222 protein-coding genes, 3 tRNA genes, 1 rRNA gene, 1 other RNA gene and 3 pseudogenes (1 of these 230 running past the window's edge) are annotated in these 230686 nt (G+C 28.5%); 41 read left to right on the forward strand and 189 right to left on the reverse strand.

What is annotated here, in order from left to right:
- The 12 genes from ACNI3D_RS12580 to ACNI3D_RS12635 form a co-directional block, all read right to left on the reverse strand.
- Positions 1-1088: the 5' portion of a phage major capsid protein gene (locus ACNI3D_RS12580; protein ID WP_419767248.1), read on the reverse strand. It extends 52 nt beyond the left edge of the window; 1088 of the gene's 1140 nt are visible here — the first part of the coding sequence; it begins with the start codon at positions 1086-1088; its stop codon lies off the left edge, out of view.
- Positions 1085-1819: a head maturation protease, ClpP-related gene (locus ACNI3D_RS12585; RefSeq protein ID WP_419767249.1), complete on the reverse strand. Its 735-nt coding sequence runs from the start codon at positions 1817-1819 to the stop codon at positions 1085-1087. The genes ACNI3D_RS12580 and ACNI3D_RS12585 overlap by 4 nt, the downstream gene beginning before the upstream one ends.
- Positions 1812-3011 (reverse strand): phage portal protein, encoded by a 1200-nt coding sequence (locus tag ACNI3D_RS12590; RefSeq protein ID WP_419767250.1) that lies wholly within the window; start codon positions 3009-3011, stop codon positions 1812-1814. Before ACNI3D_RS12590 ends, ACNI3D_RS12585 begins: the two co-directional genes overlap by 8 nt.
- Before the next feature lie 258 nt (positions 3012-3269).
- Positions 3270-4904 (reverse strand): terminase large subunit, encoded by a 1635-nt coding sequence (locus ACNI3D_RS12595; RefSeq protein ID WP_419767251.1) that lies wholly within the window; start codon positions 4902-4904, stop codon positions 3270-3272.
- Entirely contained in the window at positions 4894-5454 is a 561-nt protein-coding gene (locus tag ACNI3D_RS12600) for a P27 family phage terminase small subunit (RefSeq protein WP_419767252.1), read from the reverse strand. Before ACNI3D_RS12600 ends, ACNI3D_RS12595 begins: the two co-directional genes overlap by 11 nt.
- Positions 5455-5549: 95 nt before the next feature.
- Complete coding sequence (locus tag ACNI3D_RS12605; protein ID WP_419767253.1) at positions 5550-5891, reverse strand: HNH endonuclease; 342 nt, start codon at positions 5889-5891, stop codon at positions 5550-5552.
- Positions 5888-6268, reverse strand: a complete 381-nt coding sequence (locus tag ACNI3D_RS12610) for a hypothetical protein (protein WP_419767254.1) — start codon at positions 6266-6268, stop codon at positions 5888-5890. The genes ACNI3D_RS12605 and ACNI3D_RS12610 overlap by 4 nt, the downstream gene beginning before the upstream one ends.
- Positions 6265-6873, reverse strand: coding sequence for a hypothetical protein (locus ACNI3D_RS12615; RefSeq protein WP_419767255.1), 609 nt, complete (start codon positions 6871-6873; stop codon positions 6265-6267). Before ACNI3D_RS12615 ends, ACNI3D_RS12610 begins: the two co-directional genes overlap by 4 nt.
- Positions 6870-7805: a hypothetical protein gene (locus tag ACNI3D_RS12620; RefSeq protein ID WP_419767256.1), complete on the reverse strand. Its 936-nt coding sequence runs from the start codon at positions 7803-7805 to the stop codon at positions 6870-6872. Before ACNI3D_RS12620 ends, ACNI3D_RS12615 begins: the two co-directional genes overlap by 4 nt.
- 131 nt (positions 7806-7936) lie before the next feature.
- Positions 7937-8083 (reverse strand): hypothetical protein, encoded by a 147-nt coding sequence (locus ACNI3D_RS12625; protein ID WP_419767257.1) that lies wholly within the window; start codon positions 8081-8083, stop codon positions 7937-7939.
- Between the two features lie 2 nt (positions 8084-8085).
- Positions 8086-8586, reverse strand: a complete 501-nt coding sequence (locus ACNI3D_RS12630; protein ID WP_419767258.1) for a phage regulatory CII family protein — start codon at positions 8584-8586, stop codon at positions 8086-8088.
- Positions 8583-8810, reverse strand: coding sequence for a hypothetical protein (locus ACNI3D_RS12635; RefSeq protein WP_419767259.1), 228 nt, complete (start codon positions 8808-8810; stop codon positions 8583-8585). The genes ACNI3D_RS12630 and ACNI3D_RS12635 overlap by 4 nt, the downstream gene beginning before the upstream one ends.
- 98 nt (positions 8811-8908) lie before the next feature.
- Between ACNI3D_RS12635 and ACNI3D_RS12640 the strand changes: the two genes are divergently transcribed.
- Complete coding sequence (locus tag ACNI3D_RS12640; protein ID WP_419767260.1) at positions 8909-9529, forward strand: S24 family peptidase; 621 nt, start codon at positions 8909-8911, stop codon at positions 9527-9529.
- Positions 9530-9648: 119 nt separating this feature from the next.
- Here ACNI3D_RS12640 and ACNI3D_RS12645 read toward each other — a convergent pair whose 3' ends face one another.
- Together ACNI3D_RS12645 and ACNI3D_RS12650 are read right to left on the reverse strand one after the other, a co-directional pair.
- Entirely contained in the window at positions 9649-10314 is a 666-nt protein-coding gene (locus ACNI3D_RS12645) for a hypothetical protein (RefSeq protein WP_419767261.1), read from the reverse strand.
- The gene (locus ACNI3D_RS12650; protein WP_419767262.1) at positions 10307-10486 is read right to left on the reverse strand and encodes a hypothetical protein; all 180 of its coding nucleotides are present in this window, start codon (positions 10484-10486) and stop codon (positions 10307-10309) included. Before ACNI3D_RS12650 ends, ACNI3D_RS12645 begins: the two co-directional genes overlap by 8 nt.
- 337 nt (positions 10487-10823) lie before the next feature.
- Between ACNI3D_RS12650 and ACNI3D_RS12655 the strand changes: the two genes are divergently transcribed.
- A complete protein-coding gene (locus tag ACNI3D_RS12655) occupies positions 10824-11006 on the forward strand; it encodes a hypothetical protein (RefSeq protein ID WP_419767263.1) in 183 nt (60 codons plus the stop codon).
- A 686-nt stretch (positions 11007-11692) separates the two neighbouring features.
- On the opposite strand, the gene rrf is transcribed toward ACNI3D_RS12655, so the two are convergent.
- Positions 11693-11808 (reverse strand): 5S ribosomal RNA (rrf, locus tag ACNI3D_RS12660).
- 609 nt (positions 11809-12417) lie between these two features.
- Between rrf and ACNI3D_RS12665 the strand changes: the two genes are divergently transcribed.
- From ACNI3D_RS12665 to ACNI3D_RS12725, 13 genes are all read left to right on the forward strand, one after another.
- Entirely contained in the window at positions 12418-13179 is a 762-nt protein-coding gene (locus tag ACNI3D_RS12665; RefSeq protein ID WP_419767264.1) for a hypothetical protein, read from the forward strand.
- 3 nt (positions 13180-13182) lie between these two features.
- Entirely contained in the window at positions 13183-13356 is a 174-nt protein-coding gene (locus ACNI3D_RS12670) for a hypothetical protein (protein WP_419767265.1), read from the forward strand.
- Positions 13349-13558: a hypothetical protein gene (locus ACNI3D_RS12675; protein ID WP_419767266.1), complete on the forward strand. Its 210-nt coding sequence runs from the start codon at positions 13349-13351 to the stop codon at positions 13556-13558. Before ACNI3D_RS12670 ends, ACNI3D_RS12675 begins: the two co-directional genes overlap by 8 nt.
- Positions 13559-13579: 21 nt before the next feature.
- Complete coding sequence (locus ACNI3D_RS12680; RefSeq protein ID WP_419767267.1) at positions 13580-13840, forward strand: hypothetical protein; 261 nt, start codon at positions 13580-13582, stop codon at positions 13838-13840.
- Between the two features lies 1 nt (position 13841).
- Positions 13842-14120 (forward strand): hypothetical protein, encoded by a 279-nt coding sequence (locus tag ACNI3D_RS12685; RefSeq protein ID WP_419767268.1) that lies wholly within the window; start codon positions 13842-13844, stop codon positions 14118-14120.
- A 32-nt stretch (positions 14121-14152) separates the two neighbouring features.
- Positions 14153-14293 (forward strand): hypothetical protein, encoded by a 141-nt coding sequence (locus tag ACNI3D_RS12690; protein ID WP_419767269.1) that lies wholly within the window; start codon positions 14153-14155, stop codon positions 14291-14293.
- Positions 14294-14943: 650 nt separating this feature from the next.
- Positions 14944-16188 (forward strand): DNA (cytosine-5-)-methyltransferase, encoded by a 1245-nt coding sequence (gene dcm, locus ACNI3D_RS12695; protein ID WP_419767270.1) that lies wholly within the window; start codon positions 14944-14946, stop codon positions 16186-16188.
- A gap of 9 nt (positions 16189-16197) precedes the next feature.
- Positions 16198-16440 carry a hypothetical protein gene (locus ACNI3D_RS12700; RefSeq protein ID WP_419767271.1) on the forward strand — a complete coding sequence of 81 codons (243 nt, stop codon included), beginning with the start codon at positions 16198-16200 and terminating at the stop codon, positions 16438-16440.
- 1 nt (position 16441) lies between these two features.
- Positions 16442-16798 carry a hypothetical protein gene (locus ACNI3D_RS12705; protein WP_419767272.1) on the forward strand — a complete coding sequence of 119 codons (357 nt, stop codon included), beginning with the start codon at positions 16442-16444 and terminating at the stop codon, positions 16796-16798.
- Positions 16795-17058, forward strand: coding sequence for a hypothetical protein (locus ACNI3D_RS12710; RefSeq protein WP_419767273.1), 264 nt, complete (start codon positions 16795-16797; stop codon positions 17056-17058). Before ACNI3D_RS12705 ends, ACNI3D_RS12710 begins: the two co-directional genes overlap by 4 nt.
- Positions 17055-17465, forward strand: a complete 411-nt coding sequence (locus ACNI3D_RS12715; protein ID WP_419767274.1) for a YopX family protein — start codon at positions 17055-17057, stop codon at positions 17463-17465. Before ACNI3D_RS12710 ends, ACNI3D_RS12715 begins: the two co-directional genes overlap by 4 nt.
- A gap of 4 nt (positions 17466-17469) precedes the next feature.
- Positions 17470-17700 (forward strand): hypothetical protein, encoded by a 231-nt coding sequence (locus ACNI3D_RS12720; protein ID WP_419767275.1) that lies wholly within the window; start codon positions 17470-17472, stop codon positions 17698-17700.
- Positions 17642-18745, forward strand: coding sequence for a tyrosine-type recombinase/integrase (locus ACNI3D_RS12725; protein ID WP_419767276.1), 1104 nt, complete (start codon positions 17642-17644; stop codon positions 18743-18745). The genes ACNI3D_RS12720 and ACNI3D_RS12725 overlap by 59 nt, the downstream gene beginning before the upstream one ends.
- Before the next feature lie 26 nt (positions 18746-18771).
- Here ACNI3D_RS12725 and ACNI3D_RS12730 read toward each other — a convergent pair whose 3' ends face one another.
- The 15 genes and pseudogenes from ACNI3D_RS12730 to tig form a co-directional block, all read right to left on the reverse strand.
- On the reverse strand, positions 18772-19671 hold the full coding sequence (locus ACNI3D_RS12730) for a type II secretion system F family protein (RefSeq protein WP_419767277.1): 900 nt from the start codon (positions 19669-19671) through the stop codon (positions 18772-18774).
- Positions 19668-21020, reverse strand: coding sequence for a GspE/PulE family protein (locus tag ACNI3D_RS12735; RefSeq protein ID WP_419767278.1), 1353 nt, complete (start codon positions 21018-21020; stop codon positions 19668-19670). The genes ACNI3D_RS12730 and ACNI3D_RS12735 overlap by 4 nt, the downstream gene beginning before the upstream one ends.
- Positions 21004-21699 carry a hypothetical protein gene (locus ACNI3D_RS12740; protein ID WP_419767279.1) on the reverse strand — a complete coding sequence of 232 codons (696 nt, stop codon included), beginning with the start codon at positions 21697-21699 and terminating at the stop codon, positions 21004-21006. Before ACNI3D_RS12740 ends, ACNI3D_RS12735 begins: the two co-directional genes overlap by 17 nt.
- Positions 21671-22537 carry a hypothetical protein gene (locus ACNI3D_RS12745; RefSeq protein ID WP_419767280.1) on the reverse strand — a complete coding sequence of 289 codons (867 nt, stop codon included), beginning with the start codon at positions 22535-22537 and terminating at the stop codon, positions 21671-21673. The genes ACNI3D_RS12740 and ACNI3D_RS12745 overlap by 29 nt, the downstream gene beginning before the upstream one ends.
- 97 nt (positions 22538-22634) lie before the next feature.
- Positions 22635-23516: a GTPase Era gene (gene era, locus ACNI3D_RS12750; protein ID WP_419767281.1), complete on the reverse strand. Its 882-nt coding sequence runs from the start codon at positions 23514-23516 to the stop codon at positions 22635-22637.
- 69 nt (positions 23517-23585) lie between these two features.
- A pseudogene (locus ACNI3D_RS12755) lies at positions 23586-23732 on the reverse strand (magnesium chelatase subunit ChlI family protein); the annotation flags it as partial.
- A 170-nt stretch (positions 23733-23902) separates the two neighbouring features.
- Positions 23903-24256, reverse strand: a complete 354-nt coding sequence (locus tag ACNI3D_RS12760; protein WP_129101760.1) for a DUF1641 domain-containing protein — start codon at positions 24254-24256, stop codon at positions 23903-23905.
- A gap of 9 nt (positions 24257-24265) precedes the next feature.
- On the reverse strand, positions 24266-25453 hold the full coding sequence (locus tag ACNI3D_RS12765) for an NAD(P)/FAD-dependent oxidoreductase (RefSeq protein WP_129101761.1): 1188 nt from the start codon (positions 25451-25453) through the stop codon (positions 24266-24268).
- 95 nt (positions 25454-25548) lie between these two features.
- Entirely contained in the window at positions 25549-26232 is a 684-nt protein-coding gene (locus tag ACNI3D_RS12770; RefSeq protein ID WP_419767282.1) for a response regulator, read from the reverse strand.
- A 1-nt stretch (position 26233) separates the two neighbouring features.
- Positions 26234-27700: a PAS domain-containing sensor histidine kinase gene (locus tag ACNI3D_RS12775; protein WP_419767283.1), complete on the reverse strand. Its 1467-nt coding sequence runs from the start codon at positions 27698-27700 to the stop codon at positions 26234-26236.
- Positions 27701-27779: 79 nt separating this feature from the next.
- A complete protein-coding gene (locus ACNI3D_RS12780) occupies positions 27780-29288 on the reverse strand; it encodes a YifB family Mg chelatase-like AAA ATPase (RefSeq protein ID WP_419767284.1) in 1509 nt (502 codons plus the stop codon).
- An 83-nt stretch (positions 29289-29371) separates the two neighbouring features.
- A complete protein-coding gene (locus ACNI3D_RS12785) occupies positions 29372-30370 on the reverse strand; it encodes a TIGR00341 family protein (protein ID WP_419767285.1) in 999 nt (332 codons plus the stop codon).
- 31 nt (positions 30371-30401) lie between these two features.
- Positions 30402-30914: a peptide deformylase gene (def, locus tag ACNI3D_RS12790; RefSeq protein ID WP_129101766.1), complete on the reverse strand. Its 513-nt coding sequence runs from the start codon at positions 30912-30914 to the stop codon at positions 30402-30404.
- Positions 30915-30922: 8 nt separating this feature from the next.
- Positions 30923-31507, reverse strand: a complete 585-nt coding sequence (gene clpP / locus ACNI3D_RS12795; protein WP_129101767.1) for an ATP-dependent Clp endopeptidase proteolytic subunit ClpP — start codon at positions 31505-31507, stop codon at positions 30923-30925.
- A 20-nt stretch (positions 31508-31527) separates the two neighbouring features.
- Complete coding sequence (gene tig, locus ACNI3D_RS12800; protein WP_375724433.1) at positions 31528-32829, reverse strand: trigger factor; 1302 nt, start codon at positions 32827-32829, stop codon at positions 31528-31530.
- Between the two features lie 100 nt (positions 32830-32929).
- Here tig and ACNI3D_RS12805 point away from each other — a divergent pair, with 100 nt between their 5' ends.
- Entirely contained in the window at positions 32930-34663 is a 1734-nt protein-coding gene (locus ACNI3D_RS12805) for a vWA domain-containing protein (RefSeq protein WP_419767286.1), read from the forward strand.
- A gap of 2 nt (positions 34664-34665) precedes the next feature.
- Here the strand turns inward: ACNI3D_RS12805 and ppk2 (ACNI3D_RS12810) are convergent, their stop codons facing one another.
- From ppk2 (ACNI3D_RS12810) to ACNI3D_RS12830, 5 genes are all read right to left on the reverse strand, one after another.
- On the reverse strand, positions 34666-35790 hold the full coding sequence (gene ppk2, locus ACNI3D_RS12810) for a polyphosphate kinase 2 (protein ID WP_129101770.1): 1125 nt from the start codon (positions 35788-35790) through the stop codon (positions 34666-34668).
- 3 nt (positions 35791-35793) lie between these two features.
- Positions 35794-36717 carry a polyphosphate kinase 2 gene (gene ppk2, locus ACNI3D_RS12815; RefSeq protein ID WP_258238729.1) on the reverse strand — a complete coding sequence of 308 codons (924 nt, stop codon included), beginning with the start codon at positions 36715-36717 and terminating at the stop codon, positions 35794-35796.
- Positions 36718-36735: 18 nt separating this feature from the next.
- Positions 36736-37872 carry a carboxynorspermidine decarboxylase gene (gene nspC, locus ACNI3D_RS12820; RefSeq protein WP_419768996.1) on the reverse strand — a complete coding sequence of 379 codons (1137 nt, stop codon included), beginning with the start codon at positions 37870-37872 and terminating at the stop codon, positions 36736-36738.
- A complete protein-coding gene (gene rd, locus ACNI3D_RS12825) occupies positions 37865-38029 on the reverse strand; it encodes a rubredoxin (RefSeq protein WP_129101772.1) in 165 nt (54 codons plus the stop codon). The genes nspC and rd overlap by 8 nt, the downstream gene beginning before the upstream one ends.
- 133 nt (positions 38030-38162) lie before the next feature.
- Positions 38163-39368, reverse strand: coding sequence for a saccharopine dehydrogenase family protein (locus tag ACNI3D_RS12830; protein ID WP_129101773.1), 1206 nt, complete (start codon positions 39366-39368; stop codon positions 38163-38165).
- Between the two features lie 145 nt (positions 39369-39513).
- Between ACNI3D_RS12830 and ssrA the strand changes: the two genes are divergently transcribed.
- Positions 39514-39908, forward strand: a transfer-messenger RNA (tmRNA) gene (gene ssrA / locus ACNI3D_RS12835).
- 165 nt (positions 39909-40073) lie between these two features.
- Here ssrA and ACNI3D_RS12840 read toward each other — a convergent pair.
- On the reverse strand, positions 40074-41201 hold the full coding sequence (locus tag ACNI3D_RS12840; RefSeq protein ID WP_419767287.1) for a Fic family protein: 1128 nt from the start codon (positions 41199-41201) through the stop codon (positions 40074-40076).
- A 41-nt stretch (positions 41202-41242) separates the two neighbouring features.
- Here ACNI3D_RS12840 and ACNI3D_RS12845 point away from each other — a divergent pair, with 41 nt between their 5' ends.
- Positions 41243-42040: a zeta toxin family protein gene (locus tag ACNI3D_RS12845; protein WP_419767288.1), complete on the forward strand. Its 798-nt coding sequence runs from the start codon at positions 41243-41245 to the stop codon at positions 42038-42040.
- A complete protein-coding gene (locus tag ACNI3D_RS12850) occupies positions 42040-42216 on the forward strand; it encodes a hypothetical protein (protein ID WP_419767289.1) in 177 nt (58 codons plus the stop codon). Before ACNI3D_RS12845 ends, ACNI3D_RS12850 begins: the two co-directional genes overlap by 1 nt.
- A gap of 232 nt (positions 42217-42448) precedes the next feature.
- Here the strand turns inward: ACNI3D_RS12850 and ACNI3D_RS12855 are convergent, their stop codons facing one another.
- On the reverse strand, positions 42449-44362 hold the full coding sequence (locus tag ACNI3D_RS12855) for an ABC transporter substrate-binding protein (RefSeq protein WP_419767290.1): 1914 nt from the start codon (positions 44360-44362) through the stop codon (positions 42449-42451).
- Between the two features lie 71 nt (positions 44363-44433).
- On the reverse strand, positions 44434-45876 hold the full coding sequence (locus tag ACNI3D_RS12860; RefSeq protein WP_419767291.1) for a DEAD/DEAH box helicase: 1443 nt from the start codon (positions 45874-45876) through the stop codon (positions 44434-44436).
- 324 nt (positions 45877-46200) lie between these two features.
- Here ACNI3D_RS12860 and ACNI3D_RS12865 point away from each other — a divergent pair, with 324 nt between their 5' ends.
- From ACNI3D_RS12865 to ACNI3D_RS12875, 3 genes are all read left to right on the forward strand, one after another.
- Positions 46201-46497, forward strand: coding sequence for a hypothetical protein (locus ACNI3D_RS12865; RefSeq protein ID WP_129101707.1), 297 nt, complete (start codon positions 46201-46203; stop codon positions 46495-46497).
- A complete protein-coding gene (locus ACNI3D_RS12870; protein ID WP_419767292.1) occupies positions 46498-46716 on the forward strand; it encodes a hypothetical protein in 219 nt (72 codons plus the stop codon).
- A 124-nt stretch (positions 46717-46840) separates the two neighbouring features.
- Positions 46841-47182, forward strand: a complete 342-nt coding sequence (locus ACNI3D_RS12875; RefSeq protein WP_129101709.1) for a DUF2325 domain-containing protein — start codon at positions 46841-46843, stop codon at positions 47180-47182.
- An 85-nt stretch (positions 47183-47267) separates the two neighbouring features.
- Here ACNI3D_RS12875 and ACNI3D_RS12880 read toward each other — a convergent pair whose 3' ends face one another.
- Positions 47268-47717 (reverse strand): Fur family transcriptional regulator, encoded by a 450-nt coding sequence (locus tag ACNI3D_RS12880; protein ID WP_419767293.1) that lies wholly within the window; start codon positions 47715-47717, stop codon positions 47268-47270.
- A gap of 166 nt (positions 47718-47883) precedes the next feature.
- Between ACNI3D_RS12880 and ACNI3D_RS12885 the strand changes: the two genes are divergently transcribed.
- Together ACNI3D_RS12885 and feoB are read left to right on the forward strand one after the other, a co-directional pair.
- Positions 47884-48120, forward strand: coding sequence for a FeoA family protein (locus tag ACNI3D_RS12885; RefSeq protein ID WP_419767294.1), 237 nt, complete (start codon positions 47884-47886; stop codon positions 48118-48120).
- Positions 48108-50225: a ferrous iron transport protein B gene (gene feoB / locus ACNI3D_RS12890; protein WP_419767295.1), complete on the forward strand. Its 2118-nt coding sequence runs from the start codon at positions 48108-48110 to the stop codon at positions 50223-50225. Before ACNI3D_RS12885 ends, feoB begins: the two co-directional genes overlap by 13 nt.
- An 8-nt stretch (positions 50226-50233) precedes the next feature.
- On the opposite strand, the gene ACNI3D_RS12895 is transcribed toward feoB, so the two are convergent.
- From ACNI3D_RS12895 to trpA, 3 genes are read right to left on the reverse strand one after another with little or no spacing between them, the layout of a single operon-like run.
- Entirely contained in the window at positions 50234-50572 is a 339-nt protein-coding gene (locus tag ACNI3D_RS12895; RefSeq protein WP_419767296.1) for a hypothetical protein, read from the reverse strand.
- Between the two features lie 36 nt (positions 50573-50608).
- Positions 50609-51346 carry an arginyltransferase gene (locus ACNI3D_RS12900; protein WP_419767297.1) on the reverse strand — a complete coding sequence of 246 codons (738 nt, stop codon included), beginning with the start codon at positions 51344-51346 and terminating at the stop codon, positions 50609-50611.
- Between the two features lie 6 nt (positions 51347-51352).
- Complete coding sequence (trpA, locus tag ACNI3D_RS12905) at positions 51353-52093, reverse strand: tryptophan synthase subunit alpha (protein WP_419767298.1); 741 nt, start codon at positions 52091-52093, stop codon at positions 51353-51355.
- A 184-nt stretch (positions 52094-52277) separates the two neighbouring features.
- On the opposite strand from trpA, the gene panB reads away from it, so the two are divergent.
- From panB to ACNI3D_RS12920, 3 genes are read left to right on the forward strand one after another with little or no spacing between them, the layout of a single operon-like run.
- Positions 52278-53087: a 3-methyl-2-oxobutanoate hydroxymethyltransferase gene (gene panB, locus ACNI3D_RS12910; RefSeq protein WP_419767299.1), complete on the forward strand. Its 810-nt coding sequence runs from the start codon at positions 52278-52280 to the stop codon at positions 53085-53087.
- Positions 53088-53089: 2 nt separating this feature from the next.
- The gene (ruvB, locus tag ACNI3D_RS12915) at positions 53090-54106 is read left to right on the forward strand and encodes a Holliday junction branch migration DNA helicase RuvB (protein ID WP_129101717.1); all 1017 of its coding nucleotides are present in this window, start codon (positions 53090-53092) and stop codon (positions 54104-54106) included.
- Entirely contained in the window at positions 54103-55170 is a 1068-nt protein-coding gene (locus tag ACNI3D_RS12920; protein ID WP_129101718.1) for an AI-2E family transporter, read from the forward strand. The genes ruvB and ACNI3D_RS12920 overlap by 4 nt, the downstream gene beginning before the upstream one ends.
- Here the strand turns inward: ACNI3D_RS12920 and ACNI3D_RS12925 are convergent.
- The 6 genes from ACNI3D_RS12925 to clpS form a co-directional block, all read right to left on the reverse strand.
- Positions 55167-56264 (reverse strand): leucine-rich repeat domain-containing protein, encoded by a 1098-nt coding sequence (locus ACNI3D_RS12925; protein WP_419767300.1) that lies wholly within the window; start codon positions 56262-56264, stop codon positions 55167-55169. The two genes, ACNI3D_RS12920 and ACNI3D_RS12925, sit on opposite strands and share 4 nt — an antisense overlap.
- Before the next feature lie 11 nt (positions 56265-56275).
- Complete coding sequence (locus tag ACNI3D_RS12930) at positions 56276-57214, reverse strand: DnaJ domain-containing protein (protein ID WP_419767301.1); 939 nt, start codon at positions 57212-57214, stop codon at positions 56276-56278.
- Positions 57215-57448: 234 nt separating this feature from the next.
- The gene (locus ACNI3D_RS12935; RefSeq protein WP_419767302.1) at positions 57449-58189 is read right to left on the reverse strand and encodes a ferredoxin-thioredoxin reductase catalytic domain-containing protein; all 741 of its coding nucleotides are present in this window, start codon (positions 58187-58189) and stop codon (positions 57449-57451) included.
- Positions 58189-58806, reverse strand: coding sequence for a c-type cytochrome (locus ACNI3D_RS12940; protein ID WP_419767303.1), 618 nt, complete (start codon positions 58804-58806; stop codon positions 58189-58191). Before ACNI3D_RS12940 ends, ACNI3D_RS12935 begins: the two co-directional genes overlap by 1 nt.
- A 13-nt stretch (positions 58807-58819) precedes the next feature.
- Positions 58820-61051, reverse strand: a complete 2232-nt coding sequence (gene clpA, locus ACNI3D_RS12945) for an ATP-dependent Clp protease ATP-binding subunit ClpA (RefSeq protein WP_129101722.1) — start codon at positions 61049-61051, stop codon at positions 58820-58822.
- A gap of 3 nt (positions 61052-61054) precedes the next feature.
- Positions 61055-61354 (reverse strand): ATP-dependent Clp protease adapter ClpS, encoded by a 300-nt coding sequence (gene clpS / locus ACNI3D_RS12950; RefSeq protein ID WP_013136259.1) that lies wholly within the window; start codon positions 61352-61354, stop codon positions 61055-61057.
- 55 nt (positions 61355-61409) lie between these two features.
- Here clpS and bioD point away from each other — a divergent pair, with 55 nt between their 5' ends.
- Positions 61410-62045 carry a dethiobiotin synthase gene (gene bioD, locus ACNI3D_RS12955; protein WP_129101723.1) on the forward strand — a complete coding sequence of 212 codons (636 nt, stop codon included), beginning with the start codon at positions 61410-61412 and terminating at the stop codon, positions 62043-62045.
- 14 nt (positions 62046-62059) lie between these two features.
- On the opposite strand, the gene ACNI3D_RS12960 is transcribed toward bioD, so the two are convergent.
- From ACNI3D_RS12960 to ectA, 5 genes are read right to left on the reverse strand one after another with little or no spacing between them, the layout of a single operon-like run.
- Positions 62060-63439: an aspartate kinase gene (locus ACNI3D_RS12960; RefSeq protein ID WP_419767304.1), complete on the reverse strand. Its 1380-nt coding sequence runs from the start codon at positions 63437-63439 to the stop codon at positions 62060-62062.
- Positions 63440-63450: 11 nt separating this feature from the next.
- Positions 63451-64338, reverse strand: a complete 888-nt coding sequence (locus tag ACNI3D_RS12965; protein WP_419767305.1) for a phytanoyl-CoA dioxygenase family protein — start codon at positions 64336-64338, stop codon at positions 63451-63453.
- Positions 64339-64355: 17 nt separating this feature from the next.
- Positions 64356-64751: an ectoine synthase gene (locus ACNI3D_RS12970; RefSeq protein ID WP_419767306.1), complete on the reverse strand. Its 396-nt coding sequence runs from the start codon at positions 64749-64751 to the stop codon at positions 64356-64358.
- Between the two features lie 4 nt (positions 64752-64755).
- Positions 64756-66036: a diaminobutyrate--2-oxoglutarate transaminase gene (ectB, locus tag ACNI3D_RS12975; RefSeq protein ID WP_419767307.1), complete on the reverse strand. Its 1281-nt coding sequence runs from the start codon at positions 66034-66036 to the stop codon at positions 64756-64758.
- Positions 66036-66536 (reverse strand): diaminobutyrate acetyltransferase, encoded by a 501-nt coding sequence (ectA, locus tag ACNI3D_RS12980; protein ID WP_419767308.1) that lies wholly within the window; start codon positions 66534-66536, stop codon positions 66036-66038. Before ectA ends, ectB begins: the two co-directional genes overlap by 1 nt.
- A gap of 179 nt (positions 66537-66715) precedes the next feature.
- Between ectA and ACNI3D_RS12985 the strand changes: the two genes are divergently transcribed.
- The gene (locus ACNI3D_RS12985; RefSeq protein ID WP_129101729.1) at positions 66716-67054 is read left to right on the forward strand and encodes a MerR family transcriptional regulator; all 339 of its coding nucleotides are present in this window, start codon (positions 66716-66718) and stop codon (positions 67052-67054) included.
- Here the strand turns inward: ACNI3D_RS12985 and ACNI3D_RS12990 are convergent.
- From ACNI3D_RS12990 to ACNI3D_RS13160, 35 genes are all read right to left on the reverse strand, one after another.
- Positions 67049-68233 (reverse strand): MFS transporter, encoded by a 1185-nt coding sequence (locus ACNI3D_RS12990; RefSeq protein ID WP_419767309.1) that lies wholly within the window; start codon positions 68231-68233, stop codon positions 67049-67051. The two genes, ACNI3D_RS12985 and ACNI3D_RS12990, sit on opposite strands and share 6 nt — an antisense overlap.
- Before the next feature lie 6 nt (positions 68234-68239).
- A complete protein-coding gene (locus ACNI3D_RS12995; RefSeq protein ID WP_419767310.1) occupies positions 68240-68950 on the reverse strand; it encodes an efflux RND transporter periplasmic adaptor subunit in 711 nt (236 codons plus the stop codon).
- Positions 68951-68960: 10 nt separating this feature from the next.
- Complete coding sequence (locus ACNI3D_RS13000; protein WP_419767311.1) at positions 68961-70436, reverse strand: BatD family protein; 1476 nt, start codon at positions 70434-70436, stop codon at positions 68961-68963.
- Between the two features lie 2 nt (positions 70437-70438).
- Positions 70439-72550 (reverse strand): flagellar biosynthesis protein FlhA, encoded by a 2112-nt coding sequence (gene flhA, locus ACNI3D_RS13005; RefSeq protein ID WP_129101733.1) that lies wholly within the window; start codon positions 72548-72550, stop codon positions 70439-70441.
- 15 nt (positions 72551-72565) lie between these two features.
- A complete protein-coding gene (gene flgL / locus ACNI3D_RS13010) occupies positions 72566-73684 on the reverse strand; it encodes a flagellar hook-associated protein FlgL (RefSeq protein ID WP_419767312.1) in 1119 nt (372 codons plus the stop codon).
- Entirely contained in the window at positions 73681-74988 is a 1308-nt protein-coding gene (gene fliI / locus ACNI3D_RS13015) for a flagellar protein export ATPase FliI (protein ID WP_129101735.1), read from the reverse strand. Before fliI ends, flgL begins: the two co-directional genes overlap by 4 nt.
- Position 74989: 1 nt before the next feature.
- The gene (locus ACNI3D_RS13020; RefSeq protein WP_419767313.1) at positions 74990-76984 is read right to left on the reverse strand and encodes a tetratricopeptide repeat protein; all 1995 of its coding nucleotides are present in this window, start codon (positions 76982-76984) and stop codon (positions 74990-74992) included.
- 3 nt (positions 76985-76987) lie between these two features.
- On the reverse strand, positions 76988-78040 hold the full coding sequence (gene flhB, locus ACNI3D_RS13025) for a flagellar biosynthesis protein FlhB (RefSeq protein WP_129101737.1): 1053 nt from the start codon (positions 78038-78040) through the stop codon (positions 76988-76990).
- Positions 78041-78052: 12 nt separating this feature from the next.
- Complete coding sequence (locus ACNI3D_RS13030; protein ID WP_129101738.1) at positions 78053-78802, reverse strand: flagellar biosynthetic protein FliR; 750 nt, start codon at positions 78800-78802, stop codon at positions 78053-78055.
- The gene (locus ACNI3D_RS13035) at positions 78802-81306 is read right to left on the reverse strand and encodes a hypothetical protein (protein ID WP_419767314.1); all 2505 of its coding nucleotides are present in this window, start codon (positions 81304-81306) and stop codon (positions 78802-78804) included. The genes ACNI3D_RS13030 and ACNI3D_RS13035 overlap by 1 nt, the downstream gene beginning before the upstream one ends.
- Positions 81307-81328: 22 nt before the next feature.
- The gene (gene flgC, locus ACNI3D_RS13040) at positions 81329-81787 is read right to left on the reverse strand and encodes a flagellar basal body rod protein FlgC (RefSeq protein ID WP_419767315.1); all 459 of its coding nucleotides are present in this window, start codon (positions 81785-81787) and stop codon (positions 81329-81331) included.
- A 13-nt stretch (positions 81788-81800) separates the two neighbouring features.
- Positions 81801-82103, reverse strand: coding sequence for a flagellar hook-basal body complex protein FliE (gene fliE, locus ACNI3D_RS13045; protein WP_129101384.1), 303 nt, complete (start codon positions 82101-82103; stop codon positions 81801-81803).
- A gap of 11 nt (positions 82104-82114) precedes the next feature.
- Positions 82115-82441: a hypothetical protein gene (locus ACNI3D_RS13050; protein WP_129101385.1), complete on the reverse strand. Its 327-nt coding sequence runs from the start codon at positions 82439-82441 to the stop codon at positions 82115-82117.
- A 14-nt stretch (positions 82442-82455) separates the two neighbouring features.
- The gene (locus ACNI3D_RS13055) at positions 82456-83280 is read right to left on the reverse strand and encodes an AAA family ATPase (RefSeq protein ID WP_419767316.1); all 825 of its coding nucleotides are present in this window, start codon (positions 83278-83280) and stop codon (positions 82456-82458) included.
- Between the two features lie 9 nt (positions 83281-83289).
- Entirely contained in the window at positions 83290-84450 is a 1161-nt protein-coding gene (gene flhF / locus ACNI3D_RS13060; RefSeq protein WP_419767317.1) for a flagellar biosynthesis GTPase FlhF, read from the reverse strand.
- On the reverse strand, positions 84447-84848 hold the full coding sequence (locus tag ACNI3D_RS13065; protein WP_129101388.1) for a hypothetical protein: 402 nt from the start codon (positions 84846-84848) through the stop codon (positions 84447-84449). The genes flhF and ACNI3D_RS13065 overlap by 4 nt, the downstream gene beginning before the upstream one ends.
- On the reverse strand, positions 84832-85209 hold the full coding sequence (locus ACNI3D_RS13070; RefSeq protein ID WP_129101389.1) for a hypothetical protein: 378 nt from the start codon (positions 85207-85209) through the stop codon (positions 84832-84834). The genes ACNI3D_RS13065 and ACNI3D_RS13070 overlap by 17 nt, the downstream gene beginning before the upstream one ends.
- 13 nt (positions 85210-85222) lie before the next feature.
- Positions 85223-85516 carry a rod-binding protein gene (locus ACNI3D_RS13075; RefSeq protein WP_129101390.1) on the reverse strand — a complete coding sequence of 98 codons (294 nt, stop codon included), beginning with the start codon at positions 85514-85516 and terminating at the stop codon, positions 85223-85225.
- Complete coding sequence (locus ACNI3D_RS13080) at positions 85513-86283, reverse strand: OmpA/MotB family protein (RefSeq protein WP_129101391.1); 771 nt, start codon at positions 86281-86283, stop codon at positions 85513-85515. Before ACNI3D_RS13080 ends, ACNI3D_RS13075 begins: the two co-directional genes overlap by 4 nt.
- A gap of 12 nt (positions 86284-86295) precedes the next feature.
- On the reverse strand, positions 86296-87051 hold the full coding sequence (locus ACNI3D_RS13085; RefSeq protein ID WP_129101392.1) for a motility protein A: 756 nt from the start codon (positions 87049-87051) through the stop codon (positions 86296-86298).
- A 3-nt stretch (positions 87052-87054) separates the two neighbouring features.
- On the reverse strand, positions 87055-87939 hold the full coding sequence (locus ACNI3D_RS13090; RefSeq protein WP_419767318.1) for a FliM/FliN family flagellar motor switch protein: 885 nt from the start codon (positions 87937-87939) through the stop codon (positions 87055-87057).
- Positions 87940-87952: 13 nt separating this feature from the next.
- Positions 87953-88270, reverse strand: a complete 318-nt coding sequence (locus tag ACNI3D_RS13095) for a flagellin (RefSeq protein WP_129101394.1) — start codon at positions 88268-88270, stop codon at positions 87953-87955.
- Between the two features lie 63 nt (positions 88271-88333).
- A complete protein-coding gene (locus ACNI3D_RS13100; RefSeq protein WP_419767319.1) occupies positions 88334-90322 on the reverse strand; it encodes a tetratricopeptide repeat protein in 1989 nt (662 codons plus the stop codon).
- Positions 90323-90364: 42 nt separating this feature from the next.
- Complete coding sequence (locus ACNI3D_RS13105) at positions 90365-90694, reverse strand: hypothetical protein (protein WP_129101395.1); 330 nt, start codon at positions 90692-90694, stop codon at positions 90365-90367.
- 48 nt (positions 90695-90742) lie between these two features.
- Positions 90743-93079 carry a flagellar hook-basal body complex protein gene (locus tag ACNI3D_RS13110; RefSeq protein ID WP_419767320.1) on the reverse strand — a complete coding sequence of 779 codons (2337 nt, stop codon included), beginning with the start codon at positions 93077-93079 and terminating at the stop codon, positions 90743-90745.
- A 77-nt stretch (positions 93080-93156) separates the two neighbouring features.
- Positions 93157-94617, reverse strand: a complete 1461-nt coding sequence (locus tag ACNI3D_RS13115; protein WP_419767321.1) for a flagellar hook-basal body complex protein — start codon at positions 94615-94617, stop codon at positions 93157-93159.
- Between the two features lie 11 nt (positions 94618-94628).
- Entirely contained in the window at positions 94629-95219 is a 591-nt protein-coding gene (locus tag ACNI3D_RS13120) for a flagellar hook assembly protein FlgD (protein WP_129101397.1), read from the reverse strand.
- A 9-nt stretch (positions 95220-95228) separates the two neighbouring features.
- Positions 95229-95516, reverse strand: coding sequence for a FliM/FliN family flagellar motor switch protein (locus ACNI3D_RS13125; RefSeq protein ID WP_013136293.1), 288 nt, complete (start codon positions 95514-95516; stop codon positions 95229-95231).
- 137 nt (positions 95517-95653) lie between these two features.
- A complete protein-coding gene (locus ACNI3D_RS13130; RefSeq protein ID WP_129101398.1) occupies positions 95654-96325 on the reverse strand; it encodes a FliH/SctL family protein in 672 nt (223 codons plus the stop codon).
- Positions 96326-96328: 3 nt separating this feature from the next.
- Complete coding sequence (gene fliG / locus ACNI3D_RS13135) at positions 96329-97333, reverse strand: flagellar motor switch protein FliG (RefSeq protein WP_129101399.1); 1005 nt, start codon at positions 97331-97333, stop codon at positions 96329-96331.
- Complete coding sequence (gene fliF / locus ACNI3D_RS13140) at positions 97334-99076, reverse strand: flagellar basal-body MS-ring/collar protein FliF (protein ID WP_419767322.1); 1743 nt, start codon at positions 99074-99076, stop codon at positions 97334-97336.
- A gap of 16 nt (positions 99077-99092) precedes the next feature.
- A complete protein-coding gene (gene flgB / locus ACNI3D_RS13145; RefSeq protein ID WP_419767323.1) occupies positions 99093-99500 on the reverse strand; it encodes a flagellar basal body rod protein FlgB in 408 nt (135 codons plus the stop codon).
- A 2-nt stretch (positions 99501-99502) separates the two neighbouring features.
- Positions 99503-100228 carry a flagellar hook-basal body protein gene (locus tag ACNI3D_RS13150; RefSeq protein WP_129101402.1) on the reverse strand — a complete coding sequence of 242 codons (726 nt, stop codon included), beginning with the start codon at positions 100226-100228 and terminating at the stop codon, positions 99503-99505.
- Between the two features lie 3 nt (positions 100229-100231).
- A complete protein-coding gene (locus ACNI3D_RS13155; protein ID WP_129101403.1) occupies positions 100232-101371 on the reverse strand; it encodes a hypothetical protein in 1140 nt (379 codons plus the stop codon).
- Positions 101372-101391: 20 nt separating this feature from the next.
- Positions 101392-101763: a response regulator gene (locus ACNI3D_RS13160; RefSeq protein WP_129101404.1), complete on the reverse strand. Its 372-nt coding sequence runs from the start codon at positions 101761-101763 to the stop codon at positions 101392-101394.
- A gap of 152 nt (positions 101764-101915) precedes the next feature.
- On the opposite strand from ACNI3D_RS13160, the gene flgG reads away from it, so the two are divergent.
- Genes flgG through ACNI3D_RS13175 form a run of 3 tightly spaced genes read left to right on the forward strand, consistent with a single transcriptional unit; the run spans position 101916 to position 104435 of the window.
- Positions 101916-102707 (forward strand): flagellar basal-body rod protein FlgG, encoded by a 792-nt coding sequence (gene flgG / locus ACNI3D_RS13165; RefSeq protein ID WP_129101405.1) that lies wholly within the window; start codon positions 101916-101918, stop codon positions 102705-102707.
- 13 nt (positions 102708-102720) lie between these two features.
- A complete protein-coding gene (locus tag ACNI3D_RS13170) occupies positions 102721-103158 on the forward strand; it encodes a hypothetical protein (protein WP_013136302.1) in 438 nt (145 codons plus the stop codon).
- 2 nt (positions 103159-103160) lie between these two features.
- Entirely contained in the window at positions 103161-104435 is a 1275-nt protein-coding gene (locus ACNI3D_RS13175; protein WP_419767324.1) for a V-type ATP synthase subunit I domain-containing protein, read from the forward strand.
- Here the strand turns inward: ACNI3D_RS13175 and rimM are convergent.
- The 25 genes and pseudogenes from rimM to ACNI3D_RS13300 all read right to left on the reverse strand — a co-directional run bounded on the left by rimM (position 104432) and on the right by ACNI3D_RS13300 (position 147934).
- Positions 104432-104959 (reverse strand): ribosome maturation factor RimM, encoded by a 528-nt coding sequence (rimM, locus tag ACNI3D_RS13180; RefSeq protein ID WP_129101407.1) that lies wholly within the window; start codon positions 104957-104959, stop codon positions 104432-104434. The genes ACNI3D_RS13175 and rimM overlap by 4 nt on opposite strands.
- A gap of 6 nt (positions 104960-104965) precedes the next feature.
- Positions 104966-105205, reverse strand: a complete 240-nt coding sequence (locus tag ACNI3D_RS13185) for a KH domain-containing protein (protein WP_129101408.1) — start codon at positions 105203-105205, stop codon at positions 104966-104968.
- An 8-nt stretch (positions 105206-105213) separates the two neighbouring features.
- Positions 105214-105444 (reverse strand): 30S ribosomal protein S16, encoded by a 231-nt coding sequence (gene rpsP, locus ACNI3D_RS13190; protein WP_013136306.1) that lies wholly within the window; start codon positions 105442-105444, stop codon positions 105214-105216.
- Between the two features lie 83 nt (positions 105445-105527).
- Positions 105528-106883 carry a signal recognition particle protein gene (ffh, locus tag ACNI3D_RS13195; RefSeq protein WP_419767325.1) on the reverse strand — a complete coding sequence of 452 codons (1356 nt, stop codon included), beginning with the start codon at positions 106881-106883 and terminating at the stop codon, positions 105528-105530.
- Positions 106884-107055: 172 nt separating this feature from the next.
- Complete coding sequence (locus ACNI3D_RS13200) at positions 107056-107805, reverse strand: RluA family pseudouridine synthase (protein WP_419767326.1); 750 nt, start codon at positions 107803-107805, stop codon at positions 107056-107058.
- Entirely contained in the window at positions 107792-108940 is a 1149-nt protein-coding gene (waaA, locus tag ACNI3D_RS13205; protein ID WP_309109223.1) for a lipid IV(A) 3-deoxy-D-manno-octulosonic acid transferase, read from the reverse strand. The genes ACNI3D_RS13200 and waaA overlap by 14 nt, the downstream gene beginning before the upstream one ends.
- Positions 108941-108942: 2 nt before the next feature.
- Complete coding sequence (locus ACNI3D_RS13210) at positions 108943-109662, reverse strand: zinc ribbon domain-containing protein (RefSeq protein WP_129101412.1); 720 nt, start codon at positions 109660-109662, stop codon at positions 108943-108945.
- Positions 109659-110411, reverse strand: a complete 753-nt coding sequence (locus ACNI3D_RS13215; RefSeq protein ID WP_419767327.1) for a Nif3-like dinuclear metal center hexameric protein — start codon at positions 110409-110411, stop codon at positions 109659-109661. Before ACNI3D_RS13215 ends, ACNI3D_RS13210 begins: the two co-directional genes overlap by 4 nt.
- Positions 110411-111292 carry a glycine--tRNA ligase subunit alpha gene (gene glyQ, locus ACNI3D_RS13220; protein WP_129101414.1) on the reverse strand — a complete coding sequence of 294 codons (882 nt, stop codon included), beginning with the start codon at positions 111290-111292 and terminating at the stop codon, positions 110411-110413. Before glyQ ends, ACNI3D_RS13215 begins: the two co-directional genes overlap by 1 nt.
- Positions 111293-111371: 79 nt before the next feature.
- On the reverse strand, positions 111372-111866 hold the full coding sequence (gene purE, locus ACNI3D_RS13225) for a 5-(carboxyamino)imidazole ribonucleotide mutase (RefSeq protein WP_419767328.1): 495 nt from the start codon (positions 111864-111866) through the stop codon (positions 111372-111374).
- 68 nt (positions 111867-111934) lie between these two features.
- Positions 111935-115414, reverse strand: a complete 3480-nt coding sequence (locus ACNI3D_RS13230) for an acyl-[ACP]--phospholipid O-acyltransferase (RefSeq protein ID WP_419767329.1) — start codon at positions 115412-115414, stop codon at positions 111935-111937.
- A gap of 116 nt (positions 115415-115530) precedes the next feature.
- Positions 115531-116418, reverse strand: a complete 888-nt coding sequence (gene rarD / locus ACNI3D_RS13235; RefSeq protein ID WP_013136314.1) for an EamA family transporter RarD — start codon at positions 116416-116418, stop codon at positions 115531-115533.
- Between the two features lie 71 nt (positions 116419-116489).
- Positions 116490-117902, reverse strand: coding sequence for a PepSY-associated TM helix domain-containing protein (locus tag ACNI3D_RS13240; RefSeq protein ID WP_419767330.1), 1413 nt, complete (start codon positions 117900-117902; stop codon positions 116490-116492).
- Between the two features lie 75 nt (positions 117903-117977).
- A complete protein-coding gene (locus ACNI3D_RS13245; RefSeq protein ID WP_419767331.1) occupies positions 117978-118205 on the reverse strand; it encodes a thioredoxin family protein in 228 nt (75 codons plus the stop codon).
- Positions 118205-118549, reverse strand: a complete 345-nt coding sequence (locus ACNI3D_RS13250) for a gamma-glutamylcyclotransferase family protein (RefSeq protein ID WP_419767332.1) — start codon at positions 118547-118549, stop codon at positions 118205-118207. The genes ACNI3D_RS13245 and ACNI3D_RS13250 overlap by 1 nt, the downstream gene beginning before the upstream one ends.
- A 59-nt stretch (positions 118550-118608) precedes the next feature.
- Positions 118609-119214 (reverse strand): hypothetical protein, encoded by a 606-nt coding sequence (locus ACNI3D_RS13255; protein ID WP_419767333.1) that lies wholly within the window; start codon positions 119212-119214, stop codon positions 118609-118611.
- A 5-nt stretch (positions 119215-119219) separates the two neighbouring features.
- Positions 119220-121319 carry a TonB-dependent siderophore receptor gene (locus ACNI3D_RS13260; protein ID WP_419767334.1) on the reverse strand — a complete coding sequence of 700 codons (2100 nt, stop codon included), beginning with the start codon at positions 121317-121319 and terminating at the stop codon, positions 119220-119222.
- Between the two features lie 181 nt (positions 121320-121500).
- Complete coding sequence (locus ACNI3D_RS13265; RefSeq protein ID WP_419767335.1) at positions 121501-122352, reverse strand: NAD(P)-dependent oxidoreductase; 852 nt, start codon at positions 122350-122352, stop codon at positions 121501-121503.
- 112 nt (positions 122353-122464) lie between these two features.
- Positions 122465-124381: pseudogene (gene tkt, locus ACNI3D_RS13270) on the reverse strand (transketolase); the annotation flags it as partial.
- A 105-nt stretch (positions 124382-124486) separates the two neighbouring features.
- On the reverse strand, positions 124487-141136 hold the full coding sequence (locus tag ACNI3D_RS13275) for an immunoglobulin-like domain-containing protein (protein ID WP_419767336.1): 16650 nt from the start codon (positions 141134-141136) through the stop codon (positions 124487-124489).
- 115 nt (positions 141137-141251) lie between these two features.
- The gene (locus tag ACNI3D_RS13280; protein ID WP_419767337.1) at positions 141252-142058 is read right to left on the reverse strand and encodes a sensor histidine kinase; all 807 of its coding nucleotides are present in this window, start codon (positions 142056-142058) and stop codon (positions 141252-141254) included.
- Positions 142059-142060: 2 nt separating this feature from the next.
- The gene (locus tag ACNI3D_RS13285; RefSeq protein WP_164969785.1) at positions 142061-142777 is read right to left on the reverse strand and encodes a WG repeat-containing protein; all 717 of its coding nucleotides are present in this window, start codon (positions 142775-142777) and stop codon (positions 142061-142063) included.
- Positions 142778-142787: 10 nt separating this feature from the next.
- Positions 142788-144227, reverse strand: coding sequence for an HlyD family type I secretion periplasmic adaptor subunit (locus tag ACNI3D_RS13290; protein WP_129101425.1), 1440 nt, complete (start codon positions 144225-144227; stop codon positions 142788-142790).
- Positions 144220-146373, reverse strand: coding sequence for a type I secretion system permease/ATPase (locus ACNI3D_RS13295; protein ID WP_419768997.1), 2154 nt, complete (start codon positions 146371-146373; stop codon positions 144220-144222). Before ACNI3D_RS13295 ends, ACNI3D_RS13290 begins: the two co-directional genes overlap by 8 nt.
- Before the next feature lie 88 nt (positions 146374-146461).
- Positions 146462-147934, reverse strand: a complete 1473-nt coding sequence (locus tag ACNI3D_RS13300; protein WP_419767338.1) for a TolC family protein — start codon at positions 147932-147934, stop codon at positions 146462-146464.
- Between the two features lie 79 nt (positions 147935-148013).
- On the opposite strand from ACNI3D_RS13300, the gene ACNI3D_RS13305 reads away from it, so the two are divergent.
- Positions 148014-148748 carry a response regulator transcription factor gene (locus ACNI3D_RS13305; protein ID WP_419767339.1) on the forward strand — a complete coding sequence of 245 codons (735 nt, stop codon included), beginning with the start codon at positions 148014-148016 and terminating at the stop codon, positions 148746-148748.
- Between the two features lie 21 nt (positions 148749-148769).
- On the opposite strand, the gene ACNI3D_RS13310 is transcribed toward ACNI3D_RS13305, so the two are convergent.
- From ACNI3D_RS13310 to ACNI3D_RS13625, 64 genes and pseudogenes are all read right to left on the reverse strand, one after another.
- The gene (locus tag ACNI3D_RS13310; RefSeq protein WP_129101429.1) at positions 148770-150254 is read right to left on the reverse strand and encodes a TolC family protein; all 1485 of its coding nucleotides are present in this window, start codon (positions 150252-150254) and stop codon (positions 148770-148772) included.
- A gap of 238 nt (positions 150255-150492) precedes the next feature.
- Complete coding sequence (locus tag ACNI3D_RS13315; protein ID WP_419767340.1) at positions 150493-152952, reverse strand: efflux RND transporter permease subunit; 2460 nt, start codon at positions 152950-152952, stop codon at positions 150493-150495.
- Positions 152952-153542, reverse strand: coding sequence for a Tgt2/MlaC family protein (locus tag ACNI3D_RS13320; protein ID WP_419767341.1), 591 nt, complete (start codon positions 153540-153542; stop codon positions 152952-152954). Before ACNI3D_RS13320 ends, ACNI3D_RS13315 begins: the two co-directional genes overlap by 1 nt.
- A 4-nt stretch (positions 153543-153546) precedes the next feature.
- The gene (locus tag ACNI3D_RS13325; protein WP_419767342.1) at positions 153547-154284 is read right to left on the reverse strand and encodes an MlaA family lipoprotein; all 738 of its coding nucleotides are present in this window, start codon (positions 154282-154284) and stop codon (positions 153547-153549) included.
- Between the two features lie 101 nt (positions 154285-154385).
- Positions 154386-156116: a polysaccharide biosynthesis protein gene (locus tag ACNI3D_RS13330; protein ID WP_419767343.1), complete on the reverse strand. Its 1731-nt coding sequence runs from the start codon at positions 156114-156116 to the stop codon at positions 154386-154388.
- The gene (locus ACNI3D_RS13335; protein ID WP_419767344.1) at positions 156116-157078 is read right to left on the reverse strand and encodes an MraY family glycosyltransferase; all 963 of its coding nucleotides are present in this window, start codon (positions 157076-157078) and stop codon (positions 156116-156118) included. The genes ACNI3D_RS13330 and ACNI3D_RS13335 overlap by 1 nt, the downstream gene beginning before the upstream one ends.
- Complete coding sequence (locus ACNI3D_RS13340; protein WP_419767345.1) at positions 157078-157332, reverse strand: Txe/YoeB family addiction module toxin; 255 nt, start codon at positions 157330-157332, stop codon at positions 157078-157080. Before ACNI3D_RS13340 ends, ACNI3D_RS13335 begins: the two co-directional genes overlap by 1 nt.
- 411 nt (positions 157333-157743) lie before the next feature.
- On the reverse strand, positions 157744-158622 hold the full coding sequence (locus ACNI3D_RS13345; RefSeq protein WP_419767346.1) for an NAD-dependent epimerase/dehydratase family protein: 879 nt from the start codon (positions 158620-158622) through the stop codon (positions 157744-157746).
- Positions 158623-158695: 73 nt separating this feature from the next.
- On the reverse strand, positions 158696-159901 hold the full coding sequence (locus ACNI3D_RS13350; RefSeq protein ID WP_419767347.1) for a glycosyltransferase family 4 protein: 1206 nt from the start codon (positions 159899-159901) through the stop codon (positions 158696-158698).
- A 6-nt stretch (positions 159902-159907) separates the two neighbouring features.
- Positions 159908-160813: a dTDP-4-dehydrorhamnose reductase family protein gene (locus ACNI3D_RS13355; protein WP_419767348.1), complete on the reverse strand. Its 906-nt coding sequence runs from the start codon at positions 160811-160813 to the stop codon at positions 159908-159910.
- Between the two features lie 13 nt (positions 160814-160826).
- A complete protein-coding gene (gene wecB, locus ACNI3D_RS13360) occupies positions 160827-161948 on the reverse strand; it encodes a non-hydrolyzing UDP-N-acetylglucosamine 2-epimerase (protein ID WP_419767349.1) in 1122 nt (373 codons plus the stop codon).
- Positions 161945-162970, reverse strand: coding sequence for a polysaccharide biosynthesis protein (locus ACNI3D_RS13365; RefSeq protein ID WP_419767350.1), 1026 nt, complete (start codon positions 162968-162970; stop codon positions 161945-161947). The genes wecB and ACNI3D_RS13365 overlap by 4 nt, the downstream gene beginning before the upstream one ends.
- A complete protein-coding gene (locus tag ACNI3D_RS13370) occupies positions 162963-164084 on the reverse strand; it encodes a glycosyltransferase (protein ID WP_419767351.1) in 1122 nt (373 codons plus the stop codon). The genes ACNI3D_RS13365 and ACNI3D_RS13370 overlap by 8 nt, the downstream gene beginning before the upstream one ends.
- A gap of 1 nt (position 164085) precedes the next feature.
- Positions 164086-164916, reverse strand: coding sequence for an NAD-dependent epimerase/dehydratase family protein (locus ACNI3D_RS13375; RefSeq protein ID WP_419767352.1), 831 nt, complete (start codon positions 164914-164916; stop codon positions 164086-164088).
- A 237-nt stretch (positions 164917-165153) separates the two neighbouring features.
- Positions 165154-165927, reverse strand: a complete 774-nt coding sequence (locus tag ACNI3D_RS13380) for a glycosyltransferase family 2 protein (protein ID WP_419767353.1) — start codon at positions 165925-165927, stop codon at positions 165154-165156.
- Positions 165918-166784, reverse strand: a complete 867-nt coding sequence (locus ACNI3D_RS13385; RefSeq protein WP_419767354.1) for an NAD-dependent epimerase/dehydratase family protein — start codon at positions 166782-166784, stop codon at positions 165918-165920. Before ACNI3D_RS13385 ends, ACNI3D_RS13380 begins: the two co-directional genes overlap by 10 nt.
- Before the next feature lie 19 nt (positions 166785-166803).
- Positions 166804-167601 (reverse strand): class I SAM-dependent methyltransferase, encoded by a 798-nt coding sequence (locus tag ACNI3D_RS13390; protein WP_419767355.1) that lies wholly within the window; start codon positions 167599-167601, stop codon positions 166804-166806.
- A complete protein-coding gene (locus tag ACNI3D_RS13395) occupies positions 167594-168580 on the reverse strand; it encodes a WaaS/CpsH family glycosyltransferase (RefSeq protein ID WP_419767356.1) in 987 nt (328 codons plus the stop codon). Before ACNI3D_RS13395 ends, ACNI3D_RS13390 begins: the two co-directional genes overlap by 8 nt.
- Positions 168567-169157, reverse strand: coding sequence for an acyltransferase (locus ACNI3D_RS13400; RefSeq protein WP_419767357.1), 591 nt, complete (start codon positions 169155-169157; stop codon positions 168567-168569). The genes ACNI3D_RS13395 and ACNI3D_RS13400 overlap by 14 nt, the downstream gene beginning before the upstream one ends.
- The gene (locus tag ACNI3D_RS13405; protein WP_419767358.1) at positions 169150-169812 is read right to left on the reverse strand and encodes a CatB-related O-acetyltransferase; all 663 of its coding nucleotides are present in this window, start codon (positions 169810-169812) and stop codon (positions 169150-169152) included. The genes ACNI3D_RS13400 and ACNI3D_RS13405 overlap by 8 nt, the downstream gene beginning before the upstream one ends.
- A 2-nt stretch (positions 169813-169814) precedes the next feature.
- Positions 169815-171635 carry a hypothetical protein gene (locus ACNI3D_RS13410; protein ID WP_419767359.1) on the reverse strand — a complete coding sequence of 607 codons (1821 nt, stop codon included), beginning with the start codon at positions 171633-171635 and terminating at the stop codon, positions 169815-169817.
- A complete protein-coding gene (locus ACNI3D_RS13415; protein WP_419767360.1) occupies positions 171625-172374 on the reverse strand; it encodes an NAD-dependent epimerase/dehydratase family protein in 750 nt (249 codons plus the stop codon). Before ACNI3D_RS13415 ends, ACNI3D_RS13410 begins: the two co-directional genes overlap by 11 nt.
- Positions 172375-172483: 109 nt before the next feature.
- Positions 172484-173509, reverse strand: coding sequence for a dTDP-glucose 4,6-dehydratase (gene rfbB, locus ACNI3D_RS13420; protein WP_419767361.1), 1026 nt, complete (start codon positions 173507-173509; stop codon positions 172484-172486).
- A 126-nt stretch (positions 173510-173635) separates the two neighbouring features.
- Positions 173636-174211: a dTDP-4-dehydrorhamnose 3,5-epimerase gene (gene rfbC, locus ACNI3D_RS13425; RefSeq protein ID WP_419767362.1), complete on the reverse strand. Its 576-nt coding sequence runs from the start codon at positions 174209-174211 to the stop codon at positions 173636-173638.
- Entirely contained in the window at positions 174201-175094 is an 894-nt protein-coding gene (gene rfbA / locus ACNI3D_RS13430; protein ID WP_419767363.1) for a glucose-1-phosphate thymidylyltransferase RfbA, read from the reverse strand. The genes rfbC and rfbA overlap by 11 nt, the downstream gene beginning before the upstream one ends.
- A 181-nt stretch (positions 175095-175275) precedes the next feature.
- On the reverse strand, positions 175276-176760 hold the full coding sequence (locus ACNI3D_RS13435) for a lipopolysaccharide biosynthesis protein (protein WP_419767364.1): 1485 nt from the start codon (positions 176758-176760) through the stop codon (positions 175276-175278).
- A gap of 26 nt (positions 176761-176786) precedes the next feature.
- Positions 176787-178565: a carbamoyltransferase C-terminal domain-containing protein gene (locus ACNI3D_RS13440; protein ID WP_419767365.1), complete on the reverse strand. Its 1779-nt coding sequence runs from the start codon at positions 178563-178565 to the stop codon at positions 176787-176789.
- A gap of 19 nt (positions 178566-178584) precedes the next feature.
- Entirely contained in the window at positions 178585-179355 is a 771-nt protein-coding gene (locus ACNI3D_RS13445; protein WP_419767366.1) for a HisA/HisF-related TIM barrel protein, read from the reverse strand.
- Positions 179356-179967 (reverse strand): imidazole glycerol phosphate synthase subunit HisH, encoded by a 612-nt coding sequence (gene hisH, locus ACNI3D_RS13450; protein WP_419767367.1) that lies wholly within the window; start codon positions 179965-179967, stop codon positions 179356-179358.
- On the reverse strand, positions 179964-181106 hold the full coding sequence (locus tag ACNI3D_RS13455; protein ID WP_419767368.1) for an N-acetyl sugar amidotransferase: 1143 nt from the start codon (positions 181104-181106) through the stop codon (positions 179964-179966). Before ACNI3D_RS13455 ends, hisH begins: the two co-directional genes overlap by 4 nt.
- Before the next feature lie 15 nt (positions 181107-181121).
- A complete protein-coding gene (locus ACNI3D_RS13460; RefSeq protein WP_419767369.1) occupies positions 181122-181892 on the reverse strand; it encodes an oxidoreductase in 771 nt (256 codons plus the stop codon).
- Positions 181885-182586 carry an acylneuraminate cytidylyltransferase family protein gene (locus ACNI3D_RS13465; protein WP_419767370.1) on the reverse strand — a complete coding sequence of 234 codons (702 nt, stop codon included), beginning with the start codon at positions 182584-182586 and terminating at the stop codon, positions 181885-181887. The genes ACNI3D_RS13460 and ACNI3D_RS13465 overlap by 8 nt, the downstream gene beginning before the upstream one ends.
- Complete coding sequence (locus ACNI3D_RS13470) at positions 182583-183491, reverse strand: Gfo/Idh/MocA family protein (protein WP_419767371.1); 909 nt, start codon at positions 183489-183491, stop codon at positions 182583-182585. Before ACNI3D_RS13470 ends, ACNI3D_RS13465 begins: the two co-directional genes overlap by 4 nt.
- Positions 183492-184538, reverse strand: coding sequence for a nucleotidyltransferase family protein (locus tag ACNI3D_RS13475; protein WP_419767372.1), 1047 nt, complete (start codon positions 184536-184538; stop codon positions 183492-183494).
- A complete protein-coding gene (locus tag ACNI3D_RS13480; protein WP_419767373.1) occupies positions 184535-185194 on the reverse strand; it encodes a PIG-L deacetylase family protein in 660 nt (219 codons plus the stop codon). Before ACNI3D_RS13480 ends, ACNI3D_RS13475 begins: the two co-directional genes overlap by 4 nt.
- Positions 185191-186357: a UDP-N-acetylglucosamine 2-epimerase gene (neuC, locus tag ACNI3D_RS13485; RefSeq protein WP_419767374.1), complete on the reverse strand. Its 1167-nt coding sequence runs from the start codon at positions 186355-186357 to the stop codon at positions 185191-185193. The genes ACNI3D_RS13480 and neuC overlap by 4 nt, the downstream gene beginning before the upstream one ends.
- Entirely contained in the window at positions 186357-187574 is a 1218-nt protein-coding gene (locus ACNI3D_RS13490) for a GNAT family N-acetyltransferase (protein WP_419767375.1), read from the reverse strand. The genes neuC and ACNI3D_RS13490 overlap by 1 nt, the downstream gene beginning before the upstream one ends.
- Positions 187571-188569, reverse strand: a complete 999-nt coding sequence (gene neuB / locus ACNI3D_RS13495; RefSeq protein WP_419767376.1) for an N-acetylneuraminate synthase — start codon at positions 188567-188569, stop codon at positions 187571-187573. Before neuB ends, ACNI3D_RS13490 begins: the two co-directional genes overlap by 4 nt.
- Complete coding sequence (locus ACNI3D_RS13500) at positions 188566-189141, reverse strand: NeuD/PglB/VioB family sugar acetyltransferase (protein ID WP_419767377.1); 576 nt, start codon at positions 189139-189141, stop codon at positions 188566-188568. The genes neuB and ACNI3D_RS13500 overlap by 4 nt, the downstream gene beginning before the upstream one ends.
- Positions 189141-190277, reverse strand: coding sequence for a LegC family aminotransferase (locus tag ACNI3D_RS13505; protein ID WP_419767378.1), 1137 nt, complete (start codon positions 190275-190277; stop codon positions 189141-189143). Before ACNI3D_RS13505 ends, ACNI3D_RS13500 begins: the two co-directional genes overlap by 1 nt.
- A gap of 10 nt (positions 190278-190287) precedes the next feature.
- Positions 190288-191871, reverse strand: coding sequence for a hypothetical protein (locus ACNI3D_RS13510; RefSeq protein WP_419767379.1), 1584 nt, complete (start codon positions 191869-191871; stop codon positions 190288-190290).
- Positions 191852-192985, reverse strand: a complete 1134-nt coding sequence (rffA, locus tag ACNI3D_RS13515; RefSeq protein ID WP_419767380.1) for a dTDP-4-amino-4,6-dideoxygalactose transaminase — start codon at positions 192983-192985, stop codon at positions 191852-191854. The genes ACNI3D_RS13510 and rffA overlap by 20 nt, the downstream gene beginning before the upstream one ends.
- Positions 192972-193505: an acyltransferase gene (locus ACNI3D_RS13520; protein ID WP_419767381.1), complete on the reverse strand. Its 534-nt coding sequence runs from the start codon at positions 193503-193505 to the stop codon at positions 192972-192974. The genes rffA and ACNI3D_RS13520 overlap by 14 nt, the downstream gene beginning before the upstream one ends.
- A gap of 1 nt (position 193506) precedes the next feature.
- Positions 193507-193827 carry an EamA family transporter gene (locus tag ACNI3D_RS13525; RefSeq protein ID WP_419767382.1) on the reverse strand — a complete coding sequence of 107 codons (321 nt, stop codon included), beginning with the start codon at positions 193825-193827 and terminating at the stop codon, positions 193507-193509.
- Positions 193824-194153 carry an EamA family transporter gene (locus tag ACNI3D_RS13530; RefSeq protein ID WP_419767383.1) on the reverse strand — a complete coding sequence of 110 codons (330 nt, stop codon included), beginning with the start codon at positions 194151-194153 and terminating at the stop codon, positions 193824-193826. The genes ACNI3D_RS13525 and ACNI3D_RS13530 overlap by 4 nt, the downstream gene beginning before the upstream one ends.
- Complete coding sequence (locus tag ACNI3D_RS13535) at positions 194147-195010, reverse strand: sulfotransferase domain-containing protein (protein ID WP_419767384.1); 864 nt, start codon at positions 195008-195010, stop codon at positions 194147-194149. Before ACNI3D_RS13535 ends, ACNI3D_RS13530 begins: the two co-directional genes overlap by 7 nt.
- Entirely contained in the window at positions 195007-195702 is a 696-nt protein-coding gene (locus ACNI3D_RS13540) for a WbqC family protein (protein ID WP_419767385.1), read from the reverse strand. Before ACNI3D_RS13540 ends, ACNI3D_RS13535 begins: the two co-directional genes overlap by 4 nt.
- The gene (locus ACNI3D_RS13545; protein ID WP_419767386.1) at positions 195699-196607 is read right to left on the reverse strand and encodes a glycoside hydrolase family protein; all 909 of its coding nucleotides are present in this window, start codon (positions 196605-196607) and stop codon (positions 195699-195701) included. The genes ACNI3D_RS13540 and ACNI3D_RS13545 overlap by 4 nt, the downstream gene beginning before the upstream one ends.
- A 1-nt stretch (position 196608) precedes the next feature.
- On the reverse strand, positions 196609-197724 hold the full coding sequence (locus ACNI3D_RS13550) for a class I SAM-dependent methyltransferase (RefSeq protein ID WP_419767387.1): 1116 nt from the start codon (positions 197722-197724) through the stop codon (positions 196609-196611).
- A complete protein-coding gene (locus ACNI3D_RS13555) occupies positions 197708-198517 on the reverse strand; it encodes a phytanoyl-CoA dioxygenase family protein (protein WP_419767388.1) in 810 nt (269 codons plus the stop codon). Before ACNI3D_RS13555 ends, ACNI3D_RS13550 begins: the two co-directional genes overlap by 17 nt.
- A 2-nt stretch (positions 198518-198519) precedes the next feature.
- Positions 198520-199179, reverse strand: a complete 660-nt coding sequence (locus ACNI3D_RS13560) for an acetyltransferase (RefSeq protein WP_419767389.1) — start codon at positions 199177-199179, stop codon at positions 198520-198522.
- A 2-nt stretch (positions 199180-199181) separates the two neighbouring features.
- Positions 199182-200108 carry a glycosyltransferase family 2 protein gene (locus tag ACNI3D_RS13565; protein ID WP_419767390.1) on the reverse strand — a complete coding sequence of 309 codons (927 nt, stop codon included), beginning with the start codon at positions 200106-200108 and terminating at the stop codon, positions 199182-199184.
- 1 nt (position 200109) lies between these two features.
- Positions 200110-201300, reverse strand: coding sequence for a UDP-N-acetylglucosamine 4,6-dehydratase (locus ACNI3D_RS13570; RefSeq protein WP_419767391.1), 1191 nt, complete (start codon positions 201298-201300; stop codon positions 200110-200112).
- Positions 201300-202025 (reverse strand): adenylyl-sulfate kinase, encoded by a 726-nt coding sequence (gene cysC / locus ACNI3D_RS13575; RefSeq protein ID WP_419767392.1) that lies wholly within the window; start codon positions 202023-202025, stop codon positions 201300-201302. The genes ACNI3D_RS13570 and cysC (ACNI3D_RS13575) overlap by 1 nt, the downstream gene beginning before the upstream one ends.
- A gap of 12 nt (positions 202026-202037) precedes the next feature.
- Entirely contained in the window at positions 202038-202655 is a 618-nt protein-coding gene (cysC, locus tag ACNI3D_RS13580; protein WP_419768998.1) for an adenylyl-sulfate kinase, read from the reverse strand.
- Between the two features lie 14 nt (positions 202656-202669).
- The gene (locus ACNI3D_RS13585) at positions 202670-202942 is read right to left on the reverse strand and encodes a Rossmann-fold NAD(P)-binding domain-containing protein (RefSeq protein ID WP_419767393.1); all 273 of its coding nucleotides are present in this window, start codon (positions 202940-202942) and stop codon (positions 202670-202672) included.
- A gap of 26 nt (positions 202943-202968) precedes the next feature.
- Positions 202969-203220 (reverse strand): annotated as a pseudogene (locus tag ACNI3D_RS13590) (sugar phosphate nucleotidyltransferase); the annotation flags it as partial.
- A gap of 2 nt (positions 203221-203222) precedes the next feature.
- Entirely contained in the window at positions 203223-204470 is a 1248-nt protein-coding gene (locus tag ACNI3D_RS13595; RefSeq protein ID WP_419767394.1) for a nucleotide sugar dehydrogenase, read from the reverse strand.
- The gene (locus ACNI3D_RS13600; RefSeq protein ID WP_419767395.1) at positions 204463-205542 is read right to left on the reverse strand and encodes an NAD-dependent epimerase; all 1080 of its coding nucleotides are present in this window, start codon (positions 205540-205542) and stop codon (positions 204463-204465) included. The genes ACNI3D_RS13595 and ACNI3D_RS13600 overlap by 8 nt, the downstream gene beginning before the upstream one ends.
- Positions 205543-205555: 13 nt before the next feature.
- The gene (locus tag ACNI3D_RS13605) at positions 205556-206725 is read right to left on the reverse strand and encodes a nucleotide sugar dehydrogenase (RefSeq protein ID WP_419767396.1); all 1170 of its coding nucleotides are present in this window, start codon (positions 206723-206725) and stop codon (positions 205556-205558) included.
- The gene (gene galE, locus ACNI3D_RS13610; RefSeq protein WP_419767397.1) at positions 206722-207735 is read right to left on the reverse strand and encodes a UDP-glucose 4-epimerase GalE; all 1014 of its coding nucleotides are present in this window, start codon (positions 207733-207735) and stop codon (positions 206722-206724) included. Before galE ends, ACNI3D_RS13605 begins: the two co-directional genes overlap by 4 nt.
- A 205-nt stretch (positions 207736-207940) precedes the next feature.
- A tRNA-Cys gene (locus ACNI3D_RS13615) sits at positions 207941-208016 on the reverse strand.
- 47 nt (positions 208017-208063) lie between these two features.
- Positions 208064-208152, reverse strand: a tRNA-Ser gene (locus tag ACNI3D_RS13620).
- A gap of 16 nt (positions 208153-208168) precedes the next feature.
- A tRNA-Leu gene (locus ACNI3D_RS13625) sits at positions 208169-208255 on the reverse strand.
- Positions 208256-208398: 143 nt separating this feature from the next.
- Here ACNI3D_RS13625 and ilvD point away from each other — a divergent pair.
- The 4 genes from ilvD to ACNI3D_RS13645 all read left to right on the forward strand — a co-directional run bounded on the left by ilvD (position 208399) and on the right by ACNI3D_RS13645 (position 213543).
- Entirely contained in the window at positions 208399-210087 is a 1689-nt protein-coding gene (ilvD, locus tag ACNI3D_RS13630; protein ID WP_419767398.1) for a dihydroxy-acid dehydratase, read from the forward strand.
- A 111-nt stretch (positions 210088-210198) separates the two neighbouring features.
- Complete coding sequence (locus ACNI3D_RS13635) at positions 210199-211641, forward strand: Do family serine endopeptidase (RefSeq protein ID WP_419767399.1); 1443 nt, start codon at positions 210199-210201, stop codon at positions 211639-211641.
- Positions 211642-211651: 10 nt separating this feature from the next.
- Positions 211652-212326 carry a response regulator transcription factor gene (locus tag ACNI3D_RS13640; protein WP_419768999.1) on the forward strand — a complete coding sequence of 225 codons (675 nt, stop codon included), beginning with the start codon at positions 211652-211654 and terminating at the stop codon, positions 212324-212326.
- Entirely contained in the window at positions 212323-213543 is a 1221-nt protein-coding gene (locus tag ACNI3D_RS13645; protein ID WP_419767400.1) for an ArsS family sensor histidine kinase, read from the forward strand. Before ACNI3D_RS13640 ends, ACNI3D_RS13645 begins: the two co-directional genes overlap by 4 nt.
- Before the next feature lie 5 nt (positions 213544-213548).
- Here ACNI3D_RS13645 and ACNI3D_RS13650 read toward each other — a convergent pair whose 3' ends face one another.
- The 7 genes from ACNI3D_RS13650 to ACNI3D_RS13680 form a co-directional block, all read right to left on the reverse strand.
- Positions 213549-214829 (reverse strand): peptidase U32 family protein, encoded by a 1281-nt coding sequence (locus ACNI3D_RS13650; protein WP_419767401.1) that lies wholly within the window; start codon positions 214827-214829, stop codon positions 213549-213551.
- Positions 214830-214946: 117 nt separating this feature from the next.
- Positions 214947-216482 (reverse strand): AAA family ATPase, encoded by a 1536-nt coding sequence (locus ACNI3D_RS13655; RefSeq protein WP_419767402.1) that lies wholly within the window; start codon positions 216480-216482, stop codon positions 214947-214949.
- A gap of 6 nt (positions 216483-216488) precedes the next feature.
- Positions 216489-217355 carry an NAD(+)/NADH kinase gene (locus tag ACNI3D_RS13660; protein ID WP_129101304.1) on the reverse strand — a complete coding sequence of 289 codons (867 nt, stop codon included), beginning with the start codon at positions 217353-217355 and terminating at the stop codon, positions 216489-216491.
- A 122-nt stretch (positions 217356-217477) separates the two neighbouring features.
- Complete coding sequence (gene fusA, locus ACNI3D_RS13665; RefSeq protein ID WP_013136380.1) at positions 217478-219586, reverse strand: elongation factor G; 2109 nt, start codon at positions 219584-219586, stop codon at positions 217478-217480.
- A 9-nt stretch (positions 219587-219595) separates the two neighbouring features.
- A complete protein-coding gene (rpsG, locus tag ACNI3D_RS13670) occupies positions 219596-220063 on the reverse strand; it encodes a 30S ribosomal protein S7 (RefSeq protein WP_013136381.1) in 468 nt (155 codons plus the stop codon).
- A 16-nt stretch (positions 220064-220079) separates the two neighbouring features.
- The gene (rpsL, locus tag ACNI3D_RS13675) at positions 220080-220463 is read right to left on the reverse strand and encodes a 30S ribosomal protein S12 (RefSeq protein WP_013136382.1); all 384 of its coding nucleotides are present in this window, start codon (positions 220461-220463) and stop codon (positions 220080-220082) included.
- Between the two features lie 250 nt (positions 220464-220713).
- Positions 220714-222837: a methyl-accepting chemotaxis protein gene (locus ACNI3D_RS13680; protein ID WP_419767403.1), complete on the reverse strand. Its 2124-nt coding sequence runs from the start codon at positions 222835-222837 to the stop codon at positions 220714-220716.
- A gap of 146 nt (positions 222838-222983) precedes the next feature.
- Here ACNI3D_RS13680 and ACNI3D_RS13685 point away from each other — a divergent pair, with 146 nt between their 5' ends.
- The gene (locus tag ACNI3D_RS13685) at positions 222984-224135 is read left to right on the forward strand and encodes an MFS transporter (protein ID WP_419767404.1); all 1152 of its coding nucleotides are present in this window, start codon (positions 222984-222986) and stop codon (positions 224133-224135) included.
- A gap of 6 nt (positions 224136-224141) precedes the next feature.
- Positions 224142-224897, forward strand: coding sequence for an alpha/beta fold hydrolase (locus ACNI3D_RS13690; RefSeq protein WP_419767405.1), 756 nt, complete (start codon positions 224142-224144; stop codon positions 224895-224897).
- 601 nt (positions 224898-225498) lie between these two features.
- Here the strand turns inward: ACNI3D_RS13690 and ACNI3D_RS13695 are convergent.
- Positions 225499-226155 carry a class I SAM-dependent methyltransferase gene (locus ACNI3D_RS13695; protein WP_419767406.1) on the reverse strand — a complete coding sequence of 219 codons (657 nt, stop codon included), beginning with the start codon at positions 226153-226155 and terminating at the stop codon, positions 225499-225501.
- Positions 226156-226212: 57 nt separating this feature from the next.
- Positions 226213-227169 carry a DUF234 domain-containing protein gene (locus tag ACNI3D_RS13700; protein WP_419767407.1) on the reverse strand — a complete coding sequence of 319 codons (957 nt, stop codon included), beginning with the start codon at positions 227167-227169 and terminating at the stop codon, positions 226213-226215.
- On the opposite strand from ACNI3D_RS13700, the gene ACNI3D_RS13705 reads away from it, so the two are divergent.
- Positions 227150-228127: an endonuclease/exonuclease/phosphatase family protein gene (locus tag ACNI3D_RS13705; RefSeq protein ID WP_419767408.1), complete on the forward strand. Its 978-nt coding sequence runs from the start codon at positions 227150-227152 to the stop codon at positions 228125-228127. The genes ACNI3D_RS13700 and ACNI3D_RS13705 overlap by 20 nt on opposite strands.
- On the opposite strand, the gene ACNI3D_RS13710 is transcribed toward ACNI3D_RS13705, so the two are convergent.
- Positions 228124-228567 (reverse strand): YaiI/YqxD family protein, encoded by a 444-nt coding sequence (locus tag ACNI3D_RS13710; RefSeq protein ID WP_375724573.1) that lies wholly within the window; start codon positions 228565-228567, stop codon positions 228124-228126. The genes ACNI3D_RS13705 and ACNI3D_RS13710 overlap by 4 nt on opposite strands.
- Entirely contained in the window at positions 228567-228761 is a 195-nt protein-coding gene (locus ACNI3D_RS13715) for a YwbE family protein (protein WP_129101293.1), read from the reverse strand. The genes ACNI3D_RS13710 and ACNI3D_RS13715 overlap by 1 nt, the downstream gene beginning before the upstream one ends.
- Positions 228762-228865: 104 nt before the next feature.
- Here ACNI3D_RS13715 and ACNI3D_RS13720 point away from each other — a divergent pair, with 104 nt between their 5' ends.
- Positions 228866-229651, forward strand: a complete 786-nt coding sequence (locus ACNI3D_RS13720; RefSeq protein WP_129101292.1) for a hypothetical protein — start codon at positions 228866-228868, stop codon at positions 229649-229651.
- 2 nt (positions 229652-229653) lie between these two features.
- On the opposite strand, the gene ACNI3D_RS13725 is transcribed toward ACNI3D_RS13720, so the two are convergent.
- On the reverse strand, positions 229654-230502 hold the full coding sequence (locus tag ACNI3D_RS13725) for an FkbM family methyltransferase (RefSeq protein ID WP_419767409.1): 849 nt from the start codon (positions 230500-230502) through the stop codon (positions 229654-229656).
- Positions 230503-230686: the final 184 nt, after the last annotated feature.

The following is a 230686-nucleotide window of genomic DNA, read 5'->3' on the forward strand; positions in this document are numbered from 1 at the left end:
GCATCAACTCTAACTCTAACTTTAAACCCTACCATACCTTGGTCTGCATATTTTTCATTTAATCTTTGAATAGACATATCACCTCTATCAGCAATGTGATAAAATGTAAAATCTCCAAATACTAAGAATTTAGCAGATGCACCCATATCAGGCATATTTTCATCAATAATATATGGTCTACCTTCTAAAGTTCCATTTTTAATTTCATCTTTGAAAACTTTTTGACCATTTCCGTTTTCAATAGCTCTAATCTTTTTAAGAGTTTTACTATTAAATCTCCAAGTTGCTCTTTGTCTATATGCTTCACCAAGTGCATAAAAAATAGATGAGATTTCATCTTCTGTGATTGCATTAACTGCTGCAGTTGTTGTTTCAGTTGTTGCAACAAGACCAGTTGAATAACCATATGGTTTTTTTGTACCATCACCACTACAAAAAGCAGGTGCTTCTGCTTTATCAATCCCAATTGCAATTTGTCCAGACATATATGCATCAAAATCAATCATATTGTCTTGAAGTAACTCTTCTGATACTTTAATAATACCACCTAGTTTCCATGCTCCAATTTGTTTATTTCCAAATTTTGAGTCAGTTACACCATAGTCATTTCCCTCATCAATCCATGTAAATGCAGGAGCATCACCTTCAACTGGAATATTTTTTGTTGATTCAGTTGCATATACTGTTGAAATACTTCTTGTTCTTGAAAATGTAATTAACTTTTGAAGGACAGTTTTTTGATATGTTTCAGGAACAATATAACCACCATCGGCATCAACTCCAACAGTCATTGTTGCTCTAAAATCACCTAATTCAGCACCAGTAATATATGCGTTGAAACCTTTTTTATACTCAGGAGTTGCAATAGCTCTTGCAGTGGCAGCAGGTAAAACACCCTCTTCTTTAAAAGAATCCATATCCCCTTTTGCTTTTGAAATATCAATATCTCTTGATAATGCATCAAACTCTTGTTTTGTTTGGTTATATTGAGCCTTTACAGTCTCATCCATAGTTGGGTTGTTTTTTACCAACGATTCCATTGCTTCAAATTTTTCTGCTCTCGCAGCTATTAACTTAATTAAACTCATAGGTTCATTCCTTTTTTTATGATTTCTATTTCTCTTAATCTATTTTCGTGTTCAGCAGTATCTGCCACCTGATTCCCCAAAACTTCAACATCATCTTGCACTTGTGCAAGGAATCCATCTTTAGTGAGTTTTGCAGCCATTTGCACGAACTCATCTTTATTAAAATTTTCCGACATATGTTTACTACACCCTTTAAACTGCTCTTTACTTAATGAAATAGCCTCCTGCTTTGTAGTATCTGTTTCTGTTGATATAATACTGTCACAAAAACCATTTTTTAAGATTTCATCACCATAAAAGTACGATTCATCATCCATAAGTTTTTGAATCTCTTCTTTTTTCTTACCTGTTTTAGAAATATACTTTTTAGCTAGAATAGAAGATAAACCTTCTAAAATATCAGCAGTATGTCTCATAGCTCTATGATCTCCTACGCAAAAAGACCAACCGTTATGGATCATATATGTTGCATTGTCATATACTGAAATAGTATCTCCTGCAAGTGCAATATATGAAGCCATTGATGCAGCTAAACTTGTAATAACTACATGGATTTGACCTCTATCGTATGATTTAAGAGCGTTATATATTTCTATTCCTTGAAAAATATCCCCACCAGGACAAGAAATCTTAACTGTTACATCTCCATCCATCCCTGCTAATAGAGAAATAAATCTTTGTGCAGATATTCCCCAATCACCAATTTCATCATTAAGTAATAATTCATTCATTATTCTGACCTTTTTTTATAATATTTTTAACTGTGTTATATGATGTTTGCATGAAGTACTCATCGCCACCTTCATATCCGTTTTCATCCTCAAAACCTCTTATCTCATTTGAGCTATAACCTGCTATTCCATGCATAGTTTTATAAAACTCACCTCTTGTTTTTGTATCTGCTCTCATAAGTGCGTTATATTTAAATTTGATTGATATTTCATCTTCTTGTTTTTCTGTAAGTAAAAAGTTTAATCTAAATCTCTCTTCACATAAAATAATGATTGGTAATAATGTACCCGTATAGAGTCTTTGTGATTTTTCTTCAAGATTTCCATATGCTGTATTTGTAGAATCATTTAACATATCAACAGGTACACCAAAAAGTACTCCTATCTCTTCTCTATTTAATTTTTTTGATTCAATCCATTGGGCATCTGTATTTTTCATCTCAACTGGTGTAAATTTTAAACCCTCTTCTAAAAGCATAGTTTTACCTGCGTTTCCTACACCTTCAAATTTATCTTCTAAATCATCTTTTAATCTTTTAAATGCAGGTTCAGTAAGAGTTCCAGTCTCTTTAGTAAAAATACCACTAATAGATACACCATTTTTAAATACTCTATTTCCATGTTTACTTGTGTTATCTGCATATTCTAAAGTTTCTCTTGCTATTTCAACTCTTGTAAGACCAATAAGTCCTTCTGAATCAGGTACATCCATAAGATGTAATATCTGATAATCAGGAACTTTTTTATTATCATAGGTATAGATTTTAGTTCTATTTGGTCCCCATGTTACTTTCATCAAGTCAGCTTTTAAAGGATAAAGTGCTTTTACACTTGCATCTCTATTAAATATGATTTGGCAGTAGTGATTTCCTCTTAGGTCTAAATCTTGACTTAACATCTTTTTCCACTCAAAAGCTGTTAAGTTAGGATTTGGTTTATATCTTAGGATTTTATATAAAGGATTTTTTCTAGCTTCTACTTTTCCTGTTTCTGTTCTTCTATAAACTTTTATAGGTATAACTGCTAAGGCATTTGCTTTTATATTTACACAGCCAAAAACATTTACAAGTCTTTGTGCTGTTGCAGGAGAGATTCTACTTGAACGACCAAATAAACTTCTAATCCCTGATGTATCACTTGTACTAATATTTACATTTTCAGCTCCTAAAAATGAGTTTAAGAATTTCTTCATTCTGTAACCTCTGCTTTATTAGCAAAAGTCAAAAATAAAACTACCAATAAAACTGAAACAATTAATGATATACCTAACACATAAGTACATGCTTTAGCATAAATAAAAAATGTTCCAATACTAAATACTATTGAAAGGAGAACAAACAAAAAAAGTAATGCGATTGATAGTTTTATTTTTTCCATGAGAGAATCATACAAAATTGCCGTCCATCCCGATGGACATTGGAAAGTTTTGGAAAAGAATTTGTAAATTTGTCTAAAGAGACCGTAATCCCCTAGTTTCATAAACTGATTCTTTGTTTTCTTCTGTGGCTTCATAATAAGAAAGTGCATTTATAATAGCAGCTGGTCCGTCTATTTTTCTATTTGGGTCTGTTTTATCAGGTTTGATATTTCCTGCAGCATCAAATAAAATAGTAAGATTTGAAATCATCCAAGTAGTAACAGGGTCTCCATTATGTATAAGCTTTTTACTCTTAACAAGATCCAATAAAAACTTAGTAGGAGAAGTTAAAGAGATATATCCTTGTCTTAATGGGATGCAATCTTCAAAACCATTATCAACTATACGCTTTACTAGATGTTTTGCTTTGTATGCATCATATACAACTGCATTGGTATCAGGGATATCTTCTTCAATATCATTATAAATATAATCATAGTCAATAGTACTACCAGGTGTTGCTGTTATATATCCTTGATTTACCCATGATAAAAGTGGCACTTTAAGAGTTCGCTCTCTTTCAAGTACATTATCTTTTGGTATATAGTAATTCATCTTTAAATAGTAAATATCATCTATCTTATAGATTTTAGCTTTTGCTGTAAAATCATCTGTAACAGATAAATCAAACCCTTGTACTTTTTTGATATTTGTTTCATCTGCTAGTTTACCCTCGCACTCTTTCCATTCATGGATAGGAATATAAGATTCTGCTGCATTGGTCCATATATTTAGATTCTTTACTAAGAAGTTGTTTTTTGTCTCTGGTCTTTCGTATGCTCTCTTTGCTTGTCTTTGCATATAATCCTTTGATACAGATACTCCATAGTTTGGATTTGCTTTTATCCAAGTCTTTTCTTCAAATGGATCATCATCTTTATCAGGTTCTGCAATAAAAGCAAAAAAGGTATCATCTTCAATTGCACCATCTAATATCTTTTTCCCATATTCATACATATTGAAAGCAGGGCTCATAAGTTTAAATCCACCTGTAGTAATTGATAACATAAGTGGTTGTATTCTTGAACCCTGACCACTTTCTACAACTTCAAACAAACTATTATCAGGATGGGCATGATATTCATCTGCTACACCTATTGTTGGATTACTTCCATCTTCTGTATCGCTATCTCTTCCAAGAGTTGAAAATGTAGTATCAGTTTTTTTCATAGTAATAACACCATAAGAAGTCATGCAATCCTCTTTTAAATCCTTATGAGCATTTACCATTTTTTCTACACCCGTCCATGCAAGTTTTGCTTGTTTGTTTTTTGTAGCAAATATAATAACTTCCCCACCTATTTCAAATCTTATTATACTATCTGCTATTGTAATAGCTGAGGCAAGAAGGGTTTTACCATTTTTCCTAGGTATAAAGAAAAAGACTGTATTAAATCTTCTTACCCATCTGTTTTTGTCATTTAATCTTTCCCAACCAAAAGCAATCACAATAGCTTTCTTTTGCCATGCTTCAAGTTTTATATTTTGTCCTGCGAATTCACCTTTATAATGATTTAGCTGCTCTATGATTTTGATATAAGCTATTCCTAATTTCTTATTAAATCTAAGATGTGGTTTTTCTCCATTTTCAACAGCTAAAAGGTCCTTTTGATGTCGTTCAAAAGTTTTTTCATAATATGGTTTTAACTCTTCACCATCAAATATCATTTAGATCCTCATCATCCATATTTAATTCAGCAACTACATCAAAGATACTTTTTTGTTCTTGTCCTGGTCTGTCAAATTTGAGTCCAAGTTTTTTTCTAGCTGATATTGAAAGCCCAAGTTGATTTGATACTGTTATAAGATTTTTTTGTACAGCTTGATATGCATTAAATGTTGGATTTAGATATGTTCCACCTGTCTTAAGACTTCGTAAAGTATATCCTTCTATTTGAACTTGTTCTGCAAGATAAAGATATTCTTCATAACTCTTAGCAACCATTATTATCATAGGTTCATCTGTCGGTGAGTACTGATTCCCTAGTTCATTTTTTATTTCATCCATTTTTCTTAAGGCAGTTTTACCAAGTATTTTTTCATGCTTTTTTTCTTGTAAATTGGAAACTTTTTTGGAATTTCGATGTGATGTATCCCAATTATATTTTTTGACAAAATTTGCGATTTGAGTGTGACTAGTGTTATAATCTTTAGCTATGGCACGATAAGAGTCTTTTGTTTTTTCAACTCTATCTTTGATTTTGTCTAAGTTTTCCATTTATACCCTACCCCTCGAGAATGGTTTGTGTAAAAAGTTGTGAGGATGCTCGGTGTTCAGACAGTTCTTACTGTAGAAAAAAGACCACCCCCCTCTTACTTGTTCCATCTATTTCCCTCTTGATTTTCTTTAATATTATGGCAACTATTACACATCGGTTGTAAGTTATCATCATCTAGTTTACTTCCACCATCTTTTATTGCAATTATATGATCAACCATTTCAGCAGGTCTTTTACAACTAACACAAAATGGACTATTATTTAATACTTGTTCTCTTTTATTCTTCCATACTTTACTATGATAAAATTTATTTGAGTCTTGATTTCTTTGAGTTTTATCATAAACTTTTGCACTAGTTTTTCTACATTGTGGACAGCCTTTATAATTTGCTTCTTGTTCAAATAATCCATGTATAGGACATATTCTTTTACTCATTTATAAAATCCTAACAATGTATTTTTAGTCAACCAAACAGTATGAATAAAACTATCAGCTTCTTCTTGTGTTATCTTGCAGCAGATATAGTTTTCATCTAATAACTTTTTAATATCACAATCCAATTTGACAAAAAGAAAAGTTCCTTCTTTGATAATATCAGCTTTAATATCTATGTTTCTATTATGTGCTTTAGAAAAATATCCACAACTTAATCCTAATTTTTGTTGAACAACAAAAGCTAACTCATATGCTTTCTTATCTATCTTTTGTGGAGCATTTTCTAATATCTCCAATACAATCTTCTTTGATACCTCAGGATACTTTGCAGTTATCTCTCCTGCATAGTCTAATAAGTCTTTTGGTAAATTATTCATGCACTTCTCGCTTTGATTTGTTCTAAGATTTTTTGGTCTTGTGTTTTATTTTCTATTTGATTTCGTGGATCATACTTGATAAGAGTTTGTACTGTTATCACTTTCAATAACTCACTTTCAAACTTTGGTTTATTTCTCTTAACTAAATTAAATATTACAACCTTATCTCCAATCTTAAAAAGATATTTTAAATCAGATTCAGAAAAATATAATTTATCACCTGCCTTTGTTTTTTCCATACAGAAATCTCTAATATCTTTACCTTCTGCCTCAATCTGCCAAGCTATTCTATCCATCAACCAACATGTTTTTTTAAATAAATATTCTGAATAATTTTCTACTTTCTTTTTAGAACTATCAGATAATCTAGGTCTTGTGTAATAATCAAAGTCTTGTTTCAAACTATTAAACTTTTGAACACCATTCATAAAATTGTACTTTTCCATTCTAAAATTATTTTTAATAAAGTCTTTAAACTTTGGTAAATCATCGACAGGTATTGTCTTAATATCCTCAATCATATCTGCAATTGTAAATTGGCTTTCTGTTTTTATATTCAACAACTCTGCTATATATATTACGAAATCATCTGGTCTTATACTCATGATATTATCCTCGCTTCTTCTATATCTTTATCAGATTGGTTATGATTATTAAAATAACTTTTAATCATGTCATTGGTTTTATTATTACCTTGTGTTGGTTTCAATTCTTTAGCTACTTGATAATCTCTATAAGCTCTATCTTGAATAAAATTTAAAAGTGATTTAATATATTTTTCATCAACTGGTAAAACTTTAGAATAGTTTTCTAATCCGATTAAAAGCATTTGAAGATTATCTTCAGGTGGAAGTAATGCCATTGCATTTATCGATTTTATTTCTTTTATTTTTTCTTGTAGTTGTGAGATATTTTTATAATAAAAAGTGATTATGTCTTTAGGCTTAATTTCATAGTGTGATAATATAGTAGAGGGATAATGTATAGTAGTAGGATATGTCGGATTTATTTCCGAGTTATTTTCGGATTTATTTCCGAGTTTATTCGGATTTATTTCCGACATAGTGTCATTTTCATTATTCGGATTTATTTCCGACATAGTGTTTTTGTCTATATTTAGATTATTACTATCGTTATAATAGTCATTTTTACTATTTTTAGTTATATCGTTGTTATTATCTTCTTCAATTTTTTCGGATTTATTTCCGAGTTTATCATTTGTATTGCTTGAGTGATATTTTTTTCCCAATTCAGTTATCTTGATACAGTCTCTTTTTCCACTTTTAACATAATCAATAAGTCCTAAAGTTTCAAGACTTTTTAAGTGTCGATAAGTTGTATCAGGTTTTAAATTTAAAAGAGGCAATTCACTACATATAGTTTGTCTTGCTACCCAATAATATATTTCATTGTCTATTGCTACAGCTTTTGCCCAAACAGCAGATGTAGTCAATAAGTCAAATATATGTGCTTGATTTATATTCTTTATACCTAATTGTATGGCTTGGTCTTGGCTAACTTGGATTTTATACTTCATATTTCCCTCTTAAAAATTTCTTCTTTTTTTTAGCTTTTTTTATAAACTGCTTTATCCTCCTGTGTTAGTATCAACACAAGAAGGACTTGATTAAAAATCAACGGTATGATTAAATAGTTTTTAGATACTAATTATTTACACTGCATCACCTCTTTTGGAATTGTTAAAGCCTGTATCATCTTCGTTCTCATTTTAGTTATAAGTTGAGTTAGTTTCTTTAACTCTTTTGTTTCTTCACAAGGAATCCAAACCCTACCATGACAAGTTCTATACCACATGACTATTCCTCCTCTGTTTCTTTGTTTTCAAAGTCTTGTTTCAGCTGTTGAAGTGCTTTTATTGCTTCGTCTATTTCTGTTATACTTTTGATTTTTTCTTTCATAGTTACTTTTTCATCCATAAGAGATTCTTTTGACTCTTTGAAAGCTTCACCAAACTCTATCATTGCAACATCTACTTGAATATTTATTTCATTTGTATTTTTACTATGTTTTAGTACATCTAGCTTTTTAAGTTCAAAGCCATGTTTTCCTGCAAAATACTCCAAAGTAGAAAAATCTCCACATAGCTCTAAGTGTTGATTCCATTCGCTTACTGTTATATCATTCTCGTTGTTCGAGGGTTTCAATTTAGCTTCATAAGTTGATTCACTCATGCCTAACTCATGAGCAGCTTCTGCTACTGTAAAACTATTATTTAATCTATCTTTATTAAAAGATTTTCTAAATAGTGATAAAAACCTAGAATCCTTAGAATCTTTTTTAAATTTATATTCTTTCATGACACCTTTTCCTTGCTTGGATATTTACTTTCTTTTTCTTCATCTGTTATAGTTTCATTAATATATGATTTAATATCTTTCCATGAATCAAATGGGATATTAAAATCATTATTAAGAGTTAAGATAATCTCATAAGAAGGTTTTCTTTCACCCCTAACAATTGCATTAACAGTTGAAGTTTTGTAAAAAATTTGCAAAATTTCTTTTAATTTATTTTTTTCCATTAAGAATGATACGATATGTATCTTTAAAGAAAGTTTAAATTAATACATAATGTATTTTTAAAATTGATACAATTTGTACTTTATAAGAAGGAATTATTTTGAAAAAAAAATTAGAAGATTTTCAATTTGCATATAATTTGAGAAGAATTATGAATCATAAAAATATTACTGGGGAAAACTTAGGTGAACTATTAGGAGTAACAAAAGGTACTGTTATTCACTGGGCAAATGGTACTAGATTTCCAAAAGAAGAATCAATAAGAAAACTTGTTGAAGTTTTAAAAATTTCATATGATGATTTATTTTGGGGAGAAGAAAAGTTAACTATGAATAAAAAGATTCCATTAATTGGTCTTGCTCACTGTGGCGAACCTGCAATTTATGATTTAAATGGATATGAGCCTATTAATGTTCCTGACAATATTTATAAAGAAGGAATGTATGCAGTAAAAGTAGAAGGTGATAGTATGCTTCCTAAAATAGCGAATGGTGATATTTTATATTGTTTATCAGAATCTAAAGTACATATAAATAGTGGAGATATTGTACATTATAAATTAGATGAAGATAGCGGTGTTAAAAAATATAAAATAAATGAAAATGAAACTATTATTTCGCTAATTCCCTTAAATAGTGATTATGAAGTTATTAATATACATTGTGATGATATTATAGAACTTTCTATGGCAAAAGTTATTGGTTCATACCGAGAATTTTAATAATATATAGGTTGAAAAGGATTATATACTTGAACTTCCATCACTTAAAATATAGATTTATGATAAGTGCTATACTTTGGATTATTTTGATTGTTTGGTGGTGGACAAGTAACTAAATATCAAGAAAAGAATCCAATAAACTCACTTACATTATTCTTAATACTTAGTAAAAAACCCATCACTTTATTAAGCTCTTCTACTTTTTTATAAACCTTTTCTAACTTATACTGTATCTCTTTACTCTTTATACTTGAAAGTTCAATTTTGTACAGATAGATTTTCCCAAGAAGTATCTCATAAAGTTTTTTAATTGCATTATTTCCAGTTATTGAGTGCTCTTTTTTTGCTGCATCCACTGCATCACAAATCCCAAATATGATAACTCTTTGTTCATCAGTGACTTCGGTATCGTTTTCAGCTTCATCTCTAAGTTCATCAGAAAATTTAACTATGTCTTCAACATCATGTGGTCTTTCAATATTTTCAAAAAATGCAAATACAGTTGATGCGTGATTTGCATCTTTAGTAGCTAAGATAGGTTTTACATCTCTTAATCTCAAATTTAAATTTGGAAAAGAAAGCACTTCATATATATCTTTTAAACTATCTTCATCTGCCCCAATCACTCTTAAGACTCTCTCACACTCTTCTATTATAAGAGCTCTTTTCTTCAAAAGTTCTATTTGGTTCTTTTCTTCAAAAATTTTTTTAAACACTTCATGGAGTGATTCATCTTTATTTTCATATTTACAAAGATTTCTTATAATTTCAACTGTTTTATTCATCTGTTTTTACCAATCTTGTTATGGCATCTAATTCATTTATTTTGATTTTAATCATATTTATTATAACTTTGCTCTCTTTATTTATTTTAAAATCACCTTTTAACATATGCTTTTTTAATATATCTATTTTAGCATCAATATCTTTAATTATTATTTTATCTTGTTCTCTCATTACTTTACCTTTATTAAATATTTTTTAAATTATATCATAAAAAATATTTATTAATACATATTGTATTAATTTAAGTTTACTCAAAGAATACAAATTGTATTATTTCATTATCACTAATATTTAAAGTGAAGTTCTTAAAACAATCCAATGTTAAAAATCCCCAACTATAAGATGAAGATAAACATCATCTAGGAGGTATCATTCGCCCAAAGAGGTTAAAGAGTGATTTTGTTTATTGAGGTTATGTACAGCTCACCAAGAAAAAAAAGAGTTGGAATATTTATATATTTGAGTTATAGATTTTATAGTTCAATTATATAAATATAAAGGAGAAATTATGACCATAGGAGATGGAATTGCTGCATTTGGTATAGCAATGTTTGGTATTGCTTTTATGATAGCAATTAGTAATGGACACAAAAATGATGGAACAATTGTATATGAAAAAGAAGAAGAAACATCAACTAATAAACCCTATAAAAAGAAGAAGAATTCCAATCATGACAAAGCAAATACCTAAAAATCTGTTATTTCTAGGATGACCTGATGTAATGCCACCTGTTGGCATGAATTCATTTGGTGTGTGGAGTTTGGTTTGTAGTGGATGATTTATCCATTCGCCAAGACCAATTAAAAAACAACCTAATGAAACAAGTTGTACTAAGCTATTACTTGTTTCTTGAATTTCAATAAAGAGAGAGAAAAAAAGTATAACTCCTGATAATACTGTTACTGCATGGTACCAGTAATCAATATTTAATTTAGCCAAAGGATTATCCATAAGTGAGCCTTTATATATAAGTTTGTAGCAAAATAATTATATCAAAGGTTCTCTTATGTGTAATACATAAAGAAAAGAAAAGTGCTGGAGCTATTTATATTTGAGTTATTTATATATTAGATAATTCAATAGTGGATATAAAACCCGACCGAAGTCGGGACAGTTATAAATAATTGTGAAGAAAGTCTATAACTGTTTTAATCAAAGCACTAGCTAGTGATTTGTTTGTTACTTTTCCTACATAGCGAGTAAGACAAGTACCTAAAATTAATGGTAATCCGATATACGAACACCACGCTATAATTATACAGATTAAAATTAGGGCAATATTTCTATTCCCTAAAAATGTTGGTAAATTAATCATTAGTTATTTTCCTTTAAAAAACTAATTCAGCCTTATAAAGGCACACAAGCTGAGCGACTGAACCTTGCAACGACCTACATTCCCACTCTTGAAAAAAGCAGTATTATCGGCGATGTATTGCTTAACTTCTAGGTTCGGAATGGAGCTAGGTGTTTCCAATACTCAATAATAACAAGGCAAAAAAAAAGCCATTCTTTCGAATGGCCCTTTAGTCGCTTTTTTGTGTGTTCTAAATGATTAAATACCTCTGTATCTGTAAGATCTTCACTTCTTACATTCCTAGGAGTTTAAAAATGAACTAACATGAACAACAAGTTAATTCCACGAAAATATTAAATAATAATCTCTAAGAAATAACTTCTGATGTACACGGATTATATAGAATTTTGTGTGCACTGTCAATACATTTGTTATAACACACTGGGTAACTTTATAAAATCATTCATTTTGTGAAGTATTTACACAGAAAAATTACAAAAAGTAATACTATTTATAAATATTTATACATATTTATAGAAGAACTTATTTAAAAAAAAGACTCTATTCTATATATAAGCCACCACAAAACTACAAATACAAAGGATGATTTCGATTTTTTTTAATACTGTGGTGGTTTTTATATGGAATAAAACTTGGTAGCGACATGAATGTCGGGACCAAAAAAATAAAGGATAAATATGAGTAAAAAAAATAAAATCTTATGCCCTGATAAGTAGGTATTAATTAGAAAAAGAAAAACAAGAGAATTAGAATTTAAACCAGTTATAAAAATGAAAGGATTAAATTATGCTAAGAAAGAATTACAATGAAGATTTAAGAAAATTAGATAATTTGGAAAAGACTTATCAATTAATTAAAAACAGAGCAGAAACAATAAGACAACAGTTTTTAAATGATGAAATTTATGAAGATACAATAGAGGGCAAAAAGCTAGGAAAAGAATTAGACACATCAGAAGAACTAGAAGAGTTTTTAAATGATGAAGTTGTAACTTTTGAAAGGGATAAAGATTTTAAAATTATTAGAGATAAAAAATTCGGAGCATGGGAAAATTATGTAACTGATATTTTATTTGATATGAAAGATATTAAATCCGATAAATTATATTTCTATGATAAATATAAAGATGATGATAGATTGTATGAATTGTACTTAAACTCAATGTCGATTTGGGATAAGGTCTTAGATGTTAAACATTTCAAAGAGCTTTTAATATATCTTGATAATGAAAAGTATATTGATGAAGTAAAAACAGCAAAATTTGAGTTCACTATTTTAGATAAAGAGCATGAAGATAGAAGAGAATTTAATGAGTACAAATTTATTATCACTTGTAATAATGGTTTAGAACTTGATTTGTTTGCAAATGGTAGAACAGAAACACATGAGAAAGTAAAAATCTATTCAAAAGATTATGAAGAGGATTACAGTTTTATAGGTACACATATTAAAGAGATAGTAAATAAATTTAGTCTTCTTAAAATGATTAGAACTGCAATAACTGGAATCGAAAATAAAAAATACAAAATGTATTTAAAGAAAGGATAAACCATGTGCAAAGCAATCATAATAAAAAGTAAACCGATCACAAAACCATATAAGCTGCAGGAACTAAAGAGAACAAATGAAGAGGAAGATTTAGAAAAACAAAATCCATTATTAATACCAAATGGAGTCAGATTAGGAACATTAAAAGATTTATATATAAGGAGAGTGAATGGATAAGCAAAAGCTATTAAATCTTTTATTACTAAAGATTGAAAATGTAAAAAATCAACCTGATAATACACTTTTTAATGTTGATATTAGAATAAAAGAAAAATCAAAATGCCCAAAGTGCAGTTCTTATAACTTTCTTTGTGGTGGAGTTACCATCTATGAAGAAGAGTGTAAAGACTGTGGTTATATATTTAGAGATGATTATTAAAAAAAAGGGGAAAAACTGTAAATGGAAAAAATAGAAATAACAATAGATGATGCAGTAGGTAGAAGAGTAAAAAGACTAAATAGACAAAAAGATTTTTTCAATATGCTCTTTAGCATACTTGTTATCTTACTTGTCGTAAAAGTAGCAATGGAAGTATCACAGTTTGAAAAAGAATATAAGCAAACTAAAGAGCTAATTAAAGTTACAAAAGAAAACACCAAAACATATACTAAGTTGTTGAATGTACTTGGTTATTTTGATATTGAAAAGGATGGGAAATAAGATGTGTAAAAAAGTGGATTTAAAAATAGAAGTAAACATTGAGTTTCAAATAAAAGAAGGGTTCTTAAGTGAAGAGTTAATGGATGCATATGAAGAGCATTTCCATGAAGTTTCTAATGATTTGGATTTCGATAGGTTTGAAACTAGAGAAGAAAAACACGAGGCAAATATTGGTTGGTACTTGATAAGAGGAGAAACTGATTTCATAGAAGGATATGGGAAGGTTGATGATTTTATTGAAAAATCGAATATCACTCTAACGGATGCAGAAAAATATTAAAGAATTAAGTAAAAAATATAAAAGGAAAAAGTATGAAAAAGTCAGTAGAAAAAGCTTTAAAAAAAAGTATTCAAAGTCTATTTGAATGTAGAGAAGAGGTTAAAGGTAAAAGAAGAGTGCAAATAGATAGAGCGATAGGACACTTATTAATGGCTACGAAAAAGAAAAAATAATAGTGAAATAGAAAGAATTATGAAGAGCCATAAACTCTTCATATTCTTAACTTTAAATCTGTAATTTACACTAAAAAGTGCTTGAAGATTATATCAAATGTAGTTTAAATTGAGTTTTGAGTATCAAGGCTTTGTTTAGATTATATAAGGAGAGGATTATGACTATAAATAAGTTTTTAGAAAAAGGTAAATTTTATTACCACATCTAAATTTGAACAAATTTCATTTTTTTAAGGCAACTTTTTAAAAGCAAATCTTTTATTATGCCATAGTTTTGAAGGCCCATATTTCATATTTTTAAAACCAAATGATTATAACAAAAATGAAATTCTCAAAATTATTAAAAAACACATTTTGTTTATTTTAATCCATATCTTTACATGATAGCTCCTTTCAAAATATTTACTACATTCTAAATTCACTTAGTGAAAATTGAAGGTAAGGTGTAAATTAAATTTTACAAAACTCCGAAACAATTTGGGGGTAGGGGATTTGTTAAATTTTAAAAAATGATAGGTGTCTTAATTGAAAACTAGCTTAAGCAGTTCATATTTTTACTCTAAATTTTAGAAAATACAAGTACCTCTTTCGCTTCCCTTCCCATTCGCCATGGCGAAACCCAACTTTATAAAACAATCAAGGAACAAACTATGAGTATAAATGAGAAACCAAATCTACCACTAAGAGTTGCAACTGCTTTTAGTGGTGGACTTGCTGCTGTTGAATTTGCTCTTAAATATGAGAATACAAAGCATGAGATAATCTTTGCTTGTGAGTGGGATAAATATGCAAGGCAACAGTATCTTAAGTTTCATGGTAAGCCTAAAACATTTTATAATGACATCAAAGAACTATGTGCAAAAAAGTATTTATTCTTTATTGATTTATTTGTTTGGGGTAGTCCTTGCCAAGATTTATCACTTAGTGGAAATCGTGAAGGTCTTACAGGAAGTAAATCATCACACTTCTTTCATGGTGCAAGAGTTCAAGAAGAAATGAAACCAAAAGTTTTCATCTTTGAAAATGTAGTCGGGCTTTTATCCTCAAATGGTGGAGCAGATTATAAACTTGTATGTGACACTTTTAGAAAACAAGGTTATTATATTCATTTATCAAGAATGAATGCAAAAGATTATGGAGATCCACAAAATAGAGATAGGATTTTTATAATTGGTTTTCTTGATGTAAATGCTTACCATAGATACAAAACACCTGAAAAAATACCACTTGAATTAAGACTTAAAGATGTTCTTCAAAAGTGGGTACCGGAGAAATACTTTTTATCTCAAAAAATGATTGATGGGTTTATTGCACATAAAGAGAGACACCAGGAAAGAGGTAATGGATTTGGTTTTAATCCCACAAGTGGAGACAAAGTTGCTGCATGTTTAAATACTGTATCCGGTAATCGATCAACTGATGATTATATAAAAGTAGGATATATAAATCAAAATACACAAGCGAGTAGCGTAGTGAGTGTAGATGGTGTATCAAATACATTAACAAGTGGCACTCATGGATATGCACAAGGCTACTTTATCAACTCAAATACAAAATCAGGATATGAAACTGCAAAAGACTATGACTGCATAAACTTATCAAGACCTACTTCAACTATAAGAAGAGGAAGAGTAGGAAAAGGTTATGCACAGACTTTAGAGTGTAGTGGGAATATTGGAGTTATCTATAACTTTATGATTAGAAGATTAACACCATTTGAAACATTTAGACTTCAAGGGTTAAAAGATGAAGATATTATATTAATAGTATCAGATACACAAGCATACAAAATATCAGGAAATGCAATCAATGTAACAGTTATGAGACATATATTAAGAGCATTGTATCAAAAGCAAGAGGTAGTTAGTCCAACTAGCTTATTTGACTTTATTTAAGGAGAAGATATGAACTTATTTGGAGAAAATCCCAAACAAAAAAGAAATATCCCAGAAGTACCTCAAAACTCAAAGCCATACTTTCCAAGTAATGGAAGTGAGGGCTTGTATTTTGAAGATATTAATTGCTTAAAATGTTCAAAGTATTCTAAGTGTTCAATACTAAGACGGACTTATGAAGGTAAAAAAGTTAAGCAATGGATTAAAGAAGAAGGCAAAGAGCCTAGATGTATAAGTTTAAGGAGAAAGTAGCATGAGCCTAAACCTATCAACAGATTTAGAAAACTACATCAAAAAAAGATATGAAGAACACAAAAGTTCAAGTTATAGACCTCTTGCTTTTGATGTTTTTAGAGAAAATATACTTTCAAATAAAAGTATAAAACAGCAGTTACATATAAAAGAACAGCAAAATAACAAAGAGTTTTATATATGTACTGGTAAATGTGGCAATACACTCCATAAGAGCAATTATACTTATATAAATGGCAAAAGAGACACAGAGTGTAAAGACTGCAAAAAAGAGCGAATAAGAGCAAGTAAAAGAGAGTATGCAGCAAAAAGAAGAGAAAGACTAAGAGAACTTAAATTGAAAGGGAGAGGAAGATGAATTTATTAATTGAAAAAATAATAAGAAAAATGTTTGAGGAAAATTGGAGTGGAGAAAGTACACTTAAAAGTATAGATACTATGAAAAAGCAATTACATAAAAATCTTAACGACCAACTTAATGGATATTGGAGTGGTCATACTGCATATTACATAATGACTAAAGGTGGATTTCTTATTGATGGCAAAAGTAGTACCAATAAACAATTAACACCATTAGGGGAAGTGTTTATAGAACAATATAACGAGGAAAAACAATGACACCAATAAAATTCAAATACATATTCAGTAATGGCAAAGAGTTTAAAAACACAATACTAACTCTTAAAGAGATTGAAAACGGGCAATTAAAAGCCTTTACAAATAATATACCATGTAGTTTTGAGTTGGTTGCTGTTTGTCAGTTTACAGGACTAAAAGTTAAAAATGATATTGAGATTTATAAAGGTGATATTGTTATTTATTATAAAGGATATGTTGATGATTCATGGACAGATAATATCCAAGGAAAACATGGAATTGTTGGACAAGATGAAGAAAATGGATATATATGGTATGCAACATTTATAAGAAATAAATTTAGTGGAGTTGGCAAATTAATACCTAGTGGAGATAATTTTGAAGTAATAGGCAACATCTACGAAAATAAAGAGTTATTGGAGGAATAAAACTATGAGCTATTATGACATTAAACAATTAAGCCAAAAAACACACTATTCAGTTAATACATTATATAAAAAAATCAAACACTTAAAACAAGGCGAGCACTATTTTAAACCAAATGGTGGTAAACTAATATTTGATGAAAGTGCGGTTGACTTCTTAGTGAAAGGAGAAAACAGCAATGGCAAAAGCATACCTACGGAAAGACAGCCAATTTGTTTGGATAAGTTTCTCTCATAATAACAAAAGATATAGAAAAAAAACTAAGTATGAAAAAAGCCAAAAGAATCTTAAATTAGTACAAGAAGAAATCATACCTGTAATGATGCATAAAATCAAAACAGGTGAAATCATACTTGAAAAAGTAAATAAAAAGTTATTCAAGTATTATAGCGATTTGTTTTTGAAATCTAAAAGAGATTTGAAGCCTAACTCATTAAAAGAGTATTCAAGGTATATTGGATTTTGGAATAGTTTTTTTGCTGATCGTGACATAAAAGAGATTAAAGCATCTGAAATAAAAGAAGCTATCTTTACTAAAGATATAAAAGTTCAAGGGATGAAGGACCATTTAGTTATTTGTAAAGGCATTTTTAATGAAGCCTTTATTGATGATGAGATTAATTCTAATCCTGTTGATAAAATTAGTTTACCAAAGGCAAAGAAAAAAGAGATTTTACCATTTACCAAAGAAGAAGTAAAAGCTATTCTTGATAATGCAAATGGTTTTTTCAAGGCTTATTTAGCAGTTGCTTTTTATACAGGAATTAGAACAGGTGAGCTACTTGCTCTAAAATGGCAAAATATAGATTTTAAAAATAAGAGAATCTATATTAATGCAACAGTAGGAAACTACAAAGAACAAACAACAAAAACAGGTACATCAACTAGATATGTTCCTTTATTTGATATTTTAGAGCCTTATCTAAGAGAACAACAAAAGAGAACAGGATTGAATAAAAATGTTTTTTGCACAAAGAATGGGAGACATTATTCATCATCTAATCTAACCATTTATGAATGGAGACCTTTATTAAGACGGATTAAAATCCCTGAAAGAAGAATGTACGAGACAAGACATACTTTTGCAACAAATATGATTGAGTCTCAACAGTTTAGTTTGAATCAAATAGCAGCATGGTTAGGTCATGCAAATATTCAAACTTTAATCAATAGATACAACAAATTTATTCCCTCAGAAATTGCCAAGTTTGATGGTCAATTTGATGTATTTAAAGGCGAAAATGACACAGAAAATGTCACGCAAAATATTACAAGTGCTTAAAAGCTTTATATAAAGGGCTTTTTAGATTATCTAGCCAAAAGGTATTTATTTTTTATTAAAATTGATGCATTTTCCATACTTAAATGAAATTCATATTTTGATTGTAATAAAATATTTAGTGCCACAAAAAAATTATATAGTTCATATGTTTTATTTAAACTTCCTATTACGGGGAGATATTTTATAAAAAATTCATCATTAAAGTAAGAAAATCTATCAGATATATTAATAAAATATTTTATTGCAAAATAAATGAAAATAAAAAAAAGTAAAAGATATAAAGAGTATTTTAAAAAGAAATTTTTTAGGTTAAGTAATAAAATAGTAGAAATAGGAAGTTGCATGTTATATTGTAAAAATATATTTTCAAATTTTGGTACTACAAAAATAAAAATCAAACTAAGGGCTAAGATAAAAGTTATCATGACGATTAGAGGGTATCTCAAAGAATTTTTCAGCTCTTTTTTATTCTTTAGTCTTATTTTTAAAAGTGTAGACAAAGCCACAATGACAGCTTTTATATTTCCATTTTTTTCAAATATCATGAAAAAAGGAATTATAATTGGATTCAAATCTTTTTCATATTTTTCCAAAGCTTTATAAATAGGTCTTCCATTTTGCAAAGCAGATTCCATAGAGACTAATATATCTGATAAATAATCATTTTTTATACTTTTTTGTAAGATTCTTATAGCATCTATTAATAAAATATTAGAATCTAACATAATACTTAGTTGGATAAATAATTCAATAATCTGCTCTTCATTTGCTTTATTTACTATTTTGATATTTTTAAATTGAAGCTTTTTTATCTTTTTTATTTTTACGATATTCTCAGGAAGTTTTTCTTTTTTTAAATCATCACTTATTATAACTTTAGATTTGATTTTTTGGTTTTCTTGATAGTTTATTTTATACTTATTCAAAATAATACTTTGTTTACTTCATCTTTAGTTGTTAGATTCTTTTCAATTTTCTCTTTTGCATCGTCAAAAAGAGATTTAAAGCCAATACTTTTTACATAGTGCATAATTTTATTTTTATCAAAATCATTTGCCACAATCGAAGATATATTTTCATCAAACTCTAAAAACTCAAATAATGATAACCTACCCTCAAACCTAGTATAATTGCACTTACTACAACCATCTTCACAAAAAAGGCAAAGTTTAAGCACTAATCTTTGAGCAATAACAGCTCTTAAAGTAGAAGCTACTAAATATGGTTTTGCATTTAAATCAAAAAGCCTAGAAAGTGTTGAAATAGAATCGTTAGTATGTAAGGTACTGAAAACTAAATGACCAGTAAGAGAAGCTTGAATAGCTATACTCAAAGACTCTTCATCTCTTATTTCACCTATCATAATTATGTCAGGATCTTGCCTTAATATATTTTTTAAAACATCATTAAAACTCAATCCTATGGCATTATTAATTGCGACTTGTTGTATTCCCTTTATCTGGTATTCCACTGGATCTTCTATTGTAATGATTTTTTTAGAATTATCATTTAACTCATTTAATATAGAGTACAAAGTAGTAGTCTTTCCACTTCCAGTGGGACCCGTAACTAGAATTAAGCCATTTGATTTTATGATTGTTCTTTTAACTTTTTCCAATATAAGATTATCAAACCCAATATTATTTAATTCCTTTTTATTAGTTCCATTATCTAAAATTCTTAATACAATTGATTCGCCTGTAATAGTTGGCATGGTTGATACCCTAAAATCAATTTTATCTTTATTTAAAACTTGTTTTTCAAATCTTGCATTTTGTGGTTTTCTTTTTTCTGTGATATCCATATTTGATATAAGTTTAATATATGAACTAAGAATCAAATAAAAACTGAGATCAAAACTAAAAAAAGTTTTTAAAATACCATCTATTCTAAGTCTTATTATTAAGCACCCACTTAAAGTTTCAATATGTATATCACTACACTTTTTTTCAAGAGAATATCTTAATACAAAATCAAAAAAGACATGAATAGATTTTTCTTGATTTTCTTGTATTGAATTTTTATAATTTATAAAAATGTCATATTTTTCTTCAAAATCATCCAAACAAAATAAAATTTCATTTTTACTAGATTTAATCTCTTTTATTACTAAATTAGTATCAAATAACTCTAAATCTGAACTCTCATCACAAACTATTACTGTAATAAAATATTCATCTTTTTTTATTGGTAAAACTAAATTATTTCTTAAACTTTTAACATCATAGTTTTTAATAAGTTCATAGTCACATCTATAATTATCTAGTATATTCATTTTGATATATCCATACTTTTGTTTTGTGATTATTTTTTTCTATCACAATAAAATCACTTTTTATAGAGATTATTTTTTCTCCATTTACTTTTTCTCCTATTTTGTACCACTTATTATTTACTAAAACAGTGTTATTAATAATTGCATCAATTTTTATATCTTCTTTTATATCGTTAATAATAAATGTTTCTTTACTATTTATTGTATTTTTTTGATATAAAACTATATTCTTAATCTCTTGTGGTATTGATTTTTTATAAAATATATCCTTATTATTTAACTCTATTTCTATGTATAAGTTTATTTTATTGTTACCTAGAGTTTTAAAGCTTAATTTATTAATAGTTATTTTAGAACTATATTTTTCAATAAAATCAATAACAGCTATACTCTTTAAAAAATCATCTTCAATTTGTAAAAAAACTTTTTTAGGTGTAATTTTTATATTCTTAACATCTAGTTTTTTATGTTTTATTTCTTCTTCTAAATCATAAATAAAATCAAATAATCTTAATTTTTTTTCTTTTTTAATAATATTTACTTTTTTTATATTTTGATATTCATTTATTTGACTAAATGAGTAAAAAAGATAGATAAAAGAAATAGTAAGAAATAAAGGAAGAAAATAGAATAAAGTTCTATATTTGCTATTAAAAAATAAATGATGCATTAATCTCATAGCCCTCCTTTGTTTTAAAAAATGAATTTATTTTTTTATTTTTATAAGGTTGAATAAAAGTATAAAAGTCCTCTCTATTTTTAGCAAAAAGAGTTATTGTTAAACTTTTTTTATTAAAATCAAACTTTGATATTTTTATATTATGTTCTTCCAATGTGGAAAATAAACTATTCATTTTAAAATATAAACTTTTACTTTTTGGAATTATTTTGTTTTGTTTTGTTTTATTATTCTGGATTAATTGAAGTTCTTTTTTATTAGATTCTTTTTCATAATAAGTAAAACATAGAAAAGATAAACATAAAAAAAATAGTGAGAATAGATATAAGTAATAAAACTTTAGTTCATTGTTATTATGAATATAAGATAAATCTGAAGTAATTATTTTTTTATTTTTATAAGCTTGTAACTCGTTATTCTCAATATTTATTACTTCATCATAATCAAATAAAAATCTTTTTTTGATATACACTTGGATATCTTGATTTTGAAGTTCATTTTCTATTTTCTGAAAGTAATAAAAATAGGAATTCTCAAACAATAATAAATAATCTTGATAATAAACGAGAACTCTTTTATTACAAAGTTTTTTAGTTTTGATATACTTAATAATTAATTCAATTATAAATACTGCATTATTCTTATTTTCATAAAAACAAACAAAATACTCATTTGAGTATTTTAAGTAAGTGTAAAAGATTTTGTGATTTTTTTTAAAAGTAGTTTTTTCTTCCAAATTATGAAAAATAAACTTTTCAAGGTTTTTATTTAAAATTTCTTCTGAAACTTTAATTATATTTGAATAAGTAAAATCAAGACTTATAATATTTTGTATCATTTGAGTATTCCATAATAAATTATATTATTATGAAACTTAAAAATAACAAAACTATTTCATATTAGTTATCATATAATAACTAATATGAAATTTTTAATCAATCTATATCGTATCCAAGCTCTTTTAAGCCTTCTCTGTTTTTAGTCCAACCTTTTTTTATAGAAACAAATAGCTCCAGAAAACATTTTTTACCAGTAAGTTTTTCTATTTTTACTCTAGCATCTTTCCCTATTCTCTTTATTGCAGTTGCACCTTTACCAATAATCATACCTTTTTGAGTAGATTTTTGTACAATTATTGTAGCTTTTATTACATCAACATTCTTTTTCTCTTCTACTTTATTTATTAAAACATCTGTTTCATAAGGTATCTCATCAGAAATATTTTCGAAAATTGACTCTCGTATAAACTCTTTAAAAATATCCCTTAAGTGTTCAGTTGTCAAAATTTCTGGGTCAAATAAATAAGGGTGCTCCGGAAGATATTTTACAACTACATCTAAAATATCTGCATGAGTTGTTGCTTTTTTTATTGATACTGGTATGATTGATTCATATTTATCAGAAAATTTTTCATACTCTTTCATTTTTGCTAAAACTTCTTCATTTGAAACAAAATCTATTTTTGTAAGAAGTAAGATGTGTTTTGTATTTTTTTTGTTTTTTTCTAAAAAGGCCTCATAATGAGAAACTTGATCAGTAACTGGTGCTAAAAATAAAATCAAATCACAATCACCCATTGCTTTTAGTGCTTCATCAAGCATAAATTGATTTAATAGTTTTTCTGTTTCATGTATTCCTGGAGTATCTACAAATATAACTTGGTCATCTTCATGCATAACTATTATATTTGATCTTTTTCTTGTAGCATTTGCTTTGTGAGAAACCATTGCAATCTTTTCACCAACTAACCAATTAAGTAGTGAACTCTTCCCTGCATTTGGTCTTCCTACTACTGATACATATCCGCATTTTGTCATTTCATCCCTTTGTAATCAATACGAAGTTTTCCTTCGTAAAATCTAATTTTTTCGCATTATACAATAATTTTATCTTTTTCTGAAACTAAGTGCCTCAAAAATATGTTCTTTTTTTATATTTACACTATTTTCCAAATTAACGATCGTCCTTGATACTTTTAAAACTTTGTTAATACTTCTAAAAAATAGTAAATAGTTTGTCATTGATAAATTTATATATATAAAGACTGTTCAGAGTTTTGTGTCATTGCACTGTAGTATTAAGGTTCAATAGTCGTATATTAATAACTTTTAAGTACTTATTTTATATTAAGTCTAAAATTACGAATGTGTACCCGTACATAAGTTTATGCACGGGCTTAATAGACAGTTATAAATTATAGTTATTAGAGTTGTTTTCCAATACCTTTTGTTAAATTTAGCATAAACGCTAATCCCCTTCTTGTATCTTCATCTTTCATTAGTTTTAATAAACCAAATAAAGAAGGTACTTCATTTTTAGCATTTTCTCTTTTTGCATGACGTACAGCATTTTCAGTTATAAAACCTGCGGTTGCCATATTATCAATTGATGTTACCATCTTTTCAACCATTGGAGTTGTTGTCATTTCAATTTGATCAGATACTACTGCTAATAAATCAATTAAATTATTCAATCTACCAGTTTGAACTAACATAGTCATTTGTTCTTCGATTTTTTGCATCTCTGCACTTTTTATTACTTTTACTTCTTCACTCATAACTTTCTCCTATAACATACCTCGAGCAGCTGCCCAATATAAACCTTTATTAAAACCTAATCTTACGAAACTCCCTAATTTACTACAAGGTGTGGGTTTAACATCTTCTTCATAGTCATACCATAAAGGCATACCACAAGAAAGTCCCATTTGTGCAACAGCAATTACTTTACCATCATAAGACTCTGTAGGGTACCCAAACCTAATTTCAGCAGCAATATTATCGGCAACTACATCAGTTTGATTGTGAATTGTCCCTCCTGCTTTTGAAACAGATAAATCAACTGTATCACCTAAGGTATAAACATTGTCTAAACCTATCACTTTTAAGCTCTCTTTATCTGTAGGAAGCCAACCTTCATTATCTTTTGCTTTTGATAAGCCAGAGTCCCTTATAACTTTTGCTGCAATAAAAGGTGGAGTTGACATTAAAATATCAAATTCTATCTCTTCCCCTTCTTCTGAATATGCTATTTTTTTCTTTGGATCCACTTTATTTAAGGTAAATGATGTTTTATGTTTTACATTAATACCATCAAAAATCATTGGTAATACATTTGATGTAGGAACTTGTAAAAATAATCCATCTACTACAGATTGTGCCTTTTTTGGATATGTATATACAATTTCAACATCATCTCTAACACCTCTTTCTGTTAAATAATCATGTAACATCATTGTTGTTTCAATAGGTGCAATTCCACATTGATGTGGAATATTTTCAGTTTTAGGAAAACTAACTGTAACTAACACTCTACCTTTTTTAAGTTTCTCAAACTTTTTAGCAATCTTTTTAGCACCTTCGTAAGTATAAAACCAATCTCCCCCCTCTTCAAGACCAGGAATTCTATCAGGTGCTACTTCACAACCTGTTGCAAGTACTAAATAATCATATACATATTTTTTACCACTTTGAGCAACAACACAATTATTTTTTGTTTGAATATCAACTGCTGCATCCACATGAAAATTAATCTCAGGCATAAGAAGACTTTTTTGTTCTCTTATAAATTCATTTCCAGCTGATTTATGAAAAGCAACATACATAGCTCCTGGTCTATAAACATGCTTTGATGAATTTGAAATCATTGTAATTTCTATTTCATCTCTGTCAATCTCAGGCATTAATTTTTTAGCTAAATTATTTGCGGTCATTGTTCCAGCAGTACCGCCACCAACAATAAGAATCTTTTTCATTTTTCACTCCTTACAACGTATGTAAAATATTGTAACAAAGCAAAACAAGACAAATATAAGGTTTATATAAGATTTATATAAGGTTTTAAAATATGTTATGAAAGATTTATTCTATATCCTAAACCTTTTAAGTTTTCAAAGAGTTCACTGTATAATTTTTTGCGTAAGCCTACTATTACCATACGTATTGCATCAGGGGTTGCTTGTTCTTCCCAAATACTTTGTTCTATTAACTCTAAGGAGATAAATCCTTGTTTATTTTTTAAAAACAATTCCAATAAAAGCAACTCTTTTTTAGTAAGTTTTATTAACTTTGATTCTTTAAAAAGCATCTTTTTTAAAGGGTCATATATAAAACCTCTACCTAAATTTACAGTTTCAATAATTTCATTACTATTTGGCATATGAGAAGATATTGCAAAAAGTAATTCATCTATATCAATAGGTTTTTTTAAATAAAATTGAACTCCTGAATCAACTGCACGATTTAAATATGGAACTGCATTAAAAGCAGTCATTGTTATTCTCATGGTTTGAGGTGATATTGAAGCAAGTTTTTTTAAAAAAGTTAATCCATCAATATGAGGCATTTGTATATCTGTCAATACAATATCTGTTTTATTTATATTAAATTTTTCCAAAGCCTCTAAAGCATCACAAGCAACATATACTTCTTTAAAATAAATACTAAGAACTCTTTTTAACCACTTTAAAGTACTTTCATCATCTTCAACTATTAATATTGTATGAGATTGTAAACGAGAGTATATTTTTTCCATTTTACTCTTTTCCTTTTGGTAAAAATAGAGTAAATTTTGTGCCTTTATTTTGATTTTTTACACTCAATCTACCCTTCATATGATGTTCAATTATAACTTTCGACATATATAACCCTATTCCACTACCTTTTTCTCTTGTACTAAAGTATGGGTCAAATATTTTTTCAAAATATTTTTTCTCTATTCCTCCACCATTATCTAAAATAGTTACTTTATTTTCAATATTTGTAGAACTTATATCAATATGTACATATCCATTTGTCACTTCTTTCTCTATGATTGCCATCATTGAATTATGAACCATATTCATAATAACTTGTCTAAATTCATTTGGGAACCCTAAAACATCTAAAGTAGTATTCTTACTTACTACTATTTTTATATCTATGTTATTTAATTTTAGTTGAACATCAATAAGTCTTATTGCATCTTTAATATTTTTTAGCAAATTAAAAGTCTCTTTTTGTTTTGATATTCTAAAAAATTCTGAAAAGTCATTTATTGTTTGGGACATATAATTAACTTTTTCCATGATTTCTAATTCTATTTCAAAAAGAAGCTCTTTATTTATCTCTTGTGCATTAGAAATGTGTCTTAGTCCTTGGACTATAATACCTAAGCCATTTAGAGGTTGTCTCCATTGATGAGCAATAGAATCAATCATCTCTCCCATAGCTGCAAGTCTTGATTGGTGGCACATAACTTCATATTGTTCTGTTCTTTTTGCAACTTCTAATTCGACTTGTCTTTTTAACTCTTCTTGGTATTTTATATCATCCGTAATATCAGAAGTTATCATTACAATTGTATTTGTTATTTTTACATAACTAAGTGACATACTAGCATTTATATGTTCCCCAGATTTTGAAACGCATACTTTTCTAAAGTTTACAACACTTCCTTCTTTTATAGCTTTTTCTACTGCTGTTTCAGATGCTTTTTTATACTCTTCTGAGGATAATGATATGCATGATTCTTTATATAGTTCTTCCATTGTATAACCCATCATTTTTTGAAAGAAATTATTTGCATATAAAAACATACCATTTTTATTTAATATTGAAATTCCATTTGCAGCTAAATCAAAAACAGCTTGTAATTCCTCTTTTTTAGAGACCAAATCATGCATACTTTTTTTAAGTTCATTTTCCACATTGGAGTATTTAGTAATATCAAAAAAATATAAACCTCCTAATTCACTATTAGGAATTTTTTGAAAACTAACTTCAAAACTAATTTCTTCCCAATAAATATTTATACTTTCTTCTTCTTGGTTTATTAAAGGTTTTAATAAATTATAGTTATTCTTAGAAAAGAGTTTATTCAATTTTTTATTTTTTGCAGAGATATTAAATAATTCAAGCTGTTTACCACAACTTTCTACGATTTTTTCATCATTATCAATAAGTAGGATTATAGTTTTTGGTATTTCATTTAAATTTGCTAATTTCGAATCTTTAAATATCATGTAAACTCCATGGATATATTATAGGAATCACTATAACATAGATTGATAAGATTAACATAAAGAATTTATGAGAAACAAATCATCTTTTTCTGAAACTAAGCGCCTCAAAAATATGTTCTTTTTTTATATTTACATTATTTTCCAAATCAGCAATAGTCCTAGCTACTTTTAAAACTTTGTTAATACTTCTAAAAGAGAGTGAATAATTTTGGGTAGCTTTATTTAAAATATTTTCACCCTCAATATCTAATACACAATATTTTTTGATATCTTCATCTTTTAATTTTCCATTTAAATCACTCTGCCCTCTTTGCATTTGGATTTTAAAAGCATTTAAAACCATTTCATGCATTTTTCTTGAACTTATATCTGCTTTATCATCATAATTTACCTCCGTCATTGTCACAAAAATATCAATTCTGTCACAAAAAGGATCTGATAGTTTTGATTTATATCTTGTAATTTCTAATTCATTACATCTACACTGTTTTGTAGCACTTAATAAATTGCCACAAGGACAAGGATTCATGGCACATGCAAATAAAAACTTTGTTTCATAATTTGTTTTTGAATTTACCCTTGAGATTAATATTTTATTGTCTTCTAGTGGTTCTCTCATTGATTCAAGTATAGCTTTTGGGAAATGTGGAAGTTCATCAAAGAACAATATCCCATTATTTGATAGAGCTATTTCCCCTATTTTAGAATTAATTGTACCTCCTCCAAATATTGATGCTCTTGTTGAAGTATGATGTGGAGACCTAAAAACCGTACTTGCATCAAAGTTTGGCTCAATCAAATTGAGTGAATCTAATTTTGCTTTTTCTAGTATTTGTTCAACTGTTTGTGGTGGCATAATGTATTGTAACCTTTTTATTATCATAGACTTTCCACAACCAGGACTTCCTTCAAATATTATATTATGATTACCACTTACAGCAATTAAAGCTGCCCTTTTCGCTACTTTTTGTCCCTTTACATCCAAAAAATCCAACATATATTTTTTGTTATAATAAAATTGTTTGTTTTTTATAAACAAAGTATTACAAGACATTGTATATGGAGGAACTTTATACTGTTCTTTCTCTTTAGAATTAAAAAACATAATTGCATCATTTAAATTTTTTACACTATATACACTTATATTAGGAATCATTGCAATTTTATCTTCAATAGATTTTGGTACTAATACATTTAGTTTATCAACTTTTTTTGCTAAAGATAATATTGAAGGGAAGATGGAACTATTTTCTTTTAGTGTTCCATCAAGGGCTAATTCTGCAAAAATATAAAAATCATCAAATTTTACTTTGGTGTCATATAAAGCTACAAGTAATGCAATTGATAAATCAAAATGAGTACCATTTTTATTTATATCTGAAGGTGAAAGATTGATAGTGATTTTTTTAGGTGGAGACTTAAAATCATTTGTTAATAAAGCAGATTTTACTCTATCTTTCGACTCTTGAATAGAAGAACTAGCTAATCCAACTATTGAAAAACTAGGTAATCCTTTTGTAAATGTAGCCTCAACATCCACACAAATTGCATCCAATGACTCTAAAGTAGCACTTTTGATAGTTTTCATATAAAATCCATATAATAATTATTTTATTTATTATATGTAATTTTATATTAATTTTTTTGTAATTAAAATATTTATTTAATATTTTATCTAATAAAAGTACCTTTTAATATAGCTGGATTATAATAAACATACATAAATAATATTATCAATAAAATTATCCATGAAGATATATAAATTATCATAGCCTTTTTAGCTTTTTCTTTTTCCTGCCATAATCTAGGCCTAATACCTTTAATAAAAAATACTATTTTACTAGCTAAATTAATGCTAGTTATATTAATCAAAAGCAAAACTCCAGCTCCAATTGCTAAATCGCTATTTCCTGAGCCAATCATAATTCCCAAAACAGCAGCAGGAGGTAATAATGCAGCAGATACCATAACTCCTACTAATACACTAGATAAACCCGTAGTAATTGACAAAGATGCAGCAGCACCTGAAGCTAAAGCAAGAATAAAAGAGTCATAACTAACTTCTGTTCTTGATAATAATTCATGGGCATCAAAAGTTTGATTAAAAATCATTGCAAAAAACATTGGAAGCATTATTGATATAAAAAGACCAAATAGAACTGTTTTACTTGAAGAATACATCAATTTAGTATCCCCAATTGAGGCAGCAAAACTAAATGCAATATTGGGTCCTAGCAGAGGTGCAATAACCATTGCCCCTATAATGATTGCCAAATTATTATGAATAAGTCCTATTGTAGCTACAATTGTAGAAAAAATTAATAAAGAAATATAGTTTGAACTAATATAACTATTTTCTTTCATTTCCTTATATATTGTCTCTTTTGCAGCATTTGCTTCATTTTCTTTTTTTTCTTTTTCTTCTGTTTCTTTAGGTAAATAAGCTTCTATTGGAAGAATCATCACTTTAGAAGTAACTTGATCTCCCATAATATGACAAAAACTATCTATAGCTTTTTGCAAATTATAATCTGATACAATCATTCTTGATACTTGCATACCATCTTTATCTACAGGAGAAAAACGCAAGTCTTTAGCTTTTACATTTTCTGCAATCTTCTTTACAAGTTCATTGCTTGATTCATTTAGAACTACTTCAAGATATTTCATTTAATCTCTTTTGAGTAGTATAAAAAAAACTTTATTTATTTTTTTGGTTTTTCTTATACTCTTTTTCAAATTTCTTTCTTTTCATCAAAGAAAGTTTTTCAATAAAAAGGTGACCTTCAAGGTGGTCCATTTCATGTTGCCATGCAACTGCGGGAAAGTCTTCTGTTTCTACTTTATGATTGTTTCCAAATCTGTCTTGATACTCTACAATTATATGTTGAGCTCTTTTAACATCTTCATTAAATCCAGGAACACTTAAACAACCTTCAGTAAAAACTTGAATTCCATCTTTATGAGTTATTTTTGGATTTATTGCTTCTATTAAAGAGTCTTTTGCTTGAATATCATTTTCATCTGGAATTAAAATAATAAGAACATTAAGGGGAACTGCAACTTGAATTGCAGCAAGTCCTACACCACTTTGAGCAATCATTGTTTCATACATATCATCTAAAAGAGTGTGAAGTTCTTCATCGAACTTCTCCACATCTTTTGATTTTGTTCTAAGTAACTTATTTGGATAAGTTATTACTTCTCTAACCATTGTTTCTCTTACTTGTGATTTGTGATTACTTCGTCAATCAATCCATATTTACAAGCTTCTTCTGCACTCATAAAGTTATCTCTATCTGTATCTTTTTCAATAACTTTTAATGGTTGACCTGTTTGTTCAGAAATCATTTGGTTAAGAGTATCTTTCATCCTTTGAATCTCTTTTGCTTGAATTTGAATATCAGTTGCTTGACCTTGTGCTCCACCTAATGGTTGGTGAATCATAACTCTAGAGTTAGGTAAAGAATATCTTTTACCCTTAACTCCAGAACTTAATAAGAATGCACCCATTGAAGCAGCTTGTCCTATACAAATAGTACAAACATCAGGTTTGATATAGTTCATAGTATCATATATAGACATTCCACTTGTGATAACTCCACCCGGAGAGTTTATGTATAAATAGATATCTTTATCTGGATCTTCAGCTTCTAAGAAAAGTAATTGTGCTACAACTGTAGAAGCAACAGCATCATTTATCTCTCCACTTAACATAATAATTCTATCTTTTAGAAGTCTTGAATAAATATCATAACTTCTTTCACCTCTACCAGATTTTTCTACAACGTATGGAATATAACTCATATAATTTTCCTATTATTAATTTATTTACCTAATTTTTCGTCAAATAATTTATTTAAAACTTTATCTTCAATCATTGACATTTTAATAGCTGGCATATAACCTGCATCTTGGTATTGTTTTAAAACATCTTGAGGATTTTGTCCATTTTGCATTGCTTCATAATAAATCACTTGAGTAACTTCTTGATCATTTACTTCAACACCTTCAGCAGCAGCTAAAGCATCAACAATAAATGTAGCTTTTACTGAAGTTTCAGCATCTGCTTTTAATTCATCTCTAATAGCTTCAACTTTTTCAGCATTTTCTTGAAGTTCTTTAATCTCTTCTTCTGTCATTGTTCTTACTTTGTTATTTAAAGCATAATTAACTTCTTGCTCAACAACGCTTGTTGGTAAAGCAAAGTTAACATTTTCAACTAATTTGTCTAAATATTCAGGTTTTAACTCTTCTCTGTAATATGTATACATTAATTCAGTTTTCATTTGCTCTTCAATTTTTGCTTTTAATGTATCCATTGTAGCATCTTCTTCATTTGGTAACATTTTTTTAGCAAATTCATCATCTAATTCAGCAGCAACTTTTTCTTGAATTTCATGTAAAGTTACTTTAAATGTAGCTTCTTTTCCAGCTAAGTTTTTAGCTTGATAAGTTTCTGGGAAAGTTACAACGATATCTTTTTGTTCTTCATATTTCATTCCTAAAACTTGTTCTTCAAATCCTGGAATAAATGAGTTAGAACCAACTTCTAATGCGTATTTTTCAGCTTTTCCACCTTCAAATGCAACACCATCAACAAAACCTTCGAAATCAATAACAGCGAAGTCACCCTCTTTTACCATTCTTTTTCTTTTGATTTTTTCTAATGGAGCTGAACCTTTTGCAAGATTTTCTAATCTTTCAGTAAGGTCTTTTTTAGCTACTTTTTTCTCTTTAACAGCAGGAATTAATGATTTATAATCACCTAAGTCAAACTTTGGTTTAGAAGATATTTTAACTTCAACATCAATATCACCATTTTCTTTTTTGTCAAATTTACTAACACCTGGCTCACCAATTAATTCATCATTCGCAATTTCTAATTTAGCTAATCCTTCTTGTAATAAATCTCTTAATACTTCGTTAGCTGCATCTTCAGACAATTTTTCACCATATCTAGCTTTAACAACATTTACAGGAACTTTACCTTTTCTAAACCCTTGTATATTCATTGTTTTTGCAGCTTCTTTAGCTATTTTGTCCATTTTTGCGTCGATTGTAGCTTTACTCATAGTTGCAGTTATTTCTGCATTAGCTTCATCAACTCTTTTTGCGTTAAATTCCATTAACTTTTCTCCAATATAATTATTTTGAGCGATTTTATCTAAATTTTACTAAGGCTTTACTAAAATTGTTCATTATATAAATCTACACAAAAGAGTCTCAATGCAATTTTTATACCCTAATGTTCTTTTTTTAATGTTAATTCCCTCTTTAATACTGTTTTTTTTAATTATTACTCAAAAAAGCAAATTTGAAAAAATATTTGATCAAGATGTTTTAAATAGACTTGCAATACCAAATTCAAATCTAACAAAAAAAAGTAGAAATATTTTACTTTTCATAGCACTAATTTTTATGGTAATTGCTCTTGCTAGACCTGTGACAAATGAAAAAGAACAAAATATTAAACAAGAAGTAATTCCTGTGGTTGTAGCAATTGATGCATCAAAATCAATGTTAGCACAAGATGTTCTTCCAAGTAGATTAAAAATGGCAAAGAAAAAAGTATTAGATCTTATCAAATCACCAAATCAACTCTCAATTGGAGTGATAATTTTTGGTCAATCATCATTTATATTATCACCACTTACAAATGATTTTACCTCATTAAATTTTTTACTTCAAAATTTTGATTATGATCTAAATATAAATAATGGTTCAAACATATTTTCAGCACTTGAAGCTTCAAATAAATTGTTAAAAAATTATAAATCAAAAAATATAATTCTATTAACAGATGGGGGTAATGAAGGTGACTACAAAAAAGAAATTGAGTATGCAAATAAAAATAATCAAGATATTTATATCATAACAATTGCTACAAACGAACCAACTCCAATACCATTAAAAGATGGGTATGAAAATGATAAAGACGGTAATATTGCAATGGTAAAACTGAATGAAAGTATAAAAAAACTTAGTTTAAATACAAATGGTGGATATACAAATTATACACTAAATGATGACGATATAAACTCAATCATAAGTGATATTACAAAAAAAGCAAATAAAATAAATATGCAAATAAAAAAACAAAAAACTTATACTGAACTATTTTATTATCCTTTATGCTTAGCTTTAATTTTACTCTTAATTGCCTTTTCATCACTGCCAAATATCAAATCAATTGTAAAATTATCTATTATCATATTCCTTTTTCAAAATATTAATCTACAAGCTTCATTACTAGATTTTAATACTATTAAAGATGCAACAAAAGCTTATAATGAACAAGACTATGAAACTGCTTCTAATAAGTTTAAAGACTTTATAAATACAAACGAAGGCAAATATGATTTTGCTAATTCTTTATACAAAGAAAAAAAATACAAAAGTGCCTTAGATACATATAAAGATATAACAACTAGTAATGAAGAATTAGAGTTCAAAAAACTGCACAATATGGGAAATACTTATGTTAAACTAAATGATTTAGAAAACGCAAAGAAAATGTACGAAAAAGCCTTAAAAATAAAAGAAGACAAAGAGACAAAAGAGAACTTGGAAATTGTAAAAAATGCGATGAAAAATAAAGATAATAAAGATAATAAAGATAATAAAGATAATAAAGACAATAAAGACAAAAAAGAGAATCAAAACGATAAGAATGATAAGAATGATAAGAATGATAAGAATGATAAGAATGATAAAAACACTAAACAAAACAATGAAAAAGATAAACAAAACAAAGAGAAGAAGGGTGATAAAAGTAATCAAGAAAATAAAAATAAGCAAGATAAAAAAGAATCAAATCAAACTAAAATAAAAGAAGATTTATTATCAAATAAAGAAGAGAAAAAGTGGCTTAATTTACTTAAAAATCAGAAAACACCCATCTTACTAAAAAAAGTTGAGACAAAGAACAATTCGGAAAATAGTTCTTCATCTCCTTGGTAATATTAGTAATTAGCTGATTTTCTCATTTGCATCAACTCTCTTTGAACAGAGATGTTGATTTTATCATTTGCTTCAAAATTTAAAGCATAATTTTTCCCATCATAATCTACAGAATTTAGTATGATTTTCATGGCTTCAATTCTTGATAAAAATTTATCATCACTTCTTACAATATGCCATGGTGCACTTCTTGAATTAGTTCGTCTAAGCATTTCATATTTTTTTTCTGAAAACTCACCCCATAAATCTTGAGCTTGCATGTCTACTTCTGAAAATTTCCATTGTCTAAGAGGATCTTCAATTCTTCTATCAAATCTTCTTTTTTGTTCATCTTTAGAAACAGAGAAATATAATTTAATTAATATCATTCCTTGTCTTACTAAATCTTGCTCAAAATTAACAACATCTTCCATAAAGATTTCATGTTCTTCTTGTGTACAAAATCCAAAAATTGGTTCTACCATTGCTCTGTTATACCACGATCTATCAAATAAAACCATCTCTCCACCTGTTGGAAAGTGTTGAATATATCTTTGGAAAAACCATTGATTTCTTTGTGTATCATCGGGCTTACCAAGAGCAACTATTCTGTAATGTTTATTGTTCATATATCTAGTAATTCTTCTGATAGCTCCACCTTTTCCAGATGCATCTCTACCTTCAAAAAGAATAATCATTCTTTTATTTTCTTTTTCTAGATAATCTTGAAGTTTGATTAATTCTATTTGATAATGTTTAAGCTCTTCAAGTTCATAAATCTTTCTTATACCATCTTTCATAACACTTTTAGCAAGAGATTTATAATCACCTAATAAATCTTTCATCTCTTTATTTTGTGATACTACTTTTTCATATTCTTTGGCTGGTAAAGTAGTTTTATTCTCATCTAAAACTTCAATCTTCGGTTCTTCTTCTTGAGCTATAATAATACTATCTTTGTAATTATTCATCAAAGTAATAGCATCTCTTTTAGTAATGTTATCTTTTTTTGAATATCCTAAAACTTTTACATATCTTTTTTTGTCATATTGAAATCTTGCTACATATTTTCTTCCATAAGTTACATGAGCAACTTTTGAAACATATAAACCATTATAATCTGTTTTTTCAAAATCATTTAAATTCATCTATTATACCTTTGCAAATTTATTCTCTTTTTCCATGTACTCAATTTCTTGAGTTCCTGTATTTACCAAGTTTTTGTCTATATTTAATAATTCAGATTCAACTTTATCTGTATATTTTACATTTGTTAAAATATATTTTATGCAGTTTAATCTAGCCAATTTTTTATTATCGCTTCTGATAACAATCCATGGAGCAATATCTGTATTTGAAGCCATTAACATAGAAAATTTAGCTGTCGTGTAATTATCCCAAAGTTTTTGGGATTCTTTATCTACGGGAGAGAGCTTAAATTGTTTTAAAGGATCTATCTCTCTTTTTTTAAATCTTCTTGCTTGCTCTTTTTTTGAAACTGAAAAATAAAATTTAAATAAGATTATTCCTGATTTTACAATCATCTTTTCAAATTCTGGTACTTCTCTTAAAAACTCATGGTGTTCTTCTGTGGTACAAAATCCCATAACAGGTTCAACTCCACCTCTGTTGTACCAAGATCTATCAAAAAAGACCATTTCTCCAGCACTAGGTAGATGTTGAGTGTATCGTTGGAAGTACCATTGTGTTTTTTCTATATCACCTGGTTTCCCAAGAGCCACTATTCTTGCACCTCTAGGATTTAGATGCTCAGTGATTCTTTTTATGGTACCACCTTTACCTGCTGCATCTCTTCCTTCAAAAATCATCAAGACTTTTAAACCCATATCTTTTACATGATTTTGAAATTTTAATAATTCTATTTGTAATAAAGTAAGTTCTTTTTCATATTCTAAGGTCTCTTTTTTTACCCAGATTTGAACTTTTTTACCTTTTTGTTTTAACTCTTTTCTTTTTCTTTTAAAATTTTTTGACTTATGTTTTATATTTTCATGGGTATCAATCTCTTCGTCTTCTTTGAATTCATCTTCAATTATAACTCGCTTTTGTCCCATTTTATTACCTTCTAAATATTAAAGTCTTGCTTTATATTCATTATAACCAAAGTTTTTTACAATTTGGTAACAATCCTCTGCCTTTTTTATTGCAATAGATGGCAACTTAATTCCGTTAAAAGTGGTAGTTTTTACCATCGTATAATGTATCATGTCTTCTAAAATTATTTTATCACCTACTTTTAATGGCTCATCAAATGAATAATCCCCAATAATATCACCAGCTAAACAAGTATTTCCACCTAATCTATAAGTATGGGCTTTAAGACCAGATTCTGCACTATTTCTAATATCAGCTCTATATGGCATAGCAAGAGTATCTGGCATATGAGCTTCTGCTGAAGTATCTAAAATAGCTATGTCCATACCATTATTTACAATATCCAAAACTGTAGCAGTTAAGTATCCTGTTTTCCAACCTACTGCTTCACCTGGTTCTAAATAAACTTCTAAATGTGGATATCTTATTTTAAATTCTTTTAAAAGAGTAACTAATCCATTTATATCATAATCAGCTCTTGTAATATGGTGTCCACCACCAAAGTTTACCCATTTCATTTTAGGTAAAAACTCACCAAACTTTTCTTCAAAACTTTTTAAAGCACCCTCTAGTGCATCTACATTTTGTTCACATAGGGCATGAAAATGAAGACCGTCTACATTGAAAATTGCATCTTTATCAAAATTCTTTTTTGTAATTCCAAGTCTTGAAAATGCCCCACAAGGATTATACAAATCAACCTCAACAGAAGAATATTCTGGATTTAATCTAAGCCCTATAGAAGTTCTACCTATAGCTTTGTTTTCAAATTTTTTTAATTGAGCAATTGAATTAAATACAATGTGATTTGACAGTGACACTATTTCATCAACTTCTTCTTCTTTAAAAGCAGGAGAATAAGTATGAACTTCTCTTCCAAACTCTTTAGATGCCAATAGTGCTTCATGTAATCCAGAAGCACAACACCCGTGTAAATACTCTTTACATAAATCAAATGTTGAATATAATGAAAAACCTTTTAAAGCAAGCAGAATTTTCACACTTGCTTCATCTTGAATTTTTTTTAAAAGTTCAAGATTTTTCTTTAAAAGTTCTTCTTCACATACAAAGCAAGGACTTGGTAAATCTTCAAAAGAATTAACAATATCAGTCATTATACGGCTCAAAATCTTCTTTACTCACACCACAGTCTGGACATTCCCAATCTTCTGGTAAATCTTCAAATGCAGTCCCAGCAGCTATACCGCTATCTTCATCACCAATGGCTGGATCATATATATAATCACATACTTTACAGATATATTTTTGCATAATTTGTCCTTTAAAAATGTTCCATTTTTCAAGGGAACCTTATATTTTTAACTTCTTTTAACGATGGAAATAAATTCCATCTAAAGAAGCAAAGCCTAAAGAAAGTAACGAGTTACTTTTTAAAATGTTTTATTTATAGTTCAACTATTTTCCAAGGAAGACCTTGTTCCATTAATTCATCCATAAATGGTTTAGCATCAAATTCTTCGATGTTGAATACACCTTTGTTTTTCCAAATACCTTTATAAAGCAGTTTTGAACCAATCATTGCAGGAACTCCTGTAGTATAACTTACAGCTTGTGCACCTGTTTCTTTGTAACACTCTTGGTGATCACAAATATTGTAAATATAAACTTTTTTAGCTTTACCATCTTTTACACCTTCTATGATACACCCAATGTTTGTTTTTCCAACAGTTCTTGGCCCTAAACTTGAAGGATCTGGTAGTAATGTAGTTAAAAATTCTATTGGAATAATTTCTACACCTTTATGCATAACAGGCTCAATTCCTAACATACCTACATTTTGTAAACAATTCATATGTTGTATATAAGAATCCCCAAATGTCATAAAGAATCTAATTCTTTTTAGACCTTTAATATTTTTTGACAATGATTCCAACTCTTCATGATATAAAAGATAAGATGGCTTTACACCAACTTCAGGATAATCATGATCAACTCTTATTTCTAGTGGCTTTGTTTCTATCCATTCCCCAACACCTTCATCATTTTTTTGCCAATATCTACCATTTGCAGATACTTCTCTAAGATTGATTTCTGGATTAAAGTTTGTAGCAAAAGGGTATCCATGATCACCTGCATTACAATCCATAATATCAATGTAGTGGATTTCATCAAAAAGATTTTGTTGAGCATAAGCACAAAAAACACCAGTAACTCCTGGGTCAAAACCTGAACCTAATAATCCCATAATATCAGCATCTTTAAACTGATCATTTCTTGCCCATTGTTCTTTATATTCAAATTTTGCAACATCTGGATGTTCATAATTTGCAGTATCCACATAATCAACACCACATTTTGTACAAGCATCCATGATTGTTAAATCTTGGTATGGTAATGCCACATTTAAAACTAATTTTGGATTAACTTTTTCAATAAGTATTACTAAATCATCAACACTATCAGCATCTACAGAAGCTACAGAGATCTCTACATTTTGATTTTTTAAAATGTCATCTCTAATTGATTCACATTTTGAAATAGTTCTTGAAGCTAATGTAATTTTTTCAAATGTATCTATATTCATCGCACACTTAACAGTTGCAACCCGACTAACTCCACCAGCACCAATAATTAATATACCTTTTTTCATAAAAACCTCTACTTTTAAAATTGTTAATATTATATTAAAATAATAGTTAAAGAACAACAAGGTTACCAAAATTTGGTTAAAATTTAATTACACAAATATAAATTTTATTTAAAGGAATTTAAGATATACTTCTTCTCTTTGATATGGGGATGACTTGGTATCGATTAGAGCAGTGAGGATTGGTTGCATGTCGGCCTGAACATGCCGTTATACGGTTCATTTTTTTTAGACGCAAATAATACAAATTACGCTCCAGCTTACGCTAAAGTAGCATAAGTTAAACACAGACTCGCCTAACGGCTTGAGACTTTGGAGGTTTCCACTACAGATTCTATCTATGTAGTATTACGGAGATTCACCCTAGATAGATTATCATTTTAGAGTTGATTTGACTATTTTGAGACATTTAAAATCTTAGCTTCACAATATGCCTTGCAGGTTGAGTTGTTGTAAAGTGAAATTCTTCAACCTTTTACTAAACATGTAGACGCTGGTAGTAGCTGTTTTAAGACTCCGGTTCAATTCCGGACATCTCCACCATTACAAAAGTCCCAATTAATAAAAGTCCATTAAATCTTCTAAAAATAAAACTTTTTATAAAATTATTAACAGATAGTTAGATAAAATATATCAACTATTGATTAGTAGGGATTATGCTATCTGCATTTATTGCATCAATGTCAGTTTTTGTTTCTATTGAAAATTTTAAATTGTAATAAAATAACTCACATTTCGACCTTTTGTTCCTAAAGTTTGTTTAATACAGCCTTTTACAATTAAATCTTTAATATCACGAGATGCAGTTGCAGATGTAGTTTTTGCGATTGCTTCATATTTTCTTTTATTTAAGCCACCTTCAAAGTTTTCTGCACCTTTATCTAATATTTTATTTAGTACCTTGATTTGTCTGGCATTTAAATTACTATCTCTGTGCTTATCCCAAAAATTTGTTTTATCTATAATATGCAGTAAACTTTTTTTAGCATCACACAAAGACTCATATAATGCTTCCAAAAACCATACTATCCACAGAGTTATATCCAATCCCTTGTTATCTTTTATATAATGTCCTGTTGTTAAATCCAATGTTTTATAATACTCTTTTCTATGCTTAAATATTGTTGTAGAAATAGAATAAAGTTTTGAAAACTCTGATTGTTCAATTTTAGATAAAACTAAGTCTGTTATGGCTCTTGCAATTCTTCCATTACCATCATCCATAGGATGAATAATTAAAAACCATAAGTGTGCAATAGCTGCTTTGATTAATGAAGTTTTTTCAGAATTAAACCACTCTAGATATTGACTAATTTCTTTATCTAATTGTTTTCTTGGTGGTGCTATATAATGAGTTTGCTCTTGTCCTATAGCTCCTGAAACTACTTTCATCTCATCTATATCCCTAAATTTTGCCACATTTATTTTACTAATACCACTGTAGCCTGTAGGAAAAATAGAATTGTGCCATCCAAATATTTTTTCTAATTCAAGTGATTGATTATAATTTGTATTTGCATCAATTAAGATTTCAACTATACCATCAGTATAAATATCACTTTTATATGTTTCTAAATTTTCTATACCAAGCTTACGACCAATAGATGCTCTTACACTATCTCTTTTTAATTTTTCACCCTCTATTGCAGAAGTATTTATTACTTCATTTGATAAGGCTTCAAATTGTCGCTCTTTTAAGTTTTCATTATTAAGTAAACTTGTAAAAGCAATAAGTTCACCTTGTTTTGCTGATACCTTTTCAATAATTGGCAATAGCTTCTTTTCGTCATATATAAAGTTTGGATAATTATCTTTTTGCCAAATCCATCTTTTCATGTTTTACCTTGATACAATTAATTTTCATAATCATATCATAAATGATACGATTAATTCAACTTATTCATATCAATTATAAGATTTTTATATTATTCATCAAAAAAACTGGTATTGCAAGAAGTACACTATGTCTATGGGTAAATGAGAAGAAATTTCCAAAACCTATAAAACTAAGTCCTAGAATTACAGTATGGGAAGAAGATAAAATCGAAAATTGGATGAAAGAAAGATTTTTTAAAACATATTTAAAAGATTGTGTGCCTTTAGATGAAAGAATAGCTATATTTACTGCTGGTTCAAGTGGTTCTGGAAAAACTGAATTTGCAGAATTTATAATAGAACAAGAAAAAAATTTACTTCATTTAGATATTGATTCAATAAGAGAATATTTCACTCCACTTGGATACGATGGTTCAAACAGTAAATTATTTCAAAAGCCTTCTAGTTGGGGAGTTCATTTTTTATTTGATGAAGCTATAAAGAAAAAAGGGCTATCAGTAATTATGGATTCAAACTTTTCTAGTTTAGAATTAGCAAGAAGAAATATTAAAAGTTTAATGAAAAGAGGATATAATATAGAGGTATATTACATCTATGATCATTTAAAAAAATGTTTTTTATATACAAAGAAAAGAGAAGCAATTACAAAAAGAGTTGTTCCCGAAGATGTTTTTTTTAATAGTGTAGTTAAATCAAGAGAAACTGTTATAACTATAAAAAAAGAATATGGGGATGATATAATATTAAATCTGATTGATAAAACTACTAATTCAGAGTATTCAGATATTTCAGTAATTGAATTTGAAAGAATAATACCTGTGTTTAAAGGAGAATTTTAATGATTACTAAAAATAATAAAAAGATAGAAAATAAAAATAAAAGTAAATATTTAAAAAATGCAATAAAGTCAATTAATTCAAAACAAGAGCTAACTATACAAAAAGCTAACCAAATTATTGGTGATGTAGAAAATTTTGAGAAAGAAATAACTAAAAAATTTTATTCTTACTCTTAATTTTTAGGGTACTTTTTAGATGTTTTTATCTTTAATTAGTATAAAAAATTCCATAAATTGGGACGCTTTAATCTCGAAATATGAAACCATACTGTAGTGACTTGTGATAAAGCCCGAAATTGCAATTCATCAAATTTTAGGGTACTTTTTAGGGGTATTTTAAAAATAAAATTCTTCAAAGCCCGATATAGATTCAACTTCGAGTGACCACATCCCACCAAAAATATAAAAATTAATCCTTTGAAGTTCTATTTTTACCTTCGTGTTTTGACACATACATTAACTTATCTATTCTTTCATATATAGAAGCTGGGGTATCATTTTCTCTTACTTGTGTAATTCCTATACTTATAGTAACTTTTTTATTTTCAACTAGATTCATATTAGATACATCGACTCTAATTTTTTCAATAACAACAAGAGCTTCTTCAAGTAATGTTTTAGGGAAAAGTATTACAAATTCTTCTCCTCCTACTCTAAAAATAAAATCTGTTTTTCTTATATGCTGTTTTATATATTTTGTCATATCAATTAGTACTCTATCACCAATATCATGTCCAAATGTATCATTTATATATTTAAAATCATCTATATCATACATAGCAATACAAAATTCATTTTTATATCTATAGTATAAATCAAACTTCTCTTCTATTCTTTCATTAAATGCTTTTCTGTTAAAAATATTTGTAAGTTCATCATGATAAGCTTCTTTTTTTAACTTTTCATGTGCTTCATGGAGTTCTGTAATATCTCTGCATATTGCTAATATCCCCTCTTTTTTTGTTTTCTTATATTTAAAAGGTATTACTTTTGATTGAAGAATTATTTTTTTATTTTCATATATTACACACTCATGATTTATCTGTATTGAATTTAAATTAATAGCTTCCATGTCCCTTTTTCTAAATAATTTGGCATATTCTTTAGAAAAAAGTTCAAAATCATTTTTCCCTATTATTTCAGGTTTCTTTTTGCCAACAAACTTTTCAAAGCTTTTGTTACAGCCTAAGTATCTAAACTTATTATCTTTGTATAATATAAAATCGTCTGTAGCATCTATTACTGTTTGCAATTGTTCTTTTAACTGTTTATTTTTCTTTAATATAAAAAGTACAATTAGAAATACTATTATAATAAAAAATAAGATTATAAAAAATAGTTTTTGTTTTGCAGGAGAGATTTCTAGATTCATTGTTTTATGTGGATTTTCATCATATATAAAAGAATCAATATCTATATCATTTTTTACTAAACCAAATAATTTAAATACATTAAAAATACTTTGTAATTTTTTATTACTTATATCACCTATATCTGTATTGTTTGCATATGCTAATTTTTCTAAAATCTCACCTTCTTTTATAAGATGAATATATGATTTATTTTGAGAATTATATTTTTTATATATTATTTCTGCAGTTTCTGCTTTGTGTTCAAAGGCATATTTCCAGCCTTTTATACTTGCTTCATAAAAATCCTTTGTTATTTTCGGATTATTTATTATAAATGAATTAGAAGTAAAAAGAATGTCACTATAAAAATCAAATCCATAATCTTTTGGTTTAAAAATTTTATATTTAATCTCTTTTTCATCTAAGTTGATTGGTTCATTTGATAAGTATGATGCCATAGCATCTGTATTTCTTGAGATTAAATCATCTAATTTGAAGGAATGCCTTTGGATTGTAAAATCATTTTTATTTAATCCATTAGCACTTAACATTGCTAGAAGTGATGCTGAAAAAGCTGCATCTGGGGTAATCATGATTTTTTTATTTTTTAAATCACGAACACTAACTATATTCGAATCTTTTCTTACCAAAAGCATCAAAGGTGATTCTTGAAATATTGCACCTAAAGCAACAACATCTTCACCTTTTGCTTTTTCTATTAGTAAGGAAGACCGTCCTATCGCAAAATCTACTTTTTTAGTCTTAATTAAGTTTATCAAATCTGTATTAAAAGTGTATTCTTTAATATCAACATCAAGACCTACATCTTTATAAAAACCCTTTTCTTTTGCAATATAATAACCTGCAAATTGAAACTGATTTAGCCAATTCAATTGAAGAATTATTTTTTTAGACTCATTAGCAAACAATAAAATTGGAAAAATAATAAATAAAAATAATGCCTTTTTCATTAATAGACCTTTTAATAATTATCTTATAGTAACCTTTTTATTATTATTTTTTATTTACATAAAAAAAGTAATTAATCTTTTTGAGTTCTTGGCCTTCTTTGTCTATTTGATCTACTGTCTGTTCTTGATTGACTAGGTTTTGAAGAAGCAAATTTTGAGTTGCTAGAAGACTCTTTAAATTTTTTACCTTCGTTACTTAGCTTTCCTTTTGGAGAAGATGATTTTTCACTTCTTTTTGGCTCATCACTATTTCTGAAAGGTTTTTTATCTCTTCTTCTATTATTTTCACTTGAAAACTCTTTTTTAGGTGTACTTCGTGAATTTGAGTTATTTCTGCCCTTATTTCTACCATTATTAATTGGTTCTGCTTTTATACTAGGATCTACTTCAAAACCTTCTATTAAAACTTTTTTTATAGAAGTTTTGATAAGTTTTTCGATTCCTCTTAAATAATCAAGTTCATCAACACATACTAAAGATACAGCCTGACCTTCATTTCCAGCTCTTCCTGTTCTTCCAATTCTATGAACATAATCTTCTGCAACATTTGGTAATTCAAAATTAACAACATGTGGAAGTTGATCAATATCTATTCCCCTCGCTGCAATATCAGTTGCCACAAGTACTCTTACAGCTCCTGCTTTAAAATCAGCCAATGCTTTTGTTCTAGCACCTTGGGATTTATTTCCATGAATTGCAGTAGCACTTATTCCATCAATTTCTAATTGTTGGCTAAGTTTGTTTGCACCATGTTTTGTTCTTGTAAATACAAGTACTTGTTTCCAATTACCCTCTTTTATAAGTTTTGATAAAAGTGATTTTTTTCTATCTTTGTCTACTAAATGAATAACTTGAGATACCATTTCAGATGAAGTATTTCTTCTAGCTACTTCTATTAATTTTGGTTTATTTAGTATTCCATCAGATAATTTTTTAATCTCATCGGAAAATGTTGCAGAAAATAGAAGATTTTGTCTATGAGAAGGTAAAAGAGCAAGTACTTTTCTTATATCTCTTATAAATCCCATATCTAACATTCTATCTGCTTCATCAAGGATAAAATGTTCAACATGTGAGATATCTATTGTTTTTTGTTCAATATGGTCTAACAGTCTTCCAGGCGTTGCAATAACTATATCAACTCCTTTTCTAATAAGTGCTTTTTGTGGATTTATTCCAACTCCACCAAAAATAACTGCTGTTTTCAATGGAAGATATTTCCCATAATCATCAACACTTTGAGCAACTTGAGCTGCTAATTCTCGTGTTGGTGTTAAAATTAATGCTCTGATTTCTGGCTTAGTTGTTTTTGACTCTTTGCTACTTAATAGTTGTAATAAAGGAAGTGTAAATCCAGCAGTTTTACCAGTACCCGTTTGAGCACCTGCTAAAACATCGTGTTTTTCTAAAATAATAGGAATGGCCTGTTCTTGAATAGGACTTGGTTTTGTATAACCTTTATCCTTAATTGCTTTTAATAATGGTTCAATTAAACCAAGTTCTTTAAATGTCATAAATGCCTTTTGTAAATATATGTTGTTTTGCTGATTGGTTTTTCGTAAGGATTACTAGAAACGAAGAGTAATATATTTTTTTTTGATTATAGCATATATATTTGAATATTACTCAAATATGTATTAATCATTTATTCTTCTACCTTTGTTAGGAAGTAGATTTTTTCTTTTTTGGATTTTTTTTACTTATTATTTTAAATTTATCAATCTCTTTTTTAATAGTTATAAATTTTCTATAATTTGTTTTTGTCTTTTCTATAAAAAACTTGATATAATCAAACCACTTATACAATAGTATAAATTATTTTAATAAAAGGCAAATATATGGGGAATATTGATCAAATTATAATATTAATACTTACACTAGTATCAGCAATACTTACGTGGAAGATGGTCTTTGATTTTTATAAAACAAAAATTCATAAAGTAATTACTCACCTTATTGCAGTTATTACTGCTTCATTTATGCTTTTATCTACCACTATTTTATTTATAAATCAAGATTATCAAAGGGGAAGTAATGAACCACAAATGGTGTTAAGTTTTTCTTCAGTTGGTATTTTATTTATCATGTTATTAATTTTATACATATTTTTTAGATATATCCCTTCGAGAAAATAAATGTTTTTTTTAATACCAGAGGATAAAAGAGTTTTAATATTTTATATATTAGTAATAATATGTGGAGTTTTTCTGGACTACTTAGGGATTATTGCTACTGAAAAATTTATTGGTATAGTAATGATTGCAGGGATTTTATTTTTTGTTATAAGAACTCTTATTTTTGGTTATTGTACAAAGAATTGTGATGAAGAAAAAAAAGAAGAGGAAAATAAATAAAATATTAATTGATAACAAGTATCAATATTAACATTACTTTAAGTTTACTTCCAATACAATTTTAATAATTATTATCAATAAGTACTATTTATTTGAAAATATAAATTAAAACTAAGGAAGTATTATGAGTGTTTTAGTTATTGGCGGGGATAAAATATCTACTATAATATCTACGTTAGAAGATTTAGGAGCAAGTTCTATTAGGCATTGGGATGCAAGAAAAAAATCATCTGCACCAAAGAAAAAAATTCCACAAGATACTGATTGTATTATCATGCTTACATCATTTTTAAATCATAATGTTATGCACAAATATAAAAATATTGCAAAAAAACAAAATATACCATATATTTGTACAAAGCACTCTTCTAATTGTGTTTATGATGAATATAAAAAAATGATTGATTCAAATAATTGTGGAGATTGCGATTTAAATTGCAATAAAAGAAAAAATGAAAATTATTAAAAAATTTCAAAAAATAAAAGAAGCTATTAAGCATAACTTGTATTTACAATCAGTGGAATAATATTTAAGGATTTACCCTTAAATATTATTGACAATCACTGCATTTACCTAAAAGTTGCATAACATGGTTTGTAATTACAAAACCCTTTTCTTTTGCTATTTTAGTCTGTCTTTTTTCTATCTCTTCATCCATAAACTCAACTATTTTTCCACAAGAAACACATATTAAATGGTCATGATGATTTTTAGTATTTGATTCGTATTTTTTACCATCTGTTCCAAATGTGATTGATGTTATTAAATAAACTTCTTCTAAAAATGATAAAGATCTATATACAGTTGCTATTCCAATATTTGAATCAGGATTAGCATTTTTAACTTCATTGTAAATTTCTTCAGCAGTCAAATGGCCTTTTGCATTTAAAAGTACTTCAAGAACGATCTCTCTTTGTTCAGTGTATTTAAGGCCTTTTTGCTTTACAATTTTTTTAAGTTCTTCTTTTATATCTTCAAACTCTTCATTATTATTATTCATTAATTATTCCTTTTGATTTAAACATAATAGTATAACAAATAAAAGTAAAAAAATCAAAGAAAAGTAATTGATAATTAGAATCACTTAAGTTTTTATTTATATATTGTGGAGTAGAATTATAATCTTATAATTAACTTATAAAAAAAATCTAATATAAAGAGAAAAAATGAATTTAAGTGAATTAAAAAAAGGTGAATGTGGAGAAATAATAAAAGTATCTGCAAATCAAATATTAAAATCTAGGTTAAACTCTTTTGGAATAACAAAAGGTGCAAAAATATATGTTATTGAGCAAACAATGTCAAAAAATACGATTGAAATCAAACTTAATAATACAAAAATTGCATTAAGAACAAACGAAGCAAAAACTATCGAAATAGAGAGAAGAATATGCGAAATATAAATGAAAAAAAACTAATCAAAATAGCCCTTGTAGGGCAACCGAATGTTGGAAAATCGATGCTTATAAATTCTATTTCCAATTCAAAACTAAGAGTGGGAAATTTCTCAGGAGTAACTGTTGAAAAAAAACAAATAGAATTTCAATATGAAGATTATCTTTTTCAAATTACAGATTTACCAGGTTCATACTCTTTAAATGACTACACAATTGAAGAAAAAGTTACAAAGAACTACCTTAAAAAAGGTGATTATGATATTATATTAAATGTTTTAGACTCTACAAATCTAGAAAGGAATCTCTATTTAACAACTGAATTATTAGCTTTAGATAAAAAAATGGTTATTGCTTTAAATATGAGTGATGAAGCAGATAATGAAGGTATAGCAATAAATGAAAATCAATTGGCAAAAATCATAGGGAAGCCTTGTGTAAAAACATCTGCTAAAAATAAAACAGGTATTGACACTCTTATAAATACTATGATTCAAAAATACAATTCTTCTAAATTTGAATCAAAACTAATTTTTTCAAATGTAATGGAAGAAGAAATCTCAAATATAAAAAGACTTTTAAGCGAAAAAAAATATACAAATGATGTTGACTATAGAGAAATTGCAATTAAACTATTGCAAGAAGATAAAAAGACATATCTAAAATTTCATGATGAGCCAATTTGGACAGAATTACAGCCTGTATTAAAAGAAGCTTTAGAACATATATATTTACACTACAATACAAAAGATTTAGAAGAAATTTTTGCAGATGAAAAGAACTCTTTTGCAAGAGGTGCAGCACAAGAAGTTGTAAGTACTAAAAAAATCTATGGCAAAGACTTAAGTTCTAAAATTGATGCTATTTTAATAAATAAGGTTTTAGGTATTCCTATCTTTTTATTTTTTATGTGGGGACTTTTTCAACTAACTTTCGTAATTGGTAATATTCCAATGGATATGATTGATTCATTCTTTGCTTCCCTTGTAGATGGAACAAAAAATATTTTAGGAGATAATGAACTCTCTTCATTAATAGCAGATGGAGCAATAGCTGGAGTTGGGGCAGTAATATTATTTGTACCAAATATTGTAATTTTATTTTTTGGTATTGCTTTACTTGAAACTACTGGGTACATGAGTAGAGTTGCATTTTTACTTGATGGTTTTTTTCATAAATTTGGACTCCATGGAAAATCATTTATCCCTTTAGTTTCTGGATTTGGATGTTCAGTTCCCGCATATATGGCAGCAAGAACACTTAAAAATGACAGGGATAGACTATTAACTTTATTTGTTATTGGGTTCATGTCTTGTGGAGCTAGACTTCCAATATATGTACTTTTTACAGGAGCATTCTTTTCAGGTGATAGTGCAGGAAATATTTTATTTTTAATATATATTACAGGAGCTATTCTTGGACTTATAGCTGCAAAAGTACTTAAAATAACAGTTTTCAAAAGTGAAGATGAACCTTTTGTAATGGAAATGCCAAAATATAGACTTCCTACACTTAAACTTATTTGGCACACAGTTTCAAATCAAGCTTTAATGTACTTAAAAAAAGCGGGAACATATATTTTAGCTGCTTCAATATTAATCTGGTTTGCGTCAAATTATCCAAAGAACCACGAATATACTCAAGAAATCAATGCAAAAATAGAACAAACTTTAGATGAAGCAAAAAAACAAGAGTTGCAAAATGAAATTGTTCAATATAATTTAGAAAACTCTTATTTAGGAATTGTGGGTAAATTTTCTCAACCATTATTTGCACCTCTAGGCTTTGATTGGAGAATGACAGTTGCCTTAGAAACTGGACTTGCTGCAAAAGAAATAGTTGTTTCTACTTTAGGTATTTTATATGGTTTAGGAGATCAATTAACAGAAGAGAGTGATACATTACTTGATAAGATTAAAAATAATATACCAATTACTTCAGCACTTTCATTTATTATGTTTGTAATGATTTATATACCTTGTTTAGCGGCATCAATGGTTTTTGCAAGGGAAGCAGGTGGATGGAAGTACCTAGTTTATCTTTTTATTTTCACAACAGGAACAGCGTGGGTTTTATCTTTCATAACTTATAATATTGCAAGAATAGTTACATAATTATGTAACTATTCTTCTGCTAAAACTTCAAAAGTAGTATTAAATACTTGGTCTTTATCTGTTACTCTAAAATTCCAAATACCTACTTCTCTACCACTTAGATATCTAAAATCATAAACAGAACCATGACCTGAAGGTAGAAGTACATTTCTTGTTCTAGAAATTTCACCATCTGGATTAATCCACTCAACTTTTACAAACTTATCTTCGGTTGATCGTTGTGTCATATATTTACAAATAATTGAGTTCTCTTCTTTTATTACTAAGCAATCAACTTCACTTCCTGCAGAATCACTTCCAAAACAAGATGAAAGTGTTAAAAGTGCAGTTAAAAATAATTTTTTCATAAGTATCCTTAAAATAATTGAACAAAAGTGGTTTTATTATACCTTATATTTATTCCAAATAGTCTCTTCTTCTAAAGAGGCTCTATTTTCTAGTACTTCAAAAGGGGTATATGCTTCTTTGTAACCCATAGAAAAATGATCTTTTATCCAATAACCTAAATAGATATAAGGGATTTTTAATTGTTTTGCAACTTTTATTTGAGCTAATATTGAAAATTTGCCAATAGATAATTTTTCATAATCATGGTCATAAAAACAATAAATAGAAGATATAGATTTATCTAAAATATCAGTTAAAGCTACACCAATTAATTTATCATCTCTCATATACAAAAACTCTTTTGTATATGAAGTTTTACCATCAATATAAGATCTACTATATTCTATTGGCTCTATTGGTGCATAAGGCCATGATTTTTTATCATTCATAAACTTATGATACTTATCATATAAATTTAGATGATCTACAGAAATTGAAGGAGGTTGAATATAAACTTTTGTATCTTTATTTTTTGCCATTACCCTTTTTTCTGATTTAGAGAATTTATAATTTGCAACATCAATTCTGATACTTATACACTTAGTACAATTTTTGCACTCTGGAACAAAGTGCATTCTACCAAATCTTCTCCATCCATGCTCAAGCATGTTTTGGTAATTTTCTGCTGTACAATTTTTTAAGTATCTATATCTTATATCAGATATTTCATTGTCAAAATAAGAACAATCTTTGTTATTCTCTACAAATTCTAATTCATCATCTATCAATTGCATTACTACTTACTCGTTTATTTTTTCTTTTATCTCTTTTGCTATTGCAGTTATTCTTTGGATTTTTTCGTTATTACTTAAACTATCATCTATAAGATGTTTAACAAAAGCAGATCCAACTATTACACCATCAACATTCTTTGATTTTTCTTTTGCAGTTTTTTCATCTACTCCAAATCCTATAAATAAGGGAGTCTTAGTATACTTTCTAACATTATCAATAATATCACTTAAATCTTCTTCTACACCGCTTCCAGTTATACCTGCGTAAGCTACCATATAAACAAACTCTTTTGAATGTTCAACTACTTTTTTGATTCTATTTTCACTATGAGTTGGAGCTACAAAAGAGATTAAAGCTTGTTCATAATGACTAGCTAATTTATTATATTTTAAAGTCTCTTCAAAAGGAAAATCAGGAACAATAGCGCCTTTTACTCCAAACTCTTGTGCTTTAGCAAAAAACTTTTCTATTCCATAATGATAAAAAGGATTAGCATAACCCATCCACAATGTTTTCATCTCAGGAGCAATTTTACTTGAAACTTCAAATAAATCTTTTAATTTAAAACCATTTTTTAGTGCTATTAAATTTGCTTTTTCAATTACTGGACCATCAGCTACTGGATCAGTAAAAGGAATACCTAACTCTAAAATATCAACACCTGCATCTTTCATATTAAAAGCTAAATCTACTGTAAAATTGTTTTCAGGCAATGATGCTGTAATATATCCAACAAGTTTTTTCAAAATATAATCCTAATAAAATATTAATTTTTGATTATTCTATCCAATTTTATCTTGGATAGATATGAGAATAAGCTTTACACTTAGTTCTAAAATGATTTTTTTAAATAAAAGTATTGTTTTTTAGTTTTTCAAAAAAAGGATATTTTAGATACAATATTTACCTATAAATATTAAGGATTATTCAGTGAGTATTATAAAAAATGAATTCGGAAAAATGAATATTAGTAAGATAAAAAAAGCAAAAAATGTAAAAAAACTTACAATGATTACGGCTTATGATGCACTATTTGCAAAACTATTTGAAGAGATTGCAGATATTATTTTAGTAGGTGATAGTTTAAATATGAGTTTTGCTGGGAAACCAGATACCTTATCTGCTACCTTAGAACAAATGATTTACCACACAAATGCAGTATGCAATGGTGCTAAAGAAGCTTTTGTTGTAATAGATATGCCCTTTGGAACTTACATAAATAAAGATGAAGCACTTAAAAATGCAGTAAAAGTTTACCAAGAAACAAATGCTGCAGCTGTAAAAATAGAAGGTGGAGAAGATAGAGCAGATATAGTTTCACATCTTACATCTAATTCTATAGCAGTTATGGGACATATTGGTCTTATGCCCCAATATGTAAGAAGTGAAGGTGGATACAAAGTAAGAGGTAAAACACAAGAAGATAAAGAACAACTACTTCGTGATGCAATTGCAATTGAAAAAGCGGGTGCTTTTTGTATCGTAATTGAAGGGGTTATGAGTGATGTTGCCCAAGAAATTACAAAAGCTGTTTCAATCCCTATTATTGGAATAGGAGCAGGAAAAGAGACTGATGGACAAGTTTTAGTTTGGTCAGATATGTTAGGATTTTTTGAAGAATTTAAACCAAAATTTGTAAGACACTATTTAGATGGTGCAACACTTGTAAAAGATGCTGTTTCAAATTATAAATCAGATGTTCAGAACAAAACTTTCCCAAGTAAAGAAGAGGAATACTAATAGTGGATGATAGATTAGTAAATGTAGAACAAATATCTTTTGAAGATGAAAAAGTTGAAGTAAATTTACGCCCCTCATCATGGGATGATTATATTGGTCAAGAAAAAATTAAAAAAAATCTAAGAGTTTTTATAGATGCAAGTAGAAAAAGAGGTGAAGCCTTAGATCATATCTTATTTTATGGACCCCCTGGACTTGGGAAAACTACACTTTCATACCTAATCTCAAATGAGATGGACTCAAACATAAAAATAACAGCTGGTCCTATGATTGAAAAATCAGGAGATTTAGCTGCAATTTTAACAAACCTTGAAGAAGGTGATATTTTATTTATCGATGAAATTCATCGTTTAAGTCCTGCAGTTGAAGAGATACTTTATCCAGCGATGGAGGATTATCGATTAGATATTATTATAGGAAGTGGACCAGCAGCTCAAACTGTAAAAATAGACTTACCAAGATTTACACTTATTGGTGCTACTACAAGAGCTGGTATGCTTTCAAATCCGTTAAGAGAAAGATTTGGTATGCACTTTAGAATGCAGTTTTATACTCATCCTGAACTATCTAAAATCATTCAAAAAGCAGGAACAAAACTTGATAAAGAGTGTGAAAAAGATGCAAGTTTGGAAATTGCAAGAAGAAGTAGAGGAACACCTAGAATTGCCCTTAGACTTTTAAGACGTGTAAGGGATTTTGCAGAAGTAGAAAATGAACAAGTAATCAAATTAAAAAGATGTGAATATGCTCTAAATGAATTAGGAGTAAATGAAACAGGCTTTGATGAAATGGATATAAATTTACTAGAACTGCTTGTCACAAATAGAGGAAGACCAATGGGACTTTCTACAATTGCTGCTGCTTTGAGTGAAGATGAAGGAACAATTGAAGATGCTATTGAACCATATTTATTAGCAAATGGATATATTGAAAGAACCGCAAGAGGAAGAGTTGCAAGTGTAAAAACCTATGAACTTTTTAGACTCACAGCTCCTATTACAGAGGCTAAACTATTTTGAAACCACAATATTTTTTAATTTTAATTGGAGCTATAACTCTTTATTTTTTACTTGAACTATTTGATCCATTTTTAAAAGCAATGTCTGTTGCACTACTGCTTGCAGTTGCTACCAATACTTTTAGTACTAATGTATCGATTAAAATTAAAAATAAATTTTTATCTTCAACTTTGATGACAATTATTTTAACCTTTGTATTCTTTATTCCACTTTTATATTGTGTATTCTCATTTGCTACACTAATAAATAATATTGACCAACAAGCTTTATCTAAAATGCTAACAAAATTTGAATCTTGGGTTGCACTGTTACCAAATGATTTTTTAATAATAAAAGAACAACTAATGGAAGCAATAAGTAAAATCAACATTAAAGAATTTATAGAAAGTCTACTTTCTTTTGGAGCATATTTAGGTAAAAACTCTGCAAAGTTTATAATTGATATGATTATGATATTAATATTTTATTTCTTCTTTAACTTTTATTCATTTGAACTATCAAGTTATTTGAAAAGTCTTTTGCCTTTGAAAAAAGAAGATGCTAGTGCACTATTTTTTGAATCCTCAACTGTAATGAGTGTGGTATTATATTCTGTATTAGCAACTGCCATATTAGAAGGGTTTTTATTTGGTATTTTTATTACATTTTTTGGATATGATGGAATTTTACTTGGAGTATTATATGGATTTGCTTCTTTGATTCCAGTAGTTGGTGGGTTGATTATGTGGCTTCCAATAGCTTTATATGAAGGATTTACTGTATCCCTTACAAATGGTCTAATAATAGCTATATATTCAGTTGTAGCAATAGCAATTGTTGCAGATACATTTGTAAAACCAGTTATAATAAAATATATTAATTTAAAAGTTGTAAAAACAAAAGCAAACATAAATGAGTTATTAATCTTTTTCTCTATTCTTGCAGGATTATCAACTTTTGGTTTTTGGGGTATGATTATAGGACCAGCTATGGTTAGTTTTTTTATCTCAATAGTACAACTATTAAAGAAATTTTCAATTGATTCTAAAATAAAAGATATAAACTCTTTGGATAGTACAATTTAAGAAAATTTCATTATACTTTTTTGTATAAATTCGTCAAATTCATTGCCAATAGATACAGTTTTATCAACTTCTAACCAAGATAAATCTTTAAGATAAGCTAACTCTATAGGTAAATGAACAATATTATTATTTGAGAGATTGAACTCTTTTAATCTTTTCAAACTATCTAAGCTATGTGGTAAATTAATTAAACAATTATTTGACAACCATAACTCTTTTAAATTTGTTAGTTTTGATATCTCGTTAGGAATAGTTTTTAAGTTATTTGAATAAAGCCATAAATCAGTCAATTCACTTAAATTCCCAATACTACAAGGAAGTCTTTCCAACCTATTTTCATATAACCATAATACTTTTAATTTTTTCAATTCACCTATGCTTTCAGGTAATTCAACTAAATAATTATGATTTACAAGTAACTCTGTAAGATTTATTAAATTTCCTATATCACTTGGTAAAGATTCTAATTTATTATCAAAAATACTCAAAGAATCTAATTTTTCTAACTCACAGATGCTAATTGGTAATATCCTTAATTCATTTCCTAATAAATTCAATTTTATTAAGTTTTTCAATTGTCCAATTTTACTAGGCAATGAAGTAATAGAATTCTCAAAAAGTGTTAAAACTTCTAAGTTTTTTAATTCACAAATTTCATCTGGTAATCTAGACAAATTATTTTTTGATAAACTTAGTTCAACCAACATTTGTAAATTATTAATCTCTCTGGGAATAAACCTTAATCTATTTTTGTATAAATGTAATTTCTTTAGTTTAGTTAAATTACATATTTCTTTTGGAAGATAAGTCAAATTATATTTTGAGAGATTTAATTCTTCTAAATTTAGTAAAGTTTGTTTATCCCGTGGAAGTCCCCTTGGATATTTATTATTAAAACCCTTTTCAATGAAATGTAACTCATCAATTTTATTTTCATCTGCCCAATCAAATATTCTAGTTATCCATGAGTCCTCTATTAAAACATCAATGGGATTATTCAATATCTTTTGAGTATAAGATATAAGTGTTTTGCTTTTATAAAGCTCCATATAAGAGGAGTTATTTCTAATTATTAATCCTGCTCTACTAGTCATGTTTACTCTTTTTATATTGTTGTTGAATATTGGCGCATTTTAGCAACTAGATTCTCTTTTTCATCTTTTAACTCTTGTTTCATCTCATATATATATTCATCTAAATTTTCTATTTTATTTATTAATCTAAAAGTTTCGTCTTTTTTTATAATTTCAATCTCTGTTTTTGCTAACTTTATTTTTTCTCTAGCTAGTTCAATTTTATTTTTTAAAATATTTTTGTCAAAAAGAGTATCTGATTCAAGTGAAAAACTCTCACCATTTAAAAGATTATTTAATATTCTAGATACTTTTTTTAGATTATTTTGTTGATATGCTGAGTTTAATTCTTTAAAAATCTCTTCAGCTTTATCTTTTTTAGCTTCTTCTATAATATCTGGATGACATAATCTACTAGCTTTTCTATAAAGTCTTTTTAATTCAACTTTTTCTATTTTTGTAAGTTCAAAGGGATCATCTAGTTTAAATTTCTTTATCTCTTCATGGAAATTTTCAAAGTCCTTTTTTGCTTCAAAATATTGATACTCATACTTTTTGCCATCTTTTTTATATAAAAACTCAAAATATTCTTCTCTTAAAATAAGTATTTCTTCTATTAATACACCAACTTCTTTGTGGTACCTACTATTGAAATCATTTATTTTATTGTGATGTTCTTCAATCTTGCAACTTAGAGCTAAAAGTTCTTTTTCCAAAACTTTTAATTCTATTTTTAAGCCTTGAATCTCTTTGTCTTCATGTACTACTAAACTTGAAAATTGACCTAAATACTGATCAATTAAGGATATAACTTCTTGAAAATTTGTCTCTTCAATAAGTTTTAGTATTTTTTTTACTTTTTCATCGATTTGTAAAGAGTAAAGTCTATGCACTTGGGGATAAAGACTCTCTTCATCTTCAATAGCAATACAACTTTTAATGATTTCTAATCTCTTTAAAATCTCTTTCATAGTAGCCTTAAATCTTTATTATTACACTATATTATACAAAAAAATTGATAGCGAATTTTGAAAAAGAGTTATGAATTTTAAAAATTACTTTTAATATTATTTAATTGATTTAGATTATTTCTAGATAAAAATGCCTAGAAATGGTGATTATAAGAATTTTTATTTTGATTAAATTTTTATTAAGAAAGTATTTATACTAATTTTAAGAAATATAAAAATATATTTTTATATTTCTTATTCACCTGAAAGCAGTTCACCTTGATAAGTCATAATTCCATAGTCTAAATTACATACGCTTTTAAATCCAGCACTTAACATAATATTTTGACAATAAGCACTTCTACTTCCACTATGACAATAAACTACGACAGGAATATCTTTTTTATCTTCAAGGACTTCTATTGATTGATAAAAAGATGTTGTTGGAACTAAAAAGTCAGTTCCTTTTATTCTGTGACCTACCCACTCCATCCACTCTCTTACATCAACTAAATTAAAATTAATAAAACCTAATTCTCTAGCTTCCAATAAAGCTTCAACTTCTATTGCATTTATTTGAGATTTATTTAAAATTTCTACACACTCTTCTTTTGTAAAACCTTTAGAATGAACAACTTCTTCTTTTTCTTTTTTACTATTATTTAAAGAATCAACATACTCTTTTGTGCAAAAAATACCACAGTGACAATGACCTTGTGAAGGAATCTCTTCTTTAAGGGCTGGGGTACAGGGACAAAGTCTATTATCAGCTTTATCTTTTTCTTCTTGAGTTTCTCCTATTACCATAAAACATGGACAATATCTCTTATCATATATAAGTTTATTTCTAGTCAAACCCATTTGAATAGATTCATTTACATCATCTTCTGGATTATAAAAAAATCCATACTCTTCGCAAACTTTATCTGTAAACTGTTTTGTTAATTCAAATGTTGTTTGAAACTCATCACTATCTATATCAATCTTTTTAATCATTATTTTCCTATTTTTGAAATATACTTTGATAAAGCTTTTATATCAGTTTCGCTTAATTGCATAACTTGACCTTTCATTATGCCTTTCATATCTCCACCATAAGTTCCATTTTTATAACCTAGAAGAGAATCTTCAATCTTTTTTTCATCCCAGAAGCCTATTTTTTGTGATTTTCCAAGGGCATGAAGTTCTCCATTTTTTCCATGACATCCAGCACATTTTACATAAAGACCTTTAATTCTTTCATCAATTTCATCTTCATTTGCAATCACTTTATCTATACTTTTACTAATATCTTTTGCTACTTTATTTGCTTGTTTTACAACATCAACACTAACTTCTTTTGCTTTTGCAATAGCATCCTTTGTAGCATCTTTTGAATCATCAACTGCTTTTAAAGTCTCTTCTTTTACAGCTTTTACAATTTCTTTACTAGAATCAATTATTTCATTACTTTTTGTTTTTATAATTTCGATATTCTTATTAGTATCATTTTCTCTTGTTGTTTGTTCAGTTGATTTTTCAACTTTTTGTACCTTTTGAGTCTCTTCAGTACTTTCATTGCAACCTGCAAATATAAATAGTGCCACAACAGAACCTAATAAAATTTTTTTCATTTTTTTCTCCATTTTATAACTCTTTATAATCAAATTTAAATTCATCTTTTACAAAATCAATTTTAACCAAACCACCATTTTTTAGTTTTCCAAATAAAATTTCATCAGTGATTTTATCTTTTATTTCACGAGAAATAACTCTATTTAGTGGTCTTGCACCCATATCTTTATCATATCCAAGTCTTGCTAACTCATTCTTAGCTTTTGAGCTTAGAACAATATCAATATTTTTATCTTTGATTTGCTCTTTCATATCCTCAATAAATTTACCAACTACTTTTGAAACAATGTCTAATGTAAGTGGCTTAAAGGTTACAATATTATCAAGTCTATTTCTAAATTCTGGTGCAAAGAATTTCTTAATTGCTTTATTTTCATTTAAAGAATCATCTTTGGCAAATCCCATAACATTTGCTTCTGAAGAACCTAAGTTTGAAGTCATAATTAAAACAACATTTTGAAAATCTGCTTTATTTCCACTATTATCAGTTAATTCTGCATTATCCATAACTTGAAGTAAGATTGACATCAAATCAGGGTGAGCTTTTTCTATCTCATCAAGTAATAATACACTATGAGGATGTTTTCTAATAGCTTCTGTTAGAAGACCACCTTGCTCAAATCCAACATATCCAGCAGGTGCTCCAATCAATCTTGAAACAGTATGTGCTTCCATATATTCACTCATATCAAATCTTTCAAAATGAATACCAAGTTGTTTTGATAACTCTTTTGCAACTTCAGTTTTACCAACACCTGTAGGTCCTGTAAAAAGAAAACTTCCAACTGGTTTTGACTCACCACCTAGTCCTGCTCTATTAACTTTAATAGATCTTACAATTGAAATTATTGCATCATTTTGACCAAAAACTCTTTTTTGCATATTCTTTTCTAAACTTTTTAGAAGTGTTAAATCAGATTTTGTTGCTGATTTTGGTGGAATATTTGCCATAAGAGCCACAGTATTTTCAATGTCACTTGCAGTTATATTTATAGGTTTTTTCTTTTTCCCATCTGCATTTAATTGTAGTTTTTTAGTGGCAGCTACCTCATCAATAACATCAATTGCACTATCAGGTAAAAATCTATCGTTAATATATTTTTTACTTAGTTCCACTGCTACTTCTAAAGATTTTTTGTTGAATTTCACATTATGGAACTCTTCATATTTTGATTTAAGTCCATCTAAAATAGCAACACAATCTTCACTACTTGGTTCACTTACATCAACTTTTGCAAATCTTCTACTTAGTGCTTTATCTTTTGAAAAGTCATTTCTAAACTCTGCAAAAGTAGTTGCTCCTATACATCTTAGTTTTCCATTTGAAAGCATAGGTTTTAAGATATTTGAGGCATCCATTGCTCCACCGCCAACACTTCCAGCACCTACTAAAGTATGTATTTCATCTATAAATAATATTGCATTAGGAATTTTACTTATCTCTTTTAAAAGTGTTTTTAATTTTTTCTCAAAATCCCCTCTATATTTTGTCCCTGCTAGCATAGAACCCATATCAAGAGAAAAAACTTTTGAATCTTTTAAAATAGAAGGTACATTATTATTAGCTATTTCTAAAGCCAATCCCTCTGCAATAGCAGTTTTACCAACTCCTGGTTCTCCTACTAAGATTGGATTATTTTTCTTTCTTCTACTTAAAACTTGAATTACTCTATTTATTTCTCTTTGTCGTCCAATAACTGGATCAATTTCACCTTTTTTTGCAACTGCTACTAATTCAGTTGCATTGTTTTCCAAAGTTTCATTTTTTTTATTTAATCTTTTTTCTTCTTCAAAATTTTCATCTTGAACATCTACTTCCACATCTCTATGAGCTATCTCTTCTAGGATATCAATTCTTTCAATTCCTTGGCTTTTTAAAGCAAAAGTTGCATATGATTTTTCATTTTTTAAAATTGCTATAAACATATCATCAACACTTGCAAACCCCTTTCCAGAAGTTTGGGTATGTGCAACCATGTGTTCAATAACTGAAGTTAAAGTTGTTGTTTCTATTGGCTCATCATTAACATTATCTGGAAGTCTTGGAGTACTTATTTCAATGTGTGATTTTGTGTCATTAAATATTTTATTAGTGTCCAAGCCTAAATCAAGCAACATATTTGCTATAAATTCATCATTTAATAACATTAAGAAAATATGTTCTAATGTCAAATACTCATGTTTACTACTTTTAGCATAAGATACTGCTTGTGCAAATATCTCTCTTAATTCTTTACTTATCATAATTTACTCTTCTTCCATTATAGCTTTTAAAGGAAAGCCCTTTTGTCTAGCTAAATTTTTTACTTGCATAACTTTTGTAGAAGCTATTTCATGGGTATATGTTCCACAAACTTCTTTTCCATTATTATGTATGTTTAACATTATAACAGTTGCTTCATCAGTTGTTTTTTTAAAAATCTTTACAAGTATATCAATTACAAAATCCATAGTAGAATAGTTATCATTTAATAATAACACTTTATATTTCTTTGGTTCTTGCACTTCTAAATCATCATTTAACTCTATTTCAAACTCATTTGCCAAAATTAAAACCTTTTAGGATAAAATCAATTAATATTATACCAAAAAAGAATTTACAATGATAAAAAAGAAAAATTACGTTTCAAATCAAAGCTTATTTATAACTGCAACTAATACAGATGTTGGTAAAACTTATGCTGCATCTGTATTTTTAAAGAAATTTGCAAAAGATGGATTTAAGGTTGGATATTACAAACCTATTGAAACAGGAGTCATAGATAAACCTATTGATGGTCTTTCTATGCTTGAATTAACAAAAAAATTAAATCCTGATTTTGATGTTGATATAGATTTTGTAGTACCTTATCAATTTGAACTTCCTGCAGCTCCTTATGTGGCAAAAAAAGAAAAAGATATTGATATTGACTTTATAATAAAAAGAAAAAAAGAGTTAAAAGAATTTTGTGATATTTTGATTATTGAAGGTGCGGGAGGTTTAATGGTTCCTATTTTAGAAGATTTATTTATGATAGATTTAATAAAAAAACTTGAAACAAAAGTAGCACTAATATGCCCTAGTAAGCTAGGAGGTATAAATGATACTTTGTTATCACAAGAAGCTTTGAAAAATAAAAATATTGATTTTGAATGGTATATTAACCTTTATAAAGATAAAGATAGTTTTGAGGAAGTATCACTTCCATTTTATATAAATCATTTTAAAAAAATTAAATATTTACAAGACTTAATTTAAATAAAAGAGGAATCTTATATAGATTCTTCTTTTTGTAATAAACTTTCATAAAGTGTTTCAAGTGCATTATTTGCAATATTTTGTGCAACCCCAATATGAAGCGAAATTTTAGATGGACTCATATCAAGCATATCAAAGCTAATATTTTTATCTTTTAAAGCATTAATAGCATCAACAATTGCAAAAGTATTTTGTTTTAATCCAATTCCAACTAATGTAATTACACATAAATTATAAGAAACAATAATATTGTCTGTTTTTAGTCTTTTTTCTATCTCTCTTCTTAAATTATTTATCTTACCTTTTAAATCTTCTTGTTCTACTAAAATAGAGATATCATCTCTATCTGTTGGATAATGGTAAGTATTAATTCCAAACTCACTAAATATTTTTAATAACTCAGCAGTAAACCCTATCTCATCGGCCAACATATCTTTTTGAAGATAAATAGATGCCATATTATCAAGCTTTGCAATTCCAACTAAATCTTCCATAGGAACTCTTTCACTCAATATCATAGTTCCACAATGTTCTTTATTATTTGTGTTTCTAATATTAATTGGAATTTTACTTTTTTTACAATTTAGCATTGCATTAAAGTGAAATACATTAAACCCTTTTGAACTAAGTAATCTTAACTCTTTAAATGTAAGTCTTGGTATTACATTTGACCCACTAATAACTCTGGGATCTACTTCATAAACACCATTTGTATCTGTCCAGTTTTCATACTTATTGGCATCAAGAGCATAAGCTAGTTCTCCACCAGTAAGATCACTTCCACCCCTACTCATAACTGCTATTTCATTATTTTCTGTTACACCATAAAATCCAGGAACTAAATATTTTATATCTTTAGCCGTATCAAATTTTTCTTCTATATTTTTATAAGTTACTTTTTGTACTTTTCCATCTCTAAAATCCTCACTTAAAATAAATCCAAACTCTTCTGGTAACATAAGTTTTATATTTAAGCCCTCATTTGAAAAATATCTTTGTATTATTTTTGCATTATAATGTTCACCTCGTGACAAGAAAAAAGCCTCTTTTCTTTCGCCTTTTAACAATGAATTTGATAAATCTTTGTCCAAAGATTTTATTAAATCATCACCTTTAACATTTAAATCACTACATAATCTTCTATATTTATCTATAATCGCTTCATAACTTTGTTTTTTGCTTATACTTATAAAATTTTCTTCAAAATGTTTACCTGAAGTTGCTATATTTAATAAATGATCAGTTATTTTTTCATCAAAATTATCATCTCTACCTGGTGCAGAAACTACAATTATTTTTCTACCATCATCATCTTTTACAATATCTAAGACTTTTTTTATTTGGGAGGCATTTTTTACAGAACTACCTCCAAATTTACATACTTTTATACTCATTTTTTACCTTATTAGTTACTTTTCATTGGTTCATAATCATCTAATGCCAAAAAGGAAGCCCTATTACTTTTAGCACCAAAAGGTTTTGTTGGAATATTTTCTACTGAATTAAAAACAAAAAATGCATTAGTTCTACTAAATGGTGATATATTATCACAGCTTCCATGCATAATATTTCCATCATGGATTACTAGTGTTCCAGCTTTTCCATATGCACCTACTATATTACTATCTTTGACTAATTGTTCTATTGCTTTTAAACTAGGCACTCCATACTCTTGTTTTTTTAAAGATTTTTTATAATTATCTTCTGGTGTTTTTCCCTTACAAGAAACATATTTTTTGTGACTTTTTGGAATTAAGTATAAGGGTCCATTAAATTCTGTATTATCATTTAACATAACCCAAGCACTTAAACATCTGCAATTTGGCAAACCATCTTCTGTGTGCCAAGTTTCAAAATCACTATGCCAAGGAAAAGATTTTCCCTGATAAGCTGGTTTTATATTAATCCTACTATGATGAATATAAACATCACTTCCTAAAATTTGCTTAACTTTATTTAGTATTCGAGGATCTTTTGAAAGCTTCTCAAAAAGAGTACTAAAAAGATGTTGATTAAAAATCGTTCTTAGTTCATTGCTCGTTGGTTCACAAATAAACTCTTCATTTTTAATCAAATCACCATTTTCAGCCATCAAGTCTATCTCTTGAATCATCTGTTCTATTTCATCTTCTTTAAAAATATTTGGAAATGTGATAAATCCATTCTTTTCATACTCATCTAACTCAATATTATTTAAAGAGTATTCACCTTGTTGTTTTTTACTATATACTGTTTTATCAACTCTTTGTATAATCTTTTCTTCATTTAGTCTTGATGGATATAAATCCTGCATTTAATCTTCTCCTCTTATTAATCTTCTAATGGATAAACTCCATTTTCATCGTGGTTTTCTGTTCCTTTAATAGGAGGATTAAATACACAAATCAGTCTCATATCTTCTGTTCCACCATATAAATTATGGTCATCATGTTCATTTAGTGCATACATAACACCATCATAAATCTCATGAACTTTTCCAGTTTTCAAATCTTCAATTTTACCATTTCCTGCTACACAATAAACTGCTTCAAGATGGTTTTGATAATGAATATGCGTTTTCGTATTTGCTTTTATGATAGTTTCATGGAATGAGAATCCCATATTATCACCTTTTAAAAGCATTCTTCTACTAACCCATTGTCCTTCTTCTGCGTGAACTTCTTTATCTGTGCCTATAACATCTTTATTTATATCTAATACAATCATCTTCTTAAAATTCCTCTGTTAATTTTTCTTTTTTATCTGCAACTAGTTTTGAAATAGCTATTTCAAGTCTTTTTAAACCTTCTATTAGTGTCTCTTCATCAATAATTAATGGTGGTAAGAATTTTACAACTTGATCTTCACTACCACAAGTTTCTATAATAAGTTTTTCTGCAAATGCATATTTTGAAATCTCACCAGCAACTGAATTATCACCTTTGATTTCAAATCCATAAGCCAGACCTCTACCTCTAATTACAATATCAAAGGTATCTTTGTATTTATCAGCTATTTTTTCTAAAGTCTCTTTTAATAGTTTTTCTTTATATTTAACTGCATTTGATAAATCATCATTTTGCCAATAGTGTGAAATTGCAACTGTTGCAGCTACAAAGGCTAAATTGTTTCCTCTAAATGTACCTGTGTGTTCACCTGGTTTCCATTGGTCTAAATCTGGTTTTAATAATACAATTGCCATTGGTAATCCACCACCAATTGATTTTGATACAGTTACAATATCAGGATTGATTCCTGCAAATTCAAATGAGAAAAATTCGCCAGTTCTTCCATTACCAACTTGAATATCATCAATGATTAATAAGATATCATACTCTCTACAAATAGATTCAAGCTCTTGTAACCACTCTTTAGAGGCTACATTAATTCCACCTTCACCTTGAATAGTCTCAACAATTACAGCTGCTGGAATATCAAGTCCACTACTACTATCTTCTAAGAATTTTCTAAATATGGTCATAGTATTCATATCACCAAAATAACCATCAAATGGCATAAATGATACATTTGATCTACTAATATAACTTTCATCTCTATAATCATTATTTCCTGTTACTGAAGATGAACCTTGAGTAAGACCATGAAAACCATTAGTAAAAGAAACAACATTACTTCGTCCTTTTACAAGTCTTGCAAGCTTAAGTGCAGTTTCTACCGCATTTGTTCCTGTTGGTCCTGTAAATTGAATTTTGTAATCTAAGTTTCTAGGTACTAATATTGTGTCATTAAATGTTTGTAAAAAATCTTTTTTTGCACTTGTTGCCATATCAAGCCCATGAATAACACCATCTTTTTGTATATATTCAATCAATGCTTTACTGATATGTTCATTATTATGTCCATAATTTAAAGTTCCAGCTCCTGCAAAAAAGTCAATGAATTCTTCACCTTGTTCATTAGTTAAAACAGCTCCTTTTGAAGTTTCAAATATTGTTGGAAAACTCCTAATATATCCTCTTACTTCTGATTCTAAATTTTCGAATATTCTCATTATTTTTCTTCCTTTATTTTAAATGGCCCTATTTCGTATAGAGTCTCATCTTCATGACTGTTTTTAAAGTCATTTTTTTCAAAAAATGTACTACTAGTCATTTTTGTATTTAGCCCTTTGGCAACCTTTTCAAAAACCTTTATTGATGATATATTGCTAGGTGACACTGTTGTATAGATTTTTTCAACATCTAAAAAATCTCTTTTAATTATATTCATGATTAGTCGACCTGCTATATCATTTCCTCTATATTTTCCATCAACTGCAACTTGCCATATGAACAAACTGTTATTTTCATCTGGTTTTAAATATCCAGATACAAAACCTATAACTTTTTCTTCATGTAATGCAACTGCACAAGTTGATGAAAAATGTGTTGATTGAAGTAAATAAAGGTACTCAGAATTTAAATCTAAAACCTTACTCTCTTTTACCAAATCATAAATTTGGATTGCATCAGATTTTTCTGGTTTTCTTATCATAATATTATATGATGACATAAATTTTACCTTTTTTTGTATTTTTTTTCATATAATATGTTTTAAATTAACACAATAAATGTTAATTTTTTACATATCAAGTGTTTATTATTACATAACTTTCTTAATTTAATCTTAGTTTCTATGTAATTTAAACATTATTTATAGTAAAAAATGTATAATTGTGAAAAAGGAAATTAGTGGCTTTAATAGATAATGACAAGGAAATATTACCTTTAAGTAGTATTGCAGAACTTTTAGGAACAAAAGTAAGAACTTTAAAAATGTACGAAGACAAAGGACTTTTACCTGAAAAGAAAGAGATTAAAAAACTATATTCAATCAATGATACAAAAATGGTCTCTTTTGTTCACTACTTAGCAAGTGTAAAAAAAATAAATGCAAATGGTATAAAATATATTACAGAAATGGTTGAAAATAATATGGATGAGAATAATAAAGCTCTGTTTTTAAATATAGTTGAAGAGAAAATGGAGAAATTATCTACAGATGATATAAAAGATATAGAACTTTTATAAAAGAACTTTTACAACTTTATTATAATAAAAAGCGACAAGAATAAAAGCAAGACCTAAAATAATAGTAATAAAACTAAGAGGAATAATATCTGCTAGAACACCAATAAAAAAGGTAGTAAGTACATTTGATAACATAAATATCATGTCATTATATGATATTACTCGTCCTAAGTATTTGTGTTCAACTCTTTCTTGTATAAAGGCATAAGTCATTGACCAAATAGTTGTTGTGGTAAACCCAGTTAAAAACACCATAATTAGTGCCAAATAAAAATTAAATTGAAAAAGTCCCCATAAAATTATTCCTAAGCCTTGAAAGATAAATAAAAGGGTTAATCTATCTTTGTTTACCCAATTTGTAATAATAAATGGACCTACCATAAGTGCCATTGCTCTAATTGCATTTGTTATACCTATTGATAGAGGTACTGCAATTACATATTTATACTCATTTTTAGCCAATAAGGTTACCAATGTATCAAAAGAAGTTAATCCAACAGATGCATGTAAAAGCAAAAGATGAAGAACATATTTATTATTTTTTATATATAAAAAGCCACCTTTTATCATAGATAAAACTTTTTCTTTTGTATGCACAATTTCTACTTTAAATTCAATATTAAAAAAAACTAATATAGCTAAAATAAAAAACAAAGCATCTAAAATAATAGCTGTCTTAACTCCAAAATAATTTACAATAAGCCCACTCATTGCCATACCAAAAGCATAAGTAAATGACCAAATAATAGAATGAATTTCATTTGTCTTTTTTAAAACATCACCTGAAACTATTTTAGGCAATAGAGTCATTTCAGTGGAAAAAAACATAGAAGCACTACTCATTCTTATAAAAATAAGTATCAACAAAAGCCAAATATCATCTTTATCATTAATAACAAGAAGTAGTAAGGTCATGCATAATTCTGTACTTAAAAGTGTTAGCATTAGTGGTTTGATTCTGAATCTGTCTATAATGGCACCAGATAAAGGCGCTATCACGATTGCTGGAATAAAGAACATAGCAGTAACAAGTGAAATTATAAAGGCACTAGAGCCAAAATTTACAAGCATAGTATAAATAGCAACATTTGAAAACCAAGCTCCAAAATAAGCTATTACCTGAAGAAGTGAAAGCTTTCTTACAAGCGGATAATTAATTAAAAGTTCTTTATAGTTCAAGTTTTTCTATTTAAATTCTATTTTAACAAGTCTAGAAAAAGTTTTAGGATTTGGTACTATTATTTCGACTTTATATGAAGAGATATGTTTGCTATCAGCTACTTTATAAATTTTATCAACTTTTAAATCACTTTTTTTACCATCAAGATATATTGTTTTATTTGAAATTGAATCATAATCAGAAATAGGAATATAAATTTCTAACTTACCTTTACTTAAATCTTTTGTTTCATATAATAAAGTTCCAGGAGTTACATAATCTCCTTTTTTAACACTTATATTATAAATATAGATTTTTTCTTCCCACAAAACCTTATTTTTAATTGTATCTTCAAGATTGGCTATATTTATTATCAAATCACTTTTTGTTGATTCTAAATTTAAAACTTGTATTTTTTGATTATCTTTTTCAAAAGCTGATTTTGAAGATATCTTATACAGTCTATTATAATTTTTTTCTTGAATATTTAGCATAGAATCTAAAACTTTTAATTTATTCTTTGTTTGAGCAAGCTCTATTTTATCAACATTATTATCTATTTCTATAATTTTTGTTTTTTTATTTAGGTATTTTCCCTCTACTTCTTCATTTGTAAAAAGTATTTTTCCACTTACAGCGGATTTTACTACAAAACTATCATATGGTTCTAGTTTTGAATAATATTCCATTGCAAATAATAAATGTGCACTTAGAAGAAAAACAGCAACAATTTTCATAAATATCCTTTTACAAGTCTAAAGTTTCTAATATTTTAATAATCTTATTTTTAGCAATTTTCAAGTCAATAGACTTGTCTTTTTCAAGTTTAAAAATCATTTCATCAAGATTTTTATTATATCCAATATAAGGAAGAAGTATCTTTATAATTTCATTTTCATTTTTAGATTTTTTTACTAATTTTATAAGAGGTAAATCGTTTATTTGTTTTAAATTCTTTTTAGCTTTAACATAAAAATAAATAGCAAAAGCTATTATTGTCAGAAAAACACCTAAAATGAATGATAATATCATTTTATTTAAAGATGTTTTATACACTATTTTTTCTTTTACAACTTCTACTTGTTTTTCAGGTTGAGCTATTTCTAAGCCGGAAAAACTCTTTTGTTTTTTTACATTTTTTACTTTTATTTTATAACTTGGAGTATTTTTGATAACAACTTTTTGAGTAGCTTTATCGAAGTATTTAAGCTGTATTTGTGGTATTTCAAAATCTTTATTTGCAATTATTGAAAAAGACTTTTTATATGAACCTGTATATTTGTCATTTACAATTTTTGTTTGGATTTTTGGTTTATCTTCAAATATTGTTGCATCTTTGATATTCAATTTAATATCATCCATGTCATCAAGGTTCCCAGTTCCATCAATCTCTACTTTAAAAGATAAAGAATCACCTGCAATTATCTCAGTTTTAGAAATAGAAGTTTTTATGGAAAAATCACCTACTAAAGTAACACCTTTTGGTAATGGTTTAACATCTAAATTAAGAGAGTTAGAGTATATATTTTCTAATTTTTCAGCTTGCGAAAATAAAGAATAACTAAAAGCATTTTCATCAATTACTTTTGCTTGTATTTTTATAGGATCTATTCTTAACTTACCAGCTTTTTGAGGAGAGATTAAGAAGTTTAACTCCTGAACAATAAAGCCATTTTCTTCATAACTTTTATTTTTCTCATCAATTTTTTTACTCCAAATATCATTAAATACAGGCATATTAAACCCTAAATCTGATATTTGTATATCTTTTTTATATTTGAATTTCATATTTAAAATTGCATCTTCACCACTATATAAAGAGGTTTTATTTAATGAAATTTTAAAATCAAAATTTTTTGAGTTTGTTTTACTTGGAATTACTTCTTTTACAAACTTTTCTTTTGTTTTAAAAGATTTTCCATCAACTTTTATTTCAAAAGATGGCAAGGTAAACTCTTTTGTAGGTTTTATTGCATATGTTTTTTTAATCTTATTTACTACATTGCCATTAGTGCTTGTCATTGTTCTACTAGTACCCAAATTAGACACTACATAATTATCTATTTTGTCTATCTTAGGAAACTCAACATCTGTACCATCTGCTTGTATTTCAAAAACATAATTTTCATTTAAAATGAAATTATCACTTGATTTTACAACAACATTTCCATAAAGAAAAGATGTAAAAATTATTAATATAAAAAGTCTAAAATATAAATTCATAATTAAAACTCTAATGTACCTTCAATTGAAAAATTAGCTTTAGAATCAAGTTCTGCATGACTTAATACAGCAATTTCTAAGCCAAATTTTTCATAAATTTCAGAAATTCTTTTTCTCAACACTGGATCTACAACCATAGCAACTTTATTATAACCTTTTGCTTCTACAGTTTTAACTAACTCTTTTGTATGAGTAACTAAGTCATTAATCTCACCAATTGATAACAATAACTGTGACGCTCCACCTTTATCTTGAAGCTTACCAATAAAGCCTTGCTCAAGTTCTGGTTTAATAGTAATAATATGTAAAATATTATCAGTATCTAAATATCTATTAGTAATAAGTCTATACAACTTACTTCTAACATGTTCTAATAATACATCAGGAACTTTAGTATACTCTGCGATATCAGCTACTGCTTCAATTATTGTTAACATATCTACTATTGGTATACCTTCATGAAGAAGATCTTTTGCAACTTTTAAAAGAGTCCCATGAGAAGTTAATTTCATAGCTTCATCTACAACTATTGGGAAATCTTTTTTTAATCCATCAACAATATCAACAATATCTTGTCTAGTAAGAATATCTTCAGCATGTCTTTTTATTATCTCAGAAATATGAGTAGAGATAATAGTTGGAGCATCAACAACTGTGAACCCTTTTAATAATGCATCATCTTTTAAATCAGGATTTATCCATGTGGCATCAAGCCCAAAAACAGGTTCTTTTACTCTTTTACCATCTAATTGAGCCTTAGAAGTTCCTCCCATAGCAAGAAGTCTATCAACTTCTACACTTGCAACAGCAAGAGGTATTCTTTTTAAGAATAAAGAGTATTGATTTGAATTCAAAGTTGCATCATCTGAAATCTTTATTTGAGGAATAATAAATCCTAAATCAGCAGCTACAGTTTTTCTTATACCTCTAATTTTATCTAATAATTCAGAATTACCCTGAACAAGTTGTAAAAGTCTCATTCCAAGTTTTAATTCTAAAACTTCCATTTTCATAATATTATCAATAGTTTCTTTATCGCTTTCTGGCTTAGAAGCTTTATCTTTTTGATCTTTTATTTTTTCTAAAATATCTTGTTTTTCTGTTTCTTGTTTTTTAGCAAAGAATTTAGTTATACTATTTTCTTTACCTGAATCAACCATATAAATTATATATCCAGTTCCACCCAATAATAAGCCCATAACTATTAGTATACCAGTTGGGAAACCTGGAATAAATGAAAATAAAATTAAAGTAATTCCAAGTAAAATTAATACTTTAGAATCTTTTACAAGTTGATTAATTGCTTGATCTGCAAAATTATCTTTATCAAGATTAGACCTTGTTATAATAATACCCGTTGCTGTTGATAAAATCAAAGCAGGAATTTGAGCAACTAATCCATCTCCAATAGTTAAAATAGTGAAAATTCTAGCACTTTCTGAAATACTCAAATCATGTTGAAATACCCCAATTAAAAGCCCACCAATAATATTTACTATTGTGATAATTATCCCAGCAGTTGCATCACCTTGAACAAATTTTGAAGATCCATCCATTGCCCCATAAAAATTTGCTTCTGCAATTAGTTCATGTCGTCTATCTGTTGCTTCTTTATCATCAATAAATCCTGCATTTAAATCAGCATCAATTGCCATTTGTTTACCAGGCATAGAATCAAGTGTAAATCTTGCTGTTACTTCAGCAACTCTTGTAGACCCTTTTGTAACAACCATAAAGTTAATAAGTACTAAGATAATAAATACAACAATCCCAATTACCATATTTCCACCAACAACAAAGTTACCAAAGGCAGAAATAATAGAACTTACAGCATCTGGACCATTATGCCCATCTGTTAAAATTGATCTTGTCGTTGCAATATTTAAAGATAATCTAAATAGTGCAAATATTAAAATAAGTGTTGGAAAAGTTGTTAAATCAGTAGGTTTTTGTATATACAAACCAATAAGTAAAATTAATAAAGAAATAGACAAAGATAAAATCAAAAAGAAATCTAATATAAGTTTCGGTAACGGAACAATTATAATAGACAATATTGCAATAAAAAATATTACTGCAAATAAATCTTTTGAAAATATCTTTCTTATGTTCATATATTAAAAATTTTATTAACTTAAATAGTTAACTAAAGATAATTTGCTTGCCTTGCTAATGCTAGAATAAAGTGATGTATAAATTAACTGTAACTGTTGTGACTCAATTGCTACTTTAGTCAAATCTGCATCATTATTTTGGATTGCTAAAACATCAAAATGAGTAACCTTAGTACTTATTCTTTCTTCTGCCGCTTCAAATGTCGCATTTCTTGCACCTAATTCTCCATGTGCAGTATTTGCAGCATTCCATGCCTTATTTATATCATCTAAAGCCTTAGACATAGCATCACCATCATTACTTTTTAAAGCTGCTATTGCATCATCAATAGCATCAAAAGTATTATGTTTTGCAGTAAAAGTTTTTTCACTACCATCTTCATTTTTAGGAAGTTCAGCTATTTCATGTACCTTATCAGGTGATTCCCCTATTGTCGTTACTTCAATAAAGTTTTTAGTTGATTTACCATCTTCATCATACTCTACAAGAACAGTCTGTGCTGCATTTAATTTCCACTCTCTACCATTCTCATCAATTATTCTTTCACCCTCTTTAAAACTTAAAGGTTGTCCAGAAACTCCAGCTGTTGTAGTATATGACATAATGTCTAATCCTGTAACTCCTCTATCTCTATAAGAGTCTACTTCAACAGCACTTTTTCTTAAAGTTGTGTTACCATTATATGAAACTTTTCCATTTTCATCTTGTGTAAAAGCTTGTTCATTAGTCTCCGAACCAGAGAATATATATTCATCTTGAACTCTTTCATTAACCATAGTATATAAGTTCTCTTTTGCCCCTTCGATTTGTGTTGCAATAGATTTTCTCGAAATGTCATCATTTGTATCATTTCGACCTTTGATAATCTCTTTTTTAATGGTATCTAATAAATCTTTTATTGATGCAAGAGTTGAATCTGATACATCATTTTGTGCTGTAGTATTGTTAATTTGAGTTTTCAATCCACCATAAACATTAAGTTTATCTTCTAAAAACAATTGTTGAGAATAAACAACCGAATCATCACTCCCATCATCAATTTTCTTTTTTGTACTTTGTTGATAATTAACTCTTAATTGTTGTTGATTCAGTATATCTAATCTGTAAAGGGTTGATCTGTCTGTATTAATCATTTAATCACCTCCATAAATTGGTTAAAAATCTGGTTAAAGTCATGTTTTTCAACTGTTCCTTGAAAAAGAAAGCTTTTTATCTTCTCTCTTTTTGCTAACGCATCATCCAATTCTTTATCCATACCTTGCTTGTAAGCACCAACACGAATTAATATTTCGTTCTCTTTTATTAGTGATAATACTCTTTTTAACTTTAAAAATCCATTATAATGTTCAGGGCTAACTACTTTATCCATTACTCTTGATGCAGATTTAAGTAAATCTATAGGAGGATATTGACCTTGTTCTGTTAATTCTCTTGTTAAAACTATATGTCCATCAAGAATTGATCTACTTTGATCTGCGATTGGGTCATTCATATCATCACCATCAACTAATACAGTAAAAAATGCGGTTATAGAACCTAATTGTGTATTTCCAGCTCTCTCCATCAATTGGGGCAAAAGAGCAAAAACAGAAGGTGGATATCCCCTACTCACAGGTGGTTCTCCAATACTAAGTCCTATTTCTCGTTGGGCCATTGCAAACCTTGTAACTGAGTCCATCATAAGTAAAACATCATGCCCTTTATCCCTAAAAAATTCAGCAATTGCCATAGCTGTAAAAGCACCATATTTTCTCATTAAAGCAGATTCATCAGAAGTTGCAGCAATAATTATTGTATTTTCTAAATTATTATTTAAATTATAGTGAATAAACTCAGGTATTTCCCTTCCCCTTTCACCTATTAGTGCCACAACTTTTATTTGTGCTTCACATCCTTTTACAATCATCCCCATCAAAGTAGATTTACCAACACCACTTCCAGCAAATATACCTACTTTTTGACCTTTCCCAGATGTTAACATTGAATCTATTGCTTTAACTCCTGTTGAAAACCTTTCATCAATAATTCCCCTTTCTAAAGCAGGAATTGATAATTTATTTATTGCAGAATTTTGTTCTAAATCCTTTACTTTACCTTTTTTATCAATAGGTTCACCTAAGGCATTTACAACTCTTCCTAATAATCCATATCCACTTTTTACGGTTAGTCCATCTTTTTGTAAAAAAACCTTATCATTAATTCTAAAACCCTCAATAAAAGAAAAAGGTACTATTTTAAACCCATCACTTTCGACAGAAGCAGTCATTCCCAAAACAGTATATAAGTGTTGCTCAGACTCTATTTTTACAATATCTCCAACAGCAACTTCTATTCCTACTGCTTTTATTGTAGTGGAACTTATGTGAGTAATTCTTCCAAAAGGAATTATTAAATTATTTTTATCAATATTATCTATAAACTTATCTAAATCTGTCATTCTACATCTTATCGCACATAGCTTTATATAAAGAATCTTTCGTATTTTTAATATCTTTACACTTTGTTATAAATTCATTTTTCAAATCACTTAAACCTATACTATCATATAACCTAATTAATTCATAATCAACTCTTGCTTGATCATTTGCTTGCATATTTCTTGTATTTTTAATAGCATCTGTTAAATATTCTATTGCTTTTGAAATATTGTTTTTCTTTTTTTCTATCATTGCTAATTCAATATCAACAAAAGGAGAATAAACATATGCTTTAAACTCTTTTTGTTTAGAATAAAGTTCATTTAAAATTTTTTCTGCTTCATCTTCTTTATCTTTTCCAATTAAATATAAATAATATTGGTAATAAAAATCTATAATAAGTGGATTATTCTCATTTTTTGTTATAAATTCAGGAAATCTACTTGCATAATAGAAAAATTTTTCCATTGCAATTGAGTCTTTTTTGGCACTATAAACTAAAAATCTATATAAAAATTCTTTCTCTAAAACATCTTTATTATTTACCATTTCAACTTTCGAAGAAAAATCCATAGCATCGTCTATTAAGTCCAAAGAGTAAGCCATTCTTTCTAAATACAAATATAATGTTGCATCACGACTTGTATTAAAAGTCTCTTTTAAAAGATCATATGCTCTTTCATAAGGAACCTCAATTAAACATTCAAAAAAATTATATTTTACATCTTTATCTTTAATTAGAAGTTCTAATGTCTCTTTTCGAGAAGTTTTAAGGGCTTTATTCATTAAAAAACACTGATCATTTTTTAAATATTGTTTTATTAAATCAACATTAACTTCATCAAAAATTTCACCAACATTTTTATATGCAAATCTTTTTGTAATTGTATCTGCAATTTTACCATAAACTCTTTTTGATTTTAAAATAAACTCATATTTTTTTTCCTTTTTAAAATTCAATAACTCTTGAAGCAATGCTTTTTGTTTCATAGCCTCTGAATTTGGATATTTTGAGACAATCAACTGGGGCGTAATATTCCCTTCTCTCATTAATATCTCATCAATATACATTTTTGCATCATTAGCATATAAACCATTTGGATAATCAGTTAAAATATCTTTATATAATTCTTTTGCTTTATATAAATAATAGTTTGTTCCATCATACATTTCCATATAAACATTTGCTAATTTGAACTTAAATTCTTCTATAAATTCTTCTTGTTTTGCCCGATTTAAAAGCTCTTTTAATATTTCAACCGCAAATTCTGGCATATTAGCATCAACTAATTTATCAACTTTTCTTAACGCAACATATGAGTCTTCTGAATAATAATCAATATTTTTACTCAAAACTTTTGATATAAGTTCATAAGCTTTTTCTTTTTGATCATCTAAGATATAAATGTCAAACAACTCATCCGCAACAATAGTCGCAACCAAAACATCAGTTGTATTTACTAAAATATTATATAAAGTTTTAATCGCTTTTGAGTAGGATTTTGTATGTTTATAGACCTTAGCTAAATAAATTTGTCCATAGGCATTTGTAATTTTATCTGAGAAGTTATTTATAATAATCTCAGCAAAATATTTTGCTTCTTTTACTCTATTTGTTTCTAATTTAAAATCAACCATCAACATATATGCTTTTGACAAATCATCCTCATTTATTTGACTTGTATTTATAGCTAATTCTAACTCATTAGAAGCCTCAGAGATAATTCTCTTACTAGCTTTTTTAAGAGCAATTTCTGAATAAGTAAGTAGAATATCTGAATTTAAGATCTCAATTTTATTTGTTGCTTTAAAACTTTCAATTTCAGCAAAAGCTTCATCGACTTTTCCATTTTTAGCTAATTTTTTTATTTGTTTCAGTAATTCAAATCCATCTTTAATATCATTTTTTCTTTTCTCTGAGATTTGTGTTCCTGAGGGGTCTATAAAACTATAATAAAAATCTACTTTTGCACTTGAAATAGTAAATAGTAAAAACAGTATTATTAAAAATTTCAAAACTTACCTTTTATTTTTATTTAATTCATACACATAAGAAAATACCTCGGCCATGGCTTGATAAAATTCTCCAGGTATTTCTTGATCAATTTGGATTTGATCATACAACGCCCTTGCCAAAGCAGGATTTTCAATAATTGGGATTTTATTTTCTTTTGCAACATCTCTAATTTTCAAGGCCAAAAAATCAATCCCTTTTGCTACAATTTTAGGTGCAGAGTTTACAGTGCTATCATATTGTAAAGCTACAGAATAATGTGTAGGGTTTGTAATAACAACATCTGCATCTTTTGCACTTGCTCTCATTCTTTCGTAATGCAATTTATATTGAATCCCTTTTATTTTAGCTTTAACCTTAGGATCCCCTTCCATATTTTTATGCTCATCTGAAACCTCTTGTTTACTCATTTTGAGAGATTTAAAATAGTAATGCCTAGTAAAAAAATAATCTATTATAGCAAATAATATTACTATAAATAATATAGCTCCAACAAAATATAATAAAAGTGTAAACATTGCATCTAAAGAAGAAGTAATGTCCTTATCCATCATTGCTAAAAAGGCTTTATAAGTAAGCCCAAACAAGATAGTCATAACAAAAACAATTAAAGTTAATTTAGCTAATAATTTTGTAGCTTCTAATAATTTTTTTAGAGAAAATAGACCTTTTAATCCACTCACAGGATTTAATTTCTCAAACTTTAGTTTTATTGGATTGATTAAAAATCCAAATTGAACTATATTTAAAATAATAGCCAATAAAATCACCACTAAAAAAAATGGAGCTAAAGAATAAAATATTGTAGTAATAATAGTATTTGTAATATTATAATAATCAGAAGAAGTTAATTCTTGCCCAATCTGATTAAAAATATAAATCATAAGTTTTTTTATAGAGTCATAAGTGTATGTACTCCAAAAAAGCATATATACAGTTCCAAAAAGAAGAATAGCAGCACCTACAACTTCACCTGATTTAGGAACATTTCCTTCACCTCTTGCTTTTTCTAATTTCTTGGCGGTGGGTTCTTCTGTCTTATCTAGTTCTTCAGCCATAATAAACCCTCCCTATTGAAATTTTGTAATAAAATAATTGGTAAAAGCTTCAGTGAAAACTTCCATACCCATCATAATAAATATCATAATTAAAGCAAATTTTAACTGAAAAGTAATAACAAAAGGTGAAAATGCTGGCATAGATTTTGTACCATAGGCATAATAAATATCAATTACAAAACCTATAAAAAATAAAGGAAAGGCAAAAGCAAAAGTAAAAGCAAACATTCTATTAATCTCATCAATAAGTAATTTTATTCCATCATATGAATAAATATCAAATGCACCTAAGTGAACTATTGTAAAACTTTTTGCTAAAATTGAAAAAGTCATTTCATACATTCCAGATTCAAAAAATACTGCAAGACTAATGTAGAACATTAACCTTGCTAGAATACCTTCATTTGTACCAGAAGCGGGATCAAAAAAACTAGCCATTGAAAGAGCAGTTGCATAACCAACAAACTCACCAATCATTTTTACAGCATTAAATATAATATTTACAAGCATAGATGCAATTAATCCTAAAGTTGCTTCTGAAAGTATGGCAATTAAAAATCCACTTGAAGTAACTTGAGACTCAATCTCAAGCATAGGAAACAAAAAAAGTGTTACATAAAAAGATAAAGCTGCTCTCATTCTAACATTTACAACTTTATGTCCAAATATTGGCATAAAAGCCATAAAAGCTAAAATTCTAGCAAAAAGTAATAAAAAATTTATTACCGTACTTTCATTAAGTAAAGATAATAATGCTTCCATTACATGTATTTACTATCTTTTACTTCAGTCTCTTCTATTTTGTTATTTACACTTATAGTTTCACTTGAAAATTCTTTATTTTGATTCATATTTGGATTTTCAGAAGGAGTATTATCACCTTCATAACTACCAAAATCTAAATCAAAAGATGTAGCACCACCAGCAAAACTTTTAAACAAACTATCTTTTAGCATTGATTGATTTTCAACTAAGTTTTCTTTAGTTGAATTATTACTTGACTTCATACTAATTGATAAGGAATTATTTTTAGCATCACCTCTAATAAGAATAGCAATATTTCCTAAAGCAGAAGGATTTAAATTTACCCTAAATGCAGTTACAGGTGGATTATAGTTTTCATACATTACTCTAGCTAAATCTGACATCATAGTAGACATGTGTTGTCTTGCACCTATAATTCTATTTTGTATTGTTTGAGCAGCAGCTGAACTAACAGTTAAATTAACTAACTTCGAATCAAATAATTTATCATCAAGTTTTTTATTTTGTATTAAAAAACTTCCTTTTTCATCTTTAAATTTCTCTTCAGAAGAGTCTTTTGAATCTTTTGAGTCACTTGTTCCATTTTTAATCATTGATAATCGTTCAAAAGTTGATGATAATTTAGTTTCATTTTGTGGTTCTATACTTTTTTCTATTTTTACTTCAACTTTTTCCAAACCTAAATTCAATACTTTTGCACTTTGTTCAACTTCTTTTGTAGTGGTTGCATTTTTTGCGATTTCTACACCTTCATGTTTTGTTTCAAGTTTTTTTACATCTACAGATTTTTTCTGCGTACTCATATAAATATTAGTTAATAAATCATTTTTTGACTTAGACAATTCACTTGAATTACTCGCTGTAGGTTTTATCAATTGTTGCGTTGGAATAGTCTCTTTTTTTGAATCATTCTCCTTCAAGAGTTTGTCAATTAAAGATTCTTTTTTTATATCTTTATCTTCAGAAGATAATATTTTTTCACTAGTTAAGATATTTTTTTCATTTTTAGGTTCGCTATTTAACTTAGATAAATCATTTGAAACTTTTTCGTTTTTGACTTCTTTATTTATATTTTTTAAACTATCACTTTCTAAAGTTGGTTTAAATTTTTCTTCAATATTCGTTACTACTTGTTTATCAATTTTTTCACTTGATAATGATTTATTTATATTTAGACCTTTTTGATCTTTAGCATCTGTATTAACATTAACAATTTTTTCATTAACAAACTCTTTTTCAACTTTTTTATTTGACAAATTATTTAAATCACTTTGAATATTTTTTGTAATATTCTCTGTTTTGTTTTCACTCTTCAAATCTATTTTTACATCAATATTAGTTGAAGCATTCTTTACTTCATTTTTTAGAGTATCTACTTTTTCTTTCTTTTGAGAAATAGAGTCTTTTTTTACTTCTACATTATTTGTACTTATTTCTTGTGTTAAATTATTCATTAAAGAAGTTGTTTTTGCATCAGTTTTTGTTGTATCTACTTTTGTTTCAGTTTTAGCTTCACTTTTTGTAGCATCAGTTTTTTCTGTTTTCTCTGTATTTGTATCTTTTTTTACATTTGATTTTGTTTCTTGGATTAATCTATCCATCAAAGAAGTTGTTTTTGCATCAGTTTTTGTTGTATCTACTTTTGTCTCAGTTTTAGCTTCACTTTTTGTAGCATCAGTTTTTTCTATTTTGTCTGTATTTGTATCTTTTTTTACTTCTTTTACATTTGATTTTGTTTCTTGGATTAATCTATCCATCAAAGAAGTTGTTTTTGCATCAGTTTTTGTTGTATCTACTTTTGTCTCAGTTTTAGCTTCACTTTTTGTAGCATCAGTTTTTTCTATTTTGTCTGTATTTGTATCTTTTTTTACATTTGATTTTGTTTCTTGGATTAATCTATCCATCAAAGAAGTTGTTTTTGCATCAGTTTTTGTTGTATCTACTTTTGTCTCAGTTTTAGTTTCACTTTTTGTAGCATCAGTTTTTTCTATTTTGTCTGTATTTGTATCTTTTTTTACATTTGATTTTGTTTCTTGGATTAATCTATCCATCAAAGAAGTTGTTTTTGCATCAGTTTTTGTTGTATCTACTTTTGTTTCAGTTTTAGTTTCACTTTTTGTAGCATCAGTTTTTTCTATTTTGTCTGTATTTGTATCTTTTTTTATTTCTTTTACATTTGATTTTGTTTCTTGGATTAATCTATCCATCAAAGAAGTTGTTTTTGCATCAGTTTTTGTTGTATCTACTTTTGTTTCAGTTTTAGCTTCACTTTTTGTAGTATCAGTTTTTTCTATTTTGTCTGTATTTGTATCTTTTTTTATTTCTTTTATATTTGGTTTTGTCTCATTTTCAGCATTTTCAATATCATTTTTTGCTTTTGATAAGAATTTGTCAAATATAGATTCACCCTCTTTTTTTTGAGAATTATTTTGTGCAATTTTGGAAGTATTTGTGATTTCTGTTGATTTCGGAGTAGTGAAAAGTTCTAATTCATTGCTCATTCTTTATCCTTATAAGGAGTTATTATCTTAATAATTCTAATGTTTTCGTATCAATTGTTTTAGTAGTTGTAAAAGCGGAAACATTGGCTTCATAAGATCTCATAGCCTCTATTAAATCAACCATTTCTATAACAGGATTAATATTTGGATATGCAACATAACCATCTGCATTTGCATCTGGATGATCTGGTTCAAACTTCATAATAGGTTTATCTTTTGCTTCAACTATTTGTTTTATACCTACTCCACTTAAGTTTTTACTTGGAAGAGCAGACTGTTTATCTTGACTATCATTAGCTTTTAATTTTTCATTTTCACTTAATAACATCTCTTGAAAAACAACATTTTGTTTTTTATAAGGACCACCATCTGTAGAATGTGTAGTCTTAGCATTGGCAATATTCGCACTTACAACATTTATTCTTGTTCTTTGTGCACTCATTCCAGAGCTTGCTATATTATATCCATCAAAAAAACCCATTATAACTCCAATCCTAAACTTGCATTGCCATTACTTGTTTAAATCCTGCCATTGCTTTATTTTTAACTTCTAGTGCAAGTTTTAATGTCAATTCTGCTTCTTCTATTTTAGAAACAGCTTCTTGCAAGTTTTCTACTTTTCCAGTTGCAATGTTTTCCATTGCTTTGTATCCATCAACTTGAGTATTATTTACTTCGTTAACTGCATTTTTTAGCATTGAAGCAAATGATTCACCTTGATTTTCAGTTTCGTTTGTTTTTTGAACATTATTTTTATTAAAAACATTAGAAATGCCATTAATTCCTGAAATATCCATTTAATACTCCTCTAACTTGTCGTACTAGTATTTTTACTATTTGAGTCAGTTGTTGTTAACTCACTTAATAATTCATCAATTTTTTGCGTATGATATTTAAAATCCAACTCAGCTTTTTTATTATCAAGGTTAAACAATAGTATTAACAATGATAACATTACATTTGACAATGTTTTAAAAAAAATTGTTGCAAAAATAATACCTAACACAATTTCCATGGGTGTAAATAAACTTACATTGAATAAAAAAAATAAAGATATACCAAAGAAACCAGTTGCTACATAAAATCGTAAAATTCCACTTGCAATAACTGTTTTTGAAAATCTTTCTATAATCACTTTTTATCCAAACTCTATTTATTTAATTTTTTTAGCAATGAACTAACAATAAACTCCAATTCCCTTGTAACTAGTTGATCTTCAAACTCATTTACAAATAATTTTCTCAATCTTCCAGTTGTAGAAATATTTTTAGAACTGCTTACATTACCCATATATTCTATCATAAAATTTGGATTTAATCTATTTTTGAGAGCTAGGTTCTGCAATGAATTAGTTATAGATTCCCCTATTTTATAGTTTTTTGTATGATTAAAAGATAACATAAGCGAACTTTTATCTTTGGAAAGCATTTTCATCAAAGCGTATACATCTGTTAAAGCACTAGGATCTGTTGTAGTTAAAGCTAAAATATTACCAGAAATTGATAAAAATTCCTTCACATATTCATTTAATCCAGCTCCTGTATCAATTAATATAATATCAAAAACTTCTATATCAATTACATCTTGTACAATTCGTGCTAACACTAAGCTATTTGAGTGTTTAGAATATTGATAGCCACTTTTACCAGCAATCAATGTGATATTTGGATATTTAGTTTGAATAAATACTTCTTTTAAATTAGCTTTACCATCAATATAATCAAAGAGAGTTAAAGTAGGTTTTACATCAAAAAGAACCTGCATATTTGCCAAGCCAATATCAGCATCAATTACTGCAACTTTTAATCCCCTTTTTGCTAATAAAGAGGCTATATTTGCAGTAAATGTTGACTTTCCAACTCCACCTTTTCCAGAAGTTATTGTTAATAATTTAGTATTAGAAGGATTAATCTTTTGTTTTCTTTTTGTAAGATTAATTAATTTATTTGCTTGTGTAGAAATAGTGTTAATCAATTTTTTTTCCTATTTAACACATGTATGATTCATAAAACAATCAATTAAAAATGATGAATTAGATACTACCAAATCATCAGGAACATTCTGCCCAATTGACATATAAGTGATAGATTTTTTAGTTTTGTGGGAAAAAGAGATTAAGTTTCCAAAACTTTTTGTTTCATCAAGTTTTGTAAAAGTCAAATAATCAATATTTAATCTTGAATAATTTGTATAAATATCCATTAAATCACTTTGTTTAACATTTGCAGGAAGAACTAATACTTTTTCAATTGGAAGTTCATCTACTTTTTTTTGAAATTCATTTATTAATTCTATTTTATCTATATCATATTGACTAGAACCTGCTGTATCAATGAAAATATAATTACAATCTTTTAACCTTAACAATGATTCTACTAAATCTTCTGGTTTTTTAACAATTTCTAAAGGTAGTCTCATTATGTTTGTATACGCTTGTAATTGTTCAATCGCACCAACTCTAAATGAATCAAGTGTTACAACACCAACTTTATAGTTTTCTCCTAATTTATAAGCATAACGAGCTGCTAATTTTGCTATGGTGGTTGTTTTACCAACTCCTGTAGGTCCTACCATCATCATTATTTTTCTTTGATGTTTTCTAAGTGGCACCTCATTTTTAATAGGAATTATTCTTCTTAATATTAATTTAAAAAAATCATTAATCTTATGAGGATTAGATTTCATAGCAACAGGTAATTGTTTAATTGTTTTTTTCATAATAGTATATGTCATCTCTTGATCAAATTCATTTGATTCAAATAAATTGTAAATATCCACAAATTCAGGTGGTATAGTTAAATCATAAAGTTGTGACTTAGGATCCCAAATTGATTTTTGAACTTGTTCTATTGCATCTTGCATTTTAAGAATTTCTTCTTTAAAATCATACACTTTTGCAGAGAAATCTTTATCTTTTAATTTACCATTACTTGTTACAATCTTTTTTGTAAAAGATGATGGTTTTTTATTCTTATTTACATCATAATCTTCTTCTAAAGCAACCACAACTTCATACATGCTCTTTTTGCTATCTGGATCTGAGATTTTTTTTGTAGAAATTACTATTGCATCTTCTCCACACTCTTCTTGGGCTTTTCTCAAAGCCTTTGTTGGTGTTTCACCTAAAAATGATAGCATATTCATTTATCTCTTCCATCTTTGTAAATTTTTTCTACTTTTCCATTCTCTTTTCTTATTTTAATATATTCATCATTCTCATACATTATTTTACCAGGTGTTTCAATTTGTATTGAACCAAAACTAAATATAACTCTATTAGAATCTTCTTTTTTTAAGTCACTATGACAAATAATTTTATCTTTTTGTAAATACTTACTTGTAAAATATTTTCTTTCTTTTAACTCTTTTAAACTAATAGGCTTACAATCATCAGGTAATTTTTCTATTTGTAAAATAGCAACATTAGATGGAGTTAACGCACTTCTAAAAGGAATATCAACTTTTGCAATAATGACTTCATATGAAAAAAGTTTTAAAGTAAAAAGAAAAAATAGACAAAATAAACTAAACTTTAATTTCAACTATATTTCCTCCACTCTGACTTGTTAATTCTTCAACTATGTCTTTATACATTTGTTGAATTGGAAGAACAATTGAAGCTAATTTAGCATTTAATAAATGTAGTTCTTTTAACTCTTCTTCTAAACTATCTACATCATTTCTATAGGCATTAATATCAACACCTTCTTGCATTTTATTAACTAACTCTTCATTTAATTTTTTTCTTAATTCAATTATTTCATTCATATACTCTTGTTTGTTATCATTTCTATCTAAAAGTTTTTCATGATGAGCAGCTTTTATATCTTCAATATCACTATTTATTAAATCTTTCATCTTATTAACTAAAGAACTCATTTCATCTGTAATATTTTTAATCATGTTATTGCCTAATTTAACTATTTTTTTTACTCAAAAAATCATACAACATATCACTAATACCCATTCCACCTGCAACATCATTTGAAACAGCATCAGTGTACATTCCTTTAATTATGTCAGAACCTGCACCCTCTCCAGCTATAGGAGAAGACTTTAAAGAAACATCCATAATTTCTTTTAAAAAAAATGATTCAAAATTATCACATACTTCTTTTAACTTTTTATCATTTAAATTTTTAGTATTTACATTATCAAATTTTTTTTGGTTTAATGTTGATACATCAACATTATTTGTTAAATCCATCATTGTTCCAACCTATCAAAGAAATTTTCTTTTTCTAATATATTCTTTTGTTCCGTTGCAGAAACAAATCTTATTTCAACTCTTCTATTTTCAACTGCATTTTCACTTTTGGGCCTATAAGAACTGTATGCAGAAACTTTCAATTGAGAAGGATCAATACGATTTTTAATTAATTCTTTTACAACTGAAATAGCTCTTAGTGCAGAAATATCCCAACCATCTCTTGGTATAGTATCACTTTTGAAATTACTTCTATCTGTATATCCTATAATTTCTATATCAAATGTTTGAGGCATAGTTCTAATTACCCTTGCAATTTTAGAAATAAAATTCTTTGCTGACCTATTTGACAAGTTATATTCTCCTTCATTAAACATAATTGAAGAAGGAATATCTAAGGTAAACTCATTATTACCCTCAGTAATTTGTACTTGCTCACTTTGAGTTGAAACTTGTTCATTAATCTCTTGAGCAATTTGACTCATCTCATCGGCAGCTGCTGCTGTATCTTGTGCATTACTATCTGCATCATTTGATGCCTCTTTTGAGGTATTAGTTGATTCATCTCTTTTTACTGTATCTTGTGTTTGATCTAAAAAGCCCATAGCTTTTCTCATTATATCAAAATACTCTTCTACTTTCTTTTTATCCATCACGGCCATAGACAATAAAAGAATAAAAAAAGTAAGCAACAAAGACATTAAATCACCAAATTGTACTAACCAACCTGGCAAACATTTTGGGCAATCAGGACACTTTTTTTCAGCCATTATTATACTTTATCATTGAGGTGATTCAACTAAGATTGCATTTAATTTCATCTTTATATTACCAATTGACTCTTCTGCTGCAATCATTGAAGTACCAGTAATTATTACTTCGCATGCTGTTACTTCAGTTTTATGTTTCTGATCTAATTTTGACTCAATTAATCCAGCTATTAAAGTACCAATTAATGCACCATACAGTGTTGTAATCAAGGCAACTGCCATTGCAGGACCAACTGCTGCAGGATCAGAAAGGTTAGCAAGCATAGCAACAAGACCAACAAGTGTTCCAATCATACCCATAGAACCTGCGGTTCCACCAATATTTGAAAAAACACCTATTAATGAAGTATGTCTTTTATCCATATGCTCTAACTTTAGCTCTAACAAAGGTACTAATACATCAGGCTTAGTACCATCTACAAGCAATTGAAATGCCTCTTTAAAAAAAGCATTTGATTCACTTAAAACTTTTTGTTCTATTTGCATAACACCATGTTTTTTTACTTCAGTTGCATAAAAAATGATTTTTTCAATCAATTCAGGAAGTGGCTCAACTTTCGATTCATTCATAGCAATTTTAAATCCAGCACCAACTCTTTTTAATTCACTTGGTTGAAATTGCCCTGCAGTTACAGCAATAGTTCCCCCAAATACAATGGCAACAGAAGGGATATCAATGTATGGACCAAAGCCAACTCCCCCTAATATAATTGCAAGAGCAATTAGAGCCCAACCAGCAGCTAATCCTCCAACCGTAGTTTTATCCATATCTTATCCTAATCCTAATTGACTTAATCGTGATGAATCATTTCCAATATTCTTAATTTTTAAACCAAATTTCCCTTCAACAATAACTGCTTCACCTTCTCCAATTTTAATTCCATTTACCAAAATATCTAATGGTTCATTTACCATTTGTTCTAATTCTATAATCTCACCAACATCCCATTTTAAGATGTCTTTTAACAAAAATAATTTTGTTCCAAGTCTAACACTCAGTTTTAATTTTATGTCAAAAAGAAGTTTAAGATTTTTTGAGGATTCATCAGATAATAAAGAATCAATATTACCAGAAGTAGGTAAAGATGAATAATTTTGAGAAGAACTATTTTCATCACTTGAAGTACTGCTTGTCTCTTTTCCTGTTATTTCTGAAAGAAAAGGAAGTATAACATCATCAAAAGATATAATAACCTCAGATATTTTATTATCTAAATTCAGTTTAAAGGAATAAGTATTTTCATCATTATTTTTTCCATTACATTCAATGATTTTTGAACCAAGAACTTCATGCTTAAGTCCTGAGATATCAGGAAAACCTTGAGCATTAACTGATGTTGAAATACTTCCACATATATTAGAGACTATCTCATTTATTGCATCTGTTATTTCATCATCAATGTGTTCTTTTAAATCTCCTGTTCCACCAAGCATTAAATATTCAAATCTTGCGGCACTAGAAGTTGGAATAAAAAAGTTCCAAGTTGATGAAGTATTTTTAAATTCAAATTTAACATCAATCTCAACACATTGAGAAGAATCAACTTTTGAAAAGTCAGCTTTTTCAACATTTTCACATTTGGTCGGTTGAGAGAGTAATTGTTCCAGAGTATTAGATAGCTCATCTCTTAAAATATTTGATAAATCTGATGCCAAAGCTAAACCTTAATTAATTATTTTTATCTAAATTATCTACTAACTCATGTAAATGAGCTTTTACTTTCATCATATCTTCTGTTGGATATTTAAATTCAGCATTACCTCTTGTAACTTTTACAAAAAAGTCTTGTGTATCTTTATTGTAACCAAATTTTACATTATCCAAAACAACTTCATTTATCTTTTCGCTTTGTTCGTTTGTTTTGGCATTTTTATATTTTTCATCAGGAACAATCTTATCTTTTTCATCAACTTCTTGTACTTTCTGAATCTTAACATCATAATTTGCTTTTGCAGCGTCGATTTCAGGTAATCTACCAATTTCCATAGCTTCTCCTTTATCAATTCATTTTAAAATATTATATCTAAAAAAATTTAAATTAATAAAAAATTAGAGACTTTCTAAAAATTTATCAAATCCTTCTATCTTAAAATCTATCATATCATCTAAATAAGGCTTTAAAAAAAATTGTTTAGCACTACTTATTTTTAACTCTTGAATTAATTGTACACCTGTTAAGAAATCTGCACCACTATCTTTTAGTAAACCTTTTATTAAAGAGATTTGAACAGAGGCATCGTTGTATCTATTATCATCTAAATAAGAAGCAACTACCAAATACATAGTATATTTATCTTCAAGTTTATACTCACTTTGTAAAGTTTCTATAAGGTTTAAGGCCTTTTTAGGATAACCATCATGCAATAGTTTTAAAGCTTTAGTTCTTAAGTAAGTTGGTGTAATATTGCTTTGCATACTAAAATCTGCTTTGTTAAATAATCCCAAAGCTTTTAATAAATCAACATAATATTGAGTAATTAATATTGAACCATCAAGAAAATTATTATTTATTTTTAAAGGAACAGTATCTTGTAATCTTGAAAAATAAGTAAAATCATTTTCATTTTCTCGTTTTATAACTTCTTTTAGTAAAAAAGTAAGTGGTTCTTTAAAATTATCTTTTATTAATGGATCATCTAAAGTTGCAGTACCTTCATTAAACTTAGGTAAGAAATTTAAAGCTTTATAAAAAATCGTTTTTGCATAGTGTTTTGGTTCTGTTGAAGTTCCAATCTTATCATTAATTATTAAATTATAAATTTTTTGCCCAAAATATTGATACATTCCTTTTTTCAATTTAATATTTGTATCTAAATAATCCTTGTCAGCAATTGTAGTATTAGAACGAATTGCAGTTATTAGTGTCATTGCAGAATATAATTTATTCCCAGGATTAAGTTTGGTTGCCTGTTCAAAGTATTTTAACGCATTATAAAAATCATCTATTTGGGCATAAGATAATGCTAAGTTATAATAAATATATGACTTGGTATCTTTATTTAACATTTTTTTTAGTTCAGCAACTTTTTGTATTGGATCTTTTTTTATAAGTTTTAAAAATGAAGCATTATAAGAAATCATATCATCTAAATTATCTAAACTACTTTTATCTTTAAATATAAAACCTTTTGTAGAGTCATACATAATTTCTTCATTATCTGAGAAAATATATGGTGCAAAATAATAAATAAAATCAATCTTTCTATTTAAATCAAATTTTGTAATAAATTTAAAATACTCATCTGGTGTATATTTATTTTTATTAAAAAACATTTTAAGTTCTAACTCTTTATTAGCTTCAAATGATGACTTTCTTGCTTGTATCAAATCTAAGTTATCATTTAGTTTTTCTAAGTTATTTGATTTTAAATTACTAAAAACCATAAACCATAATATTTTATCTTTTTTATCCAAATTAACATTATTTTCATAAGCTTTTCTTAGTAACAAGTCAGCTTTTTCATAATCTTTTAACTTAATTAACAATAAGCCTTTTTTAAAATCAGAAGCATAATCCATTGTATCTAAAAGAGAGAGTGCCATTTTATAATCTTTTAAAATTATAAAAGTATCAGCAATCAATCTTTTAGCATGTTCTGATAAATCTTTTTTTGTTTTAGCCAATTGAATAATTTTCTTTAAAAATTTTTGATTATCTGAAATTAAATATAAATAATAACAAGCAGACATATAAGAATAAGTATCTTCAGTAATAGCAGCATCATGAGAGTAAATTCTCTCTAAATATACTTTTGCATTATGAATAGAGTTTAATTTATAATATGCTATACCTATGTTTAAATATGATGGTATTTTTAAGAATTTAGAAGTATCTTTTAAAATATCTATAGCTTTTAAATATTCACCTTTTTCTAAAAGAAGAACAGCATTGTTAAATTCTACTTGTTGAGATAACATTTTTTGATTTTTTTTTAAATCTTTGTATTTAAATAAAACATCAGGCTGTGATTCTAATTTTGAGATATCTTCATCTGCAAATAAGTTAAATTGAAAAATAATAATTAGGGAAAAAAGCAAACCCTTTTTTCTAGTAATAGCTAATTTAATAACAGGCTCCTATTAAATCATAGTATTAACTTGAGCATAGAGCTCTTCTGACCTCTTCTTAAGTTTATCAAGTTGATGTTTTAAGTCATTATTTTCAAGTTTTGCAGCTCTTAAATCATTTCTTGCAACAGAAAGATTATTTTCTGTATTTTTTATTGCATCATCTTGTGCAATAACTTGTTTATTATATCTTTCCATCAATTGCGTATATTTATTTTTTTCCTCTTCTAAAACATTCTTTTCTTCATTAATTTTTACATATAATGATTTATATACATTTGTTGTAGAAAAATAGTATAAAAGCATTACTAATAAAAACAAAATCAATAAAAAATTTTCCAAATTTACCCTCTTTAAAAAATAGATAGAGAAATCTATCTATTTTATTTATTATCGTTTTAACTGAATCAGTGTTGTTAGCAGTGCATCTGCAGTTGTAATTGATTTAGCATTTGCCTCAAATGCCCTTTGAAATACCATTAAGTTTACTAAACTTTCACTTAAATTTGCGGTACTTAACTCTAGATTTTTACCTAAAATAGTAGCTGTTCTATCATTATTTATATTAAATGTTGGTTCACCACTTTGAGTAGTTTTTGCCAAAAGGTTATCTCCCATTGGATCTAATCCTCTTTCATTATTAAACAATGCAATAGAAACTTGTCCAATAGCAAACTCTGCTCCATCTTGTTTCATTATAATTAAACCTGCATCATTAACTGAAAACTCACCAAAGCCGGAATCTGATATGCCAAGGGTATCAAGCCTCAATTGTAAAGAATCTTGAGAAGAAGTTTGATCAAGAGTAGTTTTGATTTCTAAAAACTCTGCACCTGTACCTTTACGACCAGAAGCATCAGCATTTTTGTCAATACCACCTGCAAGTTTATTTATAGTTAAATTAGCTGGATAAACTGCACCACCTGAAGTTTGTTCAATAATTAAACTTCCATTAACAACAATTGCATTATATGGAGTTGAAACTGTTCTTCCACTAGCATTAGTTGCGGTATTCTTAGCAAATAAATCATTTAGTTTTCCAGCAAGAGTATCTAAGTCTCTAGGTGAATTTATACTTCCCCCTGTAGCACTTATTCCACTTATAACAGTACCATCACCTAAAGTTATATCAGGAATAGTTATAGAAAAACTAGTTTGCCCATTTGCCAAAATAGCATCAGTTCCTGAAAAAGTATAATTTGTCCCACTAGCTGCTGTTGTATAAGTTGCTCCATTAGCAAATAATTCCGTACTAAATTCTACATCATACTCTCTTGCCTCAATAACAAGTGATCCATTGATATTTTTAGCTGTAAAGTATTTATTAAAATTAGCAACTGAAACTGATGAACCTGAAGTAAGATTTGAAATAACACTATCTATATCTGTTGTTGGATCAACACTAATTGCAGAACCGAAATTAATAGTTTTTTCTAAATCTTTATCATATACACTAAAATCAAAAGTGTATGAATCTGAACCATTAAGATTTAACTCTTCCATTGTGAAAACATCTCTTTGATTACCGCTAATAGCTTTAGCTAAAGCTTCTCTAGCACTTTGTAAACCACCAAGACCAGTACCTTTTTGAACATTTGTTGCACTTGTTGTTTCATTAAAAGACCCATAAACATAAGAACCAGAATACTCTCCAACTTCAGTAATCTTAAACTCTTGCCCAGGAATCATTGATTCTATTTCAATCATTCCATGTAAAACATCTAAATCTTTTGTAGATTTTGTAAAAGTATCAAAAGATTCAAAAGAATCTACAGCACTACCAGTTTCTGTGGTTCCAGTGATATCTTGATCAGTAACCGTATAAGCTACATATCCTGTTTCATCAGAAATTTTATCAGCCAATGCTTTGTATGTTGCTATTTGACTAGCTTCTACTTCTGTTAACATTCTACTTCCATCATCAGACATTCTTGCAGGTTTAGCCTCATATTTTTGTTCTATCTTTGAACCATCAATATAAACATATATAGTGTCTGACTCTTTACTTAAATCAGTTCCAAGAAAATTAATTTGAGTTTTTTGAGCAATAGCACTTTGTGAAGGACCATCAGGATTAGCTTGATATTCAGTTAATGCATCTGAATAATTTTTAATCAACGCTTTTACATCATCTACTTTTTGTGATTCTGATTTAAGTCCATACCCAGAATAAACAGTAGATATATCTCCTTTAGCAGTTTGAGAATAGTCTGTAGCTTTTGCAGTATATGTTTCAACTGATTTATTAAGATTTATTATTTTTGATGTCAAGAGTTCTGTATATGCACTTGTAAAAACATTAATATTAGGATTAGTTGATAATCTATCTTGTTCACTAATAGGACTCATTGCCCAACCTTGAACTTCATTCCCTGCTGCATCTTGTAAGGTTCCATTATCACCCATTCTAAAGTTACCAGCTCTTGTATAATAAGTTTCACTAGTACCAGTTGAGCTTTTATTACTTACAGTAAAAAAACCACTTCCTGATAATGCCATATCAAAATTAACTCCTGTAGATTTAAATCCACCTTGAGTATAAAGTTTTTCAGCATCTAGAACTTTAGCACCTTTTCCTATTTTGTCTTGATACATTTGGTCAGCAAAAGAGATTCTTGATGATTTGTAACCTATTGTATTAACATTCGCAATATTATGTGACTCATTGTCTAAAGCTTTTTGTTGTGCTGATAGACCTGAAATTCCTGTCCATAGTGCTCCAATCATGGCTTATCCTTTTAGATAAATTATAAACATTTTATGTTTATTAATTAATACTTCTTAAGTACTAATTAATAGACATCTTATGTAGTTTTAAGTTGTATTGCTGTCTTTAAAAAATCATCAGATGTTGTCATAGATTTTGAATTAGCTTCAAAAGCTCTTTGTGCAACAATAAGTTTCGTAAGTGCTGTTGATGTACTTATATTACTTACTTCAACACTATTTGCAGCTATATTATTTAATATATCTGCATTCTTTGGCTCACCAGAATCTTTTGTTTGTGTATATAAATTATCACCTGCTGCATTTAAACTTTGTTCATCAGGAAAATAAACAGTTGATACTCTACCTACAACATAAGTATTACTTCCTTGTGTTAGTAATAAAACTCCATCATCTGCAACACTAAATTTTGTATCATTATATGATGCTAAACCTATATTTGTTAATTTTAAGTTTATAGGTTCAAGGGTAAGTGTTGCTTGATTTGGTGCTGGAATACCATTTTGAATATCAAGAAACTTTGCATTTGCTAATTGTACAGCTTGATTTAAAGCATCTCTTGAAGACTCAACCATTGCTAAACCTGAACCTTTAATTGCATCAACTGTATCAACAGTTGCTTCAGTTGCATTTATAGTTGGTGAAGTAATTTTTGTATTTCTTCCTGCTACTAAATTATTAATTGTTAAAGTACTTGTAGCTGGATCAAAAGAAGCGGAATATCCCTCTTCATCTGAAATCTGGTCAGCTAGTTTTTTCATAGTTGTTAAGGGATCAGTATCAAAATTTTGTTTAATTTCAACATTTCCTAGATTCAATCTTAAAACATCATTTTGATTATTTAATTTTGTTTCATAATCTTTGTAATCAATCTTTGATTCTTGAAAAGTAGAAGAAACTGAAACTTCATTTGGGTTAGACTCTAATAATTTCAACTTATCTGTATAATCTTTTTTTAACAATTCAATATCTGAAATAACAGAATTTGCTGTTTTATAATTATTACCTGAAACACCTACATCTGTTGCACTATCTCGATAATCAGTTGATTTAGTATTAATTGATAAAGTTCTATCTTCTTGCGTAATTATTGCTGATGCTAATGGCATAGTATAATTATCACCAAAAGCAGTTGTACCATCAGAAGTTGTTGTAGATATAACTTTTGTTTGAAGTCCCATTACCTCTAAACCTTGATTATTTACAAGCATCCCAGCTTTAGATTCTAAAAAATTTCCAGCTCTTGTATAAAATGTTTTATTTGTATCTGGGTCAGTTACAACAAAAAAACCTTTTCCTTGTATTGCAAAATCATAAGGATTATTTGTATCCTTTACTCCGCCTTGTCTAAATGTTTTATTTATTGTTCCTTCTCCAACACCTTTTCCTTCTCCATTTTGATACATTAAATCAGCAAAAGAAATTCTACTTTCTTTATGAGCAATAGTATTTACATTAGCAATGTTATTTGATGTTACATCAACATAATTAGATGCTGCACTAATACCAGATAATGCATTGTATAAACTACCATTCATAATTCTTTTCCTTAGCTATTTGTTGTTGTATCAGATGAACCAGTATTATTTTCAGCTGTAGTTGTATCATCACCAGTTGTTGTATCTGGTGGGTTCGTACTTCCACCTGATCCTGAAGTAGGAGTATAATTAATTCTACTTATGCTACTATATGGGATTCTAGTAGTTTCATTAGCATAAGTTAATTCACCCTTTTCATTTGTAATGATTTCAAGACCCTCTACATAAATTTCGCCATTTATTGATTCTGCTGAACCAATTTGATAAGCTCTTCTAAGTCCATCATCTCCTAATTCATCAGTTTCAACTATTTTACCTATAACATTAGTTGCTGTTGATAAATTCATTTGAGCAAAAGATTGTTGTAATGCTTTCATTGAAGTTGACATATCTAAGTTTGTCTCAATTGTTGACATTTGCATTTGTGAATCAAGCATACTTTGTGAATCCATAGGCTTAGTTGGATCTTGTTGTTTCATTTGTTCTAACATTAAATTTAAAAAATCTTCATTTGTAAGCTTATCATTACTAATAGCTTGTGTATACTGCTGACCGTTTACACCAGTAGCAGTACTTACTTGTACATTATCTGTAGTTGCCATAATTTTCTCCTATAACATATTTTCATCAAAGAAATATCTTACTACATTATCTGAATCCATAGCATCTTGAACTCTAACTGCTAATTTTTCATCAATAACGATAATATCTCCTGTACCAATAATTCTACTGTTAACATAAATATCACCTCCAGCTCCTGCTGCTTTATCAAGTGATAATATGTCACCCTCACCTAAATCTAGGAAGTCTTTAATAGTAATATTTGCACTACCTAGCATTACATCTACTGTAATTTGGGTATCGACTAAAAGATCGTATGCTCTGTCATTAATTTCCATAAATTTAAGTCTCTTTGTTTAAGTTTATAATGAATTATATCACAATGGCTTCTATTAATTTTAATAAAAAATAATAAAAAAGAGTGATTTTTAGATAGTTTTTAGTGTTTTAAGCTAATATTTACTTTTGTAGAATTTTACATTATAGAATCAAGTGATTCTAGCATTGAGTTTACTTTTGCTTCTATATTCCCATCAAAATTTCCTAGGTCACTGGCAATTACAACACCTCCAGCAGTTACATTTCCATCTTGAACTAAAGAGATATGAGTACCTTCAAGATTTAAGTCATTTTTTAGAAGTTCAAAGTCTCTAGGATTTAGATGAATCTTTACTTTTGAAGCAGTTTTTATTTTGTCTAATATATTATGAATAGTCTCTTTTGCTATTTTTGCTGAATTTTCCCCTATTTCTACGGAAATGATTTTTTGAGCTATAGAAATAGATGTTTTAAGTATTTTTGTTTCTAATTGAAAAGTTGCCTGTTCAAAAAAAGCTGCATAATGTTTTAAGTCTTTAATAGCTTGAACCACTTGATGATCTATATCTTTACCACCTGCTAATCCAATATGTTCTAAGCCATCAACTTTTTGTTGAACAGCAGCAATAGTTCCAGCAAGAGCTTTGATCTCAGCTAATATTTGATCACCATTAATACTTACTTGTTTCTCATCTAATTTTGCAACCATTTGCATTTGATCAGTTTGTGTAATTTCACCAGTATTTAAAAAAGTTCCTAATTGAAAGTTTTCAATTCCATCTTTAGATTTAATTACTTTTGCATTAGAGTATACATTGTTTTTTTCCATCTGTTATTCTACTTCCCTCTCAATTACACCCTCTTCAATAAGTTTTTGGGCTGCATCAAGCATTTTTCTTTGAGCTGATTCAATATCTTTAATTTTAACTTTTGTAAGCATTTCAAACTCTTCTTGAAATCTATCACTAGCTCTTTGAGACATTGCACTTCTTACAACTGCAAGATCATCTTCTGTTGCATTTTTCATTGCAACTGCAACATCTGCCATTTCTACATTTTGAAGTATTTTCATTATATCATCTTTATCTAAAGCAAGTAAGTCTTCAAATACAAACATGTTCTCTTTAATTTTTGTAGCTAGGGCGGTATCTACACCATTGATATTTTTAAGTATATCTTGAGACTTAGGTCCCATTCTATTTAACATATCAGCTACAACCTTAACCCCACCAACATCCACAATTGAAGATAAAAGTGATTCTAGCTTTTTTTCTAAAACTATTGAAATAGTTCTTACAACATCAGGAGATACATCTTTTATTGTAGCCATTTGCATTGTAACTTTAACTTTTACATCTTCATCTAACTGATTTAGAACATCAGCCGCACCATTAGCATTCATATGAGCCAAAATAACTGCAATTGTTTGAGGAGATTCTTCTTTAATAAAATCCGCTAATTGCTTTGGATTTATAGCATCAAGATAATTAAATGATTGTGAAGCTAGTTGCATTTTAGATAATTTTGCTAAAATTTCATCTGCATCACTTTTACCTAAAGATTTGTATAAAAGATCTTTTGCATAATCATATCCACCAGAACTAATAAATCCCTTTGTTCTTGTATATAAATGAAACTCTTCCAAAATAGCCAATGAAGTATCTTTATCAATCGAGCCCAATTGTGTAATAGCAGTAGATATATTTTCTACAACATGCCTAGGTAAATGTTGAAAAATTTTAACAGTTGCTTCTTCTCCAATTAATACAAAAAAGGTAGCCACTTTTTGTAGCATTGGCATACCCTTAGTCAATTCATGATCTAGTGGGTTTTGCATCTATCTTCCTTTCTTCTTGTTATTATTGTATTTTTTACCAGTATCTTCTGATAATAACAACTCTATCATTTTTGCCATTTCAGCTGGTTCATTATTGATTATTCTATCAATTTCTTCTATTAAGACTTCATATTTAGCTGCTGATTCTTCATCTAATCCTTCAAGATTATTTAAAATCTGACTTCTTACTTTAGATTTTAACCTACCTTTTGCACTATCTAAATTAAATTCATCTTCTAATTTAGTGTCATCAGTTATACCAGGAATATTAATATCTTTTCCCTTACTAGCTTTTCCAGTTCCTGTAGTTCCAACTCCATCGCCTAGAATAACAACATCATTTTTAACAATAAATTTTCTGTAAAAAATAAACAATAAGATTAAAGCAATTAAATATTGAAAATACTCACTAAACTCAGCTAATATAGCTTTTACCATACCAATTGTATCTCCAGAATCTTCTACAATGGGATTACCATTTTCATCAAGGTTTGCTTTTTTATCATAAGTGACAAATTTGAAATCTTTTACAGTGATTTTATCACCTCTTTTATCATCATAACCTATAGTATCTTGAACCACTTCTACAATATTATTAATAAACTCATCTTTATTTTGAACATCAGTTAAAACGGTAGAATCAAAAGTTACAGCTGCCGTGATTTTATTTATAGTTGCATAATTTTTGTCTTCATGATCTATAACTCTTTTAGAAATCTCATAATTAATTATATTTTTTGAACTTTCATTTTTTGATGAATTAGTTCCACTGTTTCCTTCTGGTTGCGGTGCTTGAATGTTACTTTGAACACCAGGAACTGCTGCTGTATCTTTTACTACTCCATCAGACGAAGAAGTATTTTCAGTAGTTTGTTGACTTCGAATAGTCCCTTCTGGTTCATAAATTTCTTCTTGAGTGTGTTTTTTTGAAAAGTTTAAACTTAATGAAACCCTAGCGACTACTCTTCCTTTTCCAACAAAAGGTTCTAATAAATCTACAATTTTTCCTTCAAACTCTTTTTCCAATCTTTTTTTATACTTATTTTGAGTCACTGAGCTTAAATTATCTACTTCTTCTTTTGATTGTTCTAAAATTGAACCATCTTGATCTATAAGTTTAATATTTTCTATTGTTAAATTAGGAATTGCAGAAGCAATAAAGTTTTTGATTCCATCAATTTGTTTTTGAGTTAAAAAAACACCTGGTTTTAAACTTAAAACTGCAGATGCAGTAGGAGGTGTTTTTCTTTCAGTAAAAATTGTTTCCTTTGGAATAGCTAACTTTACAGAAGCCCTTAATATACCAGATAAAGATTCTAAGGCTCTTGAAAGTTCACCCTCTAAAGCTCTTAAATATTTAACTTTATTTTCAAAGTTAGTTGTACCTAATGAAGATTTTTCAAAAATTTCCCATCCAACATGTTTATTTGTGGCAGCATCACTTGTCACTAATTTTATTTTCGCAATATTTATAAAATCTTTTGATGTTTTTAAAGTAAGAGAATTACCACTTCCAACAACTGAAAATAAAATTCCAGATGCTTCTAATTCACTTGAAGCTAACATAACTTGGTTTTTTGTAAGATTAGTAGCAATTGTGTAATTTAGTTTACTATCTTCAGCTTTTACATTCGAATAAATTAATAATCCAAGTAGAAGAACCAATAAAAGGGAAAAACCTCCTATTATTACAGCTCTTTGAGCAGAATTTAAATTATTTACAAACTTTAAAAGTTGATCCATATATTATTTATCCTAATTAGTTTTTGGCAGAAGCATCTATAACTGATGTGAAAAAAGTAACATCTTTTCTTATTGAGCCTTGTATTGCTTGAAACATTGTATTATTTTTTGCCATTTCACTCATTTGTGTGTCCAAATTTACATTATTTCCATCATTTTGTTCTTGCAAGTTTTCAACTTCATAAACTTCCATTTTTGAATTTTTGCCATTTTGTTCTTGTGATTTAATATGATTTTGATTGGTTGTTACTAATTTCAAATCTTTTTGTTTATTTTTTTCTTGAAGTTGTGATTCAAAACTTAAATCTTTTGTTTTATAATCAGGAGTATTTATATTAGCAATATTACTAGATATAACCTTTTGTCTCTCTGCTCTATAACTTAATGTGTTAAATAAAAGTTCGCTTACATTACTTGGTTTCATAATTAACCGTTACCTAATTTTTGAATTATTGTTTTATTCATACTATCAATACCTGTTATACCTTTTTGTGCTTGTTCATAGCTTCTTTGAGCTTCAATCAATTGAACCATTGCCATAACACTATTTACATTTGATTGTTCCAGCGAACCTTGAAGCACAAAGTTTTCGTTATCTTCCTCAGCTTGAACTTGTACTGCTGCTTGTTGTTCATCTTTTAACTTATAATTATTATCTCCAAATTTTTCTAAATTATTGTAATCAATATTAAATACTCCAATTGCTTGTTTAAAGCCCTCTTCAATAGCTATAGGTTCGCCATCTGCACTTAAAACATTATTTCCTTTTGAGTCTACTAAAAATCCATCAAGGTTTTTAAATGAACCATCTTTTGTATATTGCACATTTCCATTTTGATCTAAAACTGCAAAAAAAGTTTGAGGTTCTTTCAAAGCAAAATCTAAATCATTTCCAGTTTGCACTATAGGACCTTGTGAACTATTAATAAATTTTTGATCAATTTTAGGAACTTTATTTGTCAATTCATTTATATATTCTGATTTTTTACCCTCAAGATTTGCTTTTAACAAATAGTTGTTAAAAGTGCCTTCAGCTAAGCTTTCTTGTTTAAATCCTATAGTTCTACTATTTGCTAAATTATTAGATACAGTATCAACTCTATTTATTTGATTTACCATAGCAGCTGCTAAAGGGTACATTCCTTGATTCATAATTTAATCCTTACTTTTACCAAATTCTGCAATTAACGATTCTAAATCATCACTATTAAGTAAATCATTAGAAGTATCTCCTGGTAGATGAGTAGCACCAGGAAGATTAACGCTATTAGATTCATCATCAAATATAGAGTTTAATTGACGAGATAGATTTATAACTAGACCCATAACTCGTTCTATTTTTTGTCTGTTTATGTCATGAAATTGCATTAATTCCATTGTTTCAAAAAGTTCTTTATCTCTATTATGAAGTCTTGTTTGAATTTCTTTTGGCTTTTCAAGAAGCTCTTTTACTGACTCTAAATTTTCTGAAAATTCTTTTACATTTGGAAATTTTTGATTTAACATCTCTAGCATTTTGTATTGAGATTGAATAAAACTATCTAAAGATTTAGTTGTTTTTCTAAGCTCTTCATTATCTTCTAGAATATAACTTAATGCATCAAATATTTTAGTTGCCTTTTCTTCTGAGTCGTTAGCAACTTCGCCCAATTGATTAGGGATATTGATTTGTTCAACATTTACTACATTATTCCCTCTTTTTTTGTTTGAAGGTGTAATTGTTATTTCTGGTTCTTCTGGCTCTTCTTTTAGATCAATTTTATCAATTTCATCAATTGATTCTGCATCAAAGTTAAGATCTAAATCTTTTAAATAGTCATCATCAGAGGACTCATTCTCAAGATCTTTATCATTTTCTAATCCTGCAATTAAATCATCAATTTCACTTGTATCAACAGTTTCATTACTATCAGTTTCATTAACAATTTTATTATTTTTTTCATCATTAGAATCAATATTATTAATAAGTGAATCTATTTCCTCACTAGAATCTGAAGATTCTTCTTCAGACTCATCTTCTAGTGAATTTAATAAAGCATCAATATCATTATCTGACATTTTTTGAGCATCGTCTGCTTTGTCTTCTGCTTTTTCAGATGTTACATCTGAATTATCTTCATCATCTACATTTTTATTTGATAAATTTGTTTCTGCAATTAAATTTGCAATATCATCTTCAGACATGTTTTCAGAATCATTTTCATCCGAGGATGTATCATCACTTGTAGAACTTTCATTTTCAGAGATATCTAATCCATTCATTAAGGCTTCGATTTCTTCTTGACTCATACTCATAGTTATGCCTTTTTATTTAACTATTTTTTAAATACACCATCTAATTTTTCTTTTAATATCTCTGCATTAAAAGGTTTAACAATATAATTATTTACTCCAGCTTTTAAAGCAGTAATAACTTCCCCTTTACCACCTTCAGTTGTAATCATTATTATAGGTGTACTTTGATGATTACCTTCTTTTCTTACTTTTTTAACTAAATCAAGCCCATTCATATTAGGCATATTCCAATCAGTTAAAATTACATCGTATTGTTTGCTAGCTAACTTGTTCCAAGCCTTTACTCCATCTTCAGCTTCATCGAAATCTTCTTTGTCAATTCCTAACTGCATCACAACATTACCAATAATTCTTCTCATAGTAGAACTATCATCAACTATTAGTATTTTCATTTATACACCTTTGTTAAATTTAAAATTTCTTCTATTATAATTAATTTGTTTTAAATCTATACTTAATATTAAGTATATTTGTCTTCAAATTTATTTGAATTTAAAAATTCTTTAAATATAATGTATAGTATTTTGTCAATAAAGGATTCACCATGATAAAAGGAATGTATACAGCAGCTTCAGGAATGTATGCGCAGCAGCATCAAATTGATGTTACTTCAAATAATATTTCAAATGTAAATACGGCTGGATTTAAAAAAGACAGAGCTGAATTTCAAGATTTAATGTATCAAAGATTAAACTATACAGGTGGTGCCACTAGTCAAGACACTAGAAATCCAACAGGAATTGATGTAGGTTCTGGAGTTAGAATTTCAGGTATACAAAAGTCTTTTACAGAAGGTGACTTACAATCAACAGGTAATGACTTAGACATAGCCATTGAAGGTAAAGGTTTTTTTAGAATAACTATGCCTGATGGAGAAATAGCCTATACTAGAAATGGACAATTCAAAGTTAATAGTGATGGTTCTATAGTAAATGGTAATGGTTACTTATTAGATCCTGAAATTGTTATTCCTGATAATCTTATAAAAATAAATGTAGCTGCAGATGGACTAATTACGGCAACAGATCCAACAACAGGTGAAGAGCAAGAGGTTGGACAAATAACTTTATCTGACTTTGTAAACTCAGCAGGTCTAGAACCATTAGGTGAATCACTTTTTAAAGCAACAACAGCTTCAGGTGATCCAATTGATGCAAATCCTACAGAAGAGCAATTTGGAAATCTTAGACAAGGCTTTGTAGAGATGTCAAATGTAAAACTAGTAACAGAGATGGTAGATTTAATAACTGCACAAAGAGCTTATGAAGCAAATTCAAAAGCAATTCAAACTGCAGATAAGCTATTAACAATAGCAAATCAATTAAAAACTAGTTAATTATTAGGTTAAAATGGATTTAGAAGAATTAAAAAGACTCAGAGAGCGAAATTTTTTAGATCATAAAAAAAAGAAAAGAGAATATTATCTAAAAAAGAAGCTTGAAAAAGAGTCTAACGAATCATTAAAAAAATCTAAACAACAAATTTATGATTATGAAAATGATTTAAATATTGATAATTTCGATTTAAAGATAAAAGAAATTATTAAAAAACAAAAATCTCATGTTGACAGTAGAAAAGATAAAATTATTCAGAAAATAAAAGACTACAGAAACCAGAAAAAAAGCTATTATCTTGAAAATAGAGAAAAAAGATTAGAATATGACAAAGAATACAGAGAAAAGAAAAAAGAAGAATTAAAAGAATACAGAAAAAAATATTACGAAGAAAATAAAGAAAAGATATTACTAAGACAAAAAGAATATAGAAAATCATCATCTAAAGAGTAAAAATGGCAGAAAATAAAGAAAAAACTGAAGCAGAACTTTTAGAAGAAACTATGCAAAATTTAGGGCTAGAAGAAGTTCTTGACGAAAAGAAAAGTGAAGATTTATTAGTTGAGAGAAGTAACTCCTCTCTTTCCGATGAAGAGATAGAATCTTTAATAAAAGATGATGATCCCTCAGAAGAAGTAATAGAAGAGATTAAAAGTAATAATAATGAAACTAAATCTAATAATTCAAATGAAGATGAAATTTCACCTGTTGATGATATTAATCTAAATAATACATCTATTGATAACGATGAAGGTATTGGATTAAATGAAGAAATTCCAATTCAAAAAAAACAAAATAAATTTGTAAAAATACTCACAATTGTAATTTCAATATTATTATCTTTAGTTTCAATTGGTGCAGTACTTTATTTAATTGGAGTTTTTGATCCAAAACCCGTTGTAAAGCAACCTAAAGCCCAAGAAGTTAAAGTTCAAAAAGAAGAGTACCAATTTACACCAAATGATATTGATGCAAATAGATTAAACAAAAAACTAAATCTTTTAACAAAATATGAAATAGTTGAAAATTCTACTACAGAAGAACAAAAAGCTCAAGAGAAAGAGAATTTGTACCTTGAAGCAAAAAAACAACTAGAAATGGAAAGATTAGCAAAAATTGAAAAAATAAAAGAAGCTGAAAGAAAAAGAATGGAAGAAGTACTTCCTGCAATTAAGAAAGAAAATATTGATGAAAATATTGATAAACAAATAGATAATGTTATCACAACAAAAGATGATACAAAAGAAGGAGAAAATGTACCTACAGATAGTTCAGATAAAGTTGATGAAAATACTAATCAAGAAACAGAACAACCAACTCTAACAACAGATACGCCAAATGAAGAAACAAAAGTAACTACAAATGCTCAAGTAGAATCAAATAAAGCAGAAGAGACAACTCCTTCAATTGAAGATACTACAAAAGAAAATGAAGTTGTGAAAGTAGAACCTGAAATAGTTAAAGAGAAGGTAAATCAGTTTGTAAAAGTTATAAAGATACAAACAAAAAGTAAAGATATCTATAAATCATTTCTTGACAAAGTTTACTCTGTTAATGATAGTATAACATTGTGTAGGGATTATCAAAATAATGTAGAGATTTTTGTGGGTCCATTCGAAAACGATATAGAAAGAGAAAAAGTTGCTAAAGAATATTTACTTAAATATAATATAAATGTAGAGATTTACGACTATACAACTGAAGAATATGATAAAAGATGTAATTACTAGCTATTTTCTAAAATAGCTTTTGCATCTTTTGCATCAATTTTTTTATTCTTAATATCTACACTTTTGATGTAGTTTTTTTCATAAGGAAGTAAAAAGTTTTTTGGAAGATCTTTTTCCACTAAAGATTTTTCTGTTTTTATTTCAAAATAGTCACCAAGTGGATACCTATGAATTTCAATAATTGTACCTAGAATTTCTTCGTTTTCAATCACCATACAATCTATTAAATCAAACCAAAAAAATTGATCCTTATTTAATTTGCAGTTATCTTTTGTGTCTTCTTCTGTGGTGAATAATTGTTGATTTGTTAGTTTTTTAGCATCATCAATATTATTAATTTCATCGAAAGAAATAATACCTCTTGATTCGTTATAATTCTTTACAGTAAGAGAATTATCTTTATTAGTTGTAAATGTAGCACCTTTTTTAAACTGCTCTGGAAAATCAGAATCAAGGAAGATTTTAATTTCTCCAGTTAATCCTACTGATTTTCCAAGTTTAGCTACATAGATTTTATTTTTCATTTTAAGTTAGTTTGCAACTACTTGTATTTTATATGATACACCATCTTTTGCTTTACAGCCATTAGCCATAGTTTTCAATGCATTTATCATATTTCCATTTTTCCCTATAAGTTTACCCACATCTTGAGTATCTGCACTTATAGTAACTTCAACAAAAGTATCATCTATTTGCTTTTCAGATACTACAATTGAGTCTGGATTACTAGCAATAAGCTTTACGTAGCTTTCAATGAAGTTTTTAATCATATTAAAACTTATTTTGCTTCAGCTAATTTTTTAACTTTTTCAGAAGGTTTAGCACCAACACTTAACCAATAGTTATATCTCTCTTCATCAAGTTTTAACACTTTTGGTTCTGCTACTGGGTTATAATAACCAATTGATTCAATCCATCCTGAATCTCTTCTTTTTCTTGAATCTGTTACAACGATTCTATAAAACGGTTTTTTATTTCTACCCATTCTTGTTAATCTAATTACTGTCATGTTTTTCCTTTTTTTATTTAATAGTATTGAATTCTAAACTCGTCATTGAAGTTTACAACTCAACACTATTTGTGTTTTAATTTTTATCGTGGTAGACCTTGCATTCCACCAGGACCTTTCATTTGAGACATCATGCTTGATAAGCCTTTCATCCCACCTTTGTTTGATAATTGTTTTGCCATTTTTGATGCACTTTTAAATTGCTTCAAAATTTTATTAACTTGTACTTCTGATAATCCAGAACCCTTAGATAATCTTTTTTTTCTACTTGGATTAAGAAGTGATGGCATTTCTCGCTCTTTTGGAGTCATAGAACCAATTAATGCTTTGATTCTTTTTATCTCATCAGAATTTTCAAAATCCATATCTTTTAGTTGTCCAGCCATTTGTGACATACCTGGAATCATCCCTAAAATTGATTTCATAGAACCTAATTTACTCATCATTTTAAGTTGTTCTAAAAAGTCATTAAAGTTAAACTCACCTTTTTTGATTTTTTTAGTTACTTCTTTTGCTTTTTTCTCATCAATAATTGCTGATGTTTTTTCTGCAAGTCCTTCAATATCTCCAGCACCCATAAGTCTAGAAACAATTCTATCTGGAATAAATACTTCCAAATCTGGCATTTTTTCACCAACACCTATAAATCTTAAAGGAACTCCAACTTGATCAGCTAAAGAGATTGCAACCCCACCTTTAGTATCACCATCATATTTAGATAAAATAACACCATCTATTCCAATTTGTTCTTTAAAAGAAGTTGCAGTTTTTGTTGCATCGTGACCAGTTAATGAATCGGCAACATAAAAAATTTCATCTGGATTTAATGCATCTTTTACTTTTGCCAATTGATTCATTAATTCTGTATCAATTGCCAATCGCCCAGCTGTATCTACTAAAAGTACATCATAAAGTTCTTTTTTTGCTTTTTCTTGAGCTGCTTTTGCAATTTTTACTGGATCTTTTTCATTGTCATCAAAATATAAATCAACTTCAATTTGTGCACAGATTTGTTTTAGTTGTTCAACTGCTGCTAGTCTTTGTAAATCACAAGCAGCTATTAAAACTTTTTTCTTTCTTTGTTTTAAATAATTTGCAAGTTTACCAGTTGTTGTTGTTTTACCTGAACCTTGAAGCCCAGTCATTAAAACAGTTGTTGGAGGAGTATTTGAGAATACAAAACCTTGATTACCCTCAGCTGTTAAAATGCTTGTTAAATTCTCTTGTAAAGCTTTTAAAAAGGCGTTTTGACCTATTCCTAACTCTTTTGTTCTTAATTCAACATTGTTGATTAAATCTCTTGTAGTTTTATGGTGTACATCTGCTTTTAATAGTGCTTTTCTAAGTTCAGTTGTTGCTTTTTTTAATGATGCTGCATCATCTTTAAATCTTACTTTATTTACTGCACTTTTAATCGACCCAGTTATTACATCAAACAAAACTCTACTCCATTTTTAAAATTGAGTGATTTTACTAAAGTTTAACTTTATATATCTTTAATTGAGTCGATTTTAAGTTAAATTTAAATAATAAATTTAACTTTTTATCTCTTTTATAGCTATTTTAAGGGTTTTTAGGAATTTTCATAAATTATCAAACCTTAAATTTTATTTAAAGTCCATAGATGTTAAATTCTCTAGGAACCTTTGCTTCAAATGTATAATTAAATATTTTAGTTATTTTTGAGTGTAATAAAACTCTATTTACTTGAGGTGAAGGTTTCCCATAAACATTATCACCTATAATAGGATAGTCAATATAATTTAAGTGAACTCTAATCTGATGAGTTCTTCCTGTATCAATCACAACTTTAATTTTTGATTTATTCCCTTCAATAAGCATTGGGTAAACTGTAGTTTTAGCGCTTTTACCTTTTTTAATATCCACTTTACTTCTAGCAACACCTTTGTTGTTTTTAATAGTTAAAATTGGTTTATCAACTACAATTTCATCAATAACTTTTCCCTCAACTATAGCAACATATTCTTTATATACTGCATTATTTTTAAACTCTCTTATAGCTTTTGTTTGAAACTCTTCATTTTTTGCAAAAAGCATAACTCCACTTGTCTCTTTGTCTAATCTATTTAATAATAAATAATTGGGAAACTTTCTTGACACTTCATCTGCAGTTAAAAAAGCTGGTTTATCTACAGCCAAGATATCATCATCTTGAAATATTACTTTTATAGGTGCTACATCTTTTACTGTAAATTTTGTATTTTCAGAGATGTCACCCCTTGCAATTAGAACTTTTTTATCTCCAACTTTTACTAAGCCTTTATCAATCAAATCTTTCGCTTTACTATTTGATATATTTTCTTGTTTTGCTAATACTTTATAAGCTTTATCTTGTCCCATTTATTTCCCTTAATATTGGTTCTATTGTTCCCCTCTCTTTTAAAGAGGCTGTTTTTAGATTTTTTATATCTCTCATTATATCTTTTAATTGAGAGTTTTCTACAATTTTATAATTCTCAATACACTCAAAAAGAGCTTTTTGATTAAAGTAATTTTTACCACTTATCACCCTGCAATTAAAAAATGCAGGTTCAACGGGATTGTGTCCACCAATTTTTTCAAATGCCCCGCCAAGTATAACTGCATCTGATATTTCATAGATATTATTTAACTCACCCATAACATCTACTAAAATTATATCACTTGAAAAATCATTTTTCAAGGAAAATTTATGATAAGTAATATCTTTATCTTTTACAAAATCATTTATAAGAAGATTTACTTTCTCAAATCTTTCTGGGTGTCTTGGGACAATAATCAACTTCCCAAACTCTTTTTCATAAGAATTTAAAATTAGTTCTTCTTCTTTTTCATGGGTGCTACCAGCTGTTATTATAAATTCATTTGTTTTTTTGTATTTATTAGTTCTTTTTGGTAATGTAGCTAATTTTATATTTCCTATTACCTCAATATTTGTTGCACCCAACTCTTCAAGTCTATTTTTGTCAATTTCACTTTGAGCAAATACTTTATCAATATTTTTAAAAATTCTTTTATAAAACCAAGAAAACTTTTTATATGAAGAGTATGATCTATCACTAATTCTTGCATTTATCAAAATAGTTTTTGTTTTTTTAATTTTTGCAACTAAAAAAAGCATATACCAAAGTTCTGCTTCCATCACTAATAAAACTTTTTGTTTTTTTATCCAAAATGGAAGTAAAAGTTCATATGGCAAAAATCTAACATTTTTACTCAATTTTTCAGCCTCTTCAAAACCTGTATTTGTAATAACTGATATATTAACATCTTCATTTAAAGCTTCAATAATTGGTTTTATTGCTTTTGTTTCACCAAAAGAGCAAACATGAAACCAAATTTTTGATTCACTAAAAGAGTTATTATCTTTTAAAAAAAATCTTGCAGGTAGAGCTTTTTTATATTTTTTGTTTTTTGACTTAAATAAAATAAAGGGGATTGCTAAAATATATAGTAGTAAAGATACTAAAAAATAAAATATCGAAAAGAGGCTCAAGATTAAGCCTCTACAGTTTCTTCTTCTTTATAAATTATTCTTCCACAATGTGGACAATTGATAATTTCTTCTGATTTAATTACTTCTGCATATGTTTGATCACTAATTTTCATAAAACAACCATAACAAGCCTGTTTTTTAACAGGAACAACTGCTGTATCTTTTGCCCATCTTTTGATTTTTTCATAGAAAGTTAAAACTTTATTGTCAAAATCAGCTAATAATTCTGATCTATCTTGATAAACAACATTTCTTTCTTTATTAATCTCTTCTATAGCACTATCAACAGCTACTTGTAACTCTTTTATTCCAGTTTCTTCTTCAGTTAATTTGTCTTGTAACTCTTTTAACTCTTCTTCTTTTACAGTTGATAGTTTATCAAGTCTTTCAATCTCTTCATTTGCAAATGAAATTTGTTCTTTTGCAATCTCTTCTTCTAATTGTAAAGCTTTAACTTCTTTTTCTGTTTGAACTATTGCACCTTTTTTAGATATATCATCTAATTTCGATTTTAATTCAGCTAAGTGAATATTATTTTTAGTTCTTTTTGATTTTATCTCATCAATTTGAGCATAAGTGTCATTTATACCTTTTTTAATCTCTTCTGCTATCTCAACAAAAGTTGCTAATTTTTCTTTTTCGTTGTCAATTTGTGGTTCAAATGAACTAATTTTGCTGTCAAATTTTGATAATTTGATTAAATCCTCTAAATACTTGTTCAACCGTTTCTCCTTGTATTATAAAAACTGAATGGATTTTTTGAATTCGCCATTATAGCTGTTAATTTATTTTTTTTCAAATATTTTTCAATAAGAGAGTATAAAAGTTCTGTAAAATGCTGTTCACTTTCATAATGTCTTATATCAATTAATGATATTCCTCTTGTTTTAGCATCCATTGCATCATGATATTTAATGTCTCCTGTTAAAAAACAATCAGCATCAACTTCCGATAGCATAGACATTCCTGCCCCTGTAACTAAGGCAACTCTTTTTACCTCATCACTACATTTTACAAATTTCAATTCTTCAATATTTAATTTTTTTGAAATTTCTTCACAAAATTTATCAAATGAAGAATTTACCTTGGCATATGAGATATATTCTTCACTATTTTCTAAATTTAGGCCTAAAATCTCTTTTCCAACATATTTATTTAAATGTGTTTTATCAATATTTGTGTGCATTGAAATCAGTGAAATATTTTTTTGTATCAAACTTCTTAAAATCTTTGTAGAATAAGAATCAAAATTTACTCTTTTCAAAGGTGCAAAAATCAAAGGATGATGAGTTATCACTAAAGAATTTTCTTCCATATTAGAAACTAATTCTTCATCTAAATCTATACTAATATAAACTTTATTTATCTCTTCATCAAAAGCACCTACAACTAGTCCTGAATTATCCCATTTTTCTTGTAAAGAAAAAGGTGAAAGTTCATCTAAATAGTCATAAATCTCTTTGATTTTCATTATTTTCCAATTCTTTTTAATCTATCTTGCTCTTGTTCTTTATATAATAAAGCACAACCTTGTGAAAGTTCTCGCACTTTTAAAATATAATTTTGTCTCTCAGTTACAGATATTGCTTTTCTTGCATCAAGTGTATTAAAAGCATGACTTGCTATCATGCATTGATCATATGCAGGAAGAGGAAGTCCGTGCGCTAAACATGACTTACACTCATTAAAAGCATCATCAAAATGTTTAAATAGCATATCTACATTTGCTACTTCAAAATTATATTTAGAAAATTCATATTCTGCTTCTTTATGAACATCTGCATATGTTGTTTTGCCATGTTCATTTTCATTCCAAACTATATCAAATACAGAATCAACCTCTTGTAAATACATAGCTAATCTTTCAGTACCGTATGTAATTTCAACAGCAACAGGATCACAAGCTATTCCACCTACTTGTTGGAAGTATGTGAATTGAGTAACTTCCATACCATCAAGCCAAACTTCCCATCCAAGTCCCCAAGCTCCTAATGTGGGAGATTCCCAGTTATCTTCTACGAATCTAATATCATGTTTAGAAACATCTAAACCTAAATATTCTAAAGATTGTAAATATAAATCTTGGATATTATCTGGACTTGGTTTGATTAAAACTTGAAATTGGTAGTAAGCCCCTAATCTATTTGGGTTTTCTCCATATCTTCCATCAGTTGGTCTTCTGCTTGGTGCTACATATGCTGTACTCCAAGGTGTTGAGTCTAAACTTCTTAATAGTGTTGCAGGATGAAATGTCCCAGCTCCTGCTGGTATATCATAAGGCTGAACAATATTGCAACCTTGCTCTGCCCAAAATTGTTGTAATTTTAAAAGAAGTTGTGAAAATGTAATCATCTAATTTATCCCTAAAGCTTTGTTTTTTATTTTTCAAAATGCAAATATCACACTATAAAAAATAGTGTGATATTTTAAACTATATTAGTACTTCTATACTTTTAGAATCAACTTCTACAGCTTTACTTTTTACTATTCTATCTTCTTTTAATTTTATAGCAAGTTCTTTATCTGTAATTGCTAAAATTTGAATAGCTAGGTATGCTGCATTAATAGCTCCAGCTTTTCCTAAAGCAACAGTAGCAACAGGCATCCCTGAAGGCATTTGAACAGTTGAAAGCATAGCATCCATACCATCCATTGCACCACCTTTCATAGGTACTCCAATAACAGGTTTAGTTGTAGCAGATGCTAATGCACCAGCAAGATGTGCAGCCATTCCAGCAGCAGCAATAAATGCTATAGCACCTTTTTCTTCAGCCTCTTTTACATAAGTTTTAGTTCTCTCAGGAGATCTATGTGCAGAAGAGATTATCATTTCATATTGAACATTGAATTGCTCCAATGTTTCAGCACAGTTTTTCATAATTTCATAGTCAGATTTACTACCCATAATAATAGAAACAAAATTCATATTTTTCCTTTAATATTTTTTATAAATAGTGGCGATTATATCAAAAATAGCCTAATTATTTTATAAATTTATAAAGCTAATTCTTTTGCCCTTTTAAAATCCTTTTTTCCACTTCCTAATTTTGGTATATCATCTACAATTTTTATACTTGAAGGAATCATTAATTTATTATCAAATTTTTTAATAATCTCATCTTTTAACTTTGATACTTCTTTTTCGCTTACATTAGAAATAAGTAAGATGATTTTTTCACCTTTTTTTTCATCTTCTATGGAAGTAACTATAAAATCAACTTCTGAGTTTTCATCTTCAAATAAAAGTTTTGAAATCTTATCTTCAACACTTGCTAAACTTATCATTTCTCCACCCAATTTTGCAAACCTTGAGTATCTATCTACTATAGTAATAAAACCATCTTTATCAACTCTTCCTTTATCTCCTGTTATATAAAAAGTTTTTCCATCAATTATTTTTAATACTTTTGATGTTTTTATTTCATCTTTTAAATAAGCTTTCATAACTTGAATTCCAGAGATGATAATCATACCCTCTTCACCTGTTTCTAACTCTTTAAAACTATCAGGATCTACTATTTTTATGATTGTTCCTGGTATTGGCATACCTACACTTCCTTTTTTTGATCCCACTTGAATAGAACCATCACTTGATAATGTATCTGGAATATTGCAAGCAACTACGGGAGAAGTTTCACTTGTCCCATATCCTTCTAAAATCTCTTTTTCAAACTTATTTTTAAAATCAACTCTTACCTCATCCCTTAATTTCTCAGCTCCAGCTACTGCAAGTCTAATACTTGAAAACATAGCTTTATTTACTTTTGGATTTTTTGTATAAAGTCTATAAAATGTTGATGTTCCAAACATAATTGTAGCTTTATATTCATCAATTAGTTTTCCCAATCCAAAGCCGTCAGTTGGATCTGGGTGGGCTATACATTTAATCCCTTCAATCAAAGGTAAAAAAGTGGTTACAACTATACCAAAAGCATGAAATAAAGGTAGTGAACCTACAATAATATCATCATGTGTTGCATTTACTATTGTAGCTATTTGTTGTGAGTTACCCAAGATATTATCACTTGTAAGTTCGATTCCCTTTGGTAAATCTTCGCTTCCAGATGAGAATAAAATCATAACAATATCATCTTTTTTGATTTTTGTTAAATAAAGAGGTTTTAATAAGAATGCTGGCAAAAATTTAATACTAAGAAGAGTAAATAAGCCAGATACTTTTAATATTTTCTCTTTTAACTCTTCCACATAAACTACATCAACTAACTCAAATATTTCCCTTACATCTATACCTTTATTTTTCAATTTTTCAACAAATTTTTTTGAAGCAATTATTGTTTTGATTTCTGCTTGTAAGATAGCTTGTTTTATTGAGCTTAATTCACTTGTATAGTTTAAGTTTACAAGGGTTTTGCCCAACATCAAACATGAATAATTTATAAACGCTCCTGCTGCTGTTGAAGGAAGGAGCAAACCTACATTTTCTCCTTTTATCTCTTTATTTAATAAATTTTTAAATAAAATTGAGGCTGTAAGGAATTTATTACCTGATAGATTTACTCCCGTAGAATCTGCAAAAATCATCTCACTTGATACAGATTTTAATCTATCAAAAATAACTTCATTTAATGGTGCTAGGTTATTTATATGCTCTTGCCATGCAATTGTTGAAAGATTTACAATCTCTTGTTTTACACTTATTACATTTGCTTTTTCTTTTTTAACTCTTTTTCCAAATGATACGGTTACACTATTTACTTTAGATGATTTTTTGTATTTTTTACTAGCTCTTGAAAAAACTGTTTCCCAAAGACCTCTTATATAAAAAGGAACTACTCGTACATCACTAGTAGTTAGTTCTAATATTTTTTCAAATCCTTTTTTAAACTCTCCTAAATGACCATTTCGTGTAATTCCACCCTCAGGAAAAAGTACAACTATACTTCCTTTATCTAACTCATTTGCAATTATTTTAATTGTATTTTTGCTTCCTGTAGTTCCAATAGGAATAGTTTTAAACATCTTTAAAATCCAATTTAAATACCATTTTTCATAAATTGGTTTATGCATTACAAACTTAACTTCCCTAGGAACTGACATCAATACAACTGCCCAATCTATCCAGGAAACATGATTTCCTAATAATAAAACTCCCCCATTAGATGGAATATTTTTTATTCCACTAACTTCAAGTTTATACTTTAAACCAATAACACTTTTTAAAAAAAGTAAGATTAGAGATTGAGGTAATTTTATTACTGTATAAGCTGTCCCAACTATAGTAATAAATAAAATCAAATATATTGTATTTAATGGATCCAAATTGTAAAAAGATACAACTGTGGTCATGCACAACATCAAAAACATAGAAACAGAATGAAACCAATTATTACCAGCTAAAATTGTTCCTAATATCTTTTTCTTTGCATTAAATTGAATTAAAGCATTTAAAGGAACAACAAACATTCCTCCAAATATTCCAAAAATGAAAAATGAAACGCCTATTAAAAATGGACTTTGTGCTATAGTTGCTGTATAAATAGTAGTTGCCATTCCTAAAGCTGATAAAGGTATAGTTCCAACTTCTATATAATGCTTAGAAATTCTAGAATAAAGTATAGAACCTATTGCTATACCAATACCAGATACGCCTATAACTGCATTTATTACAAACACATCAGTAACATTTAAATACTCTTTTGCAAAAGACGGGAAAACAGCCATCATACCTTGTGATATTCCCCAAAATACAGAAAGCCCAATAACTGACAAAAATATTACACTATTTGAAGATAACACTTTTATATTTTTACCTAATAGTTTCCCCTTTAATAACTCACTCTTATCTAAAGATAATTCTTCATCTCTTTTGTAATAAGTATTCACTCTTCTTAAGACTAAAAAAGAGACAAACATCTCTAAAAATGCCACAGGCAAAATATAATAAGTCAAAGGTAAGATTGCATATAAAAGTTCTTCTTTTGTACTTAATAATTCAAGATGCTTACTATTATAAAAACCTTCAAAAAAGTATGAAGCTCCTGCTATTGAAAAAAGTATTGCTATTATTGATATAGCTTGCAGGGCAGAGTTTCCACTTGATAGGTTTTTCTTTCCATATATATCTAAAATCAAACCAAATTTTGCAGGTGAGTATATAGCACTTTGAGTAGCTAATAAAACCAAAATAAACATTGCTAAGTAAAAGTTTGAAATAGCATAAGCAAATATCATAAGAATGGATAATGAAAATGAAGATACAGCCCCATATATCAAAATATTTTTTTTATTATATTTGTCTGAGAGGTATCCACTTAGTGTAAATAAAAGTACATAAGGAATAAGAATCAAAGCATTTATAATAGATATCCAAATAACTTGTGTACTTCCATCAAATATTTTAAAAGCAATATTTTGTAAAAAAATTTTATGGGCAATGTCAACTACCACATTACAAAATACCACAAACAAAAAAGCAAATTTTATTACTACTAGATTATTAATTTTACCAATCATCTATTTTTCATCACAAATTTCATTTAGCACTCCAATAAATGTACATTTTATGAAGTATAAATATTTATGAATAATAAGTCAAGTTAAAATTTAGAAATGAAACCAAATTGTAATTATTAAGATTTAACTCTTCTTTTTGAAAAAGAATCCAATGAATAAATAATAAGTGCTATCCAAATTAAACAGAAGGTTACTAATTTATCAATATTAAACTCTTCATGATAAATAAATACGGCAATCAAAAAAGAGACGGTAGGAGCAATATATTGAAAAAAACCTAATGTAGCAAGTTTCATTCTTGTAGCTGCTCCATTAAATAATAACAAGGGAATAACAGTTACTAGCCCTGCAAGAACTAGCATAAAAGAGACATAAACCCCACTATTTTCACCAAAAGCTATTCCTTTTTCATTATATATATAAATCAAATAAGCAATAGCAAAAGGCAATGTTAAAAGAACTTCTACAAATAGTCCTACAATAGAGCCTACATTTATTTTTTTTCTTATCATTCCATACATTGCAAAAGAAACAGCTAAAGATAAAGATACTATTGGAATATAACCCAAGGTAATAAGTTGATACAATATTGCTAAAGTGGCAATAAATATTGCCACATACTGATATTTTGTCATTCTCTCTTTAAAAAATAAAAAACCAAATAAGACATTTACAAGTGGATTTATATAATAACCAAGAGAAGCCTCTAGTATTCTATTATTAGTTATTGCCCAAATAAAAATAAGCCAATTTACAGATACAAAAAAAGTAGAAAAAAACAAATTTCTAAGTTGCTTAAAATCTTTTATAATACTTAAAAATGAACTAATTTCTTTTTTATAAAATAAAAAAGGCAAAAGGGTAATAACTGAAAATATAACTCTATAAACTAATATCTCAATTGGAGCTACTGAAGAAACTTCTTTAAAATATATCGGAGATAATCCACCCCAAAATAAAAATGCAAATACAGCATAAAGCTGCCCTAATCTCTCATTACTCAAATATACTTCCTAATTATAAAATAGAAAGTATATTATCAAATAAAATGAGAAATGTATAGAAAATAATTGCTTTATTTAAATATTTTTTTAAGTATTGGAATACGAGATAAAACAAACATATCCAATAATAAAACACAAACTAAAGTAATCCCTACTAATGGGAAAAATAAAGAAAGAGCTAACATAAGAATCATAGCATTATGCCAATGGGGCAATTTACTTGGAATAGGAGGAGGAACTAATTTAAATCCAGAGTCTTTGGGTCTTCTTTTCCACCACATAATAACACCTGTAATACTTAAAACTATAACTGATAGACAAATTATTGTATTAATTATAAGATTCCAAATAGTTACCAATCCCATATGAATAGGAATAGATACAGCCATAGTTTTACCTGCAAGTGAATAATCATCAAAAGTAACCTTTGCTAAAACGTGCCCTGTATATCTATCCACATGAACTGTCTTGTCTGCAAAAGGATTTGGAGCATCACTATTCATAGTATCTTGATTTATTGTCCATACACCTGTTTTTCCTTTTGGAAAAGATACTCTATATCTTCCTTCAAAACCAATTCTTTGGGCAAGTCTTTCTATACTATCTATATTTACAGCTTCATTTGGAAGTGTCCCATTTACTCCTAATTTTGAACCAGAAGCAGGAAGAGGAGTCTCTTCTATTGCCCAAGGCATTCCAGCAGATGGACCATAGTTTAATGAAGCATGAGTTTCACTAGAAAGTGGTATTTTATCCCATTTTTGGGCAGGGAAAGTGCTCCATGCTTGGAAGATTTTTCCACCCCAAATACCAGTCCAAGACATACCAGATAATAAAAATAGAAAAAAGAAAATAGATACATAAACCCCAAGTGAAACATGTACTTCTTTCCAAAAAAGACGACCTTTTAGTGATAGTTTTGGAATCAAAGAGTCTCTTATTTTTCTATCTTTTGGCCACCAAAGATAAACTCCTGTAATAATCAAAATAATAGCAAAACCAGCAGCTATTTCTAACATCCTATCACCAATGGGTCCTAAAAGTAGATCACTATGAATATCATCAGCTAAATCATACCAACCCTGTCTTCTAAGCCATTCATTTACAATTTTACCATTGTATGGGTTTACAGCAACCATAGATTGGCTACCATCAGAATCTTTTATTCTAAAAACATTTACTCTATTTGGTTCTGAAGCTTTTATCCACTCTACTAATTTTCCTTTTGGATGAGTTGATAAAGCAATATTTGATTGTTCTTGTAAAGTAAGCATAATAGCATTTGGTGGTACAGGAACAGTTACCTTTTCCCCATCTCTTCCATCAAAATAACCAATATACATCATAAGCATACCAGTTACTGCAAGTATCAGCATAAAAGGTGTTACAAATATTCCTGCATAAAAATGCCAGCGCCAAGCGGCTTTATAAAAAAGTGTATCTTCATTTACTTTTTTATATTTACTAGATGTTCCTATATCCATCTTCTCTATCCTTCATGCAAACTAAAATTTAAGTCTGAAAGGTTAGAGAAAGATAGTTAATTATCTGTTAATTTATCAAAAAAATGCTTTTATCTCTTCACTATTTAATAGTTTACCAGTAGATTTAACTTCACCATTTATCACAAGTGCAGGAGTACTCATAACTCCATATTCCATGATTTTTTGTATATCTTCTACTTTTTCAACTTGGGCAAAAATTTTAGCATCTGCAACTGCTTTTTTTGCATTTTCTTCCAAGGCTTTGCACTTTGTACATCCTGTACCTAATATTTCTATTTTCATTATATCTCCTGTATGTGATCTTTTAATGTATAAATATAAGTATCAACTTCTAATTCATCATATCGTTCAACAGTTACTGGTGTTCTTACAAATTCACCACCTTCAAATTCATCTAAATAATCCCAATGATTAATTAAATTTGAAGAAGTAAATAAAAACCCATGAACAGTATCCCCCTCTGGATTTAGTCTTATTCCTGGATACCCCATACTTGCACTCCAACCAGCATCTATTAAAAAACCTTTTACAGTAGCAGGTACAAATTTACCTACAATTTTCTCTAATACATGAGCATTTGGACAGTTTGGCATAAGTGTACCATAAACAAAAAGAGTTGTATCCAATCTATTTCCTTTGTAATAATTTATTAGATTTTTGAAATTATAACAAAGTAATATAAATATTAAGAAAATGAAAGGGCTAAAAAAATCACAACTGTAAATATTCCTGTTAACATTAAAAGAAAGCCTCTTTTTTTGAAACCATATTTTCCCTTTACCATTACAATAGCTGATAAAGCAAAAAAGGCTAAAACAATACTATAAACCATAGCTAAATAATACCAAGCTCTATTATTAGTTGATAAGTGAGAATTAATAAACATCTGTAAAAAAGCTGGATAAGAGATATATTTTATATTTGTCTCTCCAGAAGTTTGATTATAAATTATATGCATATACTTATAATCAAAAAACAAAGTACTATTTTCTTGTTTTACAAAATTCAATCTAGATATGTTTTTTTCTACAGTACTTTTTGAGCCAACTTTATAAATATAATCAAGCTTCCCAATTTTTGCTTCACTTATTAGCTTTTCTTTAAAATCATCACTTGAAATATTTTTTGAAATATTTGTTTGAAAAGTATATTCATATTTAAACCAACCTAAACCACGAGCAGACAATATAAATCCCGTAATTGCATATATAAGTGTAATACCTATAAAAAAATACCCAAGGTCCCTATGTAAAGACCTTGATACATTACTTAATGATTTCTTTTTTGACATAATTTTTAAAATGTTCTTTTTATATTGATAGTGAATTTTCTAGGTTCACCAGAGAAAATTCTATTATCTTCTCTACCTGATTCATAATACTTTTTATCTGTTATATTTTCAATATTTAATGAGAAATCCCAATCATTTATTGAATAATATGCTCCCACATCAACTCTTGCATATGATGGTAACTCTACTCTTTTTGCTACAGCTGAATTTGTATATATTTTATCTCTATATGATATTCCTGTTGATAATCCAAGTCTTCCATCATATATTTTTTTGGGAATATTATATCTAGTAAATATATATGCAGTAACCTCAGGAGTAAGAGCTTGTGTATTTCCAACAAATTTTCCAGATACATATTTTGCTTTATTATAGGCATACCCTGATTTAAACTGCCAATTAGCAGTAGGTAACCATTGAACTTCTAGTTCTACACCCTTACTTTCTACTTCACCTGAAATTTCATAAAAATCAGTTCTTGAAATCTGTTCAGCTACATTTTTTTTATTTATTTTATAAAAAGAAATTCCTGTATTAAACTCTTTACTTACATTAATTTTAGTTCCAATTTCATATTGTTTTGATTTTTCAGTATCTAAGAAGTTACCAGAAGTATCAGTCCTTTCAGCACTACTAGGATCATAACTTTGTGCTAAACTTCCATACACTGAAAAGACATCATTAATATTGTAAATTGCCCCTATAGAACCAACAAAATCTCTCGATTTTTTTATTTTATCAGGTGATACACAAGGTCCTCTTGAACACTCAAAATCAATTTTTGTTCTATCCACTCTAGCAGAGCCGACAAGAGTAAATTTATCGGTTAGACTTATTTTATCTTGTAAATATACTCCTGTGCTAAAATATTGAGTTTTTCTTCTATCTTTTTGCTTAATAACAGCAGTTCCCCCATGAATAGGATTATAGATATTTATATTTGGAGTTACAAAACCTCCTTGAGCAATTCTATCATAATCAGTTTTTCTATAATTTCCAGCTAATCCAAAAGTCAAACTATGTTTCATATCTGCAATAATTGTATCAAGATTTAGATTTGTATCAAAGCTATGCCAATCCCTTTCATTGTATTGATGTCTATTTCTTCTTCTTAGTGTTGTATCTGATGCAGTTACTCCTTGTTTTACTTCATTATTTTCATAAAGTTTTCTTTCATCTGTATGAAATACACTTCTCCAGTCAAAATTAAAGAAAAGATTATCACTAATATAATGATCTAAATTAATATCAAAAGCTTTTCCTTCATCATTATCATAGTCATCTGATTCTTGATAAACCGTATTTAAACTAGCAGCTGTTGATATATCATGATTTGCTACAAATAATCCATCATCTGCACTTCCATCTTCATGTCCATATTCCATTGCAACTAATAAAGAGGTATTATCACTAGCATTCCATAACAAACTTGGATAGATGTAAAGATTCTTAAAATCAACATTATCTCTATAAGAATTTAATTTTTCCCCAACCGCAATAAATCTATAAAATAAATTTTCAGTAATAGGTCCCGTTGTATCTAGTGTAGTAGTTATACCATTATCACTTCCAAATTTAGAAACTCCATTTGACATGTATGTTTGAAGTGATGTTTCTAAAGTAGTTTTTTGCTCTGACTGGGGTCGTTTACTTACTATATTAACCAATCCTCCTGGTGCCATCGAACCATATAATACTGCTGCTGGACCTTTTACTACTTCTATTCTTTCTACATTTGCAGTTGAAGGTGAGCCCATTCTACTTATAAGTCCTGACATACCATTTACTTTGATATTTTCTAAAGAAAGGTCAAATCCACGAATCATTATGGCATCTGCATTCTTCCCAACTTTTGTTACTCCTGTTGTATAATCAAAGGTATCTTCTATTCTTTGAGCTTGTAAATCATCTATTAAAGTTCCCTTTGTAACAGAAACTGTGTAAGGTGTTTTTTTATCACTTGACTCACCTTTCATACTTGAAGAAGAGTTCTGTTCAAAATATGACTCTTGAGCTCCTTGTACTACAACTGTGTCTAATTGATCTGCAAAAGTTAATCCTTGAGAAACAACTAAAGACATTGCAATAACTAATCTTTTTTTCATAATATTCCTTTTAATTTTTAATAAGAGAATAAATATATTCACTAAAGTGGGGAATTGTAAGAAAATTAATATTAATAGTTTATTAATAGAGATTATCATTATTGTTATTTATATATAAATAACTAGAAAGTGTTTTTTTAGTAGTTAACTTAAAAGCCAAGATAGCTTTTAAGTCTCATTTTTATTTTTTAAATAATTGGTAAATTGATGAGAAATCTTCATCACCCTTACCTAACATCTTCATTTTTGAGAATAACTCTTTAGGAATAGCTGCACTATATAGTGGTTGATTTAAACTAAAAGCTAAATTTTGAAGCAGATGTAAGTCTTTATTTATTGCACTATTAGAAAAATGTGGTGAAAAGTCTTCATCAATTAGTTTTTGTGTTTTTGCTTTTAGTACAAGTGATTGACCACCACCCACACCTAAAATTTCTAAAGCTTTAGCTTTTGGAATCTCACAACTTTCTGCTAAAGCAGTACACTCTGCAAGTGTTGCCATAAAAGAACCAAGGCATAGATTATTTATAAGTTTCATTTTAGTAGCACTTGAAGGTTTTTCTAAATAAAATATCTCTTTAGCTATTTTTTCTAGTATTGGTTTTGTATTTTCAAAAACTTCTTTTTTACCTGAACTTACAACTGTCAATTCACCTTTTAATGCTGGTGCAACACTACCAAAAACTGGGTTTTCTAGATAGTTACCACCTAAAGTATTTACTGCTTCATGGAACTTTAAAACATCTTCATAATGATTTGTAGTCAAATCAATTATTGTCTTACCTTTTAACTCTTCACTTAAAAGTCCATCATGCATTGAAAAGATATTATTAACAGCTGGGGAATCAAACAAACACATAAAAATAATATCACATTTAGTTAATAACTCCTTTGGTGAACTTGCAATTTCATAACCCAAATCTTTTATTTTCTCAGTATTTCTATTATAAACAATAAGTTCTTCACCAACATCACTTAGTCTTGTGGCTATTGCTTTTCCTAAGTTTCCAAGTCCTATAAATCCTATTGACATTATTTCTCCTAATTCTTTTAGGACTATTATAAGGATATTATATTAAATAAAGATGATATTTTTAAATTGAGTTAAAAGAAGTTTGAAAAGATGAGTTGCCTCATCTTCTCTTTTATTTTAAGTCAGCTAAGATTTTAGCTTTTAGTTTTGGAATTGTAAATCCAAATTGTTCAAATAATTCATTTGCAGGACCAGATGCACCAAAAGTATCCATACCGTAAACCACATCGGCAAATTTATAGTACTCTAAACCTCTAGCCGCCTCTACAGCAAATACTTTTGTATTTGGATCAATGATTGTATCAATATATGTTTTATCTTGTTCTACAAGTAAATCATAACAAGGAACAGAAACAATATTTGCAATTACACCCTCTTCTTCAAGTGCACATCCAGTTTGTAATGCAAGCATCAATTCACTTCCTGATGCCATAATTGTAACAGTTGCATTTTCTCTTTTCTTAACTAAATATCCACCATTTGCAACTTCACCAAAGGCTCTATCATCTTTTAGTACTTTTAATCCTTGTCTTGAACAAACAAAAGCACTAGGAGCATTTAATTTTAATGCCACTTTCCAAGAAGCAACATTTTCAGTAGCATCTGCTGGTCTAAATACATAAAAGTTTGGTAATGCTCTAAATTGAGTTAAGTGTTCAATTGGTTGGTGAGTTGGTCCATCTTCTCCAACACCAATAGAATCGTGAGTCCAAACAAAATGTTGTGGAATAGAAGCCAGTGCTGCAAGTCTAGCTGCTGGTTTTAAATAATCACTAAACACAAAAAATGTAGCAGAAAATACTCTAAATAATCCATATAAATTCATCGCATTACAAATAGATGCCATAGCGTGTTCTTTAATACCAAAGTGGATATTTTTACCAGTTGGGAAATCACCAGCACCTTTTAATTCTGTTTTATTAGATGGTGCTAAATCTGCACTTCCACCTATAAACCCAGGAATAGCTTGTGAAATAGCATTTAAAATTTTATGATTTGAATCTCTTGTAGCAACACTTGTATCTGCTTCAAATTCAGGATAATCAATAGAATCAAAATCAGGATTTTGCAACATCTCTATTTTCTCTTTTGATTGGGCACTTAAAGAAACATTCCAAGCTTTTTCAATCAATGACCCAGTTGTAGTTTTATCAAAAGCAGCTCTTACTTCATCAGATACAAAAAATGAATCTTCTGGATTGAATCCAGCTTTTACTTTAGAAGCAGCAATTTCATCAGCACCTAAAGGAGCACCATGTGTATGGTGACTTCCTTCCATAGTAGCAGCACCTTTCCCAATAGCAGTTTTTGCTATGATAAGTACTGGTTTTGTAGCAGTTTTTGCTTTTACAAGAGCTTCATCAATTTGAGTAAAATCATGACCATTGATTTCTAATACTTCAAAGTCAATAGCTTCAAATCTTTTTTTAACATCTTCACTCCAAGCAATAGAAGTATCACCTTCGATTGTAATAGAGTTTGAATCATAAATAATAACTAAATTATCAAGTCCTAAATGCCCAGCTGTTGCTGTTGCTTCATAAGAAAGACCTTCTTGTAAATCCCCATCTCCACATAAACAGAAAACTTTGTGATTGATTACATCTTCACTTAAAACATTTTTTGCATATTTACTTGCCATTGCAAATCCAACTGCATTTGCAATACCTTGTCCTAATGGTCCAGTTGTAATCTCTACACCATGAGTATGTCCATATTCTGGATGCCCTGGAGTTTTTGAATTTGTTTGTCTAAAGTTTTTGATATCTTCAATACTTACATCAAACCCCCAAAGATGTAATAATGAATAAACTAATCCAGTAGCATGACCACCTGAAAAAACTAATCTATCTCTATTTAGCCACTTTGAATTTGCTGGGTTTACATTTAAATGTTTACTCAATACCGTTGCAATGTCAGCAAGTCCCATAGGTGCACCTGGGTGTCCTGAGTTTGCTTTTTGAACCATATCTGAAGCCAAGAATCTGATTGTATCCGCTTGTTTTTGAAGTAAATTATTTGACATATCTTTCCTACTGTGTTGTGAGTTTTAAATTGTATTTTGCGGATTATAACTAATTTTTAATAAAGATAAAATTTGTAGAAAAGAGAAGTCTCTCTTTTCTACTTTTTATTACACATCAGGAGTAACTGAAACATCATCGTCAATTAAGACTTTTACATTTGATGTTCCAACTGTTCCTTGGTAAACATTAAATGTCTCTCCATCTATAGTCTCAGTACCTTGATTAGTCCAATTTGATTTATCATCAAAGGTAACTTTATCATCACTATCACCAAAGATTTTTAACTCATGATTCTCATCTGTAATATCTAAAATATCATCTAGATTTATATTCATCTCTTGTGCATGATTATTAGTTAAATCTATATTTTCGATATTTTTTATTTCTGTATGTTTTAAAATATCTTCTAGGTCAATCGTATCATTATTCATAATTAATGTGTCATTACCTGTTCCACCATCTATTGATTTCTCAGTTCCATTAAATACAATAGTGTCATCTCCTGCACCTGCATCAATAATATCAGCGCCACCTTTTCCATCTATATGTTCATTGGCATCAGTTCCTGTGATAGTATTTGCATGTTCATCACCCTCAATTGAAATTTTTGCAGATGTTGTTACAGTTGCTTGAGCATCATTTTCTGATTCTGTTGATGTTACACTCGCAGTCATTGAATTAACTTCACTTGACTCTAAATGTTTTGTAGAAACAAAAGTAAATTCTTCTTCTTTTGCATCTTCAATTGGTAACTGAACTGTTCCACCACTTACATCATATACATTTCCACTACTATCTTTAACAGATGTTATAGTATCAGGAATATTGTCTAATGTTACTTTTGATAAAGATTCACTTCCATCAACATCAGATAACAGTGCAGCTAAAGTAATAGTATAATTATATACTGTTGTAGATAATGGTGAAGTATTAAATACACTAGCATCTCCTTTAACTACTCCATCACTACATTTGATATTTTCGAAATTTGAAATTTTATTTTGAATATTATCTTCATTTTTATAATAATCATTAATAGTATAACCTTTTAGATATATAGAGTCGTTACCTTCTCCTCCATCTATTTTTACCCAGTCAAGATAACTACCTACTTTATCTTTAATAGTAATAAAGTCATCGCCTTTTCCTAAATCAATATTTCCGTTTAATATAACATCATCTCCAACATTAACTACATCATCTCCATCAAAAGTACCTAACCAACCTTTTACATCATTTTTTATATTTACATAATCATTACTATTAGTATAACTTTCACCATAAAGTGAAGAATCCCATTTCTCATAATTATAATTATTTTCAATTTCTTGAGAACCATTATCTTCTACACTAAAATACAGGCTTGGTGCACTTGCAACATTATCAATAGTATTTGTAATATTAATATTGACATCGAAACTTGTAGTATCACCATCTTCATCACTTGCATTAACTGTAAATGATTCTTTATCTTCAACTATATCTTTATTTGTACCACTATAACTATATTCACCTGTTTCAAAATTAAATTTAAGTGTTCCACCTGCACTTGTATTAAGAGATAAAACATTATCAGTTGCCTCAGATACAGTATGAGTAACACCATCAACTACAATAGAGTTAATTGTTTTCTCACCATCTCCACCTGTAATATTATCTGATACATCTCCATGTATAGTTGATTCAACAGTATTTTGTAGAGTTACATCCAAATCATCTGCATCATTTACAATAATTACATCATTATCTGAGTTAGATATTTCTTCTAAATAAGTAGTTATTGAATTATCTCCAATCCCAATAGAATATGCTTTATCAAAACCTAAATCTTTCCATTGTGTTGCAATATCATCATTTACAGAAGAAAGACTATATCCATTACCATCTCTATAGTATGTTCCATTATATTCACTCATTCCATATGTTGGTTTTCCATCAGATACAAAATAAGAAATAGTCTCTCCATTTAGTGGTGCTGGATTGTCTTTTAAACTATTAATTACTTTTAATAAAGCGTCATCATAATTAGTTCCACCATCTGCTTGTAAGTTATTTATTAAATTAATTGCAGTGTTTGCATCTAACCATACTTCACCCCCACTTGATAAAGTATTTCCATAATCACCAAATGTTGTAAGTAAAACTTTCACATTACCTGCATCATCATAGTTATTTATCATATTGATAATTGATTGTTTTGCAAGTGCTAATTTATTATCATCAGCCATGCTATTAGATATATCTATAGTAATTGCAAGATTTACATTTACTTGCCCAAAATCCAATGTTTTTGATTCATCTTCACTATAAACCAATGCATCACTATCAGTTGATTCTTTATAGTTTGTTCCATCTTCATTATCATTTGTTTCTGTTGCTCTTGCTGTGATACCTAAATCTATATTTTCTGTTCCTTTTGGAACTGTCATTTTGATGCTATCACTTATATCTTTTGTACCATCAGGTAAATTAACAGTCCATGTTCCATCATTATTATTTGTTAATGTATAAGATGAATTTGAAGAAGTAAATTCTGCACCTTCTGGAAGATTTGTTATTGTAACTGTTAAACTTTCACTTCCATCAACATCATTTAGTGCTGCATTAAAATCAACATTATATTCTTCAGTTGTTTCTATGGTTCCACTATCTTTATCTGATTCAAATACAACATTTTCAATATTTTTCACAACAAATTTAGAGCCTTGTAATGTTCCATTTCCATCAACTTCATATATAGTGAATTCTTTATTTTTATAACCTTCTGGGTCTTTGTTCATTTGAACATACTCTTCCCAGCTAATTAAGTGGTCTTCTCCTTGGTCAACACCAACTGATACTTTATAATCTTCCATTTTTCCAGAAAAGTGAAGAGTGTCTTGACCTTTTCCACCATCAATTATTGTATTTATATTAAAGTTTACATCACTATCTGAAGATAAATTGATAGTATCATTTCCATCTCCTAAATCAACTCTTGTATCTTGTACATTTCCATTAAACTGTACAACATCATCACCTGAACCTGTTGATACAGTATTGCCATCACTATTATTTCCAACAATTAAAGTATCATTTCCACTACCTGTACTCACATTACTTCTATTTAATGATTCACCCACACTTATAGTATTGTTTCCATCACCTAGATTTAAAGTTGTTTCATTTGTCCCTTGATTTACTATAAAGGTATCATTCCCTGCACCAGATTGTGTTGAACCTTGATTTAGACTTCCTGCAACTGTATAAGTATTATTACCTTCACCTAATTGAACATTTGCACTTGAACTTTGATTAACAACTACTTTATCATCTCCATCTCCAGTGTTGATATTTTTTCCATTATTTAAACTTTGGAATTCTAATGTGTCATTTCCTTTATCTGTAGTTATACTTGATGCATTTACATTTTGATAATCTTTTACAATATCATTTGTTCCTGAATAATTAAGATTGCTATCTAAATTTCCATCTTTACCTGTACCTTCATGTGGTGCTTGTAATACATCTAAACTATCAGAATTTGAATTTCCACTTCCATTTCCACCTTGGTTATGTTCACCACTTGTAGACTCAATTTTTGTAACATTTATACTTGCAGTTGGTGCATCTGCAACTGCTTTAATATTTATATCTGTCGTATAATCTACATCTTTAAATGTACCCTCTCCATCACCAATTTGGAATTTGAAACTTACATCATTATCACTATCTTCTTTTGGAACATATACCAAGTTTCCTGCTGCTACATTTGCTAAAGATATAACTTGTCCAGAATTAACTTCTATTTGTGTATCATGAGTAATAACATGACTATTACCATTTGCATCTATTACTGTTTCACCTTTATGAACAGTTAAATATAAAGTACCTTCACTTGGAATCTCTGTAACTTTAAACTCTTTTACTCCAGTACCAATATCACCAAAATCAGTCTCAGTTAATACATAAGTTTGATCTTCATTTATATTAATAACATCATCTGTAGATTTAAAGTCATCTTTAAATGAATCACTTAAATCAAAAGATTCACTAGCCGTATTTACTTTTTCATAGTTTCCGCCAATTATCTCTTTTACTTGAATATCAACATTTGATAAATCAGGAAAATCTTTTGCATCAAGAGTAAGAGTACCTCTTCCTGTAGCATTTAAATCTACTTCATACTCTTGTCCATTAACTTCTACAATTGCTGTTGCTTTTCCTTGTGGAGGATAATCTTCATCAATTTGAATATTAAATGTAATTTTCCCATCTGTTGTGCTAATATTTGTAACCTCAGGATCAATTACTTCTGTATATGAAATTTCATGTATCAAATAATCATCTTGTTCATTTGGAGCACTAAATTCTACATTATCAAAAGCCATAGGTTTACCATTTGCATCTGGAAATTCAAATGTATAAGCAAGATCAATTCTATCAGTCCCACCTTGTGCAGGAACTTCTTTTAATAGATTATTATTCATATCAAAATATCTAACAACAGCATCAACATCACTACCACCACCTGAAACAGTGGCATAGCCTATTTGTACTCCATCATTTGAAAATGTCATTTGCGCAGTTTCTTGATTATTTCTCCAAGCAAAAGAAACATCTAAAGAATTAACATCATTTGTAAAATCAAAAACAATCTTTTCATCATGTCCTAATTCACTATCTTCATTTGTATACCATGCAGTTCCTTTTACACCTAAACCTGCTGGATCATTTTTAATATATACATCAGTTTCATTTCCATCACGATTATATGCGGTAGCTGTAACTCCCGTTCCATCTTGATTTACAGTTGTTACATCAATAATCTTAGGCGCAGTTGCTACCGCATCAATTGTTATATCTATAGGAGTTATTGTATCATCTATATCTGCTGTTACTGTATTTGTATTTGGTGTTAATTTCTCAAAGTTTCCACCCTCTACACTTGTAATTGAATTATCTAATGTACTTGCATCTTTATATACATCTTCTGTATTTGGATTTGTTACTTCTAGTGTTCCTGTACTTCCTTCAGTAATTGTAATATCACCAAGTTTTGTATGTATTACTACTGGTGTATCACCTGCTACTACTGGGTTTGACAAGGTTGCTGTAAATGTTACTGTTCCTGCTGCCTCATTTGTATCTGTTGCACTTAAACTTACTGTTGTCTCATCAGCTGTTGGCTCTGTTACAGTTGTTTTTGCGGTATCACTTGTATCTAGGTTTTCATAATTTCCACCAGTAGTTCCTGTGATTGATACTGTCTCTGTTTTTCCATCTGTTTGTCCATATACATCATCAGCACTTGCTACTGTTACACTTCCAGTAGTTTCTCCAGCTTTAATTGTTATCTCTGATCCATTACTTAATGTGATTACTAAATCTGTCTCTGGTTTATGATCTACACTTGCAGTATATGTTATATCTTCACCTGCTTCTACACTCTCTGTTGCAGTAAGTGTTACTGTTGTATCATCTATTGTATCATCTATATCTGCTGTTACTGTATTTGTATTTGGTGTTAATTTCTCAAAGTTTCCACCCTCTACACTTGTAATTGAATTATCTAATGTACTTGCATCTTTATATACATCTTCTGTATTTGGATTTGTTACTTCTAGTGTTCCTGTACTTCCTTCAGTAATTGTAATATCACCAAGTTTTGTATGTATTACTACTGGTGTATCACCTGCTACTACTGGGTTTGACAAGGTTGCTGTAAATGTTACTGTTCCTGCTGCCTCATTTGTATCTGTTGCACTTAAACTTACTGTTGTCTCATCAGCTGTTGGCTCTGTTACAGTTGTTTTTGCGGTATCACTTGTATCTAGGTTTTCATAATTTCCACCAGTAGTTCCTGTGATTGATACTGTCTCTGTTTTTCCATCTGTTTGTCCATATACATCATCAGCACTTGCTACTGTTACACTTCCAGTAGTTTCTCCAGCTTTAATTGTTATCTCTGATCCATTACTTAATGTGATTACTAAATCTGTCTCTGGTTTATGATCTACACTTGCAGTATATGTTATATCTTCACCTGCTTCTACACTCTCTGTTGCAGTAAGTGTTACTGTTGTATCATCTATTGTATCATCTATATCTGCTGTTACTGTATTTGTATTTGGTGTTAATTTCTCAAAGTTTCCACCCTCTACACTTGTAATTGAATTATCTAATGTACTTGCATCTTTATATACATCTTCTGTATTTGGATTTGTTACTTCTAGTGTTCCTGTACTTCCTTCAGTAATTGTAATATCACCAAGTTTTGTATGTATTACTACTGGTGTATCACCTGCTACTACTGGGTTTGACAAGGTTGCTGTAAATGTTACTGTTCCTGCTGCCTCATTTGTATCTGTTGCACTTAAACTTACTGTTGTCTCATCAGCTGTTGGCTCTGTTACAGTTGTTTTTGCGGTATCACTTGTATCTAGGTTTTCATAATTTCCACCAGTAGTTCCTGTGATTGATACTGTCTCTGTTTTTCCATCTGTTTGTCCATATACATCATCAGCACTTGCTACTGTTACACTTCCAGTAGTTTCTCCAGCTTTAATTGTTATCTCTGATCCATTACTTAATGTGATTACTAAATCTGTCTCTGGTTTATGATCTACACTTGCAGTATATGTTATATCTTCACCTGCTTCTACACTCTCTGTTGCAGTAAGTGTTACTGTTGTATCATCTATTGTATCATCTATATCTGCTGTTACTGTATTTGTATTTGGTGTTAATTTCTCAAAGTTTCCACCCTCTACACTTGTAATTGAATTATCTAATGTACTTGCATCTTTATATACATCTTCTGTATTTGGATTTGTTACTTCTAGTGTTCCTGTACTTCCTTCAGTAATTGTAATATCACCAAGTTTTGTATGTATTACTACTGGTGTATCACCTGCTACTACTGGGTTTGACAAGGTTGCTGTAAATGTTACTGTTCCTGCTGCCTCATTTGTATCTGTTGCACTTAAACTTACTGTTGTCTCATCAGCTGTTGGCTCTGTTACAGTTGTTTTTGCGGTATCACTTGTATCTAGGTTTTCATAATTTCCACCAGTAGTTCCTGTGATTGATACTGTCTCTGTTTTTCCATCTGTTTGTCCATATACATCATCAGCACTTGCTACTGTTACACTTCCAGTAGTTTCTCCAGCTTTAATTGTTATCTCTGATCCATTACTTAATGTGATTACTAAATCTGTCTCTGGTTTATGATCTACACTTGCAGTATATGTTATATCTTCACCTGCTTCTACACTCTCTGTTGCAGTAAGTGTTACTGTTGTATCATCTATTGTATCATCTATATCTGCTGTTACTGTATTTGTATTTGGTGTTAATTTCTCAAAGTTTCCACCCTCTACACTTGTAATTGAATTATCTAATGTACTTGCATCTTTATATACATCTTCTGTATTTGGATTTGTTACTTCTAGTGTTCCTGTACTTCCTTCAGTAATTGTAATATCACCAAGTTTTGTATGTATTACTACTGGTGTATCACCTGCTACTACTGGGTTTGACAAGGTTGCTGTAAATGTTACTGTTCCTGCTGCCTCATTTGTATCTGTTGCACTTAAACTTACTGTTGTCTCATCAGCTGTTGGCTCTGTTACAGTTGTTTTTGCGGTATCACTTGTATCTAGGTTTTCATAATTTCCACCAGTAGTTCCTGTGATTGATACTGTCTCTGTTTTTCCATCTGTTTGTCCATATACATCATCAGCACTTGCTACTGTTACACTTCCAGTAGTTTCTCCAGCTTTAATTGTTATCTCTGATCCATTACTTAATGTGATTACTAAATCTGTCTCTGGTTTATGATCTACACTTGCAGTATATGTTATATCTTCACCTGCTTCTACACTCTCTGTTGCAGTAAGTGTTACTGTTGTATCATCTATTGTATCATCTATATCTGCTGTTACTGTATTTGTATTTGGTGTTAATTTCTCAAAGTTTCCACCCTCTACACTTGTAATTGAATTATCTAATGTACTTGCATCTTTATATACATCTTCTGTATTTGGATTTGTTACTTCTAGTGTTCCTGTACTTCCTTCAGTAATTGTAATATCACCAAGTTTTGTATGTATTACTACTGGTGTATCACCTGCTACTACTGGGTTTGACAAGGTTGCTGTAAATGTTACTGTTCCTGCTGCCTCATTTGTATCTGTTGCACTTAAACTTACTGTTGTCTCATCAGCTGTTGGCTCTGTTACAGTTGTTTTTGCGGTATCACTTGTATCTAGGTTTTCATAATTTCCACCAGTAGTTCCTGTGATTGATACTGTCTCTGTTTTTCCATCTGTTTGTCCATATACATCATCAGCACTTGCTACTGTTACACTTCCAGTAGTTTCTCCAGCTTTAATTGTTATCTCTGATCCATTACTTAATGTGATTACTAAATCTGTCTCTGGTTTATGATCTACACTTGCAGTATATGTTATATCTTCACCTGCTTCTACACTCTCTGTTGCAGTAAGTGTTACTGTTGTATCATCTATTGTATCATCTATATCTGCTGTTACTGTATTTGTATTTGGTGTTAATTTCTCAAAGTTTCCACCCTCTACACTTGTAATTGAATTATCTAATGTACTTGCATCTTTATATACATCTTCTGTATTTGGATTTGTTACTTCTAGTGTTCCTGTACTTCCTTCAGTAATTGTAATATCACCAAGTTTTGTATGTATTACTACTGGTGTATCACCTGCTACTACTGGGTTTGACAAGGTTGCTGTAAATGTTACTGTTCCTGCTGCCTCATTTGTATCTGTTGCACTTAAACTTACTGTTGTCTCATCAGCTGTTGGCTCTGTTACAGTTGTTTTTGCGGTATCACTTGTATCTAGGTTTTCATAATTTCCACCAGTAGTTCCTGTGATTGATACTGTCTCTGTTTTTCCATCTGTTTGTCCATATACATCATCAGCACTTGCTACTGTTACACTTCCAGTAGTTTCTCCAGCTTTAATTGTTATCTCTGATCCATTACTTAATGTGATTACTAAATCTGTCTCTGGTTTATGATCTACACTTGCAGTATATGTTATATCTTCACCTGCTTCTACACTCTCTGTTGCAGTAAGTGTTACTGTTGTATCATCTATTGTATCATCTATATCTGCTGTTACTGTATTTGTATTTGGTGTTAATTTCTCAAAGTTTCCACCCTCTACACTTGTAATTGAATTATCTAATGTACTTGCATCTTTATATACATCTTCTGTATTTGGATTTGTTACTTCTAGTGTTCCTGTACTTCCTTCAGTAATTGTAATATCACCAAGTTTTGTATGTATTACTACTGGTGTATCACCTGCTACTACTGGGTTTGACAAGGTTGCTGTAAATGTTACTGTTCCTGCTGCCTCATTTGTATCTGTTGCACTTAAACTTACTGTTGTCTCATCAGCTGTTGGCTCTGTTACAGTTGTTTTTGCGGTATCACTTGTATCTAGGTTTTCATAATTTCCACCAGTAGTTCCTGTGATTGATACTGTCTCTGTTTTTCCATCTGTTTGTCCATATACATCATCAGCACTTGCTACTGTTACACTTCCAGTAGTTTCTCCAGCTTTAATTGTTATCTCTGATCCATTACTTAATGTGATTACTAAATCTGTCTCTGGTTTATGATCTACACTTGCAGTATATGTTATATCTTCACCTGCTTCTACACTCTCTGTTGCAGTAAGTGTTACTGTTGTATCATCTATTGTATCATCTATATCTGCTGTTACTGTATTTGTATTTGGTGTTAATTTCTCAAAGTTTCCACCCTCTACACTTGTAATTGAATTATCTAATGTACTTGCATCTTTATATACATCTTCTGTATTTGGATTTGTTACTTCTAGTGTTCCTGTACTTCCTTCAGTAATTGTAATATCACCAAGTTTTGTATGTATTACTACTGGTGTATCACCTGCTACTACTGGGTTTGACAAGGTTGCTGTAAATGTTACTGTTCCTGCTGCCTCATTTGTATCTGTTGCACTTAAACTTACTGTTGTCTCATCAGCTGTTGGCTCTGTTACAGTTGTTTTTGCGGTATCACTTGTATCTAGGTTTTCATAATTTCCACCAGTAGTTCCTGTGATTGATACTGTCTCTGTTTTTCCATCTGTTTGTCCATATACATCATCAGCACTTGCTACTGTTACACTTCCAGTAGTTTCTCCAGCTTTAATTGTTATCTCTGATCCATTACTTAATGTGATTACTAAATCTGTCTCTGGTTTATGATCTACACTTGCAGTATATGTTATATCTTCACCTGCTTCTACACTCTCTGTTGCAGTAAGTGTTACTGTTGTATCATCTATTGTATCATCTATATCTGCTGTTACTGTATTTGTATTTGGTGTTAATTTCTCAAAGTTTCCACCCTCTACACTTGTAATTGAATTATCTAATGTACTTGCATCTTTATATACATCTTCTGTATTTGGATTTGTTACTTCTAGTGTTCCTGTACTTCCTTCAGTAATTGTAATATCACCAAGTTTTGTATGTATTACTACTGGTGTATCACCTGCTACTACTGGGTTTGACAAGGTTGCTGTAAATGTTACTGTTCCTGCTGCCTCATTTGTATCTGTTGCACTTAAACTTACTGTTGTCTCATCAGCTGTTGGCTCTGTTACAGTTGTTTTTGCGGTATCACTTGTATCTAGGTTTTCATAATTTCCACCAGTAGTTCCTGTGATTGATACTGTCTCTGTTTTTCCATCTGTTTGTCCATATACATCATCAGCACTTGCTACTGTTACACTTCCAGTAGTTTCTCCAGCTTTAATTGTTATCTCTGATCCATTACTTAATGTGATTACTAAATCTGTCTCTGGTTTATGATCTACACTTGCAGTATATGTTATATCTTCACCTGCTTCTACACTCTCTGTTGCAGTAAGTGTTACTGTTGTATCATCTATTGTATCATCTATATCTGCTGTTACTGTATTTGTATTTGGTGTTAATTTCTCAAAGTTTCCACCCTCTACACTTGTAATTGAATTATCTAATGTACTTGCATCTTTATATACATCTTCTGTATTTGGATTTGTTACTTCTAGTGTTCCTGTACTTCCTTCAGTAATTGTAATATCACCAAGTTTTGTATGTATTACTACTGGTGTATCACCTGCTACTACTGGGTTTGACAAGGTTGCTGTAAATGTTACTGTTCCTGCTGCCTCATTTGTATCTGTTGCACTTAAACTTACTGTTGTCTCATCAGCTGTTGGCTCTGTTACAGTTGTTTTTGCGGTATCACTTGTATCTAGGTTTTCATAATTTCCACCAGTAGTTCCTGTGATTGATACTGTCTCTGTTTTTCCATCTGTTTGTCCATATACATCATCAGCACTTGCTACTGTTACACTTCCAGTAGTTTCTCCAGCTTTAATTGTTATCTCTGATCCATTACTTAATGTGATTACTAAATCTGTCTCTGGTTTATGATCTACACTTGCAGTATATGTTATATCTTCACCTGCTTCTACACTCTCTGTTGCAGTAAGTGTTACTGTTGTATCATCTATTGTATCATCTATATCTGCTGTTACTGTATTTGTATTTGGTGTTAATTTCTCAAAGTTTCCACCCTCTACACTTGTAATTGAATTATCTAATGTACTTGCATCTTTATATACATCTTCTGTATTTGGATTTGTTACTTCTAGTGTTCCTGTACTTCCTTCAGTAATTGTAATATCACCAAGTTTTGTATGTATTACTACTGGTGTATCACCTGCTACTACTGGGTTTGACAAGGTTGCTGTAAATGTTACTGTTCCTGCTGCCTCATTTGTATCTGTTGCACTTAAACTTACTGTTGTCTCATCAGCTGTTGGCTCTGTTACAGTTGTTTTTGCGGTATCACTTGTATCTAGGTTTTCATAATTTCCACCAGTAGTTCCTGTGATTGATACTGTCTCTGTTTTTCCATCTGTTTGTCCATATACATCATCAGCACTTGCTACTGTTACACTTCCAGTAGTTTCTCCAGCTTTAATTGTTATCTCTGATCCATTACTTAATGTGATTACTAAATCTGTCTCTGGTTTATGATCTACACTTGCAGTATATGTTATATCTTCACCTGCTTCTACACTCTCTGTTGCAGTAAGTGTTACTGTTGTATCATCTATTGTATCATCTATATCTGCTGTTACTGTATTTGTATTTGGTGTTAATTTCTCAAAGTTTCCACCCTCTACACTTGTAATTGAATTATCTAATGTACTTGCATCTTTATATACATCTTCTGTATTTGGATTTGTTACTTCTAGTGTTCCTGTACTTCCTTCAGTAATTGTAATATCACCAAGTTTTGTATGTATTACTACTGGTGTATCACCTGCTACTACTGGGTTTGACAAGGTTGCTGTAAATGTTACTGTTCCTGCTGCCTCATTTGTATCTGTTGCACTTAAACTTACTGTTGTCTCATCAGCTGTTGGCTCTGTTACAGTTGTTTTTGCGGTATCACTTGTATCTAGGTTTTCATAATTTCCACCAGTAGTTCCTGTGATTGATACTGTCTCTGTTTTTCCATCTGTTTGTCCATATACATCATCAGCACTTGCTACTGTTACACTTCCAGTAGTTTCTCCAGCTTTAATTGTTATCTCTGATCCATTACTTAATGTGATTACTAAATCTGTCTCTGGTTTATGATCTACACTTGCAGTATATGTTATATCTTCACCTGCTTCTACACTCTCTGTTGCAGTAAGTGTTACTGTTGTATCATCTATTGTATCATCTATATCTGCTGTTACTGTATTTGTATTTGGTGTTAATTTCTCAAAGTTTCCACCCTCTACACTTGTAATTGAATTATCTAATGTACTTGCATCTTTATATACATCTTCTGTATTTGGATTTGTTACTTCTAGTGTTCCTGTACTTCCTTCAGTAATTGTAATATCACCAAGTTTTGTATGTATTACTACTGGTGTATCACCTGCTACTACTGGGTTTGACAAGGTTGCTGTAAATGTTACTGTTCCTGCTGCCTCATTTGTATCTGTTGCACTTAAACTTACTGTTGTCTCATCAGCTGTTGGCTCTGTTACAGTTGTTTTTGCGGTATCACTTGTATCTAGGTTTTCATAATTTCCACCAGTAGTTCCTGTGATTGATACTGTCTCTGTTTTTCCATCTGTTTGTCCATATACATCATCAGCACTTGCTACTGTTACACTTCCAGTAGTTTCTCCAGCTTTAATTGTTATCTCTGATCCATTACTTAATGTGATTACTAAATCTGTCTCTGGTTTATGATCTACACTTGCAGTATATGTTATATCTTCACCTGCTTCTACACTCTCTGTTGCAGTAAGTGTTACTGTTGTATCATCTATTGTATCATCTATATCTGCTGTTACTGTATTTGTATTTGGTGTTAATTTCTCAAAGTTTCCACCCTCTACACTTGTAATTGAATTATCTAATGTACTTGCATCTTTATATACATCTTCTGTATTTGGATTTGTTACTTCTAGTGTTCCTGTACTTCCTTCAGTAATTGTAATATCACCAAGTTTTGTATGTATTACTACTGGTGTATCACCTGCTACTACTGGGTTTGACAAGGTTGCTGTAAATGTTACTGTTCCTGCTGCCTCATTTGTATCTGTTGCACTTAAACTTACTGTTGTCTCATCAGCTGTTGGCTCTGTTACAGTTGTTTTTGCGGTATCACTTGTATCTAGGTTTTCATAATTTCCACCAGTAGTTCCTGTGATTGATACTGTCTCTGTTTTTCCATCTGTTTGTCCATATACATCATCAGCACTTGCTACTGTTACACTTCCAGTAGTTTCTCCAGCTTTAATTGTTATCTCTGATCCATTACTTAATGTGATTACTAAATCTGTCTCTGGTTTATGATCTACACTTGCAGTATATGTTATATCTTCACCTGCTTCTACACTCTCTGTTGCAGTAAGTGTTACTGTTGTATCATCTATTGTATCATCTATATCTGCTGTTACTGTATTTGTATTTGGTGTTAATTTCTCAAAGTTTCCACCCTCTACACTTGTAATTGAATTATCTAATGTACTTGCATCTTTATATACATCTTCTGTATTTGGATTTGTTACTTCTAGTGTTCCTGTACTTCCTTCAGTAATTGTAATATCACCAAGTTTTGTATGTATTACTACTGGTGTATCACCTGCTACTACTGGGTTTGACAAGGTTGCTGTAAATGTTACTGTTCCTGCTGCCTCATTTGTATCTGTTGCACTTAAACTTACTGTTGTCTCATCAGCTGTTGGCTCTGTTACAGTTGTTTTTGCGGTATCACTTGTATCTAGGTTTTCATAATTTCCACCAGTAGTTCCTGTGATTGATACTGTCTCTGTTTTTCCATCTGTTTGTCCATATACATCATCAGCACTTGCTACTGTTACACTTCCAGTAGTTTCTCCAGCTTTAATTGTTATCTCTGATCCATTACTTAATGTGATTACTAAATCTGTCTCTGGTTTATGATCTACACTTGCAGTATATGTTATATCTTCACCTGCTTCTACACTCTCTGTTGCAGTAAGTGTTACTGTTGTATCATCTATTGTATCATCTATATCTGCTGTTACTGTATTTGTATTTGGTGTTAATTTCTCAAAGTTTCCACCCTCTACACTTGTAATTGAATTATCTAATGTACTTGCATCTTTATATACATCTTCTGTATTTGGATTTGTTACTTCTAGTGTTCCTGTACTTCCTTCAGTAATTGTAATATCACCAAGTTTTGTATGTATTACTACTGGTGTATCACCTGCTACTACTGGGTTTGACAAGGTTGCTGTAAATGTTACTGTTCCTGCTGCCTCATTTGTATCTGTTGCACTTAAACTTACTGTTGTCTCATCAGCTGTTGGCTCTGTTACAGTTGTTTTTGCGGTATCACTTGTATCTAGGTTTTCATAATTTCCACCAGTAGTTCCTGTGATTGATACTGTCTCTGTTTTTCCATCTGTTTGTCCATATACATCATCAGCACTTGCTACTGTTACACTTCCAGTAGTTTCTCCAGCTTTAATTGTTATCTCTGATCCATTACTTAATGTGATTACTAAATCTGTCTCTGGTTTATGATCTACACTTGCAGTATATGTTATATCTTCACCTGCTTCTACACTCTCTGTTGCAGTAAGTGTTACTGTTGTATCATCTATTGTATCATCTATATCTGCTGTTACTGTATTTGTATTTGGTGTTAATTTCTCAAAGTTTCCACCCTCTACACTTGTAATTGAATTATCTAATGTACTTGCATCTTTATATACATCTTCTGTATTTGGATTTGTTACTTCTAGTGTTCCTGTACTTCCTTCAGTAATTGTAATATCACCAAGTTTTGTATGTATTACTACTGGTGTATCACCTGCTACTACTGGGTTTGACAAGGTTGCTGTAAATGTTACTGTTCCTGCTGCCTCATTTGTATCTGTTGCACTTAAACTTACTGTTGTCTCATCAGCTGTTGGCTCTGTTACAGTTGTTTTTGCGGTATCACTTGTATCTAGGTTTTCATAATTTCCACCAGTAGTTCCTGTGATTGATACTGTCTCTGTTTTTCCATCTGTTTGTCCATATACATCATCAGCACTTGCTACTGTTACACTTCCAGTAGTTTCTCCAGCTTTAATTGTTATCTCTGATCCATTACTTAATGTGATTACTAAATCTGTCTCTGGTTTATGATCTACACTTGCAGTATATGTTATATCTTCACCTGCTTCTACACTCTCTGTTGCAGTAAGTGTTACTGTTGTATCATCTATTGTATCATCTATATCTGCTGTTACTGTATTTGTATTTGGTGTTAATTTCTCAAAGTTTCCACCCTCTACACTTGTAATTGAATTATCTAATGTACTTGCATCTTTATATACATCTTCTGTATTTGGATTTGTTACTTCTAGTGTTCCTGTACTTCCTTCAGTAATTGTAATATCACCAAGTTTTGTATGTATTACTACTGGTGTATCACCTGCTACTACTGGGTTTGACAAGGTTGCTGTAAATGTTACTGTTCCTGCTGCCTCATTTGTATCTGTTGCACTTAAACTTACTGTTGATGTTACTGTAGTTGATGGAGAAACTGATGTTCCGGTATCTTCTGGATCGTTTGGAGTAGGAGTACCTCCTGTTCCAGGTACATTTAATATTGATTTTGTTGTTCTAAATCCATCAGGTCTTTCTCCTGGATTTAAATCTAAAGGAATATCATTATCTGTAGCATTTGGAGTAGTAGACGAATCTGAAAGTACTTCTCCTGCTGCTGATGCTTCCATTGCACTTGCTAAAGAACCAAAGTCATCAATTATAACCCCATATGGTTTATCTGCATTAGCTAAATTTTCATCAAATCGAGCTTCTAAATCTTTTATAATATCATCACTTTTAAAATCAGGGTTTAAAACTGTTTCTTTTAAATCAGTCACTCCCTCTTTGTCATAAATTACTGAAAGTACAGTCTTATTTACTTCACCATTTGATTTAATAAGATCGGCCATTCCATCAAAAGTTAATTTTAATTTTGGATTAGTACCTAAAGTCAATTGAATTGTACTCTCTCCATCAATCAAATTTAGAGCATATCCAGGATTTTTAGAATTATCTAAAAAATATTGTTCACCTTCTTTTGGAGTAAAAGTTGTATTTTTGTTAACTTCTATTTCTCTATAACTTCCATTTGGTTGTTTAATAATCAGATTCATTTTTAGACCTTTTAGTGAATATTTTGTATATTATATATAAAAAAAGTCTCTAAAAAGTCTCTATTATGAAAAAATAAAGTTTCTTATAATTTCAATTATTATTTATTCTAAAAAATTATTTTATTGGGTTATTATGAGTAATTATTTTAAATTCGGCACCTAAATTATTATTATTAACTAAAAGTTTACCATTCATATTATTTTCGATTATTAGCTTAGACATAAAAAGTCCAACTCCAGTTCCATTTTTTTTGCCATGGGTAAAAAAAGGTTTAAAAATATCTTCAAGGGGATTTACTTTTATTCCACCTGCATTGTCTTCTATTTTTAAAATAACTTCAGAATTTTCTTCTTTCACACTAATAGTAATTTTAGGATTTAATATTTTTCTATCTACTAATGCATCTTTTGCATTATTAAGAAGATTTATTAAAACTTGAGTATATTCATTTTTGTAACCAATTATTTTAGGATTTTTACTTACTCTTATTTCAAGTAGTATATCATTTGCTTTTAAACTAGCACTTGTAAGTCTATATGCAGTATTTATTTCTTCTAATACTTTAAATTCTTCTATTTTTTTATTTGTAGCAAAAAAATTCCTAAAATCATCAATTGTATTTGACATATATTTTGTAATAATATTCAAATTTTCAATTGATTCTTTTAACTCTTCTTGTTTCACTTCCATATTTAGATTTAATTTACCTTCAATAGGAATGAATAAAGAAGATATTTCCATCAAAGGCTGTCTCCATTGATGAGAAATATTATTTAACATCTCTCCTAAAGCAGCCATTTTATTTTGAGCAAACAGAAGCTTATCTTTTTGTCGATTTTTTTCAATCTCATTTTCAATAAGAATTTGCAATTCTTTATTCTTCTTTGATAAGGATAAAAATTTTTCTTCTTTTTTCTCCATATTTAATAACCAAACCTTTGTCCAAATTCAAAATCTGGTTTTACAACTTCATTACCTTTTGTATTTATATATCCCACTTTTTTATTTAAAACTACTTTTGTAAATTTTGAATAAAAATTATTTATGTAGTCATACTTTGGCTCAATAATAACTTCACATTTCTTATTTATAAACCCCCATTTATCATCAAGTTCAGTTCTTGCAAACGAATTTACAAGAGGAAATATTTCATCATATTTCCCATCTAATAATACTTTCATATTATTTGAAATACAACCCCATTTATTATTAGGGAACTGCACAAAAGCAACTCCATTTGTAAACTCTTTTGCGCCTAAATAAAATGGCTTTTGCACTACTTCGAAGTTTTTATTTACATAGCCATATTTATCATTTTCTTTTATAATAAAAAACTTATTGTAAAATTTTGAGATGTAGTCATATTTTGCTACTAATAAAAACTTATTTTTATCATTAATTATTCCATACTTATTATTTTGTTTAACAATAGAATAATACTCACTGTCTTTATTCTTTTCATTAATACTTTCAAAAGGAGTAGCATCTTCGTAAACTTTATTGAGGTTAAGTTTATCTTTTTCTTGTAAAATCATATATTTATTATCTTTTATTACAAGAATTGAATTTTCTTTTGAACTACACCCAATTATTAAAAAAGAAGTTGCAAGATATAAAACTGCTAGGTATAATTTATTCATAATATTTCCTTTATCTTTCATGTAATGCATTATCTTTTGTTTTCAATATAGGTTTCAAAATAAAATCAAGTATTGTTTTTTTACCTGTAATAATATCAACTGTAGCAACCATCCCTGGTATGATAGGGAGTTTTATCCCATTTCTTTCAAGATAATTTTTATTTGTTTTTATTAAAACTCTATAATAACTTTTCCCTTCTTTTGATTCTTTATCTATAATACTATCAGCAGATATCTCAATAATCTTACCTTCAAGTCCACCATAAATAGAAAAATCATAAGCAGTAATTTTTACTATTGCCTTTTGACTTGGATTAATAAAAGCAATATCTTTGGGATCAATTTTAGCATCTACTACTAAAACATCACTCTCTGGAACAATTTCTATAAGATCAACACCTGATTGAACAACACCTCCAATCGTATTATAATAAAGTTGTTTCACAATTCCATCAACAGGTGAAGTAAGAATTGTCTTTGCAACTTTATCTTTATCTCCTACCATTTTTGCTTCAAATTTATTAATTAAACTTGCCGTCTCTTGGAGTTTTTTAGAAGATTCTGCCTTAAAAGTATTGATTTTTTCTGTCATTCTGCTTTTAGCTTCTTCAATTGCTAATTTTGATCTTTTTACAGATAATAAGGCAGCTTCCAAATCACCTGTTGTTTTGTTATACTCTTTTTCTACATCAAGTAAATCGTATTTTGATTTAACACCTCTATTTACTAATCTTTGAATAGTAAGCCTTTGTTCTTTTATTATGTTATAACTTTTACTCAAATTTTTGATTGTATTTTCTATTTCTTTTAATTCTTGCTCTTTTTGTCCTGCTTGATTTTCCAATACTTTTACAGACGATTTTAGTTCATTAAATCTATTTATTAACAATCTTTTTTCTAAAATATCATATCTAGAAGGATCATTCATAACTTCTTTTGGAAAAACTAAAGTTGGTAATTCTTTATTTATATCAATATTTGATTCAACTTCTAATCTTACTTTCACAGCAAGTAAACTTAAATACTCTTGTTTACTCTCTTCTAAAGTTGCTTGAAATCTTGTTGTATCAATTTTCATCAAAGGAGTACCTTTTTTTACAATTTGCCCCTCTTTTACTAAAATTTCTGAAATAATACCACCATCAAGTGACTGTATTTTTTGTATTTTATCAGTGGGAATTACTTTTCCTTGTCCCCTTGCCAATTCATCTATTTCAGCAAAGGCTGCCCAAATAATAGCAATAGTAAATAATGATATAATAAATAAAAAAAGTATATTTGCAAACTTTGTTGGACTTTCATTTGCATTTGAATAACTTGTATATATAAATTCTAAATCTTTTGTTTCATTATCTTCTAGTCCATAAAGTCTTTTAAACCACCCAGAAACATTACCACTTAGGTCTTTTACGTTAATTACTTGCGACAATAATAATCTAACTTTACTCATTTTTGCCACCTTTATTTGATTTATATAGACCTTCTTTAGGCCCATCAAAAACAATATTCCCATTATCTAACACAATAACCCTATCAACAAGATCCAATATTGAAGTTTTGTGAGTAACTATAATTACAGTCTTATCTTGTATAATATTTTTTAATTTTTTAATAAAAGCTTTTTCAGTTTGACTATCCATTGAGTTTGTTGGCTCATCTAACATCAATATATTTGGATCGGAAATAAGTGCTCTTGCCAAAGTTACACTTTGTCTTTCTCCTCCACTTAATCCATCACCTCTTTCACCTACCATTAAATCAAAACCAGCTTCATGTTTACCTAGAAATTCATCAAGACCTGCAATCTTTGACACAGATATTAACTCCTCATCAGATACATATTGTTCACCAATTGTTATATTATCTTTAATAGTTCCCATAAATAAAAATGGTTCTTGAGGAACTACTCCAATTGAACTTCTTAAATCAATAGGATCTATTTGTCTAACATCTACTTCATCGACAAGTATTGAACCATTTGTTGGCTCATATAAATTCATGATAAGTTTTAATAAAGTAGATTTTCCAGTACCAATTTTTCCTAATATTGCTACTTTTTCACCTTTTTTAATTGTCATATTAAGATTATTTAGTATCTTGTATTTACTCTGTTTATATGAAAAATCGACATTTTTAAATTCTATATTACCATTTAAATTAGGTCTACTAATATAATTCTTATTTTCTTTTTCAACTGGCATTTTCATGATTTCATCTAAATTATTCAAGGAAAGCATTGTTTTATCGTATCTCATTATTAAAGAAACTAATTGTGAGACAGGTGCTATTGTTCGACCATTTAACATCATAGAAGCAATGATTGCACCCATTGTTATATCACCTTCACTTGCTAAATAAACTCCACCTGCAACAATCGCTATATTTGAGAACTGCGCTATATAGGCTGTAAAGAAAGTGATACTTTGAGATAAAAACTGACCTTTATCTGCAAAATGTACTGTTTTTCCAACACTTTGATCCCAATTTGTTCTCATTCTATTTTGTGCTTTCACACTTTTAATAATTTCAAGTCCAGTAACTGTTTCTATAAGTGTTGTTTGTTTTATTTGTTCTTCTTTTACTGATTTTTCAATTATGGTTTTTAGTGGTCTTTGCATATACCAAGATGTTCCAATAGAAAGAAGTACTGTTGCAAGAGTAATTAAAACAAGAGGTCCTGAAATATAAAATATTACTATTAAAAAAAATATGGCAAAAGGAAAATCCACAAAAGCAGCAACAGTTGCACTTGTAAAAAACTCTCTAACACTCTCAAATGATTGTAATCTACTTACAAATTGTCCAGTTGAAGCTGGTTTTGAATCAATTTTTATATTTAATACATGGTTAAATATTTTATTTGCGATAATAGTATCAGTTCTTTTGCTAGCAATACCTAAAAAATATGCTCTTAATATCTTCATTATAAAATCAAATAACATCACAAAACTAATGCCTATAAAAAGTACCCACATAGTATCAATAGCATTATTTGGTAAAACCCTATCATAAACATTCATTGTAAATAAAGGAGTAGCTAAAATAAAAAGATTTATAAACAAAGATACTAAAATAACTTGATTATAAAGACCTTTATTTCTAGCTAATGTTCCCCAAAACCACTCTTTTGGAGTTTCTACAAGAATTTCTTTATCTATTCTATTATTAAAATTATATTCTGGTTTTATAATTATTACTTCACCTATAAACTCAGAATTTAATTTTTCTAAAGATATTTCAGTCTCTCCAGAACTAACACCTGGAAGTATTATTTTAGCAATTGATGTTTTTTCATTATAATCTAAAAGTACACAAGATCTATTCTTTTCCAATAATAAAACTGCGGGCAATGCCAATTTTGTGAGATTTTGTACATTTTCTCTTTTTACAGTTTTTGTTGTTAATCCAATTCTCTTAGAAGCTTTTATAAACATAGGTAAATCAAAAGATCTATTATGTATAGGAAGATTAAATTTTAAAGAACCAGCTGAAGTTTCTCTTTTATAATATTTTGCCAAAAATAGTAAACACTCTAAGAGTGTATCTACTTCTCTTCGATCTTGTAAAGTGTTTAAATCTCGTTCTTCATTTTCCATGCTACTCAAAATAGACCTTTCTTATAATTATAGTTATAGTTTAATACAACAATTAGTGTTTATTTGTACCGCCATTATTTTCTCTGATTTAATTATCAGTCTTGACATCATTGAGATGTTTTTTATTTTTCTCTTCTGATAACTTAAATGATTCTATTATAGAACTATCTGTATCACTTATCAAACTATCTAAATCTTCTTGTGTACTCTTATTTTGTTTATCTGGTTCATACTCTATTATTCTTGGTTTTATCTCTTCACAGTTTTGATTCTTTGATTCTAATACATTATCTGTCAATGATGAAAAATTGTACATCAATTGATAATAATTTACTATTCTATTATATTCTATTTCTATTAATGTTTTTACTGATTCAAATAGCTCATCTTGTGCATTTAATATATCTATAAAGGTTCTTGTCCCTGCTGAAAATTGCTCTTTATATATATCTACTATATTTGTATTTGCTTTTACATACTCTTCTATCTCATTTATTCTTGCTTTATATCTCTCATTTTTCCCATACAATGATTTTACATTTGAAACTATCTCTCCTGTAATATCGTCAAGATTCTTCTTCTCTTCATTTAGAAATATCTTCTCTTGTTCTGTTGCTATTTTATTTTTATTCCCATTATACAAATTCCAATTAAGATTCAATCTTGCTGCAACATTTTTTGTTGTTCCATCTCCTAACAAATCTATATCTTTATCATATGATGCTCTTAATTCAAAGTTTAACTTTGGTAAAAACTCCCCTTTTGCTTGTGCTATCTTCTCTCTTTGTGCTTTTATCTTCTCTATTTGTTCTTTTATTTTACTATTATTTAATACTGCCCGTTTCACAGCATCTTCTATTGTTTTTGGTACTTTTTTCTCATCTATTATTGGTCTACAAACCCTTCCTTTTGGCTCTTTCCCTACATATCTTCTATATGATGCTATTGCTGTATCTTTTTTATCTTCTTCATCTATATATTTGTTTTTTACCAAATGCAATTTTGATGATACTTGATAAGTCTCTAATATCTCTCCACTTATCTTCTCATTTTCTTTTGCTATAATCATATTATCTTCATTTACTTTTACCATATTTTTGGTTACTCGTAATATCTCTTCACTTTTTACTAAATCTGTATATACTTTTATTGATTCTAACACTGTTGATTCTATTGCATCAAAGCTTCTATATTTATTTGACAAATCCTCGTATCTTGATTGTGCTACTTGCGATGGTGTTATCCCTCCATCATACAAATATTGTTTTAGAATTAGTGTTGCTAGCATCCCATCTTGTGTCGTCCATTCTCCATCTGTATTTGAACTCTTCCTATCTTTATTATCCCTTGATCGTTCTATATATGTCTCTAAATCTAAAGTTGGCAAGTAATTACCCTCTCTATCATCTACATATTTACTGTATCCTTTTTGATTTTCTAATTCAGCTTGTACTGTTGGATTATTTATTAAAACTTTTGATACTGTATCTTTTAAACTTACAGCATTTAATTCAATTAAGAATAAGGAAAAAGTAAAAATAATAAAGAAAAGTTTTTTCATAGATTTCCTTAAGACAAAACATACATATAATTTATTTTATTATATAATAATATGAATTATAGCAAAACTAGGTTAATAAATGATTACGAATAAGTTACATAATATCAATAATAACATTTTACTTGATAAAATTCTAAAAGATATAAATATCCTATACATAGAAGATGAACTTAACATTAGAATGAATATATCCAAAACATTAAAACTTATTGTAAACAATGTTTTTGATCTTCCCGATACAGTTCATGCCCTTGATATATTAAATAACAATAAAATAGATTTAATTATTTGTGACATAAACTTGCCAAAACAAAATGGAATAGATTTTGTTAAAATAGTTAGGGAGAAGTTTCCAAAACTTCCAACTATTTTATTAAGTGCTTCAACTGATAAAAAATATTTATTGGAAGCTACAAGATTAAAATTGATTGATTACTTAGTAAAACCAATTGATTTTGTTGTTCTTCAAAATGCCTTACATAAAGTTGCCCTTGAAATATTAGAAGAAGGCAAATATGTCCTTAAATTTAAAGATGATATTTTTTATAACTATATGGAAAAGAAGTTATATAAACACAATATTGAAAATGCAATTCCTTTAACATCAAATGAAATATTATTATTAGACTTTTTAATAATTCATGACCAAAGACTTATTTCACAAGAAGAAATAAAAGCTACTATTTGGGAAGATGAAGAGTATGCAACTGATTCTGCGTTAAAAAACTTGATTAGTAAATTACGAAAAAAAATAGGTAAAAATAGTATTGTAAATACATCTGGATTTGGATACAAAATAGACTATAATAATTAATTCTCTACTATAGACTATTTGTTACAAAGTTTGTTTATCAGTCTTGACATCATTGAGATGTTTTTTATTTTTCTCTTCTGATAACTTAAATGATTCTATTATAGAACTATCTGTATCACTTATCAAACTATCTAAATCTTCTTGTGTACTCTTATTTTGTTTATCTGGTTCATACTCTATTATTCTTGGTTTTATCTCTTCACAGTTTTGATTCTTTGATTCTAATACATTATCTGTCAATGATGAAAAATTGTACATCAATTGATAATAATTTACTATTCTATTATATTCTATTTCTATTAATGTTTTTACTGATTCAAATAGCTCATCTTGTGCATTTAATATATCTATAAAGGTTCTTGTCCCTGCTGAAAATTGCTCTTTATATATATCTACTATATTTGTATTTGCTTTTACATACTCTTCTATCTCATTTATTCTTGCTTTATATCTCTCATTTTTCCCATACAATGATTTTACATTTGAAACTATCTCTCCTGTAATATCGTCAAGATTCTTCTTCTCTTCATTTAGAAATATCTTCTCTTGTTCTGTTGCTATTTTATTTTTATTCCCATTATACAAATTCCAATTAAGATTCAATCTTGCTGCAACATTTTTTGTTGTTCCATCTCCTAACAAATCTATATCTTTATCATATGATGCTCTTAATTCAAAGTTTAACTTTGGTAAAAACTCCCCTTTTGCTTGTGCTATCTTCTCTCTTTGTGCTTTTATCTTCTCTATTTGTTCTTTTATTTTACTATTATTTAATACTGCCCGTTTCACAGCATCTTCTATTGTTTTTGGTACTTTTTTCTCATCTATTATTGGTCTACAAACCCTTCCTTTTGGCTCTTTCCCTACATATCTTCTATATGATGCTATTGCTGTATCTTTTTTATCTTCTTCATCTATATATTTGTTTTTTACCAAATGCAATTTTGATGATACTTGATAAGTCTCTAATATCTCTCCACTTATCTTCTCATTTTCTTTTGCTATAATCATATTATCTTCATTTACTTTTACCATATTTTTGGTTACTCGTAATATCTCTTCACTTTTTACTAAATCTGTATATACTTTTATTGATTCTAACACTGTTGATTCTATTGCATCAAAGCTTCTATATTTATTTGACAAATCCTCGTATCTTGATTGTGCTACTTGCGATGGTGTTATCCCTCCATCATACAAATATTGTTTTAGAATTAGTGTTGCTAGCATCCCATCTTGTGTCGTCCATTCTCCATCTGTATTTGAACTCTTCCTATCTTTATTATCCCTTGATCGTTCTATATATGTCTCTAAATCTAAAGTTGGCAAGTAATTACCCTCTCTATCATCTACATATTTACTGTATCCTTTTTGTTGTTGCAACTCTGCTTGAATAGTAGGGTTATTAATCATTACAGCAGATACTGTTTCTTTTAAACTTACGGCATTTAAACTTAAATTTACAACTAACATTGTAATTAAAAATAAAAAGAATCTATTTTGCAAAGTATTTCCTTATAAGTAGAGTAAAATAATAATATATATTATTATAACCTAAAAAATCCAATTTGCGACTATAAAAATAGTGAAAATTTCAAATTAATAAGTAATTTAATTATTTTTTTTAATTTAAATTACTTTAATTATAATAAATAAAAAATTAATTTAATTATTTATTATAACTAGAAGTAGTATCAAAGTAGTATCAAAAAAGAAAAAATATAAGAGAAATATAGAAAACTAATTATTTTCTATATGGTTTGAAAATAATTAGTAATCGAGGAAGAAGAAGTAAAGCTGAGCATAACATTGCAATCATAACAATTACAGTTAATAATCCAAAATAAATAGTTGGTATAAGATTTGATAAAACTAAAATAGAAAAACCAAGTACTACTACTAAGGTAGTATAATACATAGCATAACCAATACTTGCATGAGATCTTTTCATAGCTTCAATATAATCATGGTCAACTTTAAATTCCTCTTTAAATCTATGAATATAATGTATAGTGTCATCAACTCCAATTCCTATACTAATAGCTGCAATTGTTATTGTCATAATATCTAAAGGAATACCAAGCCAACCCATTATTCCAAATACAATACCAATAGGAACAACATTTGTAATTATAGCAATAAGTGCTACTTTTACAGATCTAAATAAAATAATGAACATAAAAAATAAAATAGCAATTACAAATCCCAATGTTTTGATTTGAGAATTAAAAAGTGACTGAAGCATATTATTATATAAAACCATAAGCCCAGTTACTTTATAACTCGCTTCAGTTTGTGGAACTATTTTATTTAAATCTTTTTTTATTTTGAGTAGAAAATCATTTCTTCTAAGATTTGGATTTGAGTCTATTATTCTAATACTAAATCTTGCTTCATTTTTACCAATATCAATATAAGGTGATAAAATCAAATCTTTATATTTCTTTGGCAATTTGTTGTATAAAAGGGCTAATTTAAAACCATCAAGAGGCTCACCCTTATTTAAAGTTTTACCTATTTTTAATAGTGTTGCTAAAGACTGAACATTACCTACTGAATCTAGGCTTTCTAAATAATTGTGTACTTTCATGATCAAAGCCATCTTATCTTCTGTAAACCAATACTGGGCATCATTTGAAGTTGATTCAAACTCATCTTCAAAAGAGAAATCATCAGAAGAAGACTCTTTTTTAGCTTTCTTTTCAACTTTGAAATCTAAGATAATATCTAATGGTGTTGTTCCACCAAGTTTTTTGTCAATTACTTCCATACCTTTGTATATCTGTGTATCTTTTTTAAAATAATTAATAAAAGAATTCTCAACTTTTAATTTCGTAGTTCCAGTTAAACTAAAAACAATAATCAAAGCTGTTCCAATAAAAATGTATTTTGATTTATTTTCTACTATATATGAACTAAAAGAAGTCAAAGAAGAATGATTTTCAAGTTTTTTGTGGGGTCTTTTTATCTCACTCATTATTAAAATTGTTGGAAAAACAATAAATGAAATAAACAAAGACATTGCAATACCTGCACTCATCATCCAACCAAGATTTATAACAGGTACAATTCCAGAAAATACCAATGAACCAAAACCAGCAATAGTGGTGATAATTGCAAAAAACGATGGATTTAATTTTGATAGAATTGTGTTAATTACTAATTTATATTGACTAGCATGTACAAATCTTCCGCTTAACTCTCTATATCGAACTATTAAATGTAACACAATTGAAATAGTAATTATCAACTGTAAGGCAATAAAGTTAGATGAGATAACAGTGATTTCCCAACCAAACAACCCAAGCAGTCCAGAAGTTGCAATAACTGATAATATACAAATTAAAATAGGTAGAGTTACCCAAATGATTTGTCTAAATATTACCCATAAAACAACAATCAAAATAAATACAAGAGTAGTTCCATAAACTGCTAAATCATCTTTTACAAAGCTAATAACATCATTAGCAATCATACTTGTTCCACCTAGGAAAAGTGTTGCTTGATTATCATATTTTTTTATTATTGCTCTTACATCTATAATATTTTGATGTTCTTCATTTCTAAGTTTATCTCTATATACTTTGAATTCATTTTTTATATTCTCAAGTTCAATAGTTTCAGCAGTAGTGATAGTTCCATCTCTTTGCTTTTTTATTAGAGCATTTCTTTTATCCAAAAAGTTAAAATATTCATCATCTCTAATTAAGTTTACAACTATAGATGTAGTTTTAAAATCACTACTTACAAGGGCATTCTTATACAAAGGACTTGTAAGAAATTCTTTTTTTGCAAGTTTCTTATCAACATCTTTATCTTCTAAAAGATTTACCTTATCAACAAGGTCTTTTATCTCTCTAACAGGTGATTCGAGCATAGGAACAGTTAAAATTGATGTTACTGATTCTACTCTTGGGAGTTTTTCTAAATCACTTGAAATATCTCTTATCAAATCTAAACTACTCTTTGATAATAAGTCATTTTTAGGACTTACAGTTAAAACTAAAATATCCCTATTTTTATATCTTTTATTAACTTCTCTTGTTAGTTTTAGGTCTTTGTCATTTTCTAAAAGTAGCGTTTCGGAAGAGGCATCTATTTGTAGTTTTGTAGCGTAGTATCCTAAAAAAGATATAAGTAAAAGAAGAGCTACTAAAACTTTTTTAGGATTGTTTAAGATAAATTTATCAAAAAATGATTTCATTAATTATTTGTTTTTGTATTTAAAGTAAGCAATAAATCTTTAAAACTTTTATTTTTCAAATATCCAGCAAACTGTTGTCTATATGTTTGCATAATACTAACTCCGATAATATTTACATCATAAATAAGCCAATCATCATTTGAGTTTTTATAAAATTTGTACTCTATCTCATACTTCTCATCTTTTCCAATTAGATATGTTATTAGTCTAATTCTTTTGGGATTTAATTTATCTATACCATCAATTTGTATTTTTTGATTTGTGTAAAGATCCAGCTTATCAATATATGAGTTTTTTAATTTTGTTTCAAAAAGCTTTGTAAATTCAGCTTTTTCATCACTTGATAAACTATTCCAATCTTTTCCCAATGCAATTTGAGACATAACATTATAATCAAAAAGAGCATCCATAATAGAAAAAATCTTATCTGTTCTTTCTTTTAGTGTTTTATCTTTTTGTTGTAAAATTAATATAACATTATCAATCTTTTCTTGCATCACATCTTTTATTTTAGATTCTTCAATTGCAAATAAACTCTTTGAAAGAATCAATAATGAGAAAATTAGAATTAAAAATTTATTGCCTATCATCAAATTATTCCTTAATCTCTTTTTCTCTTTTTTGTTCATAAATATCTCTTAAAAAAGGATATAAATCGATTGCATCTTTTTTAATATCTTGATATCGTCCAATATGAAAAGAGTTTTCATTTAAATGTCTTCCAATAGCCAAATAAGAAGTCTCTTCAGTGTTATTAGGGATTTTATATTTTATAGTATCATCTCCAAAGTTGTTTAAAGGAGAAACATACCCATCAGCAACCATTCCAAAAGTATCTCTTAAATTTGAAGGTCCTAAAAGTGGTAAAACAAGTGGGAAACCAGAACCGACTCCATAAAAACCCAAAGTCTGACCAAAATCTTCTTTATGTGCTTGCCAATGTAGTTCAGTAGTTGCAGGATCCATAAAACCTAGCAATCCAAAAGTACTGTTTATTAGAAATCGACCCAATTCTTCTGCACTATTTGAAAACTTGAATTGCAATAAATTATTTACAAATCGAATAGGAAAGAAAAGATTATTAAAAAAGTTTGAAACACCAGTTCTAGCAACTTCTGGCATGACCTTTACATATCCTCTTGTTATTGGGTCAAATACATATATATATGCTTTATCATTAAATGAAGTCATTACTCTGTTATAACCACTTAAGGGATCAAAGATCTCAGTTTTTGGTTCACTAAATTCATTAGAAAAATCTACTGCTCCACTATCATCGGAAGCCAATGCGAAATTTAATAATAAAACTAAACTAAAAATAATCTTTTTCAAATACTTATCCTACTCTTTTATGTTATTGTGCGATTATATTATAAATTTCATAATTACTTCATAAAGTGATATTTATAATAATTATTTCTAAGCTTTAAAGCTTAATTTAACTTGTGATTAAATTCTGGAACTATTTCTTTTAATACTTTTATTTTATCTTCGCTTACTAAAAGTTCTTCAATCTTTTTATTTAATAGCTCTATATCAAACAATGTAGAACTTGCAACAGTAATTGAGTCATAATCTGTGTTCTTATCACTGTCATTTATAAGTAACTCTTCATATAACTTTTCACCTGGCCTTAAACCACAATACTCAATTTGTATATTTTCTCTACCGCTTAGTTCTATCATCTTTTTAGCTAAATCAACTATTTTTATAGGTTCACCCATATCTAATATAAATATTTCACCGCCTTTTCCTATACTTGCAGCTTGTAGAACAAGTTCACAGGCCTCAGGGATGAGCATGAAATATCTAGTAATATCAGGATGAGTTACTGTAATAGGGCCACCTGATTCAATTTGTGATTTAAATTTAGGAATAACACTTCCACTACTACCTAAAACATTTCCAAATCGTACAGCTACTATTTCAGTAGAATTAGAAACCACATTTTGGGCATAAAGTTCACAAATACGCTTTGTAGTTCCCATAACATTTGTAGGACGTACTGCTTTATCAGTAGATATTAACACAAATTTCTCAACCCCATATTTTATAGATAAATCTATGCAGTTTTTGGTTCCTATTATATTATTTGATATTCCTTCTAAAATATTATCTTCTACCAAAGGTACATGCTTATAAGCTGCTGCATGTATTACTATTTGGGGTTTGTATTTTTTAAATGTATTTTCAATAAAACCAAAGTTTCTAACCGTCTGCATAACTGAAACAACATTGTCACTACTTAACTCTTCAGTTATTTGATAAAGATTAAATTCACTATGATCTAATAAAATAAGTTGTTTTGCACCAAATTTTTTACACTGTCTTGATATTTCACTCCCAATACTTCCACCAGCACCTGTGATTAATACTACTTTATTTTTTATGAAGCTCTCAATTTTGTTTTTATCCAAATCTTTTGGATGCCTTGCTAGTAAATCTTCTACAGAAATATCTTTTAGCTGAGTAGAGTAATCTTTTTCTTGTAGTATTTCACTCAGAGATGGAAGTATTTTAATCGTCTTAAAATATGGACTTAACTCATCATAAATAAATTTTATTCTACTTTTACTTGCGCTTGGCATTGCTATTACCAAAAGGTCATATTTTTGCATTTGAATTATTTTTTTTAACTTAGATTTAGAAAGTATTTGTATGCCATCAATACTTCTTTTTTGAAGTGTTTTAGAATCATCTATAAAATATTTTATATTATATTGACTATTTCTATACTCTTCACCTAATTTTGTTCCAGCTTTCCCTGCTCCATAAATCACTATTCTTTTATCTTTTATTACCTTGCATTTATTTACAAAATAGTTATATGAATACATTAAGAAATTTATGCAAAATAGATATAAAAAAAGCTCACTTGCAAGAAGAGCAAATCGAACTTCTCCATAATATATTGGCAAGTAAATAACAAAAGCAGCAAGATAAACTATGCTTTTGATTAAAAATGTTCGTGTAGTAGATTTGCTCCATGAAAGAGAATAGTCTTTATAAATCAAAAAGGAAGCAATAATTCTTATTGCAATAACTCCAAAGATTAGACTTAATATTGGTTTTTGATGAAATATAAAAAAAGTCCAATAAAATGTAATAAAACTTAAACTTATAATTACTAAAATATTTAAAACTCTTTTATCTAAAGTAAACATTATTCAAAAGCCTTTTTTTTATCTACAAAATATATACTAGCATACAAAAGAATAAGAGATATAATAAATGCTAAAAAAATATTTGAAACATAGTATACAATAACAAATAATAATATATTGATAAAGATAGATGCTATTACTACTTTACTATGACTCCAACCACTTTGAGTAAGTCTTTGATAAGCATGTTTTTTGTGTGCTTGGCTTAAACTTTCACCATTTTTTTTTCTTCTATAAAGTGTCAAAGTAGCATCAAACCAAAAAACTCCAAATAAAATAACCCAAATCAAGAAGTTTGTACTCTCTTTATTTGCATAATAAATAGTAAATATAGCAATATTGTAACCTAAAAGAGTACTTCCAACATCACCCATAAATATCTTAGCCTTATGCCAGTTCCAAATTAAAAATCCTAAAACTGCAACGGCTAAAACTAAAAAGTGATTTCCACCAAACAAAGCAAACCCAGCAAGGGCTAAAAATAAAGCTTCACTGCCAGCATAACCATCAATACCATCTAAAAAATTATAAAGATTTATAAACCAAATAATCATAAAAAAAGTAAAAACATTAGTAAAAATTTGATTATCTATTGAAAATAAACCAAAATCAAGACTTCCAAGACCACCTAAAGCATATAGTCCAAGTAAAGAGACAAGTGATTGAACAATAAGTCTTAATTTTGCACTTAGTTCAAATAAATCATCAAAAAAACTAACCACAGAAATAATAATCCCAACTAAAAGTGCATAAAAAAGTGTTTGGTCAATCTGTTTTGTAAAATATAAATAAATCAAACCAATAAACCAAGTAATTGCAATAGCAATACCTCCACCATGAGGTGTAGGAGTAGTATGGGAGCTTCTATCATTTACATGAGCAATTAAAGACTTTTTTATCGCATACTCTTTTATAAGATATGTCAAAATAAACGAAAGAGAAAAGAAAATTATATAAAACATTAGTAATGATACCTACAAGAAATTATTACCACACTATACTTAGTCACTTCATAGACAAGCCTATGCTCATCTGTAATCCTTCGTGACCAACATCCTGTAAGCTCATGCTTTAGTGGTTCAGGCTTACCAATCTCATTAAAAAAATCTCTTTTTATGTCTTTAATCAAGCTATTTATTTTTTTTAATACCTTTTTATCTTCTTTTTGCCATTGTTCATACTCTTCCCAACTTTCATCAGTCCATGTTATATTCATGAATCTATTAGCTCTTTTTCTTTCACTTGTCCTTCTCTAGCATATTTTAAAGAAGAGAGTAATCTTTCTTTATTTTTTGGACTATTTAAAAGATAGTTTGTTTCTTTCATAGAGTTATATTACTCCATAGAAATCATCACTACATTTTCATGACCTTTTCTATGAATCACTACTTCTTCGTGATCATTATACACGCTTTCAAATTATTTCTGGCTTCTGTTAAACTTACTACTTGCATGTAATATCCTTACATTTTATTGTACAGTATTATATCATACTTTTATTAAAAATTAATCATTTAAAATTCAACACTAACCTTATCCCTTCTTCAACCCTTACTTTAGAAAATTGCACTTATTAAATATCTCTTTACTATCTTTATTTCCAAAACTATCCCCTAAAACCTAAACATTAATCCCTAATATCTTTGAGCATCAAGGATATTCCCTCTTCCACACTATATAGGTTTGATAGATTTAATCTCTCTTTTGTGATACTATTATCCACTTCTAAACTTCTATAAAGTCTTTTGTGAAATGATGGTTTCACTAGCTTTAATAAATTTTCAAAAAATGGTATTTTTATAAGATATACTTTTTTCTGAAGATTTTGTGCTATTAGTTCACATAATCTTGTAGTACTTAAAGGCTCATCATCAGAAGCCAAAAATACTCCCGATTGTTTTTGTTTTATTACTTCATCAACTAAATGACATAGATTTCCTATATAAACCATACTTCGTTTATTTTGAATACTTCCAAAAGGTAAAATAGATATTTTAGATACAAGTTTCACAAGAGATTTGATATTTGCTTTCACACCATAACCATAGACAATAGGAGTTCGAACTATAGACACCATAAACCCTAAACCCTCATCACTAAGCCCTAGCAACTCTTGCTCAGCTTTTAATTTACTTTTTCCATACTCATCTTCTGGATTACAAATACTATTCTCAATATATTTACTATTTGTCTCTTCTCCATACACTTTTACAGTACTCATAAATATAAAGTGTTTAACACCTGATTCTTTAGCTTTTTTTGCTAATGCTAAAGTCTGAGTTACATTGACTCTTTCATACTCTTGAGCATTTGCTCCACCCATTTGATGAACCAAAGCTGAAAGATGAAACACTACATCCACATCAGTACAATCTAAAGTATCAATCTTATCATTTCTAAAATTAAAAGTTTTTATCTTGTATTTCGAACTATGATTCTCAACAAAATAAGAACCAACAAATCCACTAGCACCAGTAAGTAATATTGTTGTTTTATAATTCAACATTTAACATTCACCATTCAAAATTATTTTGCTTCCTACAAAGCCACTTGAGCCTGTGATTAACAGTTTTTCCATATTAGCCTCTTTTTAACAACTCTAATAAATTATTAATAATTGTTCCTTTATTAAATACTGTATTCGTTAGAAATTCACAATTTTCGCTATAAGCTTTTCTATCTTGAGCATCTAATGAAATTGCAATTTTAAAAATAGATTTTATTTCTTGTATATTATTTGGAGAAGCGACTAGTCCTAAATTATTTTCTTTTATAATATTTTGAGCTTCACCATTTATTATTCCAAGGATAGGCTTCCTTGCTGCAATATATGTTTGTGTTTTTGCAGGAACTGTTAATGAAAATATTTCTTTATTTATTAAAGAAACTATTAATAAATCACTTGCTTCTAAGTATTTATAAATTTCTTCTCTTGGCTTTCTTCCCCAAAATACAATATTTCTAAATTTTCTTTCTTTTACAATACTTTTGAGTTTTTCTAAATATGAACCATCCCCTATTATATTAAGTTGAGCTTTATCCAAAAGACTTTCCTCTGAACTCCCAAAAGCTAAAATAATATTATCTAAATTCTGAACTTTCCCAATATTTCCAGCAAATGTAAAATGTATTTTATCATCATCACTTAATACAAATTTTTCTAGATTTTTATTTAAATAATCAGCCCAATTTGTAGCATAAATAATTTCTTTTTTATCATTTAAATAAGGTATTATTTTTTGTTCAAATCCTTTTGCGGAAATAGCAAAATTTGAAGCGTGTTTATAAACATATTTTACAAAACAATTTAAAAAATACTCTAAAAATTTTGTTTTCTTAAAGCCATAAGCATATACGCTATCAGGCCATATATCTTGAATCCACAAAGTTACAGGCTTTTTATAAAACTGCTTTAATATAACTGCTGGAACCATACCAGTAAGAGGTCCAACTTGAAAACCAAAAATATAATCATATTTTTTCCCAATTTTCAGACTTATTACTGAACCCATAAACATAAAAGCAAAATATTTTAAAAGTTTTTTAAATAAACTTTTCTTATATCCTGTAACTGCTTTTACTCTATAAATAGCGATATCATTCCAATTATCTTTTTGAAACCATTTATTTTTATATCCATCAAAAATCTCACTTTTAGGATATGAAGGTACCATTGTCAAAACATCAACATGATAACCTTTATTTTTCCATTCAAGAGCTAATTCATTTATTTTAAATTCTTCAGGATAAAAACACTCTGTTACAATTAAAATCTTTTTTGACATAAAAGTTTATTTTCTAAAAAATTTATTTTTATAACAATCATCATTCATAACATGATAGTGCATATCTTCTACTAATTTTTGCCATGAAGGTGATACATATCCGGTAACTTCTTTAAATTTAGTACTATTAATACTTCTATCAAGCACAAAATCATCAAATGCATTTATTTTTATCACTTTTTTATATACATCTTTAATAATATTGAGCAATTCATATTTAGAAATAGCATTGCTCGAGACATGATAAAGTCCACTTAATTCTTTATTTGGTATAACATAATTTGATATTATATTTACCATTTCAATAGTTGGGAATCCACTATAAATTGCTTGTGTAAAACCATTTGTCTCATTTTTTTGAGACATAAACCAATCAACTAAGCTATAATTTGTTTTTAATTCATGCCCAATAATAGAGGTCCGAAGTGTTATGCAATGGGGATAATGAACTTCTCCTAAAAATTTTGTTTTACCATACAAATCTTCTGCATTTGAAAAATCTTTTTCTGTATAATGACCTTTTTTACCATCAAATACACAATCTGTACTAATATGAATAAGCCTTGCATTTGCTGTTCTTGTTACAAGTGAAAGTCTATGCGGCAATTGAGCATTTACAGTAATAGCTGTTAAAGGATCTTTAGAAATAGGAAGTTGTTTGATAATTCCTATACAATTTATTATAATAGTTGGTTGCACTCCTGCAATTGCACGAATTACTGTTTCAAAGTTATCAGCATCTACTCCATCTCTTATTTTACTTAACTCTTCTGTTGTAAAATACTCTTTTAAACTATTCTTGTTTCTTGTTGTTCCAAAAACTTCAAAATTATCATTTTTACTCATCTCTTTAAAAAGAGTATGTCCAAGCATCCCAGTCACACCAAGTATTAAAATTCTTTCATTTTTCATTTTGCTAACCTTTTTAATATTTTTTCCAAACTGTTCTATTGATATACTCTATGTAACTAACAATTATTCTTACAACTTTTTTTGATACATTTGATATATCATAATCTTTTACTATATCCATAGGTTTTTCTAAACATTGCTCTGTAACTATATCTATAGAATTAATTATATCTTCACTTTTAAGCCCAGACATAATAAGTGTTCCCTCATCCATCCCCTCAGGTCGCTCATGTGCTTGTCTGATTGTAATAGCTGGAAAACCTAAAATTGAAGACTCTTCAGTTATCGTTCCACTATCACTTATTGCACAGAATGCATTTTCCTGTAAAGCAATATAATCAAAAAAACCAAGTGGCTTCATAAACTCTATTAAAGGATTAAAATCTTTTTTATCCAAAAGTTCTAGTTTTTTTCTAGTTCTTGGATGAGTTGATACTATGATTCTTTTTTTATATTTAAGGGCAATAGCATTTAAAGAATCAAGCAAATCACTAAAGTTTTGTTCACTATCAACATTTTCTTCTCTGTGAGTACTTACAATAAAAAAATCTTTTGGTTTTAAATTTAGATTTTCTAAAACTTTTGAGTTTTTAATATCATTTTTGTAATATTCTAAAACTTCAAGCATAGAAGAGCCTGTTTTTATAATTGTTTCAGGTCTTAGCCCCTCAGAGATTAAATATCTTCTTGCATGTTCTGTTAAAGTCATGTTAATATCACTTAGTTGATCAACAATTTTTCTGTTTATCTCTTCTGGAACTCTTTGGTCAAAACATCTATTTCCTGCTTCCATATGAAAAATTGGGATTTTTCTTCTTTTTGCAGAAATTACAGATAAACAACTATTTGTATCTCCATAAAGTAAAACAGCATCTGGTCTTAACTCTTCAAAAAGTTTATCAGAAGTGCTTATTACATTTGCAATGGTAAGGGCTGCACTGTCTGCTGCTGCACTTAAAAAATAATCAGGTTTTTTTATCCCCATATCATTAAAAAACACTTCATTAAGTTCATAATCATAATTTTGTCCAGTATGAACTAAAATATGATTCGTATATTTTTCAAGTTCAGCTATTACACGGCTTAATTTTATAATTTCAGGTCTTGTTCCAACAATTGTCATCACTGTTTTCATGCGATAACTCCAAACTCTTTTAAGTCTTCTTGTATTTCAGTAAGTTTTAAAAGCATACTTTTTAATTCTTCTTCATTGAGTTGCTTTGTATTGTGAGAATGATAATCTACAACTTCATTTATAACTTCACCCTCTTCAAAAAACTTACCATAATTTAAATCTCGATTATCTGCAGGAATTCTGTAATACTCTCCCATATCAAGAGTATGAACCATCTCTTCTCTTGTCAAAAGTGTTTCATAGAGTTTTTCACCATGTCTCGTACCTATGATATTTATCTTATGTTCAGGCTTTCCTAATATATTTTTTAAAGTATTTGCAAGAAGTTCAACTGTACAAGCTGGAGCTTTTTGTACAAATATATCACCATTTTTCGCATTTTTAAATGCAAACATCACTAAATCGACCGCATCATCTAAACTCATCATAAATCGTGTCATATTGGGATCTGTTATTGTTATATCTTTCCTTTCTCTTATTTGATTTATAAAAAGTGGAATTACAGAACCACGACTTGCCATAACATTTCCATATCTTGTGCAAGAGATAACTGTTTGGGACTCATCAAGATTTCTACTTTTTGCAACAGCCACTTTTTCCATCATAGCTTTGCTTATTCCCATAGCATTTATAGGGTATACAGCTTTATCTGTACTAAGAACTACAATATTTTTAACTTGATATTTGATTGCAATATTAAGTACATTTTCAGTTCCTACTACATTAGTCTTAACTGCCTGCATTGGATAAAACTCACAAGATGGTACTTGTTTAAGTGCTGCAGCATGGAAAATATAGTCAACCCCTCTTATAGCATCATCCAAAGAATTCACATCTCTCACATCACCTAAATAAAACTTTAATTTATCATTGTTATATTTTTTTCTCATATCGTCTTGTTTGAGTTCATCTCTGCTAAAAATTCTTATTTCTTTTATATCTGTATTTAAAAAATTACGAAGAACGGCGTTTCCAAAAGAGCCAGTGCCCCCTGTAATTAAAAGTATTTTATTTTTAAACATTTTTTATAACCTTTTTACATATATTCAAATATTTATTTGCTCGTTCTTTTGAAGAAGGTAACTCTTGAACAACTTTCAAACCTTCTTCAACTAAATCATCATAAAGCTTTTTATCACTATATATTTTTTCAATTTGCTTCATTATATCGTTTATATCATAAGGATTAAAATAAAGTGCAGCATCTTTGCAAACCGTTTTTGCAAAAGAGTAGCGAGAAGTTAAAATTGGTTTTTTCATAATCATTGCTTCTGGATAAGAAGCTGTAAAACTTTCTATTAAAGTAGGTAGAAAAAGAGCATCACATTTACTATAAAAATAAGGACATTCTTCAAGTTTAATTGGTCCAATATTGATAATATAATCTTTTATATGAGAAAAATACTTTTCAACAGTTTCATCAGTTAATGTTAATACAAATTTGATATTTAAGTGCTCTTCTTTAATCAATGGAACCAAATCATTAATCAAATCTAACTTTTTGTGAGGGTAATAAGCTGAAATTGTGATAAACCAAAATTCATTATTATTTTTTCTTGGTAGTAACTTCAAATCCTCTATTTTATTTTCAAATATCTTATCATACCTGCTTGATACAACTATAATTTTGGTTTCACTCTTATCTATAAATTGAGAAAATCTTTTTTTCATATCTTCTGTTTGTAAAACATAAAAATCGGCATTGCTTTTCAACAATATTCGATGATACTCTTTTTTTAACGTAAACTTTATTTTTTCTAAGAATGAAAAGTTTCTGAAGTATGGTGACTCAGAGTACAAATATAATCCATTTGCAAATCCCATTACATGCTTCGATTTTGGTTTCCAATAAGTAGGTCCAAACACCGAAAATACAATGTCTGGAGATATTCTCTCTTCTTCTTTATATAACTTTTTAATTGTTTCATCAAAAAAAATAAATCTGCTTGGATTCTTAAATTTAAAAAACTTAAAATTTTTTGGAAATTTTTCTTGTTGAATTTCTTTACTCATAGAAGGAGATAAAAAAACAAAATATTCATTTTCATCAAAATTAGTACATTCATATATAAAAGAGATAGCAACTTGTAAAGCCCCACCAACTTTTAGGTTTGTTGTGTTTATAATAATCCTCATACTACTGCAATTCCTTCAATAAAAAATCTTCAACTTGAATAAAGTTTGTTGTATTTACAAAAGTATTCAATAAGTCTGTATTAGCAATAGATGCTTTAAGTTCATCTCTTTTGGTATTTACTGTTTGAATTTGAATACCTTTTAATTTTAAATGATTTAAAATATCATGTACTCTTTTACCATTACCACTGGCAATATTTAGAGTTTTTGGTAAAGTTTCAATTTCCAAAAGTTTCAAGTATACATTAACCACATCATTGATATGAATATAATCACGAACAGCAACTCCTTCATTGATAATATTTAATGATTGATTGTTTATATGAGCATTTTTTATTTTACTAATTACAGAAAATTCATCTTCGCCACCGTACATATTGAATATTCTAGCAACTGTATAATCAATATCCCTTGCATCACAAAATCTTTTAATTAACTCTTCATTAGCAACTTTTAAAGCAGCTTGTAAACTCATTGGCATAACAGCATCTGTCTCTGAACAAAATTTGTTATTGCCGTAAACTGAACTACTGCTTGTATAAATAACTTTTTTAATATTAACTTTTGCATTATCTAATTGCATCAATATTTTTGAAGTCGAGAATATTGAGTTATCAATATATTTATCAAGATTATTATTATCATAGAGTTGTCGAGATGTTTGAAAATTATTAAAAATTACACTAACTTTTTCACAATTAATTTTTTTATTAAAAAAGACTTTTAAAGCATTATCTTTATCAGATGATGAAAAAACAGTTGCTTTATCTAGTTGTTTAGATAAATTAAGCGTTAAATTAGAACGTTTACCTATTATAATTATTGTTGGCATATACTTACTTTCATTAATTTTGTTATCAATTTAATGATTAAAAAATAGATTAAGCTAATAATCACAGTCTTTGCTGTATTTATACAGAAGGTATCAAATCCAAATGAATTAATAAAATTAAAATACAATAAATACAATATTACTAACCAATAATATTTTGTGAACTCTAACAAATTACCAGATTCTATTTTAAAATTTACGAATCTGAGTATATTATTCATTAGTACAAATCAACACTTAGCATTTTATATGCTTCAACAAATCAAATTTATTATTGTCTAAAATAAATCGTAAAGCATAATACATAGCTTTAGCATTTTGTTTACCAACAATATTCCTATTGGATATTGAACTATTTACAATTCGGTATTTTAAGAACTTTACAGGATAATAAGCATATTTGACATCTTTATTATTCAATAAATTTAACCACAAATAATAGTCTTCTACAGCAATACAATATTTTTCTTCATTAAATCTCTCAAAAATATCTTTTTTTAAGATTGCTGAAGATAAATAAACAAAATTACCTTTAATTAATTGTGATAAATCGTGTATCTTATATTTTCTATAATAATCTTTTAAAAAATTATTTGATTTAATTTTTTCAGATTTTTCATCTATGAGGACAGCTCCATGGCTAGAGAAATTTAAATCATTCTGTTTCATAAACTCCAAATGTTTTTCTAATTTTTGAGGCAACCAAATATCATCTGCATCCAAAAAAGCTATATATTCCCCTTTAGCATTTTCTACACCAATATTTCTTGGTCTTGCTGGTCCGCCAAAATTTGACGCAGATTCTATTAATTTAATTCTATGATCTTTTTCTGCATAATCTTTCACAATATTTCTACTTATATCAGTTGAACAATCATCTACTACTATCATTTCCCAGTTTTGATAGGTTTGATTAATCACATTGTCTATTGTTTTAGCTATATACTTTTCTGCATTATAAAGGGGAATTACAACCGTTACTAATGGTTGTTTGTTATTTTTTAGTTCCAATTGTTTACCCTTAGATTATCAATATAATCTTTTATATTTTTTGTTGGTTTCCAACCTAAACTTTCTGTTTTTTCAGTCATTACATCAGCTGTCATACGATTTCCTTTACGTTCTGGTAACATCTCTATTTTTCCACCAAACATTTGAGCTATCTCTTTTATACTATAACTTTCTGGACTTCCTATACCAAACTCATCACCGTAACCATTTTCACCTACTAAAACAAGCCCATTAATAATATCATCTATATGTGTAAAATTTCTTTTTTGTGCACCAGGGCTGACAATAGTAAGAGGTTCTCCATTTCTCATTTTTTCTTTAAATAATGCAATAAGTGTTGCATATTTACCAGTACTTATCTCTTTTGGTCCATATACATTATAAAAATATGTAATTGCATAAGGTACGTTAAACCAAGTACCGTAATTTTCAACTAGCTCAGTATTAGAAGCTTTTGTCCATGCATAAGGACTAGCACTTCTACCGAGCCCTCCATCACCAAATTTGGTAGAACTTCCAGCATATAAAATTTTACATCCCACTTTTCGTACAAACTCAAGTACAGCAAAAATACCATCTTTATTGTATTTCCAAACTTTTTCAATATCATCAAAACTTTGTTCGACTCTACTGTATTCACCAAGATGATAAACCATATCAGGTTCGAAATTGACAAGAGAGGCTATATCAAATGTATCTCCTTTTATATAAGTCACATTTGGTACATGATTATTTTTACTTCCTGTAAAGTAGTTATCTAAACTATATACTTCGTAGTTTAAATTTTGAGTTAATCTTTCACACAAATGACTTCCCACAAATCCAGCTCCACCAGTTACCAGTATTTTTCTTTTCATTCTCTCTCCATTGAATTTTTTACTTTTTACATACAAAATGAATTAATTTATCCGATTTTACATTTTTCACAGTAGTTAAGTTTGTATTAATTATTTCAACAAGTTCAAAATCTGCTTCTTTCATTGCTCTTTCCCAATACCAAAATGGATAATTTTTATCTCCCAAATAAGGGTCATATTCAAAACCATTTACTGATATTTTAGGTGAATGTGATTCATATTGACACTTTAAAATTTTATATAATATTTTGATAAATGCTTTTATAATTCTTTTAATATATAAATATCCACTAATCGGAGTTTCATTTAAAACAATTAAATATCCACCTTTTTTTAATTTAGAATATGTTTCTTTAAATAATTCTTCTAAATTAAATGCATGGTGAAAGGCAGCTGACGCGACAATCAAATCTACAGAATTGTCTTCAAGCATTAACGGTGAGAACAATCCCTCTACTGGTACAATTTTTTCAGATTTACCCTTTAAAATTTTTATAACAGTAGGTAATATATTGTATAAATAATTCTTACTTGTATCTATAGCTAAAATAATTTTTACTTTTTCAAAACGAGACAAGTACGCACTAAGCCAGCCTCCTCCACATCCTAAATCAATCACTGTGCTATTATCATTTAAGAATTTATCAAAATCAATTACTTTAGCGGCATCGAGAAAATTACACTTTTCACATACTTGCATAAAATATTTATTTCCATCATTATTCCATTCTTTTACCTCAGGATATTTATGTTCCATAATTTTATCCCATTGTGAAACATTATGTAATGTTTGTTGATAAATCCAATCTTTATTCATTATTTGCAACCTTTAATATTTGTATCAACCAATTTTCTAAACTGTATTTTTTTAATTCTTCCGTATTATCAATACCATTATCTTTAAAAAAATCTGAATCTATTTTAATATCATCTCTATCAATTATTTGTACATAGTTTGAATCATAGATTTCACTATTTATTATTTCTTTGTTTGTTGTTAAAAGCTTTTTGCCTGCACCTAAAGCTTCAATCGTTCGTATTGTTAAACCATTTTGATTACTCATTTCAATATCTAAAACTGCTTTAGATTGTTCATAGATTTTCACTATATCTTTGAGTGTTAATGTTTTAGTTTTTAAATACTTTAAATCTTCTTTTGGGAAGCTAGAAGATAATCTTAATTTAAATTTATAAAAAGCATTTGTATATAAATGATGTTTAAATTTCAAGTTATTTTTTTTAGACAATGACTCAATTTTTTTTATTATATCAAGTCTATCACTATGATGTGTTCCCAAAAAGACGATATCATATATTTTATCTTGACTACTATTTCTTACTATTTCATACTCTTGAGTGTAAAATAGTGGTAAATACTCTATATTCAAGGTCTTTGCATCTTTTTTATCAAAACTATAAACTTTATCAAAATACGGAATTATAGCCTTATATTTATGATGTGCTAACGAATCCCATTGATACATAACAAATTTTGCATTTAAAGCTTTTTTTCGCACTTTTTCTAAAAATACTTTATCTATCAATTCACCACGAATTAAAAAAACGATATCAAAAGAGTCATCTATTTGTGATAACATATACTTATGGTAGAAATTATCACAAACTCTATTTATTGGATATTTTGTTCGGTGTCTTATATTATTAAAAAATTTATTATTCACAACATCATACATAAAAATAACATTTGCACCAAGTTGTTCAATACCCTCTTTTATGCTTAAATGATAATGATGAAATTTAGGTGAAATAAGTAAAATTTTCTTATGCTTCAACATATTTTTCCCATTTTTGTGTTTGCATATTAAACTGCTTAATTACTTTGGCAGGATTACCTACTGCAACAGAATAATCAGGAATCGCTTTAGTCACAACAGAATTTGCACCTATAATACAATGCTTTCCGATTTTTGCTCCAATAATAGATACATTTTCACCTACCCAACTATTTTTCCCTATTACGACTTCTGATTTATATAAAATTGTTTGTTTTATTATAGGTGTACTCACATCTTCATATGCATGAATATTATCAGATATATACACTTTATCTGCAATAAGAACATTTTCTTCTATAGTAACACTTCTTAATGCTACTATATGCGCAAATCTTCCAATCACTGCTCCATTATCAATAATCAAAGAGGGCTCAACATTATCTTGTTTTAAAGCAAGAATCCATGCCATACTTTGAAAAACTACATTATTACCAATTGTTATATACTGCATACCTTCAATTATATCAGGGTTAATAAAAACTGCTGATTTTGGAAAGTTTTTAAACCTTTTACTGTTCGTAGCATAAAACCATCTTTTTTTTAAAGTTTTATATAACTTATCTAAAAATTTAGTCATTGTTTATCTTTTTAACTTTTTCTGTAAATTCCAGTGGGTTATCAAAATATTCATTTAATTCTTCTAATATTTCTTCATCCAGCTTCCACCATTGTGAATCTATCAACAGATTACGTACTTTTTCGTCAAATCTGTATTTAATATGCTTTGCAGGAACTCCTCCTACAATACTATATGGTTTAACATCTTTTACAACAACTGCACCTGCACCAATTACAGAACCCATGCCTATAGTGACACCAGCTTTTATCATAGCACCTTGTCCAATCCAAACATCGTGTTCAATAACAGTTTTAGGTATCAATAACTTACTATCTAAAGTTCTTTTTGTTAAGAAAAAAGGCAGTGATTGGCTACAATCATAAAAAATAGGACTTGTACTTATTGTATTAGTTAAGTGTGAAGCTAATCCAATTGTAACATTACTTCCAATACTACAATATTTACCAATATCAGAATAATAGCAATTTGTGTTTGATTGTAAATAAGTACCATTTCCAATAATAGAATTTATTACTGTAACATTTTGAAAAAGTTTACTATTTTTATTTATACTTGAATTACTGTCAATATATACATTACTAAGAATTAGACTACCTGGAAATCTTTTTTTATTTTTATATCTATTTAATCGTATTCTGAAAAAATTAAACATTTTTATTTTAACTCCAATAGTTCATTGATAAAACTTACATTTCTATATAAATTTTTTCCATCTAAAGGACCAATATACTTTTCTAAAGTCTCTTTCTTTAAAAATTCATTATACCTACTGTGATTATTTTGAAAATCATTAAAAGCAAGTTCTAATTCATCAATTGTTTTTGCAATAACAAGCTCACTTTTTTCATCAAAAGGAGGAAATAAAATCTCATTGTCTTTTTTATAATACACTACAGGTATACCCAAACAAGACGCTTCAAAAAGAGTTTGAGAATATATTGAAATATAAAAATCTGTTTTTTTTAGAACTTCAACCATTGGAATAGTATCAATAATATTAATGTTTAACTTAGAAAAATATTTTTTTACAAATTTTTCATACTGCACCTTATATCCATTTGGTCGAACTTTTATATTTATTTGAAGATTTTCTTTTTGTTTTTGTAATATTTCAAAAAGGTGTAATACATCATACATAAAATCAAACTCGACAGCTACATATGAATTTAAATCTATTGGATTAAAACCCGATACCCCAATAGTAACAGTAGGATTAACTCTATTAATATTATTTTTTTGTATTTTTGCATAATCATCCATCCTTGGATCCCCTAATGCATAAACATTATTTATATTTTCAAAGTAATAATCTTTTATACTTTGAGAGTAAGCATTAATATATGTTGCATGTTTTGCTTCATCTGAATATTTCGGACCCAACAATCCATTGATAATCATAAAGCTAGGAATACCCTTTTTTCTACATAACAAATCAAGCAATGTAGCCGTATGACCAATATTAGCAATAAGAATTACTAAATCAACTCTATTGTTATTAACATATTTGATACAGCTATCTAAGGTTCTTAAAAAGTAGGGTAATCGGGGAGTGATTCGAGTCAGTATTATTTTATAAATTGATTCAGAAATATCTGTTCCATCTTGTAAAATTAATTTATGATATTTTTCTTCATTAAGTTTACAAATAAAACTCTGAGTTACTTCATCATATTTTTTTATATTTCCAAAAATAGGAATAGTTCTCTCTTTTAATTTAGAAGCAAAATCACTATTTTGTGAAAAATTCTCTAAAAGTACTTTTTTATCATCACTTTTATTTATCTCAGTTAAAACTTTTTTTGTCGGATGATATTCTTGAATAAATACATTTTTCTTTTTCTTTCTGAATTTATCAAAAATTATCATCACAATACTAAATACGGATGAAATCCTTTGTTTCAAACTCCGTAAGAAGCCTCTTAAACCCTTAGCTCTGACTTTTTCATCCATCCATTTTTCAATAGGAAAATAAAAACTATCGTTGAAATTTTTTATACCAGTATGTTGAGAAAACTTAATATTTAAATCTGTTAATATTTCTTCAATAAATTTATTATTTGAGTATAGAAATATCTTATTATAAACCATGTATTTCAAAAAGTTTAAATTAATACAAAAACGAATATATGAAGTAAAGTCATTCCAAAATTCTTGCCTGAATGAAAACCCAAAAGAAATATCATTATAAGTAAATATATCTTCTCCATCTTTATTATAGTGCCACTTTTCAAAAAAATCATAAATTAGATAATTATTTTCTTCCATGACTTGATTATTGATTAGATGGTCAATATAAAAAACACTGCCTCCAATATTTTCAAGATGATGCTTAAGTGCGAAATCTAAAGTAAGTACTACGTCTTTATCCAGATTATACTCTACTTGTAATTCATTCCAAGAAAAATACGTATCAACAATAATAATTTTGTCAAATCTTTTATATATATTATCAGAGATAAAAAGATTATCTTTCACTTAAAACCTTATAATAATCTTTATATGTATTAAATAGCTTTTTTTTAAAATCATTATTTCTAATTTCATAATGAGTATTTACTATATTTAATTTAAATTCATTTATAAAATCGATAACTTCTCCTAATGTTGTATTATATACTATATTCGGACTCATATAAAGTTCTGATTTTTTTCGCGTTCTAATACAAAATAAAAACTCTTCTATAATATCTTTAACATAGACATATTGTATTTCAATATTTCTATCAAATACATTGAATTCAAGATTATTAATGCTATTATATATCCAAGTACTTATGACTGAATTATAATTAGCCTTACATCCCTCCCCAAATACATGAGGTAACCGATAAATAAAACATTGGCATTTATTTCTTGTTGAATATTGTTCTACTAATAACTCTGATTCTCTTTTTGTTTTGCCATACTCATTTTTTAATAACCTAGCGTGAATTGAAGAAATATATAATATTGGAGTTATTTTCTTGTTTAATTCTAAATAATTTATTATTTTTGTAGTTAGAGAGACATTTGAACTTTCTAATTCTTCTTTAGTACTATTAGGTCTTACTTCTCCTGCAAGATGTACTATAAAATCAACTTTATCTAAATAATTATACAATACGTCAAAAGATTCATTCCGATTAAACTCAAAAACATCTAAATTTTTGTTTTGGATTTTTTGAATAAAATTCTTTCCTATAAATCCTCTTGATCCTGTAATTAATAAATTCAACCTACCCCTCTATCTAAAAAATCTTACATACAATTTCTATTTTTTATTCATAATCTTGCTTAATTATACACAATCATCACTAAAAAGAAAGTTATTCCTTCTTTTCACTTTACTTTAAAATGCTTTTATATTTTTCCAAATACCACTCAATTGTTTTAACAATTCCAGTTTCAAAGTTTTCATCTGCTTTCCATCCTAACTCATTTTCTAGCTTAGTTGCATCAATTGCATATCTTCTATCATGTCCTGCTCTATCTTCTACAAATGTGATTAATTCTTTATATGAAGTTTCTTTTGGTATTTTTTTATCTAAGATTGTGCAAATTTTGTCAACTATTTGAAGATTTGTTTTCTCATTTCTTCCTCCAATATTATACACGTCACCTGTTTTGCCTATATGGTAGACTAGGTCAATTCCTTTACAGTGGTCTATTACATATAACCAATCTCTGATATTCTTTCCATCTCCATATATCGGAATTGGATTTCCTTTTAAAGCATTTCTTATAATTGTAGGAATTAATTTCTCATCATGTTGTTTTGGCCCATAGTTATTTGAACAGTTTGTAATTACTGTATTCATTCCATATGTTTCATTATAAGCTCGGATAAGCATATCACTGGATGCTTTTGATGCGGAGTATGGAGAGTTTGGAGCATAAGGTGTTATTTCAGTAAATAATCCAGTTTCACCGAGTGTTCCATAGACTTCATCAGTTGAGATATGGTGAAATCGTGCATTCTGATATTCCTCTTTATAGTCAAATGGCTTATTCATCCAATATTTATATGCCACATCAATTAAAGTAAAAGTACCATTGACATTTGTTTGTACAAATACACCTGGTTTTTTAATAGAGTTATCTACATGTGATTCAGCGGCAAAATGAATTACACCAGAAATATCATATTCAGAAAATATAAATTCTACAAGTTCTCTATTACAAATATCACCTTTAATAAACTTATATCTTGAACTTTTCTCACATTCTGTTAAATTTTCTAAATTTCCAGCATAAGTTAATAAGTCTAGGTTTATTAAATTATATTCTTGATATTTATCTAAAAAGTACGGCACAAAGTTTGAACCAATAAATCCTGCTGTCCCTGTCAATAATATATTTTTGTTGTGCATTTAATTTCCTATATTTGTTTTTATATATTTAAAATATCTTTCTATTTTCATTCATTAATTACGATTTAATATTAATATATTAAGTTAAATTCATCGATAAATCAATTTGAACCCGTTAGCAAAATATTATTCATAATAATTTATGCCATATTCAAATAAATCACCTGTTTCATGGAGCTTTGGTTGTTTAGTATCTTTAAGAGATAAAGTTAACTCTTCTTTTTTCAATATCCAATCTATATTTAAATTTTCATCATCAAATGCTATGCCTCTATCACACTCTGGACTATAATAATTATCTACTTTATAAGCAAAAATTGTATCTTCTTCTAGCACTATAAAGCCGTGTGCAAATCCTCTTGGCACGAGCATTTGCTTTTTATTCTCAGCACTTAATTCAACCGCTGTATATTGGCCAAAAGTTGGAGAATTTTTTCTAATATCCACAGCTACATCTAAAACTCGACCTTGAATAACTCGTACAAGTTTTGTTTGAGCAAAGGGAGGTAATTGATAATGAAGTCCTCTCAAAACACCTTTTGATGATTTAGATTCATTATCTTGGCAAAAACTGATTTGATAGTCTAAAAATTTTTCTAATTTATCAGCACGAAAGGTTTCTACAAAATATCCTCTATTATCGCCGTGTACTTTTGGTTCAATTACTACTACATCGAAAATATTACTTCTTTTAAACTCCATATAATTTACCTTGACTTGCTCTTCTTATTAAATATTGCCCGTATTGATTTTTACTCAAAGGAAGTGCAAGTTCTAAAAGTTTTTCTTTACTTATATATCCCATTTCATAAGCTATTTCTTCAAGACAGGCAACTTTTAATGATTGTCGATTTTCTATTGTTTGTATAAATTGACCCGCTTCCAATAAACTCTCATGAGTTCCCGTATCAAGCCAAGCATAACCTCTTCCCATTAATTCTACTTTTAATCGTGACTCATTTAAATAATCTTGATTCAAAGTTGTAATTTCAAGTTCACCTCGATGGCTTAGTTTTACATTTTTTGCTTTTTTGACAACATCTGCTGGATAAAAATACAATCCAACAACAGCATAATTTGATTTTGGTTGACTTGGTTTTTCTTCTATTGATATAACATCACCATTACCATTAAATTCTGCAACACCATATCTCTCTGGATCTTTTACATAATAACCAAACACTGTTGCTTTATTTTCTTCTTTTACATTTTTTACACTTTGTGCAAGAAGTTTAGTTAATCCATGTCCATAAAAAATATTATCACCAAGTATCAAACAAGCATCTTCGCCATTCAAGAACTCTTCTCCTAAAATAAATGCTTGTGCCAATCCATCAGGGCTTGGTTGCTCTATATAAGAGAATTTCATTCCTAAATCTTCTCCACTGCCTAAAAGTTCTTCAAATCTTGGTAAATCATTTGGTGTTGAAATGATTAATACTTCTTTAATTTCTGCTAACATTACAACAGACAAGGGATAATAAATCATTGGTTTATCGTAGATGGGCACAAGTTGTTTTGAGACACCTTTTGTGATTGGATAAAGTCTTGTTCCTGAACCACCCGCCAAAATTATTGCTTTCATTCTCTTTCCTTCAAAGACATTATAAAACCAGCTTTCAAAGGTACACTGTTTTACATTTTTATCGCCACAGAATTAAACTAAGTTTAAATAATTTCTGTGCGATATTATAATATTTTCTTTATTATAGAATGGTTCAATTGTACTTTCTTATTACTTGTAAATATATTATTGTAATTATTTCTTAACTTTTCTTTTTTGTAAAAATTTGTATTAATTCACTTTTACTGACTGCAACAATTTGTGGATACAAAAAAATTGTTATACCCACGCCAATACTATAAATTAACCCACTCAATAAGAATTCCCATATAACTTTATCGAAAGATATAAAACGTGCACTAAGATACGCCAACAAAGACAAAATTATAATAGCGTATACTTGATGCCATACTAAAGGAAACATTTTAAGATTTAAAAATTTTACATTAAAATAGAGCTGAATATTTACAGATATAATTTGACTAATAACCATTTTCCAGGCAAATCCTATTGCTCCTAACTCTAAATAATATACAAATAAAAGTGTTAAACCCAAACCAAGAAAGGAAGAAAATATACCTATATTTCTATAAAGCTTAGTTTCTTCTAATGCAAAAAACAATGAGCCACTCAGTTGCCCATAGGTTTGATGAATAGGATAAAATGCCATAATAACCAATACAAATAAAGCATCTTTAAACTTTTCATCAGTAAATATCATAAGAAGATTATCCGCTTGAAAAGCTATAAATACTCCAAAGTATGCAGCTATAGAATATAACATAGGGATATATCGTTTAAAAAGTTTTTGAATTTGATCTATGTCTTTGTTTTCATAAGATTTTGAGAATTCTCTTGTAATTATAGGTGTCATTGCACTAGTAAACAAAAAACACATAGCAGCAATTGAATAAGCCAATCCATAAAAGCCTGTTTGTACTGAACCACTTATTTTTTGCAATAACCAAATATCAAATAAACCAATAGAAATAGCTATAATATTAAAAATAAACAAGGGGGAAGAATATGTATAAAACTCCTTAATCAAATTTTTGTATGAATTTTTATATGTAATGATATTTTTTTGGAAAATATTTTTTTTAGAAAATAATATACTAAGAATAAAAAGAAAAGAGAATAAAGAAAAAAGATGAAAATAAAAATATATACTTAAATCAAAAGTAAAATAATAAATCAAAAGTATTAATATAAAAAGTGTAAATAATTTATGCACTATTTTTATTAATTCGACAGAAACTGTTAATGCATAAGCATCAGATATTTTAACAAAAATTTGCATCATCCAAGTCAAAAAACCAAACCATAAGCCTAAATATATATATTCATTTGCTATTTCTGGTAAAAAAAAGTATAAATAATCTAAAATATCAAGGAGATAAATAAATAAAAACAATAAAAACAATAAAAACAATGAAAAGAAAAAATAAAAATTTATCAACTCTTTTCGCTGATTTTTAGCAGACAGTTTAGTAAAAAAAGCCGTTGATGTCCCTGCATCTAAAAAAGCTAAAATTTGAGAAAAAAATTGCTGTATATAACTAAACTGACCAAAAGCAATAGGTCCTAAAGCTTTTGGTACAATAGCAACTAAAATGATATTTATCAAACCATTCACAATATTTGAGAATAATTTAATAATATATCTTTTTTTTAAACTATCTTCCATACTTAAGAAATCCCAATTAGCAAAAATTACCTTTTGCTAATCAAAACATGATTTAAAATCAAATGCTTTAAGCCAGAATTTTCAAATACATGTATAGCATCATCAATATCATTTACAACAGGTAAACCATGTAGGTTATAACTGGTATTTAGCAATGAACCTATACCTGTGATTTTAGAAAATTCTTCTATTAAATCATAATACTCTTCATTTTGTTCTTTCGTTAAAATTTGAGGTCTTATGGTTTCATCATAGGGATGAGTACCTGCTTTTATATCATTTAAAAACTCTTTTTTTGTATCCATTGCAACAGCCATATATCGTGATTCAAAACCTTTTGGATTAACTAAATATTTATCCACATATGTATCAAGAACAGTTGCAGCAAAAGGCATCCAAAAATCTCTTCCTTTTATAAGTTCATTAATATGTTGAATAATATTTGGGTTAGAAGGATTTGCCAATATACTTCGATTGCCTAATGCTCTTGAACCAAATTCCATTCTTCCACATACTCTAGCAACAACTTCACCTTCAGATAAAAGTTTTGCAATATATTTATTGTCTGCTTTAAGTATATTATATTTTTTGTCCAAATTATTTTTTTGGAGATATTCATCTACTTCATTGACAATATTTTCAGTACCTAAATTTAAATTATATAAAGGCTTATTCTTTACATTGTTTTCATAATTAGCAAAATAACATGCTCCAATACTTTGAGACTCATCGGAAGAAGAACCAGCAACAAAAATATCATCAACAAAATCTAAATCACCCAATGCTTTATTCGCTTTAACATTCATAGCGACCCCACCACTAAATACAAAGTTCTTAAATCCTATCTCTTTAAATGCTCTTAAAAATAATTCATTTAAAATTTTCTCAGTATAAAGCTGGACTCCTCCAGCAATATTATCAAATCTATGATATTTTAATTTTTCATTTAAAAACTCATACAAATTAGCAGGTCTATTTTTATGCACTATTTTTAAACCATCAAATTGTAATAATTCATCAAAAATATCGGCAACTTTTTTTGAATATTTTTCTTTAGCATAAGGTGCTAAACCCATTACTTTAAATTCATGTTCAAGAGGTTTCATTCTAAGATACAACGTCACCATTCGATAAAGTCTTGCAATTTCACATTGATTGCTATCTGTTACTAACTCAAATTTATCATTTTCTATTTTCCATACTGTTTGGTTTTTGCCATCACCATATGCATCTACTGTTATTGCAATGGTTTTATCTTTTTTATTTGGATTCGCAAAATATCCATACATTGCATGACAAGTATGGTGATCATAAAATTTTATTTTTTCTTTATCAATTTGCATAAAATTTGCTATATCATTGACTACAACTTCAGTAACTTTACTTTGTAATTCTTCTAGGTCTAAATTATAAAACTCATTAGGAATAGTATAAAAACTTTTTTCACCCTTAAATTTTTTTTCAAAAATTTGTTTTGCATAATCTTTTGGATAATTTTCTCCAGCTAATTTTGGTTTCCAATAATCCTCCATCATATCAATATAATCATCTATATCAAAAACTGCATCAATTGGATAATTTAAATTATTCAAATCATCTCTGGCAATAGTAGACATTGCAACAATATCAATATTCTCATTTGATAAATCATATCGCTTCATTATATATTCGACACAATTTTTAGGGAAGCCTTTTTCATTTTTTCGTTTAGTAAATCTTTCTTCTTGAATAGCACAAACTACTTCACCATTAATTGATAATGCAGCAGATGCATTATGGTCATCATATATACCTATTATTATCATCATTCATCCTTTGTTAAATTTAATTCCAATTTGCTATATTTAAATTTTCTTCTAAAATCTTTTGTCTTGCATTTGGTAAGCCATTACCTATAAAATTAAAAAGATTTGCAGTTGCCACAGCATCAATTTTTTCTCTTTTTAACCCCTCTAGTAAATGATTTTCATTGCCAGCTCCACCTGCTATAATAAGTGGTACTTTTACATTTTGAGATATTTTATCAATCGTTTCAAAATCATATCCAAAGCCTGTACCATCTTTCTCTATAGAATTAAAATATATCTCTCCAATGCCTAGTTCTTCGACATAAATTATATACTCATTAAGTGACATATCTAACTTTTGCATACCATCTGATATAAAAACTGCTAGATCATTATCCTTTATTTTATAATCAATACTTGCAATTACACTTTGAGATCCATATTGTTTTATAATTTCTTTTACAATTTGCGGGGCAGAGTAAAGTATAGAGTTTAATACAAGCTTATCAGCGCCACTATTAAACAATAACTTTGCATCTTCAAGACTTCTAATACCACCACCTGCTGCTATTGGTATAAATACATCATCTACAAGTTTTTCTAATACTTGTGCAAATTCTTCTAAATTTTTTTCATTTTTAGAAGCATTGAGTACTATGAGTTCATCAAGACAAAAAGCTATCTCTTTAAATTTATAATTTCTTTCTAGCCAATTTATATCACCAACTTTTTGAAGTCTAAAATTTCTACTTTGGTTAAATTTACCATTTCCATATATGAGTGTAAATATTATTCTTTTTCTAAGCATTTAAAACTTCTCAATAAAATTTTTAAGCAATTTAAGTCCATTGTTTTGACTGAGTTCTGGATGAAATTGTGTTCCTACAATATTGTCTTTTTCATACGAAGCTATAAACTCTTCACCATAATGACAAATCGACTGATTTATGTCATTATTACTTTGTAATTTATAACTGTGAGTAAAATAAAAATCATTAATTGCATGAAAACCTTCATAAATTTTAGCATTTGTATTAATCTGTACTTGATTAAATCCAACATGAGGTACTTTCAGATTTTCAATACTAAATTTTTTACATTCTGCATCTATATATTCAAGACCAATTGCTCCACCATCTTCTTCACTACTCTTACAAAGTAACTGCATACCAAGGCAAATTCCAAGAATTGGCTTTTTATCATCTAATACAACTTCACCTAATATTTTATGTAGTTCCATTTTGTTAATTTGATTCATTGCTTTTACAAAAGAACCCACTCCGGGTAAAAGTAATTTATCTGCAGATTTAATATCTTCATATTTATTTGAAATCACTATTTGATTTAGCCCTAAATATTTAAATGCACTGCTAACAGATTTGATATTTCCCATTCCATAATCAACAATAACTAATTTCATATACTAAATTCTTCTCCAACTGTAAATTTAGGTTGCCAAATACCATCAACTTTTTCAAATAAATCTCTATTTGCATAATTATCAAGTACAGTATCAAATTCATCTTTTGTCATTTTATAATATTCTAAATAGGTATCTATTAATTCATAAGGATAGGCATTATCATACATCTGTACAAGATTTAATGCTTGTTCTCTTGTCATAGAACCTCTTCTGATTTCAATACCGGCATCTTGAGTTGCTCTGCCAAATCCAAATTTTAAATACATTAAATAAGCATGTAATGCATAAAGTGCTTGATCATTTTGAGCAAAATTAGTAAATGTATCATGATTACCATCATCTTTCTCTATCAATCCACAATGCTCTTTTGCTACGACATAGTTTCTATATGAATCCCATGCTTCAAAGTATGACCAATGAGTAAATGATAATCCTACTTCTGAAATTTTATCTTCTGTTGGGAATTGAAAAAAAGCTAAATCAGCATCACTTATATCTCCATCAGCTTTGATTCTCTCAAATACTTTTTCATGTCCACCCTCTAAGTATACTCTTTTCATATATTCTATATTGTAAAGTGCTTTATTTTTACTCTCTGTTGAACCACCATATTCTATCTCACCATCTTCTCCATAAAATATTAATGGTATTTTAAAATTAGCAGCTGTCTTTATTACAGCAGTCATTATAGCTATCAACCATCCATAATACGGAAAACCTTTTTCTATAAAACCATACTTATTAAGCCTATCTAATACTTTAGGATTGCAAGAAATATGAATATGATTAAAACCTGAATGGATAAAATTATATAAATTCTGATCACCTATTTCTAAAGCTAAAGCTGGTCTAACAGTTATAGCTAAAGGATTCATTCCATACTTATGCTTAAGAGTATATGCAACATAAGAACCATCTTTCCCCCCACTAACAGGTACTATACAATCGAAATCACCATTTTTAGAACGATTTTTATCTAACAAAGATATTAATTCTTTTTGTCTTGTCTCCCAATCAATCTTTTTTTTCTCTTCCATCCATTGACATGCATTACACCACCCTCTATTATCAAAATCTATTCTTGGTCTTGTCGACATATTTAAACAATTTTTACACCAAAATATTTTTTCACTCATACTTTTATTTTCCTTTTATAAACTAAACCCATCATCTACAACGATATTTTGACCATTAAGATATTTACTCATATCACTAAGTAAATAAACCAATGTTCCTTTTAAATCGCTCTTATCCAACATACCTTTATTTAAACATTGTCCTTTATATTTTGATAAAAATACTTCTGGTTGGTGGTCGAAAATACCACCCGGACTTAAAGCATTGACTTTTATATTCATACCTTTAAAATATTTTGCCATATATTTTGTAAGATGAATAAGTCCTGATTTTATTGCTGCATACTCTACAGGCATTGTCATAGGAGTATTATCATACACTTCAAATTTTGGTGCAACGACACCATAAATAGAACTAATATTAATAATATTACCATAACCTTGCTTCTTAAAATATTGAGCGAATTGTTGAGAAGACGTAAAGTATCCTCCTAGATTTAATCCCAAATTTTGTACAAAATCTTCATATTCAACATCAAAAAAATGTCTTCCATAATTTTTATTTCTTGGATATGCATTATTTACTAAAGCATTTATTTTACTATATTTACTATCCAAATATTGAATACATTCATTTAAAGATTCTTTAGAAGTAATATCAAGTTTTACAAAGTCAATAGTATTATTATTTAACTCTTTTGATAAATTTTCTTTTACTTTTAATCCTATCTCTTCATTGATATCTGCTATGATAGCTATCCCACCATTTTCTACAATAGCTTTTACAAATTCTTTACCAATAAGTCCAGCACCACCTGTTATAACTACTACTTTATCCTTAAGCATTTTTTTCCTTCATCAAAAACTCTACAAACTTATAATCTAACTCTGTATCTATATCAATAGACCTAATTTCAGGCATCACATATAATCCTGTATTGTCTAAAAACAGTGAACTCTCATTTAAAATAACTTCTCGCTTCCATATATAAATTGAAGCATTCATATCATAGCTTTTAGGAGCATCTTGTCTTCGCACTACCGCATTATCTAATTTTTTTGATAGATAAACTTTCCCATTTTTATCTTGTTCTACAAGATTAAAATATGGGCTTCTTCTACTTGGCATTGCTGTTATCAAGTTATCATTATCATTTTCTTTAAACTGATTAAAAGAATCAGTTATATCGTCTATACTTCTCAATGGTGCTGTTGCATCTAAATCTATCAAATAATCAAACTCTGTATTGTAGTACTCTTCACTTCTTTTAAAAGCATCCTTGATTACATCAAGCTTTCCTGCTGTATCACTTGCCATTTCATGACTTCTTTTAAAGAACACTTCTGCACCATATTGTTTTGCAACATTTGCAATATCATCGCTGTCCGTACTTATAACTATATGTTCAAAAAGCCCCGAAGCTTTTGCTTGCTCTATGGTATAAGCAATAAGTGGTTTACCATTTAACTCTTTAATATTCTTATTTTTAACACCTTTTGAACCACCTCTTGCACAAATCGTACATAATACATTTTTCACCTATTTTGCTCCTGTATCCTTGAGATTGTATCCATAACTTCTAAGCCATTTTGATAATCACAAATATTTTGATTATGAGTCAAAATAGAGGTATGCATTTGTTCAAACAAATAATTCCTTTCTAAATTGGGAAAATCATACTTTTCTTCTAATCCAGCTTTATTTTTTGTAAGCAGTTCATTGGCTATAAAATCCAATTCATAACTGCCATTGAGTGTATCCACAAGTATTCTTCTGTGAGTAAATTTACTTATATAATCCATTGATACATTAACAAATACATTCTTATTTGTTTTTCCTATTAACATCGTTAAATCATCGGAATCTATCTCTAAATCTGATATTTTTACTTGATAACTTTTAATCGCTGTAATTTTACCAAAAAGCCATTGCACATAATCTATCTCATGGCTTAAATCAAGTAATACCCCGCCACCTTCTTCTTTTTTTGCACTATAGCAATCTTTATAATTGATATTTGGTCTCCAAGTTGGAAGATACTGACCACAATCTACATTGACTTTAATAACCGTTTCATCTTCTAAAAAAGTTTTTAACTTTTTCAACAAAGGATGAAATCTAAGAACATAGCCAATAAAAACTTTGTTCTTTTTGATAAGCAAATTCTTTTTCGTTTCAAAAAGTGGTTTTTCACAAAAAATCAGTTTATTTTCAACATTTTCTTCAAGATATTTCAATTGCTCAAAATGTTTATTTGTCTGTGTTGCTATTACAAAATAATCATATGTATTTATATTATCAACTTCTTCTAAAAATTTAAAAGATTGTATATTATTGATTTGTTGTTTGGTAATTAAATCAATTGATTCTATTTGAGAAAATTTGGATAAAACATCATAATGTCTTTTTCCAATAGAACCAAAACCTATAATTAAAACCTTCAATTAAAACACCTCATTATATTCATCATTTGCTTTTTTGTACTCTTCCATTCTTCCAATATCAAGCCAATATTCTCGTAGAGGAAAAGATATAGTATTTTTATTCTCACTTATGAACTTTTCAAAAAGTGTTGGCATATCATAGAACTCATTTTTAGGTATGTATTTTAGCACATCAGGGCTTAACATATAAATACCTGCACTTACAAAAAAACTATGTGTTGGTTTTTCTTCAATTGATAAAATTTTACTTCCATTCATATTTACTACTCCATAAGGAACTTGAAAATCATACTCTCTTACACACATAGTCCCTATAGCATTATTTTCTATATGAAAATCATGTAAATGTTCAAAATTCACATTTGTAAGTAAATCACCATTCATCACAAAAAAAGGTTCAGTAGGTTTTTCTTTTAAAAGACTTAAAGCTCCTGCTGTTCCCATTCTCTGTTCTTCTAGTATATACTCTATATTTACACCAAATTCTCTACCATCACCAAAATAATCTTGAATAACATAAGATTTATAATTAACACACATCACAATATTTGTATACCCATATTCTGCAAACTTTTCTACTATTGTTTGAAGAATAGGTTTATTCCCAACTTTTAACATAGGTTTTGGTGTATTTTCTGTAAGTGGTCTTAATCTAGTTCCTAAACCTCCTACCATAAGAATTACTTTATTAGTTTTATTTTTAGGCTTTATAAGTTCTTCTATTTCTTGAATACCTACTATTCCCCCATCATTATCTATTATTGGTACTTGATGAAGTTTTTTTGAAAGTGCAAGTTTTAAAATTTCTTCTTTTGTATCACTAATATTTGCTACTGTTGGTGTTTTATAAACTATTGTATTTATAGAACTATTTAAATCTAAACCTTTTAACAATCCTCTTCTTATATCTCCATCAGTTAAAGTTCCTAATAGCTTATTACTATCATCAATGACAAGAGCTATTTGCATAGCTGCTTTATCTATGATTTCTAAAGCTTCTTTTATTGTAGAATTTATATTCAATTTTAAATTTTCTATATCTCTCATGAAATTTCCTTTAAAAGGACAAAACATTCAGCATATTCACACCCAGAGGTAGCTCCTCTTAATGTAGCCAAAGCACGTAAGTTTTTTTCACTTCTTGGAAAAGGATGATCTATAATTTCACTTTCAAAAATTTTCATTATTTTTATTTTTTCTTCTAAATATTCACTAATATCTACAAAAAAATTTGGTATAAAAGTATCCTCTTTAGTACTTGGAGCAAACTCAGTTTCACTAAGTGTTTCAATCATATAAATTTTTTTTATAAAAGGATATCTAAAAGATTTAGTACAACTATAAGCAGATTCAAAGATCTTTCTATGATCACTGTGAACATCACCTTTAAAAGGAAGATAAATAATAGTTGGTTTTATTTCATTTACAACTTTAGATATTTTACTTATTAATTCACTCATTGAGTATTCGTCAACTTGCATAGTTTTCAACCTAAGGTTATATACAGTATCAAACTTATAAAGCTTTGAAACTTGTTCTATCTCTTTTTCTCTTGTTTCATAATAATCATGTTTTTTATCAATAGTTGTACAAATAAGCCAATGTATTTCATCACCATTTGCTTTATGTTTTAAAAGTGTTCCACCACACCCTAAAGTTTCGTCATCGGGATGAACAGCTATAATTAAAACTTTGTTTTTCATATCAACTCCACTTTTAAAGGATCTTCAGTTTTTGCTATCATTGATTTAAAATTTTTCGATTTTATTATTTCATAAGCCTTTTTTGCACTATTCCCATCACCATAAGAATTTTTCAATTCAGTTAAACTATTCATAAATTCTATTGAAATTGCTTTTTCAATACTATTACTAACATCTTCATAACTTGTTCCACAAAAAATAACATTTTTATCAGAAAATCTTCCTGTTTGTCTAAGTCCAACATTTATAGCAGGTATTTTTAAACTTGCTGCTTCACAAATACCAGAGGATGAATTACCTATTATAAATTTAGAATGTTTATATATAGACATAAAAAGATCTCTTTCTAAATTTTTATAAAATACAAAATTTTTATTGTCTTTATATTTATCAATGATTTTTAATAACTTATTATTTCCAGGATCAACATTAGGATAACTAACAAATGTATTAATATTTTTTTCTTCTAAATTTTTTAAAATATTATCAAAATATTCATCAACTTTTTCTATTTCTTCAGTTACTGGATGAAAAATCATTAATGAAAAATTTTGAAAATTTTCTGATAAGTTAAAATAAGTTTTTATATTCTCTTTAGAAATAGGTTTATAAGAAACAAACTTATCTAAAGAAATATTTCCAGTTACAAAAACTCTATTTGAATCTTCTCCCATACGAACTAATCTTTTTTTATGTTCTTCTAGTGTTACAAAATGAGCGGTTGATAATTTTGATGTTGCATGTCGAATAGGATTATCAATATATCCATCTTCTACATGATCTCCTGAAAAGACATGAATTGTTGGTATATGTAAATAGCCTCCAACCATAGAGTACATTAATACATCTTCTCTATCACCAGCATATATCATTAAATCTGGATTAAATTTTGCAATAGTTTCTAAACTATTTTGAAGTAGTAAACTTGCACTCTTAACTCTTGAAAGCCCTGTATCTGAACTCAAAAGTGTTTCAATTTCAAGTAATATATCAAATCCATCTTTTCGAATTTGTTCTACACTATAACCAAAACTACGAGACAGATGAGCACCACTTACTATAATCTTAAAATCAATATCTTCATCATCATCAAGTAATTTATAAAGTGGCGACATCAAATCATAATCAGAACGAATTGAACTAAAAGCTAATATTTTTTTCATTAGAACACATCCGATATGATTAAATCTTTTTTAAAACTAACACCATTAAAAGAAGTATCAAATAATCTATATCCAAATATGTAATCAAACTCTTTTTTATCTAAATATTTATTTAAACTATGATCTATCAATAAATTATATTTCTTATCATTATCAAGATTTGAAAAATCAATACCATTAAAAACTATATCATAATTATCTTCAAATTTTTTTAGAATATTATTACTCTTTTTAAAATAATTTTGGTTTGGTTTAGATAGTCTCCACTCTATATTTTTTTTATCTTGAGTATTGAAAATTATTGAATCTGAATAATTCTTTTTCTCTATTTGTTGTAATTCATCATAAGAGAAACTAGCCACATATAAATCTTCTTCAAGCGTCCACCCTAATCGTTTTTTAAATCCTGGAGCTGATTTTTTATTTGGAAAACCACATACAAATTTATAACCTAACTCACTTGCTTTTTCATAAACTTCAGTTGCTTGTTCAATAAAAATACCATATTTTCTATATGCTAAATCTACCATTGTCGTCATTGATAAAACTGCATTTAAATTTTTTTGATTATAAATAAATTTCATAGGAATTACTGCATAATGTCCTACAAGTTTATTTCCATTAAAATAAAGTGAAACTATAGGATTTCCATTTGGATTATTTATATATGCCCATTTCCAAAGCTTTTCATCCATCTTACTACCAAAACTATGTTCAAATAATTCAAAAATTTCTGACTTATATTTTAATAATTCATTTTTATCATTAATAATAATCTTATTAAATTCAATAGGAACATAAAGTTCTGCTTCACCATCTGTAACAGTTTTATTATCAACTTTACATACAGTTTTAAATTTTACTCTTCTTTTTTCTATATCTACATTAGTTACTGTAACTATTGCCTCAACTGTATCATTGATATAAATAGGTCTTTTAAAGTTTAATGATTGATGAGTATATACGCAACCCTCTCCTGGAATCTTAGTACCAAATAGAGCAGAAAAATAAGAAGCTGTCATCATCCCATGTGCTATTCTTTTTTTAAACCTTGAACTTTTAGCATAATTTTCATCTAAGTGAACTGCATTTCTATCTCCTGAAATCCCAGCAAATGATTTTATATCTGCATCAGTAATAGTTTGAGAATAACTTACGCTCATCCCAATTTCAATTTCTTCAAGTGGAATTTTATTAAAAACTAATGATTTACTCATATAATTTCATCCTCTTTGTAATCTTTTTTTGCGATAGTTCCAACTATCTCATCCCATCTCATAGGATTTATTCCACTGCCTGGTCTTTTTATAGTAATTTTATCTTCTGTTAAAATTTCACCTGTTTTTATATCAGTTTTAGCAACTATAGATTTTCTAGCTATTTGCATATTTGGGATTTCACTCTTTGATGGTTTTTTAATGCTACTCCCGAGAGCTAACTCTATATTTCTTATAGCTTTTACCATAGCTTTTAATTCATCTGGTTCTAAACTTGCCTTATGATCAGGACCTTCCATAGTTTTATCTAAAGTAAAATGTTTTTCTATGCAACTTGCCCCCATTGCAACTGCTGCAATATCGACTTCTATCCCTAAAGTATGGTCACTATATCCATACGCTATATCAAAACTGTTTCCAATAGTTACCATAGCTTTTAAGTTTACATCTTCCATAGGAGTTGGATACATAGTATTTGCATGAAGAACTGTAATATTCTCTTTTTTTGTTCCTGCTTCTATCAAAACATCTAAGGCATCTTCTATCTCACCGATACCTGCCATACCCGTAGAGAGTATGACTGTTCTGTTTAGTTTTCCGATGTGTCTTAAGTAGGGAAGATTTGTTATTTCACCACTTGGAATTTTAAATATTATTAAACCTAAATCATTTAAAAGTTCTATACTGTCATGGTCGAAAGGAGTTGATAAAAACATTATGTTTTTATTGTTACAGTAAGTGATTAGCTCTTTGTGCATTTGTACATCTAGCTCTAACTTTTTTATCATATCAAACTGAGATTCTTCACTATCTGTAGTCTGTTTTTGGTACTCAGCTTTTTGTGCATTTTTACTTACTAGGTTTTCTGCTTTAAAGGTTTGAAATTTAACAGCATCAACGCCAGCTTCACAAGCCATATCAATAAGCTTTTTTGCAAGTTCAATTGAACCATTATGATTTACACCTGCTTCTGCAATTATAAACACTTTATTCATTTAACAACACTCCCCGCTTTTATAAATCCACTAACTTCAATACTTTGTTTAGAAGTAGCATTACTTCCAAAAAAGGTATTTTCTTTTACTTTTACGCCACCATTAATAACACTAGCTGTTGAAATATGGCAATTATCTCCTACCACAACATCATGTTCTAGTAAAGCTTTTGTATTGATTATACAATTTTTTCCTATTTTTACATTTGTATTAACTAAAACATTATGCATAATTACTGTTCCTTCATCTATAGATGAATGTTTAGAGACATAAGCTAAAGGAGAAATAATAATAGGCAAATTAAAACCTATTTCTTTTAATTGATTAAATAATTTTACTCTTAAGTGGTTTGAGTCTATTTGCCCTAGCGTAATTATTGCATTTTTACAAGTTTGAAAAATAGTTTCCAAATCATCATCAGATCCAATTATTTCATAATTTAAAATCTTATTGCCAAATAACTCTTTTTTATCAACAATTCCCAAAATTTCATATTTACACTCTTGTTCTATGACATCAATAACACTATGGCAATGTCCACCACCACCAATAAGAACTATTTTTTCTTTCATTATAAGATCACCGAACTAGGAATATTCACAACTCTTTCTTCAAGATGCTTTGCATTTTTTAAATCTATTTTTTGACAATCTTTAAACATTTCAAGTTCATTCATAAGTTTCCAAACAGGTCTTGTCATTACACCGCTTTTATTTGTAAACTCTAAAAATTCATTTCTTTGAGTAATATCATCTAATAAAACAGCTTGAAGCCAATAATTTGATTTAGAATTTTTTGGTTCTTCAATAAAATTTATATTATTTGTTATGAAAAAATCTTTATACTTTGTTGCTAATTCTCTTTTTGAAGTTAAAAATCTTTCCAACTGTTCTAACTGCGCAACCAAAAGAGCAGCATTGATATTTGGAAGTCTGTAATTATATCCTATTTCATCATGTACATATTCATATGGATGGGGAATTTTCGCTGTTGTTGTGATATGTTTTGCTCTTTTAGCTAATGCTTCATCATCTGTAACGATAACTCCACCACCACCTGAAGTTATAATTTTATTCCCATTAAAACTAAAAGCTCCAACTTTTCCAAATGTTCCTGTATGCTTATTTTTATAAAATGACCCTAAACTCTCAGCTGCATCTTCAACTAATACAATATTCCATGTGTCACAAATATCTTTTATCTCATCTATTTTACAAGGATGTCCAAAAGTATGCATCGGAACACATGCTTTTATAATTTTGCCTGTTGTTATGTTAATACATTGATTCTCTTGAATTTTGCAATTACTCTCTAAAAAAGACTTTAAAGAATCAGGACTTAATCCCATAGTATCTAGATCAATATCTATAAATATGGGTTTTGCTCCAATATAGCTAATTGCATTACAAGTAGCAATAAACGTAAGAGGTTGGGTAATAACTTCATCCTCTCTTTTTACATCTGCTAATATTAGAGAAATATGAAGAGCAGCAGTTCCATTTACGGTCGCAATGGCATATTTACTTCCCACAGTTTTTGCAAACTCTTTTTCAAAAGTATCTACATATTTGCCAACACTTGATACAAACGTAGAATCTATACAATCATTGAGATATTTTTTTTCATTACCAATAAATCTTGGCTCGTGAAGAGGTATAAATTCTTTAGTACTAAATGTAGCTTTAATAAAATCAACAGTTTTTTGCATATATTCTACTTTATTTGAATTCAAAAAAAACTAAATTTTTAATTTCTTTTTTAAATTGTGTTTGATTAAATATTTCTAAATATTTTAACATAAAAAAATATTTTAGAGTTTGAACTTGTCCTTTATTAAAAGGGACATTTGGATTTACTTTCATTTTAAAATAAATAGGAGGTTCTTTTACCCATAAAGAATAATTCATTTCTTTTTGAATCTTCAAATCTTCTAATAAAGTTATTTGATTCTCATTTGACACAAATAATTTATCATCTTTAGAAAATGCATCTTTTGACATCCCATTTAATTCATAATATCTTAAAGCTCTACTTTTTGCTAGTTTAAAATACAGTTCATTCTCGACAATAAATGTACTATTTTGAACAATTTGCCCAGATATTTTAAAATTTTCAATAATACTTTGTTGATAAAACCAATCAATATTATATTTAAGTTGTTCTTTTAAATGAAAGGATACAAAAGAAATAATTAAAATTAAATATAAAAAATATTTAATCACTACTTTAAAGTTTAATAAATTTGAAATAATTTGAATTCCATAATATAAAATAAAACTAAACCCTATAGGCAATAACACTTGAAATCTTGACTCCCAATCATTTAAGGTAGGGATTTTTCCAACCGCTAAATAAGCAAAAGCTCCTAAAAAAAAGACAATAAAACCAAAGGTCAATAAGTAAATATCTTTTTTATTCATATCGTTATTTTGTCGTGAGAATGCGTTCGACAAAAGCAACAACACGACAAAAGCAACTATAATCAAAGATGATATATTTTGCATTGAAAGGTTAATAGGTTCAATAAAACTCCATAAAAAAGTGTGATAATAATTATCTAAATTTAAAATATTTTCTATGTTAATTTTATTATATCCTTGATATATACCAGTTGGCATACAATAAATTAATTTAACAACATAAAAAATAATTGGTAAAAAGATAAAATCAATATTAGTTTTAATAAATAAAATAAAATTCTTCAAAACTGTTAATTTTATGTCATAGAGGTTATAAAAAATATATATCAAAACTAATGCGTAAAACACTAGTAATGAAGGTAGAGTAAAAGATATGATAAATAAAAAAAGAATTACTATGCGTAAATATAATTTTCTGCTATCTATAAATAAATACTTACTCAATAAATAAAAACTAAAAAAGAAAATAAATACTCTTAACTCAGCTGGAAAATTAATAACAGCAATTTTGGCACTATTTAGTGGTGCAATTAAGAAAAATATTACAATAAAGAATCGTTCTATTTCACTAATTATTTGAAATTTCTTTAGAATCTCAATAAACATAACTGCATTTAGAAAAAACAGGACAAAAGTCAATAACCTACTTAAAAAAATTCCTCCATTTATATTAAAAAATAAATCCTGTATAAAAATATTTAAATATCCTAAATAACCAGATACACTAACATACATATTTTCTATCGTACTATATTCTTGATTATGTAAACCCCAATCATCCCAATAAATCCCATTATAATTTAATAAAAAAAAAGAATTTGTTACTAAATAAATAATAAATAGTATCAGCATACTTTTCTTATCACTTAGTAAAAAATTCATTCACAACTCCACAAATTTTATTAATCTCATCACTTTTCAACCCATAGTACATAGGCAACCTTATTAATCTTTCACTTAAAATAGTAGTAAATTCATCTTTCCCATCAAATCTTCCAAATTTCATTCCACTTGGTGCTATGTGAAGTGGTACATAGTGAAAAACTGCATTTATTCCATTTTGATTTAAATATGACAACAATGTAGTTCTTTCACCTAGATTTCTAACTTTAATATAAAACATATGTGCATTTTGAGTACAATTATTCGGAATTATTGGTAGTTCAATTAAACTTTTTATTTCTAATTGCTTTAAACCATCATAATAATTGTTCCAACTTCGTACCCTGTCTTGATTAATTTTTTCTGAACATTCTAGATTTCCCCAAAGATATGCTGCGCTAATATCGTTCATAAGATAACTGCTTCCTATATCTACCCACGAATATTTATCTACCATTCCACGAAAAAACAAACTTCTATTTGTACCTTTTTCTCTTATTATTTCAGCTCTTTGAATAAACTTTTCATCATTAATAATAAGAAGTCCACCCTCTCCCGCACTTGTGTAATTTTTTGTTTCATGAAAACTAAAAGCTCCTAAGTGTCCAATAGTTCCAAGCGCTTTACCTTTATAACTACTCATCATTCCTTGTGCTGCATCTTCTACTACAAAAAGATTATGACGATTAGCTATATTCATGATAGTATCCATTTCACATGCCACACCTGCATAATGAACAGTTACTATAGCTTTTGTTTTATTAGTTATTGCTTGTTCTATTTTTATTTCGTCTATATTCATAGTATCTGGTCGTATATCTACAAACACTATTTTTGCACCTCTTAGAACAAAAGCATTTGCAGTACTTACAAAAGTATATGATGGCATTCTGACCTCATCATCCTCTTGTATATCAAGCAAAATAGCAGCCATCTCTAGTGCATGAGTGCAAGATGTAGTCAAAAGTACTTTTTTGCAAACAAGCTTCTCTTCAAACCATTTGTGGCACTTTTTTGTAAACTCTCCATCACCTGAAATTTTGCTACTTTTCATTGATTCTAATACATATTTTTCTTCATTGCCTGTATATGGTGGATTATTAAAAGGTATCATTAAGTCCTCTTTTTTTTATAAATTTTGCAGGTATCCCACCAACTATAGTATAAGGTTCTACATTTTTTGCAACTACACTTCCTGCTGCCACTATTGCACCTTCTCCAATAGTAACTCCTTGCAAAATAATAGAACGTCCGCCTATCCACACATTATTTTCTACTATAATAGGAGCACCAGTATCTTTGAGTTTTATATCATTTACATCATGTCCTGCTGCAAAAAAAGTCACTTCAGGACCTACTGCAACATTATCACCAATAGTAATTGTTGCCTCTTTTATTTTATACCCTGGATAAAAGCTACATCCTCTATTTATGCTTACATTAGAACCTATAGTTATTTGACTAGGATACCTAAAGTATGTTTTAAAATCTATATGAAAATCAGTACCTATTTTATTAAAAATTATTTTATAGATTGGATATTTTATAACAAATGGTAATAACTCCAATACCATGTAAAATAAATTAAAAATACAACTATATGTACTTACTAGTACTCTTCTGAAACTTATCAAATTAACCTCCTATAAAAATTATAATACCTACCATAACTACAATAGTTCCTATAATTTTATTTTTATCCAATGACTCTTTAAATATATATGTTGAAGCTAATAATACTGTCAAATATATTAAACTCATAATAACAGTAAAATATTTTAATTCTATAATCTTCATCAAGTAAAAAGAAACAATAATTGCCATTACAAACAAGGAATATCCTAAAATAAGATATATTATTTTTTTTGTTTTTGCCAAAGTTGCTTGTTTTAAGCATATTTGACCAATTGTATTAATTAAAATTAAAAAAGTACTAATTAAAAAAACTTTTATCATTTTGTTTTACCTATAATGTATAAACCAATCATCATTAATCCCAATCCAAGCACATGCCATAAATTTACACTTTCTTCAAAGAATATAACCGCATATACAAATATAAGCACCTGCACCAAAGAGTTAAATGGATATACTCTTGATAGCTCATTGTGTTTTAAAACAATCTGCCAAATATATGCTCTCGATACAATAAATATAAACGCAATACCTAGTAAAACTAAACTATATGCTTCATATGTAGAAGCATACTTTATACTTAAAAATGAAAATGATTGTAAAAAAATACCAAATGTAATTAATTCGATTTTTTTTATTTCTAGCATTTAATATCTTTAAATAGATTATTATAATATTCTATATCTTTTTCAAAATATTTTTGTGCAAGTAAAATATTTTCATCTATTTTAGAAATATTGCTGGACTTTTTAGTTTTTTTAGAAAAAAGGCTACTAAGATTGTCATACATAACACGAATTCTTTTGACAATGCTTGCAGGTAATTTACTTAATAAATTAATTAACCATTCCTGTCTTAGTAAATTTGCCAGAATTGGTATATGACCCCTATCACTTGCATTAATTTTTTTATTTTGGAAATTAAATTCATTAAAAAAGTCATCAATACTTAAAAAAAATTCTATTTCATTTAAAAGTTTTAATGGGTTCTCTTTAAATAACTTAAAATCAAGTATAAGTAACTGTTCTCCATAAATATTTTTTATGTCTTCTATTATATTCTTAATATCGCCATCTTTGATATTAAAAGGAATTTCTTTTCCATCTTCGATAAGTGTATACTTACCCTGTAAGAAATCTTCAAAAGAACAGATATTTTTATCAAAAGTAGCTATTTGTTTATAAAAAGAATAAACCCACTCATCAGGTTGCCTAACGAAAAGCATCACTTTGGCGTTAGGATTAGTATCTTTGATTTTTTTATAACTCTTTAATTTTTTATCTACAAAATAAAGCGTTTCTGTATCTATCCCTATTTGGTTTTCATTCATTTCTTTGAAATGTTCTAAAAACCATTCTAAATTTTTGTCTTTATGTAGACTAAAATAATTGGTTTTTCTTCTAAATGGAACATACAAATCAGGATGCTTATTTAAATTATGGTATAAAAATGTTGTTCCAGCTCTTGGCATTCCTATAATATAGGCTATTTTCTCTAATTTCATTTTACAAAACTCTTCATATATTTTCTAACCTCATTTCCCTCATTAAATATCAAGTCCAAAATACTAACACCATGTTCAAAAGGTGAATGGATTTGTTCATACTCTTTATATCCACTATACTCCATCCATTCTACTTGTATATTTTCTTTTTTTGCCAACGCTTCATCAAAATAATCTTTGGCAGCAGGTCCACTTATGTAAACATCTGCATTACAATCTTTACAAATACTAAGAAGTTTTTCTGTTTGTCCATCTACTAGCTCAAACTCACTTGACCATATTATCTTTGTTTTAATACCTAGTATCTCATTTATAGCAATTATAAATTTATAGTTGATTTGACTTAAATACTCTTCATCACATGTTAAATACAACTCTTCAAAAATATCTTTGTACTCTTTAAAATATTTTGCTTTTAAATAGTTTTGTTGTATCTGTTGCCAATGTTTTTTAGCCCAATCTTTTTCACTAACTTTTGTTTCATTTATCTTTTGAAAATATTTACCTTTTACTTCTACAGGGATACTAAGCCATTTTAAACCTTGTGGAGTTTTTATCTTATTTCTATTTCTCCAGTCTCTTCGTGTATACTGCATGTCATCATAAAGGATAAATTCATCGACCATATTTATAAGGTCAAAGTAACCTTTCCATGGGATATAGTTTGATTGTAAGATTGCTACTTTTTTCATTTAATATCTTTCAATACTGCTAAACCAAAACCATCTTTTCCATATTGATTTCCATTATAAAGCATATATCTTTTTCCTTTATGGTCAAATACAAATGGATAACATATCATCTCACTGTCCCATCCATCTTTACTAATATCTATTCCAGAATCTTTTTTTCTATCCCAAGCAAATCCATCCATACTATGAGCATATCCTATACGATATTTTGTCCCATCTCCTGAACGGTATGAAAACCACATGTGATAACCCATATCATCTTTAATCACTGTTGGTCTTGAAAATGCTTGTGCAACTCCTATCTCATAAGGAACTGCCAATCCATGTTTTTCCCATGTCTTACCATCGTTTGAAGTGGCATATTTAATAACATGAATCATTTCATCATTTTCACTTGTCCAATCAATAGTTGAGCCATACCACATCTTATAAATACCATCATCTTGCATAATCCAAGAATAAGAAAGACTCACTTTATCTTCATCATCACATCCAATAAAAACTTCTTTAGGGTCTAATTCTAAACTATCGAAAGTTTCATCAACTTTCAGCCTACCTATATCACCTCTCCAATGTCCTCCATCTTTTATCTGCCATCCCATAAATTGAATATAATTTTTTCCGTTTGAAGAATACATATTTCCTATACTTACACCATGAGAATAAAAGCTATTCTCTGCTCCATACTTAAAAATGACATTTTCACATCTGTTTATAACATCTTGTTTTAGGATATCAATATCCACATAACCAACAGAAGATTTATTTTCTTTATCTCTTCCACTAAAAAAAATTCTATAAATATCATCTTTTAAATGTACAGCAAGAGGATTTGAGGCATGAGATAATAAATAATTATCTATTTGTTTAAATTTATATATTTGTCCTAATTTTTTCCAAATCATATTAATCTACCTCTATATTTTCAAAAATATTTATAAAATTAATAGCATCAAATTCATTAAATAAACTTTTTATTTTTTGAATATGTGCTGGGTTTACTAATAAAATAATATTAACATCTACCATGTTTTCAAATAAAAGTTTTGCTTTTTTAGATGAAATTACTTTTGGTTCATTGTTAAAGTCATCAATATAGTTGATTATATGCTTATCCAAATCTGAATAAGGCAAAATAGTTTTTGCAATTTCTCCATATCCAAAAGCATATAAAAGCTTATGTTGATATTTTTTAATTATGTCGTCAATATTTTTGATTATGGTATCTATATTTTTTAAGTTTTTATTTTTTATATATTCAAATAATATTTCTTTTTTTTCGACTTTTTTACAAATATACATCCCGATATTAGTATAAGACCTTCTTCCTAATTCATAATTAAGAACTGAAAAACCACAATGATTTAAAAGTCTTTCAAAGTTATCATGAGAAAAATGATGAATATGGTCAGCAAAAAACAAGTCATAATTAAACTTATCCTGAATCGGTAAGGATACACACATCTTTCCTCCCACACTCAATGTATTGTATTGTTTATTTAAAAAAGATTTAGGGTCTTCAATATGTTCAATCACACAATAAGAAAATATAAAATCATATCTTTCGGCATTTGAAATTTTCTCATAACTAATATTTCTAACTTGAGCTATATTTTTAGCTAATTTTACAGCATCTTCGCTTGGTTCTATACCGTATTTATTTTTATTATTAAACTTTTCAAGCAAAAAGCCTTGACCACATCCAATTTCTAAAATATTTTCAAACTTAGCTAAATTATATTCTGAAACTAAGTTTACAATCCATTGATACACAAAATTACTTCTATTAATAGCTTCATTATCAACAAGTGCTACAGTATCAATGTTTCTACTTGGTTTATAATTCTTTTGGTAAAACTTTTCTAAATTTATATTAAGTTTTGTTCTTATAGTTCCACAGTTCTGACATTCTTCTTTAACTAGAGGTTTTTCTGTCAAATTTCCATCACTAAATACTGTCTTCTTAAATTTCAAGACATCATTAAAATCTATTGAGCTACAAACCTTACATGAATTTAGCAACTCTATTCCTTCTCCACGAAATATCATCTAAAGGAACTTCCGAAGTATAACCTAGTAATTGAGCTAAAAATGGATCATCCGAAAACTTACCATTTAAAACCTTTGGAAAATCATAGAACTGTTTTAAAAGAGGAATTTGATACTGATGATTCACTGCTCTTCTGATGATATTTGAAGAGTTATAACCTGCTTTATGAAAAAGCATTGAATCGAAAACTATAACAGATCCTGCTTTTGCAACAGCCGTAACAGCATGCTTTTCTATATATCTATCAGAAGGTAAAATTTCAGCATTATGCGTATATGGAACTACTATTGTTCCCCCAGTCTCTACTGAAAAATCATCTATACAAAAAAGAGCATTTATTGATAAAGGATTTGATATAACATAGTTTTGATAAGGTAAATCTCTATGCCAAGAACTTTGGTGGTGTTCTTCATTTGGGGTATTTATGATTGCATTTTGAAGATTTAATAAGAAAAAATCACCCAAAAACTTTTTGACTACCTCTAAAACTATTCTGTTTGTAGCTATTTTTATAAAATAATCATCATACTTTAAAGGTATGCGGCACATATTCTTTTCTTTTATGGAAATAAGTTTTTCTAAACCAAACTCTTTCTCTTGAATTTTATACACTTCATCAATTTTTTCTCTATAGTTTTCTAGTTCTTCTTGAGTCAAAACATTTTCAATGATTACAAAACCGTCATTTCTAATCTCTTCAACATACAAATCAGCATCACTGTTACATTCAATTTGATTTAGTCTTCCATAAAAATTCTCTTTCATAATTATATCCCTCTTAATCTATTACTCGGAACTCTCGATGCTTCTGTAGCTATTTCCATATATACCTTATTATCTTCCGTATCTCCTAAAATTAAAGCACCTGCCCCTATGACATTTGATTTACCTATTTTAATATGATCTCGAAGCGTTGCATTAACACCAATAAAACTATTTTCACCAATTTTACAACCACCTGAAATAACTACATGAGAAGTGATAAAACAATTATCTTCTATAATACTATGATGTCCAATATGATTTCCACTCCATAAAGTTACATTGTTCCCGATTCTTACATAAGGTTGTATTGTATTATCTTCAAGAACAAAAACATTTTCACCAATATTATCTGTAAATACAGATGCTTTAGTGCTAATGTATGAAGCGATTTTATAACCTTTATTTTTACAAGCTATATATTTTTCAGTTCTTAATTTATTGATTTTATTATAGCCAACGGCGATAAATAATTCATGGTCATCTTTTGAAAATTTTGATTCAATTGATCCAAATTCTATAATTGGTAAATCAAATAAGGTTTCTTTTTCTATGTACTCTTTATCAACAGTAAATGCAGTGATTTTATAACTACTATCATGTTTAAAGTAGTAATATGCCATTTCTGCTTGTTCACCTATTCCAAATATTATTAACTTTTTCATTTTCAATCCTCTGCTTTATGGATTTTTTTAACAATTGTTAATGGTCTATTCTTCACCTCTGTAAATATATTTGCTAAATAAATACCAATAATACCTAAAAATAAAATAATAATTCCACCAAAAAAAGAGATAGAAACCATTACAGAAGTCCATCCATCTATTCCTATATTATGTACTACTTTGCGATACACAAGAAATAAAATATAAACTAATGATGACACCGTAATAAATAATCCAAAATTAAAAGCCAACCATAAAGGTCTTGAAGAAGATGCCGTAATAACATTAAAAAGTAATTTTATTTTGGAAAAACTTGAATATGTTGTGGGGCTGTGGTCTAGTTTTTTTACAACAAGTTCTTTTGTTTTAAAACCAGTTAAAACTGTCAAAATACTAAAAACAACTTCTTTTTCTTGAAAAGATACCAAATTTGAAACATATCGATGATTCATCAATCTTACTGTTAAAAAATTTTTCGGTATTTTAGTACCACTAAAAAAATTAAAGATTTTATAAAACATTTCCCCACTAAATTTCTCAAACCAACTACCTTTTCTACTTTCTTGTACACCATATACTACATCTATATCTTTCTTTTTATATAGTTCTCCCCAAAATTTACTTAATAATTCAGGCTCTTCTTCTAGATCAATATCAATAAGAAATACAAATTCTCCTTTAGCATGAGATAACCCTGTCATAATAGCTTTATGGTGTCCAAAATTTCGTGAAAGTTCTATCACTTTTACCTTAGCATCTTTTTCATATAAAGATACTGCCTTTTGTAAACTTTCATCAGGACTACCATCATCTACAAAAATTATTTCGTAATCAAGTGTGATTTTTGTAGCTTCATTTGAAATTCTTTCATAAAATTCATTTATATATAATGACGACTTATATAATGTAGTTACTATTGAAAGTTTCATATTACATCTTTCCATCAAGATATTTACCAGTTTCTTTATGTCCAAAGTCTGGAATCATTGTGAAAAATTCTTTTACTATATTATCTTTACTCCATAATAAGTTTTGTTTAAAATTTTTAATTGTAGTTTCAAAATGATTGAGTTTATTTTCATCAAATATAGGTTCATTTTTAATAATTCCAAGATTCTCAAATTTATTCATATCTAAAACTTCTTTATCTGTAAAAAACTCTTCAAAATCTTTTTCGCCTGTTGTATCGCTATTAGTAAATAAACAAGGCCATTTACCTTCAGATGGCATAGTTTTTGCTAATTCTCTTGCTTCATCTTCTGTTTCACATAAGTATGGTTGATACCCTAAATCTTCAAGATACTTCACTGCAATTTCTGAAAATGTTATTAGATGAAGATTTTCACTCAATTTTGGGAAAAATATATCTCTATTTTCTCCAAAAATACAGCTCATAAGACAGAGTTCACCCGATTCTTGAGGCGTTACAAAGTACCTTTTTATGTCATTTGGTGCGACTATTGGTTGATTTTTTTGAATTCTTTGATTAAATCCATGAAGTAAACTTCCATCACTAAATGCTACATTTGCAAATCTTGCCATTGAAACATCTATTTGTTTTGATTTTCGCATAACAAACATCTCCATTATTCGTTTACTTGCACCCATCATATTTACAGGATTTGCAGCTTTATCTGTACTTACACAAAAATATTTTTTAGTTCCATTTTCAATAGATTGTTGTAAAGTTTTATCAGTATTAAGAATATTTGTTTCAATCATTCGCATAAGAGTAAATGGATCTTTTTCACTTCTAACATGCTTAAGAGCTGATAAGTTTAAGACATAATCATATTTCCCATCTTGCTTTATAAAAGCATCATATTCTAAAGAAGCTATGTCAAGAGCAAATGTAGCAAAGTCACCATCTATATATCCAAAACTACTTCTTATATCACGCACTAATTCAACCATATTGTTTTCACTAATGTCTACAACATGCAATTTCTTTGGATTTCTTTTAAATATTTCTTTTGTAACAGCTTGCCCAATAGAGCCAGCACCACCAATTACTAAAAAAGTTGAGGATGAAACTATCTTTTTCAGATTGTTATTATTATTTGAAATATCATCTGTAAAAAGTTCTTTTGTTCTTCCTATTAAATTTAATATTTTATCCATTATTTAATACAATTCCTTCTAATATATTTAACAATAATTTTAACAGACTCTTCTATACTAAGTTTATCTGTATCTATTGTAATTTCTGCGTACTGTGGTTCTTCATATACATCATTAACACCAGTAAAATTTTTATACTCACCTTTTAGTGCTTTTTCATATTTACCTTCGGTATCTCTTCTTTTACAAGTTTCAATATCTGCTTTTACATACACTACTATATTATTTTTAACCATTTCTCTTATTGCTTTTCTTGACTCAGAATAAGGACTCACAAAAGAAGAAACAGTTGATATTGAATTTTTTTGTAAAGTTTTTATTAAATGTCCTATTCTATACATATGTCTATTTCTATCTTCTCTTGTATATCCTATATCAGGTATTACATCCCTTATATCTTTTGAATCTAATCGTTCAATTGGAATATCAAGCTTTTCTAACTCTTCATAAACTCTATTTGCAATAGTAGTTTTTCCAGAAAGAGGAAGCCCTGTGAACCAAATATTAAAAGGCTCTATTTTTTTCCTACCCCACCTTATTTTAAACCAAGCTCTCTCATGTGCCCAATAAAGACCTACTTTAAAAATTGTTTCAATTATACCTGCAACAATTGCTAAATCTAACCTTCCAAAAAATATATAAATTATTATTATTGTTGTAGTTGTTGCAAGTACTCTCCAACTAATACCTTTTATTATTGATCTTAAATTAGTATCCTTATGCATTATTTAAAGCTCCTAAATTGAATACTCAATATTATCCTTTATATATCCAAACTTAATTAAATAATTTATAATTATTTTAACACTTTCTTGAATAGAATGATTATCAGTTTTTATATGAATTTGAGGAGTCTCTGGTTTTTCATAAGGTGAATCTATTCCTGTGAAATCTTTAATAGCTCCAGCTCTAGCTTTTTTGTATAAACCTTTAGGATCCCTTTTTTCACAAAGACTAATAGGTGTATCAATAAAGACTTCAATAAATTCGTCATAGTTAACCAAAGATCTTGCAATTTGCCTATCTGATTTAAAAGGGCTTATAAAGGCTGTTAAAACAATAAGTCCTGCATCGACAAATAATTTACTAACTTCTCCTATTCTTCTTATATTTTCTACTCTTTCAATTTCAGAAAAACCAAGATCCTTATTTAATCCATGTCGTACATTGTCCCCATCCAATAAATAAGTTTTTATACACATTTTATAAAGTTCTGCTTCTACAGCATTTGCAATAGTAGACTTTCCACTAGCACTTAAGCCAGTAAACCACAAAATTGTTGGTTTTTGATTTAATAAAATTCCTCTGTTTTCTTTTTTAATATTTTGATTTTGCCAAATTATATTTTGGTTTATTTCATGCTTTTTAATCATAAATTTAAATACCATTTATACATAATTTTAATTCTCTCTTCAAGTTCAATCTTATATTTCCAACCTAATCCATGTAGTTTACTAGGATTTGTTAACTTCAACATTGCACCATTAGGTTTATTTTTATAAAATACTAAATCACCTTTAAATCCAATACTATTTTTAATTAATTCAGCAAGTTTTTTTATAGATATATCTATATCTTTAAAAGAAAGAAACTCTCTTCTTGGTTTCCTTCTACTCCAAATTTCAATTTTAACTTCCTTCAAATTAATATTTAATGATGAATTTTGAATTTTGAATTTTCTTCCAATTGGTCTAATGCTAAAAAATATTGTTCGGTGTTTGACACTATAAAACTTTTATCACATACTTTACTATTTCTTTCAACTGTTAATTGAAAAAGTGATTTACGAGGTAAATTATCTTTCAAGAGATTGTGTTCGGGAGTATCATTAAAAAGTTTTACAAACTGTTTTGGCATAAGTGTTCGGCTTATTGGCCACAGTCTTGTGCCACTCCCTCCGCATAATATCAGGTTTGTCATTATTATAACTTTCCATCACTATTTTTTAAAATAGATTTTATATCATAAACAATTTGTTTTTTATTAGTAAAATCTAAAGTTTTATATTTATCATGAGATACTGCCATTATTATTGCTTCATAATCATCAAAATCAACATCATTATTCAATTCAAGGTTATATTCATGTTTAAGTTCATCTTTATCTGCCCAATAATCAGAAACTGTTATATTACATCCAAATTCTTGTAGTTCTCGTATGACATCGATAACTCTACTGTTTCTTATATCTGGACAATTTTCTTTAAAAGTAATTCCAAGAATTAAAACTTTACTACCTTCTATTTTATGACCTTTTTTAATCATGAGTTTTATTACTTGATTTGCTACATAAATACCCATATTGTCATTGAGTCTTCTTCCAGCTAGGATGATTTCTGGGTTATATCCTACTTGTTGTGCTTTATGAGTTAGATAATATGGATCTACACCTATACAATGACCTCCAACTAATCCTGGTCTAAATGGTAAAAAATTCCATTTTGTACCAGCAGCTTCAAGAACGTCATTAGTATTTATTCCTAATTTATTAAATATTATTGCAAGTTCATTTACAAATGCAATATTTATATCTCTTTGAGAATTTTCTATTACTTTTGCTGCTTCTGCAACTTTAATAGTTGGAGCTAAATGAGTACCTGCAGTTATAATACTTGCATATAAATCATTCACTTTTTTACCAATTTTTGTAGTACTTCCTGAAGTAACTTTAAGTATTTTTGTAACTGTGTGTTCTTTATCTCCTGGATTAATTCTCTCTGGAGAATATCCACAAAAGAAATCTTCATTAAATTTCATATTTGAAATTTTTTCAAGTACTGGTACACACTCTTCTTCTGTCGCTCCTGGATAAACTGTAGATTCATAAATAACTATATCATCCTTTTTTAGAACTTTTCCTATTGTTTCACTAGCTTTTATTAATGGTGTTAGATCAGGTCTTTTATTTTTATCAATTGGAGTTGGAACAGTAACAATATAGATATTACAATCTTTTATATCATTAATATCCAAAGAAAATTTCATACCATTTTGTAAAGCTTCTTTTACTTGATTTTCATTTAATTCTAATGTTCTATCATAACCTGATGATAATTCATCAATTCTCCATTGAGATATGTCAAATCCAATTACTTCATATTTTTCTGAAAAAGCATGAGCTAAAGGAAGCCCAACATATCCAAGACCTATTACGCATATTTTATCACTCATTATTTTCTTTCTCCACATTAAAAAACTCTAAATACCAATCAATAAAATTATCAATTCCTTCTTGTATCGATGTTTCAGGTTTGTAATTTAAATTCTCAACCAAATCACTTACATCTGCATAAGTAGCAGGAACATCTCCCGCTTGGATCGGCAAAAAATTCTTTTCTATCTTTTTACCTAGCTTAGTTTCTATAGCTTCAATAAAATCCATAAGCTTAACAGGGTTATTATTCCCTATATTATATATTTTATATGGTGCAGATGAAGTTGAAGGCTCTTTTTTATCCCAACTTTTATTTGCTTTAGCTGGATTGTCAATAACCCTTATTACTCCTTCTACTATATCATCCACATAAGTAAAATCTCTTAGCATATTTCCATTATTAAATACATCTATTGATTTTCCTTCTAAAGCTGCTTCAGTAAATAAGAAAAGTGCCATATCAGGTCTTCCCCATGGACCATACACGGTAAAAAACCTAAGTCCAGTTGTAGAAATATCAAAAAGATGTGAGTAAGTATGCGCCATAAGTTCATTTGATTTTTTTGAAGCTGCATATAGAGATATTGGATGATCTACATTATGATTAGTACTAAAAGGCAATTCTTCATTTAATCCATACACAGATGAACTACTAGCATATGATAGATTTTTCACATTATTATGTCTACACGATTCAAGAATATTCATAAATCCTATAATATTACTATCCATATATGCAGCAGGATTTGTAAGAGAGTATCTAACTCCAGCTTGAGCTGCTAGGTTACAAACTGCATCGAACTTTTCTTGCTCAAAAAGTTGCATCATTACTTCTTTATCTTCAAGATTTAATTTTATAAATTTGTAATTTGAATTTAAAGATGATGTTAATAATTTACCATATGGAATTTCTTTACCATCTTCAAGAGAATCAATTATCCCAGTTCTTTGTAGTCTTCCATATTTTACATTTTGGTCATAGTAATCATTTATATTATCTAATCCTACTACCTCATCACCTCGTTCTAACAGTTTTATTGCTAAATGACTACCAATAAAACCTGCTGTTCCTGTTACTAATATCTTCAATCTATATTTCCTTTTAACTATCACTATTAAAAATATCTCTTGTATAAACTTTGTCTTTTACATCAAGTATATCTTCACTTAATCTATTTGCCACAATTACATCAGAAATATTTTTAAATTCTTCTAAACTTTTAATTACTCTTGAATTAAAAAATTCATCTTCAGTTATAACTGGTTCATAAACAACTACTTCTATACCTTTTGCTTTAATTCTTTTCATTATTCCTTGAATAGCTGAACTTCTAAAGTTATCACTTCCTGATTTCATTACTAGTCTATAAATACCTACAATAGTTGGCTTTTTGGCTAAAATTGAATCTGCTATAAAATCTTTTCTTGTGCTATTCGATTCAACTATTGCATTGATTAAATTTGATGGCACATCTGCATAATTTGCTCTAAGTTGTTTGGTATCTTTTGGTAAACAATATCCACCATAACCAAAGCTTGGATTATTGTAATGTGTTCCAATTCTAGGATCTAATCCAACACCCTCAATTATTTGTCTAGAATCTAAATTATGAGATTGGGCATAAGAATCTAGTTCATTAAAATATGCTACTCTCATGGCTAAGTATGTATTTGCAAAAAGTTTTATAGCTTCTGCTTCAGTTGAGTCTGTAAAAAGAATATCGATATTCTCTTTTATTGCACCTTGTGCTAATAAACTTGCAAATATAGTTGCTCTTTCACTTTTCTCACCGACAATTATTCTTGAGGGATATAAGTTATCATATAAGGCAAGTCCTTCTCTTAAAAATTCTGGTGAAAATATAATATTATCAGTTTTGAATTTTTTCCTTAGAGTTTTTGTATAACCTACTGGGATAGTTGATTTTATTACCATTGTAGTCTTTGGATTTATATTTAATACGTCTGTAATGACATATTCTATTGACTTTGTATTAAAATAGTTAGTTTCTGGATCATAATCTGTTGGCGTTGCAATAATTACATAATCAGCACCTTTATAAGCTTGCTCTTTTTCTAAAGTTGCAGTGAAATTTAAATCATCTCTTTTAAGATATTCTTCTATTTCTTTATCTTCTATTGGAGATATCTTTTTCTTTAACATCTCAACTTTTTCAGGAATAATATCTAAGGCAACTACTTCATTGTGTTGTGATAATAAAATACCATTTGATAGTCCTACATATCCTGTTCCAGCGATTGCTATCTTCATTTAATCTTTTCCTCTAGTTTTTTTTCCCACTCATATGCACTTTGACATATCAAAGACAAGTCTTCATACTTTGGTATCCAATTCATTTTTGATTTTATTTTTCTGTTATCTGAAATCAAAGTTGCTGGGTCTCCTGCTCTTCTAGAAACAATTTCAGATATAAAATTTGTATTTGTGACTAATTTCATAGCATCTACAACTTCTTTAACGCTAAAGCCTTTTCCATAACCACAATTAAATATATTACTAGAATTTTCATTAAGAAAATCTATCGCTTTTATGTGCGCATCTGCTAAGTCTAAAACATGTACATAATCTCTTAAATTTGAGCCGTCTTTTGTTGGGTAATCATCTCCATAAATCAATATTTTATCTCTTTTACCTAAAGCAGTTTTTGCAACTAAAGGAATAAGATGTGTTTCAGGTTCATGACACTCTCCAATAGTCAAATCTGCACTCGCTCCTGCCACATTAAAATATCTAAATATCACATATTTAAAATCAGCAGTAACACTTGCAGTATCTTGCAAAACTTTTTCACTCATGAGTTTACTCATACCGTATGGATTTATTGGATCTGTCGGATAAGTTTCCTCTATCCCTGTATTTGGGATATTTGTTGGCTCACCATAAACAGCTGCTGTACTTGAGAATATAAATTTACTTACTTTATTTTCAACTGCACATTTGATTAAATTTGTAGTATTAACTGTATTATTCATATAATATTTTAATGGATTTTCAACCGATTCGGGTACTACTATACTTGCTGCAAAATGAATGATTGTATTTATTTTATTTTCTTTTAATACCCTATTTACTTTATCAAACTCTTTTAAGTCTAGCTCTATAAATTTGAATTCTCTTATTATTTTTAGTGTATCAAGTGTTTTTTGACTACCTGTTGATAGATTATCAAGTATGATTATATTGCAACTTGTGGTTTCTAATAATTGTTTTAAAACATGGCTTCCAATATATCCTGCGCCACCTGTTATTAATATATTCAAATTATATCTCTCATTCTTTAATTCTAGTGAGAGGATTATATCAAATAGAATCTTTAATTTGTATTTAAATAGTTAATGAAAAGTTACAAAAAATATTTGATTTTGATAATTATTATGTTTAATGTAAAGACTAAGTATATTATTAAAATCAATTTTTTACTATACAATTTAAATATAATTTTGGAGTTTTGTTTAGAATTATAAGTGGAGGAGCTAGTCGGACTCGAACCAACGCATATCGGATTTGCAATCCGAGGCATTACCAACTTTGCTATAGCTCCGTAAAAATTAAATCATATAAAATAAGAATTAGATGATTTAAGTAAAGTGGCAGAGAGCAAGGGATTCGAACCCTCGGAGGCGTGAACCTCGCCGGTTTTCAAAACCGGTCCATTCGACCAACTCTGGCAACTCTCTAACATTTATATAATAGTGGTGCGAATGGTCGGAATCGAACCGACACTCCGAAACCGGAATGGGATTTTAAGTCCCACGCGTCTACCTATTCCGCCACACTCGCACTATTTGGTAGATTCAAAGAAGTGTTATTTCTTAAAATGGAGTGGAATTATATTTAAAAAATTATTCTTTGTCAATAGTTTTTAATTTTATTTTCCAAATTTTTTGATATAATCATTCGATATACAAATACGAAGGATTTATATGAGAAGTGATGAAGTAAAAAAAGGTTATGACAGAGCACCTCATCGATCATTATTTAGAGCTACGGGACTAAAGGATGATGATTTTGGTAAGCCATTTATTGGAGTTGCAAACTCTTTCATTGAAATTATTCCCGGACATTTTTTTCTAAACAAAGTTGCAGAAATAATAAAAGAAGAAATAAGAGCAAATGGTTGTGTTCCATTTGAGTTTAATACAATTGGTGTAGATGATGGTATTGCTATGGGGCACGATGGTATGTTATTTTCACTACCTTCAAGAGAATTAATAGCAAACTCTATTGAAACAGTTATGAATGCGCATAAACTTGATGCAATGATTGCAATTCCAAACTGTGATAAAATCGTGCCAGGTATGATAATGGGGGCTATTAGAGTTGATGTTCCTACTGTTTTTGTAAGTGGTGGTCCAATGGCTAAAGGTCATACAAAAGATGGTGTTCCTATTGACTTAGCAACTGCTTTTGAAGCTGTTGGTAAATTTGAAAAAGGTGATATGACAGAAGAAGAACTTACAGATATCGAATGTAATGCCTGTCCAAGTGGTGGTTCATGTTCTGGTATGTTTACAGCAAACTCTATGAATACACTTATGGAAGCTATGGGAATCGCTCTTCCGGGTAATGGAACAATCTTAGCTTTAACTCCTGAGAGAGAAGAGCTTTACAGAAAAGCAGCAAGAAGAGTATGTGAAATTGCCAAAAATAATGAATCAAGAGAAAAGTTCAAATTATCAAATATCTTAAATGAAAATGCAGTTAGAAATGCCTTTGCTGTTGATATGGCTATGGGTGGAAGTTCAAATACTGTTTTACACATGTTAGCTATTGCAAAAGAAGCTGGTGTAAATTTTGAACTAAGTGATATTAATGCTATTTCTAAAAGAGTTTCTCATATAGCTAAAATCTCTCCATCATTATCTACTGTTCATATGGAAGATATAAACAAAGCTGGTGGAGTTAATGCTGTTATGAAAGAGATGACAAAAAGAGGTGAAGATATCTTATTAGATAACTTAACTATCTCTGGTGAAACTCTTTATGAAAAAATAGCTGATGCTTATATAAAAGATACAAATATTATCCACACTATTGACAATCCATACTCAAATGTTGGTGGATTGGCAATTCTTTATGGTAACTTGGCAGAACAAGGTGCTGTTATAAAAACTGCTGGTATTACAGGAGCTAGAGCCTTGACTGGGAAAGCGGTTTGTTTTGATGGACAACCTGAAGCCATAGCTGGTATTTTAGGTGGAAAAGTAAAAGCTGGTGATGTTGTAGTTATCAGATACGAAGGTCCTAAAGGTGGTCCAGGTATGCAAGAGATGCTTGCCCCTACTTCACTTATCATGGGAATGGGGCTTGGAGATAAAGTTGCCCTTATTACGGATGGAAGATTCTCAGGTGCTACAAGAGGTGCAAGTATTGGACATGTATCTCCAGAAGCTGCTGAAGGTGGAATGATTGGATTACTAAAAGATGGAGATGAAATTCATATTGATGTTGACAAATACATTTTAGAAGTACATTTAAGTGATGAAGAAATCGCTAAAAGAAAAGCAGAATTTACACCGCTTAAAAAACCACTAAAATCAAAATGGTTAGGTCAATACAGAGCACTTGTAACAAATGCAAGTAGTGGTGCAGTTTTAAAAACTGACCTTTAATAAATCTTGGGGAAACCCACGATTTATTAACAAATATTAATCAATCTATTAATTTTTCATTTACGCAAAGCAAATAAAATTTCATTATAAATAAATTTGAAAAGGATTCACATGAAAATAAAAAATATTTTAATTTTTAATCAAAAATTATTAATCATATCATCCTTACTTGCTGTAAATATGTTTGCAAAGAGTATTGATTTTGATATGGCACCACAAAATCCACAAAGAGTAGCCCCTAGTAATATGAATCAAATTTTATCATTTAATGATTCTATTAAAAATTCTATGCTTTCAGTGGTAAATATTTCTACAAAAACACACATGACTAGTCAAGATGGAAATGTTCCAATGGAGATGTTTAATGATCCTTTGTTTAGAAGATTTTTTGGGGATCAATTTGGAAACCAATTTAAACAAAATAAAATCCAAAGAGCCCTTGGTTCTGGTGTAATTGTTTCAAAAGATGGTTATATAATTACAAATAATCATGTTGTAGAAAATGCAGATGAAATAACAGTAACCTTATCTGGTGATACTACAGAATACACAGCAAAAGTAATAGGTAAAGATGCTGATTCCGATTTAGCAGTTATTAAAATCAATGCAACAAATCTTTCTCCAATAAAAGTAGCCAATGCAGATGATTTAAAAGTTGGAGATGTTATTTTTGCTATTGGAAATCCTTTTGGTATAGGAGAAACAGTAACTCAAGGAATTATCTCAGCACTAAATAAAAATAGAGTTGGAATAAATAGATATGAGAACTTCATTCAAACTGATGCATCTATAAATCCTGGAAATTCTGGTGGTGCTTTAGTTGATAGTAGAGGTGCGCTTATAGGAATCAATAGTGCTATTATCACAAGAAGTGGTGGCAATAATGGTATTGGTTTTGCCATTCCTATTAACATGGTAAAAGAAGTAGCTACAAAACTTGTAGAAGAAGGAAAAGTAACAAGGGGATATTTAGGAGTTGTTATTAATGACTTAACAAAAGAGTCAGCAAAAGTATATAATCACAAAAGTGGAGCACTTATCTTAGAAGTTGGAAGAGATACACCAGCTGCTAAATATGGTCTAAAAAGAGGTGATTTAATTTATGCAATAAATAATAAACCTATCAAAGATAGAGCTGCATTACAAAATACTATTGCTTCTTTTAAACCAAATGCTAAAATTATACTTCAACTTGAAAGAGATAAAAAAGATGTAGTTATAAATGCCCAATTAGGTAATAGAGATGGCTTAATTATTAGTGAATCAGTCAATGGAACTATTTTAGGTGGCTTACAACTAAGTGATTTAGATACAAATATCATAGATAGATTTAGACTTCCTAGAAATATAACAGGTGTTTTAGTTACAAATGTGAAACCAAAATCTGATGCAGAAAAAGTTGGTTTTCAAGCTGGTGATGTTATTATACAAATTGAAGATATTACAATTAATAGATTTTCAGATGTACAAGAAGCATTAAGAAAATACAATAACAAATATAAAAGAGTTTATGTAAATAGACAAGGACAAACTATTTTATTAGTTATTAAATAAAGGACCTACCATAATTAAAGTACTAATGATAGAAGATGATTTAGAATTAGCTGAAATCATCACAAACTATTTGAAATCTTTTGACATAGAAGTTACAAATACAGATAGCCCATATACAGGGCTATCTATGATTAAAACAGATTCAAGTTATAAACTTCTTATATTAGACTTGACTCTTCCAGAAATTGATGGATTAGAACTTATTCCAAAAATTAGAACAACATCAAATATACCAATTATTATATCAAGTGCTAGGGATGATATTTTAGATAAAGTTATGGGTTTAGAAAGAGGTGCAGATGATTATTTGCCAAAGCCTTATAATCCAAGAGAATTACAAGCTAGAATAAAAGCTATTTTAAAAAGATTAGATATAGAACCAGTTAAAGAAACTCAAAGCTCTATTTTCGAACTAAACTTAGAAAATATGAAAATATTTTTCAAAAATACACTTTTGGATTTGACTATGGCAGAATTTGATATATTAAAACTTCTTATTCAAAGAAAAGGGGGAGTAATAGCAAGGGAAGATTTTATCTATGATAGCTTGCATATTGAAGATGATAGTAGTTTGAAAAATATTGATGTTATGATATCAAGAATAAGAAATAAAATTGCCTTAGTAGATAATTCAGCCACTTATATTAAATCTGTAAGAGGAATAGGATACCAATTATCTATATGAAAAACATATCTATAACTGCATTTATAAATACTATCTTTGTATTAGCACTTGCTGCTATTACAACTACATTTTTATTTTTTGTAAAATTAGATAAAGAAAAATCTAACCAAGAGAGACAACAAAGATACAGTATAATTGCTAATAGTGTACTAAATAGCTTTGAACTACAACCTAAAGAAGACCAACTTAAAAAACTATATTTACAGTTTGAAGTAAATCCTATAGAAGATAGAATAAAAAAATTAGATATTGTAAATAATGCAAAAGAGCTTATGTTTCAAGAGTCTTCTTCTGGAAGAGTAAGGATTTATGAATACTACAATAAGTACTATATTTATGTTCAAAAAATGAGCTATAATGTCCTTCTAATGGATTTAAAATCAAAGCCTTATAATAGAAGTATAGCCTTAGTTATATACATATTTGCAGTTGCTATTTTTCTATCACTATATTTTGCAATACGAAGAAAATTCATTCCCCTAAGAACACTAGACAAACAAATACAAAAGTTCTCAAGTGGAGACAAAAATATAAAGCTTGATTTCCCAAATAACGATGAGATAGGAAAAATTGCAAAAAGCTTTAATGATGCAATAAGAAATATAAATAATCTAACAGACTCAAAGAATCTATTTATGCGAAATATGATGCATGAACTTAAAACTCCTATTACAAAAGCTATGTTCATAGTAGAGTCTCTTGAAGATGATAAAAATAAAGAGATATTAGGAAGAGCATTTGACAGAATGAATAATATTATAAAAGAGTTAGCTACAGTTGAAAAACTTTCTTCTAATATGTCAGTTATTTATAAAGAAAATACAACATTCTTTAGCATATATAAAAAAGCTATGAATATACTACTTATTGATGCAAGTACAATTAGTACTAAAATGAGTAATTTTGACTTAAAAGTTGATATTGCCCTATTTTCAATTACAATAAAAAACTTAATAGACAATGCAATAAAGTTTTCTCCAAATCACCATGCAACATTGATAGCCACACAAAAAAGAATAGAAGTTATCTCTAGTGGTGAAAAATTAAAATATGATTTAAATTATTATACAGAGCCTTTTTCTCAAGAAGAGAAAAGAAAAGATGGTTTTGGATTAGGTTTATATATAGTGAAAACTACCATAGAACTGCATGACTTTAAATTTAAGTATGCTTATGAAAATGGCAGAAATCACTTTATTATTGATATAAGTAAATAATTTATTTACTCACTTATCATTTTATCTTCGACTCTAAACATTGTAAGATAAGGTAACCTTCCTGGTAACTTTATTTTATTTGTATTTCCACTGTGAACTGATTCTAATTCTTTGCCAGTTTCAGTTATTATCTTTTTAAAGTTAATATAATATAGTCCATCTTTAAAATATATCTTTCCAATATCATTATCTACTTCATCAATTTTTGTATTTAAGGGAACAAAAATCTCTATATCTTCATTTGGATAAGTTTTATATTTACAATAAAAGTGCTCTTCATCTTCAGTAACGAGTCCACTTACTTCATATGTTCCTTTGCTTAAAGCATACTCATGATTTTGAGAATCTGCTCTTTCAAATGGTCTGTGAATTAAATATGCATCAGTAAAACCTCTATTTTTTGTAGTTGCTAATTCTTTTTGGTATTTCTCTGCTTCAAAACTATTTGCATAAAAATCATCTATTGCCATTCTATATGTATAAGCTGTAACTGCTGCGTAATAAGGTGATTTAGTTCTTCCTTCTATTTTTATAGAATCAACTGCTCCACTTTTTAGTATCTCATCTACATGACTAGCTAAGTTCATATCTTTTGCATTGAAAATATAAGTTCCAACTCCTGGTTCTTCTTCAAGTCTAAACATTGTCCCATGATCTTCATTTGCAGCATATAAAGTATACTCAAATCTACAGTCATTTGCACAGCTTCCTCTATTAGGCACTCTTCCCATTTGAACAGCACTTACTAAACATCTTCCACTATAGGCAAAACACATAGAACCATGAACAAAAATCTCTATTTCCATATCTGGTAGATGTTTTTTTATCTCAGTAACATCTTTTAAGCTTATTTCCCTAGCTGCTATTATTCTTCTTACACCCATGTCATAATATACTTGAGCATCTAGATAATTCATAACATTTGCTTGTGTTGAAAGATGAATTGGGATATGAGGTGCAATCTCACGGCAAAGTCTTACAACTCCTGGCGCTGCTACTATGAAGGCATCAGGTTCTACTTCTGCCATTTGAACTATATGTTTTTTCAAAAGTTCAATTTGAGAGTTAAAAGGGAATCCATTTATCGTTGCATAAACTTTTTTGCCCATTGAATGAGCATAATCAATTCCCTCTTTAAAACTTTCAAAAGTAAATTCTTTTCCTGATCTAATTCTTAAACTAAAGTGGCTAACCCCTCCATAAACAGCATCTGCTCCATAAGCAATTGCTATTTTTAACTTTTCTAAATTTCCAGCGGGACTTAATAACTCCACTTTATTATTCATCAATTTTTCCTTGTAATAAACACTATTTATATATTTTTGCGATTATAACTAAAATAAAATATTAAAAAGATGAGAAAAAAATATTAAAGTTTTCCCTTCATTTGAGGTAATTATTTTTTACTTAGAATCCACTAAATTTTTTGCAAACTCATATGCTTCTTTTGTAATATTTTCTCCACTTATCATTCTAGAGATTTCTTCTATTTTACCTTTGCCATCAAGTATTTTTACACTTGAAACACCATTTTGTTTATCCACAAAAAAGTGTTGATTTGCTGCTGCTGTTAGTTGTGGTTGATGAGATATTGCAAATATTTGATATGACTTTGACAACTCTTTTAAAACCGTTGCAATAGCATCACTTTCTTTTCCACTTAAATTTGCATCAATCTCATCTAAAAATAAAATCCCATTGTTTAAAATCTCAAATTTACTAATAGAAGTTAAAAGTGCAAGTCTTAGTCTATTGAACTCTCCTGAACTAATTGTTTCTAAATTAACACCATTTAAATCCAAAACAACTTCATCTTTTCCTAAAGCATCAATTGCTTTATCTTTTAAGTATATTTTTGCATTTGAAAGATATAAATATTTCAAATAATGATTAACTTTTTCTTCTAAAACTTTAGCACTACTTTTTCTATAAACACTTAAAGTAGAAGCTAATTCTTCCACTTTTATAGTCAATACTTTTACTTTTTTTTCTAGAATTGTTTTTTCAAAAGAGATATTATCATAAGAGTCCAATTCTGCTTGTTTTTGTTCTTTATATTCTATTGCTTCTTTTATAGAGCCAAATCTTTTTTGCAAAGAAGAAAGTTTTTCAATTCTATCTAAAACAGATTCTATATCTAACTCTTCTAACTCAAATAAAGAATCACTAAAATTCTCAAATATATTTTCTAATTCATTAATTGCTTCATCAAAAAATGAGCTATCTTTATCCATAGTATCTAAGGCTTTTGAAACGCTTGTTCTAAATTCAAAGATACCTTTTGCCATCAAAATAGCTTCTTCAATTTTGTCTTTTTTAGCTAGTCTTTTTTTTATCTCGTTTAGTTCTTCATATTCATCAACTTTGGGATTTATTGATTCAATCTTTTCTATTTCATATTTTGCAAACTCTTTTAACTCTTCTAGCTTTGACTCATCATTATTTATCTTTTTTAGTTGTGAAGATATAGTTGAAAGTTCAGAAAAACTCTCTTTATACTCTTTTAATACAGATTCAAAGTTAGTATCATTGGAAGCACTTAATCTGTCCAAAAATCTAACTAATCTAATACTATCGAAGTCACTATTATCTTTTAAATGAAGATGTTTTACTAAATTATTTGCAAATAGTGTAAGAGATCTTTTTGATATACTTTGAGAGTTTAAAAAATATCTTACTTTGTCTTTTTTTAACTCTTTTATTATTATCTCATCATCTTCTTCTATTCCAAACTCTTCATAAGAAATCCCAGAATCACCAATAGTTGTTTCACTTAAATCTGCTTTTGCCTCTTTTATTCCAAATAAAGCCAAAAAGGCATCCATCAAAATCGACTTTCCGGCACCAGAAGGTCCTGTAAAAACTATCAAACCCTTTTCAAACTCCAAATCAACTTTTTGAAATGAAAGGTAATTTTCTAAATAAAATCTACTAATCATATCTGTTTAATTTCCCCATCTTAATTTTTCATTTAATACTTCAAAATAGTTTCGTTCACATCTGTGAATCAATCTTGCTTTATTAGCTGAAATTTCTATTTTGATACTTTCACCTTCATTTACTTCATAAATATCTTGTCCATCTATTATTACTAAGGCGCCTTGCTTATCTGTAATTGTAAATTCAATTTTAAAATCAGCTGGTAATACCAATGGTCTTTGAGTCAAACTATGAGGAGCAACAGGAGTTACAATAAAAGCTTCTGTTAATGGATAAACAATAGGTCCTCCAACAGATAAATTATAAGCAGTAGAACCAGTAGGAGTAGATATAATTACACCATCTCCATAATATGAATTGAAAGGCTTACCATCAATTTTTGCAGATAAGCTTATCATTGAAGATACTGATTTTCTTGTAATTACTATATCATTAAAAGCAACAAAACTCTGTTCATTTGCACATCCTTTAATCATCATACGATGATCAATTCTATACTTATGTTCAAACATCAAGGATAAAAAACTTTCTACTTCACTAAATCTAATATCAGTCAAAAAACCTAGAGTTCCTAAATGAACTCCTAAAACTGGAATATCAAATTTAAAACTTCTTCTAACTACAGATATAAGAGTTCCATCACCACCAATAGATACCAAAAAATCACAGATTTGGCATAAATTTTCAAGTTCAATTCCACCTTCATTGATCATAAGTGCACTTTGTTTTTCTAATATAACTTCTATATTAGCTTTCAAAAAGTGATTTTTAATTACTTCGTAATCTTTTTTTATTTCAGGTGAATTGGGCTTTAAAATAAAGCCTGCTTTTTTGATTTGATTTAGTTTTTCATTACTTGTAGTTATTTTCATGCTTGGATTATATCAAAATTATCTTTCATCTAAAGCATCATCTTTATTTTTAAAAATAAAAGCAAAAAAAAACCCTAGCTCAAAATAAGCTAGGGTTTTAAATTCAAAAGAGGAAATGCTAATTAACCATTTCTCTTTTTAATAATTTCTTCAGAAACATTTTTAGGAACTTCTTGATATGAATCAAAAATCATAGAGTATGTTGCTCTACCTTGAGACATAGATCTTAAGTCTGTAGAGTATCCGAACATTTCAGATAATGGAATCATTGCAACAACAAGTTTTACACCAGCTCTATCATCCATAGATTGAACTTGTCCTCTTCTTTTATTACAATCCCCAATAACATCTCCCATATAATCTTCAGGAGTTTCAATTTCAACTTTCATAATTGGTTCTAAGATAATAGCTTGTGCAGCTGCAGTTCTACAACCTTGTTTGAAACCCATTGAAGCAGCTAATTTAAATGCTAATTCAGATGAATCCACATCATGGAAAGAACCATCATAAAGTGTTACTTGAATATCAACCATTGGGTAACCAGCTAGGATACCACCTTGCATAGTTTCTACACAACCTTTTTCAACAGCTGGAATATATTCTTTAGGAATAGCTCCACCTTTGATTTCATTAACGAATACAAAGTTTTCTTCTCCACCAGCTGGAAGAGGAGTAATTGTCAAGTAAACATGACCATATTGCCCTTTACCACCAGATTGTTTTGCATATTTGTATTCTGATTTAACTTCATTTTTAATAGTTTCTCTATAAGCAACTTGAGGAGCACCAACTTCAGCTTCAACTTTAAATTCTCTTTTCATTCTATCTACAAGAATTTCAAGGTGTAATTCACCCATTCCTGAAATAATAGTTTGTCCAGATTCTTCATCAGTATTTACTCTAAATGATGGATCTTCTTCAGCAAGTTTACCTAATGCGATACCCATTTTTTCTTGGTCAGCTTTAGTTTTTGGCTCAACTGCAACAGAGATAACTGGTTCTGGGAATTCCATTCTTTCTAATATAACTGGATCTTTCTCAGATGCTAATGTATCACCTGTGATTGTTGATTTTAGACCAACAACTGCACCGATTTCACCTGCATATAATTGAGAACATTCTTCTCTATTATTTGCATGCATTTTAAGTAATCTTCCGATTCTTTCTTTTTTCATTTTTGTAGAGTTCATTACATAAGTACCTGATTCTAAAACACCTCTATAAACTCTTGCAAATGTTAATTGTCCAACAAATGGGTCAGTCATAATTTTAAATGCTAATGCTGCAACTTCACCTTCATCAGTAGAAGGAACGATAACAGCTTCACCATCTTGAGTTTCACCGTTGATATCTGCAACTTCTGTTGGAGCTGGTAAATACATAGCAACAGCGTCAAGTAAAGTTTGAACACCTTTGTTTTTAAATGCAGTACCACAAGTCATAGGAGTAATAGTCATATTTAAACAACCAGCTTTGATACCTCTTGTAATCTCTTCTTGAGTTAACTCTTCACCTTCAAGGTATTTTTCCATTAACTCTTCGATTTGTTCAGCAGCAGCTTCAACCATTCTTTCTCTATACTCTTGTGCTTGCTCTAATAAATTAGCAGGAATCTCTTCTACATGGTAGTGAGAACCCATAGCTGCATCTTCATCCCAAACGATAGCTTTCATTTGTACTAAATCAATAATCCCTTTGAAATCTTCTTCAGCACCTATTGGTAACTGAATAGGAATCGCATTTGATTTTAGTCTTTCATTAACTTGTTTTTCAACCATAAAGAAATCAGCACCAGTTCTATCCATTTTATTAACGAATATCATTCTTGGCACTTTATATTTATTAGCTTGTCTCCAAACAGTTTCAGATTGTGGTTGTACTCCACCAACTGAACAGAATACTGCAACAGCACCATCAAGAACCCTCATAGATCTCTCAACTTCAATTGTAAAGTCAACGTGACCCGGAGTGTCAATAATGTTTATTTGTAAGTCTTCATTTGTAATTGGGTGTTTCCAGTGACAAGTTGTAGCTGCAGAAGTAATTGTAATACCTCTTTCTTGCTCTTGTTCCATCCAGTCCATTGTAGCAGCACCTTCATGTACTTCTCCAATTTTGTGCGATACACCTGTGTAAAATAAAATTCTTTCAGTAGTCGTAGTTTTCCCTGCATCAATATGAGCAGCGATACCAATATTTCTAACTCTGTTAAGTGGTGTTGTTCTAGCCATTTATAATTCCTACCATCTATAATGTGCAAATGCTTTATTAGCTTCTGCCATTCTATGCATGTCTTCTTTTTTCTTGAAAGCAGCGCCTCTGTCGTTAGCAGCTTCGAATAATTCGTTAGCTAATCTCTCAACCATAGTTCTTTCATTTCTTTTTCTTGAAGCATCTACAAGCCATCTTAATGCTAAAGTTTGTCTTCTTACAGCTCTAACTTCAACAGGAACTTGGTATGTAGCTCCACCAACTCTTCTAGATTTTACTTCTAAAAGTGGTTTAACATTTTCAATTGCTTTTTCAAACAGTTCAATACCAGCTTCTTCGCCTCTAGCATCTAAGTTTGCAATTGCACCATACATAATTTTTTCAGCAGCAGATTTTTTACCATCTAACATTACTGTGTTAACAAATTTTGTGATCACTTTACTATTGTAGATAGGATCTGCTAATATTTCTCTTACTGGAGCTTTTCTTCTTCTCATCTTATTATCCTTCTACTTATTTCTTAGCCGCTTTAGGCTTCTTAGTACCGTATTTAGATCTTGCAACAGTTCTGTTTGCAACACCAGCAGTATCTAAAGCACCTCTAACGATGTGATATTTAACCCCAGGTAAATCCTTAACTCTTCCCCCTCTAACTAAAACGATAGAGTGTTCTTGTAAGTTGTGACCTTCACCACCGATATATGAAATAACTTCATATCCTGTTGTTAATCTAACTTTTGCAACTTTTCTTAAAGCCGAGTTAGGTTTCTTTGGAGTTGTAGTATATACTCTTGTACATACTCCTCTTCTTTGTGGACATTTTTCAAGTGCTGGAGATTTTGATTTTTCAACCACTCTCTTTCGCTCTTTTCTAATCAATTGATTAATAGTAGGCATTTTTTCCCTTTGTTTAAATTGGTTTGAGTAATTATAGCATTACCCAGGCTTCTCGATTGACTTGATATATACACCTGTATAATCAAAACGATACTACCATTTTAGAGAAACTGTAGTTGTTTTCTAAAAAAGTTAGGGATTATACTTAAAATAAAATTAAATTAGGCTTAGTAAGTATATGTAGATATCTGTTATATTTATTTTGAGATTTCATTTTATTTATAAAATAAGGCTATTAAATAGCCTTATTTTAAGATTTTCTAAATTTCTTTTTATTCACATTCGCAATTATGTTCTCTGCAATAGTAGAGGTATTTGTAGCAATTTGGTGAGCATGACTTGCAACATTTGCATTTTCTTGAGTTCTTGAGTCAAGACTTGCAACTGCATCATTGATTTGTTCTATTCCTTGTTTTTGTTCAGTTGAAGCAACTTCAACATGAGATATTAGTTGTGTAGTTTTATTAATATTATCATTTAATTCTGCATATCCACTTATCATCTCATCAGCATTTTTCTTACCTGTATTTGCTTTTATTGTGGCATTTTCTACTAGACTTTTTATCTCTTTAGCAGCTTCTGCACTTCTTGATGCTAGATTTCTAACTTCAGCTGCAACTACTGCGAAACCTTTTCCTGCTTCTCCTGCTGTTGCTGCTTCTACTGCTGCATTTAGTGATAAAATATTTGTTTGGAAAGCAATTTGATCAATTACTGTAATTGCTTCTGCAATTGCACTTGTTTGTTCATTTATCTCATTCATTGATTCAACTGTAAGTTTTGCTAAAGCTTGTCCTGAACTAATTGATTTTAGTAAATTATTTGAATAAACTGCCATTTGTGAAATATTTTGAGTATTTTCAACAATAGTTGAAGTAATCTCTTCAATTGAAGCAGAAGTCTCTTCTAACGATGCTGCTGTATCTGTTGATGACTTGTTAAGTGTATTAACATTTTCTAAAAGTTGTTTTGCATTATTTTCTAAAGTTAACCCTAATTGGTAATTTTCTTGCAACATTCCATTTATAATATCACATAATCCATTTAGACCTTTTGCAACTTCACCCGTAGCATTATCTATGTTTTTCTCAAAATCAAGTTTTGAGTAGTTTTTAAGTGCAGCTAAAATTGTATTGATATTATTATTTACATTTTTAGCATTTGCTTTTATCATATCATTTAGAATATCTTTTAATTCATTTAATGATTCTTTGGAAGAGGTTTTTTCTACTTGAACATCTAAATTTCCATTTTTGATTTTAGTAACTACTTCTTTTACATTTTCAATTAGCAATCTGTCTTTATCAATCCCCTCTTTTACAAAGACTATTTCTTCATCAATTTTTCTTGCCATATTTCCAAATTCATCATTTGTATGAATATTTAGTGGTTCAACTGTATTTTTTGTACCTTTTAAATATTCAAAGAAATCATTTAATCCTGATTCAAGAGTATTTATAGGATTTAATAGTTTTTTTAGTAAGAAATATAAAAGTAATAAAATTATTATTAATAATCCCACATAAATAGCTATTTGTTCTACAATATGTCTATTTATTTCTTTATATACACCCTCTTTACCTAATTCAACAACCAAATACCAAGAAGGAATAGAAACTTTACTATAAGCTACAAGTTTTTTAACTCCATTTTCAGTAGCTTCTGCAAACTTATTATCTTCATCTGTTCTAATGCCTTTAAATAAAAAACTATCTTTTTTTAATAGTTCTTTATTTTTATGAATTATTACTTTTCCATCACTTGATAAAAGATAAGCAAATCCATCTTCACCTAACTTCAAATTTAATATTTCTTCTACTATTGTATCTAAAAAGATAGTTGCCCCAATAGCTCCGATAAACTTCCCATCTTTTTTATAAGGTGAGAAAACAGTAATTATTAGTCTCTTTGTATTATTATCAACAAAAGGTTCTGTTACACCTGAAGCTTGTGTTTCAATGGCTTTTTTATACCAAGGTCTAGTTCTTGCATCATAATTATTATCTTTAATAGTTTTTACAATACCATTAAATCTAATTAAATCACCACTATCTTCCAATCCTAAATACATGGCTGCAAAATCCCCTGCCTTAGTACCTAGCACAAGTTGATTTAATAGAACTTTGTTATCTATTGTAAGATTTTGGTTCTCTATCATATCTGCAACAGAATTTACAACAGTTATTTTTGATTGTAAATAATCATTAATAAACTTAGCTGTTTGTTTAGCTAAAGCTGATTCATCTTTTTTTACCAGTGAAGATTCAGTTTGATACTTACTTGAAGCATCCTTGTATCCAAGTATAAGAAATGAGCAAGAAATACTTATAAATAACAATACAAGAAGTTTTGATTTTATACTAGAAATATTCATTTTTTTTCCTTCGGAAATATATTTTGCAATAATTATACCTTAGTAATGTGTCATTACTGTGATAAATTTATACATGTATTATCTTTGATAAAAGACTAAGCCATAAAACACTAAAATTCCAAAAATTTAAAATAAAGATACTTTTTATGACAAAACAATTATTACCCCTAGCTTTAGGTGGTCTTGCTATTGGTACTACTGAATTTGCTATTATGGGATTATTACCAGATGTTGCAAATGACTTAAATATTAGTATTCCAGTTGCTGGGCATTTAATCTCTACTTATGCCCTAGGAGTAGTTATTGGAGCGCCAATATTAGTCGCTCTAAGTGCAAAGTTTCCAGCTAAAAACATCTTAATAGCTTTTATGATTCTATTTACATTTTTCAACTTTTTATCTGCTATTGCACCAAATTATTCTACACTTTTGATATCAAGGTTTTTTAGTGGTCTACCCCATGGTGCTTTTTTTGGTGTTGGAACAGTGGTTGCTGCAAAACTTGCCCAAAAAGGGAAATCAGCACAAGCAATTGCCGTGATGTTTACAGGGCTTACAATTGCAAATGTTGCTATGGTTCCCCTTACTACATATTTAGGTCATACTTTTAGCTGGAGATTTGCTTTTGCAATAGTTTCAATAATTGGCTTAGTAACCATCTTCTCTTTATATAAAAATCTTCCAAAACAAAAAGAGATAAAAACTATCACATTAAAAGATGAATTACAATTTTTTAAGACTATCAAAGCTTGGCACATATTAGCTATCGTAGCAACTGGATTTGGTGGATTGTTTGCATGGATTAGTTATATTGCTCCATTATTAATAAATGTTACAAATTTCGAAGAAAGTAGTGTCTCGTACATGATGATTGTGGCAGGGCTAGGAATGTTAGTTGGAAATATAGTTGGTGGATATTTAGCAGATAAAAGAAACCCTATAAAAGTAGCAATCTTCCTTTTATCGATGATGGTTTTATGTTTAGTATTAGTATTTTTCCTATCTGAATATAAGTTTGCAACTATTGTTCTTACATTTTTATGTGGTGCCTTTGCTATGTCAATTGGGGCACCTATTAATATCATCATGTTAGATAGCGCAAAACACTCTGCAATGCTTGGAGCTGCATTTTTACAAGCTGCTTTTAATGTGGCTAATTCTTTAGGTGCATTTTTAGGTGGTATTCCATTATTTTTAGGATTAAACTATAATTACCCAGCCCTAAGTGGTGCATTTATGGCTTTATTAGGAGTTGGACTATGTTTATATTTCCTAAAAAAATATAAATTTGAAGGATAAGTTAACATGACAATACTTGGACATAAAATTGTAGGCAAGGGTAAAAAGAATATCTTAGTCTTACATGAACTCATGGGAGATCATACAAACTTTGATCCAATACTACCTTATATAGATACTACAAACTTCACATACATATTTGTAGACCATAGAGGCTATGGTTTATCAAAAGATATCTTAGGAGAATATACTTGCGAAGAAGCAGCAAATGATGTAAAAAACCTCATAATAAATCTAAATCTAAAAGAAGTAAATCTTTTAGCTCACTCAATGTCGACAATGATAGCTCAAAAAGTAGCCCTAATAGATGATAGAGTAAAACAACTAATTCTAATCACTCCAATTTCAGCTGCTGGTATAAAGATGAAACCCCAAGCCCAAGCAAAACTAATAGATAGTATGAAAAAAAATGAAAACTTTATTGAATATGTAGTTGAAAGTGCAAGTAATAGATACAATCAACCATGGAAAGATTATAGAATCAAAATGGGATATGAAGCTTCAACTTTAGAAGCTAGAACTGGTTATATGATTATGTATCTTACAACTGATTTTATAGATGAAGTAAAAGATATAAAGATACCAATAAAAATAATGGTAGGTCATCATGACTTACCTGCTTTTCATAAAAATAATGTAAAGAAACAGTTTGAAGAGTATTATAATGATTTTGAGATAATAGAGTGTATGGAAGCAGGACACTATCCTATGATAGAGTGTCCTGTTTATTTCTCAACTGAAATAGAGAGGTTTTGTAAATAGGTTTGCTCTTGAAGAGGTAAACCTCTCCGCTTTCTTACTTTTGTATTGACGAAAAGTAAGCAAAAACAACTACGGCTTCGAAGCCAAAGGTTCCCTCACTTATTATTTTTATCTTTTCTGATTGGTAAAACTCGCTTATTAAAACTTGCGTTTAGCAACTTTTAAACACTCAGACAGTTACCAATCTTGTTTAGAAAAGAGAAAGATAACCGTTCGGCTTCTGTAGATGTAGTAATATCTTTTGGTGTCTTTTTAATAATAATTTGAACAATTTTTTAGTAATTGAGAATATAAGAAGTTAAGAATAGCTTTCAATCAAAAATGTAAATGTCCTTATCCCACCTTTATTCCAACATTTGTAAAAGCCGAATGTTTATTTCTCTTTTCGGAAAAGGCTTGCAACTGTTTGAATATAACAAATATGCTATAAAGCATATTTTTATATGAGTTTTGCAAGGCAGAAAAGATAAATAATAAATGAGGGAACCCAAAGGGCTTTGATACGGTTGGTGGTTTTCTCAAAGAGACTGCAAGCACAAGGCTTACTTTGTCCACAAAAAGTAAGAAGAGCGGAGAGGTTTACCTCTTCAAGAGAAAAGAACTACCCTTTTATATAACGAATAATTTGTCCATTAAAAGGCTCATCCAAATAATCTGAAGTATTCAACGGTTCACTTTGACTATGAACATAACCTAATAAAACCATCATCTTAGAAAACTTTGCATGATTTCCTCTACCTGGATCTACAATTATAATTTCACAAGACTCATTTGTATGCTCATTTAAAAACCTACTTAAATCCTCTAAGTGGAACTGTTCATATAAAATATCACTTGCTATGATTAAATCAAATTTTCCTAAAGTATCATCAGCATTTGCCCAGTTTGCACACTCGAAGGGGATTGTTTTTCCATGATTTATTCTTGTGTTTTCTACCAAGAATTTTTGAACCTCTGGGTTAAAATCGGTTGTTGTTATATTTGCATTTCTGTGATTTAATACTAAACTTGAAAGAGCTATTCCACACCCTACTTCTAGGATTCTTTTATCTTTGATATTATAATTATTCATTAAAGTTGCTAAGATTTTAGATGAAGGCCAAATAACTCCAAATAATGACCAGTTGGCAGAGGATATTCCTGTAGTAGGATTTAAATCACACTCTTCGTCATATTGTTGTGTATCTTTTAAAGTTCGGACATGTATGTCCATATTACCAAACTCTATTGTTTGATATGTGTATCGCAGTTTTGGCATAAGAACCTTTCAAGGTTCAGTATACTCTTTATTTAGAGTATCTGAACTAAAAAAGTTTTATGCTTCTAAAATCGCTTTTAGGCTCTTAACAGTGAAGAGTTTTACTCCATCACTTTTTAGTGCTTTTACTTCATTTGTGAAACCACTTTTTGAAAATAGTAAAACATAATCAGGAACTATCTCTAACTTTTCACAAAGCTCTTTTAGTCTTGTAAGTTCTGTTTTTTTCATCTTGCTATTTGTATATCTACAAGACCCCACAATAATTTTCCCAGATTCTGTCTCAGCTACAAGATTTATCTCATTGTTTTCATCCCAGTATCTTCCTATCTCTTCTATTGCATCATCTTTAAAAAGATCTTTTACATACTCATGACTTAATTGTTCAAAGATTAGTTGCATAAACTCTGCATTGTAATTGTTAAATCGCTCATAAAACTCTTTATATTCAGTTCTTGCAATTCCTCTATAAAGTGGAGATACAAAAGCAAACCAAAATCTTAAAAAAGGAGCATTGAATAATAACTTATCAGCCACATCATTATCTTCAAATTTATTTGTTAGATGGTCAATAGAAGTTTCAGTATAAATTACCTCTAACTCTTCTAAATCATGTAAGGCCTTTATCCCTTCGTCATATTCTACATCTGCTCTTTTAAATGCACTATTAATTCTTCTATCACCTAAAGCAATACCAGTTAGAACTTTATAGTATGGCAAAGAGTTTTTTGTCAGTTTTGAAATATACTCTTGTAAGTCATAATATTCATCTAAAATATGTCGCTCTATTAGTTTACCAAGTGGTTTAGTAGTATCGATTTTTATATCAAGTCCACCAAATATAGCAAAATAATTTAGTGCAGTTTCCATATCTTTTGGATTGTTTTGTTTACAGAAATATTGAAATTGCTCCAATATTGTTTTAGTATTAAGTATTATAGTAAAGCCTTTAATTGTTTTTGGGATTATAACATAAATCGGATATAATAACTTTATGAATATTAAATTTGCCACTTTCAACCTATTTCAATTTACAGCCCCACCTTTTTCTTGGTATTTCAAAAAAGACAAGTTTACCCAAGAGCAATGGGAACAAAAAGTATCTTGGATAAAAGAACAAATCAAAATTTTGGATGCTGATATTATCGGTTTTCAAGAAGTATTTTCAATAGAAGAGTTAAAAGAACTCTGCAAAGAGTTAGGTTATGAACACTTTTTAAGTGTGGATAAGCCAAAGATAAATACAAAAAATCCAACTATCTATAAAACTACAGTTTTAGCCCTTGCTTCTAGGTTCCCAATCATCTCAAATAAAAATGTTAGATATGATCTAGCTAGTATAAAAAAACACAATTTTAAAGATAAATTTGCCTTTTCAAGAGTTCCAATAAAAGCAATAATAGAACTTCCAAACAAAACAAAAATAGCTGTTTATGTAAATCATCTTAAATCAAATAGATTAAATGAGTTTGAATATATATTTAAAAAAGATACTACTTTAAAAGAGAAAATAGAAAAAACAAAAGTTGCCTTAGAGAATGATTTTTCAAGTGTTTTAAAACAAAGACTAATAGAAGCATCTTCCTTATTTATGGAAATCAAAGAGTCAAAAATACCTACAATATTTTTATGTGATTTAAATGACAAAGAGTATTCAATGACAATTGATGCTTTATGCAACAAAGCTTATCATGAAGAATCCCAAGATGATGAATATATACTTTTTGATGCTTATTATCACCATGAAGAAGAGATTTATAATCCCCATCCTGAACAAAAAAGCATAGAAAGAACACCTACAAGTTATCATTTCGCAGATGGCAATGTCATAGATTATATTTTTGTATCAAATGACTTAAAAGATAAGATTATCTCTTACAAAGTATTTGATGAACACCTAAAAAGAAATCAAAATGGCTCACTACTAGAAAGTGACCATGCTCAAGTTGTATGTGAGATAGATATTGATTAGACTTTTTGTAAAAATGCATTTAAAGAGCTTGCAAACTTTTGTACATCTTTTTTATTAAAAGGTGGTGGTCCTTTTGTCATCTCTCCTGCATCTCTTATACTTTGCATCAAGTTTCTTATGGCTAAATATTGTTTGATATTATCATCTGTATAGGTTTCACCTCTATGATCAATAGCATGGGCTTGTTTTTCTATTACTCTAGAAGCTAGGGGAATATCTGCTGTTATAACCAAATCATCTTTTGAGACCTCATCAACAATTTTATTATCAGCTTCATCTGCTCCCAAATCCACGATGATATATTTCACATGATTTGATTTTCCAATATCTATTTTTTTATTTGCAAAAACTAAAGTCTCTAAGCCTTTTTTTTCAATGGCTCTTAAAACTATGGGTTTTAACATATTAGGAAAAGCATCTCCATCTATAAAAAGTTTCATTATAAGATCTCTTGCACTCGTCCAACTTGTCCATCTTGTAGTCTTACTTTTATACCATGGGGATGAGTAGGAGAATTTGTTAAGATATTTTTAACTATCCCTTGAGTTAGATTTCCACTTCTTTGGTCTTGTTTTAAAACTATATTTACCTTTGCTCCAATTTTTACATCAAAACGCTTTTTACCATCTGCCATTTTCTTCCTTTTATTTATTTTGTAGTATATCAAAATCTTATAAAACTATTTATTTATATATTTCAAGATATTATTCTAAAGACATTTATAAAAGAAAGAATTAAATGGAAATATTTGTATTAAAAGCTATTACAGTCATTGCTTTAGTTTTAAGTTTAACAGTAATTGCTGAGAAAGTTAGTCCAAAACTCTCTGGCCTACTTTCAGGGCTTCCTCTTGGTAGTTCTATTACCTTAATATTTTTTGCTATAGAGTATGGGGTAAATTATGTAAAAGAGACTGCTTTGTATAATATACATGGTCTTTTTGCAGCCTTGGCTTTTTCTATTGGTTATTATATTAGTACCTTTTATACTGGAAAATTTGAAGTGATTTTGAGTTTAGTTATCTCTTTTATTTCATATTTAATAATTGCCTTTATCTTATCTTTTATTCCACCACATATAATTTTCACTCCACTAATTATCTTTACACTTTTAATTATTAGTGCTATATATTTTTCAAAAAAAGAAGATCATAAAATCGTAAAGATATCAAAAGTCTCAATCTATGATTTAGTAATAAGAAGTATACTTACATTAATCATTTTCTTAATAATCTCAAATTTACCTAAATATGTTCCAGCAAGTATTGCAGGTATCTTTTCATCATTCCCAACTATTCTTTTACCTTTGCTTTTAATAATACATTTCAATCATAGTAATTTACAAGCTAGAACCATCATAAAAAACACCCCATTTGGACTTACTAGTATTATTGTTTATTCTTATGTAGTATATTTAACATATCCAACTATTGGAGTTGTGGAGGGTACGATACTTGGTTTTTGTAGTTCTGCTCTACTTATATTTATTCAAACAAAGGTATTTAGATTTTTTAAACTTATTTAGGCTTATTTAAATTTGGGAATAAAATACATAACAGTTTCGTATATACCTTCCATATAATGTCTTAGATAAATATCATAGTCACTTTCTATATCTAAAACTAACTGGGGAACTTTATACCAATCTTGTGCTTTATGATATATACAAATTGCAAGTATGGGTTTGTATTTTTTTATTGTATTTTTTGCCCCAATTATTGTATCTTGCTCTGCACCTTCGATATCTAATTTTATATAATCAACTTTTTGGCTTATGAGATTATCTATACTGTTTATATTTGTGGCTTGATAATCATGGGCACAATTATTTTGTAACTCTTCTTTTATCTGGTTTACTATTTTTTCACTTCCAAGTCCACAATTTATAAACTCAATATTATCAATATCTCCAAAATCTCTTTTTGCTATATTTATGTGCAAAGTATTTGGTTCTACACAATATATTTTTTCAAAGTCTGGATAGTTTTTAATAATCTCTTTTAAAGTATCGCCCACATATCCACCACCATCTACAAATCTTATATTTTTAATCTTTGGGATTATCTCTTTATCAAAATATTGGCTTTCGTGGTCGTTTGTAAAACCTTCCATAAAAGTTAGGTCATAAGATATTTTAAAATTAATTATCTTTTCAAATATCCCTTTTGATTTATCATCAGCCAAAAGATTATAAGTATTTTCATACTCAAGCTTGTTATTTATAAAGTCATCTTGAAAATCATCTATAAAATCAGGACTAGCTAACTCTAAATCACTATATTTACAAAGAGCGAGATAATTTATATTTTTAAAACCCATTTTATCAAGACCATTTTTTACTTCGAGGGGACTTCCACTTGATGTTGATAATATCAAAGCATCTTTTGGAACATCTTCTATTTTTAGAACTGTTTTTTTTCGAGAACTTTGAACTCTTGTAAAGTCATCAATTATTCCAGCTACTTCTATATGTTTTAATACTGATTTTGTAAGTTTGTTTATACCTAAGATATATTTTTTAGTAGTTTTAGAAGAGATAAAGAGTTCAACTAACTCTTTA

Source organism: Arcobacter siniprincipis (SeqCode), assembly GCF_048571125.1.
GTDB classification, from domain to species: Bacteria; Campylobacterota; Campylobacteria; order Campylobacterales; family Arcobacteraceae; genus Arcobacter; species Arcobacter siniprincipis.

Bases quoted from the DNA above. Each gene is read 5' to 3' on its own strand.
- ACNI3D_RS12585 (WP_419767249.1), bottom strand. From the start codon at position 1,819: ATGAATGAATTATTACTTAATGATGAAATTGGTGATTGGGGAATATCT.
- ACNI3D_RS12590 (WP_419767250.1), bottom strand. From the start codon at position 3,011: ATGAAGAAATTCTTAAACTCATTTTTAGGAGCTGAAAATGTAAATATT.
- ACNI3D_RS12595 (WP_419767251.1), bottom strand. From the start codon at position 4,904: ATGATATTTGATGGTGAAGAGTTAAAACCATATTATGAAAAAACTTTT.
- ACNI3D_RS12600 (WP_419767252.1), bottom strand. From the start codon at position 5,454: ATGGAAAACTTAGACAAAATCAAAGATAGAGTTGAAAAAACAAAAGAC.
- ACNI3D_RS12605 (WP_419767253.1), bottom strand. From the start codon at position 5,891: ATGAGTAAAAGAATATGTCCTATACATGGATTATTTGAACAAGAAGCA.
- ACNI3D_RS12610 (WP_419767254.1), bottom strand. From the start codon at position 6,268: ATGAATAATTTACCAAAAGACTTATTAGACTATGCAGGAGAGATAACT.
- ACNI3D_RS12615 (WP_419767255.1), bottom strand. From the start codon at position 6,873: ATGAGTATAAGACCAGATGATTTCGTAATATATATAGCAGAGTTGTTG.
- ACNI3D_RS12620 (WP_419767256.1), bottom strand. From the start codon at position 7,805: ATGAAGTATAAAATCCAAGTTAGCCAAGACCAAGCCATACAATTAGGT.
- ACNI3D_RS12625 (WP_419767257.1), bottom strand. From the start codon at position 8,083: ATGTGGTATAGAACTTGTCATGGTAGGGTTTGGATTCCTTGTGAAGAA.
- ACNI3D_RS12630 (WP_419767258.1), bottom strand. From the start codon at position 8,586: ATGAAAGAATATAAATTTAAAAAAGATTCTAAGGATTCTAGGTTTTTA.
- ACNI3D_RS12635 (WP_419767259.1), bottom strand. From the start codon at position 8,810: ATGGAAAAAAATAAATTAAAAGAAATTTTGCAAATTTTTTACAAAACT.
- ACNI3D_RS12645 (WP_419767261.1), bottom strand. From the start codon at position 10,314: ATGAATAAAACAGTTGAAATTATAAGAAATCTTTGTAAATATGAAAAT.
- ACNI3D_RS12650 (WP_419767262.1), bottom strand. From the start codon at position 10,486: ATGAGAGAACAAGATAAAATAATAATTAAAGATATTGATGCTAAAATA.
- ACNI3D_RS12655 (WP_419767263.1), top strand. From the start codon at position 10,824: ATGACCATAGGAGATGGAATTGCTGCATTTGGTATAGCAATGTTTGGT.
- ACNI3D_RS12665 (WP_419767264.1), top strand. From the start codon at position 12,418: ATGCTAAGAAAGAATTACAATGAAGATTTAAGAAAATTAGATAATTTG.
- ACNI3D_RS12670 (WP_419767265.1), top strand. From the start codon at position 13,183: ATGTGCAAAGCAATCATAATAAAAAGTAAACCGATCACAAAACCATAT.
- ACNI3D_RS12675 (WP_419767266.1), top strand. From the start codon at position 13,349: ATGGATAAGCAAAAGCTATTAAATCTTTTATTACTAAAGATTGAAAAT.
- ACNI3D_RS12680 (WP_419767267.1), top strand. From the start codon at position 13,580: ATGGAAAAAATAGAAATAACAATAGATGATGCAGTAGGTAGAAGAGTA.
- ACNI3D_RS12685 (WP_419767268.1), top strand. From the start codon at position 13,842: ATGTGTAAAAAAGTGGATTTAAAAATAGAAGTAAACATTGAGTTTCAA.
- ACNI3D_RS12690 (WP_419767269.1), top strand. From the start codon at position 14,153: ATGAAAAAGTCAGTAGAAAAAGCTTTAAAAAAAAGTATTCAAAGTCTA.
- dcm (WP_419767270.1), top strand. From the start codon at position 14,944: ATGAGTATAAATGAGAAACCAAATCTACCACTAAGAGTTGCAACTGCT.
- ACNI3D_RS12700 (WP_419767271.1), top strand. From the start codon at position 16,198: ATGAACTTATTTGGAGAAAATCCCAAACAAAAAAGAAATATCCCAGAA.
- ACNI3D_RS12705 (WP_419767272.1), top strand. From the start codon at position 16,442: ATGAGCCTAAACCTATCAACAGATTTAGAAAACTACATCAAAAAAAGA.
- ACNI3D_RS12710 (WP_419767273.1), top strand. From the start codon at position 16,795: ATGAATTTATTAATTGAAAAAATAATAAGAAAAATGTTTGAGGAAAAT.
- ACNI3D_RS12715 (WP_419767274.1), top strand. From the start codon at position 17,055: ATGACACCAATAAAATTCAAATACATATTCAGTAATGGCAAAGAGTTT.
- ACNI3D_RS12720 (WP_419767275.1), top strand. From the start codon at position 17,470: ATGAGCTATTATGACATTAAACAATTAAGCCAAAAAACACACTATTCA.
- ACNI3D_RS12725 (WP_419767276.1), top strand. From the start codon at position 17,642: ATGGCAAAAGCATACCTACGGAAAGACAGCCAATTTGTTTGGATAAGT.
- ACNI3D_RS12735 (WP_419767278.1), bottom strand. From the start codon at position 21,020: ATGAATATACTAGATAATTATAGATGTGACTATGAACTTATTAAAAAC.
- ACNI3D_RS12740 (WP_419767279.1), bottom strand. From the start codon at position 21,699: ATGAGATTAATGCATCATTTATTTTTTAATAGCAAATATAGAACTTTA.
- ACNI3D_RS12745 (WP_419767280.1), bottom strand. From the start codon at position 22,537: ATGATACAAAATATTATAAGTCTTGATTTTACTTATTCAAATATAATT.
- era (WP_419767281.1), bottom strand. From the start codon at position 23,516: ATGACAAAATGCGGATATGTATCAGTAGTAGGAAGACCAAATGCAGGG.
- ACNI3D_RS12760 (WP_129101760.1), bottom strand. From the start codon at position 24,256: ATGAGTGAAGAAGTAAAAGTAATAAAAAGTGCAGAGATGCAAAAAATC.
- ACNI3D_RS12765 (WP_129101761.1), bottom strand. From the start codon at position 25,453: ATGAAAAAGATTCTTATTGTTGGTGGCGGTACTGCTGGAACAATGACC.
- ACNI3D_RS12770 (WP_419767282.1), bottom strand. From the start codon at position 26,232: ATGGAAAAAATATACTCTCGTTTACAATCTCATACAATATTAATAGTT.
- ACNI3D_RS12775 (WP_419767283.1), bottom strand. From the start codon at position 27,700: ATGATATTTAAAGATTCGAAATTAGCAAATTTAAATGAAATACCAAAA.
- ACNI3D_RS12780 (WP_419767284.1), bottom strand. From the start codon at position 29,288: ATGAAAACTATCAAAAGTGCTACTTTAGAGTCATTGGATGCAATTTGT.
- ACNI3D_RS12785 (WP_419767285.1), bottom strand. From the start codon at position 30,370: ATGAAATATCTTGAAGTAGTTCTAAATGAATCAAGCAATGAACTTGTA.
- def (WP_129101766.1), bottom strand. From the start codon at position 30,914: ATGGTTAGAGAAGTAATAACTTATCCAAATAAGTTACTTAGAACAAAA.
- clpP (WP_129101767.1), bottom strand. From the start codon at position 31,507: ATGAGTTATATTCCATACGTTGTAGAAAAATCTGGTAGAGGTGAAAGA.
- tig (WP_375724433.1), bottom strand. From the start codon at position 32,829: ATGGAATTTAACGCAAAAAGAGTTGATGAAGCTAATGCAGAAATAACT.
- ACNI3D_RS12805 (WP_419767286.1), top strand. From the start codon at position 32,930: ATGCAATTTTTATACCCTAATGTTCTTTTTTTAATGTTAATTCCCTCT.
- ppk2 (WP_129101770.1), bottom strand. From the start codon at position 35,790: ATGAATTTAAATGATTTTGAAAAAACAGATTATAATGGTTTATATGTT.
- ppk2 (WP_258238729.1), bottom strand. From the start codon at position 36,717: ATGGGACAAAAGCGAGTTATAATTGAAGATGAATTCAAAGAAGACGAA.
- nspC (WP_419768996.1), bottom strand. From the start codon at position 37,872: ATGACTGATATTGTTAATTCTTTTGAAGATTTACCAAGTCCTTGCTTT.
- rd (WP_129101772.1), bottom strand. From the start codon at position 38,029: ATGCAAAAATATATCTGTAAAGTATGTGATTATATATATGATCCAGCC.
- ACNI3D_RS12830 (WP_129101773.1), bottom strand. From the start codon at position 39,368: ATGAAAAAAGGTATATTAATTATTGGTGCTGGTGGAGTTAGTCGGGTT.
- ACNI3D_RS12840 (WP_419767287.1), bottom strand. From the start codon at position 41,201: ATGAAAAGATGGATTTGGCAAAAAGATAATTATCCAAACTTTATATAT.
- ACNI3D_RS12845 (WP_419767288.1), top strand. From the start codon at position 41,243: ATGATACGATTAATTCAACTTATTCATATCAATTATAAGATTTTTATA.
- ACNI3D_RS12850 (WP_419767289.1), top strand. From the start codon at position 42,040: ATGATTACTAAAAATAATAAAAAGATAGAAAATAAAAATAAAAGTAAA.
- ACNI3D_RS12855 (WP_419767290.1), bottom strand. From the start codon at position 44,362: ATGAAAAAGGCATTATTTTTATTTATTATTTTTCCAATTTTATTGTTT.
- ACNI3D_RS12860 (WP_419767291.1), bottom strand. From the start codon at position 45,876: ATGACATTTAAAGAACTTGGTTTAATTGAACCATTATTAAAAGCAATT.
- ACNI3D_RS12865 (WP_129101707.1), top strand. From the start codon at position 46,201: ATGGGGAATATTGATCAAATTATAATATTAATACTTACACTAGTATCA.
- ACNI3D_RS12870 (WP_419767292.1), top strand. From the start codon at position 46,498: ATGTTTTTTTTAATACCAGAGGATAAAAGAGTTTTAATATTTTATATA.
- ACNI3D_RS12875 (WP_129101709.1), top strand. From the start codon at position 46,841: ATGAGTGTTTTAGTTATTGGCGGGGATAAAATATCTACTATAATATCT.
- ACNI3D_RS12880 (WP_419767293.1), bottom strand. From the start codon at position 47,717: ATGAATAATAATAATGAAGAGTTTGAAGATATAAAAGAAGAACTTAAA.
- ACNI3D_RS12885 (WP_419767294.1), top strand. From the start codon at position 47,884: ATGAATTTAAGTGAATTAAAAAAAGGTGAATGTGGAGAAATAATAAAA.
- feoB (WP_419767295.1), top strand. From the start codon at position 48,108: ATGCGAAATATAAATGAAAAAAAACTAATCAAAATAGCCCTTGTAGGG.
- ACNI3D_RS12895 (WP_419767296.1), bottom strand. From the start codon at position 50,572: ATGAAAAAATTATTTTTAACTGCACTTTTAACACTTTCATCTTGTTTT.
- ACNI3D_RS12900 (WP_419767297.1), bottom strand. From the start codon at position 51,346: ATGCAATTGATAGATGATGAATTAGAATTTGTAGAGAATAACAAAGAT.
- ACNI3D_RS12925 (WP_419767300.1), bottom strand. From the start codon at position 56,264: ATGACTAGTAGAGCAGGATTAATAATTAGAAATAACTCCTCTTATATG.
- ACNI3D_RS12930 (WP_419767301.1), bottom strand. From the start codon at position 57,214: ATGAAAGAGATTTTAAAGAGATTAGAAATCATTAAAAGTTGTATTGCT.
- ACNI3D_RS12935 (WP_419767302.1), bottom strand. From the start codon at position 58,189: ATGATTAAAAAGATTGATATAGATAGTGATGAGTTTCAAACAACATTT.
- ACNI3D_RS12940 (WP_419767303.1), bottom strand. From the start codon at position 58,806: ATGAAAAAAATTTTATTAGGTTCTGTTGTGGCACTATTTATATTTGCA.
- clpA (WP_129101722.1), bottom strand. From the start codon at position 61,051: ATGATAAGTAAAGAATTAAGAGAGATATTTGCACAAGCAGTATCTTAT.
- bioD (WP_129101723.1), top strand. From the start codon at position 61,410: ATGATAAAAAAGAAAAATTACGTTTCAAATCAAAGCTTATTTATAACT.
- ACNI3D_RS12960 (WP_419767304.1), bottom strand. From the start codon at position 63,439: ATGAGTATAAAAGTATGTAAATTTGGAGGTAGTTCTGTAAAAAATGCC.
- ACNI3D_RS12965 (WP_419767305.1), bottom strand. From the start codon at position 64,338: ATGCAGGATTTATATCCATCAAGACTAAATGAAGAAAAGATTATACAA.
- ACNI3D_RS12970 (WP_419767306.1), bottom strand. From the start codon at position 64,751: ATGATTGTATTAGATATAAATAAAGATGTTATAGGCACAGATAAAGAA.
- ectB (WP_419767307.1), bottom strand. From the start codon at position 66,036: ATGAGAATATTCGAAAATTTAGAATCAGAAGTAAGAGGATATATTAGG.
- ectA (WP_419767308.1), bottom strand. From the start codon at position 66,536: ATGTCATCATATAATATTATGATAAGAAAACCAGAAAAATCTGATGCA.
- ACNI3D_RS12995 (WP_419767310.1), bottom strand. From the start codon at position 68,950: ATGAAAATTGTTGCTGTTTTTCTTCTAAGTGCACATTTATTATTTGCA.
- ACNI3D_RS13000 (WP_419767311.1), bottom strand. From the start codon at position 70,436: ATGAATTTATATTTTAGACTTTTTATATTAATAATTTTTACATCTTTT.
- flhA (WP_129101733.1), bottom strand. From the start codon at position 72,550: ATGAACATAAGAAAGATATTTTCAAAAGATTTATTTGCAGTAATATTT.
- flgL (WP_419767312.1), bottom strand. From the start codon at position 73,684: ATGATTAATACAGACAGATCAACCCTTTACAGATTAGATATACTGAAT.
- fliI (WP_129101735.1), bottom strand. From the start codon at position 74,988: ATGACAGATTTAGATAAGTTTATAGATAATATTGATAAAAATAATTTA.
- flhB (WP_129101737.1), bottom strand. From the start codon at position 78,040: ATGGCTGAAGAACTAGATAAGACAGAAGAACCCACCGCCAAGAAATTA.
- ACNI3D_RS13030 (WP_129101738.1), bottom strand. From the start codon at position 78,802: ATGGAAGCATTATTATCTTTACTTAATGAAAGTACGGTAATAAATTTT.
- ACNI3D_RS13035 (WP_419767314.1), bottom strand. From the start codon at position 81,306: ATGAGCAATGAATTAGAACTTTTCACTACTCCGAAATCAACAGAAATC.
- flgC (WP_419767315.1), bottom strand. From the start codon at position 81,787: ATGGGTTTTTTTGATGGATATAATATAGCAAGCTCTGGAATGAGTGCA.
- fliE (WP_129101384.1), bottom strand. From the start codon at position 82,103: ATGGATATTTCAGGAATTAATGGCATTTCTAATGTTTTTAATAAAAAT.
- flhF (WP_419767317.1), bottom strand. From the start codon at position 84,450: ATGAATATGCTATCATTTTTAGGTGAAACACCAACAAAGGCTTTGAGA.
- ACNI3D_RS13070 (WP_129101389.1), bottom strand. From the start codon at position 85,209: ATGATTAAAAATATTACAGATGAAATGAGTTCTTTAGTTAATAAGATG.
- ACNI3D_RS13075 (WP_129101390.1), bottom strand. From the start codon at position 85,516: ATGATGGATTTAACAAATAATGTTGATGTATCAACATTAAACCAAAAA.
- ACNI3D_RS13080 (WP_129101391.1), bottom strand. From the start codon at position 86,283: ATGGCTGAAAAAAAGTGTCCTGATTGCCCAAAATGTTTGCCAGGTTGG.
- ACNI3D_RS13085 (WP_129101392.1), bottom strand. From the start codon at position 87,051: ATGGATAAAACTACGGTTGGAGGATTAGCTGCTGGTTGGGCTCTAATT.
- ACNI3D_RS13095 (WP_129101394.1), bottom strand. From the start codon at position 88,270: ATGGAAATTGGTAGATTACCTGAAATCGACGCTGCAAAAGCAAATTAT.
- ACNI3D_RS13110 (WP_419767320.1), bottom strand. From the start codon at position 93,079: ATGATTGGAGCACTATGGACAGGAATTTCAGGTCTATCAGCACAACAA.
- ACNI3D_RS13115 (WP_419767321.1), bottom strand. From the start codon at position 94,617: ATGAATGGTAGTTTATACAATGCATTATCTGGTATTAGTGCAGCATCT.
- ACNI3D_RS13120 (WP_129101397.1), bottom strand. From the start codon at position 95,219: ATGGCAACTACAGATAATGTACAAGTAAGTACTGCTACTGGTGTAAAC.
- ACNI3D_RS13125 (WP_013136293.1), bottom strand. From the start codon at position 95,516: ATGGAAATTAATGACAGAGCATACGATCTTTTAGTCGATACCCAAATT.
- ACNI3D_RS13130 (WP_129101398.1), bottom strand. From the start codon at position 96,325: ATGGAAAAAAACAATGTATACTCTAATGCAAAAGTAATTAAATCTAAA.
- fliG (WP_129101399.1), bottom strand. From the start codon at position 97,333: ATGCAAAACCCACTAGATCATGAATTGACTAAGGGTATGCCAATGCTA.
- fliF (WP_419767322.1), bottom strand. From the start codon at position 99,076: ATGGATCAACTTTTAAAGTTTGTAAATAATTTAAATTCTGCTCAAAGA.
- flgB (WP_419767323.1), bottom strand. From the start codon at position 99,500: ATGAAACCAAGTAATGTAAGCGAACTTTTATTTAACACATTAAGTTAT.
- ACNI3D_RS13150 (WP_129101402.1), bottom strand. From the start codon at position 100,228: ATGAATCAAGGAATGTACCCTTTAGCAGCTGCTATGGTAAATCAAATA.
- ACNI3D_RS13155 (WP_129101403.1), bottom strand. From the start codon at position 101,371: ATGAGTATGAGTCAAGAAGAAATCGAAGCCTTAATGAATGGATTAGAT.
- ACNI3D_RS13160 (WP_129101404.1), bottom strand. From the start codon at position 101,763: ATGAAAATACTAATAGTTGATGATAGTTCTACTATGAGAAGAATTATT.
- flgG (WP_129101405.1), top strand. From the start codon at position 101,916: ATGATAAAAGGAATGTATACAGCAGCTTCAGGAATGTATGCGCAGCAG.
- ACNI3D_RS13170 (WP_013136302.1), top strand. From the start codon at position 102,721: ATGGATTTAGAAGAATTAAAAAGACTCAGAGAGCGAAATTTTTTAGAT.
- ACNI3D_RS13175 (WP_419767324.1), top strand. From the start codon at position 103,161: ATGGCAGAAAATAAAGAAAAAACTGAAGCAGAACTTTTAGAAGAAACT.
- rimM (WP_129101407.1), bottom strand. From the start codon at position 104,959: ATGAAAAATAAAATCTATGTAGCTAAACTTGGAAAATCAGTAGGATTA.
- ACNI3D_RS13185 (WP_129101408.1), bottom strand. From the start codon at position 105,205: ATGATTAAAAACTTCATTGAAAGCTACGTAAAGCTTATTGCTAGTAAT.
- rpsP (WP_013136306.1), bottom strand. From the start codon at position 105,444: ATGACAGTAATTAGATTAACAAGAATGGGTAGAAATAAAAAACCGTTT.
- ACNI3D_RS13200 (WP_419767326.1), bottom strand. From the start codon at position 107,805: ATGGGACAAGATAAAGCTTATAAAGTATTAGCAAAACAAGAAAATATA.
- ACNI3D_RS13215 (WP_419767327.1), bottom strand. From the start codon at position 110,411: ATGAAAATCAAAGAGATTTATGACTATTTAGATGAACTTTCACCTTTT.
- glyQ (WP_129101414.1), bottom strand. From the start codon at position 111,292: ATGATTACATTTTCACAACTTCTTTTAAAATTACAACAATTTTGGGCA.
- purE (WP_419767328.1), bottom strand. From the start codon at position 111,866: ATGAATTTTGTTTCTATTATTATGGGTAGTAAATCTGACTATGAAATT.
- ACNI3D_RS13230 (WP_419767329.1), bottom strand. From the start codon at position 115,414: ATGATTGGTAAAATTAATAATCTAGTAGTAATAAAATTTGCTTTTTTG.
- ACNI3D_RS13240 (WP_419767330.1), bottom strand. From the start codon at position 117,902: ATGGATATAGGAACATCTAGTAAATATAAAAAAGTAAATGAAGATACA.
- ACNI3D_RS13245 (WP_419767331.1), bottom strand. From the start codon at position 118,205: ATGAAAATAGAAATATTAGGTACAGGATGTACAAAGTGCAAAGCCTTG.
- ACNI3D_RS13255 (WP_419767333.1), bottom strand. From the start codon at position 119,214: ATGTCAAAAAAGAAATCATTAAGTAATGTATCAAGGTCTTTACATAGG.
- ACNI3D_RS13260 (WP_419767334.1), bottom strand. From the start codon at position 121,319: ATGAAAAAAAGATTAGTTATTGCAATGTCTTTAGTTGTTTCTCAAGGA.
- ACNI3D_RS13265 (WP_419767335.1), bottom strand. From the start codon at position 122,352: ATGTCAATAGGATTTATAGGACTTGGAAACTTAGGAAAAGCAATAGCC.
- ACNI3D_RS13275 (WP_419767336.1), bottom strand. From the start codon at position 141,136: ATGAATCTGATTATTAAACAACCAAATGGAAGTTATAGAGAAATAGAA.
- ACNI3D_RS13280 (WP_419767337.1), bottom strand. From the start codon at position 142,058: ATGGAGAAAAAAGAAGAAAAATTTTTATCCTTATCAAAGAAGAATAAA.
- ACNI3D_RS13285 (WP_164969785.1), bottom strand. From the start codon at position 142,777: ATGAATAAATTATACCTAGCAGTTTTATATCTTGCAACTTCTTTTTTA.
- ACNI3D_RS13290 (WP_129101425.1), bottom strand. From the start codon at position 144,227: ATGAGTAAAGTTAGATTATTATTGTCGCAAGTAATTAACGTAAAAGAC.
- ACNI3D_RS13295 (WP_419768997.1), bottom strand. From the start codon at position 146,373: ATGGAAAATGAAGAACGAGATTTAAACACTTTACAAGATCGAAGAGAA.
- ACNI3D_RS13300 (WP_419767338.1), bottom strand. From the start codon at position 147,934: ATGAAAAAACTTTTCTTTATTATTTTTACTTTTTCCTTATTCTTAATT.
- ACNI3D_RS13305 (WP_419767339.1), top strand. From the start codon at position 148,014: ATGATTACGAATAAGTTACATAATATCAATAATAACATTTTACTTGAT.
- ACNI3D_RS13315 (WP_419767340.1), bottom strand. From the start codon at position 152,952: ATGAAATCATTTTTTGATAAATTTATCTTAAACAATCCTAAAAAAGTT.
- ACNI3D_RS13320 (WP_419767341.1), bottom strand. From the start codon at position 153,542: ATGATAGGCAATAAATTTTTAATTCTAATTTTCTCATTATTGATTCTT.
- ACNI3D_RS13330 (WP_419767343.1), bottom strand. From the start codon at position 156,116: ATGTTTACTTTAGATAAAAGAGTTTTAAATATTTTAGTAATTATAAGT.
- ACNI3D_RS13335 (WP_419767344.1), bottom strand. From the start codon at position 157,078: ATGTTTTATATAATTTTCTTTTCTCTTTCGTTTATTTTGACATATCTT.
- ACNI3D_RS13340 (WP_419767345.1), bottom strand. From the start codon at position 157,332: ATGAATATAACATGGACTGATGAAAGTTGGGAAGAGTATGAACAATGG.
- ACNI3D_RS13345 (WP_419767346.1), bottom strand. From the start codon at position 158,622: ATGTTGAATTATAAAACAACAATATTACTTACTGGTGCTAGTGGATTT.
- ACNI3D_RS13350 (WP_419767347.1), bottom strand. From the start codon at position 159,901: ATGTCAAAAAAGATTTTAATTGTAACAGAGTGTTTTTATCCTGAAGAA.
- ACNI3D_RS13355 (WP_419767348.1), bottom strand. From the start codon at position 160,813: ATGAAAAATGAAAGAATTTTAATACTTGGTGTGACTGGGATGCTTGGA.
- wecB (WP_419767349.1), bottom strand. From the start codon at position 161,948: ATGAAAACAGTGATGACAATTGTTGGAACAAGACCTGAAATTATAAAA.
- ACNI3D_RS13365 (WP_419767350.1), bottom strand. From the start codon at position 162,970: ATGTTTAAAAATAAAATACTTTTAATTACAGGGGGCACTGGCTCTTTT.
- ACNI3D_RS13370 (WP_419767351.1), bottom strand. From the start codon at position 164,084: ATGAGGATTATTATAAACACAACAAACCTAAAAGTTGGTGGGGCTTTA.
- ACNI3D_RS13375 (WP_419767352.1), bottom strand. From the start codon at position 164,916: ATGCCAACAATAATTATAATAGGTAAACGTTCTAATTTAACGCTTAAT.
- ACNI3D_RS13385 (WP_419767354.1), bottom strand. From the start codon at position 166,784: ATGAAAAGAAAAATACTGGTAACTGGTGGAGCTGGATTTGTGGGAAGT.
- ACNI3D_RS13390 (WP_419767355.1), bottom strand. From the start codon at position 167,601: ATGAATAAAGATTGGATTTATCAACAAACATTACATAATGTTTCACAA.
- ACNI3D_RS13395 (WP_419767356.1), bottom strand. From the start codon at position 168,580: ATGTTGAAGCATAAGAAAATTTTACTTATTTCACCTAAATTTCATCAT.
- ACNI3D_RS13400 (WP_419767357.1), bottom strand. From the start codon at position 169,157: ATGACTAAATTTTTAGATAAGTTATATAAAACTTTAAAAAAAAGATGG.
- ACNI3D_RS13405 (WP_419767358.1), bottom strand. From the start codon at position 169,812: ATGTTTAATTTTTTCAGAATACGATTAAATAGATATAAAAATAAAAAA.
- rfbB (WP_419767361.1), bottom strand. From the start codon at position 173,509: ATGCACAACAAAAATATATTATTGACAGGGACAGCAGGATTTATTGGT.
- rfbC (WP_419767362.1), bottom strand. From the start codon at position 174,211: ATGGAGTTTAAAAGAAGTAATATTTTCGATGTAGTAGTAATTGAACCA.
- rfbA (WP_419767363.1), bottom strand. From the start codon at position 175,094: ATGAAAGCAATAATTTTGGCGGGTGGTTCAGGAACAAGACTTTATCCA.
- ACNI3D_RS13435 (WP_419767364.1), bottom strand. From the start codon at position 176,760: ATGGAAGATAGTTTAAAAAAAAGATATATTATTAAATTATTCTCAAAT.
- ACNI3D_RS13440 (WP_419767365.1), bottom strand. From the start codon at position 178,565: ATGATAATAATAGGTATATATGATGACCATAATGCATCTGCTGCATTA.
- ACNI3D_RS13445 (WP_419767366.1), bottom strand. From the start codon at position 179,355: ATGCTTAGAAAAAGAATAATATTTACACTCATATATGGAAATGGTAAA.
- hisH (WP_419767367.1), bottom strand. From the start codon at position 179,967: ATGAAATTAGTTATTGTTGATTATGGAATGGGAAATATCAAATCTGTT.
- ACNI3D_RS13455 (WP_419767368.1), bottom strand. From the start codon at position 181,106: ATGAGTGAAAAAATATTTTGGTGTAAAAATTGTTTAAATATGTCGACA.
- ACNI3D_RS13460 (WP_419767369.1), bottom strand. From the start codon at position 181,892: ATGCTTAAGGATAAAGTAGTAGTTATAACAGGTGGTGCTGGACTTATT.
- ACNI3D_RS13475 (WP_419767372.1), bottom strand. From the start codon at position 184,538: ATGAGAGATATAGAAAATTTAAAATTGAATATAAATTCTACAATAAAA.
- ACNI3D_RS13480 (WP_419767373.1), bottom strand. From the start codon at position 185,194: ATGAAAAACAAAGTTTTAATTATAGCTGTTCATCCCGATGACGAAACT.
- neuC (WP_419767374.1), bottom strand. From the start codon at position 186,357: ATGAAAAAAATATTAGCTTTTAGTTCAATTCGTTCTGATTATGATTTG.
- ACNI3D_RS13490 (WP_419767375.1), bottom strand. From the start codon at position 187,574: ATGAGTAAATCATTAGTTTTTAATAAAATTCCACTTGAAGAAATTGAA.
- neuB (WP_419767376.1), bottom strand. From the start codon at position 188,569: ATGAATAAAGTGTTTATAATTGCAGAAGCAGGTGTAAATCATAATGGT.
- ACNI3D_RS13500 (WP_419767377.1), bottom strand. From the start codon at position 189,141: ATGAAAGAAAAAATAGTTCTTATTGGTGGTGGTGGACATTGCCATAGT.
- ACNI3D_RS13505 (WP_419767378.1), bottom strand. From the start codon at position 190,277: ATGCAAAAAACTGTTGATTTTATTAAAGCTACATTTAGTACTAAAGAA.
- ACNI3D_RS13510 (WP_419767379.1), bottom strand. From the start codon at position 191,871: ATGAATTTTTTACTAAGTGATAAGAAAAGTATGCTGATACTATTTATT.
- rffA (WP_419767380.1), bottom strand. From the start codon at position 192,985: ATGATACCTTTTAATAATCCACCATATACAGGCAATGAAGAAAAATAT.
- ACNI3D_RS13525 (WP_419767382.1), bottom strand. From the start codon at position 193,827: ATGATAAAAGTTTTTTTAATTAGTACTTTTTTAATTTTAATTAATACA.
- ACNI3D_RS13530 (WP_419767383.1), bottom strand. From the start codon at position 194,153: ATGCTAGAAATAAAAAAAATCGAATTAATTACATTTGGTATTTTTTTA.
- ACNI3D_RS13535 (WP_419767384.1), bottom strand. From the start codon at position 195,010: ATGAAATTAGAGAAAATAGCCTATATTATAGGAATGCCAAGAGCTGGA.
- ACNI3D_RS13540 (WP_419767385.1), bottom strand. From the start codon at position 195,702: ATGAAAAAAGTAGCAATCTTACAATCAAACTATATCCCATGGAAAGGT.
- ACNI3D_RS13545 (WP_419767386.1), bottom strand. From the start codon at position 196,607: ATGATTTGGAAAAAATTAGGACAAATATATAAATTTAAACAAATAGAT.
- ACNI3D_RS13555 (WP_419767388.1), bottom strand. From the start codon at position 198,517: ATGAAAGAGAATTTTTATGGAAGACTAAATCAAATTGAATGTAACAGT.
- ACNI3D_RS13560 (WP_419767389.1), bottom strand. From the start codon at position 199,179: ATGAAAAAGTTAATAATATTTGGAATAGGTGAACAAGCAGAAATGGCA.
- ACNI3D_RS13565 (WP_419767390.1), bottom strand. From the start codon at position 200,108: ATGAAACTTTCAATAGTAACTACATTATATAAGTCGTCATTATATATA.
- ACNI3D_RS13570 (WP_419767391.1), bottom strand. From the start codon at position 201,300: ATGGATAAAATATTAAATTTAATAGGAAGAACAAAAGAACTTTTTACA.
- cysC (WP_419767392.1), bottom strand. From the start codon at position 202,025: ATGCATAAGGATACTAATTTAAGATCAATAATAAAAGGTATTAGTTGG.
- ACNI3D_RS13595 (WP_419767394.1), bottom strand. From the start codon at position 204,470: ATGAGTGATAAAATATGCGTAATAGGTCTTGGATATGTTGGGCTTCCT.
- ACNI3D_RS13605 (WP_419767396.1), bottom strand. From the start codon at position 206,725: ATGAAGATAGCAATCGCTGGAACAGGATATGTAGGACTATCAAATGGT.
- ilvD (WP_419767398.1), top strand. From the start codon at position 208,399: ATGAGAAGTGATGAAGTAAAAAAAGGTTATGACAGAGCACCTCATCGA.
- ACNI3D_RS13635 (WP_419767399.1), top strand. From the start codon at position 210,199: ATGAAAATAAAAAATATTTTAATTTTTAATCAAAAATTATTAATCATA.
- ACNI3D_RS13645 (WP_419767400.1), top strand. From the start codon at position 212,323: ATGAAAAACATATCTATAACTGCATTTATAAATACTATCTTTGTATTA.
- ACNI3D_RS13650 (WP_419767401.1), bottom strand. From the start codon at position 214,829: ATGAATAATAAAGTGGAGTTATTAAGTCCCGCTGGAAATTTAGAAAAG.
- ACNI3D_RS13655 (WP_419767402.1), bottom strand. From the start codon at position 216,482: ATGATTAGTAGATTTTATTTAGAAAATTACCTTTCATTTCAAAAAGTT.
- ACNI3D_RS13660 (WP_129101304.1), bottom strand. From the start codon at position 217,355: ATGAAAATAACTACAAGTAATGAAAAACTAAATCAAATCAAAAAAGCA.
- fusA (WP_013136380.1), bottom strand. From the start codon at position 219,586: ATGGCTAGAACAACACCACTTAACAGAGTTAGAAATATTGGTATCGCT.
- rpsG (WP_013136381.1), bottom strand. From the start codon at position 220,063: ATGAGAAGAAGAAAAGCTCCAGTAAGAGAAATATTAGCAGATCCTATC.
- rpsL (WP_013136382.1), bottom strand. From the start codon at position 220,463: ATGCCTACTATTAATCAATTGATTAGAAAAGAGCGAAAGAGAGTGGTT.
- ACNI3D_RS13680 (WP_419767403.1), bottom strand. From the start codon at position 222,837: ATGAATATTTCTAGTATAAAATCAAAACTTCTTGTATTGTTATTTATA.
- ACNI3D_RS13685 (WP_419767404.1), top strand. From the start codon at position 222,984: ATGACAAAACAATTATTACCCCTAGCTTTAGGTGGTCTTGCTATTGGT.
- ACNI3D_RS13690 (WP_419767405.1), top strand. From the start codon at position 224,142: ATGACAATACTTGGACATAAAATTGTAGGCAAGGGTAAAAAGAATATC.
- ACNI3D_RS13695 (WP_419767406.1), bottom strand. From the start codon at position 226,155: ATGCCAAAACTGCGATACACATATCAAACAATAGAGTTTGGTAATATG.
- ACNI3D_RS13705 (WP_419767408.1), top strand. From the start codon at position 227,150: ATGAATATTAAATTTGCCACTTTCAACCTATTTCAATTTACAGCCCCA.
- ACNI3D_RS13710 (WP_375724573.1), bottom strand. From the start codon at position 228,567: ATGAAACTTTTTATAGATGGAGATGCTTTTCCTAATATGTTAAAACCC.
- ACNI3D_RS13715 (WP_129101293.1), bottom strand. From the start codon at position 228,761: ATGGCAGATGGTAAAAAGCGTTTTGATGTAAAAATTGGAGCAAAGGTA.
- ACNI3D_RS13720 (WP_129101292.1), top strand. From the start codon at position 228,866: ATGGAAATATTTGTATTAAAAGCTATTACAGTCATTGCTTTAGTTTTA.